Annotated in this window: 220 protein-coding genes, 5 tRNA genes and 1 riboswitch (2 of these 226 only partly in view); of the genes, 124 read left to right on the top strand and 101 right to left on the bottom strand. The window is 68.6% G+C overall.

From position 1 onward, the window contains the following. Positions 1-517: the 3' portion of an AI-2E family transporter gene (locus QFZ27_RS26420; RefSeq protein ID WP_429229443.1), read on the top strand. Its footprint begins 578 nt before the window's first position; only the last 517 of its 1095 coding nucleotides appear in the window; the start codon falls outside the window, past its left edge; it ends in the stop codon at positions 515-517. 270 nt (positions 518-787) lie between these two features. Next, positions 788-1471: an HdaA/DnaA family protein gene (locus tag QFZ27_RS26415; RefSeq protein WP_429229442.1), complete on the top strand. Its 684-nt coding sequence runs from the start codon at positions 788-790 to the stop codon at positions 1469-1471. Here QFZ27_RS26415 and pdeM read toward each other — a convergent pair. Beyond that, positions 1468-2175, bottom strand: coding sequence for a ligase-associated DNA damage response endonuclease PdeM (gene pdeM / locus QFZ27_RS26410; protein WP_429229441.1), 708 nt, complete (start codon positions 2173-2175; stop codon positions 1468-1470). The two genes, QFZ27_RS26415 and pdeM, sit on opposite strands and share 4 nt — an antisense overlap. A gap of 162 nt (positions 2176-2337) precedes the next feature. Here pdeM and QFZ27_RS26405 point away from each other — a divergent pair, with 162 nt between their 5' ends. The 5 genes from QFZ27_RS26405 to QFZ27_RS26385 are packed head-to-tail and all read left to right on the top strand — an operon-like array spanning position 2338 to position 4553. Then, positions 2338-2778: an EF-hand domain-containing protein gene (locus QFZ27_RS26405; RefSeq protein ID WP_429229440.1), complete on the top strand. Its 441-nt coding sequence runs from the start codon at positions 2338-2340 to the stop codon at positions 2776-2778. 19 nt (positions 2779-2797) lie between these two features. Continuing rightward, positions 2798-3103, top strand: coding sequence for a hypothetical protein (locus QFZ27_RS26400; RefSeq protein ID WP_429229439.1), 306 nt, complete (start codon positions 2798-2800; stop codon positions 3101-3103). An 18-nt stretch (positions 3104-3121) separates the two neighbouring features. Next, positions 3122-3697, top strand: a complete 576-nt coding sequence (locus tag QFZ27_RS26395; RefSeq protein ID WP_429229438.1) for a sigma-70 family RNA polymerase sigma factor — start codon at positions 3122-3124, stop codon at positions 3695-3697. Further along, entirely contained in the window at positions 3694-4101 is a 408-nt protein-coding gene (locus QFZ27_RS26390; RefSeq protein WP_429229437.1) for a hypothetical protein, read from the top strand. Before QFZ27_RS26395 ends, QFZ27_RS26390 begins: the two co-directional genes overlap by 4 nt. Continuing rightward, complete coding sequence (locus tag QFZ27_RS26385) at positions 4098-4553, top strand: periplasmic heavy metal sensor (protein ID WP_429229436.1); 456 nt, start codon at positions 4098-4100, stop codon at positions 4551-4553. Before QFZ27_RS26390 ends, QFZ27_RS26385 begins: the two co-directional genes overlap by 4 nt. A 15-nt stretch (positions 4554-4568) precedes the next feature. On the opposite strand, the gene QFZ27_RS26380 is transcribed toward QFZ27_RS26385, so the two are convergent. Both QFZ27_RS26380 and QFZ27_RS26375 read right to left on the bottom strand, forming a co-directional pair. After that, positions 4569-5000 carry a hypothetical protein gene (locus QFZ27_RS26380; RefSeq protein ID WP_429229435.1) on the bottom strand — a complete coding sequence of 144 codons (432 nt, stop codon included), beginning with the start codon at positions 4998-5000 and terminating at the stop codon, positions 4569-4571. Beyond that, entirely contained in the window at positions 4997-5611 is a 615-nt protein-coding gene (locus QFZ27_RS26375; protein ID WP_429229434.1) for a hypothetical protein, read from the bottom strand. Before QFZ27_RS26375 ends, QFZ27_RS26380 begins: the two co-directional genes overlap by 4 nt. 441 nt (positions 5612-6052) lie before the next feature. On the opposite strand from QFZ27_RS26375, the gene QFZ27_RS26370 reads away from it, so the two are divergent. Next, positions 6053-6643, top strand: coding sequence for a hypothetical protein (locus QFZ27_RS26370; protein WP_429229433.1), 591 nt, complete (start codon positions 6053-6055; stop codon positions 6641-6643). Here QFZ27_RS26370 and QFZ27_RS26365 read toward each other — a convergent pair. The 3 genes from QFZ27_RS26365 to QFZ27_RS26355 form a co-directional block, all read right to left on the bottom strand. Further along, positions 6640-8391, bottom strand: coding sequence for an adenylate/guanylate cyclase domain-containing protein (locus QFZ27_RS26365; protein WP_429229432.1), 1752 nt, complete (start codon positions 8389-8391; stop codon positions 6640-6642). The genes QFZ27_RS26370 and QFZ27_RS26365 overlap by 4 nt on opposite strands. 220 nt (positions 8392-8611) lie before the next feature. Beyond that, a complete protein-coding gene (locus QFZ27_RS26360; RefSeq protein ID WP_429229431.1) occupies positions 8612-8794 on the bottom strand; it encodes a hypothetical protein in 183 nt (60 codons plus the stop codon). A 34-nt stretch (positions 8795-8828) separates the two neighbouring features. Beyond that, positions 8829-11300 carry a ligase-associated DNA damage response DEXH box helicase gene (locus QFZ27_RS26355; protein WP_429229430.1) on the bottom strand — a complete coding sequence of 824 codons (2472 nt, stop codon included), beginning with the start codon at positions 11298-11300 and terminating at the stop codon, positions 8829-8831. A gap of 189 nt (positions 11301-11489) precedes the next feature. On the opposite strand from QFZ27_RS26355, the gene QFZ27_RS26350 reads away from it, so the two are divergent. The 7 genes from QFZ27_RS26350 to QFZ27_RS26320 all read left to right on the top strand — a co-directional run bounded on the left by QFZ27_RS26350 (position 11490) and on the right by QFZ27_RS26320 (position 16878). Then, positions 11490-12149, top strand: coding sequence for a DUF2306 domain-containing protein (locus QFZ27_RS26350; protein ID WP_429229429.1), 660 nt, complete (start codon positions 11490-11492; stop codon positions 12147-12149). Between the two features lie 102 nt (positions 12150-12251). After that, a complete protein-coding gene (locus QFZ27_RS26345; RefSeq protein ID WP_429229428.1) occupies positions 12252-13238 on the top strand; it encodes a glycerophosphodiester phosphodiesterase family protein in 987 nt (328 codons plus the stop codon). 84 nt (positions 13239-13322) lie between these two features. Continuing rightward, positions 13323-14087 carry a 5'-methylthioadenosine/adenosylhomocysteine nucleosidase gene (locus QFZ27_RS26340; RefSeq protein ID WP_429229427.1) on the top strand — a complete coding sequence of 255 codons (765 nt, stop codon included), beginning with the start codon at positions 13323-13325 and terminating at the stop codon, positions 14085-14087. A 95-nt stretch (positions 14088-14182) separates the two neighbouring features. Next, entirely contained in the window at positions 14183-14692 is a 510-nt protein-coding gene (locus tag QFZ27_RS26335) for an anthrone oxygenase family protein (protein ID WP_429229426.1), read from the top strand. Positions 14693-14801: 109 nt separating this feature from the next. Next, complete coding sequence (locus QFZ27_RS26330) at positions 14802-15035, top strand: hypothetical protein (RefSeq protein ID WP_429229425.1); 234 nt, start codon at positions 14802-14804, stop codon at positions 15033-15035. A gap of 73 nt (positions 15036-15108) precedes the next feature. Next, complete coding sequence (locus QFZ27_RS26325; RefSeq protein WP_429229424.1) at positions 15109-15708, top strand: flavin reductase family protein; 600 nt, start codon at positions 15109-15111, stop codon at positions 15706-15708. Positions 15709-15804: 96 nt separating this feature from the next. Continuing rightward, positions 15805-16878: a lipid A deacylase LpxR family protein gene (locus tag QFZ27_RS26320; RefSeq protein ID WP_429229423.1), complete on the top strand. Its 1074-nt coding sequence runs from the start codon at positions 15805-15807 to the stop codon at positions 16876-16878. 130 nt (positions 16879-17008) lie between these two features. On the opposite strand, the gene QFZ27_RS26315 is transcribed toward QFZ27_RS26320, so the two are convergent. Both QFZ27_RS26315 and QFZ27_RS26310 read right to left on the bottom strand, forming a co-directional pair. Beyond that, positions 17009-17923 carry a pseudouridine-5'-phosphate glycosidase gene (locus tag QFZ27_RS26315; RefSeq protein ID WP_429229422.1) on the bottom strand — a complete coding sequence of 305 codons (915 nt, stop codon included), beginning with the start codon at positions 17921-17923 and terminating at the stop codon, positions 17009-17011. An 8-nt stretch (positions 17924-17931) separates the two neighbouring features. Then, positions 17932-18858 (bottom strand): PfkB family carbohydrate kinase, encoded by a 927-nt coding sequence (locus tag QFZ27_RS26310; RefSeq protein WP_429229421.1) that lies wholly within the window; start codon positions 18856-18858, stop codon positions 17932-17934. Positions 18859-18958: 100 nt separating this feature from the next. Between QFZ27_RS26310 and QFZ27_RS26305 the strand changes: the two genes are divergently transcribed. Then, the gene (locus QFZ27_RS26305) at positions 18959-19381 is read left to right on the top strand and encodes a hypothetical protein (protein ID WP_429229420.1); all 423 of its coding nucleotides are present in this window, start codon (positions 18959-18961) and stop codon (positions 19379-19381) included. A 12-nt stretch (positions 19382-19393) separates the two neighbouring features. On the opposite strand, the gene QFZ27_RS26300 is transcribed toward QFZ27_RS26305, so the two are convergent. Both QFZ27_RS26300 and QFZ27_RS26295 read right to left on the bottom strand, forming a co-directional pair. Beyond that, on the bottom strand, positions 19394-19795 hold the full coding sequence (locus QFZ27_RS26300) for a type II toxin-antitoxin system VapC family toxin (protein WP_429229419.1): 402 nt from the start codon (positions 19793-19795) through the stop codon (positions 19394-19396). Further along, on the bottom strand, positions 19792-20031 hold the full coding sequence (locus QFZ27_RS26295) for a type II toxin-antitoxin system VapB family antitoxin (protein WP_429229418.1): 240 nt from the start codon (positions 20029-20031) through the stop codon (positions 19792-19794). The genes QFZ27_RS26300 and QFZ27_RS26295 overlap by 4 nt, the downstream gene beginning before the upstream one ends. Before the next feature lie 129 nt (positions 20032-20160). Here QFZ27_RS26295 and QFZ27_RS26290 point away from each other — a divergent pair, with 129 nt between their 5' ends. The 3 genes from QFZ27_RS26290 (at position 20161) to QFZ27_RS26280 (ending at position 23353) form a co-directional block, all read left to right on the top strand. Then, positions 20161-21177 (top strand): ligase-associated DNA damage response exonuclease, encoded by a 1017-nt coding sequence (locus QFZ27_RS26290; RefSeq protein WP_429229417.1) that lies wholly within the window; start codon positions 20161-20163, stop codon positions 21175-21177. Beyond that, positions 21174-22772, top strand: coding sequence for a cisplatin damage response ATP-dependent DNA ligase (locus tag QFZ27_RS26285; protein WP_429229416.1), 1599 nt, complete (start codon positions 21174-21176; stop codon positions 22770-22772). The genes QFZ27_RS26290 and QFZ27_RS26285 overlap by 4 nt, the downstream gene beginning before the upstream one ends. Positions 22773-23137: 365 nt before the next feature. Beyond that, a complete protein-coding gene (locus QFZ27_RS26280) occupies positions 23138-23353 on the top strand; it encodes a hypothetical protein (RefSeq protein WP_429229415.1) in 216 nt (71 codons plus the stop codon). A gap of 212 nt (positions 23354-23565) precedes the next feature. Here the strand turns inward: QFZ27_RS26280 and QFZ27_RS26275 are convergent, their stop codons facing one another. Both QFZ27_RS26275 and QFZ27_RS26270 read right to left on the bottom strand, forming a co-directional pair. Continuing rightward, positions 23566-24360, bottom strand: coding sequence for a class I SAM-dependent methyltransferase (locus tag QFZ27_RS26275; protein WP_429229414.1), 795 nt, complete (start codon positions 24358-24360; stop codon positions 23566-23568). Positions 24361-24642: 282 nt separating this feature from the next. Further along, positions 24643-24717: transfer RNA gene (locus tag QFZ27_RS26270), tRNA-Thr, on the bottom strand. Between the two features lie 146 nt (positions 24718-24863). Here QFZ27_RS26270 and QFZ27_RS26265 point away from each other — a divergent pair. Genes QFZ27_RS26265 through QFZ27_RS26250 form a run of 4 tightly spaced genes read left to right on the top strand, consistent with a single transcriptional unit; the run spans position 24864 to position 27366 of the window. Beyond that, positions 24864-25046 carry a hypothetical protein gene (locus QFZ27_RS26265; protein WP_429229413.1) on the top strand — a complete coding sequence of 61 codons (183 nt, stop codon included), beginning with the start codon at positions 24864-24866 and terminating at the stop codon, positions 25044-25046. A 12-nt stretch (positions 25047-25058) separates the two neighbouring features. After that, on the top strand, positions 25059-25604 hold the full coding sequence (gene dcd / locus QFZ27_RS26260) for a dCTP deaminase (RefSeq protein ID WP_429232495.1): 546 nt from the start codon (positions 25059-25061) through the stop codon (positions 25602-25604). Positions 25605-25637: 33 nt separating this feature from the next. After that, the gene (gene murA / locus QFZ27_RS26255; protein ID WP_429229412.1) at positions 25638-26921 is read left to right on the top strand and encodes a UDP-N-acetylglucosamine 1-carboxyvinyltransferase; all 1284 of its coding nucleotides are present in this window, start codon (positions 25638-25640) and stop codon (positions 26919-26921) included. 1 nt (position 26922) lies between these two features. Then, a complete protein-coding gene (locus QFZ27_RS26250) occupies positions 26923-27366 on the top strand; it encodes a DUF2948 family protein (protein ID WP_429229411.1) in 444 nt (147 codons plus the stop codon). A gap of 12 nt (positions 27367-27378) precedes the next feature. Here the strand turns inward: QFZ27_RS26250 and QFZ27_RS26245 are convergent, their stop codons facing one another. From QFZ27_RS26245 to QFZ27_RS26230, 4 genes are all read right to left on the bottom strand, one after another. Further along, the gene (locus QFZ27_RS26245) at positions 27379-28194 is read right to left on the bottom strand and encodes an ABC transporter ATP-binding protein (protein WP_429229410.1); all 816 of its coding nucleotides are present in this window, start codon (positions 28192-28194) and stop codon (positions 27379-27381) included. Between the two features lie 8 nt (positions 28195-28202). Then, positions 28203-29180 (bottom strand): ABC transporter substrate-binding protein, encoded by a 978-nt coding sequence (locus tag QFZ27_RS26240; protein WP_429229409.1) that lies wholly within the window; start codon positions 29178-29180, stop codon positions 28203-28205. A 59-nt stretch (positions 29181-29239) separates the two neighbouring features. Continuing rightward, positions 29240-30049, bottom strand: coding sequence for an ABC transporter permease (locus QFZ27_RS26235; RefSeq protein WP_429229408.1), 810 nt, complete (start codon positions 30047-30049; stop codon positions 29240-29242). A gap of 358 nt (positions 30050-30407) precedes the next feature. Continuing rightward, positions 30408-31187 (bottom strand): hypothetical protein, encoded by a 780-nt coding sequence (locus QFZ27_RS26230; RefSeq protein WP_429229407.1) that lies wholly within the window; start codon positions 31185-31187, stop codon positions 30408-30410. A 471-nt stretch (positions 31188-31658) separates the two neighbouring features. Here QFZ27_RS26230 and QFZ27_RS26225 point away from each other — a divergent pair, with 471 nt between their 5' ends. Both QFZ27_RS26225 and QFZ27_RS26220 read left to right on the top strand, forming a co-directional pair. Then, the gene (locus QFZ27_RS26225) at positions 31659-32156 is read left to right on the top strand and encodes an RNA polymerase sigma factor (RefSeq protein ID WP_429229406.1); all 498 of its coding nucleotides are present in this window, start codon (positions 31659-31661) and stop codon (positions 32154-32156) included. 26 nt (positions 32157-32182) lie between these two features. Continuing rightward, complete coding sequence (locus QFZ27_RS26220; RefSeq protein ID WP_429229405.1) at positions 32183-32419, top strand: hypothetical protein; 237 nt, start codon at positions 32183-32185, stop codon at positions 32417-32419. 41 nt (positions 32420-32460) lie between these two features. On the opposite strand, the gene QFZ27_RS26215 is transcribed toward QFZ27_RS26220, so the two are convergent. Then, positions 32461-32688, bottom strand: a complete 228-nt coding sequence (locus tag QFZ27_RS26215) for a hypothetical protein (protein WP_429229404.1) — start codon at positions 32686-32688, stop codon at positions 32461-32463. 282 nt (positions 32689-32970) lie between these two features. On the opposite strand from QFZ27_RS26215, the gene QFZ27_RS26210 reads away from it, so the two are divergent. After that, positions 32971-33714, top strand: a complete 744-nt coding sequence (locus QFZ27_RS26210) for a Crp/Fnr family transcriptional regulator (protein WP_429229403.1) — start codon at positions 32971-32973, stop codon at positions 33712-33714. Between the two features lie 16 nt (positions 33715-33730). Here the strand turns inward: QFZ27_RS26210 and QFZ27_RS26205 are convergent, their stop codons facing one another. Further along, entirely contained in the window at positions 33731-34387 is a 657-nt protein-coding gene (locus QFZ27_RS26205) for a TetR/AcrR family transcriptional regulator (RefSeq protein ID WP_429229402.1), read from the bottom strand. 142 nt (positions 34388-34529) lie between these two features. Between QFZ27_RS26205 and pgm the strand changes: the two genes are divergently transcribed. The 13 genes from pgm (at position 34530) to QFZ27_RS26140 (ending at position 45674) form a co-directional block, all read left to right on the top strand. Beyond that, complete coding sequence (gene pgm, locus QFZ27_RS26200; RefSeq protein ID WP_429229401.1) at positions 34530-36179, top strand: phosphoglucomutase (alpha-D-glucose-1,6-bisphosphate-dependent); 1650 nt, start codon at positions 34530-34532, stop codon at positions 36177-36179. 268 nt (positions 36180-36447) lie between these two features. Next, the gene (gene hisG / locus QFZ27_RS26195; RefSeq protein WP_429229400.1) at positions 36448-37116 is read left to right on the top strand and encodes an ATP phosphoribosyltransferase; all 669 of its coding nucleotides are present in this window, start codon (positions 36448-36450) and stop codon (positions 37114-37116) included. After that, positions 37100-38395 carry a histidinol dehydrogenase gene (gene hisD / locus QFZ27_RS26190; RefSeq protein WP_429229399.1) on the top strand — a complete coding sequence of 432 codons (1296 nt, stop codon included), beginning with the start codon at positions 37100-37102 and terminating at the stop codon, positions 38393-38395. Before hisG ends, hisD begins: the two co-directional genes overlap by 17 nt. Next, the gene (locus QFZ27_RS26185) at positions 38392-38889 is read left to right on the top strand and encodes a UPF0262 family protein (RefSeq protein WP_429229398.1); all 498 of its coding nucleotides are present in this window, start codon (positions 38392-38394) and stop codon (positions 38887-38889) included. The genes hisD and QFZ27_RS26185 overlap by 4 nt, the downstream gene beginning before the upstream one ends. 3 nt (positions 38890-38892) lie before the next feature. Then, entirely contained in the window at positions 38893-39339 is a 447-nt protein-coding gene (locus tag QFZ27_RS26180; protein WP_429229397.1) for an arsenate-mycothiol transferase ArsC, read from the top strand. Between the two features lie 117 nt (positions 39340-39456). Beyond that, entirely contained in the window at positions 39457-39675 is a 219-nt protein-coding gene (gene infA / locus QFZ27_RS26175) for a translation initiation factor IF-1 (protein WP_026870679.1), read from the top strand. Positions 39676-39680: 5 nt separating this feature from the next. Further along, positions 39681-40271 (top strand): Maf family protein, encoded by a 591-nt coding sequence (locus QFZ27_RS26170; RefSeq protein WP_429229396.1) that lies wholly within the window; start codon positions 39681-39683, stop codon positions 40269-40271. Further along, positions 40268-41350 (top strand): ribonuclease E/G, encoded by a 1083-nt coding sequence (locus QFZ27_RS26165; protein WP_429229395.1) that lies wholly within the window; start codon positions 40268-40270, stop codon positions 41348-41350. The genes QFZ27_RS26170 and QFZ27_RS26165 overlap by 4 nt, the downstream gene beginning before the upstream one ends. A 48-nt stretch (positions 41351-41398) precedes the next feature. Next, positions 41399-41593, top strand: coding sequence for a DNA gyrase inhibitor YacG (locus tag QFZ27_RS26160; protein WP_429229394.1), 195 nt, complete (start codon positions 41399-41401; stop codon positions 41591-41593). Between the two features lie 55 nt (positions 41594-41648). Continuing rightward, a tRNA-Phe gene (locus QFZ27_RS26155) sits at positions 41649-41724 on the top strand. Between the two features lie 231 nt (positions 41725-41955). Continuing rightward, positions 41956-43575, top strand: a complete 1620-nt coding sequence (locus tag QFZ27_RS26150; RefSeq protein ID WP_429229393.1) for a hypothetical protein — start codon at positions 41956-41958, stop codon at positions 43573-43575. 20 nt (positions 43576-43595) lie between these two features. Then, a complete protein-coding gene (locus QFZ27_RS26145; RefSeq protein WP_429229392.1) occupies positions 43596-44996 on the top strand; it encodes a tetratricopeptide repeat protein in 1401 nt (466 codons plus the stop codon). A gap of 12 nt (positions 44997-45008) precedes the next feature. Next, positions 45009-45674 carry an FkbM family methyltransferase gene (locus QFZ27_RS26140; RefSeq protein ID WP_429229391.1) on the top strand — a complete coding sequence of 222 codons (666 nt, stop codon included), beginning with the start codon at positions 45009-45011 and terminating at the stop codon, positions 45672-45674. Positions 45675-45730: 56 nt separating this feature from the next. Here the strand turns inward: QFZ27_RS26140 and QFZ27_RS26135 are convergent, their stop codons facing one another. Both QFZ27_RS26135 and QFZ27_RS26130 read right to left on the bottom strand, forming a co-directional pair. Beyond that, positions 45731-46060, bottom strand: a complete 330-nt coding sequence (locus tag QFZ27_RS26135; RefSeq protein ID WP_429229390.1) for a hypothetical protein — start codon at positions 46058-46060, stop codon at positions 45731-45733. Between the two features lie 99 nt (positions 46061-46159). After that, a complete protein-coding gene (locus tag QFZ27_RS26130) occupies positions 46160-47386 on the bottom strand; it encodes an MFS transporter (protein ID WP_429229389.1) in 1227 nt (408 codons plus the stop codon). A gap of 136 nt (positions 47387-47522) precedes the next feature. Here QFZ27_RS26130 and QFZ27_RS26125 point away from each other — a divergent pair, with 136 nt between their 5' ends. After that, positions 47523-48320 (top strand): AraC family transcriptional regulator, encoded by a 798-nt coding sequence (locus QFZ27_RS26125; RefSeq protein ID WP_429229388.1) that lies wholly within the window; start codon positions 47523-47525, stop codon positions 48318-48320. Here the strand turns inward: QFZ27_RS26125 and QFZ27_RS26120 are convergent. Beyond that, complete coding sequence (locus QFZ27_RS26120) at positions 48278-49249, bottom strand: patatin-like phospholipase family protein (RefSeq protein ID WP_429229387.1); 972 nt, start codon at positions 49247-49249, stop codon at positions 48278-48280. The two genes, QFZ27_RS26125 and QFZ27_RS26120, sit on opposite strands and share 43 nt — an antisense overlap. Continuing rightward, positions 49246-50769, bottom strand: a complete 1524-nt coding sequence (locus QFZ27_RS26115; protein ID WP_429229386.1) for a bifunctional metallophosphatase/5'-nucleotidase — start codon at positions 50767-50769, stop codon at positions 49246-49248. Before QFZ27_RS26115 ends, QFZ27_RS26120 begins: the two co-directional genes overlap by 4 nt. Positions 50770-50870: 101 nt before the next feature. Here QFZ27_RS26115 and QFZ27_RS26110 point away from each other — a divergent pair, with 101 nt between their 5' ends. From QFZ27_RS26110 to QFZ27_RS26100, 3 genes are all read left to right on the top strand, one after another. Continuing rightward, positions 50871-52223 carry an NAD(P)/FAD-dependent oxidoreductase gene (locus tag QFZ27_RS26110; RefSeq protein WP_429229385.1) on the top strand — a complete coding sequence of 451 codons (1353 nt, stop codon included), beginning with the start codon at positions 50871-50873 and terminating at the stop codon, positions 52221-52223. 102 nt (positions 52224-52325) lie between these two features. Then, entirely contained in the window at positions 52326-53054 is a 729-nt protein-coding gene (locus QFZ27_RS26105) for a type 1 glutamine amidotransferase (RefSeq protein ID WP_429229384.1), read from the top strand. Between the two features lie 17 nt (positions 53055-53071). Next, positions 53072-53422, top strand: coding sequence for an MmcQ/YjbR family DNA-binding protein (locus QFZ27_RS26100; RefSeq protein WP_429229383.1), 351 nt, complete (start codon positions 53072-53074; stop codon positions 53420-53422). Between the two features lie 204 nt (positions 53423-53626). Here QFZ27_RS26100 and QFZ27_RS26095 read toward each other — a convergent pair whose 3' ends face one another. From QFZ27_RS26095 to QFZ27_RS26050, 10 genes are all read right to left on the bottom strand, one after another. Further along, the gene (locus tag QFZ27_RS26095) at positions 53627-54205 is read right to left on the bottom strand and encodes a cytochrome b (protein ID WP_429229382.1); all 579 of its coding nucleotides are present in this window, start codon (positions 54203-54205) and stop codon (positions 53627-53629) included. 111 nt (positions 54206-54316) lie between these two features. Further along, a complete protein-coding gene (locus tag QFZ27_RS26090) occupies positions 54317-54841 on the bottom strand; it encodes an RBBP9/YdeN family alpha/beta hydrolase (protein WP_429229381.1) in 525 nt (174 codons plus the stop codon). Between the two features lie 56 nt (positions 54842-54897). Further along, positions 54898-55314, bottom strand: a complete 417-nt coding sequence (locus tag QFZ27_RS26085; protein WP_429229380.1) for an iron-sulfur cluster assembly scaffold protein — start codon at positions 55312-55314, stop codon at positions 54898-54900. Further along, positions 55311-56957, bottom strand: coding sequence for an NTP transferase domain-containing protein (locus QFZ27_RS26080; protein ID WP_429229379.1), 1647 nt, complete (start codon positions 56955-56957; stop codon positions 55311-55313). The genes QFZ27_RS26085 and QFZ27_RS26080 overlap by 4 nt, the downstream gene beginning before the upstream one ends. After that, on the bottom strand, positions 56954-57664 hold the full coding sequence (locus QFZ27_RS26075) for an XdhC family protein (RefSeq protein WP_429229378.1): 711 nt from the start codon (positions 57662-57664) through the stop codon (positions 56954-56956). Before QFZ27_RS26075 ends, QFZ27_RS26080 begins: the two co-directional genes overlap by 4 nt. After that, complete coding sequence (locus QFZ27_RS26070; RefSeq protein WP_429229377.1) at positions 57661-57981, bottom strand: XdhC family protein; 321 nt, start codon at positions 57979-57981, stop codon at positions 57661-57663. Before QFZ27_RS26070 ends, QFZ27_RS26075 begins: the two co-directional genes overlap by 4 nt. Further along, the gene (locus QFZ27_RS26065) at positions 57978-59234 is read right to left on the bottom strand and encodes a vWA domain-containing protein (protein ID WP_429229376.1); all 1257 of its coding nucleotides are present in this window, start codon (positions 59232-59234) and stop codon (positions 57978-57980) included. The genes QFZ27_RS26070 and QFZ27_RS26065 overlap by 4 nt, the downstream gene beginning before the upstream one ends. Next, positions 59224-59784: a GNAT family N-acetyltransferase gene (locus QFZ27_RS26060; protein WP_429229375.1), complete on the bottom strand. Its 561-nt coding sequence runs from the start codon at positions 59782-59784 to the stop codon at positions 59224-59226. The genes QFZ27_RS26065 and QFZ27_RS26060 overlap by 11 nt, the downstream gene beginning before the upstream one ends. A gap of 47 nt (positions 59785-59831) precedes the next feature. Continuing rightward, positions 59832-60380 (bottom strand): YcxB family protein, encoded by a 549-nt coding sequence (locus QFZ27_RS26055; protein ID WP_429229374.1) that lies wholly within the window; start codon positions 60378-60380, stop codon positions 59832-59834. A 31-nt stretch (positions 60381-60411) separates the two neighbouring features. Continuing rightward, the gene (locus QFZ27_RS26050; protein WP_429229373.1) at positions 60412-61350 is read right to left on the bottom strand and encodes an AAA family ATPase; all 939 of its coding nucleotides are present in this window, start codon (positions 61348-61350) and stop codon (positions 60412-60414) included. A 62-nt stretch (positions 61351-61412) separates the two neighbouring features. Here QFZ27_RS26050 and QFZ27_RS26045 point away from each other — a divergent pair, with 62 nt between their 5' ends. Both QFZ27_RS26045 and QFZ27_RS26040 read left to right on the top strand, forming a co-directional pair. Further along, complete coding sequence (locus tag QFZ27_RS26045) at positions 61413-61658, top strand: hypothetical protein (RefSeq protein WP_429229372.1); 246 nt, start codon at positions 61413-61415, stop codon at positions 61656-61658. A 27-nt stretch (positions 61659-61685) separates the two neighbouring features. After that, positions 61686-62423, top strand: a complete 738-nt coding sequence (locus QFZ27_RS26040; protein ID WP_429229371.1) for an SDR family NAD(P)-dependent oxidoreductase — start codon at positions 61686-61688, stop codon at positions 62421-62423. Between the two features lie 6 nt (positions 62424-62429). Here the strand turns inward: QFZ27_RS26040 and QFZ27_RS26035 are convergent, their stop codons facing one another. The 7 genes from QFZ27_RS26035 to QFZ27_RS26005 all read right to left on the bottom strand — a co-directional run bounded on the left by QFZ27_RS26035 (position 62430) and on the right by QFZ27_RS26005 (position 69000). Beyond that, complete coding sequence (locus QFZ27_RS26035; protein WP_429229370.1) at positions 62430-63638, bottom strand: adenylate/guanylate cyclase domain-containing protein; 1209 nt, start codon at positions 63636-63638, stop codon at positions 62430-62432. A 49-nt stretch (positions 63639-63687) separates the two neighbouring features. Next, on the bottom strand, positions 63688-64005 hold the full coding sequence (locus QFZ27_RS26030; RefSeq protein ID WP_429229369.1) for a type II toxin-antitoxin system RelE/ParE family toxin: 318 nt from the start codon (positions 64003-64005) through the stop codon (positions 63688-63690). Further along, the gene (locus QFZ27_RS26025) at positions 63992-64237 is read right to left on the bottom strand and encodes a type II toxin-antitoxin system ParD family antitoxin (RefSeq protein ID WP_429229368.1); all 246 of its coding nucleotides are present in this window, start codon (positions 64235-64237) and stop codon (positions 63992-63994) included. The genes QFZ27_RS26030 and QFZ27_RS26025 overlap by 14 nt, the downstream gene beginning before the upstream one ends. A 132-nt stretch (positions 64238-64369) precedes the next feature. Beyond that, a complete protein-coding gene (locus QFZ27_RS26020; RefSeq protein ID WP_429229367.1) occupies positions 64370-65167 on the bottom strand; it encodes an FAD binding domain-containing protein in 798 nt (265 codons plus the stop codon). A 13-nt stretch (positions 65168-65180) separates the two neighbouring features. After that, positions 65181-67541, bottom strand: coding sequence for a xanthine dehydrogenase family protein molybdopterin-binding subunit (locus QFZ27_RS26015; RefSeq protein ID WP_429229366.1), 2361 nt, complete (start codon positions 67539-67541; stop codon positions 65181-65183). 13 nt (positions 67542-67554) lie between these two features. Then, positions 67555-68046, bottom strand: coding sequence for a (2Fe-2S)-binding protein (locus tag QFZ27_RS26010; RefSeq protein WP_429229365.1), 492 nt, complete (start codon positions 68044-68046; stop codon positions 67555-67557). Positions 68047-68205: 159 nt separating this feature from the next. Beyond that, the gene (locus QFZ27_RS26005; RefSeq protein ID WP_429229364.1) at positions 68206-69000 is read right to left on the bottom strand and encodes an SRPBCC family protein; all 795 of its coding nucleotides are present in this window, start codon (positions 68998-69000) and stop codon (positions 68206-68208) included. Between the two features lie 246 nt (positions 69001-69246). Between QFZ27_RS26005 and QFZ27_RS26000 the strand changes: the two genes are divergently transcribed. Next, entirely contained in the window at positions 69247-70632 is a 1386-nt protein-coding gene (locus QFZ27_RS26000; protein ID WP_429229363.1) for a sodium:proton antiporter, read from the top strand. Between the two features lie 142 nt (positions 70633-70774). Here the strand turns inward: QFZ27_RS26000 and thiQ are convergent, their stop codons facing one another. From thiQ to thiB, 3 genes are all read right to left on the bottom strand, one after another. Beyond that, positions 70775-71500, bottom strand: a complete 726-nt coding sequence (gene thiQ, locus QFZ27_RS25995; protein WP_429229362.1) for a thiamine ABC transporter ATP-binding protein — start codon at positions 71498-71500, stop codon at positions 70775-70777. Then, positions 71481-73064, bottom strand: a complete 1584-nt coding sequence (gene thiP / locus QFZ27_RS25990) for a thiamine/thiamine pyrophosphate ABC transporter permease (protein ID WP_429229361.1) — start codon at positions 73062-73064, stop codon at positions 71481-71483. Before thiP ends, thiQ begins: the two co-directional genes overlap by 20 nt. Before the next feature lie 183 nt (positions 73065-73247). Then, complete coding sequence (gene thiB / locus QFZ27_RS25985; protein ID WP_429229360.1) at positions 73248-74267, bottom strand: thiamine ABC transporter substrate binding subunit; 1020 nt, start codon at positions 74265-74267, stop codon at positions 73248-73250. A gap of 56 nt (positions 74268-74323) precedes the next feature. Then, a riboswitch (TPP riboswitch) is annotated at positions 74324-74428 on the bottom strand. 123 nt (positions 74429-74551) lie between these two features. Here thiB and QFZ27_RS25980 point away from each other — a divergent pair. Then, on the top strand, positions 74552-75220 hold the full coding sequence (locus QFZ27_RS25980; protein ID WP_429229359.1) for a peroxiredoxin: 669 nt from the start codon (positions 74552-74554) through the stop codon (positions 75218-75220). Positions 75221-75399: 179 nt separating this feature from the next. Here the strand turns inward: QFZ27_RS25980 and QFZ27_RS25975 are convergent, their stop codons facing one another. Beyond that, positions 75400-76338 (bottom strand): acetamidase/formamidase family protein, encoded by a 939-nt coding sequence (locus QFZ27_RS25975; protein ID WP_429229358.1) that lies wholly within the window; start codon positions 76336-76338, stop codon positions 75400-75402. 195 nt (positions 76339-76533) lie between these two features. Here QFZ27_RS25975 and QFZ27_RS25970 point away from each other — a divergent pair, with 195 nt between their 5' ends. Further along, positions 76534-77010, top strand: coding sequence for a GNAT family N-acetyltransferase (locus QFZ27_RS25970; protein WP_429229357.1), 477 nt, complete (start codon positions 76534-76536; stop codon positions 77008-77010). On the opposite strand, the gene QFZ27_RS25965 is transcribed toward QFZ27_RS25970, so the two are convergent. The 5 genes from QFZ27_RS25965 to QFZ27_RS25945 all read right to left on the bottom strand — a co-directional run bounded on the left by QFZ27_RS25965 (position 77000) and on the right by QFZ27_RS25945 (position 82093). Further along, positions 77000-77851, bottom strand: coding sequence for a carbohydrate ABC transporter permease (locus QFZ27_RS25965; protein WP_429229356.1), 852 nt, complete (start codon positions 77849-77851; stop codon positions 77000-77002). The two genes, QFZ27_RS25970 and QFZ27_RS25965, sit on opposite strands and share 11 nt — an antisense overlap. A 4-nt stretch (positions 77852-77855) precedes the next feature. Then, complete coding sequence (locus QFZ27_RS25960; protein ID WP_429229355.1) at positions 77856-78779, bottom strand: carbohydrate ABC transporter permease; 924 nt, start codon at positions 78777-78779, stop codon at positions 77856-77858. 67 nt (positions 78780-78846) lie between these two features. Continuing rightward, complete coding sequence (locus QFZ27_RS25955; protein WP_429229354.1) at positions 78847-80115, bottom strand: ABC transporter substrate-binding protein; 1269 nt, start codon at positions 80113-80115, stop codon at positions 78847-78849. A gap of 74 nt (positions 80116-80189) precedes the next feature. Then, positions 80190-81368 (bottom strand): PLP-dependent transferase, encoded by a 1179-nt coding sequence (locus QFZ27_RS25950; protein WP_429229353.1) that lies wholly within the window; start codon positions 81366-81368, stop codon positions 80190-80192. Next, the gene (locus tag QFZ27_RS25945) at positions 81365-82093 is read right to left on the bottom strand and encodes a FadR/GntR family transcriptional regulator (protein WP_429229352.1); all 729 of its coding nucleotides are present in this window, start codon (positions 82091-82093) and stop codon (positions 81365-81367) included. Before QFZ27_RS25945 ends, QFZ27_RS25950 begins: the two co-directional genes overlap by 4 nt. 135 nt (positions 82094-82228) lie before the next feature. Here QFZ27_RS25945 and QFZ27_RS25940 point away from each other — a divergent pair, with 135 nt between their 5' ends. The 6 genes from QFZ27_RS25940 (at position 82229) to QFZ27_RS25915 (ending at position 89113) form a co-directional block, all read left to right on the top strand. Next, entirely contained in the window at positions 82229-83065 is an 837-nt protein-coding gene (locus QFZ27_RS25940; RefSeq protein WP_429229351.1) for a lytic transglycosylase domain-containing protein, read from the top strand. Between the two features lie 63 nt (positions 83066-83128). Next, on the top strand, positions 83129-83767 hold the full coding sequence (locus QFZ27_RS25935; protein WP_429229350.1) for a YiaD family glycine zipper/OmpA-like lipoprotein: 639 nt from the start codon (positions 83129-83131) through the stop codon (positions 83765-83767). A 115-nt stretch (positions 83768-83882) separates the two neighbouring features. After that, positions 83883-84851, top strand: a complete 969-nt coding sequence (locus tag QFZ27_RS25930; protein WP_429229349.1) for a thiamine pyrophosphate-dependent dehydrogenase E1 component subunit alpha — start codon at positions 83883-83885, stop codon at positions 84849-84851. A 12-nt stretch (positions 84852-84863) separates the two neighbouring features. Then, complete coding sequence (locus QFZ27_RS25925) at positions 84864-85895, top strand: alpha-ketoacid dehydrogenase subunit beta (RefSeq protein ID WP_429229348.1); 1032 nt, start codon at positions 84864-84866, stop codon at positions 85893-85895. Continuing rightward, a complete protein-coding gene (locus QFZ27_RS25920; RefSeq protein ID WP_429229347.1) occupies positions 85892-87010 on the top strand; it encodes an acetoin dehydrogenase dihydrolipoyllysine-residue acetyltransferase subunit in 1119 nt (372 codons plus the stop codon). The genes QFZ27_RS25925 and QFZ27_RS25920 overlap by 4 nt, the downstream gene beginning before the upstream one ends. 579 nt (positions 87011-87589) lie before the next feature. Continuing rightward, complete coding sequence (locus tag QFZ27_RS25915; RefSeq protein ID WP_429229346.1) at positions 87590-89113, top strand: ankyrin repeat domain-containing protein; 1524 nt, start codon at positions 87590-87592, stop codon at positions 89111-89113. A gap of 10 nt (positions 89114-89123) precedes the next feature. Here QFZ27_RS25915 and QFZ27_RS25910 read toward each other — a convergent pair. After that, a tRNA-Gln gene (locus tag QFZ27_RS25910) sits at positions 89124-89197 on the bottom strand. A gap of 369 nt (positions 89198-89566) precedes the next feature. On the opposite strand from QFZ27_RS25910, the gene QFZ27_RS25905 reads away from it, so the two are divergent. The 8 genes from QFZ27_RS25905 to QFZ27_RS25870 all read left to right on the top strand — a co-directional run bounded on the left by QFZ27_RS25905 (position 89567) and on the right by QFZ27_RS25870 (position 98530). Beyond that, the gene (locus QFZ27_RS25905) at positions 89567-90394 is read left to right on the top strand and encodes a hypothetical protein (protein ID WP_429229345.1); all 828 of its coding nucleotides are present in this window, start codon (positions 89567-89569) and stop codon (positions 90392-90394) included. Positions 90395-90660: 266 nt separating this feature from the next. After that, positions 90661-91707, top strand: coding sequence for a Ppx/GppA phosphatase family protein (locus QFZ27_RS25900; RefSeq protein ID WP_429229344.1), 1047 nt, complete (start codon positions 90661-90663; stop codon positions 91705-91707). Between the two features lie 29 nt (positions 91708-91736). Then, the gene (locus QFZ27_RS25895) at positions 91737-92474 is read left to right on the top strand and encodes an RlmE family RNA methyltransferase (RefSeq protein ID WP_429229343.1); all 738 of its coding nucleotides are present in this window, start codon (positions 91737-91739) and stop codon (positions 92472-92474) included. Between the two features lie 65 nt (positions 92475-92539). Next, complete coding sequence (gene guaB, locus QFZ27_RS25890; protein WP_429229342.1) at positions 92540-94000, top strand: IMP dehydrogenase; 1461 nt, start codon at positions 92540-92542, stop codon at positions 93998-94000. 197 nt (positions 94001-94197) lie between these two features. Next, positions 94198-96228, top strand: coding sequence for a prolyl oligopeptidase family serine peptidase (locus tag QFZ27_RS25885; RefSeq protein WP_429229341.1), 2031 nt, complete (start codon positions 94198-94200; stop codon positions 96226-96228). A 279-nt stretch (positions 96229-96507) separates the two neighbouring features. Continuing rightward, positions 96508-96879, top strand: coding sequence for a hypothetical protein (locus QFZ27_RS25880; RefSeq protein WP_429229340.1), 372 nt, complete (start codon positions 96508-96510; stop codon positions 96877-96879). Beyond that, positions 96879-97457, top strand: coding sequence for an NUDIX domain-containing protein (locus QFZ27_RS25875; RefSeq protein WP_429229339.1), 579 nt, complete (start codon positions 96879-96881; stop codon positions 97455-97457). The genes QFZ27_RS25880 and QFZ27_RS25875 overlap by 1 nt, the downstream gene beginning before the upstream one ends. A 152-nt stretch (positions 97458-97609) precedes the next feature. Further along, complete coding sequence (locus tag QFZ27_RS25870) at positions 97610-98530, top strand: LysR family transcriptional regulator (RefSeq protein WP_429229338.1); 921 nt, start codon at positions 97610-97612, stop codon at positions 98528-98530. Between the two features lie 141 nt (positions 98531-98671). Here the strand turns inward: QFZ27_RS25870 and QFZ27_RS25865 are convergent, their stop codons facing one another. After that, on the bottom strand, positions 98672-101002 hold the full coding sequence (locus tag QFZ27_RS25865; protein WP_429229337.1) for a xanthine dehydrogenase family protein molybdopterin-binding subunit: 2331 nt from the start codon (positions 101000-101002) through the stop codon (positions 98672-98674). Positions 101003-101214: 212 nt separating this feature from the next. Between QFZ27_RS25865 and secG the strand changes: the two genes are divergently transcribed. The 3 genes from secG (at position 101215) to kdsA (ending at position 104115) form a co-directional block, all read left to right on the top strand. Further along, a complete protein-coding gene (secG, locus tag QFZ27_RS25860) occupies positions 101215-101541 on the top strand; it encodes a preprotein translocase subunit SecG (protein WP_429229336.1) in 327 nt (108 codons plus the stop codon). A gap of 91 nt (positions 101542-101632) precedes the next feature. Next, positions 101633-103261 (top strand): CTP synthase, encoded by a 1629-nt coding sequence (gene pyrG, locus QFZ27_RS25855; RefSeq protein WP_429229335.1) that lies wholly within the window; start codon positions 101633-101635, stop codon positions 103259-103261. 11 nt (positions 103262-103272) lie between these two features. Continuing rightward, a complete protein-coding gene (kdsA, locus tag QFZ27_RS25850; protein WP_429229334.1) occupies positions 103273-104115 on the top strand; it encodes a 3-deoxy-8-phosphooctulonate synthase in 843 nt (280 codons plus the stop codon). Between the two features lie 156 nt (positions 104116-104271). On the opposite strand, the gene QFZ27_RS25845 is transcribed toward kdsA, so the two are convergent. Together QFZ27_RS25845 and QFZ27_RS25840 are read right to left on the bottom strand one after the other, a co-directional pair. After that, positions 104272-105168 carry a transglutaminase-like domain-containing protein gene (locus tag QFZ27_RS25845; RefSeq protein WP_429232494.1) on the bottom strand — a complete coding sequence of 299 codons (897 nt, stop codon included), beginning with the start codon at positions 105166-105168 and terminating at the stop codon, positions 104272-104274. A 442-nt stretch (positions 105169-105610) separates the two neighbouring features. After that, entirely contained in the window at positions 105611-106846 is a 1236-nt protein-coding gene (locus tag QFZ27_RS25840; RefSeq protein ID WP_429229333.1) for a class I SAM-dependent methyltransferase, read from the bottom strand. Between the two features lie 201 nt (positions 106847-107047). Here QFZ27_RS25840 and eno point away from each other — a divergent pair, with 201 nt between their 5' ends. From eno to QFZ27_RS25800, 8 genes are all read left to right on the top strand, one after another. Continuing rightward, on the top strand, positions 107048-108328 hold the full coding sequence (gene eno, locus QFZ27_RS25835) for a phosphopyruvate hydratase (protein ID WP_429229332.1): 1281 nt from the start codon (positions 107048-107050) through the stop codon (positions 108326-108328). Between the two features lie 50 nt (positions 108329-108378). Further along, complete coding sequence (locus QFZ27_RS25830; protein ID WP_429229331.1) at positions 108379-108714, top strand: FtsB family cell division protein; 336 nt, start codon at positions 108379-108381, stop codon at positions 108712-108714. 190 nt (positions 108715-108904) lie between these two features. Beyond that, complete coding sequence (pdhA, locus tag QFZ27_RS25825) at positions 108905-109882, top strand: pyruvate dehydrogenase (acetyl-transferring) E1 component subunit alpha (RefSeq protein ID WP_429229330.1); 978 nt, start codon at positions 108905-108907, stop codon at positions 109880-109882. A gap of 58 nt (positions 109883-109940) precedes the next feature. Continuing rightward, complete coding sequence (locus QFZ27_RS25820; RefSeq protein ID WP_429229329.1) at positions 109941-111341, top strand: pyruvate dehydrogenase complex E1 component subunit beta; 1401 nt, start codon at positions 109941-109943, stop codon at positions 111339-111341. Positions 111342-111364: 23 nt separating this feature from the next. After that, positions 111365-112696 carry a pyruvate dehydrogenase complex dihydrolipoamide acetyltransferase gene (locus QFZ27_RS25815; protein WP_429229328.1) on the top strand — a complete coding sequence of 444 codons (1332 nt, stop codon included), beginning with the start codon at positions 111365-111367 and terminating at the stop codon, positions 112694-112696. 91 nt (positions 112697-112787) lie between these two features. Next, complete coding sequence (lpdA, locus tag QFZ27_RS25810; protein ID WP_429229327.1) at positions 112788-114185, top strand: dihydrolipoyl dehydrogenase; 1398 nt, start codon at positions 112788-112790, stop codon at positions 114183-114185. Between the two features lie 85 nt (positions 114186-114270). Then, entirely contained in the window at positions 114271-115254 is a 984-nt protein-coding gene (lipA, locus tag QFZ27_RS25805) for a lipoyl synthase (protein ID WP_429229326.1), read from the top strand. A gap of 66 nt (positions 115255-115320) precedes the next feature. Beyond that, complete coding sequence (locus QFZ27_RS25800) at positions 115321-115788, top strand: type II toxin-antitoxin system RatA family toxin (protein ID WP_429229325.1); 468 nt, start codon at positions 115321-115323, stop codon at positions 115786-115788. Here the strand turns inward: QFZ27_RS25800 and QFZ27_RS25795 are convergent. The 4 genes from QFZ27_RS25795 to QFZ27_RS25780 form a co-directional block, all read right to left on the bottom strand. Further along, on the bottom strand, positions 115740-117272 hold the full coding sequence (locus QFZ27_RS25795; protein WP_429229324.1) for an alpha/beta fold hydrolase: 1533 nt from the start codon (positions 117270-117272) through the stop codon (positions 115740-115742). The genes QFZ27_RS25800 and QFZ27_RS25795 overlap by 49 nt on opposite strands. Before the next feature lie 62 nt (positions 117273-117334). Then, a complete protein-coding gene (locus tag QFZ27_RS25790) occupies positions 117335-117853 on the bottom strand; it encodes a CinA family protein (protein WP_429229323.1) in 519 nt (172 codons plus the stop codon). Beyond that, entirely contained in the window at positions 117850-118341 is a 492-nt protein-coding gene (locus QFZ27_RS25785) for a phosphatidylglycerophosphatase A family protein (RefSeq protein WP_429229322.1), read from the bottom strand. The genes QFZ27_RS25790 and QFZ27_RS25785 overlap by 4 nt, the downstream gene beginning before the upstream one ends. Further along, positions 118341-119489 carry a bifunctional 2-C-methyl-D-erythritol 4-phosphate cytidylyltransferase/2-C-methyl-D-erythritol 2,4-cyclodiphosphate synthase gene (locus QFZ27_RS25780; protein ID WP_429229321.1) on the bottom strand — a complete coding sequence of 383 codons (1149 nt, stop codon included), beginning with the start codon at positions 119487-119489 and terminating at the stop codon, positions 118341-118343. Before QFZ27_RS25780 ends, QFZ27_RS25785 begins: the two co-directional genes overlap by 1 nt. Positions 119490-119855: 366 nt before the next feature. On the opposite strand from QFZ27_RS25780, the gene QFZ27_RS25775 reads away from it, so the two are divergent. The 11 genes from QFZ27_RS25775 (at position 119856) to QFZ27_RS25725 (ending at position 134250) form a co-directional block, all read left to right on the top strand. Continuing rightward, the gene (locus QFZ27_RS25775; RefSeq protein WP_429229320.1) at positions 119856-120992 is read left to right on the top strand and encodes a two-component system sensor histidine kinase NtrB; all 1137 of its coding nucleotides are present in this window, start codon (positions 119856-119858) and stop codon (positions 120990-120992) included. After that, complete coding sequence (gene ntrC / locus QFZ27_RS25770) at positions 120989-122443, top strand: nitrogen regulation protein NR(I) (protein WP_429229319.1); 1455 nt, start codon at positions 120989-120991, stop codon at positions 122441-122443. Before QFZ27_RS25775 ends, ntrC begins: the two co-directional genes overlap by 4 nt. Positions 122444-122475: 32 nt before the next feature. After that, positions 122476-124803 carry a sensor histidine kinase NtrY-like gene (locus QFZ27_RS25765; RefSeq protein ID WP_429229318.1) on the top strand — a complete coding sequence of 776 codons (2328 nt, stop codon included), beginning with the start codon at positions 122476-122478 and terminating at the stop codon, positions 124801-124803. Further along, the gene (ntrX, locus tag QFZ27_RS25760; protein WP_429229317.1) at positions 124793-126196 is read left to right on the top strand and encodes a nitrogen assimilation response regulator NtrX; all 1404 of its coding nucleotides are present in this window, start codon (positions 124793-124795) and stop codon (positions 126194-126196) included. The genes QFZ27_RS25765 and ntrX overlap by 11 nt, the downstream gene beginning before the upstream one ends. Before the next feature lie 30 nt (positions 126197-126226). Then, positions 126227-127081 carry a D-amino-acid transaminase gene (locus QFZ27_RS25755; RefSeq protein ID WP_429229316.1) on the top strand — a complete coding sequence of 285 codons (855 nt, stop codon included), beginning with the start codon at positions 126227-126229 and terminating at the stop codon, positions 127079-127081. Between the two features lie 118 nt (positions 127082-127199). Further along, positions 127200-127442: an RNA chaperone Hfq gene (gene hfq / locus QFZ27_RS25750; protein WP_026870608.1), complete on the top strand. Its 243-nt coding sequence runs from the start codon at positions 127200-127202 to the stop codon at positions 127440-127442. A 5-nt stretch (positions 127443-127447) separates the two neighbouring features. Further along, positions 127448-128779: a GTPase HflX gene (gene hflX / locus QFZ27_RS25745; RefSeq protein ID WP_429229315.1), complete on the top strand. Its 1332-nt coding sequence runs from the start codon at positions 127448-127450 to the stop codon at positions 128777-128779. Between the two features lie 10 nt (positions 128780-128789). Continuing rightward, the gene (locus tag QFZ27_RS25740) at positions 128790-129608 is read left to right on the top strand and encodes an inositol monophosphatase family protein (protein WP_429229314.1); all 819 of its coding nucleotides are present in this window, start codon (positions 128790-128792) and stop codon (positions 129606-129608) included. A gap of 39 nt (positions 129609-129647) precedes the next feature. Then, positions 129648-130004, top strand: a complete 357-nt coding sequence (locus QFZ27_RS25735) for an FKBP-type peptidyl-prolyl cis-trans isomerase (RefSeq protein WP_429229313.1) — start codon at positions 129648-129650, stop codon at positions 130002-130004. A gap of 128 nt (positions 130005-130132) precedes the next feature. Continuing rightward, positions 130133-132103 (top strand): beta strand repeat-containing protein, encoded by a 1971-nt coding sequence (locus QFZ27_RS25730; RefSeq protein ID WP_429229312.1) that lies wholly within the window; start codon positions 130133-130135, stop codon positions 132101-132103. 122 nt (positions 132104-132225) lie between these two features. Further along, positions 132226-134250: a beta strand repeat-containing protein gene (locus tag QFZ27_RS25725; RefSeq protein ID WP_429229311.1), complete on the top strand. Its 2025-nt coding sequence runs from the start codon at positions 132226-132228 to the stop codon at positions 134248-134250. 140 nt (positions 134251-134390) lie between these two features. Here the strand turns inward: QFZ27_RS25725 and QFZ27_RS25720 are convergent, their stop codons facing one another. Both QFZ27_RS25720 and mazG read right to left on the bottom strand, forming a co-directional pair. Beyond that, positions 134391-134882, bottom strand: coding sequence for an META domain-containing protein (locus tag QFZ27_RS25720; protein WP_429229310.1), 492 nt, complete (start codon positions 134880-134882; stop codon positions 134391-134393). Positions 134883-134884: 2 nt separating this feature from the next. Beyond that, the gene (gene mazG / locus QFZ27_RS25715; protein ID WP_429229309.1) at positions 134885-135730 is read right to left on the bottom strand and encodes a nucleoside triphosphate pyrophosphohydrolase; all 846 of its coding nucleotides are present in this window, start codon (positions 135728-135730) and stop codon (positions 134885-134887) included. 135 nt (positions 135731-135865) lie between these two features. On the opposite strand from mazG, the gene QFZ27_RS25710 reads away from it, so the two are divergent. Next, on the top strand, positions 135866-136726 hold the full coding sequence (locus QFZ27_RS25710) for a hypothetical protein (RefSeq protein WP_429229308.1): 861 nt from the start codon (positions 135866-135868) through the stop codon (positions 136724-136726). A 37-nt stretch (positions 136727-136763) separates the two neighbouring features. Here QFZ27_RS25710 and QFZ27_RS25705 read toward each other — a convergent pair whose 3' ends face one another. Then, entirely contained in the window at positions 136764-137678 is a 915-nt protein-coding gene (locus QFZ27_RS25705; protein ID WP_429229307.1) for a DMT family transporter, read from the bottom strand. 71 nt (positions 137679-137749) lie between these two features. Between QFZ27_RS25705 and QFZ27_RS25700 the strand changes: the two genes are divergently transcribed. Then, positions 137750-138541, top strand: a complete 792-nt coding sequence (locus QFZ27_RS25700; protein ID WP_429229306.1) for an AraC family transcriptional regulator — start codon at positions 137750-137752, stop codon at positions 138539-138541. A 209-nt stretch (positions 138542-138750) separates the two neighbouring features. On the opposite strand, the gene QFZ27_RS25695 is transcribed toward QFZ27_RS25700, so the two are convergent. From QFZ27_RS25695 to QFZ27_RS25680, 4 genes are read right to left on the bottom strand one after another with little or no spacing between them, the layout of a single operon-like run. Beyond that, entirely contained in the window at positions 138751-140424 is a 1674-nt protein-coding gene (locus QFZ27_RS25695) for an ABC transporter substrate-binding protein (RefSeq protein ID WP_429229305.1), read from the bottom strand. Positions 140425-140446: 22 nt separating this feature from the next. After that, entirely contained in the window at positions 140447-140983 is a 537-nt protein-coding gene (locus QFZ27_RS25690) for an ornithine cyclodeaminase family protein (RefSeq protein WP_429232493.1), read from the bottom strand. Further along, a complete protein-coding gene (locus QFZ27_RS25685) occupies positions 140874-141401 on the bottom strand; it encodes a hypothetical protein (RefSeq protein ID WP_429229304.1) in 528 nt (175 codons plus the stop codon). Before QFZ27_RS25685 ends, QFZ27_RS25690 begins: the two co-directional genes overlap by 110 nt. Next, positions 141401-143440 (bottom strand): oxidoreductase, encoded by a 2040-nt coding sequence (locus QFZ27_RS25680; RefSeq protein WP_429229303.1) that lies wholly within the window; start codon positions 143438-143440, stop codon positions 141401-141403. The genes QFZ27_RS25685 and QFZ27_RS25680 overlap by 1 nt, the downstream gene beginning before the upstream one ends. A gap of 95 nt (positions 143441-143535) precedes the next feature. Between QFZ27_RS25680 and QFZ27_RS25675 the strand changes: the two genes are divergently transcribed. The 4 genes from QFZ27_RS25675 (at position 143536) to QFZ27_RS25660 (ending at position 147408) form a co-directional block, all read left to right on the top strand. After that, positions 143536-144462, top strand: coding sequence for a LysR substrate-binding domain-containing protein (locus QFZ27_RS25675; protein ID WP_429229302.1), 927 nt, complete (start codon positions 143536-143538; stop codon positions 144460-144462). A gap of 67 nt (positions 144463-144529) precedes the next feature. Then, the gene (locus QFZ27_RS25670) at positions 144530-146038 is read left to right on the top strand and encodes a DNA-3-methyladenine glycosylase 2 family protein (protein ID WP_429229301.1); all 1509 of its coding nucleotides are present in this window, start codon (positions 144530-144532) and stop codon (positions 146036-146038) included. Next, positions 146031-146564 carry a methylated-DNA--[protein]-cysteine S-methyltransferase gene (locus QFZ27_RS25665; protein ID WP_429229300.1) on the top strand — a complete coding sequence of 178 codons (534 nt, stop codon included), beginning with the start codon at positions 146031-146033 and terminating at the stop codon, positions 146562-146564. Before QFZ27_RS25670 ends, QFZ27_RS25665 begins: the two co-directional genes overlap by 8 nt. Before the next feature lie 25 nt (positions 146565-146589). Next, a complete protein-coding gene (locus QFZ27_RS25660; RefSeq protein ID WP_429229299.1) occupies positions 146590-147408 on the top strand; it encodes an isocitrate lyase/PEP mutase family protein in 819 nt (272 codons plus the stop codon). Positions 147409-147526: 118 nt separating this feature from the next. Here QFZ27_RS25660 and QFZ27_RS25655 read toward each other — a convergent pair whose 3' ends face one another. From QFZ27_RS25655 to QFZ27_RS25645, 3 genes are all read right to left on the bottom strand, one after another. Beyond that, entirely contained in the window at positions 147527-147775 is a 249-nt protein-coding gene (locus tag QFZ27_RS25655) for a DUF4180 domain-containing protein (protein WP_429229298.1), read from the bottom strand. A gap of 103 nt (positions 147776-147878) precedes the next feature. Beyond that, entirely contained in the window at positions 147879-148772 is an 894-nt protein-coding gene (locus QFZ27_RS25650; RefSeq protein WP_429229297.1) for a S1 family peptidase, read from the bottom strand. Between the two features lie 331 nt (positions 148773-149103). Continuing rightward, positions 149104-150648, bottom strand: a complete 1545-nt coding sequence (locus QFZ27_RS25645) for a sensor domain-containing diguanylate cyclase (RefSeq protein WP_429229296.1) — start codon at positions 150646-150648, stop codon at positions 149104-149106. 198 nt (positions 150649-150846) lie between these two features. Here QFZ27_RS25645 and QFZ27_RS25640 point away from each other — a divergent pair, with 198 nt between their 5' ends. Continuing rightward, the gene (locus tag QFZ27_RS25640) at positions 150847-151248 is read left to right on the top strand and encodes a hypothetical protein (protein WP_429229295.1); all 402 of its coding nucleotides are present in this window, start codon (positions 150847-150849) and stop codon (positions 151246-151248) included. Between the two features lie 78 nt (positions 151249-151326). After that, on the top strand, positions 151327-151857 hold the full coding sequence (locus tag QFZ27_RS25635) for a dihydrofolate reductase family protein (protein ID WP_429229294.1): 531 nt from the start codon (positions 151327-151329) through the stop codon (positions 151855-151857). Positions 151858-151921: 64 nt separating this feature from the next. Here QFZ27_RS25635 and QFZ27_RS25630 read toward each other — a convergent pair. Beyond that, a tRNA-Ser gene (locus QFZ27_RS25630) sits at positions 151922-152011 on the bottom strand. Positions 152012-152562: 551 nt separating this feature from the next. Here QFZ27_RS25630 and QFZ27_RS25625 point away from each other — a divergent pair. The 6 genes from QFZ27_RS25625 to QFZ27_RS25600 are packed head-to-tail and all read left to right on the top strand — an operon-like array spanning position 152563 to position 158187. Beyond that, a complete protein-coding gene (locus QFZ27_RS25625) occupies positions 152563-153273 on the top strand; it encodes a septal ring lytic transglycosylase RlpA family protein (protein ID WP_429229293.1) in 711 nt (236 codons plus the stop codon). 47 nt (positions 153274-153320) lie between these two features. Further along, positions 153321-153959, top strand: coding sequence for a dTMP kinase (gene tmk / locus QFZ27_RS25620; RefSeq protein ID WP_429229292.1), 639 nt, complete (start codon positions 153321-153323; stop codon positions 153957-153959). After that, positions 153956-155032, top strand: a complete 1077-nt coding sequence (locus QFZ27_RS25615) for a DNA polymerase III subunit delta' (protein ID WP_429229291.1) — start codon at positions 153956-153958, stop codon at positions 155030-155032. The genes tmk and QFZ27_RS25615 overlap by 4 nt, the downstream gene beginning before the upstream one ends. A gap of 30 nt (positions 155033-155062) precedes the next feature. Beyond that, positions 155063-156616 (top strand): methionine--tRNA ligase, encoded by a 1554-nt coding sequence (metG, locus tag QFZ27_RS25610; RefSeq protein ID WP_429229290.1) that lies wholly within the window; start codon positions 155063-155065, stop codon positions 156614-156616. Continuing rightward, a complete protein-coding gene (locus tag QFZ27_RS25605) occupies positions 156616-157425 on the top strand; it encodes a TatD family hydrolase (RefSeq protein WP_429229289.1) in 810 nt (269 codons plus the stop codon). The genes metG and QFZ27_RS25605 overlap by 1 nt, the downstream gene beginning before the upstream one ends. A gap of 3 nt (positions 157426-157428) precedes the next feature. Next, positions 157429-158187 (top strand): MBL fold metallo-hydrolase, encoded by a 759-nt coding sequence (locus QFZ27_RS25600; protein WP_429229288.1) that lies wholly within the window; start codon positions 157429-157431, stop codon positions 158185-158187. Positions 158188-158223: 36 nt separating this feature from the next. Here the strand turns inward: QFZ27_RS25600 and QFZ27_RS25595 are convergent, their stop codons facing one another. Further along, entirely contained in the window at positions 158224-158400 is a 177-nt protein-coding gene (locus QFZ27_RS25595) for a hypothetical protein (RefSeq protein ID WP_429229287.1), read from the bottom strand. A gap of 257 nt (positions 158401-158657) precedes the next feature. Between QFZ27_RS25595 and QFZ27_RS25590 the strand changes: the two genes are divergently transcribed. The 5 genes from QFZ27_RS25590 to QFZ27_RS25570 all read left to right on the top strand — a co-directional run bounded on the left by QFZ27_RS25590 (position 158658) and on the right by QFZ27_RS25570 (position 164704). Further along, positions 158658-159116 carry a hypothetical protein gene (locus QFZ27_RS25590; protein ID WP_429229286.1) on the top strand — a complete coding sequence of 153 codons (459 nt, stop codon included), beginning with the start codon at positions 158658-158660 and terminating at the stop codon, positions 159114-159116. A gap of 28 nt (positions 159117-159144) precedes the next feature. Further along, the gene (mgrA, locus tag QFZ27_RS25585) at positions 159145-160188 is read left to right on the top strand and encodes an L-glyceraldehyde 3-phosphate reductase (RefSeq protein WP_429229285.1); all 1044 of its coding nucleotides are present in this window, start codon (positions 159145-159147) and stop codon (positions 160186-160188) included. A gap of 139 nt (positions 160189-160327) precedes the next feature. Beyond that, positions 160328-160696: a Tn3 family transposase gene (locus QFZ27_RS25580; RefSeq protein WP_429229284.1), complete on the top strand. Its 369-nt coding sequence runs from the start codon at positions 160328-160330 to the stop codon at positions 160694-160696. Then, complete coding sequence (locus tag QFZ27_RS25575; RefSeq protein WP_429229283.1) at positions 160693-163428, top strand: DEAD/DEAH box helicase; 2736 nt, start codon at positions 160693-160695, stop codon at positions 163426-163428. Before QFZ27_RS25580 ends, QFZ27_RS25575 begins: the two co-directional genes overlap by 4 nt. 4 nt (positions 163429-163432) lie before the next feature. Then, positions 163433-164704 (top strand): SWIM zinc finger family protein, encoded by a 1272-nt coding sequence (locus tag QFZ27_RS25570; protein WP_429229282.1) that lies wholly within the window; start codon positions 163433-163435, stop codon positions 164702-164704. A 402-nt stretch (positions 164705-165106) separates the two neighbouring features. On the opposite strand, the gene QFZ27_RS25565 is transcribed toward QFZ27_RS25570, so the two are convergent. The 6 genes from QFZ27_RS25565 to QFZ27_RS25540 all read right to left on the bottom strand — a co-directional run bounded on the left by QFZ27_RS25565 (position 165107) and on the right by QFZ27_RS25540 (position 172632). After that, positions 165107-166522, bottom strand: a complete 1416-nt coding sequence (locus tag QFZ27_RS25565) for a glycoside hydrolase family 15 protein (protein WP_429229281.1) — start codon at positions 166520-166522, stop codon at positions 165107-165109. A 155-nt stretch (positions 166523-166677) separates the two neighbouring features. Beyond that, positions 166678-166914 carry a hypothetical protein gene (locus tag QFZ27_RS25560; RefSeq protein WP_429229280.1) on the bottom strand — a complete coding sequence of 79 codons (237 nt, stop codon included), beginning with the start codon at positions 166912-166914 and terminating at the stop codon, positions 166678-166680. 55 nt (positions 166915-166969) lie between these two features. Next, positions 166970-168262: a glucoamylase family protein gene (locus QFZ27_RS25555; RefSeq protein WP_429229279.1), complete on the bottom strand. Its 1293-nt coding sequence runs from the start codon at positions 168260-168262 to the stop codon at positions 166970-166972. Then, a complete protein-coding gene (locus QFZ27_RS25550) occupies positions 168259-170112 on the bottom strand; it encodes an ABC transporter ATP-binding protein/permease (RefSeq protein WP_429229278.1) in 1854 nt (617 codons plus the stop codon). The genes QFZ27_RS25555 and QFZ27_RS25550 overlap by 4 nt, the downstream gene beginning before the upstream one ends. Positions 170113-170737: 625 nt before the next feature. Beyond that, positions 170738-171670, bottom strand: a complete 933-nt coding sequence (gene kce / locus QFZ27_RS25545) for a 3,5-dioxohexanoate:acetyl-CoA acetone transferase (RefSeq protein WP_429229277.1) — start codon at positions 171668-171670, stop codon at positions 170738-170740. 17 nt (positions 171671-171687) lie between these two features. Then, positions 171688-172632 (bottom strand): 3-hydroxyacyl-CoA dehydrogenase, encoded by a 945-nt coding sequence (locus QFZ27_RS25540; protein ID WP_429229276.1) that lies wholly within the window; start codon positions 172630-172632, stop codon positions 171688-171690. 146 nt (positions 172633-172778) lie between these two features. Between QFZ27_RS25540 and QFZ27_RS25535 the strand changes: the two genes are divergently transcribed. The 3 genes from QFZ27_RS25535 (at position 172779) to QFZ27_RS25525 (ending at position 176467) form a co-directional block, all read left to right on the top strand. Next, on the top strand, positions 172779-173555 hold the full coding sequence (locus tag QFZ27_RS25535; protein WP_429229275.1) for an SDR family oxidoreductase: 777 nt from the start codon (positions 172779-172781) through the stop codon (positions 173553-173555). Between the two features lie 144 nt (positions 173556-173699). Next, complete coding sequence (locus tag QFZ27_RS25530; RefSeq protein WP_429229274.1) at positions 173700-175460, top strand: DUF4344 domain-containing metallopeptidase; 1761 nt, start codon at positions 173700-173702, stop codon at positions 175458-175460. 83 nt (positions 175461-175543) lie between these two features. Next, positions 175544-176467 (top strand): response regulator, encoded by a 924-nt coding sequence (locus QFZ27_RS25525; protein ID WP_429229273.1) that lies wholly within the window; start codon positions 175544-175546, stop codon positions 176465-176467. Positions 176468-176477: 10 nt separating this feature from the next. Here QFZ27_RS25525 and QFZ27_RS25520 read toward each other — a convergent pair whose 3' ends face one another. Further along, positions 176478-176984, bottom strand: coding sequence for an RNA polymerase sigma factor (locus tag QFZ27_RS25520; RefSeq protein WP_429229272.1), 507 nt, complete (start codon positions 176982-176984; stop codon positions 176478-176480). Between the two features lie 382 nt (positions 176985-177366). Between QFZ27_RS25520 and QFZ27_RS25515 the strand changes: the two genes are divergently transcribed. Both QFZ27_RS25515 and ltrA read left to right on the top strand, forming a co-directional pair. Next, entirely contained in the window at positions 177367-177675 is a 309-nt protein-coding gene (locus tag QFZ27_RS25515; RefSeq protein WP_429229271.1) for a hypothetical protein, read from the top strand. 463 nt (positions 177676-178138) lie between these two features. Continuing rightward, a complete protein-coding gene (gene ltrA / locus QFZ27_RS25510; protein WP_429229270.1) occupies positions 178139-179515 on the top strand; it encodes a group II intron reverse transcriptase/maturase in 1377 nt (458 codons plus the stop codon). A 79-nt stretch (positions 179516-179594) separates the two neighbouring features. On the opposite strand, the gene QFZ27_RS25505 is transcribed toward ltrA, so the two are convergent. Beyond that, on the bottom strand, positions 179595-182015 hold the full coding sequence (locus tag QFZ27_RS25505) for a glucose/quinate/shikimate family membrane-bound PQQ-dependent dehydrogenase (RefSeq protein ID WP_429229269.1): 2421 nt from the start codon (positions 182013-182015) through the stop codon (positions 179595-179597). Positions 182016-182199: 184 nt separating this feature from the next. Between QFZ27_RS25505 and QFZ27_RS25500 the strand changes: the two genes are divergently transcribed. Both QFZ27_RS25500 and QFZ27_RS25495 read left to right on the top strand, forming a co-directional pair. Continuing rightward, on the top strand, positions 182200-183072 hold the full coding sequence (locus QFZ27_RS25500) for a diacylglycerol/lipid kinase family protein (protein WP_429229268.1): 873 nt from the start codon (positions 182200-182202) through the stop codon (positions 183070-183072). Further along, the gene (locus QFZ27_RS25495; RefSeq protein ID WP_429229267.1) at positions 183069-183902 is read left to right on the top strand and encodes an inositol monophosphatase family protein; all 834 of its coding nucleotides are present in this window, start codon (positions 183069-183071) and stop codon (positions 183900-183902) included. The genes QFZ27_RS25500 and QFZ27_RS25495 overlap by 4 nt, the downstream gene beginning before the upstream one ends. Positions 183903-184102: 200 nt before the next feature. Here the strand turns inward: QFZ27_RS25495 and QFZ27_RS25490 are convergent, their stop codons facing one another. Together QFZ27_RS25490 and QFZ27_RS25485 are read right to left on the bottom strand one after the other, a co-directional pair. Further along, positions 184103-184471: a response regulator gene (locus QFZ27_RS25490; RefSeq protein WP_429229266.1), complete on the bottom strand. Its 369-nt coding sequence runs from the start codon at positions 184469-184471 to the stop codon at positions 184103-184105. Between the two features lie 109 nt (positions 184472-184580). Then, entirely contained in the window at positions 184581-186041 is a 1461-nt protein-coding gene (locus tag QFZ27_RS25485; RefSeq protein ID WP_429229265.1) for a PAS domain S-box protein, read from the bottom strand. A gap of 467 nt (positions 186042-186508) precedes the next feature. On the opposite strand from QFZ27_RS25485, the gene QFZ27_RS25480 reads away from it, so the two are divergent. Next, positions 186509-187486 carry a helix-turn-helix domain-containing protein gene (locus QFZ27_RS25480; protein ID WP_429229264.1) on the top strand — a complete coding sequence of 326 codons (978 nt, stop codon included), beginning with the start codon at positions 186509-186511 and terminating at the stop codon, positions 187484-187486. 166 nt (positions 187487-187652) lie between these two features. On the opposite strand, the gene QFZ27_RS25475 is transcribed toward QFZ27_RS25480, so the two are convergent. After that, positions 187653-188204, bottom strand: coding sequence for a DUF4142 domain-containing protein (locus tag QFZ27_RS25475; protein WP_429229263.1), 552 nt, complete (start codon positions 188202-188204; stop codon positions 187653-187655). Positions 188205-188354: 150 nt separating this feature from the next. Between QFZ27_RS25475 and QFZ27_RS25470 the strand changes: the two genes are divergently transcribed. Next, positions 188355-188543, top strand: a complete 189-nt coding sequence (locus QFZ27_RS25470) for a DUF3008 family protein (protein ID WP_429229262.1) — start codon at positions 188355-188357, stop codon at positions 188541-188543. A 47-nt stretch (positions 188544-188590) separates the two neighbouring features. Here QFZ27_RS25470 and QFZ27_RS25465 read toward each other — a convergent pair whose 3' ends face one another. The 3 genes from QFZ27_RS25465 to QFZ27_RS25455 form a co-directional block, all read right to left on the bottom strand. Beyond that, positions 188591-188815 carry a hypothetical protein gene (locus QFZ27_RS25465; RefSeq protein WP_429229261.1) on the bottom strand — a complete coding sequence of 75 codons (225 nt, stop codon included), beginning with the start codon at positions 188813-188815 and terminating at the stop codon, positions 188591-188593. A 63-nt stretch (positions 188816-188878) separates the two neighbouring features. After that, the gene (locus QFZ27_RS25460; RefSeq protein WP_429229260.1) at positions 188879-189175 is read right to left on the bottom strand and encodes a hypothetical protein; all 297 of its coding nucleotides are present in this window, start codon (positions 189173-189175) and stop codon (positions 188879-188881) included. 263 nt (positions 189176-189438) lie between these two features. Then, entirely contained in the window at positions 189439-191178 is a 1740-nt protein-coding gene (locus QFZ27_RS25455) for an MFS transporter (protein ID WP_429229259.1), read from the bottom strand. A 259-nt stretch (positions 191179-191437) separates the two neighbouring features. Between QFZ27_RS25455 and QFZ27_RS25450 the strand changes: the two genes are divergently transcribed. Together QFZ27_RS25450 and QFZ27_RS25445 are read left to right on the top strand one after the other, a co-directional pair. Continuing rightward, positions 191438-192280 carry a hypothetical protein gene (locus tag QFZ27_RS25450; RefSeq protein ID WP_429229258.1) on the top strand — a complete coding sequence of 281 codons (843 nt, stop codon included), beginning with the start codon at positions 191438-191440 and terminating at the stop codon, positions 192278-192280. Continuing rightward, positions 192277-193812 (top strand): ABC transporter substrate-binding protein, encoded by a 1536-nt coding sequence (locus QFZ27_RS25445; protein ID WP_429229257.1) that lies wholly within the window; start codon positions 192277-192279, stop codon positions 193810-193812. Before QFZ27_RS25450 ends, QFZ27_RS25445 begins: the two co-directional genes overlap by 4 nt. A gap of 4 nt (positions 193813-193816) precedes the next feature. Here QFZ27_RS25445 and QFZ27_RS25440 read toward each other — a convergent pair whose 3' ends face one another. Together QFZ27_RS25440 and QFZ27_RS25435 are read right to left on the bottom strand one after the other, a co-directional pair. Continuing rightward, positions 193817-194164 (bottom strand): DUF3088 domain-containing protein, encoded by a 348-nt coding sequence (locus tag QFZ27_RS25440; protein WP_429229256.1) that lies wholly within the window; start codon positions 194162-194164, stop codon positions 193817-193819. Between the two features lie 10 nt (positions 194165-194174). Next, the gene (locus tag QFZ27_RS25435; protein ID WP_138886154.1) at positions 194175-194633 is read right to left on the bottom strand and encodes an Lrp/AsnC family transcriptional regulator; all 459 of its coding nucleotides are present in this window, start codon (positions 194631-194633) and stop codon (positions 194175-194177) included. 138 nt (positions 194634-194771) lie between these two features. Here QFZ27_RS25435 and alr point away from each other — a divergent pair, with 138 nt between their 5' ends. Both alr and QFZ27_RS25425 read left to right on the top strand, forming a co-directional pair. Then, positions 194772-195926, top strand: coding sequence for an alanine racemase (gene alr / locus QFZ27_RS25430; protein ID WP_429229255.1), 1155 nt, complete (start codon positions 194772-194774; stop codon positions 195924-195926). Next, positions 195923-197251: a D-amino acid dehydrogenase gene (locus QFZ27_RS25425; RefSeq protein WP_429229254.1), complete on the top strand. Its 1329-nt coding sequence runs from the start codon at positions 195923-195925 to the stop codon at positions 197249-197251. The genes alr and QFZ27_RS25425 overlap by 4 nt, the downstream gene beginning before the upstream one ends. Positions 197252-197266: 15 nt before the next feature. Here the strand turns inward: QFZ27_RS25425 and QFZ27_RS25420 are convergent, their stop codons facing one another. The 10 genes from QFZ27_RS25420 to QFZ27_RS25375 form a co-directional block, all read right to left on the bottom strand. Next, the gene (locus QFZ27_RS25420) at positions 197267-198775 is read right to left on the bottom strand and encodes a calcium-binding protein (protein ID WP_429229253.1); all 1509 of its coding nucleotides are present in this window, start codon (positions 198773-198775) and stop codon (positions 197267-197269) included. A 143-nt stretch (positions 198776-198918) separates the two neighbouring features. After that, complete coding sequence (locus QFZ27_RS25415) at positions 198919-199245, bottom strand: protealysin inhibitor emfourin (RefSeq protein WP_429229252.1); 327 nt, start codon at positions 199243-199245, stop codon at positions 198919-198921. Between the two features lie 26 nt (positions 199246-199271). Further along, a complete protein-coding gene (locus tag QFZ27_RS25410; protein ID WP_429229251.1) occupies positions 199272-200345 on the bottom strand; it encodes a M4 family metallopeptidase in 1074 nt (357 codons plus the stop codon). Positions 200346-200413: 68 nt separating this feature from the next. Continuing rightward, positions 200414-202873 carry a hypothetical protein gene (locus QFZ27_RS25405; RefSeq protein ID WP_429229250.1) on the bottom strand — a complete coding sequence of 820 codons (2460 nt, stop codon included), beginning with the start codon at positions 202871-202873 and terminating at the stop codon, positions 200414-200416. A 361-nt stretch (positions 202874-203234) separates the two neighbouring features. Then, a complete protein-coding gene (gene glmS, locus QFZ27_RS25400) occupies positions 203235-205058 on the bottom strand; it encodes a glutamine--fructose-6-phosphate transaminase (isomerizing) (protein ID WP_429229249.1) in 1824 nt (607 codons plus the stop codon). Further along, on the bottom strand, positions 205058-206434 hold the full coding sequence (gene glmU, locus QFZ27_RS25395) for a bifunctional UDP-N-acetylglucosamine diphosphorylase/glucosamine-1-phosphate N-acetyltransferase GlmU (RefSeq protein WP_429229248.1): 1377 nt from the start codon (positions 206432-206434) through the stop codon (positions 205058-205060). The genes glmS and glmU overlap by 1 nt, the downstream gene beginning before the upstream one ends. Before the next feature lie 102 nt (positions 206435-206536). Continuing rightward, positions 206537-207376 (bottom strand): DUF3108 domain-containing protein, encoded by an 840-nt coding sequence (locus QFZ27_RS25390; RefSeq protein ID WP_429229247.1) that lies wholly within the window; start codon positions 207374-207376, stop codon positions 206537-206539. Between the two features lie 183 nt (positions 207377-207559). Then, positions 207560-207634, bottom strand: a tRNA-Val gene (locus QFZ27_RS25385). Positions 207635-207714: 80 nt separating this feature from the next. Further along, complete coding sequence (gene dusA / locus QFZ27_RS25380; RefSeq protein WP_429229246.1) at positions 207715-208716, bottom strand: tRNA dihydrouridine(20/20a) synthase DusA; 1002 nt, start codon at positions 208714-208716, stop codon at positions 207715-207717. Positions 208717-208771: 55 nt separating this feature from the next. Beyond that, a complete protein-coding gene (locus QFZ27_RS25375; protein ID WP_429229245.1) occupies positions 208772-210184 on the bottom strand; it encodes a DEAD/DEAH box helicase in 1413 nt (470 codons plus the stop codon). Between the two features lie 349 nt (positions 210185-210533). On the opposite strand from QFZ27_RS25375, the gene QFZ27_RS25370 reads away from it, so the two are divergent. Then, positions 210534-211448, top strand: coding sequence for a LysR family transcriptional regulator (locus tag QFZ27_RS25370; protein ID WP_429229244.1), 915 nt, complete (start codon positions 210534-210536; stop codon positions 211446-211448). Here QFZ27_RS25370 and QFZ27_RS25365 read toward each other — a convergent pair. Together QFZ27_RS25365 and QFZ27_RS25360 are read right to left on the bottom strand one after the other, a co-directional pair. Further along, complete coding sequence (locus tag QFZ27_RS25365) at positions 211445-211801, bottom strand: hypothetical protein (RefSeq protein WP_429229243.1); 357 nt, start codon at positions 211799-211801, stop codon at positions 211445-211447. The two genes, QFZ27_RS25370 and QFZ27_RS25365, sit on opposite strands and share 4 nt — an antisense overlap. A gap of 6 nt (positions 211802-211807) precedes the next feature. Further along, positions 211808-211930 (bottom strand): hypothetical protein, encoded by a 123-nt coding sequence (locus tag QFZ27_RS25360; protein WP_429229242.1) that lies wholly within the window; start codon positions 211928-211930, stop codon positions 211808-211810. A 163-nt stretch (positions 211931-212093) separates the two neighbouring features. Here QFZ27_RS25360 and QFZ27_RS25355 point away from each other — a divergent pair, with 163 nt between their 5' ends. From QFZ27_RS25355 to QFZ27_RS25335, 5 genes are all read left to right on the top strand, one after another. Beyond that, a complete protein-coding gene (locus QFZ27_RS25355; protein ID WP_429229241.1) occupies positions 212094-213257 on the top strand; it encodes an ABC transporter substrate-binding protein in 1164 nt (387 codons plus the stop codon). Between the two features lie 158 nt (positions 213258-213415). After that, on the top strand, positions 213416-214447 hold the full coding sequence (locus QFZ27_RS25350; protein ID WP_429229240.1) for an ABC transporter ATP-binding protein: 1032 nt from the start codon (positions 213416-213418) through the stop codon (positions 214445-214447). Further along, positions 214444-215391, top strand: coding sequence for an ABC transporter permease (locus QFZ27_RS25345; protein WP_429229239.1), 948 nt, complete (start codon positions 214444-214446; stop codon positions 215389-215391). Before QFZ27_RS25350 ends, QFZ27_RS25345 begins: the two co-directional genes overlap by 4 nt. Beyond that, positions 215381-216211 carry an ABC transporter permease gene (locus tag QFZ27_RS25340; protein WP_429229238.1) on the top strand — a complete coding sequence of 277 codons (831 nt, stop codon included), beginning with the start codon at positions 215381-215383 and terminating at the stop codon, positions 216209-216211. Before QFZ27_RS25345 ends, QFZ27_RS25340 begins: the two co-directional genes overlap by 11 nt. Before the next feature lie 14 nt (positions 216212-216225). Continuing rightward, a complete protein-coding gene (locus QFZ27_RS25335; protein ID WP_429229237.1) occupies positions 216226-217653 on the top strand; it encodes a gamma-aminobutyraldehyde dehydrogenase in 1428 nt (475 codons plus the stop codon). Between the two features lie 41 nt (positions 217654-217694). Here the strand turns inward: QFZ27_RS25335 and QFZ27_RS25330 are convergent, their stop codons facing one another. Genes QFZ27_RS25330 through QFZ27_RS25310 form a run of 5 tightly spaced genes read right to left on the bottom strand, consistent with a single transcriptional unit; the run spans position 217695 to position 221774 of the window. Further along, positions 217695-218402, bottom strand: a complete 708-nt coding sequence (locus QFZ27_RS25330) for a fumarylacetoacetate hydrolase family protein (protein WP_429229236.1) — start codon at positions 218400-218402, stop codon at positions 217695-217697. Further along, positions 218399-219157, bottom strand: coding sequence for an ABC transporter permease (locus QFZ27_RS25325; RefSeq protein ID WP_429229235.1), 759 nt, complete (start codon positions 219155-219157; stop codon positions 218399-218401). The genes QFZ27_RS25330 and QFZ27_RS25325 overlap by 4 nt, the downstream gene beginning before the upstream one ends. A 6-nt stretch (positions 219158-219163) precedes the next feature. Next, positions 219164-219979, bottom strand: coding sequence for an ABC transporter ATP-binding protein (locus tag QFZ27_RS25320; protein WP_429229234.1), 816 nt, complete (start codon positions 219977-219979; stop codon positions 219164-219166). After that, positions 219976-220779, bottom strand: a complete 804-nt coding sequence (locus tag QFZ27_RS25315) for an ABC transporter permease (protein WP_429229233.1) — start codon at positions 220777-220779, stop codon at positions 219976-219978. The genes QFZ27_RS25320 and QFZ27_RS25315 overlap by 4 nt, the downstream gene beginning before the upstream one ends. Further along, positions 220776-221774, bottom strand: a complete 999-nt coding sequence (locus tag QFZ27_RS25310) for an ABC transporter substrate-binding protein (protein ID WP_429229232.1) — start codon at positions 221772-221774, stop codon at positions 220776-220778. Before QFZ27_RS25310 ends, QFZ27_RS25315 begins: the two co-directional genes overlap by 4 nt. 176 nt (positions 221775-221950) lie before the next feature. Here QFZ27_RS25310 and QFZ27_RS25305 point away from each other — a divergent pair, with 176 nt between their 5' ends. Together QFZ27_RS25305 and QFZ27_RS25300 are read left to right on the top strand one after the other, a co-directional pair. Beyond that, entirely contained in the window at positions 221951-222640 is a 690-nt protein-coding gene (locus QFZ27_RS25305; RefSeq protein WP_429232492.1) for a FadR/GntR family transcriptional regulator, read from the top strand. A 56-nt stretch (positions 222641-222696) separates the two neighbouring features. Next, positions 222697-222929: the start of a TIGR03862 family flavoprotein gene (locus tag QFZ27_RS25300; RefSeq protein WP_429229231.1), read on the top strand. It continues 994 nt past the right edge of the window; only the first 233 of its 1227 coding nucleotides appear in the window; it begins with the start codon at positions 222697-222699; its stop codon lies off the right edge, out of view.

The following is a 222929-nucleotide window of genomic DNA, read 5'->3' as shown; positions in this document are numbered from 1 at the left end:
CCTGGGGCGCGAGGTGAACCGGACCATGTCCCGCTTCATCCGCGGCCAGCTCATCGTCTGCCTGCTGCTCGGCCTGTTTTACGCCGTCGCCTTGACCATCCTCGGGCTGAATTTCGGCCTGCTGGTCGGGCTGATGACCGGCATCCTGTCGATCATCCCCTATGTCGGCTCGCTGGTCGGGCTGGTCAGCTCGATGGGCATCGCGTTCGTGCAGTATGACGACTGGACGATGTGGGCCGTGGTGCTGGGCATCTTCCTGCTCGGCCAGTTCCTGGAGGGCAATTTCGTTACGCCGAAGCTGGTCGGCGAATCGGTCGGCCTGCATCCGGTCTGGGTGATCTTCGCGCTGCTCGCCGCCGGCAGCCTGTTCGGCTTCACCGGCGTCATGCTGGCGGTGCCGATGGCCGCCGTGATCGGCGTGCTGACCCGGTTCGCCCTGCACCGCTATCGCCAGAGCGCGCTGTACCGGCAGCCGCCCGCCGACCCGCCGGACATGGATATCCCTACCGTCTCATGAGCAAGACTGCTAGCCGGCATGCCTCACCCCCCTTGTGTCCTGCGCCGGTTCAACATGCCGACAGGGTAGGAGATCGGCGCAGCGCGATGTGGAACATCGCGCAAGCCGTTCGACGCACCATGTCGGCATGTTCAACCGGCCCGAAGGGTCGCCTTGCGGTGGCCGCCTGCGGGCGCGGGCCGCTCGACCGTATGGCCCGATACGCTCTTCGCGGCCCGCGCCCTCATTCGACTCACCGCAAGGCGACGCAGGACGCAAGGGGGGTGAGGCATGCCGGCTGAGGTGGCTCAGTTCGTCTTCGACCTGTCGCTGCCACCCGCCCTGGGGCCGGAGGACTTCATCGTCGCCGACAGCAACCGCGAGGCCGCGGGCTGGATCGCGCGCTGGCCCGACTGGCCGGGGCCGGTGCTGGCCCTGCACGGCGCGCCGGGGGCGGGGAAGAGCCATCTGCTCGGCATCTGGGCGCAGCGCGCCGACGCCAGGATCCTGGCCGGCGGTGCGCTGGCCGCGGCCGATCCAGCCGAGCTCGCCGCCGCCGGGATGGTGGCGCTGGACGATGCCGACCGGGTGGCAGGCGATGCGGCGGCGGAGCGGGCGCTGTTCCACCTGCACAACCTGCTGAAGGAGGCCGGCGGCTTTCTGCTGCTGGCGGCGCGCGAGCCGCCAGCGCGCTGGCCGGTGGCGTTGCCGGACCTCGCCTCGCGGCTGAAGGCGGCGCCGGCCGTCGGCCTGGGCGAGCCCGACGACGTGCTGCTGGCGCAGGTGCTGGCCAAGCTGTTCTCCGACCGCCAGCTCGCGGTCGGGCCGGAGATCGTGCAGGCGATGCTGGCTCGTATGGAGCGCAGCTTCGCCGAGGCGCGGCGGCTGGTGGCCGAGATCGACGCCGCCAGCCTGGCCCAGGGCCGCTCGATCACCCTGCCGCTGGTGCGCTCGATCCTGGCGGAGCAGGGCTAGGCGACGCTGTCGATATACCGGAAGGCGATCGGCGACAGGCGGGCGCCGGGGAAGCGGTGCAGCCCGGTGCGGCCGATCAGCCAGACATGGAAGGCCGGCCCCAGCAGCCCGCGGATGGCGGGGGCGAGCACGTCGAGGCCGCCGGTATAGGCACCGAAGGCCGGCAGCACCAGCCGGTGCTCGTCGGCGACGAAGCAGCGCCCGGTCACCCGCCCGGCGCGGCCGCTGATCGCCGCCTTGGGATGGTAGTGGCCGGAGATCTCGCCGGCGGCTCCAGGCGCGGCGGCGTGGCGGCAGACCAGGCCGTCGACCCGCAGCTCCTCGGCCCGGTCGCCGGGCAGGGACCGCGGCAGGTCCGGGTCGTGATTGCCCAGCACCCAGATCCAGTCCCGGCCCCGCGCCAGCCGCGTCAGCGTCGCCAGGTCATCGGCGGCGAGGCGGTCCGCCCCTGCCGAATCGTGGAAGCTGTCGCCCAGTGCCACCACGACCGCCGGGTCCAGCCGGTCGATCGCGGCGCCGAGCCGGGCCAGAGTCACGGTGCTGTCATAGGGCGGCAGCAGGCGGCGCGAGTGCTGGGCCAGCGCCGTCGCCTTCTCCAGATGCAGGTCGGCGACCAGCAGCCAGCGCCGCTCCGCCCACCACAGCACGCCCGACGGGTCGGGCCGGAAGGCGTGGTCGCGGAGCGGGATCGTACGCGTCGGCATCTCCCGGATGTAGCGCCGAACGGGGCCGTGGGGCAACGATCTTGTTCGATTTCTGTTCTCAATTCCGAGGTCGGAAGAAATCTGCGTAGGGACCTCCGACCGGCAGCGTTCAAGGGCCGTGATCCGGGAAATGCCGGATGCCAAGCGCAGGAGACTGACTTCATGTCGATCATCAGAGGGGTCGCGATCGTCCTGGCCGCGACCGTCCTGGGCGGCGACGCGGGCCAGGCACAGGAGCCGGGCCGGTTCGCGAATCGCATGTTCGATCGTCTCGACGCCGATCACGACGGCGTCCTGACCCGGTCCGAGGTCCAGGCGGCACGCAGCCGCATGTTCGATCGTCTCGACGCCGACCGCGACGGCGCCCTGACCGCCGCCGAGGCCGAAGCGGCCCGGAACCAGGCCCGGGCGCGCGCCGTGCGACGATCCGAACGCTTCGCCGGAACCCAGGGGGAGCGGCTGGCCGCCCTCGACCGGAATCGCGACGGCCGGGTCTCGCGCGACGAATTCGTCGCCGGGACCGGCTGGTTCGATCGCATGGACACCACCGGCCGCGGCGTCACCAAGGCGCAGTTCGCGGCCCTGATCAACCAGGCCCGCTGATTGCGGGCGGAAGGAGGGGATGATGATCAAGCTCGGCATGACGGCGGTCGCGATGGCGGCGGGGCTTCTCCTGGCTTCGGGGCCAGTGAGCGCCGATGACTGGTCGCGGAGCCGGACCGGTCCGAATGGCGGGACCCGGACGATCACCGGACAATGCGGCGCCCATTCCTGCAGCCGCACCATTGACGTCACCGGTCCCGGCGGCAGGTCCTGGTCCCGCTCCAGCGGAGTGGTGCAGGGGCCTTTCCGAAGCTACGGTTACCGCACCGTCACCGGACCCGCGGGGCGCGGCACTGCCGTGGGCCGCGTCTGGCGCCGGTTCTGACGATATCGGAATGGCGGCATGGCGGAGGGGGTGGGCGAGGAAGCCTTGGCCGATGCCGATCTGCTGGCCCGCATCGCGGACCGGGACCGGCGCGCCTTCACCGCCCTGATGCGCCGCCACGGCGACAGGGTGCGGGGCTTGGCCCTGGGTTTCGGCGGCCGGGCGGCGGAGGCCGACGACATCGTGCAGGACGTCTTCCTGATGCTGTGGCAGCGGCCCGATTCGTGGCGGTCCGGGGAGGCGGCGTTCACGACCTGGCTCTATCGCGTCGTCGCCAATCGCTGCCTCGACCAGGCGCGGCGCCGGCGCCTGCGGCGCTGGCTGCCCTTCGGAGAGACGCCGGAGCCGGTCGACGATGCGCCGACCGCCTTGGCCGCGCTGTCCGGCCGCGATCGTCTGGCGGCGGTCGCCCGGATGATCCGGACCCTGCCGGAACGGCAGCGCCTGGCGCTGCTGCTGGCCGTCCAGGGCGGGCGGAGCAATGCCGAGATTGCATCCATCCTGGGCATCAGCGAGGGCGCGGCGGAGCAGCTTCTGGTCCGTGCCCGGCGGACGCTGCGCGCCATGATCGAGAAGAAGGAGATGGGATCATGACCAGGGCCGAACTCGACGAGGCGCTGCTCCGTTTCGGGGCCGATCTCGACCGCTGGCCGCAGAAACTGGCCGAATCGGCCCGGCAGCTGATGGCCCGGGACCCGGCGGCGGCGGAAATCCTGACGCGGTTCGCCGCGTTCGAGGACACGATCGGTGCCGCGATCCGTCCCCCGCCCTTCGGTGCCGCGGAGATCGGCCGGATCCTGGCGGCGGTCGAAGCGGAGGAGGCGGGCTGGCGGCCCGGCTGGCGCTTCTGGGCCGCGAGCACGGGGGCATCGCTGCTGTCTCTCGCCGCCGGCGCGATGGTGATGCTGGCGACGCTGCCGGGCCGCGCCGATCTCGACACCGCCCTGTCGGTGCTCGGGCTGGTGGCCGGCCAGGGCGACATCGGAGGCCTGCTGTGACCGCGGCACCGCGGCGGCGAACCGCGCTGATCCTCGCCGTCGCCTTGACAGCGTCGCTGTGTCTCAACCTGTTCCTGGGCGGCGCCTGGCTGGCCGGCCGCTGGTTCGAGCGCCGCGTCGAGACGACGGCCGCTTCGGTGATGCGGGCCTATCCGCCGGAGGTGCGGCGGGACGTGCTGCGCCGGCTGTTGCAGGACCGGGCGGGGCTGCGGGCAGCGGTTGGCGGCCTGCGCGAGGCGCGACAGCGCATGTTCGCCGTGATGCAGGCCGATCCGCTGGACCGCGGCGCGCTGGAGGGCGCGATGACCGAGGTCCGGACCAGGACCGGGGCGCTGCAGGCGCTGCTGCAATCCGCCCTCGCCGCCAGCCTGGCGGAGACGCCGGCAGAGGACCGCGCGAAGATCCAGCCGCCGGCGATCGGTTTCGGGCTGCTCGGCGGCCGGGAGCCCTGACGGCCGCGCGCGGAATCAGACCTTCGGCTTTGGCTCCAGGATCGCCCCGATCTCCTTCGCCTTGCGGTGGCCGAGCCAGAACAGCCCGGAGGCCAGCCCGACGAACAGGACCAGGAAGACCCAGAGCGCGGTCGCCAGATAGTCGTACATCGGGTCGGCGGCGGCCGGGCGCATCATCAGCAGCCCCAGCACCAGGATGAACAGCACGAAGCCGATGACGCTGAGATTGACGGCATAGGTGTGCCAGGTCGCCAGCCGCCGGTACTCGATCCGGCATTCGACGATGGCGCGCTTCTGCGCCTCGTCGCCGGCGAAGCGGTTCAGCTCGATCTTCTGGCGCAGCGCCAGCAGGTCGCGCAGCCACTGGCTGAGCTGGATGTAGAAGAAGCTGCCGACCAGGCCGGCCAGGGTCAGCAGCGGGCTGAGCAGCGACAGTGGGTTGGTCATGGCCGGCCCTCCCGGCGCAGCGCGTCGAGCAGGGCCAGGATCGTCTCCGCCGTGATCGAGAACCAGGTCAGGGTGGGCGAGGAGGGCTTCTTCGCTGGCGGCGCGGGCCGGTCGCCCTTGGTGATCGCCGCCGCGACCGTGTCGTAAAGGGTGACGAGCTCGTCATAGCCGCCGCGCGACAGGCTCAGCTCGAAGCGCTGCACCTGGGCCCGACCGGCCTCTGCGGCGGCGCGGGCGTCGGGCTCGGCGCGCTCCAGCACCTGGCGCAGCTCGGCCCGGGCGGCGGCCCGCCACTGCGCGGTGCGGCGTGCGCGCAGCAGCCGCGCCAGGTATTGCGCCCGCGGCAGGCCGAGCTGGTAGCGGGCATAGATCCGGTTGGCGTCCGGCTGCTCGTCGCTGTGCACCGTGTCGTAGAAGCGGGCGATCCAGGCCTCGGCCTGCTGTCCCTGGGTCTCATGGCGACGCTCGCCGAGCACCCATTCGCTGACCAGGTCGACGCACAGCGCCTCATAGCCGGACTCGATCCGCGCCCGGCTGGCAGGCGAAGCGTCGATCGCCAGCGCCGCCTTGGCACGGGCCGGACGATCCCGTCCGTCCGCATCCTCCGCCATCACATCTCCCCGATTCCGCTCTGCGGATCGATCCTAGCGAATCCTGCCGGCGCCGGCAGGACACATCTCGTGACCGCGGTGCATGGTGCGTCCCGGCAGGACGATCATCCGCCGAGTGAGACTGCGAGCCATGCCCTTCTCTGCTAGGGTTCCTGTTCGGCGCCGCCGTGAAGACGCGTCGCGTGGCCGAAAGCCGACCGCCGTTTCGCGGCCGGGGCACCGCCTGGATTTTCATGATCATAATAGGGGATATTTCATGACGGGATTGGCAAGTGCGGCCCGGGCCGCAATCGGGGCGATCGTCCTCGCAAGCTTGGCCGCTTGCGCGCAGCCCATGACCGGCGAGAGCGAGGATCTCGCTCAGCTCTACGGGAGGCCATCTATGATTCTGCCGTCAAACGGCCTTCCTTCCAGCGCAGGCTGACGCCGATCGATGCAGGGTTGCGGCGGGTCACGGTCGTCACGCTGACCACCAAGACGGACGATCCCGTCGAACCGTCAGATGCTCTCGTGCCGTCTAAAGGCGTTCTCCGGCTCAGCCGGAATGCCGACCGCACGGGCAAGGTGCTGTCGGCGACGTGGGTGTCGCTGCCGTCGGAATCGCGGCCGGCATGCAAGGGCGCGCAGGATCCGGTGCTGGCGCTCGAACAACTGCTCGGCATGCCGCCGGCGGGGGGCGAGTGGGAGCTCGTGCAGTTCAGCGTCGCCCCGGAACACGTCTTCCGGCCATGCGCCAGCGGACCGGATATCAGCACGACCCAGTGCCCCTTCGCCCTGCCGACGCAATTTTCGTCGCCGCAGGAACGGCGGGCGGTCGAGGAGACGCAGCTCTTCGTCTTCGGCCAGATGTGGAACTCGTATGTCGCGGATTTTCCGACACCCGGCTATCCCTTCACCGGCATGGGGTGGACCTACAACTGGAACCCCGCCTCGAAGGACCACAGCGGGATCTCCGAATATGTGGTGAAGCGCGGAGCGCCGGTGAGCGACATACGGGTTTTCACCCCGAGCGAATTCTGCAGCGGGAGCTAGGCGGGCAGCCCGGCCTTGAGCAGGCCGTCGCGGCAATGGGCGCGGTCCTCGTCGCGCTTGTAGTGCAGGGTCGCCAGGAACGCCTCCGCCGTGAAGGCCGGATCGATCCGCAGCACCGCCTGGGCATGGGCGCCGGCGGCGGTGGCGTCGCCCATCCAGGCCAGCGCGGCGGCGAGGAAGGCGTGGTGGGTGTGGTCGGGCTTGGTGATGTGGCTGTAGGCCTCCACCGCCTCGGCATAGCGCTGAGCGGTGTAATGGGCGCGGCCGAGATGGCTCCAGAACCGCTCCGGGTGATGCGGGTTGAGCCGCATCGCCTTGCGGATCCAGTCGATGCCTTCCTCCGGCCGGCCGAGCCAGGTCAGGAGCTCGCCCTGCTGCACCACGATCAGGTCGTAATTCGGGTTCGAGGCGATCGCCCGTTCCTGGTGGTACATGGATTTGTCGAACTCGTCCCGCGCCAGGGCGACCGCGGACAGGATGCGGTGGACATCGGCGTCATTGTCGTCGAGGGCGATGGCGATTTCGAGCTCGCCGACCACGGCGTCCCAAGTGGCGTCACGGTCGGCGCACCAGCCATTGACCCAGCCCTGGCCCAGCACGCAGGCCCGCCAGGCATGGGCGTGGGCGTATTTCGGGTCGAGCGTGATGGCGCGGTCGAGCATCGCCAGCGCCTGGGCATTGTCGTCGCGCGTCGACCGGTGGTGCAGGATCTTGCCGGCCAGCAGGCACTCATAGGCTTCCAGATTGTCCGTGGTCTTCCGCTTCGCCCGGTCGCGCGCCGCGGCTTCGACCCGGCCGGGCAGGGTGGCGGCGATCGCCGACGTGACCTCGTCCTGGATGGCGAAGATGTCGGCCAGGTCGCGGTCGTAGCGCTCGGCCCAGATGTGCCGGTCGGTCTCGGCGTCGATCAGCTGCACCGTGACCCGCACCCGGCCGCCGGCCTTGCGGACACTGCCTTCGACCACGTAATGGACGCCGAATTCGCGGGCGACGTCCTGCACCTTCACCGCCTTGCCCTTGTGCACGAAGGCGGAGTTGCGCGAGATCACCAAGAGCTCGTGGAAGCGCGACAGCTCGGTGATGATGTCCTCGGTCAATCCGTCGGCGAAGAACTCCTGCTCCGGCTCGCCGCTCATATTGGCGAAGGGCAGCACGACGATGGAAGGCTTGGTCGGGACGGGAGCGCTGGCGATGACATCAGGCGGGGCTTGCGCCACCGTGTCGAGCCGGACCCGGTAGACGCGGATCGGCCGGGAGATGTTCTTGACCGCCTGCTCGCCGAGATCGTCGAAGCCGATGTCGAGCCGGTCGCCGACCTGGTCGCGCACCGCGCCCGACACGCAGATCCCGCCCGGCTCCGCCAGCGCCTCCAGCCGCGCCGCCACGTTGACGCCGTCGCCGAACAGGTCGCCGTCCTCGACGATCACGTCGCCGAGATTGATGCCGATGCGGAACTGGATCCAGCGCGCCGGCGAGACGTCGGCGTTGCGCCGGGCCATGCGGCGCTGGATCTCCGCGGCACAGGTCAGGGCATCGACGATGCTGGCGAACTCGACCAGCATTCCGTCGCCCGTGGTCTTGACGATGCTGCCGCGGGCCTTGGCGATCGCCGGGTCGATCAGCTCGAGCCGATGGGTCTTCAGCCGCGCCAGGGTGCCGGACTCGTCGGCTTCCATCAGCCGGCTGTAGCCGACCATGTCCGCCGCCAGGATCGCGGCCAGCCTGCGCTGGACCTCCGGCCGTTCCATGGGCCTGTCCTCGCCCCGAAAGATGCAATTTTAGCAAAGCCGGGGCGGGGCGACAAACGATGTCGGTCGCGGGTGCGGGCGATCCTGTAGCTCCGCATCCTCCGCCATCGCCGGTCCGCGAATCCGCCGTGCGGACCGGTCCCGGCGAATCCGGATCGAGCGGGTAGCTTCTCGATCATGGTTGGTGAAGAGTCCGGCGAGCATCTTCCAGCCGTTCGCCCTAATCTTGCGAGAACAGGCAGTCGATCTTCTTTTCAAGTTGGCCTTCAAGCCTCCACAGAGCGATCTGCTCCGCCGCGTGATTGATAGGCAATAGCCCGGCGTCGTCGGCGCTAGCCAGCCATTCGAACAGAACCAGTGCTTCGGCGTTGGACAAGGTGATGGTGACTTCGTTCGTGTTCATCCGGCTACTCCTCACGGTTGGGCCTTGCCACTGATCACGCCCGCTTACGGCCGCGTTCGCTCCGCTTCGGCTGGGCTTCGGCGATCATCTCGGCGGCGGCCTCCTCCAGCATCGCATCGATCGCACCGGCGGCAACGCTGACGCGTCCGATCTCGAGCAGCACCGGGACGGCGAGGGGGGAAACGCGGTCGAGAGCGCGGTGGGTCAGCTTGCGCCGGGCCCGCTTCAGCGACAGGGCGACGCGGGCGACGTCCACCAGGCCGCGCGCCGCATCCGCCCGGGTGGCTCGCAGCAGCACATGGTCCGGCTGGTGCCGGCGCAGCACGTCGTAGATCAGGTCGGCGCTGACCGTGACCTGGCGCCCGGTCTTCTTCACGCCGGGGGACCGGCGCTCGATCAGCCCGGCGATGATGGCGACGTTGCGGAAGGTGCGGCGCAGCAGGCTGGAATCGCCCATCCAGGCCTCCAGGTCGTCGCCCAGCATGTCCTCGCTTAACAGTGGCGCCGGGTCGATCACCGGGTGCAGGCTCCAGGTCGCCAGCACATAGTCGGTGGCGACGAAGCCGATCGGCCCCAGCCCGGCCCGCTCCATCCGCTTGGTCAGCAGCATGCCCAGCGTCTGGTGCGCCTGCCGTCCTTCGAAGCAGTATGCCACCATGTAGTGCCGGCCGCCGCGCGGGAAGGTCTCGATCATCAGCTCGCCCGGCCCGGGCAGGCCGGAGCGGTCGCGCTGCAGCTCCAGCCATTCGCGCACGTCGTCCGGCAGCCGGGGCCAATGGGTGGGGGTCGACAGCAGGCGGCGCACCCGGTCGGCCAGGTGGGTGGTCAGCGGCATGCGGCCCCCCGCGAAGGCCGGCACCTTCGGCTCGCCCGTGGCGGCGCGGCTGGCGATCACCGCCATCTCGCGGATGCCTTCGAAGCGCAGCAGCTGGCCGGCGAACATGAAGGTGTCGCCTGCCACCAGGCCTTGGGCAAAATACTCCTCGACCTCGCCCAGCACCTTGCCGAAGCCGCCGCCGAGCCGGACCTTCAGCGTCTCCTGCTCGACGATGGTGCCGACATTCATCCGGTACTGTCGGGCGACCACGGCGCTGGCCACCTTCCAGCGACCCTCGGCATCCTGCTTCAGCCGATGGAAACGGTCGTAGCCGCGCAGGGCGTAGCCGCCATGGGCGACGAAATCCAGGACATCGTCGAAATCGCGCTTCGGCAGTGCGGCATAAGGCGCCGCCCGCCGCACCTCAGCGAATAGCGCCTTCGCGTCGAAGGGGGCGGAGCAGGCACAACCCAGCAGGTGCTGCGCCAGCGTGTCGAACGTGCCGGGGGCCGGCGGGTCGCCGTCCAGCGTCATCGCCTCGACGGCGTCGGAGGCGGCCTGGCATTCCAGAACCTCGAACCGGTTGGCCGGAACCAGCAGCGCCACCGAAGGCACGTCGAAGCGGTGGTTCGACCGGCCGATGCGCTGCAGCAGCCGGCTGGCGCCTTTCGGCGCGCCGATCTGGATCACCAGGTCGACCGCCGCCCAGTCGATGCCGAGATCGAGCGAGGAGGTGGCGACCACGGCGCGCAACTCGCCCCGCGCCATCGCCGCCTCGACCTTGCGTCGCTGCTCCGCCGCCAGGCTGCCGTGATGCAGCGCGATCGGCAGCACGTCGTCATTCACCCGCCACAGCGCCTGGAACACCAGCTCGGCCTGCGCCCGGGTGTTGACGAACAGCAGCGTGGTGCCGGCCTTGCGGATGCGCTCATACAGCTCGGCGGCAGCATAGGTGCCCATATGGCCGGACCAGGGCAGGCGGCCCTCCGTTTCCAGGATCTCGACTACGGGTTTGATGCCCGGAGGCCCCTTGACCGTGCGCACCAGCGCCGGGTCGGCGTGGCCGGTCGGCGACAGCCAGGCGACCAGCGCATCGGGATGCGCCACCGTGGCCGATAGCCCGATCCGGCGGGCCCCCGGTGCGAGGGTGGCCAGGCGGGCGAGGCCGAGCGCCAGCAGATCGCCGCGCTTGGTGCCGGCCAAAGCGTGCAACTCGTCGACGATGATGCAGCGCAGGGCCCCGAAGATGCGGTCCGCGTCGCCATAGGACAGCAGCAGCGCCAGGCTCTCCGGCGTCGTCATCAGGATCTGCGGCGCGTGGCGGCGCTGGCGCTCGCGTTTGACCTGCGGCGTGTCGCCGGTGCGGGTCTCGGCCCGGATCGGCAGCCGCATCTCGGCTATCGGCTGCTCCAGGTTGCGGTGGATGTCGACCGCCAGCGCCTTGAGCGGCGAGATGTAGAGGGTGTGCAGCCCCTCGCGCGGCCGTTCCGCCAGCTCGGTCAGGGTCGGCAGGAAGCCGGCCAGGGTCTTGCCGCCGCCGGTCGGGGCGATCAGCAGGGCATGGGTGCCGTCGCGCGCCGCCTGCAGCATCTCCAGCTGATGCGAGTGCGGCGTCCAGCCCTTGTGCCGGAACCAGCCCTCGAAGGCCGGCGGTAGCAGCGGTTCGGCGGTTTCCGCCAATACGGTCATGGGCCCTTCGTTTCGGCCGGAATGCGTCCGACCAGATCAGCCCAGGACCGGCCCGGATGCAACTGTTGTGTTTTTGTTCTCGTCAACCGGCTGTCGTATTGCGGGTGCAACGCGTCTGCCCGCGATCGAAATCCCGCTGACATCTGGATCCGGCTTCCTGGTCGCAGCAACAAGCTGGAGCAGATCAGCATGGTCGCGATAGAGCCGGCACGGCGTTCCTTCCGTTTGCCACGCGCGAAGACGGTGGTCTTCGCGCTGATCCTGGCGATGACGGCCTATGTCATTAGCCACAACGAGCGCTTCCTGGTCGAACCCGACAACCCGGTGTGGCAGCGCTATCAGTCCTTCCAATGGTGGCTGCTGCCGCATGGCGTGGCCGGGGCCAGCGCGCTGCTGCTGGCGCCGCTGCAGTTCTCCGACCGGCTGCGCCGCCGCTACGCCGTGGTGCACCGCGTGGTCGGTCGGATCTATGTCGCCGGCGTCTTCGTCTTCGCGCCGCTGGGCGCCTATATCCAGTGGATCAACGAGGCCGTGGGGGCCTCGCGCTCCTTCACCGTCGCTGCCATCGTCGACGCCTTGCTGGTGATGGTGACGACCGGGATCGGCCTGGCCTTCGCGCTCAAGGGCAGGATCCCGCAGCACCGGCAGTGGATGACGCGCAGCTATGCGGTGGCGCTGACCTTCTTCGAGGGCCGACTGATCCTCGGCCTGACCGGGCTCGACCGGCCGCCGGACCCCGCGGTTGCCGAAATCGTGGTGTGGACCTGCGTGGCGCTGGCGATCCTGGTCGGCGACCTGGCCAACCAGTGGTACGAGATGCAGAGCGGTCGACGGTCACCCGCGCGGTAACAGAGGTTGGCGCCGCGACATCCAACGGTCACGGCGTCGCACTGTTTCGGCCATGATCCGCGATCAGCCTGCGCCGCCACGGTCACCCTATCGGAGCAGCTGATGAACTGCCGGACACGTAAGCGCCTGCTGGTTGCCTTCGTGGCTCTGGGTGCATTCGCCGCGTTCGTGTTCTTCAACAACAGCTCCCGGCTGTACGGCGCGCCGGGCGGAAAGCCGGCGCTGCTGGCGCATCGCGGCCTGGCCCAGGGCTTTGACCGGACGGGACTGGCCGGCGACACCTGCACCGCCGCGCGCATGCTGCCGCCGGAACATCCCTATCTGGAGAACACCATCGCCTCGATGCGCGCCGCCTTCGATCTCGGCGCCGGTGCGGTCGAGCTCGACATCCAGCCGACCACGGATGGGCGCTTCGCCGTGTTCCACGACTGGACCGTCAACTGCCGCACCGAAGGCCACGGCGCAACCCGCGAGCACAGCCTGGCCGAGCTGCAGGCGCTGGACATCGGCCACGGCTATACCGCGGACGGCGGCGAGACCTACCCGTTCCGCGGCAAGGGCGTCGGGCTGATGCCGTCGCTGGACCAGGTGCTGGAGGCCTTTCCCGGCCACCGCTTCCTGCTGAACGTCAAAAGTAACGATCCGGCGGAAGGCGAAATGCTGGCCGCCTATCTCGCAGCCTTGCCGGCGGATCGCCGCGACCTCCTGGCGGCCTATGGCGGCGACCGGCCGATCGCGGTGCTGCGCGAGCGGCTGCCCGGTTTCCGCTCGATGTCCCGCGCGTCGATCAAGGATTGCTTCGTCAATTACGCCGCGCTGGGCTGGACCGGCCATATACCGGAGTCCTGCCGGCGGTCGGTGCTGCTGGTGCCGTCGAACGTGGCGCCATGGCTGTGGGGCTGGCCGCACCTTTTCGTCGCCCGGATGGAGGCGGTGGGTACCCTGGTCTTCCTGATCGGCCCGTGGAGCGGCGGCTTCTCCGAAGGCATCGACGACCCGGCGCTGGTGGCCTATCTGGTCGCCGGCGGCTATGCCGGCGGCATCGAGACCGACCGGATCGACCGGATGGGGCCTGCACTGAAGAATTGAATCCGGACTGCCCGCCCTGTCCTGGCCCTTTGCGCCGGCCGCCCGACCGGGGCATAAGGGCGGCGACGGACAGCGGAGGATGCGATGCGTGCGGACGGACCGATCGGGCTGATGGCGGCGATCCCGCAGGAGCTGGCGGCGCATGACGATCTCGTCGTGCGCACCGAGCGCGAGATCGCCGGCTGCCGCTTCCGCCTCGGCCGTCTCGGCACCCGCGACCTGGTGGCGGTCGAGGCCGGCATCGGCAAGAGCCACTCCGCCATGGTCGCGACCCTGCTGCTGCAGGAGTTCAAGTGCAGCTCGCTGCTGTTCTCCGGCGTCGCCGGCGGTCTCGACCCCGACCTCGCCATCGGTGACGTGATCGTGGCCGATCGGCTGGTGATGCACGATTATGGCGCCCGGGTCGGCGGCCGGCTGAAGCCCTACCAGCCCGGCGTGCCGCCGCTGCCCGGCTTCCCGGAGGAAACCGGCTACGACCTGGATAGAGATCTCAGAGAGAAGATCAAGGACGCCATCGAAGGCCTTGATATCGGAGGATTCGGTGCCGCGGCGACCGGCGGCGAGCCGCACCGGTCCCGGCTGATCTTCGGCACCATCCTGACCGGCGACATCTTCCTCAACGACGCGCAGGAGCGCGAGCGGCTGCACCGCGAATTCGGCGGCGTCGCCATCGAGATGGAGGGTGCCGCGGTGGCCGCGGTGGCCGAGCGTTTCGGCGTGCCGGTGGTGGTGGTCCGGGCGCTCAGCGACCTCGCCGGCACCGAGAGCCACATGGATTTCCGCGCCTTCCTCGACGCCGCCGCCCGCATCGCCGCCCGCGTCGTCGGCCGGATCTCGACGGTGCTGTAACCGGACCGGGTCGCTTCCGGACGTGCTGGAAATACGCAACCTGAACTTCTGACGGAGTCGGCCCGTTTTCTTCCCGGAACTGAAGGAGACGGAGCATGCTTCCGACCCTGCAGGTGCTCAGCCTTTGCCTCGTCGCGCTGGCACTGACGCCGGCCCTGGCCCATGCGCTGGAACGTCCCGGCAAGATGCGCCTCGACAAGGAGGCGTACCTGGCCGTGCAGCCGATCTACTATCCCGGCTTCACTTGGGCCGGCGGGCTCGGCGAAGCCGCCGGCATCGTGGCCGTGCTGGTCCTGCTGCTGTTGACGCCGGCCGGCAGCGCGGATTTCTGGTGGGTAGCGGCGGCCTTCGTCGCCCTGGTCTCGATGCACGCCGTCTATTGGCTGCTGACCCATCCGGTGAACGGCTTCTGGCTGCGGAATCGGGACCTGAAAGGCATGGGCAAGGGGTTCTTCGCCTTCGACCCGCTGCACCGCGCCACATCCGGCACGTCGGTCGAGGAGAACTGGACGGACTATCGCGACCGGTGGGAGCGCTCGCATGTCGTAAGGGCCATCCTCGCGTCGATCGGTTTTCTGGCGCTGGCGATCAGCGTGGCACTCTGAAGGTTGGACATCGCGCCGCGTCGTGCAGCACGGGCTCGACACGAGCTGTGTGAGTGACAACATCATGGCTGGAGCCGCCGGTCCCGCATGGGCAGGCGCGGAGGAGGCCATGGACGCAGCGATCATCGAGGAATACGCCCAGAAGCTCCGCGCCGCCGGTGCAGGGGCGACGCTGGTGCTGTTCAGCCGTGACGGGCATGAGCATCCTGCCCGGAGTGTCCGGACCGTGCGCGATCTCGTCTATCTGACCCATGACGGCACGGAAACCGTCATCCTGAGGTCGGAGATCGTCGCCATCCGGTTCAGCGATGCCAAGCCGGGCGTGTCCAGGGTGGGATTCTAACCGGCAAGGCCGCGCTCTTGAATCGCCGGGCCCGATCCTCTTCTATCGAATTCCCGGAATCGCGAGAGCATCCATGGACTACGAACCCCGGCTGCGCAACCACGGCCTGCCGCACGACCCGTTCAAGGCCCTGGTGGTGCCGCGGCCGATCGGCTGGATCAGCACGGTCAGCCGGGATGGCGTGGTCAACCTGGCGCCCTACAGCTTCTTCAACGCCGTCGCCGACCGGCCGCCGATGGTGATGTTCGCGCCGAGCGGGCCGAAGGATTCCCAAGCCAACGCCGAGGCGACCGGCGAATTCGTGGCCAGCCTCGTCACCTGGGACCTGCGCGAGCAGATGAACAGCACCTCCGCCTCGGTTGGGCCGGAGGTCAGCGAACCCGAGCTGGCCGGGCTGGCGATGGCACCGTCGCGGCTGGTGAAGCCGCCGCGGGTCGCCGCCGCCGCCGCGGCGCTGGAATGCCGCTGGGTCAAGTCGGTGCCGCTGACCACCGCGGCCGGTGAGACCGTGCCGGGTGCGATCGTGATCGGCGAGGTGGTGTCGATCCATATCGACGAGTCGGTGATCGTCGACGGCCGCATCGACCTATCGTCGCGGCGGGCGATCTCGCGGCTCGGCTACATGGATTACGGCGTGCTCGACACCGTGTTCAGCATGCAACGCCCGCGCTGAGAGCCGCTCTTGCCGGGAACCATCGCACCGCCGTACCGTTCCGTCTGCCGAGAGGCTCGCCGCGCCAATGGCGGGCCGTGAGGGAAGGGGAACGGGATGGGCGCTCGCACTGGGTTCTGGGGGGCTCCGGTTTCAGCCGCGATCGGTGCCCTGCTGCTGCCGGCCGCCGTTACCGCCCAGGAGGTGCCAGCCGAGCCGAAGCGGCCGGCAATCATAACCTCCACGCCGCAGGCGCCGCGGCCGCTGGAGGAGGACCCGGGCGCCTTCATCAGCTTCGGCCTCGAGAACGACGTCTTCGCCAACACCGACCGCGGCTACACCAACGGCTTCCGCTTCGCCTACACCAGCTCGGAGACCGGAACGCCGGACTGGCTCGCCGATGCGGCCCGGGCCTTCCCGCTGTTCCCCGACGCCGCGCCGATCCGGTCGACGCTGTCTTTCGGCCAGAGCCTGTACACGCCGAAGGACATCTCGCTGCGCGACCCGGATCCGAACGACCGGCCCTATGCCGCATGGCTCTACGGCGGCGCCGCGGTGCTGGCGGATTCGGGCGACCGGCTCGACCGGCTCGAGCTGCAGATCGGCGTCGTCGGCCCCTATGCGATCGGCGAGCAGGTGCAGAACACGGTTCATAGCATCATCAGTTCGAAGAAGGCGCGCGGCTGGGACCACCAGCTGCACAACGAGCCCGGCGTGCTCCTGAGCTACGAGCGCACCTGGCGCGGCCTCTACGCCGCAGCACCTCTGGGCATCGGCTTCGACCTGTCGCCCTATGTCGGCGCCACCGTCGGCAACGTGTTGACCCAGGCCTCGGTCGGCGCCACGGCGCGGCTCGGCTTCGACCTGCCGGCCGATTACGGGCCGCCGCGGATCCGACCCAGCGTGCCGGGGTCGGACTTCTTCATCCCGACCAGCGGCTTCAGTTGGTATCTATTCGCCAGCGTCGAGGGCCGGGCCGTGGCCCGCAACATCTTCCTCGACGGCAACACCTTCGAGGACAGCCCGCACGTCACCAAGAACCCGCTGGTCGGCGACCTGCAGCTCGGCATCGCGGTCCAGATCAACGACCTCCGCATCGCCTACACCCATGTGTACCGGACGCAGGAGTTCGAGGAGCAGAAGGACCATTTCAGCCAGTACGGAGCGTTCACCTTGTCCTGGCGGTTCTGAGGCAAGTTGATTTTGGGCTTACTCTTTCCTTTCATTGCCGGGCTTGACCCGGCAATCCAGTCTTTGTCGACATCCTCTGGAAGCCCGGGTCAAGCCCGGGCATGACAGTGGGAGGGATGGCTGACGGTACTCAACTTATGGCGGCCAGCGCCTTCGCGATCCGTGCGCCGACCCGGGCGTTGTGCTCGACCAGTGCGATGTTGGCGATCAGGCTACGGCCTTCGGTCAGGGCGACGATCCGGGCCAGCAGATAGGGCGTCACCGCCTTGCCGGCGATCCCTTCGCGGCCGGCATCGGCCAGGGCGCTGGCGATGACGGCGTCGATCTCGGCCTCCGGCATGGCGTGGGCTTCCGGGATCGGGTTGGCGATCACCGCCCCGGCCTGGAAGCCCAGCGCCGCCTGGGCGGCCAGCACGGCCGCCACCTCCACCGGCGTGTCGCGGCGCAGCGCCAGGGCCAGGCCGCTCGACCGGGAGAAGAAGGCGGGCAGGGTGTCGGTGCCGTAGCCGATCACCGGCACGCCGCGGGTCTCCAGATATTCCAGCGTCTTCGGCAAATCGAGGATCGACTTGGCGCCGGCGCACACCACCGCCACCGGGGTGCGGGCCAGCTCCTCCAGGTCGGCGGAGATGTCGAGGCTGGTCTCGGCGCCGCGATGCACGCCGCCGATGCCGCCGGTGGCGAACACCCGGATGCCGGCCAGATGGGCCGCGATCATGGTCGCCGCCACGGTGGTGGCGCCGAGCCCGCCCGAGGCCAGGATCGCGCCCATGTCGCGGCGCGACAGCTTGGCCACGTCCCTGGCCGTCGCCAGCCGTTCGAGCAGCGCGTCGCCGAGGCCAACATGGATGCGCCCGTCGGCCACCGCGATGGTGGCCGGCACCGCGCCCTCCTCGCGGATGATCGCCTCGACCCGGCGCGCCATCTCCAGGTTCTGCGGATAGGGCATGCCGTGCGAGATGATGGTGCTCTCCAGCGCCACCACCGGGCGTCCGGCGGCCAGGGCGTCGGAGACCTCGGGGGCGATCGACAGCAGGCTGTTCATCAGGATCCTCACGCGGAGATCAGGGCACGCCGGCGCAGCGCGTCGGCGGTCAGGGTGTCGGGCACGGCGGTCGGCGCCTCCAGCGCCAGCGCCGCGGCGGCGCGGCCGAGCCGGGCAGCCTCGGCCAGGGGCAGGCCGATGACCAGGCCGTAGAGGGTTCCCGCCGCGGCGGCGTCGCCGGCGCCGGTGACGTCGACGATGTCGGCCGGGCAGGCGGCGATCGTGGCCTCACCTGCCGCATCGGCGACCAGCGCACCGGCATCGCCGCGGTTCAGCACCACGCGGCCGACGCCGTCGGCGCGCAGCCGGTGCAGCGCCGCCCAGGCCGTTGCCTCGTCGGTGACCGGCTGGCCGGTGATCGCCTCGGCCTCGTCGCGGTTCAGGCACAGCAGGTCGATGCGGCCCAGCAGGCCGCGCAGCTTCTCGGATTTCGGCGAGGACACGGCGTCGACCGCCACCAAGCCCGGCCGACCCGGATGGGACAGCACGGCGGCCAGCCCCTCGGCCGGCAGGTTGGCGTCGACGAACCACGCGGAAGCCGGCTGCGCCGCCGCCAGGGCCGGGGCGAGGGTCTCGGGCCCGATCTCGTCATAGATGCCCATGTCGGCGATCGCGACCGCCATCTCGCCGGCCGGCTCCAGTACCGCGGTGTAGCTGGCGGTGCCGCTGGTCTCGGACCGGCCGACCAGAGACAGGTCGAGGCCCAGCCGCGCCATCTCCGCCAGGATCCGCTCGGCCGAAGGATCATGCCCCATGCGGCTGACCAGGCCGACCGGCAGGCCCAGCCGGGCCAGGGTTTCGGCCACGTTGCGGGCGACGCCGCCCAGGCTGGTGCGGATCGTCACCGGGTTCGAGGTGCCCAGGCGGACGGCGCGGTGGGCGCAGGCTTGGCGGTCGATATGGGCGGCGCCGAAGCACCAGACGGTTGGGGTCATTCGGTCTCTGTCTCAGGATCGCGCGCACCCTGCGTCCGCCGCCGGCGAAAGGCAAGATCCGGGCTTGCGCCGCGCCGCCGCAGCCGGCAGCATCCCGGCCATGCGACGCCTCGTCCTCCTGATCGTCCTGCTGTTCGGTTTTGCCGCCCCCGCCCTGGCCCAGGGTCAGGCGGCGCCGGCCGGCACCTATCGCGGCCAGGTCACCTCGGGCGGCATCCTGGCTCCGTCGATGCTGACCTTCCTGCCGGAGCGGCGCGGCGGTTGCTACCACGTGATCGATTCCACCGCCGGCCCCTATGACGGGCAGCTCAGCGACGGCGAAGCCCTGGGCGGCGGCCTGTACCGCTTCACCTGGAGCGACAAGTTCGGCACAGGTACCGTGACCTTCGCCTTCAAGGACGGCGGGTCCGGGTTCAGCGGCAAATGGTACTTCGCCGAGCGCTTCGCTGGCGTCTGGATGGGCAAGCGGGCCGAGGGCGATGACCTCCCCTGCAAGCCGATCCCGGTGGCGTCGCTGGATTGATGTGGCCGAAAGTCAGATCGTCACAGCGCTGCGCAGGTCAGTCTGGGCGAAATCGTCGCCTTTGTAGAGCAGCGGCAATCCCCTGACCTTCGCGAGCGCGTAGCTGAAGACATCGCCGAAATTGAGCTGTGCCGGGTGGCCGCTGCCCCGCCCGAAGGCGATTAAGGCGGAATGGGCGGCGTCCATTTCCGGCACCCCGGGGGCGACGAATTCGAACGGCGGCAAGCGCAGGAGATCATCCAGGAAGGTGACGGCCCTCGGCCCGCGACGACCGAAAGCCACCATTCGGGATTCGACCACCGACACAGTGCTGATCAATGCCCTGTCGGCTCGCCGGATCACGTCGAGGAAAGCCTGCCGCTCCGGCTCGGCAAAGGCGATGGCAACGACTGCAGACGTATCGACTGCGATCACTTCGGGAGACCCTGGTCATCCCAGCCCAGCGGATCGACAGCATCGGGGCGATCTGGGATGCGATCCAACTGGGCCAGCAAGGCCTCGAAGCGATCGGTGGTGTCGGCGGAAACCCCGATCTCTTCGGCGAGGCGGTCAACAGCGCGTTCGACCAGGGCCGTCTTGGTCAACCCGGTTGCCCGGGCCAGCCGTTCCACCTTCTCCACCACGGCAGGATTGGCGATCTGAAGGGCCATGGAAAGTCCCGGGATGTTGATCTAAACAATATCAATATACATCGCGAGTCACAGGCCTCCAAGAAGTTGCGGGCCAGATTTGAACCGCAGGTCTGGCCCCGACCCGGTTGCCGCCCTATCGTCGATACCATGCCGACTCCACGCCCCGACCAGTGGATCCGAGTCCAGCCCGAGGGCCTGCTGGTGGTGCCCGGCGGCTTCCATGTCGACCCGATGCGGCCGGTCGAGCGGGCGCTGGTCACCCACGGCCATTCCGATCATGCCCGGCCGAACAACCGCGCGGTGCTGGCGACGGCGGAGACGCTGGCGATCATGCGCGCCCGTTACGGCGAGGAGGCCGGCCGCAGCCTGCAGCCCGTGGCGCTCGGCGAGACCCAGCGGATCGGCGAGGTCGACGTCACCTTCGTGCCGGCCGGCCATGTGCTGGGCTCGGCCCAGATCGTGCTGGAGCATGCCGGCAACCGGGTGGTGCTGTCCGGCGACTACAAGCGCCGGCCGGACCAGACCTGCCTGCCGTTCCAGCCGGTCGTCTGCGATGTCTTCGTCACCGAGGCGACCTTCGGCCTGCCGGTGTTCCGCCATCCGCCGGACGGGGAGGAGATCGGCAAGCTGCTGCACTCCGTCGCCCTGTTTCCGGAACGGTCGCATCTCGTCGGCGTCTATGCCCTCGGCAAGGCCCAGCGGGTGATCCGCCTGCTGCGCCAGGCCGGCTGGGACCGGCCGATCTACATCCATGGCGCGCTGCAGGCCATGTGCGAGCTTTACGAATCGCTCGGCGTGCCGCTCGGGCCGCTGCTGCCGGCCACCGAGGCGTCGAAGGCCGAGCTGGCCGGGCAGATCGTGCTGGCGCCGCCCTCGGCGAGTGCCGACCGCTGGTCGCGGCGCCTGCCGGACCCGGTGGTGGCGGCGGCCTCCGGCTGGATGCGGGTGCGCCAACGCGCCCGGCAGGGCGGGGTCGAACTGCCGCTGATCATCTCGGACCATGCCGACTGGGACGAGCTCTGCGCCACGATCGAGGAAGTGGAGGCCGGCGAGGTCTGGGTCACCCATGGCAGGGAGGAGGCGCTGATCCACCAGGTCCGCAAATCGGGCCGCGCCGCCCGGGCCCTGGCGCTGATCGGCTTCGAGGAGGACGACAGCGCATGAAAGCGTTCGCCGCGCTGATCGAGGGGCTGGTCTACATGCCGTCGCGCAACGGCAAGATCCGGCTGCTGGCCGACTATTTCGAGCACACGCCGGACCCGGATCGCGGCTGGGCGCTGGCGGCGCTGACCGGCGCCCTGACCTTCGCCGCCGCCAAGGCCTCGACCATCCGCAACCTGGCGATCGAGCGGGTCGACGAGGCGTTGTTCGGCTGGTCCTACGACTTCGTAGGCGACCTGGCCGAGACCGTCGCCCTGATCTGGCCGGCGAAGCCCGGCGCCAACCGCGAGCCGAGCATCACGGAGGTGGTGGAGGAGCTGCGCGCCACCTCGCGCGCGGCGGCGCCGCTGCTGATCGAGCGCTGGCTCGATGCGCTGGCGGCGTCGGAGCGCTTCGCCCTGCTGAAGCTCATCACCGGGGCGCTGCGGATCGGCGTCTCGGCGCGGCTGGCCAAGGTGGCGCTGGCGGAATGGGGCGGCCAGCCGGTCGACGACATCGAGGAGCTGTGGCACGCGCTGGAGCCGCCCTATGAGGAGCTGTTCGTCTGGCTGTCGGGGCAGGGACCGAAGCCGGAGATCGGCGACCGCGCCACCTTCCGGCCGCTGATGCTGGCTCATGCATTGGAGGCCGAGGACATTGCCGGGCTGGACCCGGCCGCCTATCGGGCCGAGTGGAAATGGGACGGCATCCGGGTGCAGGTGGTCGGCCGCGGCGACCGACCGCCGCGGATCTATTCGCGCAGCGGCGACGACGTCACCGGCGCCTTCCCGGATCTGGCCGACACCATCCGCTTCCATGCCGTGCTGGACGGCGAGCTGCTGGTGGCGCGGGACGGAGTCGTTGCCCCGTTCAACGACCTGCAGCAGCGGCTGAACCGCAAGGCGATCTCGGCCCGGATGATGGCGGAGTACCCGGCCTGGGTGCGGCTCTACGACATCCTGTTCGAGGGCGAGGAGGACCTGCGGCCGCTGCCTCTCGACGCCCGCCGGGTGCGGCTCGACTCCTGGATCGCGCGGGAGCAGCCGCCGCGCATGGACCTGTCGCCGATGATCCCGTTCCAGAGCTGGGACGAGCTGGCCGCGCTGCGCGACGGAGCCCGGGCCCAGGCGATCGAAGGCCTGATGCTGAAGCGTGGCGACAGCGACTATGTCGCCGGCCGGCCGAAGGGTCCCTGGTTCAAGTGGAAACGCGGGGCACTGACCCTCGACACGGTGATGATGTACGCCCAGCGCGGCCACGGCAAACGCTCGTCCTTCTACTCCGACTATACCTTCGGCGTCTGGCGGCCCGAACCTGATGACAACCAGCCGGAAGGCGAGCGGCTGGTGCCGGTGGGCAAGGCATATTTCGGGTTCACCGACGAGGAGCTGGCGCAGCTCGATCGCTGGGTGCGCAATCACACGGTCAAACGCTTCGGCCCGGTGCGCGAGGTCGAGCCGCTTCTGGTGCTGGAGGTCGCCTTCGACAGCGTCCACCGCTCCACCCGCCACAAATCCGGAGTCGCGATGCGATTCCCCCGAATCCATCGCATCCGCTGGGACAAGCCGGCGGCCGAGGCCGACCGGCTGGAGACGCTGGAACGAATGATCGTCGAGTAATACTTCGATTTAACATCACTTTCACTTGACAATGAATTTTATGCACATTGCTCGCGTATTAAGCGTTGACAGTCATGGCTCGCTGCGCGAGGGTCGGCAGCAAGAGCGGCCGCTCACGAAGGCCGCCGAGCACTTGATGCCAGCAGACGAGTCGCGCCCCGAAACAGGGCGAGGAGCCGTGCGCTTTCTTCGAAGGACGCGGCAAGGACACGGAAGGATGACATGTTGGCAAGCTGCACCGGACTGCCTGTCCCGACCTCGGATCACCCGGCCGGGCGATGGCGGAACTGACGGCTTTGCCGTCCTGTTCTCCCGTCGCTTCCGTCATTGCCAGGCGCTGTGCGCCGTCTCCGCAGAGGTCCATCATGGTTCGTTCCGAAGCGTTCACGATCGAGGTCGCGGGCGAGGCGGTCGGCATTGTCGTCGCCCAGAAGCGCGGCTTCCGTTTCTACGCTTCCGATTCCCGATACCAGCACCTCGAGGGACAGGATTTCCGGACCGTCCCGGATGCCGAGCGCGCCGCCCGCGATCTCGGCCGTACGGTGGCATCTCCGCCGAAGGCGGTTGGGATAGCGAGCTGAGATCGCGACTGCCGGGAGAAAGCTTCTTCCGCCAAGCCGGATCCAGGACTCAGGACTGGCCCTTGATCCCGACGGCAGGTCTTCCCAGACGACGGTCAATGTGCCCGGCACTGCCCGCCGGCATGGACTTCGCCATGCCGGAGGTCACAGCGGCACGCTGACGGTCCGAATCATGTGTTTGTGAGGGGGGCGGGGCGGGCCCCAGGCCCGCCTCACCCGGCCGGCTTGGTCAGGATCGCGATGTAGTTCTTGGGGTAGCCGCGGACCACCTTCTGCCGCATCTCCAGCCAATGGAAGAAGAGCGTGAGCACGGCCATCTGCGCGCGCAGCAGCAGCATCAGCGGCGACAGGACGAATCCGAGCACGCCCGGCGCCACGGCGGACGGGCGGATCGGCAGAAACCGGGCCGTTCGGTTCATCTGATAGGCGACCGTCGAGTAGAAACCCTCCAGCCAGTCCAGCCGATCGATCCGGAAGCCCGCGCCTTCGAACAGATACCGCACGGCGAATTGGGTATAGCGATAGAAGTCGTAGGGCTGCTCGTGCTCCTCGTAGAAGAGCGGCGCGGTGTAGATCATCCGGCCGCCCGGCTTGAGGACGCGGAACAGCTCGTTCAGCACTGCCTTGGGATCGGGGACGTGCTCCATCACCTGGTTGAAGAGAATAGCGTCGAACCGCTGGTCCTCGACCGGAATGGCGCCCAGATCGCAGACATAGGTGGACTTCGCATAGGGCTTGTCGACCAGCTCGAAATCCGCGCTCTCGTAGCGGCAGTGCGCCAGCATCGGCTTGTAGGGGGCTTCGCCGGACCCCGCATCGAGCACCAGCGCACCGGCAGGCACGCTGTCGGCAAAGGCCTTGTTCTCCAGTCTCAGCCGCTCTCTGGAAGAGTTCGCCGAAAAAATGCGGCGCAGCCACATCGGCAGCCCAGCCTTCCGCGGCGGCTGAGCGCTCTCGGTCAATGAACCTGAACTCATAGCTTCCCCCAAATCCATCGCATATGCCATCCGCCCCGGGGCTCCTCTCCCCAGACCAGAAAGGCCAATCCGGCACCGACGGCACTGGCGACGACGCCCGCAAGAATGATGAGCAGCATCAGTGCCGAGACCGATGCTGCTCATCGGCCGCCATCATAGGGGGCGCGGTCCCGATCTGTCACGCCCGCCCCTGGGGCATTTTCGTGGCCGCGCCGAGGCGAAGCCGTCGGATCGCCGCATTGGGGTCCAATGCGGCGGCAAGCAGCTCAGTTTGGGAGAATTCCCGGAACGTCGCCAGTATCGCAAGAGTACTGGTGCTGCCGCTGAGGATTGAACTCAGGACCTCTCCCTTACCAAGGGAGTGCTCTACCACTGAGCTACGGCAGCCCGTTCAAGGCGGCGCGGAACCTGCCATAGCGTCGGGGGTGGCGCAAGGGCTTTTCCGAGGGGCATGTCGATTACCTCCATTCGGCGTCGCCAGCCGCTCTGCTCCGGTTGCGTAACGGCCCCGCATCGGCCATACCAAAGCCGAAATGACCGATCAGCGTCGACCCTCGACAGTGAAGCCCGGCACCGGGTCGCGCCAGGAGCGCGAGGCGGCGGCGCTGCGTGCCAACCTGGCGCGGCGCAAGGCGCAGAGCCGGGGGCGGGCGGTCGAGGACGAGGCGGGCGCGCCGGACATCGAGTCCGGCCGCGACGATGAGGCGAGGGGCTAGGCCGTGACGATCATGTCCGATATCTGGATCCGCGAGCGGGCGCTCCAGGACAAGATGATCGACCCCTTCGTTGAGCGGCAGAAGCGCGAGGGCACGATCTCCTACGGCCTGTCGAGCTACGGCTACGACGCCCGCGTCTCGGACGAGTTCCTGGTCTTCACCAATGTCGACAGCGCCCTGGTCGATCCGAAGAACTTCGACCCGAAGAGCTTCGTCGAGCGCAAGGGACCGGTCTGCATCATCCCGCCGAACAGCTTCGCCCTGGCTCGGACGGTCGAGTATTTCCGCATCCCGCGCGACGTGCTGACGATCTGCCTCGGCAAGTCGACCTATGCCCGCTGCGGCATCATCGTCAACGTCACGCCGCTGGAGCCGGAATGGGAGGGGCATGTGACGCTGGAGTTTTCCAACACCACGCCGCTGCCGGCCAAGATCTACGCCCATGAGGGCGCCTGCCAGTTCCTGTTCCTCAAGGGCGACCAGCCCTGCGAGGTGTCCTATGCCGACCGGGCCGGCAAGTACATGGGCCAGCGCGGCGTCACCCTGCCGAAGCTTTAGCCACACCGCAGACCAGGGCCCGGGGGAGCCAAGATGGACAAGATTCGTATCCGGGGCGGGCGGCCCCTGCAGGGCCGGCTTCCGATCAGCGGGGCGAAGAACGCGGCGCTGCCGCTGATGGCGGCGGCGCTGCTGTCGGACGAGACCCTGACCCTGACCAACCTGCCGCATCTGGTCGACATCTCCACCCTGGCGACGCTGCTGGCCCAGCACGGCGTCGAGATCGCGCTGAACGGCGCCGCCTCCGACGGGGCGCAAGGAAGGGTGATCGAGCTGACCGCCCGGCGCATCCGCAGCACCACCGCGCCCTACGACCTGGTGCGGAAGATGCGCGCCAGCGTGCTGGTGCTGGGGCCACTGGTGGCGCGCGAGGGCCATGCCAAGGTGTCGCTGCCCGGCGGCTGCGCCATCGGCAGCCGGCCGGTTGACCTGCACATCATGGGGCTGGAGCAGCTCGGCGCCGAGATCGAGGTGACCGAGGGCTACATCAACGCCCGCGCCCCGAACGGGCTGCAGGGCAGCCGCATCGTATTCCCGAAGGTCTCGGTCGGCGCCACCGAGAACCTGATGATGGCGGCATCGCTGGCCCGCGGCGAGACCGTGCTGGTCAACGCGGCGCGCGAGCCGGAGATCGTCGACCTCGCCGCCTGCCTCACCGCCATGGGCGCCCAGATCGAAGGGGCGGGGACCGACACCATCCGGATCCAGGGCCGCGAGCGGCTGCACCGGGCCACCCATCGCATCGTCGCCGACCGGATCGAGACCGGCACCTATGTCATGGCCGCGGCCGCGGCCGGCGGCGAGGTCGAGCTGGTCGGCACCAGCCTGCACCTGATCGAGGCCGCGGCCGACGTGCTGCGCGGCGCCGGGGTCGAGTTCGAGCCGACGGACGACGGCTTCAAGGTCCGCCGCAGCGGCGACCTCGTCGGCGTCGACGTGATGACCGAGCCCTATCCCGGCTTCCCGACCGACCTGCAGGCCCAGATGATGGGGCTGATGACGGTGGCCAAGGGCGCCTCGATGATCACCGAGACGATCTTCGAGAACCGCTTCATGCATGTACCGGAGCTGGCGCGGATGGGCGCCAACGTCACCGTGCACGGCGCCTCGGCCCTGGTGCGCGGCGTGCCGAAGCTGACCGGCGCGCCGGTGATGGCGACCGACCTGCGCGCCAGCGTCTCGCTGGTCATTGCCGGGCTGGTGGCGCAGGGCGAGACGGTGCTGAACCGGGTCTACCACCTCGACCGCGGTTATGAGCGGCTGGAGGAGAAGCTGGCCGGCTGCGGCGCCGACATCACCCGGCTGAAGAGCGACTGAGATGGCGCCCGACACGACCGTTCCCCTGCGCCTGCGGGCCCGAGACGCGGACGACCTCGCGATCCTGTCCGCGGCGCTGCAGGACGCGATCGTGCCGGTGCACGACATCACCTTCCTGCGGCCCGAGCGCAGCTTCGTCATGGCGCTGAACCGCTTCTGCTGGGAGCAGCCGGCGCAGCTGGTCGACGGCCAGGAGTTCTGGCAGCGCACCCTGTGCGGCGTACGCTTCCAGGGCATCGACGCGGTGCAGAGCCGGAAGCTGGACCTGGGCGACCGGGCGCGGATGCTGGACCTGCTGGCGGTGACGGCGGAGGAGGGCGGCATCCTCCTCACCTTCGCCGACGACGTGACGCTGCGCCTGGCCGGCACGGGCATCGACGTGCTGCTCGAGGACCGCGGCGAGCCCTGGCCGACGCCGCAGAAGCCGCAGCACCCGGAGGTTTGACCGAACGATCGGTCAGTCCAGCCCGCCCTGGGCGCGGAAATGGCCGCGGATGCGCTGGGTCAGCTCGACGAAGCGCGGGTCGCCCATGACGTCGAGCGAGCGCGGCTTCGGCAGCGGCACCTCGTAGATCGCGGCGATCGACCCCGGCCGCTCGCTCATCACCAGCACCCGGTCGGCCAGGAACACCGCCTCAGGGATCGAATGGGTGATCAGCAGGATGGTCTTGCGGGTCTCGCGCTGGATCCGCTGCAGCTCGACATTCATCCGTTCGCGCGTCATGGCGTCGAGCGCGCCGAAGGGCTCGTCCATCAGGATGATCGACGGGTCGGTCACCAGCGCCCGGCACAGCGAGACGCGCTGCTGCATGCCGCCGGAGAGCTGCCAGGGCAGCTTGGCCTCGAACCCCTCCAGCCCGACCATGCGCAGCAGATGGCGGGCGCGCTCCAGATGCGCGGCGCGGGGCAGTTTCTTGACCTCGGCCGGCATCATGACGTTGGCCAGGACGTTGCGCCACGGCAGCAGCAGCGCGTTCTGGAACACGATGCCGGCGTCGCCATGCGGCCGGTCGACCGTGCGGCCGCCCAACCGGATCCGGCCGGTGCTGGGCGGCAGCAGGCCGGCGATCATGCGCAGCAGGGTGGACTTGCCGCAGCCGGACGGGCCGACCAGCACCAGGAACTCGCCCTCGTCGATGGTGAAGTCCAGCGGCGCCAGCGACGGCACCTCGCCGTCGCGGCTGCGATAGGTCTTCGACACACCCTCGACGGCGATGACGGCGGACGGCGCTGCCTCCGCCGTCTCGACCAGTTGCAGCCGCGCCTTACCCATGCTCCCGCTCACTTCGGCAGGAAGTCGTTGGTGTAGAAGGCCTTCGGGTCGGTCGCCGCGTCGGCCGCGACGCCGCCGTATTCGACCAGCAGCTTCACGGTCTCGGCCATGTTGGCGTCGGTGACGCGGAACGGCCGCTGGCCCTGGGTCTCCTCGGTCCGATACAGCGGGATGGTGCGCTCGAAGCCCTCCTGCAGCGTGTCCGGCTTGCCCGCCTTGGGCAGCGCCGCCAGCGTCGCCGCGGTGGCCTCGGCCGGCGCCTTCTCGGCCGCCTCGACCGCCTGGGTCGTCGCCGCCATGAACCGGCGGACCAGGTCGGGGTTCTCGGTCAGCAGCTCCTTCTGCACGACGATGCCGGAGGACACCATGTTGACCCCGTAATCGGCGAACAGGATCGGGGTGACGTCCTTGCCCGTCGCGTCCTTGATCTTCATGCTCTGGTCCATGGCATAGCCCAGCAACAGGTCGGCCTGGCCGTTGATCACGGCGTTCAGCTTGGTCTGGGCGTCGCCGGAGACGGTCTTGAAGTCGCTCTCCTTCAGCCCGGTCTTCTGCAGGAAGAAGGGCCAGATCTGCGACAGCGAATCGCCGGGCGTGGTGGCCACGGTCTTGCCCTTGATGTCCTCCGGCTTGCGGATGTTTTTGTCGGTGAAGCCCATCACCGACATCGGGCTCTTCTGCAGCAGCACGCCGACCGAGACCAGGGGCGCGCCCTTGGCGGCGGCCTTGATCATGGTCGGTACGTCGAAATAGCCGAAGCCGACGGTGCCGGCGGCGACCGCCTGGGCGGTCATGGCCGAGCCGCGGCCCTCCTGGATCTCCAGGTCGATGCCCTGGTCGGCATAGAAGCCCTTGGCCTTGCCGTAGAAGAACGGCGTGTGCTCGCCATAGACGTACCAGTTCAGCATCAGCACGACCTTGTCGGCCGCCTGGGCCGAGCCGGCCGCGAGCAGGACGCCGATGGCGACCAGCAGGCTGCGGATCATGGTGTTCCTCCCCCTGTTATGTGTGTGCCGCGTCAGGCGGCGATCTTAAGTTTGCCGCCTTAGGCGGCGAGGATCAGCTCCCGGCGCCGGCTGGCGTGCCAGGGAATGACCAGGCGCTCGACGACGTCGACCAGCCAGAACAGCACGACCCCGAGCAGCGCCAGGATCACCAGCGCCGCGAACATGGTCGGCAGCTCGAAATTGCCGATCGAGCGCTGCAGCACGAAGCCGATGCCGGAATTGGCGCCGACGAACTCGCCGACCACGGCGCCGACCACCGCCAGCGTCACCGAAACCTTGAGGCCGGAGAAGATCGCCGGCATCGCCGCCGGCAGCCCGACCATGCGGAACACCTGCCAGCGGCTGGCGGCCATGGCCCGGGCCAGGTCGAGCGTGTCGGGGTCGAGCGACTTGAAGCCCTGCACCGCCGAGACCACCACCGGGAAGACGCCGAGCAGGAAGGCCGAGATCACCTTGGGCTCGAGCCCGAAGCCGAACCAGACGACGAAGAGCGGCGCGATCGCCACCTTCGGGATCGACTGCGAGAACACCAGCAGCGGGTAGACATAGGCCTCGACCGTACGCGACCCGGCGATCAGCATCGCCGTCGGGATGCCGATGGCGGCGGAGAGCAGGAAGCCCAGCACCGTCGCGACCGTGGTCGGCACCGATTGCGCCAGCAGCTCGGGGCCGTCGCGCCACAGCGTGACGATCACGTCCCAGGGCGCCGGCACCTGGTAGGGCGGCAGCCGGAACACCCGGATCGCCAAGTCCCACAGCACGATGATGATCACGAGCAGGATAAACGGTCGAACCCAGCCGGCCTGCAACAGACCAACAGCGCGGTCGCGGGCGCTTCGCGATCCCATCGGCGTCTCCCGGTCGCGGGCTTCTGATCGACCCGCCAGAAATTAACCCGTTGGTTAAATCCTGCTGTGGAGCGGGGCAGGGGTCAAGAGGGGGATATGCGTTCGGCAGTCACCATTGCCTCCCTGTTCGGGACGGACCCGACCCTTTACCTGGCCGTCATCCCGCGAAAGCGGGAATCTCTATCCAGATGGCGTGACGAGATCCCCGCTTTCGCGGGATGACGAAGGTTTTGAAGAGGCCGTTCGCGCGCGGACGCGCGCAGCCCCCTCCCCCCGGCCCCCTCCCGCAAGGGGAGGGGGAGAGTGGAAGGCTGGGCCGGCTGGTCATCGGCAAAGGTCGGAGGGCGACGGGCAGCGCTCAGCGGCCGCCCGGTTTCAGCTCCCAGGGTGGGCGGTCGAGCCGCTCCTCGGTCATGAGGTCGATCCAGCCGGGCGGGGTTTTCCGGTTGCCCTTGAAGTAGAAATACCGGGCCGCATCCGGGCCGGTCTCGGGCCACCACTTCGACTCGGGTTCAGGCTCGTCGCCCTCCGCTTCCGGTTCGGGCTCGAGCTCTTCCCCCTCCGCGTCGCGGCCATAAGACCAGTCGGCGCCGGAATAGTCGGGGTTCAGCCAGGCCGGGTCCGGGTGGATGCCCATGTCGCGGCAGAGATGGATGACGATCTCCTCGAGCGGATGGTCGGCCAAAGCGAGGGCGGCGTCGATGTCCTCATCCTCGACCAGCCGCTCCCACAGATCGGCCAGCAGCGCCTCGCCCTTCTCGGCGCCGACCGAGTCGTCGCCGCCGATCGAGCAGGAGACGGCGCGGGCCACCTGGCGGCGGCGCTGCGTCTTCTCCTCGGCCCGGTCGCGGGCATGGGCGGCGGCCTTCTGCGCCATCTCCTGGCGCTTCCGGGCGAGGTGCAGCTTGAGCGCCAGGGTGCGGCGGATGCCGCGGGCGATGCGGTCGAGGGAGATCTCCAGGTCCTTGGCCGCGGCGGCGTCGCCGGCCTTGATCGCGGCGAGGGAGGCGGCATGCATGGCCTCGGCCCGCTCCATCGCCATCTCGGCCAGCCGGTCGAGCATGCGCGCCGCCTGCTCGGCATCGGCGGAGGCCGGTGCGGCGGGCTGCGGGTTGGAGTCGGAGTGCGGCTTGTTCATGGAACATAGCATGAACGAGAATGATCCACCCGCGCAATGAACATTGTGTTCACTCGCGACCAGCGGCTCGTTCGCTGTTCGCAGGGCGCCTATTGGTCGGCGGGGCGGCGCCAAGCGTTCAGAGTTTCGCGATCGTCTCCCGCTGGAGGAGCCTGCATCCGTGCCGGAACCGAGCCCGGCTGATCGGTTTGCTCCACACGGGCCTGCTGCAATGCGTCTGGATCGCGCGGCAGGAGATCCATTGTCGTTGCGGATCCAAGTACATCAAATGATGCAAAAGCTCTTTATGGCCGCGGCCCGCGCACCAAATAAAAACGTTCTAACCTTTGTTAGGATCGGGGCGCGATGAGCGGCGGGATCTGCATTTCTGGAAGGTGATGGGCACCAGATATTGATCAATGTGACGACTTTGTGTTGGAACAAGGGCAAGGCCAAGTTGTTTGGTAGAAAGTTCAGCGAACGGAGCAATCGATGCTGCAAGACAGCTCGCTGCCGAAGCAGGCCTTCGAAGACCAAGTCGCCCCATTGCTCGGCGAGCTGCGCCGATACGCGCGGAGCCTGACACGAAACGCAACGGACGCTGACGATCTGCTGCAGGAAACCCTGCTGCGGGCCTATCGGAAATTCCACCTGTGGCAGCCCGGCACGAACTTGTCGGCCTGGCTCGTCGTCATGATGCGCCGGATCTTTCTGTCGAGCGTCGCCAACCTTCGGGCACGCGCGGAGACGACGCCCATCGAGGGTTGGGACGGGGCGGCGGAGCCGGACCAGGTTCTTGCGGTCGAGGTCCGGGACGTCGCACGCGGCATCCGCAAGCTGTCGCCGCACCACCAGCAGATGATCCGTCTCGTGGCGGCCAATGAAACCCCGTACGAAGAGGCCGCGGAGCGTTTCAACGTTCCGGTCGGAACCATCCGGTCCCGCCTGGGTCGCGCGCGCAGCCAGCTGAAGAGCCTTCTCGCGCAATGAACAGCGCATCCTTGCAAGGAGAGCCGATGATGCTGCGTCGGCGAGCATCTACCGAGATCCTGGTGATCGAGGCGTATCGACAGAGCCGCGGGGCGGGGCTGGACGAATGGACTGCCTGCGAGGCGGCGCTGGCCGAGTTCAGAAGCCGGCACCCGGAAGCGTCGATCGAATATGCGAACACCTTCATTTCGCAGGCCCTGTCGACGCTTCGGCCCAGGACTCCCGAATGGCCGGCGCGGTCCCGGCACGCCGCGGCGCACTGAGCGGACGACCGGCCTCGGCCGTCACTGCCGTAAGGAAGGATTCAGATCAGCCTGGCAATCGCCTCGGCTTCCGGCGAGCGGTCGACGGCGTCTTCGATCGCCTGCCAGTCCAGCTCGATGTCCTCGCCCAGCAGCATGAGCACAAGCGCGCAGGCGATCGCGCTCTTCTCGTTGTCGGACATCGGGTGCTGGTCGTTCGTCATGGCGCGGCGCAGCCAGGCCGCCAGCTCCGCCGGCGTCATCTGTCCGCCGAGCACATGCCGCAGCATCGTTCGGACCATTTCCACGGCGCTTCGGAATTCCGCTGACCTGGAGTTCGGCATGCCGCATTGCCCAAGCCTTGTCATCGTCCGTTCGGGGTTTCCTATGAGCGCACCAATAGCGTTTTGACCGCCATCGGTTCCGTCGCCGGCGTTCCTCGGTGGTGCGCGACCGGTTCGCGGCTGGTGCCCGTCGATCAGATGAACCAGTTCGCGCCCATGCCCGTTGACTGTGCGGGAGGGCGCAGTTCTTGAGCATGCGTCCTGCCCCCACACGGTCGGACCGAGAACATGGATTCATCCGGATTTGCGCTACATCGCGACGAGGTGTCAGAGGCGCTGGCCCGCGGCGAAGAGAAGATCGCGGCACTGCCGGGCCTGCAATCCCGAGCGGTGAAGGCCGGAACGACCTTGGTCCGCGGCGGCACGGGCCATGACTATGTCTATCGCCTCCAAAGCGGCTGGGCCGGCCGAGTTCGCGATCTGCCGGACGGCCGGAGCCAGTACATCCTGATCTTTCTCCCCGGCGACCTGTTCGCCGTGAAGAGCATGTTCGTGTCCTCCCATCCGGACTCGGTCCAGGTGATGGCCGATGCCGTGCTCGAACAGATCCATCATCAGGAGTTGCGACAGGCCTTCGACCACGACAGCGATGTTGCGACCCGGTGCATCTGGCAGGTGATCGAGGAAGAGCGCCGGCTCCACAACTGGATCGTCAGCCTGGGGCGCGGCACCTCGGAGGAGCGCCTGGCATTCTTCCTCACCGAGACCCGCACCCGCTTGGTGCTGTCCGGGTCGATCGCGCCGGATGCCTGGAGCTTCGAGCTGCCCATGACGCAGCTGCAGATGGGCGACTATCTCGGGATCTCGACGGTGCACGTCAACCGGACCCTGAAATGGCTCCATGAAGCGGGAGTGGCCACCAAGCGCGGCCGCAGGGTCTTCATCCGGGATGAGAAAGCGCTGGCCGGCCTGGCATATCCGCTGGTCGACGATCATGAGCGCGCGGCGGCGCATCTTTCCGTCCGGGCCTGATCCGTCCGCCGCCGTCTCACAGCCGCAGCGCCGACAGCACCAGGTCGGTCATGTGGGCCAGGCGGTCGGCGCGGGCCTGGGGGGCGGACAGGTCGCGGTCGAAGATGACGGACAGCGTCCAGCGGTTCGAGACGTAGAAATAAGCCAGGCCGGCGATCGAGATGTAGAGCTGCACCGGGTCGATCCCGGCCCGGAACGCGCCGGCGGCGACGCCGCGGTCCAGCACCTCGCCGATCATCCCGACGAAGGGCGAGTGCAGCGGGCGGACCTTGGGCGACTGCTTCAGATGCCGGGCCTGGTACAGATTCTCCTGGTTCAGCATGGTCAGGAACTCCGGGTTCTCCAGGAAATAGCTCCAGGTGAACTCGACCAGCCGGGCGATCGCGGCGTCCGGCGCCAGGCTCTCCAGGTTCAGCGCGCGTTCGGCGGTGCGGATGCGGGCATAGGTCTCCTCCAGCACCGCCAGGTACAGCGTCTCCTTGTTGCCGACATGGTAGTACAGCATACGCTTGTTGGCGCCGGCGGCCGCGGCGATGCGGTCGATCCGGGCGCCGCCGAAGCCGTGCCGGGTGAACTCGGCCAACGCCGCGTCCAGGATGCGCCGGCGCATGCCCTCCGGGTCGCGCTGCCAGCGCGCCCGAATCCTGCCATCGGTGCTCTCGATCCGGTCCACGGCGTCGCCCCTGCTGCCCTGACCATTTGCCCGCACCCGGCGGGCGGACGAAAGCGAAAACCGGGGCGTCGCCTTCTCGACAGACGCCGCCAGCTGGCGCAATTTGCCTGTGATACGAAACCAGCCCAGGGAATGGATGCAGATGGTCAGCCCGCGTGCAGGAAAGCCCGTCGATCCGTCCGACCTCGTCAACCTGCCGCGGCTGATCACGGCCTATTTCACGACCAGGCCGGATCCGGCCAATCCGGCGCAGCGCGTCGCCTTCGGCACCTCGGGCCATCGCGGCACGGCCTTCGCCGGCAGCTTCAACGAGGACCATATCCTCGCCATCACCCAGGCGATCTGCCTGTACCGCAGGCGCGCCGGGATCGACGGGCCGCTGTTCATCGGCATCGACAGCCACGCGCTGTCCGAGCCGGCGCTGGCCAGTGCGCTGGAGGTGCTGGCGGCGAACGGCGTCGAGACCATGATCGACCGCGACGGCGGCTACACCCCGACGCCGGTGATCTCGCACGCCATCCTGACCTACAACTGCGGCCGGACCGCCGGGCTGGCGGACGGCATCGTCGTCACCCCGTCGCACAACCCGCCGGAGGATGGCGGCTTCAAGTACAACCCGCCGAACGGGGGGCCGGCCGACACCGAGGTGACCGGCTGGATCGAGCGCACCGCCAACGAGCTGATCGGCAAGGGCTTGGACGGGGTGCAGCGAGTGCCCCTGGCGCGCGCGCTGAAGGCTGCGACCACGCATCGCCACAATTACGTCGATGGCTATGTCGGCGACCTGGGCAGCGTCGTCGATCTCGAGGCGATCCGCTCCTCCGGCGTGAAGATCGGCATCGATCCGCTGGGCGGCGCGGCGGTCGGCTATTGGGCGCCGCTGATCGACCGGTACGGCATCGCCGCCACCGTGGTCAGCGACATCGTCGACCCGACCTTCCGCTTCATGACGGCGGATTGGGACGGCAAGATCCGCATGGACTGCTCGTCGCCCTACGCCATGACCCGGCTGCTGGGCTTGCGCGAGACCTTCGACGTCGCCTTCGCCAACGACACCGACGCCGACCGCCACGGCATCGTCACCCGCACCGCCGGGCTGATGAACCCGAACCACTTCCTGGCGGCGTCGATCGCCTATCTGTTCCAGCACCGCACCGGCTGGCGCGCCGACAGCGCCATCGGCAAGACGCTCGTCAGCAGCAGCATGATCGACCGGGTCGCGGCCAAGCTCGGCCGCGGCCTGCTGGAGGTGCCGGTCGGCTTCAAATGGTTCGTCGAGGGCTTGAGCGACGGGTCGGTCGGCTTCGGCGGCGAGGAGAGCGCCGGCGCCTCCTTCCTGCGCCGGGACGGCACGGTGTGGACCACCGACAAGGACGGCATCATCCTCGGCCTGCTGGCCGCGGAGATCACCGCCGTCACCGGCCGCGACCCGAGCGAGCTGTACGCCGGGCTGACGCAGGAGCTGGGCAATTCCTGGTACGCCCGCGCCGATGCCCCCGCCAGCAGCCAGCAGAAGCAGGTGTTCAAGACCCTGACGCCGGAAGGGCTCGGCGCCGCCCAGCTCGGCGGCGACCCGGTGACCGAGACCCTGACCAAGGCGCCCGGCAACGGCCAGCCCTTCGGCGGCATCAAGGTGGCGACCGAGAACGGCTGGTTCGCGGCCCGGCCCTCGGGCACCGAGGAGGTCTACAAGATCTACGCCGAGAGCTTCCGCAGTGAGGACCATCTGCGGCAGGTGCAGGACGACGCCAAGGCGCTGATCGGCCGGGCTTTCGAGAGTGCGGCAAGGTAGGGACGGGGCTGGCAGTTCGATACCGGTCGCCCGAAATCCTGAACCGTCATGGCGAGCCCCGCCCCCTACGCCTATGGGGGGGCGTGGCCATCCCAGCGGCTCGATCTCTGGATGGCCACGTCGGCTTCGCCTCCTCGCCATGACGAGGAAGGAGACGGAGAGCCGACCTCGAAGGCTGACCTTCACGCATGGGCGAGTCGCGGCCTCTTCTGGTCTCGCGGCTGCGCTTTCGGCTATGGTGCCGGCCGTTCCCGCGGAAGCCGGCGCCATGACCGTTCCCGATCCTTTGACCATCGCCCTGCCCAAGGGCCGCATCCTGGACGAGCTGCGCCCGCTGATGGCGCATGCCGGGCTGGAGCCGGAGCCGGCGTTCGACGACCCGCGACATCGCGGCCTGTCCTTCGCCACCAACCATCCGCATATCCGGCTGATCCGGGTGCGCTCCTTCGACGTCGCCACCTTCGTCGCCTTCGGCGCGGCGCAGCTGGGCGTCGCCGGGAACGACGTGCTGATGGAGTTCGACTACCCCGAGCTCTACGCCCCGCTCGACCTCGGCATCGGCGCCTGCCGCCTGGCGGTGGCCGAGCCGGTCGACCTGGCCGAGACCGACGACCCGCGGCGCTGGAGCCATATCCGCGTCGCCACCAAATATCCGGCCGTGACCCGCCGCCACTTCGCCGCCCGCGGGGTGCAGGCCGAGTGCATCAAGCTGAACGGGGCGATGGAGCTGGCGCCGACGCTGGGCCTGTGCCGCCGCATCGTCGACCTGGTTTCGTCGGGCTCGACGCTGAAGGCGAACGGGCTGCGCGAGATCGAGCACATCGCCGACGTCACCTCGCGGCTGATCGTCAACCGCGCCGCCTTCAAGACCCGGCCGGAGGAGATCGCCGGCTGGGTCGACCGTTTCCGGAACGCCGTCCATGCCGCTGCGTCTTGATGCCCGCTCGCCCGGCTTCGCCGGGGATTTCGAAGCCTTCGTCTCCGCCCGCCGTGGCACCCATGCCGATGTCGCCGGCGTGGTCGCGACCATCATCGCCGAGATCCGGACGCGCGGCGACGCGGCGCTGGTCGCCTTCACCGAGCGCTTCGACCGGGTGCGGCTGACACCCGAGACGCTGCGCATCGGCGCCGACGAGATCGCTGCGGCGCGGGCGCAGGTGGACGCCGAGACCTATGCGGCGCTGGACCTCGCGGCCCGGCGGATCGAGTCCTTCCACGCCAGGACCGAGCTGCCGAGCCTGTCCTATGTCGACGGGGACGGCATCGGCCTCGGCGCCCGCTGGACCCCGATCGACGCCGTCGGGATCTACGTCCCCGGCGGCCTCGCCAGCTATCCCAGTTCCGTCCTGATGAACGCGATCCCGGCCAAAGTGGCGGGGGTCGGGCGCATCGCCATGGCGGTGCCGGCGCCGGACGGGGTGCTGAACCCGCTGGTGCTGGCCGCGGCGGAGCGAGCCGGGGTGACCGAGATCTGGCGCGTCGGCGGCGCCCAGGCCATCGCGGCGCTGGCCTATGGCACCGCCAGCATCCGCCCGGTCGACAAGATCACCGGCCCGGGCAACGCCTATGTCGCCGAGGCCAAGCGCCAGGTCTTCGGCACCGTCGGCATCGACATGATCGCCGGCCCGTCCGAGATCCTGGTGGTGGCCGATGCCGGCAACGATCCCGAATGGATCGCGGTCGACCTGCTGTCCCAGGCAGAGCACGACACCCATGCCCAGTCGGTGCTGATCACCGACGATGCCGCCTTCGCCGATGCCGTCGTTGCGGCGGTCGACCGGGTGCTGGCCCGGCTGCCGAAGGCGGAGATCGCCGGCGCCAGTTGGCGCGACCAGGGCGGGGTGATCGTGGTCGGCTCGCTGGACGACGCCCCGGCGCTGGTCGACCGGCTGGCGCCGGAGCATCTCGAGCTCGCGGTCGCCGACCCCGACCGCATCGCCGACCGGGTCCGCCATGCCGGCGCGATTTTCCTCGGCCGCCATGCGCCGGAGGCGGTCGGTGACTATGTTGCTGGCCCGAACCATGTGCTGCCGACGGCGCGCAGCGCCCGCTTCGCCAGCGGCCTCAGCGTCTTCGACTTCGTCAAGCGCACCACGCTGGTGCGCTGCGACGCCGCCGGCCTTGCGAAGATCGGCCCCGCGGCGGTGCGCCTGGCCCGGGCCGAGGGGCTGGAGGCGCATGCGCTGTCGATCGCCCAGCGGCTGACGGCCGGATGAGCGGCGCGGCCGGCGATGCGGAGGAGGGGCGCCTCGTCGAGGTCGTGATCGACGAGAGCGCCGCCGTCCGCCGGTCGCCGGAGGTGGCGCATGAGCGCCGGGTGGCGATCCACGACTTGATCGAGCAGAACAGCTTCCGCCTGGTCCAGGGCCCGGCCGGACCCTACCGCCTGCGCCTGCGCATGGAGGAGAACCGGCTGATCTTCGAGATCACGGCCGGAGATGGAACCGCAGCCGAGCCCGAGCGGGTGGCCCTGCCGGTCCAGCCCTTCCGCCGGATCATCAAGGACTATTTCCTGGTCTGCGAAACCTACTACGCCGCGATCAAGACCGCGCCGCCGTCGAAGATCGAGGCGATCGACATGGGCCGGCGCGGGCTGCATGACGAAGGCTCGGTCATGCTCGGCGAGCGGCTGGCCGAGCGGATCGCGATCGACCATCAGACGGCGCGGCGGCTGTTCACGCTGCTCTGCGTCCTGCAGATCCGCGGGTGAGCGATGGCGGGGCCGACCAGCGTCCTCTTCGCCTGCACCCAGAATGCGATCCGGTCGCCGATGGCGGAGGCGATCCTGAAGCATGTGGCGGGGTCGCGCATCTTCGTCGACAGCGTCGGGGTGCGGCTGGAGGAGCCCGAGCCCGACCCCTTCGCTGTGGCGGTGATGAAGGAGATCGGCATCGATCTCAGCCGGCATCGCCCGAAAGCCTTCGACGATCTCGAAGACGACAATTTCGACCTGGTGATCTCGCTGTCGCCCGAGGCCCAGCACCGGGCGGTGGAGATGACCCGCACCACCGCCTGCGATCTCGAGTTCTGGAACACCTTCGACCCGACCGCGATCGAGGGCAACCGCGAGGTCCGGCTGGCCGCCTTCCGCCAGGTCCGCGACATGCTGCTGGCCCGCATCCGCGAGCGTTTCGGCGATCTGGCGCAGGAACGGGCGTGATAATCGTCTTGCGGACCCGGTGAATAGCCGAAGCGCGGCGCGAAACCGCACAAATTTCTTGACCCGGCAAGTCCGGTCGCCCACTTCTTGGGCGGATTCTCAACATGGCGAGTTTGGATGGCCAAGGAAGATTTGATCGAGTTCTCGGGCACCGTGACCGAGCTGCTCCCGAATGCGATGTTCCGGGTGAAGCTGGACAACGACCACGAAGTTCTCGCGCACACCTCGGGCAAGATGCGCAAGAACCGCATCCGGGTGTTGGCGGGTGACCGGGTCAATGTCGAGATGACTCCGTACGACCTGACCAAGGGTCGCATCACCTTCCGCTTCAAGTAACTGCCGTGCCCGGTCAGGGCACGGTCGACGTGCTTGTTCTCGCCTCGGCTTCGCCGAGGCGTCTCGATTTATTGCGCCAGATCGGCATCGTGCCGGACCAGGTCCTGCCCGCCGATCTCGACGAAACCCCGCTGAAGCGCGAGCTGCCCGGCCCGCACGCCAGGCGCCTGGCCCAGGCCAAGGCAGAGGCGATTCGGGCCCAGGTGCCCGGCGCCTTCATCCTGGCGGCCGACACCGTGGTCGGCTGCGGCCGGAGGATCCTGCCCAAGGCCGAGACCGATTCCGAGCTGCGGCAGTGCCTGGAGCTGCTGTCCGGCCGGCGCCACCGCGTCCATGGCGGCGTCTGCCTGATCGCGCCGGACGGCACCATGCGCCAGCGCCTGGTCCAGAGCAGCGTGATCTTCAAGCGCTTGACCCCGGCCGAGATCGACGCCTATGTCGCCTCGGGCGAGGGTCGCGGCAAGGCCGGCGGCTATGCCATCCAGGGGCGGGCGGCGGCGCTGATCCGGGCCATCGACGGCTCCTACTCCAACATCGTGGGCCTGCCGCTGTTCGAGACCTCGCAGCTGCTCGGCGGCGCCGGCTATCGCTGGTGAAGACGGTCGAGATCACCTCTACGGACGGCGTGCTGCTGGCCGGCGTGGTGATCGACGGCCGCCTGACCGACCTGGCCGCGGAGCGCCTGTCCCGGCCCAGCCTGGCCGGCGCGGTGGTGCTGGCCAGGGTCGAGAAGATCGACCGCGTCTCGGCGGCCGCCTTCCTCGACATCGGCACCGGCCGCAGCGCCTTCCTGCCGCTGCGCGGGCCGGACGCCGACTCGCTGCGCGCCGGTGCGCCGGTAATCGTCCAGATCGTCGCCGACCCCCGGGGCGAGAAGGGGGCCGAGGCGACGCGCGACGTGGCGCTGCCCGGCGCCGGGCTGATCCATCTGCCGTTCTCCTCCAGCGTCGCGGTATCGAGCCGCCTCGGCCCCGCGGCGAAGCGCGAGTGGCAGCAGCGGCTGGAGGGCGGCTGGATCGTGCGCGCCGCCAGTGCCGGCATGGCGGTCGACGCGGTGCTGGACGAGGCGACACGGCTGGCGCGGCGCTGGGAGGCGATCGCCGACCGGGCCGAGGCCACCCGCGCCCCGGCGCTGCTGGAGCCGGCGCCGGGCGCCGCCCGCCGGCTGATCCTGGACCATCCGGACGCTGCCCGAATCGTCATCGACGGCGCCGCCCTGCTGCCGCCGCTGCAGCGCTGGGCCACGGCCGCGGTGCCCGATCTCGCCGCCCGTATCGCCGCCGGCGCGGCGCCGCTGGGCGACGCCCTGGACACGCTGCTGAGCCCGACCGTCCCGCTGCCCTCTGGCGGCAGCATCACCATCGAGGCGACCCGGGCGCTGACCGCGATCGATGTCGATGGCGGCCGGGCGCCCGACCATGTCCGCGCCAACCGCGAGGCGGCGGTGGAGATCGCCCGCCAGCTGCGGCTGCGCAACATCGGCGGCACGGTGGTGGTCGATTTCATCTCGATGCGCCGCGGCGGCGACCGCGCGGCCCTGCTGAATGCCTTCCGCGGCGCCCTGGTCGACGATCCGCTGCGGGTGCAACTGAGCGAATCCCTGTCGCCGCTGGGCCTGGCCGAGCTGGCGCGCGAGCGGCGCGGCCAGGCCCTGGCCGATGTCGTCCACACCTGACCCCTTGCGGGCTTGAAGCCGCGCGCCAAAGACCCGATTCTGAGAGCCATGACCACGATCACAGAGACCAAGGGGCGCTGCCCGATCTGCCGCAAGCCGACGGTGCAGCAATACCGTCCGTTCTGCTCGCGCCGCTGCGCCGACATCGATCTCGGCCATTGGTTTTCCGAGGCTTACACGGTTCCGGTGAAGCCCGAGGACGAGGCCGAAGAAACATTGCAGCCGGATGAAGATCAGCGCTAGACAGCCGGCGTCCGGTTTCCTATAAGCACGGCCTCCGCACTGCGGAGCCAACGGCGCCCAGGTAGCTCAGTTGGTAGAGCAGGGGATTGAAAATCCCCGTGTCGGCGGTTCGACTCCGTCCCTGGGCACCATTTTCCCTGATATGGCGTCGGCGGCAGCCCGAGAGCTGCCGGAGCGGGCTACCCGATGCGGTTGGCCGCTCGGGACGACGCGTCCTTGGAGCGCATCTACGCCAGTGAGCGGTCTCGTAACGGTATGGGTCCAGGAACGTGCCGAGAGTGTCCGTTGCCATGGCGCCTTTTAGCTGAGATAATTTTCTCAAGCCGGTGGATATTCTTCGCTCCCGATAGTCGAGGTTCGATATGCAGGGGCAGGACCGTGATCTGCGTTCAGCGCGCGAATCGACCCTGTTGCGACGGGCTTCCATGACGCGGCGCATTGATGCTCTGTTCAAAGCCATGACGAGTGATTTCCTGCTGCGGGAACAGTTTATTACCGATCCCGCGCAGGTTTTGGCAGAGTATCTTGAAGGAGAGCGTCTGCCTGAACAGGTCGCATCTGTTCGAAATTATTTGATCTATTCCATTGCCAGTAGCTCTAAATTGCTGGATTGGCTGCGAAGCTGTGCTCATGTGTACCGTCAAAAGGCGCCGAGCCAAGAAGAGTTCTTGCGAGAGTTCAGCCGGGCCATGGCTGCTTCCGGAGATCACTACATTGTCACGGCCCTTATCCGGGCGGCGGGCGAGCCTGCTGCGACGCTCAGCATCCGAGACGAACTGCTCCATGTGATTTTCGGTCCGAGTGGGATCTTTACTCCTGACAATCCCGTGACGGGCGCCGCTGCTGGGACTTTGGCCGGCACGACCGTCAAGGGCGGCGTTCTTACAGAGACGCTCACCGGCATAGCCACTGAGAGGAAGACCTTCACCGGGACGGCCACGGAGGGGGGCACCTTCACCGGGACGGCCACCGAGGGAGGGACATTCACCGGCACCGAGACACTGGGCGGGACGTTCACCGCGACGGCCACGGAGGGGGGCACCTTCACCGGGACGGCCACCGAGGGAGGGACATTCACCGGCACCGGGACACTGGGCGGGACGTTCACCGGCACGGCCACGGAGGGGGGCACCTTCACCGGGACGGCCACCGAGGGAGGGACATTCACCGGCACCGGGACACTGGGCGGGACGGTCACCGGGACGGCCACGGAGGGGGGCACCTTCACCGGGACGGCCACCGAGGGAGGGACATTCACCGGCACCGGAACATTGGGCGGGACGGTCACCGGGACGGCCACGGAGGGGGGCACCTTCACCGGGACGGCCACCGAGGGAGGGACATTCACCGGCACCGGAACATTGGGTGGCACGTTCACCGGCACGGCCACCGAGGATGGGTTCCAGACAGGCACCGACACCGGGACAGGGACGGGCACCGGGACGGGAACGGGCACCGGGACAGGAACGGGCACCGGGACAGGAACAGGCACCGGGACAGGAACGGGCACCGGGACAGGAACGGGCACCGGTACGGGAACGGGCACCGGGACGGGAACGGGCACCGGGACGGGAACGGGCACCGGGACGGGAACGGGCACCGGGACGGGAACGGGCACCGGAACGGGAACGGGCACCGGGACGGGGACGGGAACGGGTACCGGGACAGGAACGGGTACCGGTACGGGAACGGGCACCGGCGGCACCTTCACCGGAATTACGCTGACGACCTTCATTACGCAGACGGGTACCGGTACCGGTACCGGCACGGTGTTCACCGGCTCAACGTTTGGAAGCACGGCTACCGGTACGACACCATTCACTTTGACGGGCATTACTCGCAGCCCGTTCACCGTCGGCAACCCGTCTTCCGGCTGGGAGGGATTGGCGCGAGGATATGTGCTGGTCACCCTTGAGGCGCTGATCGGGTATGCCACACAGCTGCGGAACATCGGGGCCTTGGATCTGTCCCAGACGGAGTAGCTGCTATCGCGGAGAGCCGGATGATGTCGTTGAGCGGTCTCCAACCCACGGTCGAGCAAGTGTTCGGTGCCGAGCGATGGGAGGCGCTGGCCAACGGTTTGGTGGCCGACAGGCGCTATTCAGAGGCTGCGGACTGCTATCGGCAGGCTCTCGCGGTGCAGCCGGACCGGCGTTCGGCACGCCGCAGCTTGGCTGTGCTTCTGGTCGAGCTAGGATTGCTGCAGGAAAGCCTGACCCTTTGGCGTGATGAGCTGGAAGCGGGAGATGACGGTCTGGCCTGGCTCCAGCAACTAGTGTCGGGCGAGGTGCAACGGCGCAATATTGGACGCGCCGGGGACTATGCTGCGATATCCGCCGCCTTGCGGCGCGCCAGCCGTTGGTATCCCATGCCGGGAGACGGATTGATCTCCGACCCTGTCCAGCGGCCGCGGACATTTCTCTCGGCGGCCAAGCTGCGCCACGACATCGCGCAGTTCTACTATCTTCTGAAATGCGGGGTGCTGGATAAAGAGTTCAATTCGATCATTGCAGATCTGGAGCAGGCTTTGTCCAAAGTCGTGGCGATGGACGAGAATGCGCGCGTCCCACTTGAAGGTGAGGTGGACGAACTGATCGGGCAGGTGTACGGCCGGATCGTCTATCTGCGCCCGACGCCGCGACTATCGCGGGCCCTGTCGGATCAGTGGGATGCTCGTGCTGTTGAGAACGCTTACATAGATCGACCACCGGGGATCGTCATTATTGACAATTTCCTCACGGATACAGCTCTTGAGGCAGTTCGAGCCTTCGCACTGCAGTCAACCGTGTGGTTCGCTAATCGGTACGCCTATGGTCGGTTGGGGGCATTTTTCCACGAGGGCTTTGCATGCCCCCTTTTGGTTCAGATTGCCGAGGAGTTACGAGACGCCTTCCCGCGAGTCATCGGTGACTTATATCCACTCCGACAGTTGTGGGGCTTCAAGAATTGCGAAGATCTACCTGCGGACGCCACCGTCCACGCCGACTTCGCCGCTGTGAACGTCAATTTCTGGATAACTCCCAACGACGCCAATCTCGATCCACTGTCGGGCGGTATGGTTGTGTACGGTGTGGACGCGCCCTCGCACTGGGATTTTGAAACCTATAACGGCCGCCTTGACATTATTAAGCCGTTCTTGAAGCGTCAGGGGGCGCAGTCAATCACGATACCCTACCGGCAAAACCGCGCGATCATCTTCAACTCCGACCTGTTTCATGCGACATCTAAGGTGCATTTCCGGTCCGGCTACGAGAACCACCGCATCAACATCACGATGCTATATGGTGACCGAACGGATGATATTCACCATCGAACCCGATCTTCGGAGCATCCCTCGGCCGCGTACGGCTCCTGGCGATCCGCAGCGTTTCGGCGGAGCCGTATTCGACGATTCAGCGGTTGATGGGGACCGGCCGTGGCCTCGCAATTTGGACAGGATCAGCTTGTTCTCAGCCTTCTGGGCGGCAAACGAGGCGGCTTCTTTCTTGATAGTGGTGCGGCCGATGGATTGCGCGCAAGCAACACCTATATGCTGGAGACGAATTTCGGATGGAATGGGATTTGCATTGAGCCCAACGACGCATTCTACGCAGCCCTGATAAATAATCGGCGATGCCAATGCGTCAACTGCTGCCTCTATAACCGTGACGGGCCTGTTGATTTCCTGGAGGCAAGCACGCTCGGCGGCATCGTGGATGAATACAGCCCAATTCATCTAGAATATACCGTTCGCGAACTCAGTCTTCCTCTCGCGACCGATGGGCGTCCAGCAACCGTACAAAAGCCAGCGCACACCATACAATCAGTGCTCCAGGCATGTGGAGCGCCTGCTATGATAGATTATTGGAGCTTGGATACAGAAGGGTCGGAGCTGAAGATTCTTCAAAGCTTCCCATATGACAAGTATAGATTTCGCGTTCTGACGGTCGAGCATAATTATCTTCCGGTTCGTTCCGAAATTCGCGCTTTCATTGAGCGCCGAGGGTACGAATTTGTGTGTGCGATTGGCGTCGATGATTGTTATATGGCCGCTGGAGGGGGCATATCATCGGCGTGGCGTAGTCTGGTCTGGCGACGGTGATGGGTTGAAGACGCCGTGGTCCCATCCGGGAATTCGCGTAGCTCACGGTCCGGCCGCTACGTCCCCGGCGAGGGGGCGAAGAAGCAACGGATCGCATTCGTGGATTTGCGGCAGATCCAGTACTCGCCGTCCTCGCTGCTCTGGGCCTTGAAGCGCGGCACGAATTCGCCGGTCGAGCGGATCCGGTAGCCGTCGGCGCTCTCCTCGATATCCGCACGCGGCCAGGCCGAGCAGTCCTCGTTGCCGCAGCAATGGTTGACGGTGCCGTATTCGAGGTAGCGGCCTCGGTTGATCCAGCTGTCATGCGCCGGCGCCGTCGCGGGCCAGAGGCACATCGCCGCGATCACCCATGCCGGCGCGCGCCGGTACCGCTGCCGCTGGCCCATCCGGACCCCTCCATCCGCCGATCGGCGGACCATCTGGATCAAGATAGGCCGAAGCGGACGCCGGCACAGCCGCCTGCGTCCGCTTCGCTGAACCTGCCCTTACTCCGCGGGGGCGGCGGCCACCCGCCGTGGCCGCTCGAGGTCGGGCAGGAAGACGGTCAGCAGCCCGATCAGCGGCAGGAAGGCGCACAGGCGGTAGACGAAGCCGATGCTGGTCAGGTCCGCGACCTCGCCCAGCACCGCGGCGCCGATGCCGCCCATGCCGAAGGCGAAGCCGAAGAACAGCCCGGCGATCGTGCCCGGCTTCCCCGGCACCAGCTCCTGCGCATAGACGACGATGGCGGAGAAGGCCGAGGCCAGGATCAGGCCGATGATGATGCTGAGGATCACGGTTCCGGTCAGCCCGACATAGGGCATCGCCATGGTGAAGGGCAGCACGCCCAGGATCGACCCCCAGATCACATATTTCCGGCCGAAGCGGTCACCGATCGGGCCGCCCGCCACCGTCCCCACGGCGACGGCGCCGAGGAAGATGAACAGGTGGATCTGTGCCTCCTGCACCGACACGCCGAAGGTCTGGATCAGGTAGAAGGTGAAGTAGCTCGTCAGGCTGGCCAGGTAGATGTATTTCGAGAACACCAGCATGCCGAGGACGCCCAGCGACATCCCGACCTTGCCGCGCGACAGGGCGATCGGCGCGACCGGGCGGCGCGGCTTGGCCGCCATGCTGCGCCGGTGCCGCTGGTACCAGGCGCCGACCCCGGTCAGCACCAGGATGGCGAGCAGGGCCGCGGCGGAGAACCAGCCGATGCTGGCCTGGCCGCGCGGCAGCACGATGAAGGCCGCGAGCAGCGGCCCGATCGCCGAGCCGATATTGCCGCCGACCTGGAACACCGATTGCGCCAGCCCGTGCCGCCCGCCCGAGGCCAGCCGGGCGATGCGCGAGGATTCCGGATGGAACACGGCGGAGCCCATGCCGACCAGAGCCGCGCCCAGCAGCAGCAGCGGGAAGGTCGTGGCGACCGAAAGGACGACGAGGCCGACCAGGGTGAAGCCCATGCCGAGCGGCAGCGAATAGGGCTGCGGCTTGCGGTCGGTGTAGAGGCCGATCGCCGGCTGCAGGATCGAGGCGGTGAGATTGAACACCAGGGTGATGAGCCCGACCTGGCCGAAATCGAGGCCGAAATCCGAGGCCAGCATCGGATAGAGCGCCGGCAGCAGCGACTGCATCATGTCGTTCAGCAGATGGCTGAAGCTGATCGCGGCCAGGATGGTGAAGACGGTCCCGTCGGTGTCGGGCCTATGGTTCAGTGTTCCGCTCGTCATTCCCGATCGTCCCGATGGCCGCTGAGCGGCCATCACAAAGGCGTCCGGAGGCGGGAATGCCTCCGGTTTGGGCAAAGATACGCCTTTCGCAATGTCCTGCTTTCGTGGTTTGGTCTTTTGTCTTCGAGAGTGGGCCATGGTTCGCAACGCTACCCCGCCCGACTACGAGGCCACGCCTCGTCCGGTCGTCGCCATCGGCAACGACTACCCGGCGAATTTCGTGATCCTGCCGCATCGGCACAGGCGGTCGCAGCTGCTGTACGGCACCAACGGCGTGCTGCTGGTCCGGACCGAGCAGGGGCGCTGGGTGGTGCCGCCGGAGCGCGGGGTGTGGATTCCGGGCGGCATCACCCATGACGTGCAGCTGATCGGCCCGGTCAGCGTGCGCAGCGTCTACATCGAGGCCGATGCGGTTCCCGGCCTGCCGGCCGAATGCCGGGTGGTCGGCGTCTCGCCGCTGATGCGCAGCCTGCTGATCGAGGCGGTCGAGCTGCCGGTGGAATACGACCCGGCTTCCCGCGACGGGCTGGTCATGGCGCTGATCCTGCAGGAGATCGCGCGGATGCCGGTGCTGCCGCTGAACCTGCCGCTGCCGGGCCATGCGGCGCTGGCGGCGCGCTGCCGGCGGTTCCTGGAGGGGCCGACGCCGCACGACACGATCGACGACTGGTGCGGCGCGCTGGGCATGAGCCGCCGCGCCTTCACCCGGCTGTTCCGGCAGGAGACCGGCCTCAGCCTGTCCGGCTGGCGGCAGCAGGCCTGCCTGTTCGCGGCCCTGCCGCGGCTGGCGGCGGGCGAGGCGGTGACGACGGTCGCCCTCGACCTCGGCTATGACAGCGCCGCCGCCTTCACCACCATGTTCAAGCGCCTGCTGGGCGCGCCGCCCAGCCGCTACTTCGCGGCGGGCGCCGGCGCCTCTGGTCCCAACCCATAGGAGGTGACGCGCAGCGCCTCGCGGATGTCGGGGATCGCCGCCTCCGCCGCCGCATAGCCGAGGTCGATCAGCTCGGCCGCCCGGTCGAACTCGGCGCTGCCGATGTGGCCGAGCTTCGGATCGATCGCCACGTCCGGCGGCTCCGCGGCCAGGCGGATGCGGCCCATGCGGTCGAGGATGATGTTGAGCGAAGCCATCATCACCCCGAACAGGCTCGGCATGTCCGGGTCGCGGCGGAACAGCTTGCGGGCGACGCCGTTGAGGCCGCCCAGCAGGCTGCCGCCCGGCATCAGCTCGAGGATGTCGAAGCCGGCGATGCGGGCGTAGCCGCCCTCGGGCACCCGGGTCCGGCCCATGATGTCGCCGTTGAGGTTGACCGCGATCACGACCTCGGCGCCGAGGGCACGGCAGACCGAGACCGGGACCGGGTTGACCAGGGCGCCGTCGACCAGCATGTGGCGGCCGATGTGCCGTGGCGGGAACACGCCGGGCAGGGCGTAGGAGGCCTGGAGCACCTCGGACACCCGGCCCTCGCGCAGGCAGACCTCGTGGCCGGTGAACAGGTCGACGCAGACGGCGCCGAACGGCACGCCGAGATCCTCGATTCTGAGGTCGCCGAAGCTCTGGTCCAGCAGCCGCCCCAGCTTGCGGCCGCTGATCAGGGCGGGCAGGCCGAGACCGAAATCGAGATAGGAGACCATCCGCTTCCGGTCGAGCCCGCGGGCCCAGGCTTCGAGCATGTCGAGCCGGCCGGAGAGATGGGCGGCGCCGGCCAGTGCGCCGACCGAGGTGCCGCACACCACCTGCGGCTTGATACCGGCGGCGTCGAGCGCCCGCAGCACGCCGATATGGGCCCAGCCGCGGGCGATGCCGCCGCCGAGAGCCAGCCCCAGGACCGGCGGGGCCGTTCCGCCGGCATCCATGATCATGCCGAGATCCGCCGGATGCGGCCGTCGACCTTCGGCGACACCGTCTTCATCGCGGTGACGTAGTCCATCACCACCGTCGCCATCAGCCGCGCGGCCGAGGCGTCGACCAGCACCTTGCCCTTGGTGAAGGCGGCGTAGCCGTCGCCGCCGCCGGCCATGTAGTCGTTGGTGGCGACGCGGTAGACCGCGGCATCGTCCAGCGGCTTGCCGTCGACCGTCACCGAGATCACCCGGCTGCCGGGCGGCTTGGCCGGATCCCAGACGAAGGCGAGGCCGGAGACTTGCGGGAAGCGGCCGGCGACGGCCTCGACCTGGGACACGCCGTTCTCCAGCGCCGCCCGGATCTCGGCGCCGGTCAGCTCCAGCAGCACCGCGACATTGCCGAAGGGCAGCTCGGCCAGGATGTCCTTGCGGGTCAGCTGGGTGCCGGCGGCGATCAGCCGGTCGCCGCGGACGCCGCCGCCGTTGATGATGGCGATCTGCGCGCCGGTGGTGCCCCAGCGCAGCCCGTCGGCGATCAGGTTGCCCATCGTCGTCTCCTCGGTGCGCACCGCGCCGCGCTGGCTGTCGAGCTCGACCGAGGTGGTGCCGATGACGATGCCCAGCGCATCGTCCAGCGCCTTGTTGAAGGCGTCGACCTTGCCCTGGATCTCCGGATCCGGCTCGACCCCCGCGGTCGGCCGCACCTCCCAGCTCGGCAGCACGGCGATCACCGGCCCGTCCTTGGTCTCGCGGGTCGAGACCTCCAGCTCGACCACGCCGAGATAGTGCGAATCGTAGCCGGCTTTGAAGATCAGGACGTTGTTCTCATAGAACATGATCGGGTCGTGGTCGTGCCCGCCCAGCACCAGGTGCAGTCCCTTGACCGACTGCGCCAGCTGCCGGTCCTGGGCGATGCCGAGATGGGTCAGCGCCACCAGGATGTTGGCACCCTCGGCCTTCAGCGCCTCGACCGCCTGCTTGGCCGTGGTGATGATGTCGGGGAAGCTGATATCGGGACCGGGACTCGACAGCACCGCCGTGTCCGGCGTCAGGATGCCGAGGAAGCCGATGGTGTAGTCGCCGACCTTGCGGGTGGCAGTGGCGACGCCGCCGCCGAAGGGCTTGCCGTCCTTGCCCAGGACGTTGGCGCCCAGCCAGGGGAACTTCGATTCGCCGATCCGCTGCGCCGCCAGCTCCGGCCCGTAGTCGAATTCGTGGTTGCCCCAGACCGCGTAGTCGACGCCGACGGCGTTGAACAGGTCGATCATCTGCGAGCCCTTGGTCAGGCCCGACATGACCGAGGGCGACAGCGTGTCGCCGCCGAAGGTGGTGATGCTGTGCGGGTTCTCGGCGCGGGCCTGCTTCAGCAGGGTCGCCAGCTGGCCGAAGCCGCCCTGGCCGCGGACCGGGCCGATCTCGTAGACGTCGTTGACGTGCAGGAAGGTCAGGCGCAGCGGAGCCGCCGCAGCCCACCCGGGCAGGGGGGCTGCGGCGAACACGGTGGCGAGCATGACCTGGCGGCGCGACGGGCCCTGCATGGCTGGAATCTCCCTCCGGACGGTGGTGCCAGAATGGACCGGCCCGCGGCCCGATGTCATCCTCCGCCGCGTTGCGAAGCGGTGACAAGTGAGCGGATCGGATGACCCAGGACAGCCTCTACCATCCGGCCACCGCCGACACTTCGCGCACCGTGCCGAGCTATTGGGAGGAGACCGCCGGGCCGGCGCCCGCGGGCTGCGTGGCGCTGGCCGGGGACGAGGCCTGCGACGTCGCCGTGATCGGCGGCGGCTACACGGGGCTGTCCGCGGCGCTGCATCTAGCCCGCGACCTCGGAATCGACGTCCGGGTGCTGGAAGCGGGACCGATCGGCTGGGGCGCCTCCGGCCGCAACGGCGGCTTCAACTGCGTCGGGGCCGCCAAGCTGTCCGGCCCGGCGATGCTGCAGCGGGTCGGCCGCGACGAGGTGCGCCGCTACTACGCCGCCCAGGTCGAGGCGACCGAGCTGGTGGCGGCGCTGGCCCGGGACGAGAGCATCGATCTCGACCGCCAGGGCAACGGCGTCATCAGCGTCGCCCACAAGGCGAGCCGGGTGCGCGAGCTGGAGGAGGATGCGCGCTGGGACCGCGAGGTCGCCGGCCTGACCTCGACGCTGTGGAGCCGGGACGAGCTGCGCGAGCGCGGCCATGCCGGGCCCGAGGCGCATGGCGCGCTGCACCACGCCGCCGGCTTCGGCCTGCACCCGCTGAAATACCATCGCGGCCTGACCCGCGCCGCCCTGGCCCGCGGGGCGAAGATCCACGACCGCAGCCGCGTCACCGGCTGGCAGCGGGAGGGGGGCGGGCACCGGCTGGTCACCGCAGGCGGCTCGCTGCGGGCGAAGCGGGTGCTGATCGCGACCAACGGCTACACGACGGACGGGCTGCATCCCCATCTTGCCGGCACCTTCCTGCCGGCCCTGTCCAACATCGTGGTCACCCGGCCGCTGACCGAGGCGGAGCGCGCGGCCCAGGGCTGGACCACCGAAACGCCGCTGTCGGACACCCGCAGCCTGCTGTTCTACTTCCGGCTGCTCAAGGATGGGCGGCTGCTGCTCGGCGCCCGTGGCGGCACCTGGGGCAGTCCGGAGGCTGCGGCCCGTTACCGGCGCTGGCTGGAAGGGCGGATCGGCATCGCCTATCCCGCCTGGCGCGGCGTCGAGACCACGCATTTCTGGTCCGGCCTGGTCTGCCTGTCGGCCAATCTGACGCCGATGCTGGGCCAGGTGCCCGACGATCCGGGCGTCTGGTACGCGCTGGCCTATCACGGCAACGGGGTGGCCAGCGCCGGCTGGGCCGGCCGCGCCGTCGCCCATGCCATGACCGGCAGCCCGGTGCCGGGCGTCGGCATCCCGGCGCTGATGGCGACGCCGCCCACGCGCTTCCCACTGGGCGCGCACCGGCGCTGGCTGCTGAAGGCCGCGTACCTCAAATTCCTGATCCAGGACGCCCTCTGAGAGCCTGGGCTCTGACGCCGGGGCAGCCCCGCAGTCTCGGCATTTGGCGATGCCGCCAGCCCGCCCTTAGCCTTCCTGCGTGCCGACCTGCGGAGCGACGCCGTGAAGATTCTGACCCTGCAGAACAACGACCGCACCCCTTCGGGCCTGATCGGCGCGGCGATCGCGGAGGCGGGCGGGGCCGAGGATGTGCGCTTCCCGGAACATGGCGACGTCGTGCCGGCGGACGCCACCGGCCATGACGGGCTGCTGGTGCTGGGCGGCGTTCAGTTTGCGGGCGACGATGTCGCTCATCCCTATCTGCCGGCCGAGATCGCCGCGATCCGCGCTTTCGCCGATGCCGGCAAGCCGGTGCTGGGCATCTGCCTCGGCGCCCAGCTGCTGGCCCGGGCCCTGGGTGGGACGGTGCGCCGCCACCACACGCCGGAGGTCGGCTTCACCGCGATCGAGGCGACGGACGCCGCCGCGGCCGACCCGCTGCTGCGCGGCCTGACGCCGCTGCCGAAGCTGATGCACTGGCACTACGACACTTTCGACCTGCCGCAGGGCGCGACGCTGCTGGCGACCAACGCCGTCTGCACCAACCAGGCCTTCATCGCCGGGCCGGGCCTGTACGGGCTGCAATTCCACCTCGAGGTCTCGGCGGACATCGTCGAGGGTTGGGTCGACGCCTTCGCGGAATGGACCCGCGACCGGTTCCCGGAATTCTTCGCCAGCTATCGCGACCAGCTGGAAGGCGACCTGCCCGGCGCCGCCCGCTTCGCCCGCGAGGTCGGGCTGCGCTGGATGGAGATGGTGCGGACGCAGGCGGAGGGCCGGCGGGCGGCCTGACGGCAGGGAGGGTGGCGATGACCTTCGACGATGTCTGCGCCCTCGCCTTGGCCTGGCCCGGCGTCGAACGGTCGACCTCCTACGGCACGCCGGCGCTGAAGGTGAAGGGCAAGCTGCTGACCCGGCTGCGCGAGGATGGCGAGACGCTGGTGGTGCTGGGCGTCGGCCTCGATGAACGCGAGATGCTGATCGAGGCCGAGCCCGAGGTGTTCCACCTCACCCCGCATTACCAGAACTCGCCGATCGTGCTGGTGCATCTGGCGGAGGCCGATTCCCGTGCCCGTGCGGTCGAGGCCCTGCTGCTGCGGCGCTGGCGCACGGTGGCGCCGAAGCGGGTGGTCAAGGAGTTCGATCTGGCGAAGGGGTGATCCGGCCGTATCCGGTCTGGCCTTTTGCGCTTTGCCCCCTGAGCCCAGCCTCCTCATTGTCATGCCGGGCTTGACCCGGCAATCCAGGGCCCACCGAGAGCCGCTCTTGAAAGCCCTGGATCCTCGGGTCAAGCCCGAGGATGACAATAAAAGGGACGAAAACTGAAACCAGCCCTTTCCCTCGGCCGGACAGCCAGACCGTAATCAGCCGCGTCCCGGCAGCATCCGCCGCAGCACGCCGTCGCGCAGAGCATAGTGATGGACCAGCGCCGCGGCGGCGTGCAGCCCGGCCAGGACGATGATGGTCCAGGCGACGGTGTCGTGCAGCCCGCCGATCGTCTGCGCCAGGTCGTGGTCGGGCGCCAAGGCGGCCGGCACGTCGAACAGGCCGAAGAACTGGAACGGCTCGCCCTGCGCCCAGCGGAACAGGAATCCCAGCGTCACCTGTGCCGCCAGCAACGCGTAGAGGGCCAGATGCGCCGCCTTGGCCGCCAGATGCAGCAGTCCGGTGTTCGCCGGCGGCAGACGGCGGCCCTGGGTGCCGCGCCAAGCCAGCCGCGCGATCAGCACCACCGTCAGCAGCAGGCCGCAAGAGATGTGCAGCGACTGCGCGCCCTTCCGCAGCGCTGTGCCGCGCGGCAGGAAACCCCAGATCTCCGCCAGCGCGAACATCAGGATGACGAGCGCCGCCGTCAGCCAGTGCAGGAGGATGGTGACGCGGTCGTAGCGGCCGGCGGACTGGTCGGTCGGGGCCGCGGTTACGGCGGCCTGCTGGATCGTCATTCGGATGCTCGTGGCTGTGTCTGTCGTGGGCCAATGAGGGCCCCAGCCTTTTCGCTCATAGAGCCGGCGAAGGTACGATTAATAAAAAGACAAGGAGACGCGGCGCCGTCGCTACAGCCGCGCCATCAGCATGGCGAAGCGGGTCAGGCCTTCCGGCCAGGGGCCGTGGCCGCTGGTGCCGTCGAGGCCGCCGGCGTCGCCGGCATCGACGAACTGGCTGCCCCAGGCGGCCGCGAGGTCGTCGGCCACGGCCAGGGCACAACGCGGATCGCTGGCGCTGGCGACCAGCAGGGACGGGAAGGGCAGCGGGTCGCGCGGCACGTCCTCGTAGCCGGGTGCACCGGCCGGGTCCGCCGGCGCCACCAGCAGCGCCCCGGCGACGCGGCCGTTCAGCCGTGCGGCGGCGAAGGCGACGGCCAGCACCCCCAGGCCATGGGCGATCAGCACCACCGGCTTGTCGCCGGCCTCGGCGGCCGCGACCAGCGACCCGACCCGGCTGTCCCGATCCGCCGGATCATCGGCGCTGCCGACCCAGCGCGCGGTCTTCAGCCGCGACTGCCAGCGCGACTGCCAATGGCTCTCGTCCGGCGAGGCCAGGCCGGGGACCATGAGGATGTGGGCGTCGGAGGATTTCATCGATCTGCTGCAGTGCCGGACGGAGAAAACCTAAGTGTGCCCGACGCCGTCCGGGGTCAAGCGCCCGCCTTGTCCAGCGCCGCGGCAAGGGCCCGGAACGGCAGCTCGACGCAGTCGTGCCGGCTGCGCACGGCGCGGACCGGGGTGAAGATCTCCAGCTCCGGCCAGGGCGGGGCGGCGCCCTCGCGCAGCATCGGCTTGATCCCGGCCGCCGCCTCACGCAGTGCCGCCGGCGCCTGGCCGATCGCCTTTTCCGCGATCAGCGCCGCCGACGCCTCGCACAGAACGCAGCCGCGCACCAAGTGGCCCAGCGTCGCCACCTTGCCGTCGGCCAGGGTCAGGTCGATGGTCACCCGGTCGCCGCACAGCGGGTTGTCGATCATCGCCGACCCATCCGGCTCTTGCAGCCGGCCGGCACCGGTCGCATCCCGCGCCTTCTGCAGGATCGCCTGGTCGTAGAGCGCATCGATCATCGTGTCGGTACCTTAGCGGCGGTCAGGGTCGACAGCGTCTCCGGCGTGTCGACGTCGAACAGCACGGCGGTGTCGCCGGCCTCGATCTCGACCACCTCGTCCGCATGCTCGCCGATCAGGTGGCGGGCGCCGACATCGCCGGCGACCGACGCCATGGCGGGGAAGAAGCGGCGGTCCCACAGCACCGGGTTACCGCGCTTGCCCTGATGGGTCGGCACCACGATCGAGCGGCCCTCCGTCGGCGCATAGGCGGCGACCAGGCGCTCGATCAGCTTCGGGCTGATTCGCGGCATGTCGCCGAGGCAGACCAGCGCGGCGTCGGTCTCGTGCGGCAGCGCCGCCAAGCCCGCGGCGAGCGAGGTGCTGAGGCCCTCGGCATAGCGGGGGTTGGCGGTGAAGGTGACCGGCCGGTCGGCCAGCGCCGCCTCGACCTGCTCGCGCTCATGGCCGGTGACGACGACCACCGGGCCGATGCCCTTGGTCCCCAGCACGGCGTCGACGGCGTGCGCCACCATCGGCTTGCCTTCGACCGGGGCCAGCAGCTTGTTCAGCTCGCCCATGCGGCGCGACTGGCCGGCGGCCAGCACCACCACGCCGACATTCGGCGCATGCGGCATGCCGTTGCCGTCGGCTGCGCGGTCGCGGGGCAGGGGTCGGCTCGGGATTTCGGCAAGGAGGCCGCCGACGCCCATCGCCATGACGTCGAGGCGGGTGACGGTCAGCCCCGCCGCGATGCGCTGCAGCACCCAGTCGAAGCCGTTCAGCTTGGGCGAGCGGGCGCAGCCGGGCAGGCCCAGCACCGGCATGGCGCCGATGCGGCCCATCAGGATCAGGTTGCCGGGATCGACCGGCATGCCGAAATGCTCGACGATGCCGCCAGAGGCCTCGATCGCCGCCGGCAGCACGTCGCGCCGGTCGGTGATCGCCGAGGCGCCGGCGATCAGCAGCAGGTCCAGGCCGAGATTCTGCACCATGCGGATCTCGCTGGTCAGTGCCGGGGCCTTGTGGTCCGACCGGCGCTCGCGCGCCAGCGTGCCGCCCAGCCTGGCCAGCCGCTCCGACGTCACCTGGGCGGTCTTGTCCAGCACGCTCGGCTTGGTGGTCGGCAGCTTCGTCTGGATCAGCCCGACCTTCAGCGGCCGGTAACGGGCCAGGCGCAGCGCCGGCCCGCGTTCGGGCAGAACCGACATCACCTCGACCAGCGACACCGCGTCGGTCGGCGCGGCGAAGGGGATGATCTTGATCGTCGCCACCATCTGCTTCGGCGCGACCTCGGCCCATTCCGGCAGGGTGGCGATGGTGATCGATTCGTCGAGCCGGTTCAGCCGGTCGATCCGCTCGCGGTCGATCACGACCACGCCCGCCGCCTCGGCGTAGAGATTGACCCGGCCGGTGAAGGCGGCGCTGGCGCTCAGCCCCGGCCCCTGCACGGCGGCGGCCACCCGCTCGGCCGCCTGGTCCTCATGGATGTCGCCGCGCTCCAGCCGCGCCGCCTGCACCTCCGCGACGCCGGCGGCCTGCAGCGCCGCGATGTCGGCCGCGCTCAGCCGCCGTCCCTTGCGGAACAGCGTTCCGGCGGCGGCGACGGTGTGGGCCAGGATGGCGCCGGCGGCCTCGGCGACAGGCAGGGAGCCGAAGATCACGCGGGGGCCTTTCCGAGCGGTTCGGCGCCGTGCAGCACCGCGGTCATCTGCGCCATCACCGAGATCGCGATCTCGGCCGGGGACACGGCGCCGAGAGCGAGGCCGGCCGGCCCGTAAATTCGGGCCAGCGCGTCGGCGCCGTGGCCGCGCGCGGTCAGCCGCTCGATCCGCCCGGCATGGGTCTTACGGCTGCCGAGGGCGGCGATGTAGAAGGCGGGAGAGCGCAGCGCCACGTCGAGCGCCGGGTCGTCCAGCTTGGGGTCGTGGGTCAGGGTGACGACCGCGGTGCGGCCGTCCGGCTTGAGAGCCGCGAGGCCGTCATCCGGCCACTCGGTGCTGACCTTCACGCCGGGGAAGCGCTCATCCGAAGCGAAGGCCCGGCGTGGATCGATCACGGTGACGTCATAGCCGGTCAGAGCCGCGATCGGTGCCAGGGCCTGGGCAATGTGGACGGCGCCGATGATCGCCAGCCGCAGCGGCGGCACGAAGGTCTGGATGAACAGCTTGCCGTCCGCGGCCGTGCGGCTGCGGTTGTGGCGAAGCGCCTCCTCGATGGCGCCCTGCAGCGCCGTGTCCACCGGCAGGTCGCCGGTCACCGCGCCGTCGACCACCAGGGACTGGGTACCGCCGGCCAGGTCGGTGACCAGCGCCGCGGTCCGGTGCTCGGCCCGGGCGGCCTGCAGCGCGTCGAGGATCTCGCGCTTCACGACAGCCGCTCGACGAAGACCTGGACCTTGCCGCCGCAGGCCAGCCCGACATCCCAGGCCTGCTCGTCGGTGACGCCAAAATCGAGCAGCCGCGGCTTGCCGTCCGCCATCACCTCCAGCGCCTCGCGCACCACGGCGCCCTCGATGCAGCCGCCCGACACCGAGCCCTGCATCCGGCCGTCGCCGTCGATCACCAGCTGGCTGCCGGCCGGGCGGGGCGAGGAGCCCCAGGTCGAGACCACGGTGGCCAGCGCCACCGGGCGCCCTTCGGCGGCCCATGCCGAGGCCTGGGCCAGCACATCGTCATGATCGGTCATTGCACCATCTCCTGCTGGACGGCGAGGCGCCGCCATCGGGCCATGCGTCTGTCACCCCGCGCAGAGTCCTCGGCCAGCACATCCACCAGCGCGGCCAGGCTGGCCAGGCTGTGGACCGGTCGGAACTCGTCGACATGCGGCATCAGGGCACGCGCCCCCATAGATCTTGGCGCATACCCGTCCCAGCGCAACAGGGGGTTCAGCCAGATCAGCCGCCGGCTGCTGCGATGCAGCCGGTCGATCTCGTCCTCCAGCCGGTCGCCGGCGTCGCGGTCGAGCCCGTCGGTGATCAGGATCACCACCGCGCCCTGGCCCAGCACGCGGCGGCCCCAGACCCGGTTGAACTCGGCCAGGCAGGCGCCGATGCGGGTGCCGCCGCCCCAGTCCTGCGCCGCCCGGCCGACGCGGTCGAGCGCGTCGTCGACGTCGCGGCGGCGCAGCTGCCGGGTGATGTTGGTCAGCCGGGTGCCGAAGACGAAGCTGTGCACCCGGTCGCGCTCGGTCGTCACGGCATGCAGGAAATGCAGCAGCATGCGCGAATATTGGCTCATCGAGCCGGAGATGTCGCACAGCACCACCAGCGGCGGCGGCCGTTTGCGGCGGATGCGCCGGGCCAGGTCGATGGAATGGCCACCGGCGCGCAGCGACTGGCGCAGGGTCTGGCGCATGTCGACCAGCGGCGCCGAGTGGTGCGGGGCATAGCGCCGGGTCGGCACGTCGCGCACCGGCAGGCGGAAGCGCGCGATGGCGGCCCGGGCGCGGGCCAGCTCCTCGGCGCTCATCTGCTCGAAATCCTTGTGCTGCAGCTTCTCGCGCTCGGAGAAGGTCAGGCTGGCATCGACCTCCAGCTCCGGCGGCTCCTCGGCATCGTCGGGCGCCTCGCCGCGGCCGGGCTGCTTGCGGTCGGCGAAGGCCTCGGCGACCCGGCGGTTGACCGCGCGCTCCTCTTCCCTGCCGGTGCGGATCTGCGGCAGCATCAGCGTCATGGCGCGCTTCAGCATGTCCGGGTTGCGCCAGAACAGGTGGAAGGCCTGGTCGAAGATCTCGCGCTGGTCGCGCCGGTTCACCAGCGTGGCGTGCAGCGCCCAGTAGACGTCCTGCCGGGTGGCGACGCCGACCGTCTCCAGCGCCTCCAGCGCCGCCAGCGTGCGGCCGGGCCCGACCGGCAGGCCGGCGGCCCGCAAGGCACGGCAGAACTGCATGACGTTGAGGGCGAGGCGGCCCGGCTCGGCCGGGGCGGGATCAGGGGGCACCGGTCCGCTCCTCGGCAAGCAGGGCGTAGACGACGTCGTCGCACCACTCGCCCCTGGCCCAGACCGAGCGCCGGAAATGGGCCTCGCGCTGGAAGCCCAGCCGCTCGAACAGGGCGACCGAGCGGGTGTTGCGCGGATCGATCGACGCCTGCAGCCGGTGCCGGGCCTCCGCCGCGAACAGACGTCGGATCAGGGCGTCCAGCGCTTCGGTGGCATGGCCGCGCCCCTGGGCGCCACTGGCGAAGGTGACGCCCAGCTCCACCAGCCGCGGCTCCCCGGCCAGGATATGGATTCCGATGTCACCGAGCAGCCGGTCGTCCGCCCGATCGGCCACGGCGACCTGGAACCACCGGCCGGGCAGGCCGTAGGCGGCCGCTTCCATGCTAGCGACGAAGGCCTCGGCCTCCTCCCGGCTGCAGCCGTCCCAGCCCTGCCAGCGCGCGACCTCGGGGTCATCGCGGTAGGCGCGGAACGCCCCGGCATCCCGCGCCGCGAAGCGCCGCAGGACCAGGCGGTCGGTCCGGATCGGGATGAAGGCAGATTCGGTCACTGAAAACGCCCGACTGAGCTGAAACGGTGCAGGATGAGCATCAATGACTACGCGAAACGGCGAGACCGAGAGACCTTGGCTTCGGTCAGATGATCACGGATCGTATTGGCATCGGCCTCGGACAAAACGCGCTTCGGCAGGAGCTGGTACAGTTGATCGGACTGGTAGAGCAGGAACAATCGGCTATCCTCGTTCCACTTCGCATAGTGGCCCCACGGTGTCTGCGATTGGCTGTCTGCCGCCTGCCACTCGACGCCACTTCGCGACCACTTGGCGTGCATGGTCTCGTGCAATGACTTCTGCTGGCGGTATGCGCGCCGGGCGGATTGCGGCAGCACGGTATAAATCACGGCCACGTAGATGGCCGGAGCGATCACAACGCCGAATGCGACCAGGAACCAGATATCGCCGGGCCGGGCCGGGCCGGAACCGGTCATGGTGCTGTACATCACCGCCATGACCACGATGAGGACGAGCACGAGCAGTGCAATGATCTTCTTCGAGCTCATGGCGGTCCAGCCGTGCAGCCTCGCTGCCGCGACCAGGTCGTCTTCGCTCAGTTGAAACGCCGCTTGCCCTGATGTTTCCGTGTCCATTGCTGCTTGCTCTCGCACGTGGCGCCAAGATCTACACCGGCATGGTCACCGCGGCAGCAGCCGCGGCGTTGATCTCCGCCCGCATCTCGGACAAAAGCCGCGCCGCCTCGGCGCCCTGGATGCGCTCGATGTCGTCCTGGTACTTCAGGATGGTGCCGAGCGTGTCGCGCACCACGTCGGGGTCGAGCTCCAGCACGTCCAGCTCGGTCAGCGCCTGGGCCCAGTCCAGCGTCTCGGCCACGCCGGGGTGCTTGAACAGGTCCAGGCGGCGCAGCTTCTGCACGAAGGCGACGATCTGGGCGCTCAGCGCCTCCGGCGTGCCCGGCGCCTTGGCGTGCAGGATGGCGCGCTCGCGCTCGGCATTCGGGTAGTCGACCCAGTGGTAGAAGCAGCGGCGCTTCAGCGCGTCATGGATCTCACGGGTGCGGTTCGAGGTGACGATCACGATCGGCGGCTCGGCCGCCTTGATGGTGCCGAGCTCCGGGATCGTGATCTGGAAGTCGGACAGCACCTCCAGCAGGAAGGCCTCGAACGGCTCGTCGGTGCGGTCCAGCTCGTCGATCAACAGCACGGCCGGGCCGGACACGTCCGGCTCCAGCGCCTGCAGCAGCGGCCGGCGGATCAGGAAGCGCTCGGCGAAGATGTCATTCGCCAACTGGTCGCGGTCCTGCACGCCGCCAGCCTCGGCCAGGCGGATCTCCAGCATCTGGCGCTGGTAGTTCCACTCATAGACCGCTGAGGCAATGTCGAGGCCCTCGTAGCATTGCAACCGCACCAGGCGGCGGCCCAGCGTCGCGGCCAGCACCTTGGCGATCTCGGTCTTGCCGACCCCGGCCTCGCCCTCCAGGAACAGCGGCCGTTTCAGCCGCAGGGCCAGGAACAGCGCGGTCGCCAGCGGGCGGTCGGCGACATAGTCGCCGCGCGACAACAGGGCGAGGGTCTCCTCGACGGAGGCAGGCGGAGCGTTCATCGGACGAATCCCAATTTTCCGGCAGGATAGCCGTTCCGGCCGAAGATGCTACGATCGCAGCGATGACCGAGAACATGGAGAGCCTGATCCTGGACCACCTGCGCCACATCCGCGCGGGGCAGGACGCCATGCGTGAGGATATCCGTGAGATCAAGGTCCGGCTGAGCAATCTGGAAACCGAGATGGGTCAGTTGCATGTCGAGATGGCCCAGGTCCACGTTCGGATCGCCGAACTCTCCGGCCGCGTCGACCGGCTGTCCAACCGGATCGAGCGGGTCGAAACGCGCCTGGGCCCCATCGAAGTCTGAACAGAACGCGGTCCGATAGGAAGCGGCATGACCGACTTGAAGAACCGGGTGGCCCTGGTCACCGGCGGCTCGCGCGGCATCGGCAAGGCGGTCGTCCTGGCGCTGGCCGAGGCGGGGGCGGCTGTTGCCGTGAACTATCGCGAGCGCGCCGAAGAGGCGGAGGCGGTCGCCGAAACCATCCGCAAAGGCGGCGGCCGCGCTGCCGCTTTCGGTACCGATATCTCGCTTCACGCCGCCGTGCAGAGCATGGTCCGCGACGTGGAGGACCACCTCGGCCCGATCGACATCCTGGTCAACAATGCCGGCATGGCGGCGGTGCGCGGCCTCGATGACATCACCGAGGAGGACTTCGACCGTTCCATCGCGGTCAATCTGAAATCCGCCTTTCTCTGCACCCAGGCCGTCCTGCCGGGTATGCGGGCGCGGCGCTGGGGCCGGATCGTCAACATCTCGTCCATTGGGGCCCGCATCGGCTCCGGCTCGGTCAGCATCGCCTATGCCGCCGCCAAGGCCGGCCTCGAAGGCCTGACGCGCGGCTATGCCCTGCGGCTGGCGCCGGAAGGCGTGACGGTCAACGCCGTGGCGCCGGGCTTGGTCGACACGGAGATGGGCCAGCCGCTGATCGAGGCGGGCGTCGCCGCCCGCATCCCGGTCGGGCGCAGCGGCACGGCGGACGAGATCGCCCGGGCGGTCATGCTGCTGGTCGACAACGGCTACATCACCGGCCAGACGGTCGCGGTCAATGGCGGCTCGCTGTTCTCCTGAGGCGGGCTAAGCCGCGTTCGGGATCGTCTCGCCGCGCAGCTCGGCGGCCGGGGTGAACAGCTCCTGCGGCTGGGGCACGCCGCGCAGGCGGCGGGTGCCGCAGGAGACCAGGCGCACCGGGCTCAACTCGGCGAAGCGGGCCGAGGTCAGGATGCGCCGGCCGATCAGCTTGGTCATCTGCTCGATCCGGGCCGCGCGGTTCACCTCCGGCCCGACAACGGTGAAGTCGAGCCGGTCGGGCGCGCCGATATTGCCGAAGATCACTTCGCCGACATGCAGCGCGATCCCGGCCTGGATCTCGTCCAGCCCTTCGGCGCGGCGGCGGTCGTTCATGGCATCGAGGCCGGCGAAGGCGTCCAGCGCGCCGATCAGGCCGCGGGCGCAGGCCTCCTCCGCCGCCTCGTCGTCGCCGAGGCGGAAGATCGCCAGGATGCCGTCACCCATGAACTTCAGCACCTCGCCGCCGGCGCCGTGCACCGCGCCGACGACGATGGTGAAGTACTCGTTCATCAGCTGCAGCAGGGCGTCGCGCGGTGTCGCCTCGGCCCGGGCGGTGAAGCCGCGCATGTCGCAGAACAGGATCACGGCCTCCAGCGACCTGGCGCCGCCACGGACGACCTCGCCCTCCAGGATCCGCCGGCTGGCTTCGCGCCCGACATAGGTCTCGAGCAGGTGGGCCATCTTCTGCCGGTCGACCATGATCTCGCAGACGGCGCCGAGCGCGGGCAGGATGCGCTGCACCGAGGCGATCTGGTCGGCCGAGAAACCGTCCGGATGGTCCGAGACCATGCTGAAGCCGGTGGTCCGCGGCTCGTCGGTGCCGAAGCGCATCGGCATCAGCACATAGTCCGCCGCGCCCTGGTCGTGCAGCTCCTGCAGCAGCGGGAATTCCAGATCCGCCTCGGGGCCGACCAGCCGCCGGCGCACCATCCGGCCGGTGCGGTGCAGTAGCCCCATCGGGCTGTTGTGATAGATCGGACCGTCCGCCCGCTCGCGCTCGAACCGGGTCTCGCGCACCTGGCCCAACGCCGGCCGCCATTCATAGGCCGCCGAGCTGATCAGGGGGTGGAATTGCGGCAGGAGGAAGCTCAGCCGCCACAGCGGGAACCCGGCCCGGACCAGGCGCTGGGCCAGCTCCTGCAGCACCGGGGCCGGCGAGGGCAGGGCGCGCGCCGGCCCGAGCAGCCAGCAGATGATCTCGTCGGGATCGAGCATGGTCCCAGGATGGAATATGGGCCAGGTTTCGGGAAGGGGGCAGAGGGGCTCAGATGTCCGCTGCTTTCAGGACGGCGATCCAATCCTGCCGGCCGCCGAGCAGGCGCAGGATGGCGACGTGGTCGCCGGTGTGCGTGTAGATGACCAGGTGGCTCCGATAGACATGAATCCGCACCGGCGGGTCGAACTCGCGATGCTCGCGTGCCAGGGTCGGCATGGCGGCGATCATCTCGAAGACGCGAACGAGTTCGTCCAGGTAGCGATCGGCCTGCGCGACGGACCAAGTCTCGGCCGAGTATCGCCAGATATCATCAAGGTCGGCCAGAGCGATCGGACTCAGCCGATACCGGGCCTCACCCGCCGGCATGCTGTCGGCGCATCCGATGCTTGAATGCAGCGGCGTCGAAGGGCTCCGGTTCCCCGCTTTCAACGCCTTCCGTGATGGCGGCCTGCAAGGTGGCGATCGCTTCGGTCCGCTCCTGATCCTTGCGGATCAGGTCCCGGATGTAGTCGCTGACATTCCCGTAGCGCCCGCCGTCGGCTTGCCTCTCCGCCCAGATCTTCAAGGCGTCAGGCAGGGAGACATTCATTGTGGCCATGGCTGTCCTCTTCCGTTGGCTCGGTCAGGATATGGCATTCTCTGCCAACAGTCATGGCAAACATTGTCATGCCTTCATGGCAACGGCCTGCCCCGTCTCCCGGAGACAGGCCGTCCATCGGGAACAGGAGGATCAGCCGGCGGCCTGGACCGCCCGCTTGGCCATCACCTTGACCAGATGGGCCCGGTATTCGGCCGAGCCGTGGATGTCGCCGTTCATGCCGCCGGGATCGACCGACAGCCCGTCCAGCGCCGCGGCGGAGAAATTGCCGGCCAGCGCCTGCTCGGCCTCGGCCCAGCGGAACGCGCCGTCCGAGCCCGCGCCGGTAACCGCGACGCGGATGCCGCCGGCGGTCCTGGCCACGAACACCCCGACCATGGCATAGCGGCTGGCCGGGTTGTCGAACTTGATGTAGGCCGCCTTCTCCGGCTTCGGGAAGTGGACCGCGGTGATCAGCTCGTCTTCCTCCAGGGCGGTGGTGAACATCCCCTGGAAGTAGTCGTCGGCCGCGATCTCGCGCTTGGTGGTACGCACGGTGGCGCCGAGCGCCAGCACCGCCGCGGGATAATCGGCGCTCGGGTCGTTGTTGGCGACCGAGCCGCCGAGGGTGCCGCGGTTGCGGACCTGGGCGTCGCCGATGTCGCCGGCCAGGGCGGCGAGGGCGGGGATCACCCGCTGCACCACGTCGGAGGCCGCGACCGCCGCATGGGTGGTCATGGCGCCGATGGTCAGGCCGCCATTCTCCTCCTTGATCCCCTTCAGCTCGGCCGCCCCGCCGAGGTCGACGACGTCGGAGGGCGAGGCCAGGCGCTGCTTCAGCGTCGGGATCAGGGTCATGCCGCCGGCCAGGAACTTGCCGTCGGAGGCGGCGGTCAGCTTGGCCACCGCGTCGGCCGCGGAGGAGGCCTTTTGATAATTGAAGGCATACATCGTCGTTATCTCCTCACTCGGCCGCCAGAGCGGGTGTGTGGATCGCCCGCCACACCCGCTCCGGCGTCGCCGGCATGTTCATGTCGCGGCCGATCGCGTCGGTGATCGCGTTCATCAGCGCCGCCGGCGCCGCGATCGCCCCGGCCTCGCCGCAGCCCTTCACCCCGAGCGGGTTGGAGGGGTTGATGGTCTCGATCATGCCGACGTTGAAGCTGGGCAGATCGTCCGCCCGCGGCATGCAGTAATCCATGAAGGAGCCGGTCAGCAGCTGCCCGGTCTCCGGATCATAGGCGCAGTTCTCGAGCATCGCCTGGCCCAGGCCCTGGGCGACGCCGCCATGCACCTGGCCCTCGACGATCATCGGGTTGATCACCCGCCCGAAATCGTCGACTGCCGAATAGTTGGCGATGGTGACGATGCCGGTGTCGGGGTCGATCTCGACCTCGCAGATCTGGGTGCCGGCCGGGAAGGTGAAGTTGATCGGGTCGTAGAAGGCGCTCTCCTCCAGCCCCGGCTCCACCCCTGCGGGATAGTTGTGCGGGACATAGGCGGCGAAGGCGACCTCCTGGATCGTCTTGGCCCGGTCGGTGCCGGCGACGGTGAATTTGCCGTCCTTGAACTCGATGTCGGCCTCGGCCGCCTCGAGCTGGTGGGCGGCGATCTTCTTGCCCTTGGCGATGATCTTCTCCGCCGCCTTGAAGATGGCGGAGCCGCCGACGGCCAGCGAGCGCGAGCCGTAGGTGCCCATGCCGAAGGGCGTCTTGTCGGTGTCGCCATGCACGACCTCGACCTGGTCGGCCGGCACGCCGAGATAGCTCGACATCAGCTGGGCGAAGGTCGTTTCGTGACCCTGGCCGTGGCTGTGGCTGCCGGTGTGGACGGTGACGTTGCCGGTCGGGTTGAACCGGATCTTCGCCGATTCCCAGAGGCCGACGCCGGCGCCGAGGGATCCCACCGCGGCCGACGGCGCGATGCCGCAGGCCTCGATGTAGCTGGAGAAGCCGATGCCGCGCAGCTTGCCGCGGCTTTGGCTGTCGGCCTTGCGGGCCGGGAAGCCGGCGTAGTCGGCCAGCTTCAGCGCCTCGTCCAGCGCCTTCGGATAGTCGCCGCAATCATAGGTCATGATCACCGGCGTCTGGTACGGGTACTGGGTCGGCTGGACGAAGTTGCGGCGGCGCAGCTCCGCCGGGTCCAGCTTCAGCTCGCGCGCCGCCAGCTCGACGATGTGCTCGATGACGTAGGTCGCCTCCGGCCGCCCGGCGCCGCGGTAGGCATCGACCGGAGCGGTGTTGGTGTAGACCCCGTCGACCTCGCAATAGATCGCCGGGATGGCGTATTGCCCCGACAGCAGCGGCGCGTAGAGGAAGGTCGGCACGCAGCTGGCGAAGGTCGAGAGATAGGCGCCGAGATTGGCCGTGGTGTGGACGCGCAGGGCCAGGAACTTGCCGTCCTGGTCCATCGCCAGCTCGGCATGGGTGACGTGGTCGCGGCCATGCGCGTCGGCCAGGAAGCTCTCGCCGCGCTCGGCCGTCCATTTCACCGGCCGGCGGACCTTCTTCGCCGCCCAGACGCAGACGGTCTCCTCGGCATAGATGAAGATCTTCGAGCCGAAGCCGCCGCCGACATCCGGCGCGATCACCCGCAGCTTGTGCTCCGGCGCGATGCCGATGAAGGCGGACAGCACCAGCCGGGCCACATGCGGGTTCTGGCTGGTGGTGTAGAGGGTGAAGCTGTCCGAGCCCCGGTCGTATTCGCCGATCGCCGCCCGCGGCTCCATCGCGTTCGGGATCAGCCGGTTGTTCTGAAGGTCCAGCTTGGTGACATGGGCGGCGCGGGCGAAGGCGGCCTCGACATCGGCCTTGTTGCCCAGCTCCCACTCATAGACCGTGTTGCCCGGGATGTCGTCATGCACCAGGGAGGCGGCGCTGCGGGCGCTGTCGGTGGCGACGACGGCCGGCAGCTCCTCATAGTCGACATTGATCTTCTCGGCCGCGTCCTTGGCCTGGTCGCGGGTCTCGGCGATCACCACCGCGACATGGTCGCCGACATAGCGGACCTTGCCCTGGGCCAGGGCCGGGTGCGGCCCGGCCTTCATCGGCTCGCCATTCTTCGACTTGACCAGCCAGCCGCAGATCAGCCCGCCGATCTTGTCCTTCGCCAGGTCGTCGCCGGTGAACACGGCGATGACGCCGGGCGCCGCCGCGGCCGCGCTGGTGTCGATGCCGCGGATCCTGGCATGCGCCACCGGCGAGCGCAGGAAATAGGCATGGGCCTGGCCGGGGCGATCGATATCGTCAGTGTAGTGACCGTTGCCGGTCAGGAAACGATAATCCTCCTTGCGGCGCAGCGGGGCGCCGATGCCGTCATGTGCCATGACTGCGCCCCCCTCATTCTGCTGCGACGCGCTGGCCGCCGGATCTGGCGGCGCAGTCGAGGACGGCCTTGACGATGTTGTGGTAGCCGGTGCAACGGCAGATGTTGCCTTCCAGCCAGTCACGGACCTCGTGCTCGGTCGGATTCGGGTTGTTCTGCAGCAGGTCGACCGCGCTCATCACCATGCCGGGCGTGCAGAAGCCGCATTGCAGGGCGTGATTCTCGCGGAAGGCCTCCTGCATCGGGTGCAGCGTGCCGTCGGCCGCGGCGAGACCCTCGATCGTGGTCACCGCGCTGCCCTCGGCCTGGACGGCCAGCATGGTGCAGGACTTGACCGACCGGCCGTCGACATGGACGACGCAGGCGCCGCACTGGCTGGTGTCGCAGCCGACATGCGTCCCGGTCAGCTGCAGGTGTTCGCGCAGAAGCTGTACGAGCAGTGTGCGCGGTTCGACCTGCCGCGTCACCGACCTCCCGTTCACCGTCAGGGTCACGGTGGTGGTCATGGAATCCTCCCAAGCTGGCGTATCGGCCGCCAGGCCCGGCCACGGCCGTTGCTCGCCGTTTACGGTGCCCGATCGAGCCATCCGAAGCGAAGGCTAGGTTTCGTCCGACGTTCGGTCAAGCCGGCCGAAGGACCCGTTCCGCCTGCGCTACAAACGCAGTCACAAATACAGGTACAGCAGCACCAGCACGATCACGACCAGGGCGGTGATCCAGACCGCCGGGCTCAGGCCTCCGCGGCTCGGTTCGGCCGCCGGCGGCGGGACGGGACGGGGCGGGGCGGCGACCGCGGGCTTTGGTGCCGGCGCAGCGGCGGGCGCCGGCCCGGCCGCGGGCACCGGCTGGGGCGCGGGAATCGGCTCGGCGGTGGCGAAGCTCGGGGCATCGGCCGGGCTCGGCGGCGTTACCACCGTCTCGGCCGGGACGGGAATCGGAATCGGGATCTCGGCCGCAGCCGGCGCGGGCGCCACGGGCTCGGCGGCCGGAGTCGGAGCCGGTGCGGGGGCCGCGGCGGCGCGCTGCTCCATCTCGGCGGCGAAGCGGGTGAAGAAGTCGTCGGCCATCTTCCTGGCGGTGCCGTCGATCAGCCGGGCGCCGAGCTGCGCCAGCTTGCCGCCGATATTGGCCTTCACCGCGTAGTGCAGCAGGGTACCGTCACCATCCTCGACCAGCTTGACGTCGGCGCCGCCTTTGGCGAATCCGGCCGCGCCACCCTTGCCCTCGCCGGAGATGGTGTAGCTCTCGGGCGGGTTCAGGTTGGACAGGGTGACCTGGCCGCCGAAGCTGGCCTTGACCGGCCCGACCTTGGCGGTGACGGTCGCCGTCATCTCGGTCGGCGAGGTTTTCTCGAGGGTATCGCAGCCGGGAATCGACCGGCGAAGCACCTCCGGGTCGTTCAACCCCTCCCAGACCACCGATCGCGGCGCCGCGATCCGATGCTCGCCCGTCATCTCCATGGCACGATCCCTTCGTCCCGAGCCGGTCGGCTCCGTCCTGTCGAAGCTAGTGCGGCCCACCGGCCGCGACAACCCTACCTTGGTGTGTCAGGCAAAGCATGCTCGCGCGGCCCGGAAAAGGTTGGCTGCTCCAGCCTTCGTCGCCATACTCCGGCCGCTCGAAAATCGAAGCCAGAAGGGATGTTCATGCCGGCGTCTCGACATGCCCGCCGCTGCCTGGGAGCCGCGGCGGGAGCGATAGCCCTTATGTCGATCGCACCGGCCCGGGCCGCCACCGAGGGGGCACCGCATCTCGACGGATCGCAGCTCGGCCTGGCCTGGATCATCCCCTTCATCGGCATCCTGCTGTCGATCGCGCTGTTCCCGCTGGTCCGGCCGCAGTTCTGGCATCACCATTTCGGCAAGGTCGCCGCCTTCTGGGGCCTGGCCTTCCTGGTGCCCTTCGCCGCGATCCACGGCGCCGACCTCGCCCTGTACGAGGTACTGACGGTGGCGCTGACCGAATACCTGCCCTTCATCATCCTGCTGGCGGCGCTGTTCGTCGTCGCCGGCGGGGTGCGGCTGAAGGGCACGCTGGTCGGCACGCCGGCGGTCAATCTCGGCATCCTGTTCGTCGGCACTGCCATCGCCAGCTGGATGGGCACCACCGGCGCCTGCATGCTGCTGATCCGGCCGCTGCTGCGCGCCAATGAGAACCGGCGCTATCGCGTCCACACGGTGGTGTTCTTCATCTTCCTGGTCGGCAATATCGGCGGCGCCCTGACGCCGCTGGGCGACCCGCCGCTGTTCCTCGGCTTCCTGCAGGGCGTGTCGTTCTTCTGGCCGACCCAGCACCTGCTGCTGCCGATGCTGCTCTGCTCGGTGATCCTGCTGGTGCTGTACGCCATCCTCGACACGGTGCTGTTCCGACGCGAGCACAGGCTGCGCGAAGTGCCGGCGGAGCCGCGTGTGCCCCTCGGTCTCGAAGGCGGCATCAACCTGCTGCTGCTGGTCGGGGTCGTCGTCGCGGTGCTGTTGAGCGGAGTCTGGCGGCCGGGCGTGACGCTGACCGTCCATCACGTGCCGGTGGCGCTGGAGAACCTGGCCCGCGATCTGCTGCTGCTCGCCATCATCGGCCTCTCCTGGGTGCTGACGTCGCAGGAAAGCCGGCGGCTGAACGACTTCAACTGGTTCCCGATCGTCGAGGTCGGCAAGCTGTTCGCCGCGATCTTCGTCACCATCGTGCCGGCGATCGCGATCCTGCGCGCCGGCCGCGACGGTGCGCTGTCCGATCTGGTCGATCTCGTCGGCGGCAACGGCGAGCCGAACAACCTGGCCTATTTCTGGCTGACCGGCTTGCTGTCCAGCTTCCTCGACAACGCGCCGACCTATCTCGTCTTCTTCAACATGGCCGGGGCCGACCCGCAGCACCTGATGGGCACATGGGCGACGACGCTCGGCGCCATCTCCGCCGGCGCGGTGTTCATGGGCGCCAACACCTATATCGGCAACGCCCCGAACTTCATGGTGCGCTCGATCGCGCAGGATCGCGGGGTGCCGATGCCCAGCTTCTTCGGCTACATGCTCTGGTCCTGCGGCATCCTGCTGCCGCTGTTCGTGCTGGTGTCGCTGCTGTTCTACACCGAGCCGTAAAGGGGATAGGGCAGGACGCCACTCCGTTCCCCAACTGTCATCCTCGGGCTTGACCCGAGGATCCAGGGGCAACCAGAGCGGCTCTTGGTGGCCCCTGGGATTGCCGGGTCAAGCCCGGCAATGACAGGAGGGATTGAGGCTCTCAATCACCCGCCGGCCCGACATAGCCGAGATAGTCGGCGATTTCCGGCAGCGGCGGGCGAGTCAGCAGCTCGGTCGCCGGGCCGGTGGCGGCGATGCGGCCGTCCTCGATGAAGGCGGCCTGCACGTCGATGCCCGGCAAGGCATCGAGCTGGTGGCTGACCATCAGCACGGTCAGGCCGCGCTCGTGCCGCAGCCGGTCGACCAGCTGCACCATCTCGCGCCGCTGTGCCGGGCCCAGCGCGGCGAAGGGCTCGTCCAGCAGCAGGATGGGGCGGTCGCGCACCAGGCTGCGGGCCAAAGCGACGCGCTGGCGCTCGCCGCCGGACAGCTCGGCCGGCCGGCGCGCCTCCAGCCCCTCCAGGTCGACATGGGCCAGCGCCTCCGCCACCTGTGCCGCCTCGGCTGGGCTCAGCCTGCCGGGATGCAGCCCCAGCGCCACGTTCTTCGCCGCCGTCAGGTGCGGGAACAGGTTGTGGTCCTGGAACAGGGTGGTGACCGGCCGCGCCGCCGGCGGCAGGCCCAGCACGTCGCGCCCGAGCAGGCGCAGGCTGCCGGACAGCGGCGCCTCGAAGCCGGCGATCAGGTTCAGGAGCGTGCTCTTGCCGGCGCCGCTGGGCCCGAACAGCACGACGAAGGCGCCGGCCTCGATCGTCAGGTCGAAGCGCATCGCCATCGCCTCGTAGCGATAGGCCAGGGCCTCGATCTCAATCGCGCGTGTGGCCACCGAAGATCCTCTCGATCAGGCCGAACAGGGCCAGCCCCATCAGCACCAGCAGCAGCACGACGGTCGACGCCTCCTGCAGCCGATAGGCGCCGAGCAGCTGCGCCACCAGCACCGGCAGGGTCTGGTTGCCGTCGCCGCCGAACAAAGCGGCGGCGCCGAGGTCGCCGAAGGCCAGGCCCGCCGCGATCGCCAGGGCGAAGCCGGCCGGCCGGCGCAGCAGCGGCCATTCCACCAGCCTGAGCCGGGCCCAGCCGGACAGGCCCAGGCTGTCGGCCAGCCTGCCGTGCCGATGTTGCGCCAGCTCGGCGGCGCCGACCAGCAGGCGCAGCACGAAGGGCAGGGCCATCAGCGCGTTGACCATGGCGACGATCGGCAGCGCCCAGCGCCGCAGGTCGGCGGTGCCGAGCAGCATGACGAACAGGCCGGCGCCGAGCGCCAGCGGCGGCACCACCAGCACCACCGTGCCGCTGAGCTCGAACAGCCGGGCCAGACGTCGCCGCCGGCGGCCGATGCGCAGCACGGCGATGCTGTGCGCCAGCGCCCAGCCCAGCACCAAAGCGAGGGTGGCGGCGCCGAGCGCGACGGCCAGGCTGCGCCCGGCGGCATGCCACAAGGCCGGGCTGAACAGGATCGGCTTGCCGATGCCGCCCAGCCCTTCGACCAGGATCGCGACCAGCGGCATCAGCACGAAGCCGGCGGCCAGGACCAGCGCGACGGTGTCGATCACTCGGGCCGCTGCCGTGTGTCCATCGTCGCGCAGCACCGGGCGGCCGATTCCGCCCCCGTCGGCGACCCGGCCGGTCAGCCGCATCGCCGCCAGCACCAGCAGGGCGCACAGCGCGACCTGCAGCAGCGACAGGGCGACGGCGCGGCCGGGATCGAAGTCGAAGCGAAGCGCCTGGTAGATCGCGATCTCGATGGTGGCCGAGGCCGGGCCGCCGCCGAGCGTCAGGACCACGGCGAAGCTGGTGAAGCACAGCAGGAAGACCAGGGCGGCGAGGCCGGGCAGCTGGCGCCGCAGCATCGGCCATTCCACCAGTCGGAACAGGTCGGCGCCGCGCAGCCCCAGCATCGACGCCAGGCGCCAGCTCTCGGCCGGGATCGTGCCCCAGGCCGCCAGCAGCACGCGCACGGCGAAGGGCATGTTGAAGAACACATGGGCCAGCAGGATGCCGGTCAGGCCGTAGATGTTGGGCCGGATCGGCAACCCCAGCGCTGCGAACAGGTCGGCCAGCAGGCCGGAGCGGCCGAACACGGTCAGGATGCCGAAGGCACCGGCCACCGCCGGCACGATCATCGGCAGGCCGAACAGGCGCAGCAGCAGGGTGCGGCCGGGAAAGCGGCGGCGCGACAGGGCGCGGGCGACCGGGATGGCGATGGCGACGCTGATCAGCGCCGACAGCCCGGCCTGCAGCGCGGTGAAGCGCAGCACCGACCAGAGGTAGGGATCGGCCCAGGCGGAGAGCAGGTCGAGATCGGTGGCGGCGCGGAGGAGACCCGTTGTCGCGGTGCCGATCAGCGCCAGGATGGCGAGCAGAGCGAGCAGGCCGGGGAGGGAGGGCATCGGGATGGAACGGCGGACACGTCCGGCTTCCCCCTCACCCGAAATCGCTCCGCGATTTCGACCTCTCCCTGGGGAGAGGTGAGACGGCGCTGCATTTCCCCTCTCCTCGGGGAGAGGGAGGAGCCCGCCGCGTTGGCGGCGGGAGGGTGAGGGAGTGGCTCGGCCCAAAGGCCCGGTCCTATTCTACCTGCTGGTCGCCTGCAGCCATTCGGCGATCCAGGCGGCGCGGTTGGCGGCGACCTCCTCCGGCGGGTACAGCAGGGCCTTGGCCGGGGCCGGCAGCGCCTTGTAGGCGTCGGGCAGCCCGCCCTTCGGCGTCACCGCCGGATACATCCACTGCGTCGTCGGCAGCAGGTCCTGGAAGGCTGGGGTCAGCATGAAGGCGAGGAACTTGTCGGCCAGTTCGGGATGCTGCGACGACGCCAGCTTGGCCGCGACCTCGACCTGCAGATAGTTGCCCTCGCTGAACACCGCGGCGCCGACGTTATTGTCGTTCTCCGCGATCACGTGATAGGGCGGCGAGGTGATGTAGCTGAAGGTCATCGGCACCTCGCCCTTGCGGAACAGGCCGTAGCTCTCGCTCCAGCCCGGGGTGACGGTGAGGATGCGCGGCTTCAGCTTGGCCCAGGCCTCCGGCGCCTTGTCGCCATAGACCTGCTTGACCCAGAGCAGCAGGCCGAGGCCAGGCGTGCTGGTGCGCGGGTCCTGGATGGTCAGCTCCAGGTCGCTGTTCTCGACCAGGTCGTGCAGGCTCTTGGGCGGGTTCGGCACTTTGGTCTTGTCGTAGACGAAGGCGAAGTAGCTCCAGTCGAAGGGCACGAAGACCGGGTCGGTCCAGGTGACCGGCAGCGACAGCCCGTCGAGCTTCTGCCCATGTGGCGCGAACAGCCCGGTCGCCGTCGCCTCGGCGGTCAGGTTGGTGTCGAGGCCAAGCACGATGTCCGCCTGGCTCGACTTGCCCTCCAGCTTCAGCCGCGACAGCAGGGCGACGCCGTCCTCGACCGAGGTGAACTCGACCGTGCAGCCGCATTCGGCCTCGAAGGCCTTCTTTACCTGCGGCCCCGGCCCCCAGTCGGCGGTGAAGGATTCATAGGTGTAGACCTTCAGCACCGGGGTTTCGGCCGAAGCCGGCCCGGCGGCCGCGGCCGTCCCGGCGAGGGCGGAGGTCAGGGCCGTCAGCACGACGGCGGCAAGCAGGCGCATCACATTTCCTCCGCGAGGGTCGAAGCGGAGGCGGAAAGGGGGCGGTGCCGATGCCTGAGGCGTCGTCTCGCGCTCCCTCCGCCGGCATGACCCGGATCAGGTTCGTCGGGTTGACGCTGGCGCGCCTCTCAGCCCCCGTTCGGGCACCCCGGCAAGACGCGTGCATCATCGGGGCGCGCCTTTCCCGTGTCAACGAGGTGACAGGTGCCTTGCGACAAGGCTCCTGGTGACACGGGCCTCACGGCACGGTAAAATTACAAAATTAACGATAACTGGAGGTAAAAATGGCCGGACCGCTCGCGATTGGTGAGGACGCGCCCGATTTCGAAGTCGAGACCACCGAGGGGCGGATCCGCTTCCACGACTGGCTCGGCTCGTCCTGGGGCGTGCTGTTCTCGCACCCGAAGGACTTCACCCCGGTGTGCACCACCGAGCTCGGCGCCGTGGCCAAGCTGAAGCCGGAATTCGACAAGCGCGACGTCAAGGTGATCGGCCTGTCCGCCGACCCGGTCGACCGGCATGCGAGCTGGGCCCAGGACATCAAGGAAACGCAAGGCGCTGCCCCGAACTTCCCGGTGATCGCCGATTCCGAGCTGGTCGTCTCCAAGCTCTACGGCATGCTGCCGGCCGATGCCGGCACCACCTCGGAGGGCCGCACCGCGGTCAACAACCAGACGGTTCGCAACGTCTACGTCGTCGGGCCGGACAAGAAGATCAAGCTGGTGATCTCCTACCCGATGACCACCGGCCGCAACTTCGACGAGGTGCTGCGGGTGATCGATTCGCTGCAGCTGACCTCCAAGCACAAGGTGGCGACCCCGGCCGACTGGAAGAACGGCGAGGACGTCATCATCGTCACCTCGGTCTCGGACGACGAGGCCAGGCAGAAATTCCCGGCCGGCTTCAAGACCCTGAAGCCCTATCTCCGCACCGTCGCCCAGCCCAGGGACTGACGGCCGGAAGCGGTCCAAACCAGAGCAATCCCACCATTGTCATTGCCGGGCTTGACCCGGCAATCCAGACGGCCTCGACAGTCTCTGGATGCCCGGGTCAAGCCCGGGCATGACAATTTTGGGATTCGCGCTCCCAAGGTCAGCGAGCCGAAACGCCAGCCAGAGCAGCTGATTAAGAGTCAGCGGCCCAGCAGCTCTTTCGCCATCATCATGTGCACGCCCTTGCAGCCGTTCACGGTCTGGGTGATGCGCAGGTCGCCGGCCAGGCTGCACAGGGTGTAGGCGTCGTAGCGCGACAGGCCGGCGGTCTCGCCCAGCAGCACGATCATGTCGCGCAGCGCCATCTCGGCGCAGCGGTCGAGGTCGGGGTCCATCCCCATGGTGATGTGGTGGGTCGGGGTCTCGGCGCGGGGATAGGCGAAGCTGAGGTCGTCGCGGACGATCAGCTGGAAGCTGCCCTGCAGCGCCGTCTCGATCGCGGTGATGCAGACCTCGCCGTCGCCCTGGGCGCCATGGCCGTCGCCGCAGGAGAACAGGGCACCGTCGTTGAACACCGGCAGGTAGAGCGTGGTGCCGGCCACCAGCTCCTTGTTGTCGATGTTGCCGGCATGGGCGCGCGGCTGGATCGAGCTGATCCGGCCCCAGCCCTTCGGCGGCGCCACGCCCATGACGCCGAAGAAGGGCCTGAGCGGCAGGTCCAGCCCCCAGGGCAGCCGGGCGGTGCCGGCGGCGGCGTCGAGCGGGATGTTGAGCAGCCGCGACTCCTCGAAGTCGTAGGGCAGGGTGCCGGCCAGCGGCCGGATGACGTTGTAGCCCCAGTCCTGGCGCAGCGAGACGCCGAGGATCCGCACCTCCAGCACCTGGCCGGGCTTGGCGCCGCGGACCGCGACCGGGCCGGTCAGGATGTGGCCGGGCGTCGACCGGTCGCAGCGCTGATGGATCTCGTGGATCTCGGGCAGGATGTGGAAATCGCCCTTCGGCAGAACCTCCGGCCCGCCAGTCACGGTGTCGATCACGACGGTGTCGCCGCTGTCGACCGTCAGCACCGGCTCGCGCGCGGCGTCGAAATAGCCCCAGGCGCAAGTCGCGGGCGAGGCGGGCAGGTGGTGCTTCGGCATGACGGGCGGTACTCCTTCGATTTCCCCTGGGCATCGACCGGACGCCGGCGGATTCCAGAAACGATGCGAGATCAGGCTCGGTCGTTTCGTCGCCGCATTCAAGTTCCGCAGGGCACAGGTCCGGCAGCGAGGGCTCGGCTATAGCGGGCTTCGGCAGCCGGGCTTTCTGCCGATCCTCCAGCAACGCAGACTCCCATGACATATCTGATCCGCAGGGCCAATGCAGACGACCAGCCATCGATCCTGGCGCTGGTGCGGAGCGAAAGGCTCAACCCGTGCGATCTCCGCTTTTCAAACTTCATGCTGGCCACCACCGAAGCCGGTGCCATAGGCGCGGCGCAGATCAGGCGGCACCGGGACGGATCGCGAGAGCTTGGCTCGGTCGTCGTCCTTCCGGCCTGGCGCGGACGACGTGTTGCCATCCGGCTCATCGATGCGCTGCTGGCCGACGAGATCGGAAGCGTCTTCGCGATCACCGGAATACCCCGTGTCGGGCCGAGTGCGCGATGGGGATTTCAGCCGATCGACCCGGCGACCGCGCCGGCCCCGGTCCGATTCAACTATCGGATGGGCCGGATGGCAGGCGTGATTTCGGTCATCAAGGGCCGGCCGGTCAACCGGCTCGTGGTCCTCGAAAGGCCGCCTGCCGGCGGCGTCCACCCTATCCTTTGACGGCGCCGGCGGTCAGCCCCTGCACCAGGTAGCGCTGGATCACGGCGAAGAAGATGCAGACCGGGATCAGCGCCAGCACCGAGGCCGCGGTCATCTGCCCCCAGTCGACGCCGAATTTGGCGACGAAGGTCAGCAGGCCGACGGCGAAGGTCTTCTGGCTGTCGGAGTTGATCAGCATCAGCGCGAACAGGAGCTCGCTCCAGGCCGCGGTGAAGACGAAGCCCAGCGTCGCGCCCATGCCCGGCAGGGTCAGCGGCAGAATCACCCGGCGCAGCGCCTGGAAGCGGCTGCAGCCGTCGATCATCGCCGCCTCCTCCAGGTCCTTCGGGATGGCGTCGAAAAAGGACTGCATCAGGAAGGTGGCGAAGGCGACGTTGAAGGCGCTGTAGATGACGATCAGGCCCATCAGGTTGTTGGTCAGGCCCAGCGGCGCCATCAGCCGGTAGACCGGCGGGATGATCATGACCAGCGGGAAGGTCTGGGTCAGCAGCAGCACGAACATCACCGCCGGCTTGGCCTTGAAGCGGAAGCGCGAGAAGGCGTAGCCGGAGGCCGAGGCGCAGAGCGTGACCACCGCCGCCGTGGCGATCGAGACGATGACGCTGTTCAGGAAATAGCGCGGGAAGTTGCTGGCGGTCAGCACCGAGCTGAAATTCGCCAGCGTCCATTCCGACGGCCAGAAGGTGATGCCTTCGGAGAACAGGAGCGGGGTCGGGGTGACCGAGATCTTGATCAGCCAGTACAGCGGGAACAGCGCGAACAGCAGGTAGGCGCCGATGCCGAGATAGAAGCCGGTGCCGCCGGCGAGGCGGCCGAGGGGCGAGCGTCCGACGACGGTCATGATCTCATTGCCCCGCGAGCAGGCTCTTGCGCATCCGGATCAGGATGGCGGCATAGAGCAGGAGGAGAAGCAGCAGCACCGTCGCCACGGCCGAGGCATAGCCGAAGTTCAGCCGCGAGAAGGCCTGGGCGAAGATGTAGGTCGACAGGATGCTGGTGGCGTTGGCCGGGCCGCCATTGGTCATCACCCAGATCAGGTCGGCGAAGGTGGCGATCCAGATCGTGCGCAGCAGCACGGTGATGGCGATGGTCGGTGCCAGGAACGGGATGGTGATCTTCGTGAAGCGCTGCCAGGGCGAGGCGCCGTCGATCGCCGCCGCCTCGTAGTAGTCGCCCGGGATCGCCTGCAGGGCCGCCAGCAGGGTGATGGCGAAGAACGGGATGCCGAACCAGACATTGGCCAGGATCGGCCCCCACATTGCCAGGTCCGGGTCGGACAGGATGTTCAGCGGCTCCGGCAGCAGGCCGAGATCGGCCATCCAGTAGGGCAGGGGCCCGACCACGGGGTTGAACAGCCAGGCGAAGACCAGGCCGGACAGGAAGGTCGGCACCGCCCAGGGCAGGAACACCAGCGCCTGGACCAGTCGCTTGCCGCGGAACGGCCGGTTCAGCAGCAGGGCCAGGCCGAGCCCGCCGAAGAACTGGAACACCAGGCTGCCGACCGTCCACCACACGGTGTTCTTCAGCGCCCGCCAGAAGTTCGGGTCTCCGAGCAGCGTCTCGAAGTTCTTCAGCCCGACCCAGGTGGATTTTCCGAACGGCCCGAAATTCTGAAAGGCATAGGACAGCCCGACGATCAGCGGCACCAGCATGCTGAGCGTCAGGAGAATGATCGCCGGGCTGAGGTAGAGCCAGGGCTCCAGCGCATTGCCCAGCGCGCGGCGGAAAGATCCCGGGCGGGTGCCCGGGATCGCATGGGTCACGGTCATGGGACTCGTCTTGTGCATCGGCCCGTCATCCCGCACGGCGCGGCACGGGATGACGGCCCGCTTGTCGTCACTTCTTGCCGGCCAGGAACTTCTGCTGCGCGGCGGTGAGGTAGTCCGACCACTCCTTGGCGACGTCGGCGGCCGGCTTCTGGCCCAGCAGGGCCTCCTGGAAGCTCTGCACCGACATCACGTCGAAGAAGTAGCCGAACTCCTCGAGATGGGCCGGCCAGGGCAGCGGCTGCCACCGTGGGTCGTTCAACTCCTGGAACCAGCCGGCATAGCGCTCGCCGGCGAAATGCTCGTTCTTCTCGGCGCCCTTGTGGATCGGCAGCACGCCGACGAACTTGGCCCATTCGATGTTCTGGTCGGCGTCGAGCAGGAAGGACATCAGCTTCCAGCTCTCCTCCTTGTGCTCGCTGTTGGCGAACATCGACCAGCCGGCATAGCCGATCGAGGGATAGGCGTGGCCGCCGGGCCCGAGCGGCATCGGCGCCACCGCGAAATCCTCCGGCTTCATGTGGTCCAGGATGCCGATCATGGCGTCCGGGTCGTTGTCCAGCATCGCGCAGGTGCCGGAATAGAAGCCGGTGACGGTCTCGTTGAAGCCCCAGTTCAGGCTGTCCTTCGGCGCGCCGCCGGCCTTGTACAGGTCGACCAGGAACTGCATGCCCTTGGCCGCGCCCTCATTGCCGAGGGTCGAGGTGCCGTCCTCGTTGAAGAACGTGCCCTTGCCGTCCATGGTCAGCATGAAGAAGGCGGTGCCGCCGGTGCCGCCCTTGCCGCCGCGCAGGCAGTAGCCGGTCTTGCCGCCGCCCAAGGCCGCGATCTTTTTCGACACCTCCATGAACTCGTCGAGCGTCTTCGGCGGCTCCTTGACTCCCGCCTCCTGGAACAGCTTCTTGTTCCAGTACAGGCCGCGCAGATAGAAGCCGTAGGGCACCATGTAGGGGGTGTCGTTCACGGTCTTCGAGAACTGCACCGTGCGGTCGCTCAGGGTCGCGGCCTCGTCCCATTTGCCGATATAGGCGGACAGGTCCTCGAGCTGGCCGTTGTTCGCATAGAGCGACATCCAGCGCTCCGGCATCTCGGCGATGTCCGGGGTCTCGCCGGCCTGGACCATGGTCAGGAACTTCTCGAACGCCTCGCCCCAGGGCAGCGAGACGATCTCGACCTTCACGCCCGGGTTGGCGGCCTCGAATTTGGCGATCTGGCCCTTCAGGAATTCGGTGCGCTGCGGGCTGGTGATGACCTCGACCAGCTTGAGGTTGGTGTCGGCCAGCGCCGGGCCGGTGAAGGCGATGGTGGCCAGACCGGCCAGGAGCAACAGTCGTTTCATTTTTGCCTCCCTGTTAACGATGTCGAAAGTCAGGTCAACGGATGGTGCGGAAGGGCATGGCGATAACCCTCCCGTCAGTTCACGGAGCCGGCGAGCGCACGCTCGAGATCGGCCCACAGATCCTCGGTGTCCTCGAGCCCCACGGCGAGCCGGACGATGCGCTGGGTGACCCCGAAATCGGCCATCGAGTTCGGGCCCTGGGCCTGGCGCAGCGAGGCGCGGGCCGGGATCACCAGGCTCTCATGCCCGCCCCAGCTGACGCCGAGCTTGAACAGCTTCAGCGCGTCGACCAGCCGCGGCACGTCGACCTGCTCCTCGACCTCGAAGGAGAACAGGCCGCTGTGGCCGGTCAGCGTGGCACCGCCGGGGTGGTTGGAGAAGGCCGGGTGCAGCACCCGGGTGACCAGCGGATGGTCGGCCAGGCGGCGGGCGATGGTCAGGCCGCTCTCCTGGTGCTGGCGCATCCGCAGCGGCAGGGTGCGCATGCCGCGGATCAGCAGCCAGGCCTCGAAGGGCGACAGCTTGCCGCCGAGATAGGGGTGGGTCAGGTCGTTGACCCGGGCGATGCGCTCGGCCGACCCGGCGATCACCCCGGCCACCGTGTCGCTGTGGCCCGACAGGTATTTCGAGGCCGAATGCACCACCAGGTCGACGCCGTGCTTGATCGGCTGCTGGAACAGCGGCGTGGCCCAGGAATTGTCGATGATCGTGGCCACACCCTGCGCCTTGGCCAGGGCCGCCAGCCGACCGATCTCCTGCAGCTCGAACATCATCGAGGTCGGGTTCTCGAGATACAGCAGCTTGGCCCCGGGCAGCGCCGCCTCGACCGCCGCCGGGTCGCCCGCATCGACATAGTCCACGGTGATGCCGAGCCGCGGCAGCAGCTTCTCGAACAGGCGGTAGGCGTCGCCATAGACATGGCGGGTGCACAGGATGCGGTCGCCCGCCCCGGCGATGCTGAGCACGGCGGCGCTGATCGCCGCCATGCCGCTGGCGGTGCCGCGGGCCGCCTCGGCCCCTTCCAGCGCCGCCACCTTGCGCTCGAACTCCTGCACCGTCGGGTTGTCGACGCGGGAATAGACCGGGCGTTTCGCCTGGCCGGAGAACGCCGCCTCCATCTCCGCATAGCTGGCGAAGGTGAACAGCGAGGTCTGGTAGATCGGCGGCACCACCGCGCCGGACGGGAAGGCGTCGTCATGCGCCAGGGTGGTGGCGGCCGCATAGGCGTCGGGGGCGGGGAAATCGTCGGTCATCGGGTCCGTCTGCGGTCGGCGTCTCGGATGTCCTCATCGACCATGTCGATGATGGTCAGCGCGGCGTTGCGGGCGCCGTCCGGGTCGCGCCGGACGATCGCGTCGTACATCACGCGGTGATAGGGGAAGGTGCGCCCGGCGAAATCCGGCATGTCCAGCGGGTTCTCCCAGAAGCGGTGGAAGGCGTCCCGCATGGTCGCCAGGATCTGTCCGAAGATCGGGTTCTCGGTGGCGCGGAAGATCGACTGGTGGAACTCCCAGTCCTGCTCCGGCGCGTCGCCGTACTTCGTGTGGTGCGCTTCCATGATGTCGAGGCGGCGGCCGATCTCGGCGACCTGCTCTTCCGTCGCCCGGCGGGCGCAGATCGCCGCGGCCTCGCCCTCCAGCGCCCGGCGCACCTCCAGCGTGTGCAAGAGCGTGGCGACGTCCGAGGTGCGGTCGATGGTCAGCGGCCGATGGATGCTGGCGGTCGACACCGGCACCTTTAGATAGGTGCCGCTGCCCTTGCGCATCTCGACGATGCCCAACCCCTCCCAGCGCTTCAGCGCCTCGCGCACGGTGGAGCGGCTGACCTGCAGCTGCTCCGCCAGATCGCGCTCCGGCGGCAGCCTTTCGCCGGGCTTGATGCCGGTGCGCTCGACATGCTCCGCGATCGCCGCCAACACCGCCTCGTCACGCGTCGGCGTGCGGATCGGCGACAGGGAGGAGCGGAGGCGGGTGGACATCGAGGGGTGGCTAGCCGTCAAAATTGGTCTGACATCCCGACCACTTTGAGCGAATGCATTGAATGCCGTCAATATCGGTTTGTCGCCGCGCCGCCTGCGGTTACAAATCGCAACATCGTTGCGAGGTGGTCCGAGATGCGCGTGCGGTCATGGGGCTGGATCGGGGTGGTCTGGACCCTGCTGTCCTGTGGCGGCGCCGCTGCGGCGCAGGACGAAACGGTCGAGCAGGCGGTGTGCCGGCTGATCGAGCAATCGGCCGCCGCCGAGAACCTGCCGCTGGAGTTCTTCACCCGGCTGATCTGGAAGGAGAGCCGGTTCCGGCCGCGCGCAGTCAGCCCGAAGGGGGCGCAGGGCGTCGCCCAGTTCATGCCCGGCACCGCCAGGATGCGCGACCTGGCGGATCCGTTCGACCCGGAGACGGCACTGCCGGCCTCCGCCGCCTTCCTGGCCGAGTTGCGCGACCAGTTCGGCAATCTCGGCCTCGCCGCCGCCGGCTACAATGCCGGGCCGAACCGGGTCGAGAGCTGGGTCGGCGGCCGCGGCTTCCTGCCGTTGGAGACCGAGGACTACGTGCTGTTCGTCACCAAGCGCCCGGCCGACGACTGGGTGCCGAAGGCGGATGGCAGCGTCCCCGTCTTCGACGGCAGCACGAAGCCCTGCCTGGAGATCCTGGCGTCGCTGCGGACCGAGGCGGACCGGGACGAGCTGGTCTCGCCGACCGCGCCCTGGCATGTGCAGATCGCCGGCAACTTCTCCAAGGGCCGGGCGCTGGCCTCGTACAACCGCGTCCGCCGCCGCTTTCCGCAGCTGATGGCGGAGATCCAGCCGATGATCGTCGGCACCCGCATGCTGAGCATGGGCACGCGGCGCTTCTACCGGGTCAGCGTGCCGGCGCAGAGCCGGGCCGAGGGCAACCAGTTCTGCACCCGCCTGCGCCGGGCCGGCGGCGCCTGCATCGTGCTGCGGAACTGATCGGCGCTTGACGAACGCCGCTTCGCACCGATTCTCAATCAGATGCCTTCCAGGGAGGAACCCATGCGCATCCATCGCTGCCTGATCGTGGCCGGCTTGGCCGTGTCGCTCGCGTCGTGCCAGTTCGACAGCGCGCCGAACACCATCGGCGGGGCCGCCGCCGGCGGCCTGGCCGGGGCCGGTATCGGTGCCCTGGTCAGCGGCGGCAACCGCGGCACGGGCGCCCTGATCGGGGCCGGCGTCGGCGCGCTCGCCGGCGGCGCCATCGGCAACTACATGGACCGGCAGCAGGCCGATCTGCGGCGCAACCTGGCCGGCACCGGCATCGATGTCACCCGCCGCGGCGACAACCTGATCGTGGACATCCCGGGCGACGTCACCTTCGCCACCGATTCCGCGACCATCAAGCCGGCGTTCTACGGCCCGCTCGACAGCGTCGCGGCGACGCTGAACCAGTACACCAACACCTATATCGACGTGGTCGGCCACACCGACAACACCGGCCCGGCCGACTACAACCAGCGGCTGTCGGAGGCGCGGGCGCGCTCGGTCGCCGACTATATCAACTCGCGCGGGGTCTATGCGCCGCGGATCAACATCGGCGGCGTCGGCGAAGCCCAGCCGGTGGCCAGCAACGCCACCGCGTCGGGGCGGCAGGAGAACCGGCGGGTGGCGCTGACGATCCGGCCGAACGGCCAGTAGTCCGGAGAGGATTTCTTCGACCAAAGGCGGAGACGATACGCGACGGGTTCCCAACCCGAAGCACGGCGCGTTACGCTCATTGCCGGACATAAGATCCGCAACGGGAGGAACGGCCATGCAGCTGAGTCGCGACGACCTTTTGCGCGCCTATCGACAGATGCGCCTGATCCGCGAATTCGAGGATCGGGTGCATCTCGAATTCGCCACCGGCGACATTCCGGGTTTCGTCCATCTCTATGCCGGTGAGGAGGCCAGCGCCGTCGGCGTCTGCCTGCACCTGACCGACCGCGATTCGATCGCCAGCACCCATCGCGGCCACGGCCACTGCATCGCCAAGGATTGCGATCCGGCGGCGATGATGAAGGAAATCTACGGCCGCAAGGACGGGCTGTGCGGCGGCAAGGGCGGGTCGATGCACATCGCCGACCTGTCCAAGGGCATGATGGGCGCCAACGGCATCGTCGGCGGCGGCCCGCCGCTGATCTGCGGCGCCGCGCTGGCGGCCAAGACGCTGGGCACCGGCGGCGTCGCCATATCCTTCACCGGCGACGGCGGCTCGAACCAGGGCACCACCTGCGAGGCGCTGAACCTGGCGACGGTGTGGAAGCTGCCGGCGATCTTCGTGTTCGAGAACAACGGCTATGCCGAGGCGACCTCGAGCAAGTACTCGGTCAGCTGCACGGACATCGTCGAGCGCGCCAAGGGCTTCGGCATGCCGGGGGTCATGGTCGACGGTCACGACTTCTTCGCGGTGTGGGAAGCGGCACGGGAGGCGATCGAGCGCGCCCGGTCAGGCGGCGGCCCGACCCTGATCGAGGTCAAGCTGAACCGCTACTACGGCCATTTCGAGGGCGACGCCCAGACCTATCGCGCCCCCGGCGAGGTCGACGCCATCCGGGCCCAGCGTGACAGCCTGGACATGTTCCGCAACCGGGTCACCGAGGCCGGGCTGCTGGATAACGCGCAGATGGACGCCATCGATGCCGAGATCAAGCAGCAGATCGAGCGTGCCGTGGTCGACGCCAAGGCCGCGTCGGTGCCGGGGCCGGCCGATCTGCTGACCGACGTCTACGTCTCGTATTGAGGGGGGCAGGGCATGAGCAGGAAGAGCTTCCGCCAGGCGGTCAACGAGGCGCTGGCGCAGGAGATGCGGCGCGATCCGCGCGTGATCCTGATGGGCGAGGACATCTCCGGCGGCTCCGGCGCGCCGGGCGAGCAGGACGCCTGGGGTGGGCCGCTGGGCGTCACCAAGGGGCTGTACAAGGAGTTCGGCCCGAGCCGCGTGCTGGACACCCCGATCACCGAGAGCGCCTTCATCGGCGCCGCGGCCGGTGCCGCGGCCAGTGGGCTGCGCCCCGTCGCCGAGCTGATGTTCGTCGACTTCATGGGCGTCTGCTTCGACCAGATCTTCAACCAGGCCGCCAAGTTCCGCTACATGTTCGGCGGGAAGGCGGTGACGCCGCTGACCATCCGCACCATGTACGGCGCCGGCTTCCGCGCCGCGGCCCAGCATAGCCAGTGCCTGTACCCGCTGTTCACCCACATTCCCGGGCTGAAATGCGTCATCCCGTCCTCGCCCTATGAGGCCAAGGGCCTGCTGATCCAGGCGATCCGCGACGACGACCCGGTGATCTTCTTCGAGCACAAGGTGCTGTACGACATGGAGGAGGAGGTGCCGGACGAGCCCTACACCATCCCCTTCGGCGAGGCGAACCTGGTGCGCGAGGGCGAGGACGTCACCATCGTCGCCATCGGCCGCATGGTGCAGATGGCCAAGGCGGCGGCCGAGGTGCTGGCCAAGGAAGGCATCGACTGCACCATCATCGACCCGCGCACGACCTCACCGCTCGACCTGGACACGATCCTGGAGAGCGTGGAGGAGACCGGCCGGCTGGTGGTGGTGGACGAGGCCAGCCCGCGCTGCAACATGGCGACCGACATCTCCGCCCAGGTGGCGGACCAGGCCTTCGGCGCGCTGAAGGCGCCGATCAAGATGGTGTCGCCGCCGCATGTGCCGGTGCCGTTCGCGGCCGCACTGGAGGATCTCTACGTGCCGAACGCCGACAAGGTGGCTGCGGCGGTGCGCACCGTGATGGGCACGCCGGGCCGGCGGGAGGCCGCGGAATGACGGGCACGATCCACCCGATCACCATGCCCAAATGGGGCCTGGCGATGACCGAGGGCCTGCTCGCCGCCTGGACGGCGGCGGAGGGGGCGCGGATCGAGCCGGGCACCGAGATCGTCGACATCGAGACCAGCAAGATCACCAACGCGCTGGAATCGACGGTCGCCGGCACGCTGCGCCGGCGGGTGGCCGAGGAGGGCCAGACCCTGCCGGTCGGCGCCCTGCTCGGCGTCGTGGTCGAGGGCGAGGTCGACGACGGCGAGCTCGACCGCTTCATCACCGCCTTCCAGGCCGAGGCGGCGGCCGCGGCCGAAAGCGCCGCCCCGCCGCCCGAGCCCAAGGTGGTGCAGGCCGGCGGCCGGCCGATCCGGGCGCTGGTGACGGGCGAGGGCGACGGCACGCCCGTGGTCCTGATCCACGGCTTCGGCGGCGACCTCAACAACTGGCTGTTCACCCAGCCGGCGCTGACCGGCCGCCTGGTCCATGCCATCGACCTGCCGGGCCATGGCGGCTCGGGCAAGGAGGTCGGGGCGGGCGACCTTGCCGCGCTGTCCGGCGCCGTGCTGGCCTATCTCGATGCCGCCGGCATCTCCAAGGCGCATCTGGTCGGCCATTCCATGGGCGGCGCGGTGGCGCTGTCCCTGGCGCTCGACGCGCCGGACAGGGTGGCCTCGGCGACGCTGATCGCCCCGGCCGGCCTCGGGACGCAGATCAACAGCGGCTATATCGACGGCTTCATCGGCGCGCAGAAGCGCAAGGACCTGAAGCCGCATCTGGAGGCGCTGTTCGCCGATCCCGAGCTGGTGACCCGAGACCTGGTCGAGGACGTGCTGAAGTTCAAGCGCCTGGACGGGGTCGAGGCGGCGCTGAAGACGATCTCCGGGGCCTTCTTCCCCGGCGGCCGCCAGGCGGTGTCGCTGCGTGACCGGATCGGCGCGGCCCGCGTGCCGGTGCAGGTGATCTGGGGTACGGCCGACGCCATCCTGCCGGCCGCCCATGCCGACGGGCTGCCGGCCTCCGTGCCGGTGCACCGCTTCGACGGCAAGGGCCACATGGTCCATATGGAGGCGGCGGCCGAGGTCAACCGGCTGCTCTCGACCTTCATCGGAAACGGCTAAGTCGAGCGAGGTTCGGCGAGGCGGTATCGAGCGCGGAATCTTGGACGAAGGCGCTGGATTCGCAACGGCGAATCCAGCGCCTTCTTATGCTTTCTTCACCCGTGCGACAGATTTCGCGAGAATTGTAATTTGCATGACATAGAGATGGACTAATGGATCGCCTTCGAAAGGAGGGCGATGCAAATGAGGCCCATCCGAAATATCACGGCAATCGGAACAATTTTCAGGGTTTGGGAGGGATATTTCGGAACTGGAGGCTTTTGCCGCAAAGACTGGATTTATTTTGGACTTGAGTTTCTCGGCGGGGATGACAGGCGGATCGCCCGATCGACTTCAGCACCCGATCCGATCAGAAGCAACATCATCCCTCTGCGTGATCGTCCAAAGGCGCCGCCGACGGACGAGGCGCTGCCGAGGGCCCTTGCGGCCCACCGGAGGGCCCGCTAGCCTCCGGGTCGCGTGCAAGACGCATCCGGTCCGCGGGAAGGGCAGCGCCCACTTGCCGAGGAGCTGCTGCCAGCGTCGATCCTTCTTTCTGCCCGTTGATGCGGATGCCGGGCGTGTGAAAGGAGGAGCGTCATGCCCCATCCCTATGCCCAGGACCTGCCCGCATCGCCCGATCCGGAGCAGCAGAAGAAGCGCGCCAAGGACCTGCTGAAGGCGCTGCGCGCCGGCGCGGCCGAGGCGATCGCCCGGTTCCGCTACAGCCATCCCCGGCTGGCCCACCGCCCCGATGCCGAGCTGGTCACCGCGGCGAAGCTGAGCGACGCGCAATGGGTGGTCGCCCGCGAATACGGCTTCGCCAGCTGGCCGAAGCTGCAGGCGCGTCTGGCCGGGGAGGCGCCGGAGATCGCGCGGCCGTTCGAGGTCGATCTGCAATACTACCGCGACCGCGCCGCCGGGATCCGCAGCAATCACCGCACCGGCGAGGCCGGGTCGCTGCGCCTGGTGCAGCGCTTCCATCCGCGCTTCGCCGCGGCCTCGGAGGCCGGGATCCGCGCCGCCGCGCTGAGCCAGGAGGATGCCGAGCTGGTCGTCGCCCGCAGCCACGGCTTCGACGACTGGGATGGCTTCGCGGCACGGATCGAGGCGATGCAGGCCGGCCGGGCGGAGGAGCCGTTCCGCACCGCCTTCGAGGCGATCCGCGGCGACGACCGCGCCGCCCTGGCCGCGGTGCTGGCGGCCCATCCCGGCCTGGTCAATGCCCGCGGCACCAACGGCAACCGCCTGCTGATGCTGGCGATCTCGATGAACCGGCTGGTGCTGGCCGGCGACCTGCTCGATGCCGGCGCCGACCCGAACCTCGCCAACGACAAGGGTTGGGGACCGCTGCACGACATCGCCTATGGCGGCGGCCGCGGCGACCGTGAGGCGCTGCTGGCCCTGCTCGACCGGCTGATCGCGGCCGGCGGCCTGGTCGAGGCCGAGGCCTATGGCGACGGCGGCACGCCCCTGGCGGTGGCGCTGTTCTGGGGCCACGGCACGGTGGCCGAGCGGCTGGCGGCGGAGGTGGTGGCGCCGCTCAACCTGCGCATCGCCGCCGGCCTCGGCCGGATGGACCTGATCGCGCTGTTCTTCGATGCCGGCGGGGCATTGCGGTCGGAGGCCGGGCATCACCGCGGTTTCTACCGTCCACACAGCGGCTTCCCGGAATGGCACATGACCGACGCGCCGCAGGAGGTGCTGGACGAGGCGCTGACCTGGGCCGCGCGCAGCGGCCGGATCGAGGCGATGGCGACGCTGCTGGCCCGCGGCGCCGACATCGACGGCGCCCCGCACAACGGCGCCGCGCTGCACTGGGCGCTGGCGTCGCATCGGGCCGCAGCGGTGGAGTGGCTGATCGGGCAGGGCGCCGATGTCAGCCGGGGCGTGGCCTGGGGCGACACGGCGAACGTCACCCCGCTGCACATGGCGGCCGGCTGGGCCAACGACCCCCGCGGCGCCCGGCTGCTGCTGCAACACGGGGCGGATCCGACCATCCGCGACCGGACCTACGCCAGCACCCCGCTCGGCTGGGCCGAGCATTTCGGCCATCCGGAGGTCGCGGCGGTGCTGGAGGACAAAAACGAAAGCCCCGCCGAAGCGGGGCCTGGAAACGGCTGAAGCCGGAAGCTGGCTGGGGGACTAGGATTCGAACCTAGGCTGGCGGAGTCAGAGTCCGCTGTCCTACCACTAGACGATCCCCCAGAGGCCGGCGGGAGGGTGTCTACCCCAGCGATCCGCCCGTGTAAAGGCCCGCGTGCAGGAACGGCAGCCATGCCGAAAGCGGATGCGACCCTGCCTCCGCCGGTCCGATCCGTTGCCGATCGTCGCCGGTGCTCACGGCGGACGGATCGCCCGGCCGGTTCTCGGACTCCCTCTCCCGATCTCCATGAAAAATCCGTCATGGCGAGCCCCGCAGGGGCGTGGACATCCAGACTGTCGCCATCATGTGCGGCGGCTGAAGGACTGGATGGCCGCGCTTCGCTCGCCATGACGGCATGGGGGAAGCGACTGCTCTGCAAATCGGATGCGGCTTTGCTTGACTCCATGTTCCTATTTTGTTCTAATGTAGGAATGGTCGATGACGCCATCGATGCCGGAAGTCCCTCCGCCGCTTCGCCGGCCACGGAGGTGGCCGCCCAGGACGCCGTGGTGCTATCCGAGCTGACGGAGCTCGCCCTGGGGCTGGCCCGCGGCTTCCAGGCCCAGGGCGTGGCCGCCCTCGATGCCGGCGATCTCGACCGCGCCGGGGAGGCGGAGACCCGCTTCAGCAGCCTCTTCCTCGGCATCCGCCGCGCCATCGCCCTCAAGATGAAGCTGCGGGAGCAGCACGAGAAGGCGCAGCGCGAGGCCGAAAGCCACAAGGACCGGCGGCGGGACGAGAAGGACCGGCGGCGCCAGACCGTCGCCGAGCGCGTCTCCCGCGCCATCGCCGCCGAGAAGCCCGAGGCCAAGGAAAGGCTCACCGCCGAGCTCTGGGAACGGCTCGCCGAGGATGAGCGCATCGACGCCGACCTCGCCGATACCGCCCTGCCGATCGAGATCCTGATCCAGCGCCTCCGCCGCGACATCGGCCTGTCCCGCCGCGCTCTCGACCCCGACGGAACCGCCGGCGCCGATGCCGCCGGCCCGAAGTCACCGCGCGGGACCGCCGGCAGGGCCGCAGCCGCCCCGCCGCCGCAGGACCCGTCCTTCCCCGACGAGCACTTCATCTGGGCCAGCGACCTCGGCGGACCCGAAGGCGAATACTGGCGGCACGACCTCAGCACCGGCGAGGTCTTCGACTGGTCCGGCAACGTCGTCCGCACCCTGCCCATATCCACCCAGCCCCGGCGCTGCGATCCGACCGGCACCGCGCCGCCCGCGCCCGATCCCCGGCCGCCGCCCGACCGGCGGACATAGGCCGATCGGGCAGAACACCGCCGCCGCCCGCGCGAGGCCGAGCTCCGGTCCCATGGGCCGAGACCGCACCCGTCCTGTGGATCGCCGTCCCGTGTCTGCCTGCGATGCGAATCGCAGCACGGACACGGGATCTCGGCGCTGGCCGCGGGCGCCGCTCTTCACCCGATCGCCCTGGATGCGACTCCGGGGGCATTTCCACTTTGGCCGTGCCTGCGCTACAGTTCAGTGAAGGGACGGAGGCGCCGTTCGAAAAGGGACGGACGGCCATGGAAGGAATGTCAGTGGTGGAGTCGATTGCGATCGCCGAGGCCACCGCGGCCGGCGATCAGCGTCGGGCGCCGAGGCTCGAACCTCTCTACGCCGCGGTGGATCTCGGCACCAACAATTGCCGGCTGCTGGTCGCGCGCGCCGCGACCGGCGGGTTCCAGGTGGTCGACGCCTTCAGCCGCATCGTCCGGCTGGGCGAAGGCGTCGGCGCGACCGGGCGGCTGCAGCCCGAGGCGATCCAGCGCACTCTGGCGGCACTGCGCATCTGCGCCGCCAAGATCCGGCGGCAGAACGTGATCCTGTCGCGCGCCGTGGCGACCGAGGCCTGCCGCCAGGCCGTCAACTTCCCGGCCTTCCGCGACCGGGTGCGGCGCGAGACCGGCCTGCGGCTGGAGATGATCCCGGCGGCGGAGGAGGCGCGGCTGGCCGCGGCCGGCTGCGCCCCGCTGCTCGACCGGACGATCCCGCATGCGATCATCTTCGACATCGGCGGCGGGTCGACCGAGCTGACCTGGCTGGAGATCGATGCCGACGGGCAGGCGGTGACGCTCGACGCGCTCAGCATGCCGCTCGGCGTCGTCTCCCTGGCCGAGCTGCATGGCGGCCACGAGGTCTCGGCCGAGACCTATGCGGCGATGACCGCCACGACCGCCGCCGCCCTGGCCGATTTCGAGGCGCGCAACAACCTGCGCGGGCTGATCGCCCAGGGCCGGGTGCAGATGATCGGCTCCTCCGGCACCGTGACCACGCTGGCCGGGGTGCATCTCGGCCTGCCGCGCTACATCCGCTCCGAGGTCGACGGCAGCACCCTGACCTTCGAGGAGGCGCGGCGCGCCAGCCGCATGCTGCTCGGCCTCGACTACGCGGGGCGGTCGTCCTATCCCTGCATCGGCCGCGACCGGGCCGACCTGGTGCTGGCCGGCTGCGCCATCCTCGAGGCGATCTGCGACACCTGGCCTGTCGGCAAGCTGCGGGTCGGCGACCGCGGCGTGCGCGAGGGCATCCTGTTCGACCTGCTGGCCGAGGCGCAGTCGCTTCCCGCCTGATACCATCCGCCAGACACTATCCGAGTGACATGAAGACACCGAAGAAGCCGGGCGCCGCAAGGGCAGGGGGGCCGAGCGGCCGCGGCAGCCGCGGCCTGGCCGTGCGCGTGAAGACCGCCAAGCAGCGGACCCTGTCCTCGACCCGCTGGCTCGAACGCCAGCTCAACGACCCCTATGTCGCCGAAGCGAAACGGCTGGGTTATCGATCCCGCGCGGCCTTCAAGCTGGTGCAGCTCGACGACAAGCTGAAGCTGCTGCGCCGCGGCATGCGCGTGGTCGATCTCGGCTGCGCCCCCGGCGGCTGGATCCAGGTGGCGCTGGAGCGGGTCGGGCCGCAGGGCAAGGTGGTCGGCATCGACTATCTCGGCATGGACCCGGTGCCGGGCGCGACCATCCTGGAGATGGACTTCCTCGACCCCGCCGCGCCGGACCGGCTGAAGCAGGCGCTGGCCGGCCCGGCCGACCTCGTGCTCAGCGACATGGCCGCGCCGACCGTCGGCCATCAGATGACCGACCATCTGCGAATCATGGCGCTGGCCGAGACCGCGATCGAGTTCGCGGTCGATGTGCTGGTGCCGGGCGGCGCCTTCGTCGCCAAGCTGTTCCAGGGCGGCGCGGAGAAGGAGCTGCTCGACGTGCTGAAGCGCAACTTCGCCAAGGTCCGCCACGTCAAGCCTGCCGCCAGCCGGCAGGACAGCGCCGAGGTCTACATCGTCGCGACCGATTTCCGCGGCCGCGGTTCGCAGGACGCAACGCAGGCCCCCTAGATCTGCGCTTCACAACGGCTTGAGGGGGGTTATATTGCGGCGCTTCCAAGCTCTGGGAGCCCCACATGCAGTTCCGCGACGCCCTGACCTTCGATGACGTCCTGCTGGTCCCGCAGGCCTCGTCGATCCTGCCCGCCGACGCGGACACGCGGACTCGCCTGACCAAGCGCATCGAGCTCGGCATCCCGCTGCTCTCCGCCGCCATGGACACCGTGACCGAGGCGCCGTTGGCGATCGCCATGGCCCAGGCCGGCGGCATCGGCGTGATCCACCGCAATCTCGACATCGAGCGCCAGGCCGAGGAAGTGCGGAAGGTGAAGCGCTTCGAGAGCGGCATGGTGGTGAATCCGATCACCATCGGCTCCGACGCCAGCATGGCCGAGGCGCTGGCGCTGATGGACCGGCACGGCATCTCCGGCTTCCCGGTGGTGGAGCAGGACGGCAAGCTGGTCGGCATCCTGACCAACCGCGACGTCCGCTTCGCCACCAATCCGACCCAGCCGGTGCGCGAGCTGATGACCAAGGACCGGCTGGTCACGGTGCGCGAGGGCGTCGGCAAGGACGAGGCCAAGCGGCTGCTGCACCAGAACCGGCTCGAGAAGCTGCTGGTCGTCGACCAGGACTACCGCTGCATCGGCCTGGTCACGGTCAAGGACATCCTCAAGGCCCAGCTGCATCCGAACGCCTGCAAGGACGAGCAGGGGCGGCTGCGCGTCGCCGCGGCCACCGGCACCGGCGACAAGGGCATTTCGCGCGCCGAGGCGCTGTTCGACGCCGGCGTCGACGTGCTGGTGCTGGACACCGCGCACGGCCATTCCGAAGGCGTGCTGAAGAGCGTCGAGCGGGCGCGCCGCCTGTCGAACTCGACCCAGATCGTCGCCGGCAACGTCGCCACCGGCGATGCCGCCAAGGCGCTGATCGACGCCGGGGCGGATGCGGTCAAGGTCGGCATCGGCCCGGGGTCGATCTGCACCACCCGCATGGTCGCCGGCGTCGGCGTGCCGCAGCTGACCGCGGTCATGGACGTGGTCGAGGTCTGCCGCAAGGCCGGCATCCCGGTGATCTCCGACGGCGGCATCAAATATTCCGGCGACCTGGCAAAGGCGATCGCCGCCGGCGCCGACGTGGTGATGCTCGGCTCGCTGTTCGCCGGCACCGACGAGGCGCCGGGCGAGGTGATCCTGTACCAGGGCCGCTCCTACAAGAGCTATCGCGGCATGGGCTCGCTCGGCGCCATGGCGCGCGGCTCGGCCGACCGCTACTTCCAGCAGGAGGTATCGGACACGCTGAAGCTGGTGCCCGAGGGCGTCGAGGGCCGGGTGCCGTACAAGGGGCCGGTCGCGAACGTCGTCCACCAGCTGGTCGGCGGGCTGAAGGCGGCGATGGGCTACACCGGCAGCCGCACCATCGCCGACCTGCACCAGCGGGCGGAGTTCGTGCGCATCACCAATGCCGGCCTGCGCGAGAGCCATGTCCACGACATCACGGTGACCCACGAGGCCCCGAACTACCGTCCGGGGCTGTAAGGGGCCACACGCCCCCTCAGCTGTCATTGCGAGCGCAGCGAAGCAATCCATGCAGCAGCATGGGCGGATCGATGGATTGCTTCGTCGGCTTCGCCTCCTCGCAATGACGCGGAAGGGCCTGCGTCGCCCTGTGACTGGCCCCTTTCGTCTGGTCTCCCTATTCTGGCCGGCCAACGGATTGAACCGGCACGGGCATCATGGACGCTGATCCCTACCTCTGGCTCGAGGACATCGACGGCACGAAGGCCCTCGACTGGGTCCGGGCGCGCAATGCCGAGAGCACCGGCCGCTTCGCCGAGACGGCGGGGTTCGAGCGGATGCGCCGGCAGATGCTCGAGATCCTCGATTCCGAGGCCAAGCTGCCCCACGTCGTCCGCCGCGGCGACCGCTACTACAATTTCTGGCGCGACGCGGCCCATCCGCGCGGGCTGTGGCGGCGCACCACGCTGGCCTCGTTCCGCACCGCCGAGCCGGTGTGGGAGGTGCTGCTCGACCTCGACGCCCTGGCCGAGACGGAGGGCGAGAACTGGGTCTGGCACGGCTCCGACGTGCTGGAGCCGGACTACCGCCGCTGCCTGATCGCCTTGTCGCGCGGCGGCGCCGACGCCCATGTCGTCCGCGAGTTCGACCTGGAGAGCCGCAGCTTCGTCGCCGACGGCTTCTTCCTGCCCGAGGCGAAGAGCCGCTTCGGCTGGAAGGATGCCGATTCGATCTATGTCGGCACCGATTTCGGGCCGGGGTCGCTGACCCGCTCCGGCTATCCGCGGATCTCGAAGCTGTGGCGGCGCGGCCAGCCGCTGGAGGCGGCGACGACCGTCTATGAGGGGCAGGAGGACGATCTCGCGGTCGACGCCTTCCACGACCGCTTCCCCGGCTTCGAGCGCGATTTCGTCGCCCGGCGCATCGACTTCTACACCAGCGAGCTGTTCCTGCTGGGCGATGACGGCGCCCTGACCCTGGTCGACCTGCCGCGCGACGCCGAGGCCGGCACCCACGGCCCCTGGCTGCTGGTGTCCCCGCGGACGGAGTGGACGGTCGGCGGCAACACCTATCCCGGCGGCGCGCTGCTGGCCGCCCGGTTCGACGACTGGATCGCCGGCAAGCGCGAACTTGCGGTGCTGTTCGAGCCGAGCGAGACCACGGCGCTGTCGAGCTATTCCGGCACCCGCAACCACCTGGTCCTGCAGATCCTCGACGATGTGAAGAGCCGGGTCGAGGTGCTGACGCCGGGCGAGGGCGGCTGGCAGCGCGGGACCCTGGAGGGCCTGCCCGAGGCCGCCACCATCGCCTATGTCGCCACCACCCCGCACCAGGACGACGAGATCCTGGTCCTGGCCTCCGGCTTCCTCGAGCCGGACACGCTGTATCGCGGCGCCGCCGGCGAAACCGGCTTCGAATCGCTCAAGCAGGCGCCGGCCTTCTTCGATGCCTCGCCCTATGCGGTGGAGCAGCATTTCGTCGCCTCGGCCGACGGCACGCGGGTGCCGTATTTCGTGGTGGCGCGGAAAGACCTGCCGCGGGACGGCACGGCCCCGGTGCTGCTGACCGGCTATGGCGGCTTCGAGGTGCCGCTGCTGCCGCACTACATCCCGGGCGAGGGGCGGCTGTGGCTCGACCGCGGCGGCGTCTATGCCGTGGCCAACATCCGCGGCGGCGGCGAATACGGTCCGCGCTGGCACCAGGCGGCGCTGCGCGAGAACCGGCCCCGCGCCTATGAGGATTTCGCCGCCGTGGCGCGCGACCTGGTCGCCCGCGGCATCACCTCCGTGCCGCATCTCGGCATCGAGGGCGGCAGCAATGGCGGGCTCCTGGTCGGCAACATGCTGACGACGTATCCGGAGCTGTTCGGCGCCATCGTCTGCGCCGTGCCGCTACTGGACATGAAGCGCTACACCAAGCTCCTGGCCGGCGCCTCCTGGGCCGCGGAATACGGCGACCCGGACAAGGCGGAGGACTGGGCGTTCCTGCAGACCTTCTCGCCCTATCAGAATCTGCGCCAGGACGCGGCGTACCCGCCGGTGCTGTTCCTGACCTCGACCCGCGACGACCGGGTGCATCCCGGCCATGCCCGCAAGATGGCGGCCCTGATGTCCGCGATGGGCAAGGACGTCCTCTATTACGAGAACATCGAGGGCGGCCACGGCGCCGCGGCCAACAACGCCCAGACCGCCTTCAACCAAGCGCTGATCCACGCCTTCCTGTGGGAGAGGCTGCGGCAAGACCCATAGGTCGGTCCTTATACCAAGCCCCATTGACGCCGACTCTCCGGCCCTTTCCTCGTCATGGCGAGCGAAGCGTGGCCATCCAGTCCTGCCGTCGGTGCAGGCCCCGCCAACCCGGATGGCCACGCCCCTGCGGGGCTCGCCATGACGGATCATGGTCATCGTCAATGAGGGATGGTATCAGCCCCCCAACTCTGAATACCCATCCTTCACGGCTGGGGTGCTCCCAACCCTTCGAGCGGCCGTCAGGATGCCTCCCTCATCGACGAGATTGACGGAGGCATCTTGGTTTCGACACCCCTCATGATCCTGGTCGCCGGCCCGTACCGCTCGGGCACCGGCGACGATCCCGGTCGGATCGCGGCCAATATGCGCGCCATGAACGAGGCCGCGCTGCGCCTGTTCCGGGCCGGGCACCTGCCCATCACCGGCGAGGCCCTGGCCCTGCCGTTGCTCGAAACCGCCGGATCGACCGGCCTTGGCGACCCCGTCTTCGATGAGATCTTCCACCCGATCGGCGAGCGCGTGGCGCGGCGCTGCGACGCCTGCCTGCGGATCGGCGGCCCGTCCGTCGGCGCCGATGCGATGGTGGCGATCTTCGAGCAGGCCGGGCGGCCGGTCTACCGCAGCCTGGCCGAGGTGCCGGGATGCGCGTGATGCAGGATCGGATCCGGATCAAAGCCGTCGAGACCCTGTCCGACGACTGGTACGTGCTGAAGAAGACCACCTTCGACTACCGGCGCCAGGACGGCAGCTGGCAGACCTTGAGCCGCGAGACCTATGACCGCGGCAACGGCGCGGCGATCCTGCTCTACGACCCCGCCCGCGGCCGCGTGCTGCTGACCCGGCAGTTCCGCTTCCCGGCCTATGTCAACGGCCATCCGGAGCCGCTGATCGAGGCCTGCGCCGGCCTGCTGGACGACCGCGACCCCGAGACCGCGATCCGCCAGGAGGCCGAGGAGGAGACCGGCTACCGCGTGGCGGCGCCGCGCCGGGTGTTCGAAGCCTTCATGAGCCCGGGGTCGGTGACCGAGCGGCTGGTCTTCTTCGTCGCCGAATACAGCCCTGCGGACCGGGCCACGAATGGCGGCGGCGTGGCGGCGGAGGGCGAGGACATCGAGATCCTGGAGCCGACCCTGCCCGAGGCGCTGGCGATGGTCGGGCGCGGCGAGATCATGGACGGAAAGACCATTCTCCTGCTGCAATACGCCCAGCTGCACCGATTGCTGGGCTGAGGGGCAGGGGCACCGCCGTTTCCTCTTCGTCATGGCGAGCCCGCAGGGCGTGGCCATCCAGAGATCGAGCCGCTGGATCGCCACGTCGGCTTCGCCTCCTCGCGATGACGATCGTATGATCCCGTTCAGCGAGGCTGCAGCGAAGAACCAGCGTGACCACGGGCGAGCCGAACTGGGACGACATCCGCATCTTCCTCGCCGTCGCCCGGGCCGGCAGCCTGACTGCGGCCGGGCGGCGGCTGCGGCTGAGCCAGCCGACCATCGGCCGGCACCTGCGGTCGCTGGAGGACCTCGCCGGCGCCCGGCTGTTCGACCGGCTGCCGAACCGGCTCGAGCTGACCGCCCAGGGCCGGGCGCTGCTGCAGGCCGCCGGCGGCATGGAGGAGGGGGCGGGCGCCGTGCTCCGCCAGCTGCATCAGGCCGCCGCGGCCGAGACCGAGCCGGTGCAGGTGACCGCCACCAGCTCGATCTCACTGTTCCTGACCGTCCATCTGCAGGCTCTGCTGGCCGAAAGCGGCCAGGCGATTGCGATCGGCACTTCGCGCGACCGGGCCAATCTCGCCCGGCGCGAGGCCGACATCGCCCTGCGCATGCGCCGGGTGCCGGAGGAGGGGGACCTGGCGGCCCGCCGGATCGGCCGCATCGGCTTCGCCCTCTATGCCGCGCGGACCTATATGGAGCAGCGCGGGCACGGCAGCCTCGCCGGCCTCGACTTCATCGGCCTGCCGGAGCCGGAGCGGACGCCGTCGCAATCCGCCTGGTTCGACGCCGTGGCCGCCCACGGCGTCCTGCGCTGCCGGCTGGGCGAGGTGTATCTGCGGCACCGGGCAGCGGCCGTCGGGCTCGGCGTGGCGCTGCTGCCCTGCTTCCTGGGTGATGCCGACGACCGGCTGCTGCGCCTCGGCGATCCGGTGCCGGAGCTGGCCGAGGATGTCTACCTGATGCTGCATGGCGGCCTGCGCCGCGACGCCGCCGTCCGCGCCGTGGCCGAAGCTCTGGCCGCCCTGTTCCGGCACCAGCGCCGGGCGCTGGAGGGCGCGCGGCGCGGCTCAAAAGAGCCTGTGCCACTGTAGACTCACGCCCAATGCCGTCATGGCGATCCTCGCAGGGGCGTGGCCACCAGCGGCACCCGCCTCTGGATGGCCACGTCGGCTTCGCCTCCTCGCCATGACGGTTTCTGGATTGGCAGTATCGTCTCTCGACGAGAGTTGAAGCTACTCCGCCGCCTGCCGCTGCTGCCGACTGTTGATGATCTGCCACAGATTCTGCGGCGTCGCCGGCATGTCGACATGCTCGACCCCGAGCGGCGACAGCGCGTCGACGATGGCGTTGATGATCGACGGCGGCGCGCCGATCGCCCCGGCCTCGCCGGCGCCCTTCACCCCGAGCGGGTTCGTGGTGCAGGGGATCTCGTTGTATTTGAACGTGACGAAGGGCAGGTCGACCGCCCGCGGCATGGCGTAATCCATGAACGAGCCGGACAGCAGCTGCCCGCTGTCATGGTCGAACACCGCGTGCTCCAGCAGCGCCTGACCGAGCCCCTGGGCGATGCCGCCATGGACCTGGCCGGTCACCATCAGCGGGTTCAGCACCCGGCCGAAATCGTCGACCACGGTGTAGCGCAGGATCTCCAGGGCACCGGTGTCGCCGTCGATCTCCAGCTCGACGACATGGGCGCCGTTCGGAAAGGTCGCCGAGGGCGGGGCGAAGCTGCCGCGCTCCTCGAACACGATCTCGGTGTCGGCGGCCGACTCGGTCTGGGCGGTGATCTCGGCCAGGGTCAGCGCCTTGTCGGTGCCGACCACGGTGAAGCGGCCGTCGACGAGGGCGATGTCGACCGCCGCCGTCTCCAGCAGGTCCGCCGCCCGCAGCTTGGCCTTGTCCTGGACCTTCAGCGACCCGTCGCGGATCGCGGCGCCGCCGACCGGGATCGAGCGCGAGCCGCCGGTGCCGTTGCCGGTGCGGACCAGGTCGGTGTCGCCCTGGACGATGGTGATGTTGTCGGGCTCGACGCCGAGATGCTCGGCGATGATCTGCTTGTAGGCGGTCTCGTGACCCTGGCCGTTGGTCTGGGTGCCGACATAGACCGTGACCTTGCCGTCGCGGGCGACCCGGACATCGGCGGCCTCGTCCTCGCCGCCGGCGCAGGCCTCGACATAGGTGGCGATGCCGAGCCCGCGATACTTGCCGCGGGATGCCGAGTCGCGGCGGCGCGCCTCGAAGCCGGCGACGTCGGCGATCTGCGCCGCCTCCTCGAGGTTGCGGGTGAACTCGCCGCTGTCATAGGTCACTCCGGTGACCGTGGCATAGGGCATCGCCGAGGGCGGGATGAAGTTGCGCCGCCGCAGCTCGACCGGGTCGATGCCCAGCACGCGCGCGGCATGGTCGACGATGCGCTCGACATTGTAGGCCGCCTCCGGCCGCCCGGCGCCGCGATAGGCGTCGACCGGCTGGGTGTTGGTGAACACGCCGCGCACCCGCTCATAGACGCCCTGCAGCGTGTACAGGCCGTTCAGCATCTGGGCGCCGCCGGCCATGGTCGGGATGAACGGCGCGAAGTTCGACAGGTACGCGCCCATATTGGCGATCAGGTCGACCCGCAGCGCCAGGAAGCGGGCGTCCTTGTCGACCGCCAGCTCGACCGTGGTGACGTTGTCGCGGCCGTGGTCGTCGCTGATGAAGGCCTCGGTCCGCTCCGACGTCCATTTCACCGGCCGGCCGAACTTGCGCGCGGCGTACAGCGTCGCCGGGTATTCCGGATACATGAACAGCTTCATGCCGAAGCCGCCGCCGACATCGGTGCTGCGGACCAGGAACCTGTCCGGCGGCAGCTTGAAGATGTCGTTTGCCAGCATGTCGCGCAGCATGTGCACGCCCTGGCACGAGACGTAGAGCACGAAGCGGCCGTCGGTGGCGTCCCAGTCGGCGTGGCAGCAGCGCGGCTCCATCGGCGAAGCGACGACCCGGTTGTTGACCAGGTCGACCTTCACCACCCGGTCGGCCTGGGCGAACAGCGATTCGACCTTGTCCTTCTCGCCGAACTCCCAGTCGAAGCACAGGTTGGTCGGCGCGGCATCCCAGATCGCCGGGCCGTCCAGCGTGCCGACGGGGTCAGTCGCCGACGGCAGCGAATCATAGTCGACCTCGATCGCCTCGGCCGCGTCCTTGGCCTGCTCGATGGTCTCGGCCACCACCAGTGCCACCGCCTCGCCGACATGGCGGACCCGGCCTCGCGCCAGGATCGGCCGCGGCGGCAGCACCTGGTCGGAGCCGTCGCGGTTCTTCACCGGGGCGTAGCATTTCAGGTCGGCGATCCCGTCCGCATCGAGATCGGCGATGGTGACGATGCCGATCACGCCCGGCATCGCCGCAGCCGCCGTCGTGTCGATGCCGCGGATCTCGGCATGGGCGAAGGGCGACCGCAGGAACCAGGCCTGCGCCTGGCCCGGGGCGGAGACATCGTCGGTGTAGCGACCGGCGCCTTTCAGCAGGCGGGGGTCTTCGCTGCGGCGCATGGGCTGGCCGATGCCGAACTTCGTCGCCACGATGGTGCTCCTCCCGGGGTCTGAATCAGGTTAGGATCGGCCGTGGCGCCGCGGGCGTCAATGCCATGTCGGACATTAGCAGCGCCGGAATGCAGCGCAGGTCATGCGCGGGCGCAGCGAGGGGCTGGTATTGGGGGCTGGTCTTCGCTACATAAGCGCCATCGCCGGCTGCTGGGCGCAGCCGGCCGTTTTCGTTTGTCGACAGGTGTCCAGTGCAGCAGGTCTTGCTCGTCATCCACGTCCTGATCGCCGTCTCCCTGATCGGGGTGATCCTGATCCAGCGCAGCGAGGGCGGCGGCCTGGGCATCGGCGGCGGTGGCGGCGGCGGGCTGGTCTCGATCCGCGGCCAGGCCAACCTGCTGACCCGAATCACCGCCGGCCTGGCGGGCGCCTTCATGATCACGAGCATCGTCCTGGCGATCATGGCCGGCGCCCACCGTGCCGGCTCCGCGATCGTCAACGAGGTGCCGGCAGCGCCGACGCAGGGCGCGCCGGCCAGCACCGCGCCGGCGGGACCGTCGGTTCCGACGACCGAATAAGCCGTCGGCATATCTGTCATGTCGGGGCGGCCCCGTTTTGGGGCCGCCCCGTTGTTTTTGGCTGGACGAATCTGGGGTAGGGTCGAATTCCATGACGCGGTACATCTTCATTACCGGCGGCGTGGTCTCCTCGCTTGGCAAGGGACTGGGCGCAGCAGCACTCGGAGCACTTCTTCAGGCGCGGGGCTTCAAGGTCCGGCTCCGGAAGCTGGACCCCTATCTCAACGTCGATCCGGGCACGATGAGCCCGACCCAGCACGGCGAGGTCTTCGTCACCGATGACGGGGCCGAGACCGACCTGGATCTGGGCCATTACGAGCGCTTCACCGGCGTCTCGGCCCGCAAGAGCGACAATGTCACCACCGGCAAGATCTATTCGGGCGTGATCGCGCGCGAGCGCCGCGGCGACTATCTCGGCGCCACGGTGCAGGTGATCCCGCACATCACCGACGCGATCAAGGAGTTCATCCGCTCCGACATCACCGACGAAGACTTCATCATCTGCGAGGTCGGCGGCACGGTCGGCGACATCGAGAGCCTGCCGTTCCTCGAGGCGATCCGCCAGTTCGGCAACGAGGTCGAGCCGGAGAACGCGCTGTTCCTGCATGTCACGCTGCTGCCCTACATTCCGGCGGCGGGCGAGCTGAAGACCAAGCCGACCCAGCATTCGGTGAAGGAGCTGCTGTCGGTCGGGATCCAGCCGGCGATGCTGCTGTGCCGCGCCGACCGGCCGATCCCGGCCAATGAGCGGCGCAAGATCGCGCTGTTCTGCAACATCCGGCCGGAGCGGGTGATCGCCGCCCTCGACGTCGACACCATCTACAACGTGCCGATCTCGTATCACGAGGAGGGCTTCGACGATCAGGTCCTGGCCTATTTCGGCATCGAGCAGCAGAAGACGCCGGACCTGTCGCGCTGGACCGGCATCGTCCAGCGCGTGCGTGCGCCGGAGGGCGAGGTCACCATCGGCGTGGTCGGCAAATACACCTCGCTGATCGACAGCTACAAGAGCCTGGCCGAGGCCCTGACCCATGGCGGCATCGCCAACAACGTCAAGGTCAAGCTCGACTGGATGGATTCGCAGATCTTCGAATCGGAGGACGCGGTCAGCCATCTCGAGCATGTCCACGGCATCCTGGTGCCGGGCGGCTTCGGCGAGCGCGGGGCCGAGGGAAAGATCCGCGCCGCCCAGTTCGCGCGTGAGCGCAAGGTGCCGTATTTCGGCATCTGCTTCGGCATGCAGATGGCGGTGATCGAGGCTGCGCGCCACATGGCCGGGCTGCCGGCGGCGAACTCGACCGAGTTCGGCCCGACCAACGAGCCGGTGGTCGGCCTGATGACCGAATGGACCCGCGGCAACGCGCTGGAGACCCGCCGCAACGACGGTGATCTGGGCGGCACCATGCGCCTCGGCGCCTATCCCGCCGCGCTGGTGCCCGGCAGCCGGGTGCAGGAGATCTACGGCGCGACCGAGATCAGCGAGCGGCATCGCCACCGCTACGAGGTCAACATCAACTACCGCGAGCGGCTGGAACAGGCCGGGCTGTTCTTCTCCGGCCTGTCGCCCGACGGCGTGCTGCCGGAGATCGTGGAACTGCCGGACCACCCCTGGTTCATCGGCGTCCAGTATCATCCCGAGCTGAAGTCGAAGCCGTTCGACCCGCACCCGCTGTTCACCGACTTCATCCGCGCCGCGATCGAGCAGAGCCGGCTCGTCTGAGGACCAGGATCATGACCGCTGCCCGTGCCGTCACCGTCGGCCCCGTCACCTTCGGCAACGACCGCCCGCTGACCATCATCGCCGGCCCATGCCAGCTGGAAAGCCGCGAGCACGCGCTGGAGATGAGCCAGGCGCTGGTCGAGATCACCGGCAGGCTGGGCCTCGGCCTGGTCTATAAGAGCTCCTTCGACAAGGCGAATCGCACCTCCGGCTCGGCCGCCCGCGGCCTGGGCATGGAGAAGAGCCTGCCGATCATGGCCGAGATCCGGGAGAAATTCGGCTGCCCGGTGCTGACCGACATCCACGACGCGGCGCAATGCCCGCCGGTCGCCGAGGCGGTCGACATCCTGCAGATCCCGGCCTTCCTGTGCCGCCAGACCGACCTGCTGCTGGCCGCCGGCGCCACCGGCCGGGCGATCAACGTCAAGAAGGGCCAGTTCCTCGCGCCCTGGGACATGAAGAACGTCGCCGCCAAGATCGCCTCGACCGGCAACGACAAGGTGCTGCTGACCGAGCGCGGCGTCAGCTTCGGCTACAACACCCTGGTCAGCGACATGCGCTCGCTGCCGATTCTGGCCCAGACCGGCTATCCGGTGGTGTTCGACGCCACCCATTCGGTGCAGCAGCCGGGCGGGCAGGGCGCCAGCTCGGGCGGCCAACGCGAATTCGTGCCGGTGCTGGCGCGGGCGGCTGTCTCGATCGGCGTCGCCGCCGTGTTCATTGAGACCCACCAGGACCCGGACCACGCCCCGAGCGACGGCCCCAACATGGTGCCGCTGAGCAAGCTCGAGGCGCTGCTGACCACCCTGGTCGCGCTCGACCGCATCGCCAAGGCGGATCCGGTCCGGATCTGATCCGCGTCTAGGATGCGGAAACGCGCCGCACCGCCTTGCCCGTGATCTCGGGGTGCTGGAAGCATTCGTGGGTGTTGCCAGCTGGTTTTCAGATGTCGGAGATCTCCGGACAGTCCCTGTATTTATTCCCCTAGCTGAAGACCCCCTGTGCCCCGCCTAAACTGGCAGGCTGCCATCAAGGGCCAGGTCGACTTCGTGCGTGAGCCCGGTGGTGTATGGCTGGCTGCGGATCACCGTGGGCACGCGCACACGCTCATCGGCCTCGTAGATCGCACGAAGCGCCGAAAAATTCCGGCGATCATCCTCGAGAAGCGATGTGATGCGGTCCAGGAGCGCGGCGTCTCGCGGCAGCAAGGTGTCGTTGAACTCGTAGCTGGCGTTGAGGCCCCACACGTCGAAGGTCAGCATCTCGTGCTTGTTGAGCGCCGCGAAGTCACGGATGACTTCCCATCGCACGCACCACGCGCCTCGAAGATCGGACCCATAGCCGAACTGCGCTGCATCCAGCGCGCCAGCCCGGATACCGCGCCACGCGGCGTCCGCGGTGACAAACCGGTCGGCGGGCATATCCTGCTGCAATGTGTCGGGATCGACCGGCACCCAACGGCCCGCAGTGGCATCCCAGTATTCGCAGATCACATGCGATTGGCTGTGCCCGGGTTCGAGGTACCAAGCGAACCCATGGCGCGTCCTGGCCGGGACGGTCCGGTGACGCAGAACTGAGCACAACAGAGTGGCGAAGTGACGGCAGTCGACGACCACCCGGCTGTCCGGCGGACGCTCCATGTCCCATGGCTGCGCGCTCGCTCGCTCAATGCATCCAAGCAGGCGCGCCATCGGCCGAATCTCGATATCAGCGCGCCGTTCGGCGCTCAGTCGAATCCCTTCGGCATAGACCTTCCAATTGTGAATAAGGACATTGTGCAATTCCCTGCTGATATCCTCGATGCTGGCAGGGAGCCGATCATAAAGATGTGCGTACTCTCTCGGCTCGGTCACAACACTGTGGGACCGGTAATATTCCAATATTTCGCCTGTTCCAGAATTCTGCATCAACCATCCTCTCTTGGTGATCGTAAGGCGTGGCGATGGCCACACGTTAAGGTTCTGCGGGATGTGCCGGCCGAGGCGATGGGTGTCTGGGAATTATATCGGAGCGAGGCGACGTCGATGTGGAGTACGGTCCAGGATATCGATTGGCCAATCGCCGGTCACTGAACGGGCGGCCAGGCGCGGAACGCGCCGGCCGCCGTCGATAGCACCGACTTCGTGCTGTGACGGCGGCGGAGGCCGCCGTCCGACGCTCCCGTTCCTTGAAAATGAGTCAAGCACCCAGAAGCTCTCGACTCTGGTCCCCAAGGCGCCCGACGCCGAGCACGACCAGATCCTGCAGCAGCTCACCAACTCCATCGAGCAGGACTTCGATCGGCTGTTCATGCGGATCCAGGAAGCGGCAGGGTTCACATGAACCCTGCGTGCTCCCGACGATGGATCTTCACTCCGCCGCCGTGGCCATGGTGGCGTAGCGGCGTTCGGTGTCGGTGATGTAGTCGCGGGTGAGGGGGGCGGCGTCGCGCTTCCGGGCGAGCTGCATCTGGAACACCATGCAGGTGCCCATCCGGAACTCGTTCTCGCAGCCCAGCAGGTAAAACTCCCACATCCGGCAGAAGCGCTCGTCATACAGCTTGGCGATGCGCTCCCGCTGCTGCTGGAACCGCTCGTTCCAGGCCGCCAGCGTGTCGGCGTAATGCACCCGCAGGATCTCGATGTCGGTGACCCACAGGCCCTGGCGCTCGACCGCGGCCAGCACCTCCGACAGCGCCGGCACGTAGCCACCCGGGAAGATGTATTTCCGCAGCCAGGGCCCGGTGTTGCCCGGCGGAGTCATCCGCCCGATCGAGTGCAGCAGCATGACGCCGTCATCGGCCAGCAGGTCGCGGACCTTGCCGAAATACTCATCGTAGTAGGCGACGCCGACATGCTCGAACATGCCGACCGAGACGATCCGGTCGAAGCGCTGGTCGAGCTGCCGGTAGTCGCGCAGCTCGAACTTCACCCGGTTGCCCAGGCCGCGCTGGCGGGCGCGCTCCTCGGCCAGCTTCTGCTGCTCGACCGACAGGGTGACGCCGGTCACCTCGACCGGCGCCAGCTCGGCCAGCGTCATCGCCATGCCGCCCCAGCCGCTGCCGATGTCGAGCACGCTCTTGGCGTCGTCGAGCAGCAGCTTGGCGGCGATGTGCCGCTTCTTGGCGGTCTGGGCGGCCTCGATCGTGCCCACCCCGTCGCCGAAATAGGCGCAGGAATACTGCATGTCCTCGTCGAGGAAGAGCTCGAACAGCTCGCGCGACAGGTCGTAGTGGTGGTGGACGTGCTCCTGCGCCTTGCCGACCGGGTTGTGCTGCTGCAGCCGGCGCAGCCGGCGACCGACCGAATTCAAGAGCGCCTGCAGCGGATAGCCGTCCAGCGCCTGGAAGTTATGGCCGTACAGGGAGAACAGATCGCGCAGCGTGGTCCCGTCCTCGATCGTCAGCGTGCCATCCATATAGGCTTCGCCGACCGACAGCGCCGGGGCCGTGAACAGCTTGCGCGCCAGGCCGGGGTCGTGCAGGCGGACCGAGACGTAGGGGCCGGGCTGCTTGCCCGCGAAGTCGTAGACGACGCCGCCGGCATCGGTCACCCGCAGGCGTCCCGCCTGCACGAAGCGTGACAGCATATGAGAGAGAAGCCGCATTTCGGTACCCTGAGTTGCGTACTTTTGTCGCGAGGCTACTCCCCAAATTGACGCAGTTTCAACATGGCCGCGCCACAATCGGCAGATGTGAGGCTTGCCCTACGCGCAGAGGTAAAAAACCTTGCATTTTCTGGTCCGCGGCACAGTCTGGCCGCGCCGATTCCCGCCCCTACCACTCCTGCGCAAGCGAGAGGCTGCCCTATGACCGCGATTGTCGACATCCATGCCCGCCAGATTCTGGACAGCCGGGGCAACCCGACCGTCGAGGTCGATGTCACCCTCGAGTCCGGCGCCTTCGGCCGCGCCGCGGTGCCGTCCGGCGCCTCGACCGGCGCCCATGAGGCGGTCGAGCTGCGCGACGGCGACAAGTCGGTCTATGGCGGCAAGGGCGTGACCAAGGCGGTCGATGCCGTAAACGGCGAGCTGTTCGACGCACTGGCCGGCCTCGACGCCGAGGACCAGATCGAGCTCGACCGCACCATGATCGAGCTCGACGGCACCCCGAACAAGGGCCGGATCGGCGCCAACGCCATCCTCGGCGTCAGCCTGGCCGTGGCCCGCGCCGCGGCGGAGGATGCGGGCCTGCCGCTGTACCGCTATGTCGGCGGCGCCTATGCCAGCACGCTGCCGGTGCCGATGATGAACATCATCAATGGCGGCGCCCATGCCGACAACCCGATCGACATCCAGGAATTCATGATCCTGCCGGTCGGCGCGCCGACCTTGGCCGAGGCGGTGCGCACCGGATCGGAGGTGTTCCACGCCCTGCGCAAGAAGCTGAAGGACGCAGGCCACAACACCAATGTCGGCGACGAGGGCGGCTTCGCGCCGAATCTCAGCTCGGCCGACGAGGCGCTGAGCTTCATCGTCCAGGCGATCGAGGCCGCCGGCTACAAGCCGGGCGACGACGTGGTGCTGGGGCTCGATGCCGCCTCGACCGAGTTCTACAAGGACGGCCGCTACGTCATGGAAGGCGAGGGCAAGACCCTCGATAGCGCCGGCTTGGTCGCCTATTACGAGGAGCTGGTGAAGCGATACCCGATCGTGTCGATCGAGGACGGCATGGCCGAGGACGACTGGGAGGGTTGGGCCGCGATCACCAGCGCCCTCGGGAAGCGCGTCCAGCTGGTCGGGGACGACCTGTTCGTCACCAACCCCGAGCGCCTGTCGCAGGGCATCGCCCGCGGCATCGGCAACTCGATCCTGGTCAAGGTCAACCAGATCGGCACCCTGACCGAGACGCTGCAGGCGGTGGAGATGGCGCACAAGGCCGGCTACACCGCGGTGATGTCGCACCGCTCGGGCGAGACCGAGGACGCGACCATCGCCGACCTCGCCGTCGCCACCAATTGCGGGCAGATCAAGACCGGCTCGCTCAGCCGCTCCGACCGGCTCGCCAAGTACAACCAGCTGATCCGGATCGAGGAGCAACTGGGCCGCGCCGCCAGCTATGCCGGCCGGTCGGTGCTGCGCCAGCGCTAGGGGCTTTGATTGACGCCGACCCCGACCTATGGTGATCTGAAGCCATGAGCATGTTTCGCTATCTCCGGCGGAAACTGCGGCCGATCATCGGGCCGGTGGTCGGCGTCTGCCTGATCGCCTATTTCAGCTACCATGCGATCCAGGGCGATCACGGCATCTTCGCCCGTGACGCGCTGCAAGGTGAGGTCGCCCAGGCCAAGTCGACGCTGGACGAGTTGACTGCCCAGCGCACGGAGATGGAAAAGCGCGCCGCGCTGATCGACCCGAAGCAGGTCGACCTCGACATGCTGGACGAACGGGCCCGGGCGATGCTGAATGTCGCCAGGCCGGACGATGTCGTCATTTTCTTTCCCAAGGCCGCGCCGGCCCCTACGCCGGCCCAGTAAACCCGCGCGTCTGCCTTGCGCCGAGGGCGGCGCGGCCACGGACCTGCGCCTTGCAAATTCGGTCCGTGCGGGGTAGCACTGGGCCAGGCGACAAAACTATGCGCGCCTACTAACCCGATGCTATCCGACCAGGGAGGATCCATTGGCCGCCACGAAACGTCGTCCTGCCCAGGAGAAGACGTCGGGAGCCGTGGCTCCCGCCGCCGCCGGCAAGGACGAGTTGCTGCGCTATTACCGCGACATGCTGCTGATCCGCCGCTTCGAGGAGAAGGCCGGCCAGCTGTACGGCATGGGTCTGATCGGCGGCTTCTGCCACCTCTATATCGGCCAGGAGGCCGTGGTTGTCGGCATGCAAGCGGCGCAGACGCCCGCCGACGACGTCATCACCGGCTATCGCGACCACGGCCACATGCTGGCCTGCGGCATGGACCCGCGCGGCGTGATGGCGGAGCTGACCGGACGCCGCGGCGGCTACTCCAAGGGCAAGGGCGGCTCGATGCACATGTTCAGCCGCGAGAAGAAGTTCTTCGGTGGTCACGGCATCGTCGGCGCCCAGGTCTCGCTCGGCACCGGTCTCGGCTTCGCCCATCGCTACAAGGAAGACGGCGGCGCCTCGATCACCTATTTCGGCGACGGCGCGTCGAACCAGGGGCAGGTCTATGAGAGCTTCAACATGGCGGCGCTCTGGAAGCTTCCGGTCATCTATGTGATCGAGAACAACAAATACGGCATGGGCACCTCGGTGCAGCGCGCTTCGGCCAATGCCGACCTGCATCTGCGCGGCCAGGCCTACGGCATCCCGGGCGTCCAGGTCGACGGCATGGACGTGCTGTCGGTCAAGGCCGCCGCGGCCGAGGCGCTGGAGCGCGCCCGGGCCGGCGAGGGGCCGACCATCCTCGAGATGATGACCTACCGCTATCGCGGCCACTCGATGTCCGATCCGGCCAAGTACCGGAGCAAGGAGGAGGTGGCGAAGATGCGCGAGACGCACGACCCGATCGATCTGGTGCGCAAGAAGATCGACGCGATCGGCGGCGTCAGCGAAGACGACTTCAAGGCGATCGACAAGGAGATCCGGGGCATCGTCAACGATGCGGCGGAATTCGCGCAGCAGAGCCCGGAGCCCGATCCGTCGGAGCTCTACACCGACGTTCTGATCGAAGCCTGAGTCATCACGACCCGGCGGGCGCCCCCTCGAGGCGCCGCCGGCTGCCGGAGAATTCCCAATGCCCACCGAAATCCTGATGCCGGCGCTGTCGCCGACCATGACCGAGGGCACGCTCGCGAAGTGGCTGAAGCGCGAGGGTGACGCGGTGAAGTCGGGCGACGTCATCGCCGAGATCGAGACCGACAAGGCGACCATGGAGGTCGAGGCGGTCGACGAAGGCACCATCGGCAAGATCCTGGTGCCCGAGGGCACCGAGGCCGTGGCCGTGAACACCCCGATCGCCATCCTGCTCGGCGATGGCGAGAGCGCGGGCGACATCGCCCAGGCCAACGGCAAGGCCGCCCCGGCGGCCGAGCCTTCGGCGGAAGCGCCGAAGGCCGAGGCGCCGAAATCCGAGGCCCGGGCGCCCGCCGCCCCGGCCGCGCCGCCGGCAAGCAAGGCGCCGCCCGCCACCGACGAGGACAGGTTCTTCGCCAAGACCAAGCGCATCACCGTGCGCGAGGCGTTGCGCGACGCCATGGCCGAGGAGATGCGGCGCGACCCGACCGTGTTCCTGATGGGCGAGGAGGTTGCGGAGTACCAGGGCGCCTACAAGGTCAGCCAGGGCCTGCTCGAGGAGTTCGGCGCCAAGCGCGTGATCGACACCCCGATCACCGAGCACGGCTTTACCGGCCTCGGCGTCGGCGCCGCCTATGCCGGGCTGCGGCCGATCGTCGAGTTCATGACCTTCAACTTCGCCATGCAGGCGATCGACCAGATCATCAACTCGGCGGCCAAGACGCTGTACATGTCCGGCGGCCAGATGGGCAGCCCGATCGTGTTCCGCGGCCCGAACGGCGCCGCGTCGCGCGTCGGCGCCCAGCACAGCCAGGACTATGCCAGCTGGTACGCGCATTGCCCGGGCATGAAGGTGGTGTCGCCCTGGTCGGCGGCGGATGCCAAGGGCCTGCTGAAATCGGCGATCCGGGACCCGAACCCGGTGATCTTCCTCGAGAACGAGATGCTCTACGGCCAGAGCTTCGACGTGCCGGAGGATCCCGACTTCATCGTCCCGATCGGCCGCGCCAAGATCGTGCGTTCGGGCAAGGACGTGACCATCGCCGCCTATTCGATCATGGTCGGCAAGGCGCTGGAGGCGGCCGAGACCCTGGCCGCCGAAGGCATCGACGCCGAGGTCATCGACCTGCGCTCGATCCGGCCGCTCGACGTCGAGACCATCGTCAACTCGGTCAAGAAGACCAACCGCCTGGTCTCGGCCGAGGAGAGCTGGCCCTTCGCCGGCATCGGCTCGGAGCTGGCGGCGCTGATGATGGAGCACGCCTTCGACTATCTCGACGCCCCGGTCGGGCGCGTCTGCTCGGTCGACGTGCCGCTGCCCTATGCGGCCAATCTCGAGCATCTCGCGCTGCCGCAGGCATCGCACATCGTGGCGGCGGCCAAGACCGCCTGCTACCGCTAAGGCGCCGGACAGGGGAGGGATCGATGACGATCAACATTCTGATGCCGGCGCTGTCGCCCACGATGACCGAGGGCACGCTCGCCACCTGGCACAAGAAGGAAGGCGACAAGGTCAAGTCCGGCGACGTGATCGCCGAGATCGAGACCGACAAGGCGACCATGGAGGTCGAGGCGGTCGACGAAGGCACCATCGGCAAGATCGTGGTGCCGGAAGGCACCGAGAACGTGCCGGTCAACGAGGTCATCGCCATCCTGCTGGAGGAGGGCGAGGATGCCGGTGCGCTGAAGGGCGGCGCGCCCGCGCCGAAGGCCGAGGCGAAAGCCGAGGTTCCGGCCGAGCCGAAGTCTGAAGCCAAGGCCGAAGCCCCGGCGGCGCAGCCCGCTCCGGCCGTCAAGCCGGCGACCAACGGCCATGACGACAGCCGCGTCTTCGCCAGCCCGCTGGCCCGCCGCATGGCGCAGCAGGCCGGGGTCGACCTGGCGGCGCTGCAGGGCAGCGGCCCGCATGGCCGCATCGTGAAGGCGGATATCGACGCGGCTGTGGCCGGCGGCGCTCCCGCCGCCAAGCCGGCCGCCGCGGCGCCCGAGGCGGCGAAGCCCGCGCTTGCCGCTCCGGCCGCGAAGCCGGCGGCCGCCGGCGGTCCGAACGCCAAGCAGCTGGCCGATGCCTTCGGCATCCCGTACAGCGAGCAGAAGCACAGCAACATGCGCAAGACGGTGGCGCGCCGGCTCCTGGAGTCGAAGCAGACCGTCCCGCATTTCTACCTGACGGTCGACATCGAGCTCGACGCGCTGCTGAAGCTGCGCAAGGAGCTGAACGACCGCGGCGACGTCAAGCTGTCGGTCAACGACCTGATCATCAAGGCGGCGGCGCTGGCGCTGCGCAAGGTGCCGGCGGCCAACACCTCCTGGACCGACGAGTCGATGATCCAGTACGAGCGGGTCGACGTCTCGGTCGCGGTGGCGACCCCGGGCGGCCTGATCACCCCGATCATCAAGGACGCCGATCGCAAGGGCCTGGGCACGATCTCCGGCGAGATGAAGGACCTGGCGGCCCGCGCCCGCGACGGCAAGCTGAAGCCCGAGGAGTACCAGGGCGGCACCTTCTCGATCTCCAATCTCGGCATGTTCGGGGTCAAGGACTTCGCGGCGATCATCAACCCGCCGCAATCCTGCATCCTGGCGGTCGGTGCCGGCACCCAGCGGCCGGTGGTCAAGGACGGCGCGCTGGCCATCGCCACGGTGATGAGCTGCACGCTGTCGGTCGACCACCGCGCGGTCGACGGCGCGGTCGGGGCCGAATACCTGGCCGCCTTCCGGGCGCTGGTGGAAGCCCCGCTGAGCATGATGCTCTGATCGCTTGCGGGGGCCGGCACCATCCGGCCCCCGACCGGCGACCCCGTGATCGCCTCCGCCGGGATGCGGGTGGCAGCAAGGAGACACGACAGTGGCTGATACCAGCTTCGACGTCCTGGTGATCGGCGGCGGCCCGGGCGGCTATGTCGCCGCGATCCGCGCTGCCCAGCTGGGGCTGAAGACCGCGCTGGTCGAGCGCGAGCATCTCGGCGGTATCTGCCTGAACTGGGGCTGCATCCCGACCAAGGCGCTGCTGCGCTCCTCCGAGATCTCGCATCTGCTGAAGCATCTCGACCAATATGGCTTTTCTGCCAAAGACATCAGTTTCGATCTTAAGAAGGTGGTTGATCGGTCGCGCAAGGTCGCTTCGCAGCTGTCCGGCGGCGTCAAGCACCTGCTGAAGAAGAACAAGGTGCCGGTGTTCGACGGCAGCGCGAAGCTGCTCGGCGACGGCAAGGTCGAGGTGGCGCTGAAGGCCGGCGGCAAGGAGACGCTGGCGGCCAAGCACATCATCATCGCCACCGGCGCGCGGGCCCGGAACCTGCCGGGGCTGGAGGCCGACGGCAAGCTGATCTGGAGCTACAAGGAGGCGATGGTCCCGCCGACCATGCCGAAGTCGCTGCTGGTCATCGGCTCGGGCGCCATCGGCATCGAATTCGCCAGCTTCTACCGGAACATGGGCGCCGAGGTGACCGTGGTCGAGATGCTCGACCGCGTGCTGCCGGTGGAGGACGAGGAGATCTCGGCCTTCGCCAGGAAGCAGTTCGAGAAGCAGGGCATGCGCATCCTGGTCGGCGCCAAGACCCAGAAGCTGGAGAAGGGCGCCGACAGCGTCACCGCCACCATCGAGGTCGGCGGCAAGACCGAGAAGATCACCACCGACCGGGTGATCCTGGCGATCGGCATCGACGGCAATGTCGAGAACATCGGCCTGGAGAACACCAAGGTGAAGGTCGACCGCGGCCACATCGTGGTCGGCCCGTATCTCGAGACGGCCGAGCCGGGCGTCTACGCCATCGGCGACGTCGCCGGCGCGCCCTGGCTGGCGCACAAGGCCAGCCATGAGGGCGTGATCTGCGTCGAGAAGATCGCCGGCCAGCATCCGCACCCGATCGAGGTCACCAACATCCCGGGCTGCACCTACTGCACGCCGCAGGTGGCGTCGGTCGGGCTGACCGAGGCCAAGGCCAAGGCGGCGGGATACGAGGTCAAGGTCGGCCGCTTCCCCTATATCGGCAACGGCAAGGCGATCGCGATGGGCGAGCCGGAGGGCATGGTCAAGACCGTGTTCGACGCCAAGACCGGCGAGCTGCTGGGCGCCCACATGGTCGGCGCCGAGGTCACCGAGCTGATCCAGGGCTACGTCGTCGCCAAGACCGGCGAGCTGACGGAAGCGGAGCTGATGCACACCATCTTCGCGCATCCGACACTCAGCGAGATGATGCATGAGAGCGTCCTGGACGCTTACGGCCGCGCAATCCACTATTGAGCAAAGCGAGCTTGGCTTCGTGCGGCGTTTCCCCATCTTTGGGTGAGGCGCCGCCGGAACCGGCCGCAACCCCGCAAGGACGATCATGTCCGCTGTAGAGCCCCATCTCCGCCACCCCGAAAAGGCCAACCGCCCGGACAACCCGATCCAGCGCAAGCCCGCCTGGATCCGGGTCAAGGCGCCGGTCTCGGCCGAGTACAACCAGACCCGCCGGCTGATGCGGGACCTCAAGCTGAACACGGTGTGCGAGGAGGCGGCCTGCCCCAACATCGGCGAGTGCTGGGCCAAGGGCCACGCCACGGTGATGATCCTGGGCTCGGTCTGTACCCGGGCCTGCGCCTTCTGCAACATCGCCACCGGCCGGCCCGACCAGCTCGACCCGCATGAGCCGCAGCATGTCGCCGAGGCCGCCGGCCGGCTTGGGTTGAGCCATATCGTCATCACCTCGGTCGACCGCGACGATTTGGACGACGGCGGCGCCCGGCATTTCGCCGAAACCATCCGCGCGGTTCGCGCCGCGGCGCCGGACACGACCATCGAGATCCTCACTCCCGACTTCAAGAACAAGCCAGGAGCCGTTGAAATCGTTGTCGAAGCGCGACCGGACGTCTTCAACCACAACCTTGAGACCGCGCCCCGCCTGTATCCCTCGATCCGGCCCGGCGCCCGCTATTTCACCTCGCTGCAGCTGCTGTCGCGGGTGAAGGAGCTGGACCCGACGATTTTCACCAAATCCGGCATCATGGTCGGCCTGGGCGAGACGGCGGAGGAGGTCGGGCAGGTGATGGACGACCTGCGCGCCGCCGATGTCGACTTCATGACCATCGGCCAGTACCTGCAGCCGACGACCAAGCACGCCAAGCTGGACCGCTTCGTCACGCCGGAGGAGTTCCAGAGCCACGAGAAGATCGGCCGGGCCAAGGGTTTCCTGATGATCTCGGCCTCGCCGCTGACCCGGTCCTCCTATCACGCCGGCGCCGATTTCGAGAAGCTGAAGGCCGCCCGCCTGGCCAAGCTGGCCGCCGCCTCCGGATCGATCGACCTGGTCGCGCTGGCACAGGGCGCCTGAAGGTCGCACTGGCGGGAGGCCGCCGACGGTCTAATCTAGGTCGTCGAGCCGTCCCGCGGATCCATCATGCCGTCATACACCGAACGCCGTGTCCTGCCCTTCACGCCCCAGCAGCTCTATGAGCTGGTGGCGGATATCGAGGCGTATCCCAGCTTCCTGCCCTGGTGCCTGGCCGCGCGCATCCGCAAGCGTGAGGGCAATGTGCTGACGGCCGATCTGGTCATCGGCTTCAAGATGATCCGCGAGCGCTACACCAGCCGGGTCACGCTGACCCCCGGCAGCCGGATCGACGTCGCCTATGTCGACGGGCCGATGAAACGGCTGACCAATTGCTGGCACTTCCTGCCGCATCCGAATGGCTGCGAGATCGACTTCCATGTCGATTTCGAGTTCCGCTCGCGGGTGCTGCAGACCCTGATCGGCGCGGTGTTCCACGAGGCCTTCCGCCGCATGGTCGCCGCCTTCGAGACCCGGGCGCGGGCGCTCTACGGCGATCGCGCCTCGGTGCCTGCGGCCGCCGCCGAGGGCGGCTGATCCAGTCCGGCCGTGGTGAAGCGCGGCGCCAGGGTGCGATCGGCGCAGAGCGTATCGAGCGGCGCCGCCGGCATGTCGATGAAGCGGGCCACAAGCTCCGGCGCGCAGCTCTCCGTGCTCAGGATCGAATGGCTGCCGGCCCGGAACTCCACCACTCGGCCATTGGTCAGGGTCCGCGCTGCGATATAGGCGTATTCCGGCGGCGTGATCGGGTCGAAGCTGCCCGCCAGCAGCAGGGTGGGCGTGGCGCTCGACACCGCCACCGCATCGACCGCCGAGATCGGCGGCACATGCCAGGAATCGCAGACCTGCCACTCCAGCGCATAGGCGGCGTCGCCGCCATAGGGCTCGGAGGCGGCCACCGACGCGGCCAGCGTGTCGCGGGTGGCGAAGGGCCAGCTCTCGCTGCAGGCGACGCTCAGCGCCAGCCCGTCCGACCGGTTCGGCCCGCCGCTGAACACCGGCCCTATCCAGGGGGAGAGGGCGCTCAGGTCGCCGCGCGCCACCTTGTCGATCAGCTCCGGCAGGTCGGGCAGGACGGCCGGGTCGTAGAAGGTGGCGTAAAGCGCGTCGAGCACGATGCCGTCATCGACCCGGATGCTGCGCCGGGCCTGGCGGATCGTCTCCGGCTGGGATCGCAGCTGCGCCAGCATGCCGTCGAAGCGCGCCTCCAGCAGCGGGTACTCGGCGTCGCAGTCGGGGCTGGATTTGCACTCGCCGAACAGCCGCCGGAACACGCGGGCGATCAGCGCCGGCTGGGTGTCGAGGTCGAAGATCCCCGGCGGGTAGACGCTGTCCAGCACGGCGCTGCGCACCCGGTCGGGGAAGTCGCGCATCACCGCCAGCGCCACCCGGGTGCCGTAGGACACGCCAACCAGATTGTAGCTCTCATAGTTCAGCGCGGCGGCGATGTCGTCGACATCGGCCGCGGCCTCGGCGGTGGTGTAGGCCGACAGGTCGATGCCAGAGCGGGTCAGGCGGTCATGGCAGCGCACCGCCGCCGGCCGTTCCAGCGCCAGCACCTCGGCCCGGCCCATCCCCGGCTTCCAGTTCCGCTCGGAGATGCGGTCGAGCTCCGGGCAGTCCAGGCTGGGCCGCGACTGGCCGACGCCGCGCTGGTCGAAGACGATGAAGTCGCGCGCCTCGCGGATCGGCCGGCTGATCTGCCACCATGTGTCGGCATCGTCGCCGAAGGCGGCATCGCCGGGGCCGCCGTTGAGGAAGATCACCGGGTCCGGCAGCGGCGATTGGGCCCGGCTGTGCAGCACCGCGACATAGAGGCGGAGGCTGCGGCCGCGCGCGCCTTCGCGATGGGCCGGCACGGCGACGAAGCCGCAGGTCGCCCGCTCGCCGCGCGGCACGGCGAAGACGCAGCGCGTGCTCTCGAAGCCGGAGGCCGCGGAAGCCGGAAAAGCGAACAGGATCAGGGCGCCGAAGGCGAGAAGGGGCCAAAGATTCGAGGCCGGAGGCAGGCGCACTGGCACGATACTTTCGTGTGAGTCTCGCCGGCCATGATGCGGTGCGCCCCGCCGGCCGGCAACCCGCGTCAGCCGGCGTGGGGGGATGCGGTTTTCGCAGCTTGCGCGCCGGCCAGCAGCAGCTCCAGCGCCAGCCGCAGCGCCTGGGCCCGGACCGCGGCCCGGTCGCCGGCGAAAACACGCTGTTCCGTGCGCGTCGCCGCACCCTGGCGGGCGAGGCCGAAATGCACCAGCCCGACCGGCTTGCCCGGGGTGGCGCCGCCCGGCCCGGCGATGCCGGTGACGGCCACGGCCAAGCCGACCCGGGCGCGGAGCAGTGCCCCCGCGGCCATCGCCGCCGCGACCTCGGCACTGACCGCGCCCTTGTCGGCGATCAGCTGCGTCGGCACGCCCAGCAGCTCGACCTTCGCCGCGTTGGAATAGGTGACGAAGCCGCGCTCAACCACGTCGGAGGAGCCGGCGATCGCCGTCAGCGCCGCCGCCACCAGCCCGCCGGTGCAGCTTTCCGCCGTCGCCAGCGTCAGCCCGCGGGCCCGGCAGGACTCCAGCACCTGCGTGGCCAGGGCGAGATCCGCATCGTCGATCATGCCAGCCCTCCCGCCAGCACCGCCGCGCAGACCGCGGCGGCAACCGCGCCCGCGGCGATGTCGTCCAGCATCACGCCCCAGCCGCCGCCGAGCTCGCGGTCGAGCCAGGAGATCGGCCAGGGCTTGGCGATGTCGAGCAGCCGGAACAGGGCGAAGGCGAGGGGGTAGAGCCACGGCAGCCCGGCCACCGGGGCCAGGGCCAGCAACTGGCCGGCCACCTCGTCGATCACGATGGCGCTCGAATCCGCCTCGCCGCCGCGGCAGACGGCGCCAGCCGCCCAGATCCCGATCAGGCCGACGACGACACCGGCGATCGCCACCGCCGCCGGTCCGCCCAGCCGCCACAGCAGCCAGGCGAGGGGCAGGGCGGCCAGCGAGCCCCAGGTGCCGGAGGCCACCCGGATCAGCCCGATCCCGCCGACTGTCGCCAGCAGCGTCGAGGGCTGCCAGAAAGTGCAGCCGGGAGGGAGCGGCCGGAATGACGGCATCAGCGCTCGATCCGGACGCTCGCCGAGGCCTGGGCGGCAATGCCCTCCTCGCGGCCGGTGAAGCCGAGCCGCTCGGTCGTGGTGGCCTTGACGCTGACCCGTTCGGCGTCGATGCCGAGGATCTCGGCGATCCGGGCCACCATGGCGGTGCGATGCGGGCCGATCTTCGGCCGCTCGCACAGCAGCGTCACATCGACGTTGAGGATCGTGCCGCGGGCCCGCACCAGCTCGGCGGCATGGGCCAGGAAGGCGGCGGAATCGGCGCCGCGCCAGCGTTCGTCCGAGGGCGGGAAATGCTGGCCGATATCGCCGGCGCCAATGGCGCCCAGCAGCGCGTCGGTCAGGGCGTGCAGCCCGACATCGGCGTCGGAATGGCCTTCCAGCTTGGCGACGTGGGGGATGCGGATGCCGCACAGGATGACGGCGTCGCCGGTGATCAGGCGGTGCACGTCGAAGCCGGTGCCGGTCCGGATGTCGGCGACGCCGCCGAGCAGTCGTTCCGCGCGGGTCAGGTCCGCCTCCGTGGTGATCTTGAAGTTGTCGACATGGCCTTCGACCAGGCGCACGGCGATGCCCTGGCGCTCGGCCACGGCGGCATCGTCGGTCAAGGCCTCGCCGGCGGCGGCACGGTGGGCGCCCAGCAGGGCGGGGAAATCGAAGCCCTGCGGCGTCTGCGCCTGCCACAGGCCGCTGCGGTCGACCGTGCCGACGGCGATGCCGGACTCGGCCCGCTTGATCGTGTCGACCACCGGCACCGCGGCGATCGCGGCCTCCGCATCGGCCAGGGCGTCGAGCACGCGGTCGATCGTCGCGCGGTCGACCAGCGGCCGGGCCGCGTCATGCACCAGGACAAGATCCGGCGCCCGCGGCGCCAGCCATTCCAAGGCCGCGCGGACGCTGTCCTGCCGGGTAGCGCCGCCGATCACCGGCTCGGGCAGGCCGAGGCCGGCGGTGGCGGTCTCGTAGATCGGCCGGTGCTCGTCACGGATCACCACGACGATGTCGTCGAACCGGCCGGTGGCGCGGAACGCTTCGACCGACCGGCGCAATACCGAGCTGCCGGCCAGCGGGCGGTACTGCTTGGGCAGTGAGCCGCCGAACCGCTCGCCGGTTCCGGCGGCGACGATGACGGCGGCGTGGCGTGGCATGATCCGCTCGGTCTCCTGGACGAAAGGCGCCGCACGATAGGGCGGCGCCCCCGGGGAGACAAGCGGAAGGCACTTGCGGGCCTTATTGCGGGATCAGCCGACCCCGGCGGTTCTCGAGCCGGCCCCCGTCGCTGTCGGCCGGCGTCATTGGGCCAGCAGGCGACGCCTGCCCGCCGGCCGGCAGCCACACCTTGCTGCTTGACCAGCGCCGCCGGCGGCGCCGCGGCAGCGTCATGTTGTCTCTATGCCGCGAGGAACACCAGAATCAGGGTCGGATGCCATGTCTGCTTATTGGTTAGGCAAAACTTTCATTGGACAAAATTTAGGCGATAGGCTGATCTGGCGCCTGCAATCCTTTCGTCGCTCATGCCCAACCTGAAACCGATCTCCATCGCCGCGGCCCAGCCGCAACCGGATCCCTTCGCGCTGCTGGCCTCGCTGCCGGTGGCGGTGCTGGCGGTCGGCCGCGACCGGGTGATCCGCTTCGTCAACCTGGCCGCGCAGCAGCTGCTCGATGCCAGCGAATCCGCCCTGCTGGGCCAGGACCTGACCGGCTTCGTGCCGGGCGACAGCCCGCTCTTCGCCCTGATCGACCAGGCGATCCAGCAGGACCGCAGCGTCGGCGACTACGGCATGCTGCTGGAAAGCCCGCGGATCGGGCGCCGCACCGTCTCGGTGACGGTCGCACCGCTGGTCGATCCGCCCGATCTCGCCGTGCTCAGCCTGTTCGAGGAATCGGTGGCACGGCGGATCGACACCCAGCTGAACCGCCGCCATGCCGCCCGGTCGATGACCGCGATGGCGGCGATGCTGGCGCATGAGATCAAGAACCCGCTCTCCGGCATCCGCGGCGCCGCCCAGCTGCTGGAGCAGACGGTCGGCGACGAGGACCGGGCGCTGACCCGGCTGATCTGTGAGGAGACCGACCGCATCGTCCGGCTGGTCGACCGCATGGACGCCTTCTCCGACCCCAGCCCGCTGAACCGTGACCCGGTCAACATCCATGAGGTGCTGGAGCGGGCGCGCCAGGTGGCGCAGACCGGCTTCGGCCGCCATGTCCGCTTCATCGAACGCTACGACCCGTCGCTGCCGCCGGTGTCGGGACACTTTGACCAGCTTGTCCAGGTCTTCCTGAACCTGATCAAGAACGCGGTCGAGGCGGTGGCGGAGGATGGCGAGATCGTCCTGACCACCGCCTATCAGCGCGGCGTGGCGATCGCGGTGCAGGGCACCAGCCAGCGCCTGAACCTGCCGCTGATGGTGGCGATCCAGGACAATGGCCCGGGCATCCCGGACGACCTGAAGGACCATCTGTTCGACCCCTTCGTCACCACCAAGGCGGAGGGCTCCGGCCTCGGCCTGTCGCTGGTGGCCAAGATCGTCGGCGACCATGGCGGGCTGATCGGCTTCGAGAGCGAGCCGCGCCGCACGGTGTTCAAGATTTCCCTGCCGATCCACGCCGAACCGGTGGCGCACGGCGAAGACAACGGAAGCGAAGCATGACCAGCGGGACCATTCTGGTCGCGGATGACGATCGCGCCATCCGCATGGTGCTGACCCAGGCCCTGTCGCGCCTCGGCCACGAGGTGCGCAGCACCGGCACCGCCTCGACCCTGTACAAATGGATCCAGGACGGTGTCGGCGACCTGATCATCACCGATGTGATGATGCCGGACGAGAACGGGCTGGACCTGCTGCCGCGGATCAAGAAGCTGCGGCCGGAGCTGCGCGTCATCGTCATGAGCGCGCAGAACACCCTGCTGACCGCGGTCAAGGCGACCGAGCGCGGCGCCTTCGAATACCTGCCCAAGCCGTTCGACCTGAAGGAGCTGGTCGGGGTGGTCGAGCGCGGCCTGACCCTGCCGCGCCAGGACGGGGGCGAGCGGCGGGAGCCCGAGGACGGCGAGGAGGCGATGCCGCTGATCGGCCGGTCGCCGGCGATGCAGGAGATCTACCGGGTGATGGCCCGGCTGATGGCGACCGACCTGACCGTGATGATCGCCGGCGAGAGCGGCACCGGCAAGGAGCTGGTGGCCCGGGCCCTGCACGATTACGGCCGCCGCCGCTCCGGCCCCTTCGTCGCCATCAACATGGCGGCGATCCCGCGCGACCTGATCGAATCCGAGCTGTTCGGCCATGAGAAGGGCGCCTTCACCGGCGCCCTGTCGCGCTCCACCGGCCGGTTCGAGCAGGCCCAGGGCGGCACGCTGTTCCTGGACGAGATCGGCGACATGCCGATGGAGGCGCAGACCCGGCTGCTGCGGGTGCTGCAGGAGGGCGAGTACACCACGGTCGGCGGCCGCACCCCGATCCGGGCCGATGTCCGCATCGTCGCCGCCACCCATCGCGACCTGCGCACCATGGTGCGGCAGGGGCTGTTCCGCGAGGATCTGTTCTACCGGCTCAACGTCGTGCCGATCCGGCTGCCGCCGCTGCGCGAGCGGTCGGAGGACATCCCGGCCCTGGTCAGCCACTTCATGCGCCGCGCCGCAGCCGAGGGGATGAGCGAGAAGGCGCTGGACAAGCGGGCGATGGAGCGGCTGACGCGGCACCGCTGGCCCGGCAATGTCCGCGAGCTGGAGAACCTGGCCCGGCGGCTCTGCGCCCTCTATTCGCAGGAAACGATCGGCATCGATGTGGTCGAGGCCGAGCTGAGCGACGCCCTGCCGCAGGCCGGGATGGTCGAGCCCGGCGTGGAGCCGGCCGGAGAGGGATTGTCGGCCGCGGTCGAGCGCCATCTGCGCGACTATTTCGCCGCCCATGCCGGCAGCCTGCCGGCCAGCGGCCTGTACGACCGGGTGCTGCGCGAGGTCGAGCGGCCGCTGATCACGCTCAGCCTGGCCGCCACCCGCGGCAACCAGATCCGGGCGGCCGAGCTGCTGGGCCTCAACCGCAACACCCTGCGCAAGAAGATCCGCGAGTTAGACATTCCGGTGGTCCGTGGCCTAAGCTAGGCCGCTTGACCGTAGCGCCTGCAGAACCGCCGATGACAACCAACGCCGCGAGCCCGACCTCTCTCTGGCGGCAGCTTTACCAATGGGCGGCCCGGGTCGGGCTGGAGAACAAGCTGGCGGTGGTGCTGATCTTCGCCGCCGTCGCCTCCGGCATCGCGACCTACACCGCACTCAGCACCAACTCGCTGTTCGGCAAGGACGCGGACCGGGTGTCGCTGCTGCTGGTGCTCGACCTGACCATCCTCCTGATGCTCGGCGCCATCGTGGCGCGGCGGCTGGTCGGAATCTGGGCGGAGCGGCGCCGCGGCTCGGCCGGGTCACGCCTGCATGTTCGGCTGGTGGCGCTGTTCGCCGTGGTGGCGGTGGCGCCCGCCATCCTGGTCGCGATCTTCTCCGCCGTGATCTTCAACATCGGCGTGCAGACCTGGTTCTCCGAACGGGTCTCGACCGCGATCAACGAATCGCTCTCGGTCGCGCAGGTCTATCTCGAGGAGAACCAGAAGAGCATCCGCTACGCCGCACAGAGCATCGCCTACACGGTCGAGCGGGCCTACGCCCAGTATCCGGAGTTCATATCCGGCAACCGGTCCGCCCTGGTCGGCATCCTCAGCAGCATGACCTCGACCTACGGCATCCCGGACATCCGGATCATCGACCGCAAGGGCCAGATCGTCGCCGAATCCGCCTTCGCCAAGGGCCTGAAGCTGGAGATGGTCGGCCAGGAACATTTCGAGCGGGCGACCTCCGGCGATGCCGGCTACGGCCCGGTCGAGCTGATCGTCGACAGCGAGAGCGACCGGGTGCGGGCGCTGGTGCGGCTGAACGGCTTTCCCTTCGAGGCCTTCCTCCTGATCGGCAAGCAGGTCGACCCGGAGGCGCTGGCCTATGTCGAGCAGACCAAGGGTGCGGTCGCCGACTACCGGGCGCTGGAGGGACGGCGGTCGCAGTTGCAGCTGATCTTCACCGCGATCTACGTCACCGTGGCGGTGCTGTTGCTGATGGCCGCGGTCTGGATCGGCCTGGTCTTCGCCGACACGCTGGTGCGACCGCTGCGCGAGCTGATCATGGCGTCGGAGCGGGTGCGGGCGGGTGACCTGTCGTACCGGGTCCAGGGCAGCGACAGCACCGACGAGCTCGGCAGCCTGGCCCGGTCGTTCAACCGCATGACCAACCAGTTGGAAAGCCAGCGCCGCGAGCTGATCGAGGCCAACCGCCAGCTCGATCAGCGCCGCCAGTTCACCGAGACCGTGCTGTCCGGCGTCTCGGCCGGGGTACTCGGCCTCGACCAAGACGGCCGGGTCCATCTGCCGAACCGCTCTGCCACCGATCTGCTCGGCCGCTCGGTCGACGAGCTGGTCGGCCATTCCCTGGAGGCTGCGGTGCCGGAGATGGCCGATCTGATCGAGAGCGCCCGCAGCCGCCAGGGCCGGGTGGTGGAAGGTCAGGTGAAGATCCGCCGCCACGGCGAGATGCGTACCCTGCTGGCTCGCATCGCCGCGGAACGGCTGGATGGCGAGATCCAGGGCTTCGTCGTCACCTTCGACGACGTCACCGAGCTGCTGTCGGCGCAGCGAAAGGCGGCCTGGGCCGACGTGGCCCGCCGGATCGCGCATGAGATCAAGAACCCGCTGACCCCGATCCAGCTCTCGGCCGAGCGGCTGAAACGAAAATATCTCAAGCAGATCACGGATGATCCGCAGACCTTCATCACCTGTACCGAGACCATCGTCCGTCAGGTCGGCGACATCGGCCGGATGGTCGACGAATTCTCGGCCTTCGCCCGCATGCCGACGCCGGTGATGAAGACGATCGACCTGTCGGAGACCTGTCAGCAGGCGCTGTTCCTGCAGCGCAACGCCCATGCGAAGATCGGCTTCGCCTTCAGCCAGCCCGACTCCCGTCCATTGGTGCCGTGCGACTCCCGGCAGCTGTCCCAGGCGGTCACCAACCTGCTGCAGAATGCCGCGGACGCGATCGAGGGCCGCCTCGCCGCGGGCCACGACCTGCCGAAGGGGCAGGTGCGGATGGTGCTGGACTATGCCGATGACGAGGCCTGGATCACGGTCGAGGACAACGGCAAGGGCCTGCCAGCGGTCGACCGCGATCGGCTGACCGAACCCTATGTCACCACCCGCACGAAGGGCACCGGATTGGGGCTCGCCATCGTCAAGAAAATCATGGAGGATCACGGCGGCCGGCTGGTCCTCGAGGACCGCCCGGGCGGTGGGGCCCGGGTGAGCCTCGTCTTTCCGTTGGAACAGGCAGGCGTGCCGGCCGTTCCAACCGGCGACGAGCCGGATGCATCGACCGATCGGGTGACAGCTGCGGGCTCCAAGGACGCGGTGGGCCATGGCGCATGACATTCTCGTCGTCGACGACGAGGCGGATATTCGGATGCTCATCTCGGGCATCCTGGAGGACGAAGGCTATACGACGCGGGAAGCCGGCGACACGACGCAGGCGCAGCACGAGCTTGCCTCGCGCCAGCCCAGCCTGGTGATCCTCGACGTCTGGCTGCAGGGCAGCCCGATCGATGGACTCGAGCTGCTCGACATCATCCGGCGCGACCATCCCGGCGTGCCGGTGCTGATGATCAGCGGCCATGGCAACATCGAGACCGCGGTCACCGCGATCAAGCACGGCGCCTACGATTTCATCGAGAAGCCGTTCAAGTCGGACCGGTTGCTGCTGATGGTCGACCGCGCCATCGAGGCGGCGCGGCTGCGGCGCGAGAATGCCGAGCTGCGGCTACGCGCCGGCACCGAGGTCGAGCTTGTCGGTGCGTCGCCGATGATCGGCCAGCTGACCCAGCAGATCGAACGCGTGGCGCCGACCGGCAGCCGGGTGATGATCACCGGCCCCGCCGGCGTCGGCAAGGAGGTGGTGGCCCGCCAGCTGCACGCCTTGTCCAAGCGCGCCGAAGGCCCGTTCATCGCGCTGAACTGCGCCGCGATGCATCCGGACCGGCTGGAGGAGGAGCTGTTCGGCGTCGAGGTCATGGTCGACGGCGCCATCACCACCCGCAAGGTCGGCACCTTCGAGCAGGCGCATGGCGGCACGCTGCTGCTGGACGAGGTGGCGGACATGCCGCTCGCCACCCAGGGCAAGATCGTCCGGGTGCTGCAGGAGCAGACCTTCGTCCGCGTCGGCGGCGCCACCAAGGTCGAGGTCGACGTCCGGGTGATCGCCTCCTCGAACAAGGATCTGCCGAGCGAGATCGCCGAAGGCCGGTTCCGCGAGGACCTGTACTACCGGCTCAACGTCGTGCCGATCGCGGTGCCGCCGCTGGCCAGCCGGCGCGAAGACATCCCGCTGCTGGCCCGCCATTTCATGCAGCGCGCCGCCGACGGCCAGGGCCTCATGCCGCGCCAGGTCGGCGAGGACGCCATGGCGGCGCTGCAGGCCTACAGCTGGCCGGGCAATGTCCGGCAGCTGCGCAACGTCGTCGAATGGCTGCTGATCATGGCGGCGGGCGACAACAGCATGCCGATCCATGCCGACATGCTGCCGCCGGAGATCGGCGCCATCGCCCCGGCGGTGCTGCGTGGCGACCGCGGCAGCGAGATCATGGGGCTGCCGCTGCGCGACGCCCGCGAGCTGTTCGAGCGCGAGTACCTGATCGCCCAGGTCACCCGCTTCGGCGGCAACATCAGCCGCACCGCCGAGTTCATCGGCATGGAGCGCTCGGCCCTGCATCGCAAGATGAAGAGCCTGGGCGTGCACGGTGCCGGCGACCGCAAGCTGGTCGACTGACGGTCGCAGAGGAACGGGAGACATCGGGGAATGGCGCGCGACGCCTATGTCAACGGGCGCTATGTGCCGCATGCCCGGGCGGCGGTGCATATCGAGGACCGCGGCTTTCAGTTCGCCGACGGCGTCTATGAGGTGGTGTGCATCCGCCAGGGCCGCCTGATCGACGAGGACGGCCATCTCGACCGGCTCGACCGCTCGCTGCAGGAACTGCGCATCGCCTGGCCGTGCGAGCGGCGGGTGCTGCGGCTGATCATGCGGCGGCTGCTGGAGCGCAACGGCGTGCGCGACGGGCTGATCTACCTCCAGGTCACCCGTGGCGTCGCGCCCCGCGACTTCCGCTTTCCCGCCGCGGCCCGGCCGACCCTGGTGATGACCACGCGGCGGACGACGCTGGCGCCGCATGGCCGCACCGGCGTGCGCGTCATCACCATCCCCGACATCCGCTGGAAGCGCCGCGACATCAAGTCCGTCGGCCTCCTGCCCCAGGTGCTGGGCAAGCAGGAGGCGGCGGAGCGCGGCGCCTTCGAGGCCTGGCAGGTGGACGAGGACGGCTTTGTCACCGAGGGCACCTCGTCCAACGCCTGGATCCTGACCGCGGACGGCGTGCTGGTCACCCGCCCGGCCAGCCACGAGATCCTCAACGGCATCACCCGCCAGTCGATCCTGAAGATCGCGGCGGCGGAAGGGGTGCGCTTCGAAGAGCGGCCGTTCAGCCTGGAGGAGGCTTTTGCCGCGCGCGAGGCCTTCCTCAGCAGCGCCACCAGCTTCGTCACCCCGGTGCTGCAGATCGACGACCGCTCGGTCGGCGACGGCACGCCCGGGCCGCTCGGCCGACGGCTGCTGGAGGCCTATGTCGCCCATGCCTCCAGTGCCGGCGCAACATGACAATGCACCATTGTTCCCTTTTCTCCGGGCCGGCGCTTCCCATATTGTCGGACGGTGCCACATCGTGTGGCTCGGGCCCCTCGGGGCTCCAATAAAATCAAGCAGCAGGATCCAACTAATGTCGGAAAAGGCACAGAACGTTCAGGACGTGTTCCTCAACAACGTCCGGAAGAACAAGATCCCGGTGACCATCTTCCTCGTCAACGGGGTAAAGCTGCAGGGTATCATCACTTGGTTTGACAACTTCTCGGTCCTGCTCCGCCGCGACGCCCATTCGCAGCTTGTATACAAGCATGCGATCTCGACGGTGATGCCGGCGCATCCGATCCAGCTGTTCGAGCCGCAGAAGGAAGAGGCCTGATCCCTTTGGGCCAGACTTCAGGGCCAAATCCCGGTGCGGATGGCGCGTCCTCGGGACGCGCCATCGTCATCCACCCGGTTCTGCCGGGCACCCGCAACGAGTCAGGGCGGACCGCCGAGGCCTCGCTGGAGGAGGCGGTCGGGCTGTCGCGCGCCATCTCGCTCGATATCGCCGAGGCCCGCTGCGTCCGGGTGTCGCGGCCGCAGCCTTCGACCCTGATCGGCGAGGGCGCGCTGGAGGAGCTGTCCTCGGTGGTCGCCGCCACCGAGGCCGGGCTGGTGGTGGTCGACGCCACCCTCAGCCCGGTGCAGCAGCGCAACCTCGAGCGCCGCTGGAAGGTCAAGGTGATCGACCGCACCGGCCTGATCCTCGAGATCTTCGGCGAGCGCGCCCGTACCCGCGAGGGCCAGTTGCAGGTCGAGCTGGCGCATCTCAGCTACCAGCGCTCGCGCCTGGTGCGGTCCTGGACCCATCTCGAGCGGCAGCGCGGCGGCGCCGGCTTCCTCGGCGGCCCCGGCGAAACCCAGATCGAGCTGGACCGCCGCCAGATCGACGACCGCATCATCCAGATCAAGCGCCAGCTCGACGACGTCCGCCGCACCCGGTCGCTGCACCGCGACGCCCGGGCCCGCGTGCCGTACCCGGTGGTGGCGCTGGTCGGCTACACCAATGCCGGCAAGTCGACGCTATTCAACCGCCTGACCCGGGCCACGGTGCTGGCCAAGGATATGCTGTTCGCCACGCTGGACCCGACCATGCGGGCGATCGAGGCGGGGCAGGGGCGGCGGATCATCCTGTCCGACACCGTGGGCTTCATCTCCGACCTGCCGACCCATCTGGTCGCGGCCTTCCGGGCGACGCTGGAGGAGGTGCAGGCCGCCGACCTCATCCTGCATGTCCGCGACATCGCCCATCCCGACACCGAGGCCCAGCGCGAGGATGTCGAGGGGGTGCTGCGCGACCTCGACATCGACATCGATTCCGACGGGCGGGTGATCGAGGTCCTGAACAAGGCCGACCTGCTGCCGGAGCCTGAGCGCGAGACCTTGTCGACCGCGGTGCGTCGGCGCGGCCATGACGCGGCGGTGATCTCGGCCCTCACCGGCGAGGGCTGCGACGGGCTGATGGAACTGATCGCCCGCCGCATCAACGCCGACCGCGAGACCATGACCGTCAAGCTCGACATCGCCGACGGCCGCACTCTGGCCTGGCTGCACGAGCATGGCGAGGTGCTGGAGGCGCGCGACGACGGCGCCCATCTCTTCATCCGCGTCCGCCTTCATCCCAACGATGCCGCGCGGCTGCACCGCCAGCTCGGCACCGCCCCCCGCCACTGAGAGTCAGTCGATGCTGCGCCTGCCTGATATCGACACGGTCGCCGCCCTGATCGCGGAGACCGCGCAGGAGCTGATCCTGCCGCGCTTCGGCCGGCTGGAGGAGGGCTCGGTGATGGAGAAGGCGCCCGGCGACCTCGTCACCATCGCCGACCAGGAGAGCGAGATCCGCCTGGCCGCGCGGCTGCCCGAGTTGCTGCCCGGCTCGCTCGTGGTCGGGGAGGAGGCCTATGCCAATGACCCGGCCGTGCTCGACCTGCTCGACGGCGACGACCCGGTCTGGATCGTCGACCCGGTCGACGGCACCGCCAATTTCGTTGCCGGCCGGCCGCGCTTCGGCACCATCGTCGCCCTGGTGCAGCGGGGCGAGACGCTGATGGGCTGGATCCACCTGCCGGTCGACAACCGCACCGCCTGGGCGATCCGCGGCGAAGGCGCCTTCATCGACGGCCGTCGCCAGACTCTGGCCGCGCCCGGCCCGCTGGCGACGCTGCGCGGCGGCTTCAACCTGGCCAAGCGGCCGCCCGGCTACGCCGTGGCGGTGATGCGGCTGCGCGACGCCGTCGCCTCGCACATCCATGTCAACTGCGCCGGCGCCGATTACATCGACGCCGTCGAGGGCCGGATCGACATCCTGGCCTATCGCAAGCTGTTTCCCTGGGACCACGCCGCCGGCACGCTGCTGCATGCCGAGGCCGGCGGCTGGGCCGCGGTGCTGGACGGCACCCGCTACCGCCCGACGCTGCGCCATGGCCCGATCCTGGTGGCGCCGGACGAAGCCAGCTGGCGCGCCGCCCGCGCCGCCATGGGCGAGATCGCGGCCGCGGCCTGAGCCCGGCCGAACCCGACACCAACCCGCGAAGGAAGCATCATGTCCCGCACCACCACCGCCTCCGGGCTGGAAATCGAGGATATCGAGGTCGGCACCGGCGACGAGGCGAAGGCCGGCGTCACCGTGACGGTGCACTACACCGGCTGGCTGCAGAACGCCGACGGCAGCGCCGGCAAGAAGTTCGATTCCAGCAAGGACCGCAACGAGCCGTTCCGCTTCCCGCTCGGCGGCGGCCGGGTGATCCGCGGCTGGGACGAGGGCGTGCAGGGCATGAAGATCGGCGGCAAGCGCCGCCTGGTGATCCCGGCCGCGCTGGGCTACGGCGCCCGCGGCGCCGGCGGCGTGATCCCGCCGAACGCGACCCTGATCTTCGACGTCGAGCTGCTCGGCGTCTGATCCTCGCCCGCGCCCCGGGCTTGACCCGGCCCGGCCCCTGCTAGGACAATAGGCCGAGCAGGGGCGGCAGGGCTGCCCTGAATACAGATATTTATCTCAAAATTTTTACATATTTCTGGGAGGCGCACGTGGCGATCTTCAACGGCGACGACAACCCGAACGTCATCAACGGCACGCCCGGCAATGACATCATCAACGGCTTCGGCGGCGACGATGTGCTCGACGGCGGCGACAGCGACGACCAACTGTTTGGCGGCCAAGGCAATGATGTGCTCCACGGGGGGGACGGCCACCAGACCTTTGATGGCGGTGACGGGGTGGATACCGTCACCTATTTCGACAACTCCCGGGGAGGGGTGGTCAATCTCGACACTGGGACAGGCCAGATAGGCCTTGCCTACCCCAGCTTCTATACCCTGATCGGCATCGAGAATGTCATCGGCTCCAACACAGGCGGCGACGAACTGACCGGGAACAGCGGCGCCAATGTCCTGCGGGGCGAGGGCGGCAACGATCTGCTCCGCGGTGGGGCCGGTGCCGACACGCTCGACGGCGGTGACGACGTGGACACCGCAAGCTATTTCGCCGGCATGGCGGCGGTGACGGTCGATCTCACCACCGGTACCGGCATGGGCGGCGATGCCCAGGGCGACACGCTGGTCGGGATCGAGAACGTCAGCGGCACCAATGCTGGCGGCGACACCCTGACCGGCGACAGCGATGGCAACACTCTGATCGGCTGGGCCGGAGCCGATGTGCTGCACGGTGGGGCCGGGAACGACACGCTCGAAGGCGGAAACGGCAACGACACCCTCGATGGCGGGGCCGGGGTGGATACGGCGAACTATATCAACGATACCTCAGGGGTAACCGTCGATCTCACCCTCGGAATCGGTGCCGGCGGCGACACCCTGACCGACACCCTGATCGGCATCGAAAATGTCATAGGCTCCAATGTCGGCGGCGACAAGCTGACCGGAGACAGTGGCGCCAATATCCTGAGCGGCTACAACGGCGACGACGTGCTCCGTGGTGGCGCCGGCGCCGACGTCCTCGATGGCGGATCCCTGGACCAGGACACTGCGACGTATTCCGACAGTGCGTCGGGGGTTACGATCAATCTCGCCGCCCGCGCCGGCCCGTACGGCGACTCCGGCACCGGCACGGGCGGCGACGCCCAGGGCGACCTGCTGACGGACATCGAGATTGTCATCGGCTCCGCCTTCAACGACACCCTGACCGGCACCTGGCGCTACTACGAGACCCTGCAGGGCGGGGGCGGCAACGATCTGCTCCGCGGCGGGGCTGGCGAAGACAAGCTCATCGGCGGTGACGGGGTGGACACCGCGACCTATTACGACAGTGCTTCGGCGGTGACGGTCAATCTCGGCACCGGCACGGGCGGTGACGCCCAGGGTGACGCCCTGAGCGGCATCGAGAACCTCACCGGCTCGAATGTCGGCGGCGACAGCCTGACCGGCGGCAGCGGCGCCAATGTCCTGAGCGGGTGGGGCGGCGACGACAAGCTCTATGGCGGGTCCGGGGCCGACAGGCTCGACGGCGGCGCCGGTGTCGACTTCACGTCCTATTACACCAGCACTGCGGCGGTGCGGGCGAATCTGGCCGCCGGCACCGCCTCCGGCGGCTTCGCCCAGGGCGATGTCCTGGCCTCGATCGAGAACGTCAACGGCTCCAGCTTCAACGACACCCTGACCGGCAGCAGCGCCGCCAATGCGCTGGGCGGCCTGGCCGGCAGCGACACGCTCACCGGCGGCGCCGGCGCGGACCGCTTCGTCTATGCCGCCATCAGCGATAGTGCGGTCGGGGCCAATGCCGACCGGATCACCGATTTCAGCCACGCCCAGGGCGACCGGATCGACCTGTCAGGGATCGATGCGAATGGCGGCGGGCTCGGCAACGCCGCCTTCAGCTTCATCGGCACCGGCCTGTTCACCGGCGTGGCCGGGCAGCTTCGCTTCGCCGTGACAAGCCCCGGGGTCACCACCATCGCCGGCGACGTCAACGGAGATGGCACCTCGGACTTCCACATCCAACTCACCGGCAACCTGGCCCTAGTCGCCGGTGACTTCGTGCTCTGATCAGGCCGGCTTGACCCGGCCCGGCCCCTGCCAGGACAATGGGCCGAGTAGGGGGCGGGCCGGGGCATGCCCCAAACCCAGCATTTGCCGTAAAATATTCAATCTTTATTGGGGAGGGGCACGTGGCGATCATCAATGGCGACGACAACCCGAACACGCTTCCCGGCACGGCGGACAACGACATCATCAACGGTTGGGGCGGTGCCGATATCCTGAGCGGCGGCGGCGGGGATGACCGCATCATCGGCGGGACCGGGGCAGACACGCTGAGCGGCAGTGACGGCATCGATTCGCTTGACTACCGCACCACCAACAGCAGCGGCGTGACGGTGAACCTGACGACGCTGGCGGCTTCGGGCGGTGACGCCCAGGGCGACGTCATCGCCGCGGATTTCGAGAACATCTTCGGCACCGATTTCGCCGACACGCTGACCGGATCGGCCGTCGAAAACCAGTTCTACGCCGGTGTGGGCGACGACACCCTCTCCGGCATGGCCGGCAATGACGCGCTCAGCGGCGACAACGGCGACGATGTGCTGAACGGCGGCGACGGCAGCGACACGCTCTATGGCGGGAGCGGAACCGACCAGTTGAGCGGTGGCGCCGGCTTCGACCTCGTCGGCTACATCGGCGGCATCGGCGTGACGGTAAACCTGACGACGCTGACCGCATCAGGCGGCGAGGCCGACGGCGACGTCATCGGCGCCGATTTCGAAGGAATCATCGGCGGCGCGGGTGATGACATCCTGACCGGAAACGCTGGGGGCAACACCCTCTACGGGTTCAACGGCAATGACAGCCTCGGCGGCTTGGCCGGCAGCGACAGCCTGGCCGGACATGCCGGCGATGACCTGCTGCGCGGCGGGGCCGGCGTCGACTACCTCGACGGCGGTGAGGGGACGGACACCGCGACCTATTACGACAGCGCTGCGGCGGTGACGGTCGATCTTGCCGGCGGCACCGGCGCGGGCGGCGACGCCCAGGACGACTCCCTGCACGAAATCGAGAATGTCACCGGCTCCAATATCGACGGCGACACCCTGACCGGTGACGGCGGCGCCAACCTCCTGCGCGGCTACGGCGGCAACGATGTGCTCCAAGGCGGGGTCGGCGCCGACAGCCTCTTCGGCGATGCCGGGACAGACACTGCGAGCTATACCGACAGCGCCGCGGGGGTGACGGTCGATCTCGCCGCCGGGACCAGCACGGGCGGCGATGCCTTCGGCGATGTCCTGACCAGCATCGAGAACCTCACCGGCTCCGATGGTGCCGGCGGCGACACCTTGACCGGCAGCAGCGGCGCCAACACGCTGCGGGGCGGGGGCGGCGACGATCTGCTGCGCGGCAGCGGCGGCGCCGACAGCCTGTTCGGCGATGCCGGAATGGACACCGCGACCTATTACGGCAGCGCGTCCGGGGCGACGGTCGACCTCAACAGCGGTCACGGCGCGGGCGGCGACGCCCAGGGCGACAGCGTGAGCGGGATCGAGAACCTCACCGGCTCCAATATCGGCGGCGACATCCTGACCGGCAGCAGCGGGGCCAACATCCTGCGCGGCTTCGGCGGCGACGACCTGCTGCGCGGTGGGGCCGGCGCCGACACGCTCGAGGGCGGTGTCGGAACCGATCTGACCTCCTACTATAACAGCGCTGCCGCGGTGACGGTGAACCTGGCCGCTGGCACCGGCACGGGCGGCGACGCCCAGGGCGACATCCTGGTCTCGATCGAGAACCTCAACGGCTCCAACTTCGCCGACACCCTGACCGGCAATGGCGGGGCCAACGTGCTGCGCGGCCTGGCCGGCCGCGACACGCTCAGCGGCGGCGCCGGCGCCGATCGCTTCGTCTATGGCGCCACCAGCGAGAGCGCAGTCGGGGTGAACCGGGACATGGTCACGGATTTCAGCCAGGCCCAGGGTGACCGGATCGACCTGTCGCTGATCGACGCCGACACCGGCACGGCCGGCAACCAGGCCTTCACCTTCATCGGCGCCGGCCTCTACACCGGCGTCGCTGGGCAACTCCGCTACTCCGCAGTCGGCGGCGTCACCACCATCGCCGGCGATGTCAACGGCGACGGCACGTCGGACTTCCACATCGCCCTCACCGGCACTTTCGCCCTGGTCGCCGGCGACTTCGTGCTCTGAGAAGGCGGCTTGACCCGATCCCCATGCCGGCCGGCTGGGCTATAGCGCGAGAGGCGCCGGCGGCGTGATCCCGCCGAGCGCGACCCTGATCTTCGACGTCGAGCAGTCTGGGTCAGGCTCGTCGACCTGGTGTTCGGCGGTCAGCCCGGCAGCCGTCGAAACGTGGAGACGACCACCAGCTCCTGCGGATAGGACACATTGGGCTTGGCCTGCCCGCCGGACTTCTTCAGCTCCTCCGCCGAGAGCGTCACCGTCAGCGTGAGTTGCCGGTCCTCGATCTCGACGGACAAGGTCCGCCTGGCGCCGTTGCCTGCCGGGATCGGAGCCTTGATAGTTGTCGACTCGATGCGACCGGGTCCCAGCCATCGATAGGTGCCGCGCGATCCGTTGTGCGAACTGGCGAGAATCCGCCACGTCCCATCGGTGCTGAAGTCGATGGTCGAGCGGTTCTGGTCCGAAACGGGCCGATCCGGATTGCCCTTTCCATCGACGACCCGTCGCTGGGAGACCAGCTCCCATCGGCCGATCAGCAGCTCCGCAGGTGTCTGAGCAAAGGCCGCGGCACAAGCTAGACATGTCGCCAGCATCACGACGATGGCGGGGAAGCGGATCCTGCCTGACAGCAGCGCCATCCTCACGCCGCCGTCTCCGCCCGCTTGGCGGCGATCCACAGGGCCTCCATCTCGTCCAGGCTGGCCCCGGCGGGATCGCGACCCTCGGCCCGCAGCGCGGCTTCCAGGTGGCGGAAGCGGCGCTCGAACTTGGCGTTGGTCCGGCGCAGCGCGGAATCGGGGTCGACCTCGTAGCGCCGGGCCAGGTTGACGGCGCAGAACAGCAGGTCGCCGATCTCGTCCTCGATCCGCTCCTTCGGCGCCCTGCCGTCGATCTCCGCCCGGATCTCGCCGACCTCCTCCTCGATCTTGTCGAGGATGTCGGCCGGGTCGGTCCAGTCGAAGCCGACCCGCGCCGCCCGCTTCTGCAGCTTCAGCGCCCGGGTCAGGCTGGGCAGGCCGCCGGCGATGCCGTCCAGCACCCCGGCCGGCCGGCCCTCGGCCTCGGCCTTGGCGGCGCGCTCCTCGGCCTTCTGCCGCTCCCATTGCGCCGGCATGCCGTCGGCGTCGACCGCGGCGTCGCCGAACACATGCGGGTGGCGGCGGATCATCTTGTCGACGATGCCGGCGGCGACGTCGGCGAAATCGAAGGCGCCGCGCTCCTCCGCCATGCGCGAGTGGAACGCAACCTGGAACAAGAGGTCGCCCAGCTCGTCCCTCAGCTCGTCCATGGCGTCGCGCTCGATCGCGTCGGCCACCTCATAGGCCTCCTCGATCGTGTAGGGCGCGATGGTGCGGAAGCTCTGCTCCACATCCCAGGGGCAGCCGGTCTCGGGGTGGCGCAACCGCGCCATCACCTCGATCAGGCGGCGCGTGGCCTCGGCGGCATCGGGGCCAGAGTCTGGGGCGATGTCGGGACGGTCGGTCATCTTCGGTCTCCGGGCGGATCCCTCTGGTAGCGCATCACGGCGGCGCCGGCAAATCGCGCTCTCGCCTTGCAACCGGGGCGGCCCTGCATTCCTATATCCGGCCGGGGCGCTTGGCTCCGGTCCGGAGGGGACATCATGACATTCCTGCGATCTCTCAGAACCGTCGCGCTCGCGACCAGCCTGGCGACGACTGTCGCTCTCGCCGCCTGCGCGCCGAAACCCGCGCCGGCGCCGGAAGCACCGGTCGGCCCGACCCAGCTCTTCTCGTACGAGGCGCTGACCTTCAAGCCGCTCGGCCTCGACGGCACGAAGGCCACCTACGCCGACCGCGCCGCCTTCACCGAGCAGGTGAAGGACACCGAGCTGCCGAAGATCCTGGCGCTGCTCAACATACCGGCCGATCAGGTGCAGACCGAGGTGACGCCGGGGGGCTATCAGCTCGAGACCAACGCCTCGCTGCAATCGGCCTTCGAGACCGATGCGAAGACCTCAGACCTGTTCGCCGCCGCGATCGGCTACACCTTCCGCCAGTGGAGCGTGCTGGTCACCGACTTCACGCCGGAAGGGCAGGGCAACACCGCCTATGCCGTGGTCACCTTCAAGGACCACGCGCCGAGCGGCGACGAGGCCCAGGCTTTCTTCCAGCATGCGGCCTCGGTGAACAAGGGGCTGGGCGGCGGCTACACCGCCTTCGGCCACGACCTGTTCTTCCTGAACATCGGCGATTCCGAGGGCAAGGCCTATAGCGGCCTGGACGACGCTACCTTCGTCGCCGAGCTGACCAAGGCGGCGCAGAGCTTCGCCGGCACGCCGGTCTCGGTCAGCCGCTCCGGCCGGGTCGATGCCCGCTTCGTCGAGAACGATTGGGACAAGTCCAAGACCGGCCAGGATTACGGCAAGATCCTTGGCCGCGACCTGACCCGCAAGCTGACCCAGCTGCGCCGTGAGCACGAACGCGCCCTGCGCAAGTTCGGCACCGAGCACGGCTGGAAATAAGCGAAGACGGCGCCGCCCCGGTACGGGCGGCGCCGCTTCACTTGACGGCGACCGGCATCGCAGTTCGCCGCCGGCCGAAGCGCTGGGCCAGGACGACGCCCAGCAGCACCAGCGCGCCGCCGGCCAGATGGTACGGGTGCAGGCTCTCGCCCAGCACCGCCACCGCGATCGCCGCGGTCAGCACCGGCGACAGGTTGATGAACAGGCTGGTGCGGCTGGGGCCGAGCAGGCGGATCGCCTGCATCCACAGGAACGGCGCCAGGATCGAGGTCGGAATCCCAGCATAGAGGATCATCCCGATCGCCGTCATGCTGTGCGGCGCCGACGGTGCCAGCAGCCAGCCGGGCAGCAGGAACAGCGCGGCGAAGGCGATCTGCAGGTACAGCGACGGCCAGGCCGGCAGCGGCATCGGCCAGCGCCGCAGCAGCACGCTGTAGCCGGAATAGGCGACGCAGGCGATCAGCATCATCCCGTCGCCCGGCACCAGGCCGCCGCTGAACGGCGCCAGCGGATCGCCCTGGCCCAGCAGCAGGGCCATGCCGAACAGCGACAGGCCCCCGCCGCCCACCATGCCCGGCGTCGGCGCCTCGGCCAGCAGCAAACTCGACAGCGCCATGGTCAGCAGCGGCACCAGCGACACCACGAAGCCCATCTTGGTGGCCGAAGTGGTCTCCGCCGCGAAATAGGCCAGCCCCTGATAGGCCGCCATGCCGAGCAGCCCCAGCACCGCCAGCTTCGGCAGATGCGGCAGGATCTGCCGCCGCAGCCGCCACACCGGGCGGATCAGGAACGGCGTCAGCAGCAGCAGCGCCAGGGCCCAGCGCTCGAAGGCGATGACGCTGGGGTAGACCTCGGTGGCCGCCAGCTTGGTGACGACCACGTTGCCGGACCAGATCGTGACGGTGACGATCGGCAGGGCGAACCAGCGCAATGGGGTGTTCGATGCGGACATGACGCGACCCTAGCGCCTGGCCGGTTCGAGATATATAACGATGATCGGACAGACGATCGAGAGGACAGGACATGGACCGCATGCCCGCGCTGCGCGGCGAACCGCCCGATCCGCTGTCCTTCCGCACCGAGGATTATCCGGCCGGCATGGTGTGGCCGGAGGCATGCCTGCCCTGGGGCAAGCTGAACTACGCTGTCCGTGGCCTGATGGTGGCGACGGTCGGTGGCGTGCGCTACCTGTCGCCGCCGCATTACGCGATCTGGACCCCGCCCGACGTGGTGCACGCCTGCCACAACCGCGACGCGGTGCGCTACGTCTCGGTCTATGTCGTGCGCGAGCTTTGCGCCGACCTGCCGGCAGAACCCTGCACCCTGGCGCTCAGCCCGCTGATCAAGGCGATCCTGGCCGATGTCGACGCCCGGGGGGTGAAGGTGCCGAAAAGCGACGCCGACCTCCGGCTGGCGCAGGTGCTGGTCGACCAGATCCGGCTCGCCCCGCGCCACTCCTCCTACCTGCCGCTGTCTGACGACCCGGCCCTGCGCACGGTGCTGGAGGCGCTGCAGCAGGCGCCGGGCGACCGCCGGTCGCTGGCCGAATGGGCGCGGATCACCGGCACCACCGAGCGCACCCTGTCGCGCCACTGCCAGCGCGACCTCGGCATGTCCTTCGCCGAGTGGCGCCAGCGGATGAAGCTGGTCGCGGCGCTGTCGCGGCTGGAGGAGGGGGCGTCCGTCGGCGCGGTGGCGCGCTGGCTCGGCTACGGCAACGCCTCGGCCTTCATCGCCATGTTCCACCGCCTGACCGGTACGACGCCGGAGCAGATGCGCAAGGACGGCCTGCGCCGCGACCGGGAGGCGGCGTGAGGGCCACGAGCCATCGGCAAGGCTGATGCCGATAACCGGAGGCGCGCGTTGCCTCTCCCGCCTGGCAAGACCTGTTCACAATGCCCTTCCCTCGCCGTCATTGCGAGGAGCGGAGCGACGAAGCAATCCAGAGGCCGGTGCGAGCGGCCCTGGATTGCTTCCCCCGGCTCAAGGCCGGGGTCGCAATGACGGTATGGGGTAACTGCAGGTCAAGCCGACAGCCACACCGTGTTCAGGTGCATCTCACGGGCGAAGTGGTATTCGAAGCCCTGCACCTTGTCGGTGCTGGCGGTGAAGATCTTCAGCCAGAACGGGATGATGGCGACCGCGTCCTCCTGCATGATCTGCTCCAGCTGGCGCACCAGCGCCTTGCGCTTCTCGATATCGAGCATCGCCTGGGCTTGGTCGAGGATCTTGTCGAACTCCGGATTGGCATAGCCGGTCTCGTTCCAGGCGACGCCGCTGCGATAACCCAGCGCCAGCACCTGCACCGCCAGCGGCCGGGTCAGCCACTGGGTCACCGAGAACGGCCATTTGGTCCAGCGGTCCCAGAAGGTGGCGCCGGGCAGGACGTTGACCTTGAGGTCGATGCCGGCCGGCTTGACCATCTCCGACAGCACCTGGGCGGTGTCGATCTCGTGCTTCAGCGCGTCCTGGCAGTTGATCTCGATCGACAGCCCGTTCGGATAGCCCGCCTCGGCCAGCAGCTTCTTGGCCTTGTCGATGTCCGGCGCCGGCAGCGCCAGGGACGTGTATTCCGGATGGATCGGCGAGACATGGAAATCCTCGCCCGGCGTGCCGAAGCCCTGATAGGCCAGCTCGGTCAGGCGCTTGTGGTCGACGCAGGCCTGGATCGCCTGGCGCACCGCCTTCTTGTCGAAGGGCGGCTCGCTGAGGCGGAAGCGGGCGACGCCGGTCTCCGCCGTCAGCTTCTCATACTGCTTCAGCCCCGGGATGCCTTGCACCGCCGGCAGCAGGTTGACCGGCACCTGGCTCACCAGATCGACCTGGCCGGAGCCCAGCGCCGCCAGCCAGGCGGCCGGGTCGCTGCCGAGGTCGATGTACTCGACGCCATCGAGATGGACCTCGTCGCCCCAATACTCCGCCGCCGGCCGCTTCTCGAACACCGCGCGCGACCCGACCGCCACCTCCTTCAGCCGGAACGGGCCGGTGCCGACCGGGGTCTTCATCAGGTTGGCGCCGGATTTGGCAAAATCGCGATGGGTAATCAGCGCCGGATAGTCGCCCAGGCTCTCCGGGAACTGCAGCATCGGGCTCTGCAGATGGAAGCGCACGGTGTGGTCGTCGACCCGCTCCAGCGCGTTCGGGGCGATCTTGACGGTGTCGCCCTCCTTGATCGTAAGGCCGCTGAACCGGCCCTGGTTGGACGAGCCGGTCTTGCTGTCGAGCCAGCGCTCGAAGGTCTTGATCACGTCGTCGGCGGTGAAATCGTCGCCGTTGTTCCACTTGACGCCCTTGCGCAGATGGAAGGTCCACTGGCTGACATCGTCATTGGCCTCCCATTTCTCGGCCAGCCAGGGCCGGGAGACGTCATCGGTGCCGATCGACACCAGCGGCTCGACGATCAGCCGCCCGATATTGCCCTTCTCCGACCAGTCGTAGATCGCGGGGTCGGCGCAATCCATCACCGGCATGCCGATGCGCAGAATCCCGCCCTTGCGTGGCGCGTCCTGCGCCAGCGCCTGCGGGATCATGGCCTCGCCGGTGATCCGCCCGGCCAGGGCATAGGCAGCCGGCGCCGCCATGCCCAACAGGGCGGCGGTGCGGATGAAGTCGCGCCTCCCGATCCGGCCGGCCTTCAGCTGCTCGGCCATCGGCGGAATGGCCGGATGCAGGCGGCCCGGCGTCTCGTCGTTGCTCATGCTCAGCTCCCTGTTTGTTGGTTCAGCTTTGTTGGGCCCGGCCGACGGCCAGGTCGTGGAAGGCGCGCGCGACCATCAGGTCGAGATGGCCGCCGCCGGCATTCTTGAACAGCGTGATCTCCTCGGCCGAGCCGCGGCCGACGGCGCCGCTGCACAGCTCTGCCAGCTCGGCAACGACATGCTCCGGCGTGATGGCGCCGGCCGCGATCGCCTGGATGAACTCGCCGCAATGGCCGACGGCGAAGCGCCTGGTGTCGACGAACAGCCGGCCCAGGCGCATCGCCTCGTCATCGGCCTCGCGCATTTCCGGGGTGAAGGACCCGACCAGGTCGACATGCGCGCCCGGCTTCAGCCAGGCGCCGCGCAGCACCGGATCGCGGGACGCGGTGACGCAGGAGACGATGTCGGCGTCGCGCACCGCCGCCTCGGCATTCTCGACCGCGCCGATCTCAATACCGGGAATGGAGAGGGCGGCGGCCAGCGCCCGGGCCTTCTTCGCCGTGCGGTTCCAGATCGCCACGCGCCGGATCGATGGACGCACCGCCAGCATGTATCGGATCTGCGTCTCCGCCTGCGCCCCGGCGCCCAGCACCGCCAGCACCGCCGCATCCGGCCGGGCCCAGCAGGTCGGTGCCGAGGGCGGAATCGGCCGCGGTCTTGGCGCGGGTGAAGCTCTCGCCGGTGATCACCGCCAGCGGCCGGCCGTCCTGGCCGTCGAACAGCACGACGACCGACCGGATGTTCGGCCCGGCGTCGCGCGCCTCGTTGCCCGGGAACACCGCTGCCAGCTTGGCGCCCAGCGCCGCGCCCGGCTGCCAGGCCACCCAGGTCAGCAGGCTGTTGGGGGCGCCCGGTTCTTCCAGCAGCAGCCGCTCGACCGCGCCGATCCCCTGCCGGTGCCCGTCGCGCAGCCGCTCGACCAGCCACAGCGGATCGAACTCCAGCGCATCGGCATCGATGGCAAGGATCGCGGCCATCACACGTCCTTCAGCAGCCGCAGCGCGTCATAGACCGCGGCGTGGATGTTGCGGGAGGAGACGGCGTCGCCGATCCGCCACAGCACGAAGCGGCCCTCCGGGTTGCGCCGCACCGCCTGCGGTCGGTTGGCGATCATCGCCTCGTAGTCGACGGCGCCGAGATTGGACGACAGCGGCTTCAGCGCGAAATACAGCTCGTCCAGCGGCAGGGTGCCGTGCTCGACCACCACCTGGTCGGCCCGCTTCTCGACCCGGCGGTGGCCGTATTCGTCGAGGAAGCTGGCGACCAGCCGGTTGCCGTCCCGCCGCACGCTCTCCAGCCGCAGGTTGATCGTGACCTGGACGCCATGCTCGGAGAAGGCGCGGAAATAGGCCGGGTAGCTGGTGCCGCCGACATCCGGGGCCAGCATCCGCTCCGGCGTCACCAGCTCCAGCCGGCTGCCGGCGCCGGCGATGAACTCGGCCGCGGTCAGGCCGGGATGGGCACCGTTGTCGTCGTAGAGCAGCACGGTCTCGGCCGGCTTGGCGGCGCCGGACAGGATGTCCCAGCTGGTGGTCACCAGCTCCTCGCCGGCATCGAGGAAGCTGGTGTTGGGCAGGCCGCCGGTCGCCACCACCACCACATCGGGTTCTTCGGCCAGCACGTCCCCGGCCTCGGCATAGGTGTTGAACCGCATGGCCACGCCGTGGCGCTCGCACTCCGCCGTGCGCCAGTCGACGATGCCCAGGATCTCGCGCCGGCGCTGCAGGCCGGCAGTGATGCGGATCTGGCCGCCCGGCTGGTCCGCCGCCTCGAACAGGGTGACGGCGTGGCCGCGCTCGCCGGCCACGCGGGCCGCCTCCAGCCCGGCCGGGCCGGCGCCGACCACCACCACCTTGCGCCGCGGTCCGGTCGTGTGGGCGACGACATGCGGCATCGTCGCCTCGCGCCCGGTGGCGGCGTTGTGGATGCAGGCCGCCTGGCCGCCATAGATGCTGTCAATGCAGTAACCCATGCCGACGCAGGGCCGGATCTCGGCCTCGCGTCCTTCCATCACCTTGCGGGCGATGTGCGGGTCGGCCATGTGCGGCCGGGTCATCCCGACCATGTCGAGCTTGCCGCTCTCGATCGCATGGCGAGCGGTGGCGACGTCCTGTATGCGGGCGGCGTGGAAGGTCGGCACCTTGGTCGCCGCCCGGACCTCGCCGGCGAAGTCGAGATGCGGGGCGGAGCGGGCGCCCATGCCGGGGATGACATGCGACAGCGCCTCGTCGGTGTCGATATGGCCCTTGATGACATTGACGAAGTCGATCAGGCCGGAGGCGACGAGCCGGCGCGCGATCTCGAGCCCCTCAGCCCTGGACAGCCCGCGCTCCCAATTCTCGTCGCAGACCATGCGGGTGCCGACGATGAAACCCGGCCCGACCCGGTCGCGGATCGCGCGCAGCACCTGGAAGGCGAAGCGCAGCCGGTTGTCCAGGCCGCCGCCATATTCGTCGTCGCGCTGGTTGGTGGCCGGCGACCAGAACTGGTCGATCAGGTGGCCGTAGCATTCGAGCTCCATCCCGTCGAGCCCGCCGGCCTGCACCCGCTCGGCGCCGTCGGCATAGGCGGCGACGATGCGCTCGATGTCCCAATCCTCCATCGCCTTGGGGAAGGCACGATGCGCCGGCTCGCGCACGGGGGAGGGGGCGACCACCGGCAGCCAGTCCTCCTTCGACCAGCTGGTGCGGCGGCCGAGATGGGTGACCTGGATCATCACGGCGGCGCCGTGCGAATGCACGTCGTCCGCCAGCTCCTGCAGCCAGCGCACCACCTCGTCCTTGTAGAGCAGGATGTTGCCGAAGGCCTGCGGGCTGTCCGGCGCGACTACGGACGATCCGCCGATCATGGTCAGGGCGATGCCGCCCTTCGCCTTCTCGGCATGGTACAGGCGGTACCGCTCCTTCGGCAGGCCGTCCTCGGTATAGGCCGGCTCATGCGCGGTCGACATGAAGCGGTTGCGCAGGGTCAGGTGGCGCAGCGTGTAGGGCTGCAGCAGGGGATCGGCGTTCGACATGTCGTCCGGTGGCGAATCGTTGTGACGGTTTCACTCTTCCGGCCTGCCGGCCGATGGTAAACCGAATTTCCTTCACGCCGGCATGAGCCCAGTCGATGCAAACCCTCCGCGGCAGCCTGCCCTCGCTCAACGCCCTGGCGGTGTTCGAGGCGTCGGCGCGGCGGCTCAGCTTCTCCAGGGCGGCGGAGGACCTGGCGATCACCCAGTCGGCGGTCAGCCACGGCATCCGCCAGCTCGAGGCCTCGCTCGGGCTCGACCTGTTCATCCGCCATCACCGCCGGTTGGAGCTGTCGCCGGAGGGCGAACGGCTCTACGCCGCGGTCGCCACCAGCCTGTCCGCGATCGCTCAGGCGGTCGACGACATCACCGGCCGGTCCATCGCGGCGGCGCAGCGCGAGATCGTGATCGGGGTCTCGACCTCGATGGCCGCCCATTGGCTGCTGCCGCGCTTCGCCGTCTTCCGCGCCGCCTTTCCGGTGGTGCCCTTGCGCATCCAGACCATCGACCGCGACGCCGACCCGGGCGAGGACGGCATCGACGTGGTGATCCGGCTCGGCGACGGCAAATGGCCCGACCACGACACCATCCCGCTGTGGGAGGAGCATGTGCACGCGGTTGCCAGCCCGGCCTATCTGGCTGAACACGGCCCGCTGCGCGACGCCGCCGACCTGCATCGCTGCCAGCTGATCCATTACGAGGATCCGCTGCGCCGCCGCGCGACCTGGGGCGAGTGGTTCGCCGCGCTCGGCCTGCCGGCGGCGGGGCCGGCCCGGTCGCTGCGGGTCACCGATCATACGGTGGCGCTGCAGGCGGCGATGGACGGGCAGGGAGTGACGCTGGGCTGGCGCCCGATCATCGACGACCTGATCCGGACCGGCCGCCTGGCCGATGCGTTCCCCCGGCACTTCGCGACCGGCCGCCACTTCTACATCGTCACCGTCCGCGGCGCGACGCTGCGCAAGCCGCTGTCGCTGTTCTGCGACTGGCTGGCCGCCCAGGCGGCGGCGATGAAGGGCTGGTAGGTCCGGCCCTGCCGACCATGTCCGAAAACCGCGAGCGTGATCCTCGCGGACGTGACATGGTCGGGCCATGGAACCGCTCGATCCCGAAGCCTGCTATCGCGCCCTGGTGACCCGCGACCCGCGGTTCGACGGGCGCATCTTCGTCGGCGTGACCTCCACCGGCATCTATTGCCGCCCGGTCTGCCCGGCCCGCACGGCGAAGTTCGAGAACTGCCAGTTTTACGCCTCCGCCGCCGCGGCGCAGGAGGCCGGATTCCGGCCCTGCCTGCGCTGCCGGCCGGAGACGGCGCCGGATCTCGCCTCCTGGCGCGGCACCTCCAACACCGTGTCGCGCGGCCTGGCGCTGATTGCCGATGGCGCGCTGGATGGTGGCGAGGCGGGGGTCGAGGCGCTGGCCGAACGCCTCGGCGTCGGCGGCCGCCAGCTGCGCCGGCTGTTCAAGCAGCATCTCGGCGCCACGCCGGTGGCCGTGGCCCAGACCCGGCGCGTGCTGTTCGCCAAGCAGATGATTCAGGAGACGCGGATGCCGATGGCCGAGGTGGCGCTGGCCGCCGGCTTCGGCAGCGTCCGCCGCTTCAACGAGACCTTCCACGACCTGTTCCACCGCCCGCCCAGCGCGCTGCGGCGCCGGGCCAGGGCCGGGCTGCCGGCCGATTCGGTCGCCGCCGGCGGGGTGACGCTGCGACTGCGCTACCGCCCGCCCTATGACTGGCCGGCGATGCTGGCCTATCTGCGGGCCCGCGCCATCGACGGGGTGGAGCAGGTCGAGGGCGAGGTCTACCGGCGCAGCGTCGCCGAGGGCGAGGAGATCGGCACCGTCGAGATCCGGCACGAGCCGGCGCGCGACAACCTGGCGGTGCTGGTGCGCTTCCCCTCGGTGCAGTCGCTGCCGGGCATCCTGGCCCGGGTGCGGCGCGTCTTCGATGTCGGCGCCGATATCGAGGCGATCGGCGCCCATCTGTCGCAGGACCCGTTTCTGGCGCCGCTGGTGGCGCAGCGCCCAGGCTTGCGAGCGCCCGGCGGCTGGGACGGGTTCGAGCTGGCGGTGCGCGCCGTGCTCGGCCAGCAGGTCACCGTGGTCGCGGCCCGGCAGCTGGCCGGCCGGCTGGTGTCGATCTGCGGCGCCGAGGTGCCGGCGGTGGCGCGGCTGAACCCCGCCTTGTCCCGCGCCTTCCCGTCACCGCAGCGCGTGGCCGCCGCCGATCTCGGCGCGCTCGGCATGCCGGGATCGCGCCGGGCGACCCTGACCGCTTTGGCCGAGGCCGCCATCGCCGACCCGCACCTGTTCCGGCCCTTCGGCACGGTGGAGGAGGCGATCGCCCGGCTGCGCCGGATCCGCGGCATCGGCGACTGGACGGCGCAGTACATCGCCCTGCGCGCTCTGCGCGAGCCCGACGCCTTCCCGGCCAGCGACATCGGCCTGCTTCGCGGCGCCGCCGACGGCGCCGGGGTGCGGCCGACCCCGGCCGATTTGCTGCAGCGGGCCGAGCCCTGGCGGCCCTGGCGCGCCTATGCCGCCCAGCATCTCTGGGCTGCGGATTCGGTGCCGGTGGCGAGGCTGGCGAAGCATGGCTGAGGCGCTGGTCTTCGACCGCCTGCCGAGCCCGCTCGGCGAGTTGGTGATCGTCGCCAACGCCGCCGGACGGCTGCGCGCCATCGACTGGGCCGAGGAGGAAGGGCTTCGCGACCGGCTGGCCCGCAGCCTCGGCGACGAAGACTTCACCCTGCTGCCGCAGCGCAACCCCGCCGGCCTGACCGCGGCCCTGGAGGCGTATTTCGCCGGGGACCTCGCCGCGATCGACACGTTGCCGGTCGAGGCCGGCGGCACGCCGTTCCAGCGGTCGGTGTGGGCGGCGCTGCGCGGCATCGCCTGCGGCACCACCGTCTCCTATGGCGAGATCGCGCGGCGGATCGGCCAGCCCGGCGCCATGCGCGCCGTCGGCCTGGCCAACAATGCCAACCCGATCCCGATCGTGGTGCCTTGCCACCGAGTGATCGGCGCCGACGGCTCGCTGGTCGGCTTCGGCGGTGGCCTCGACCGCAAGCGCTGGCTGCTGAACCATGAAGGCGCAGGCAGCCCCCAGCTGTCCCTGGCCATCTGAACCAAACACTGGGAGAGAACCGCACATGACCGCCACCCGTCAGGCCGATGCCCTGCAGCAGTTCCGCCGCCTGCACCAGGACGGCATCCTGCTGCTCGCCAATGCCTGGGACGCCGGCAGCGCCCGGCTGATCGAGAGCCTGGGCGCCAAGGCCATCGCCACCACCAGCGCCGGCGTCGCCTGGGCGCATGGCTATCCGGACGGCGACGTGCTGCCGTTCGACCTGCTGGTCGCCACCACCGCCGACATCACCCGCATCATCCGGGTGCCGCTGACCGTCGACGCCGAGGGCGGCTACAGCGACGACCCGGCCGCGGTGGGCGAGGCGGTGGCCCGGCTGATCGGCGCCGGCGCCTCCGGCATCAACCTCGAGGACGGGGCGGGGACGCCCGACCTGCTCTGCGCCAAGATCGAGGCGATCAAGCGCGCCGCCGCCCGCAGCGGCCAGGACGTCTTCGTCAACGCCCGCACCGACGTCTATCTCCGGGGCCTGGCGCCGGAGGGCGGCAAGGTGGCCGAGGTGCTGGCCCGGGCCGGGCGCTACCGCGACGCCGGCGCCGACGGCATCTTCGTGCCCGGCGTCACCAAGCCCGACGAGATCAAGGCGATCGCCGCCGCCGCGCCGCTGCCACTGAACGTGATGTCCCGGCCCGGGCTGGCGGGCGCGGCGGAGTTGGCGTCCCTCGGCGTCCGCCGCCTCAGCGCCGGCTCCGGCATCAGCCAGACGGTGTTCGCCCGGACTGCGGAGCTGGCTCGGTCCTTCCTGCAGGACGGCGTCTCCGACCCGCTGGTCTCGGGCGCGATGCCCTATCCGGAGATCAACGCGCTGATGACGGAGCGGTGAGGGACCGGCCCGGACAACTCTTTCACTGTCATGCCCGGGCTCGACCCGGGCATCCAGAGACTGTCGAGATCTTCCGGATTGCCGGGTCAAACCCGGCAATGACAGTAAAACCGAACAGTCAGCCCCTGGAGCGGCCGAGCCGCGCCGCCAGGCTGTCCAGGCTCGGCTCGAACCAGATCTCGCGGCCTCGATTGGCCTCGCGCACCCAGTCGCGCAGCGCGTTGCTGGCGGCGAGATGCTCGGAGATGTCGCCGATCACCGCCAGCTTCAGCCGGTAGTCGACGGCCTTCTGGGCGATCTCCCCGGCCAGGCCAGTCCGGAGCTGAAAGAACGCGGATCCCAGGCGCGAAGCGGGCAGGGCGACCACCGAGGCGTCGGGAACATTGCCTCGCTGATCAGGTCGACGGCGCGCTGCGAGGTGTCGATCGCCGGTCCTTCTGGATCGAAGCTGAGGATCGCCTCGCCGCCGCCTATGCGACGGGTTTGGAAGTGGCAGGCGGTTGCTGCGTGGGCACCGAGATATCGATGCTATGCACCTTCATGAACGCCTCAACAGTTTCAACAACGGTGCGTGCCTTGAACACGATGCCGAGGTCAATCATCTCCTGCTGCTGGGCCATCGGCTGAACCTGGGTAGGGATTGGCACAGGAACAATTTGATTCAGGTGAGTGCGGAAGAAAACAGCAGCTATCACTCCGACGAAGTAGAAGCGAGACCCGACGACAACGTCGCCATTCTTTGTGGTCCAGGTCCCGTGATTAAGAATGAATACTGGGCTTCCACTTGAACCACCAAAAACGGACGCATCGATAAGGAAGCGAGGTGTGCCTTCAAAATCCACTTCGATAGGGCTCGCAGTGGTGCCCCGACGCGCGACAGGCAAAAGGTTCTTGCTATCCCACACACCGTTCGGATAACCGACGAACGTCACCGACTCGATCGCATCTAAATCCGCGATTTGCGATTGCGTTGGAATCATGCCGGGCTCTACACATCGAAAGAATAGATCGATTCCATGTTGCTGCTTGATGAAGTTGACGAGAGGAACAAGTGGGCAAATGGCGATATCGATGTTCGGGTCAGGATGCCCAAACCACATACTCGACCAATCTTGAGGAGGGACATCTAATCTGAATCCATCGCCCAACGTTGGCAATCCTCCTCTGTGTTTGAGAAATGAAAAGCGGCCTTCGAGCATACCCTCTACAACATGCTTGTTGGTTACGATGAACAGAGCGTCTCCATTTCCAATCTTATAGGCAAAGAAGAAGCCGGTGCCCGAACCTAAAGCCCCTTGGGCCGTGGCAGTGTCAATTCGAACTGTGGTGAAGAATAGTTGCTCAGAAATAGTTTTAATTTGCATGCGATCCTCCTATTCATAAGAATAAATTGTTAAAGGACTTACGATACTAAATTTCTGTGTCAATGCATAGCATATCTTGACGTTGGATTTTTTTAGAAACGTTGTCGCTACTGGCGGATGGTGTTAGATTCGAACCCCCTGTGACGTCGCCGCCACGACAGTTCTCAAGACCCGCATTAAACCCGCTCGGTCATCCGTCCGGACCGGTCGCACTGGATTTACCCACCGGGGGCACGAGCGCCCGCCGGCTCTTTGTTGCCTGCCCTTGGCGTTTGTGATGGGCTCTTTTGATAGCGATTCCCGGTTACCTTTATGCGAGTGAAAGCGATGGTCAACCGGCTGGCGGCCTCGACCGCGCGGCATAGAAGGCGCGCTTGGCTTCGTACATCTGCATGTCGGCGCGGCGGACCACGGATTCCAGTCGCTCTCCGGGTTGGCTTCTGGCCATTCCGATCGAGAAGCTGAGGGGCGGACCCGGATAGAACTGGTTGTTGATGTCCACGAGCTGGTGGAGCTTCTCGACGAGGGCCTCGCCCTCCTTCTCCTCGGTCCCGGGCAGGAGAATCGCGAACTCATCGCCTCCGATCCTGGCGACATGGGCCGGCTTGTCGATCAGCTTGCCCAGCACCTCGCCCGACCGGCGCAGAAGCCCATCGCCGGCGAGGTGGCCCAGCTCATCGTTGGTTGCCTTGAGACCGTTCACGTCGGCGACGATGATCGTCACCGGGTACGGGCCTTTGCGTTCGAGGCGATTGAGCTCGTCCGCGTAGAAGGACCGATTGAACAGCTTGGTCAGCTCGTCATGCTGCCCGAGATATTCGAGATATTCCTCGGCCTTCTTGCGGGCCGTGATGTCGGTGAGGGCGAGCTGGACGAGGGACCAGTCGTCCTCATGCCCCGGCAGCACCGAGAACTGCAGATGGACATGGAGCTGGGTGCCGTCGAGCGCATAGTTGACGACCTCGCGCTGCTGGAACAGCTTGCCCTCCCAGAGATCCACGAGCTGGCCCTGGAAGTGCGGCAGCATGTCGGCCCGAAAGATGTCGCCGACCCGCCGGAGCAGCGTCTGCTTGTCCGGGGAAGCGAACAGCTTGAGCGTGTGCTCGTTGACATCGATCACCCTGATCTCGCTGAGACAGCGTTCGACGAAATCGGGATGGACGTCGATGAACACCCGCAGATCGCTGATGCCGCGCTCCCGCAGCCCGTCGAGCAGCAGCTTGATCCGGCTGAAATCCTCCACCCACAGCGAGATCGGGGAATGCTGGAACAGGCCGTGGGCGAAATTCTCGCTCGCGGCAAGTTGGCGGCGTGCGGCCTCCCGCTCGGTGAGGTCCTCGATTGCAACCAGCACCCGATCCCACCGCTCCTCATGTCCCGGCAGCAGAGTGCCTCTGAGCTGAACGTCCAGGCGCTGGCCGGAGAGGGTGTAGTTGACGGTGTGGCTGGAAAATTCGGTTTCACCGTTCCATAGCTGCTCGAGTTCATCGACATGTGTCGGCAGCATGTCGGCCTGGAAGATGAGATCAAGATTGTTCCGCAGATGTTCGAAGTCCTTGGCTCCGAGCAGAGTCAGCGTCCTTTTGTTGACCTTGATCAAACGAATGCAGTTGGAACAGGTCTTGATCAGGTCGGGATTCTGCTGGAGATGGGCGCGCAGATCCGAGACCCCGTCACGGCGCCAACGTTCGAACAGGAGGCGGAGCTCGCTGTAGTCCTCCAGCCAGAGCGATACCGGGGCGAGCCCGAACATATCCAGATCATCGACGGGCGAAGCGGTGTCTTGGGACATGGACCAGGCCAGATTGGGAGGATCCCGAACGCAATGATCATGGTCTTGCCGACCAATATGCAAGACCAGTTCGTCCTGAAACAAACCACGCTCCCGACAAGACGGAGATCGGGGTTTTCGAGATGACGATCAGAGTATGCCGGCTGCACTGTTTCCGGACGAGGACCTGTCGCGGGCTGGAGGCGATTTTTCGTGGTGCATTCGGACGTCATGTGTCCAGATTTCCCGAGGGGTGCGCATGTCCGGCAACCCGCCGCGGCGCCGCGCCACCAGGAGAAGGGGATGTCCAGGAGTCCGGTCTTCGCCGTGCTCGCCGGTACGGCGTTGCTGCTCGGCGCTTGCGCCAATTCGGCCGATGTCATCGGCCAGCGGGAGGATATGCTGGCTGCCGCCGGCTTCAGCCTGCGGCCCGCGGACACGCCGGACCGGGTGGCGTCGCTGAAGGGGCTGCCGCCCCACAAATTCGTCTCCAGCGTTCGCGGCGGTGTCGTGACCTATGTCTATGCCGATCCGACGATCTGCGGCTGCCTCTATGTCGGCAACCAGGCCGCCTATGGCCGCTATCAGAAGATGGTGTTCGACAAGAAGATCGCCGATGAGCAGCAGACGGCAGCGCAACTGAACGACAATGCCGCGCTGAACTGGAGCGTCGGGCCCTGGGGAGCATGGCCGCCCTATTGGTGACGCCCCGCTTGTCCGGCTTCGCCTCTGTGCCACAGCGAATTAAAGTATTCTAGAAGAATGGATCGGAGATTTGGCGGCATGGCAAAGATCCTCTTCGGAATGAATCAGTCCTTGGACGGCTATGTCGACCACCAGGAATTTGCGCCAGATCCCGCGCTCTTTCGTCACTGGATAGAGCAAGTGCGCGGCCTGACGGGCAGTGTGTACGGCCGCCGCATGTATGAGGTCATGCGCTATTGGGACGAAGACCATCCTGAGTGGGACGCGGAGCGACGCGACTTCGCGGCGGCGTGGCGGAGTCAACCGAAGTGGGTCGTGTCGCGCTCGTTGAAGTCAGTCGGCCCCAACGCCACACTTGTCGAGGATGACATCGAGGCGGTGATACGCGGGCTGAAGGCTCGGCTCGTTGGGGAGATTGCAGTTTCCGGACCAGACTTGGCTCGAAGCCTAACCGACCTTGGCCTTATCGATGAGTATCGGCTCTACTTCCACCCCGTCGTACTTGGTCGTGGCAAGCCATTCTTCGCCGGCCCCCGGCCGCCGCTCCGCCTTTTGGCCAGCGATTTAATCGGCGGGAACGTGATCAGGTTGACGTACGTTCCTGCTTGATCACGCAACTCGCCCGACGGTGATCGGCGGCGATGTCGCGCCATGGAGGGCCATCGGCGGTAGATGGCGGATGGGGTGGGATTCGAACCCACGGTGACGTCGCCGCCACGCCGGTTTTCAAGACCGGTGCCTTAAACCGCTCGGCCACCCATCCGGACCGGCCGCACCATACGGATTTGCCGAGCCGGTTTCAAACCGCTTCGTATCGGCAGCGCTGTCGAGACCACCGCGGCAACATCCGACAATTGAAATCGTGAGTTGTCGCTTTTCACTGCGAACCGAAGCGGTTACGGGCCGTACTGTCAAACCGGTCTGCACGCCAGTACAACCTATGAGCGCAGGCAGAAATTCACAGAAATACCGGGCGCCGACCGATGCCGCGGATCGGCTGGCCAGCACATGCTCAGATACGCCGGAGCGAGACGGGACGAATATGCTGGACCATTGACCGGATGTTGTGACATACGGTTTGACATGACTGCCGAACCGATCCTGCCCCGGTCCGGACGCCGCTCTTTTTGCGTGAGATCTAGCCGCACGAAGTCGGATCGTTCTCTGGGACTCGCCGTCGTTGCAGCCATCGGCGTGGCGCTGCTTGCCACCGGATGCGCTCCCTCCCAGCCGGGGAAGGGGAGCATCGCCGAACGGCCCATTCTCGCTCGCCCCGCTGATCCGGGTGTCGTCGCCATCAACGGTGTGCGCTACGTGGCGCGCACCGACCGCGATTCGGTGCAGGTCGGCACCGCCACCTGGTATGGCCCTGGCTTCCACGGCCGCAAGACCGCCAATGGCGAGCGCTTCGACAGCGGCCTCGTCACCGCCGCGCATCGCAGCCTGCCGATGCCCAGCCTGGTCAAGGTCACCAACCTCGACAACGGCCGGACGCTGATCGTCAGGATCAACGACCGCGGCCCGTTCGTGCGGTCGAAGATCATCGACATGTCGGCCCGCGGCGCGGAGCTGCTGGGCTTCCGCGGCAACGGTTCGGCCAAGGTCAAGATCCAGGTGCTGGAGGAGGCGGATCGCTTCCGGGCGCTGCAGCAGCAGCGCGACCAGGCGCGGAAGAGCCAGGTCGCCTCCGTCGGCAAGGATGACGACCTCGTCGACACGCGCTACATCCCCGTACCGCCAGCGCCGGCGGTGCCCGACCGGCTGCCGGAGATCGTCGGCAATGCCGAGGACGAGGCCAAGCCGAACCCGGCCGGCCTGTTCGTCGCCGCCGCCAAGGCCACCCGGCCGCAGCAGGTGGCCTCGCTGTCCGAAGCCCTGCGCCGCTTCGGTCCGGTCTCGACCGCCGCCGCGTCCGGCGCGGTCGAGCTGCGCATCGGCCCCTTCATCGACCCCAAGGCTGCATCGACCACCTTGAAGCAGATCGCCAGCGCGGGCTATTCCGGAGCACGCATCGTCGCCGAGTGACCCCGTCGGTTCGCGGCGCGACGAAGCCGCAACCGAGGACGGATCGCTTGGGCACGCGCGGACAGTTCATCACGCTTGAAGGCGGCGAGGGCTCGGGCAAGAGCACCCAGGCCAAGCGCCTTGCCGCCGATCTCGCCAGGCGCGGCATCGAGGTCGTGAGCACGCGCGAGCCCGGCGGCTCGCCGGGGGCGGAGGCGATCCGCAACCTGCTGGTCAAGGGCGACACCGACCGCTGGGACCCGGTGACAGAGGCGCTGCTGCATTTCGCCGCCCGGCGCGACCATCTGCGCGTCACCGTACGCCCGGCGCTCGACCGCGGCGCCTGGGTCGTCTCCGACCGCTACGCCGATAGCTCGATGGTCTATCAGGGCTGGGGGATGGGTGTGGACCGCGCCGCCCTCGACGCCCTGTTCCGGATCGCCACCGATGGGCTGAAGCCCGACCTGACCCTGATCCTCGACGTGCCGGTCGAGACCGGCCTGGCCCGCGCCGGCGCCCGCCGCGGCGGCGAGGACCGCTACGAGCGGATGGGCGAGGCGCTGCACCAGCGCCTGCGCGACGGCTTCCTGGCCATCGCCGCGGCCGAGCCGGAGCGCTGCGTCGTGATCGACGCCGGCGGCACGGTCGACGCGGTTTCGGCCGCCATCCGCGCGGCGGTCGAGGCGAAGTTCGGGCCGGCGCCATGAGTGCGGAGTTTCCCGCGCCGCGCGCCAATCCGCGGCTGCTCGGCCATGAGGCGGCGGAGGCGGCGTTCCTCGAGGCGCTGCATGCCGGCCGGCTGCCGCATGCCTGGCTGATCACCGGCCCGCCCGGCATCGGCAAGGCCACCTTCGCCTACCGGGTCGCCCGCTTCCTGCTGGCCGGCGGCCCGCGCGGCGCCCAGAGTCTCGATATCCCGGCCGACCATCCGACCTTCCGCCGCGCCGCCGCGTCCGGTCATGCCGACCTGCTGACCATCGAGCGCAACGGCGGCGGCGAGGAGGAGAAGAAGCGCCGCAGCCGCGAGATCCCGGTCGAGCAGATCCGCCGGATCGAGCCGTTCCTGCGCCTGACCGCCGCCGAGGGCAATTGGCGCGTCGTCATCGTCGACGAGGCCGAGGCGATGAACCGCAACGGCGCCAACGCCCTGCTGAAGATCCTGGAGGAGCCGCCGGCGCACGCCATCCTGCTGCTGAGCTGCGGCAATCCCGGCGCGCTGCTGCCGACCATCCGGTCGCGCTGCCGCCACCTGGTGCTGGAGCCGCTGCCCGACGCGACCGTGGACCGGCTGCTGGCCGAGCACGCGCCCGATCTCGACCTCGAGGAGCGGGCGTCGCTGGTCCGGCTGGCCGAGGGCAGCATCGGCCGGGCGGCGGCGCTGATCGAGGAGGGCGGGCTCGGCCTCTATCGCGACATGCTGGGCCTGCTCGATGACTTCCCGCGGGTCGATTTCCGCGCCGTGCACAAGATGGGCGACCGGATCGGGCTGGTCGCGGCGGATTCCAGCTGGCGCCTGTTCACCGGGCTCCTGATCTGGTGGATGGAGCGGCTGGCCCGCGCCGCCGCCCGCGGCACTGCCCCGGCCGAGATCGTGGCGGGGGAGGGTGCGGTGATGCAGCGCGTGGTCGGGGCCCTGGGGCGGGCCGGCGGCCTTGATCGCTGGGTGGAGCTGTGGGACAACACCCGCCGCCTGTTCGCTCAGGCGGACGGGTCCAACCTCGATCGGAAGCAGGTTCTCCTGCAGGCGTTCATCGGCATCGAGCGCGCCTGCAACGGCTGACCGCCGCCGTAGCACGGAAAAGAGGCCGCGATGCCGGCGCCGAAGACATTCTACATCACCACCCCGATCTACTACGTCAACGACAAGCCGCATATCGGCCACGCCTACACGACTCTGGCCTGCGACGTGCTGGCCCGGTTCAAGCGGCTGGACGGCTTCGACGTCCACTTCCTGACCGGCACCGACGAGCACGGCCAGAAGGTGCAGAAGGCCGCCGAGACGGCCGGGGTGGACCCGCAGGCCTTCACCGACCGGGTCAGCCAGAACTTCCGCGACCTGGCCGCGGCGATGAACTTCAGCAACGACGACTTCATCCGCACCACCGAGCCGCGCCACATCAAGGCGTCGCAGGCGATCTGGGAGGCGATGAAGGCCAATGGCGACATCTATCTTGGCGGCTATGCCGGCTGGTACTCGGTGCGCGACGAGGCATTCTACGGCGAGGACGAGCTGACCGTCGTCGACGGCAAGCGCATCGCCCCGACCGGCGCCGAATGCGAATGGGTGGAGGAGCCGAGCTACTTCTTCCGCCTGTCCGCCTGGGGCGACCGGCTGCTGGCCTTCTATGAGGCTAATCCGGACTTCATCGCGCCGGAGTCCCGCCGCAACGAGGTGATCGCCTTCGTCAAATCGGGCCTGCGCGACCTCTCGATCAGCCGCACCACCTTCAACTGGGGCATCGAGGTGCCGGGCGACGAGGCGCACATCATGTATGTGTGGGTCGACGCGTTGACCAACTACCTCACCGCCGTCGGCTATCCCGATGTGGACTCGGACAGCTTCAAGCATTGGTGGCCGGCCGACCTGCATATGGTCGGCAAGGACATCCTGCGCTTCCACGCCCTGTACTGGCCGGCCTTCCTGATGTCGGCCGGGCTGCCGGTGACCAAGCGCGTCTTCGCCCATGGCTGGTGGACCAACGAAGGCCAGAAGATCTCGAAGTCGCTCGGCAACGTGATCGACCCGCTGGAGCTGATCGAGACCTACGGCCTGGACCCGGTGCGCTATTTCCTGCTGCGCGAGGTCTCCTTCGGCCAGGATGGCGACTTCTCCCGGCGCGGCATGATCCAGCGCACCAATGGCGAGCTGGCCAACGGCTTCGGAAACCTGGCGCAGCGCGTGCTGTCGATGATCGGCAAGAACTGCAGCGGCCAGGTGCCGCAGCCCGGCAGCCTGACCGATGAGGACCGCGCCCTGCTGGCCCAGGTCCCGGCGCTGCTGGAGACGCTGCGGCGCGAGTTCGACGTCCAGGCCTTCCATCGCGGCCTGGACGCCGTCTGGGCCGTGGTCGGCGAGGCCAACCGCTATGTCGACGAGCAGGCGCCCTGGACCCTGCGCAAGACCGACCCGGCGCGGATGGCGACGGTGCTGTGGGTGCTGGCCGAGACGGTGCGGCGCCTGTCGATCCTGATGCAGCCGGTGATGCCGCAGTCGATGGCGAAGATGCTCGACCAGCTGGCCGTCGCCGCCGATGCCCGCGGCTTCGCCCGCGTTGGCGACGACGACGCGCTGGTGCCCGGCACGGTGCTGCCGGCGCCGCAAGGCGTGTTCCCGCGCTATGTCGAGCCGGAGGCCACGCCGTAATGCTGCCCCCGTCTATGCTGGTCGACAGCCACTGCCATCTCGATTTCCCGGATTTCGCGGCGGAGATCGACGATGTGGTCGGCCGTGCCCGGGATGCCGGGGTTGGCTGCATGCTGACCATCTGCACCCGGCCGGACCGGCTGCCGGCCACGATCGCGCTGGTCGAGCGTTTCCCGATGCTGTACGGCGCAGCCGGGGTGCATCCGCATGAGGCGAAGGATTTCACCGACCTTACGGTCGAGGGGGTCCTCGCCCTCGTCGCGCATCCGAAGATGGTCGGTATCGGCGAGACGGGCCTGGACTATCACTATGGCCTCAGCCCGGCCGAGGCGCAGCAGGAGAGCTTCCGCCGGCATATCCGGGCGGCGCGGATCGTCGACCTGCCGGTGATCGTGCACACCCGCGAGGCCGAGGCCGATACGCTGCGGATCCTGGAGGAGGAAGGGCAGGGCGGCGACCGGCCGCCGCTGCGCGGCATCATCCATTGCTTCAGCGGAACTAGGCAACTTGCTGAGGAATCGGTAAAACTCGGGCTTCACATATCGCTGTCCGGGATCGTCACCTTCAACCGGTCCGAGGACATCCGCGCCACGGCGAAGGACCTGCCGCTCGACCGTATCCTGGTCGAGACCGACGCACCCTACCTGGCGCCGGTGCCGAAGCGCGGCAAGCGCAACGAGCCGGCCTTCGTCGCCCACACCGCCCAGCGCGTGGCCGAGCTGCACGGGCTGTCGGGCTCAGATTTCGCTCGAAGGACGAGCGACAACTTCTTCGGTCTGTTCACGAAGATCCCGAAGCAAGAGGCCTGACCGATGCGTGTGACGGTGCTCGGCTGCGGCGGTTCGATGGGGGTGCCCATGGTCGGCGGCATCTGGGGCACCTGCGATCCGGCCAATCCGCGCAACCGCCGGCGCCGCCCGTCGATCCTGGTGCAGAGCGACAGCACCACCATCCTGATCGACACCTCGCCGGACCTGCGCGACCAGTTGCTGGACCATGACGTCAAGCGGGTCGACGCGCTGCTCTACACCCACGCCCATGCCGATCATATCCACGGCATCGACGACCTGCGGCCGCTGGCCTTCAAGCAGCCGATCGACGCCTATATGGATTCGGCGGTGCGGCAGGAGCTGGAGGAGCGCTTCGGCTACATCATGACCTCAGTCGAGATGGACCGCGGCTTCTATCACCCGTTCCTGGTGCCGCATCTGCTGGACGGGCCGTTCCGGGTCGGCGACATCGACATCGTGCCGTTCGAGCAGGATCACGGCCGCGTCGTGTCGATGGGCTATCGCTTCGGCCGCTTCGCCTATTCGACCGATGTCGTTCGCCTCGACGACCGCGCCTGGGCGGCTCTGGAGGGGGTGGAGCTCTGGATGGTGGATGCGACGCGGCCGGAGCCGCATGTCTCGCACGCCCATCTCGCCCTGACGGTGGAGTGGATCGAGCGGCTCAAGCCGAAGCAGGCTTGGCTGACCCACATGAACCACCAGATGGACTACGACTGGCTGTGCCGGCAGCTGCCGGGCCATGTCCGGCCGGCCCATGATGGGCTGGTGATCGAAATCTGAATTCGGGGCGGCGGTCCGGCGCCGCCCCGGTACCGGTCAGCGGCGTGGCGGTCGGCGCGACTGCGGGGCCGGATTGGCGGCCTGGTTCGCGGCGGCGCGCTCGGCCAGCGCCAGCTCGGTCTTCAGCTCGGCGATCTTGCGGTCCATGGCGTCCCGCAGCGTCTTCGAGGTGTGATTGCCGAGATGGACGCGCTTCTGCTCCAGCTCCTGCAACTGCTTCTGCTTTTCCTCGCGGTTCCGGCGAATCGGAGCGCCGTCGGACCGCTGTCCGTCAAAAGAACGCATAACTGGCCCTACACTGGGTTTTCGAGAGGATGCCATGGGCACGGCCCGGGGCCGCGCCGCATCCATGGAAGCGCTGGCCTAACCGATCCGGGGGCCATCGTGCAAGCTGGTATGTCGTCCATCCTCGCGCTAGGGTCGCTGCCTTACGACGGAGGGGCGGGGACGTGAAGCCATCGATACGCAGCTTGCGACTCTGGCGCGCGGCGGCGCTGGCGCTGCTGATCGGCCTGTTCGCCACGGCCCCGGCCGGGGCCGGCCCGAAGGACCACCGCTTCCGCATCACCGACGAGCTCGGCCCCGACCAGATCGAGGAGCTGATCGCCGTCGGCATCGACGGCCGCACCGTCGGCGTGCTCCATGTCACCAAGGACGACCCGATCGCCGAGCTGCAGGTCAAGGTGCCGGCCGGGCGGACGGTGCGCTACGAGCTGTGCGGCTTCCTGGTCGTCCGGACGCCGGAAGGCGGCCGTCGCCAGCACCCGATCAACCACACCGGAACCATCGCGGATGCGGACGGGCGCGAGTTGCGCGCCTTCAACCAGAACAACGAGGTCTTTTACCTGCAGGACGGCGCGCCGCAGGACGCCGATGCGGCGAAGACCGCGATCGTCGGCACCGGGCAATGCGCCCAGCCGGTCGCCTGACGCCAACACGATTAAGACGGAAACAGCCATGCAGACACCTTGGATCGCCGATATGGCGCGCTACGAGACCGCCCGATTCCGCCGCTCCGGCCGTAGCGGGCTGCAGTTGCCGGAGATCTCCCTCGGCCTGTGGCAGAACTTCGGCGGGGTCGATCATGTCGAGACCGGCCGCGCCGTGCTGCGCCGCGCCTTCGACCGCGGCGTCACCCATTTCGACCTGGCCAACAACTATGGCCCGCCCTACGGCTCGGCCGAGGAGAATTTCGGCCGCATCTTCGCCGCCGATTTCCGGCCCTATCGCGACGAGTTGCTGATCTCGACCAAGGCCGGCTACGACATGTGGCCGGGGCCCTACGGCAATTTCGGCTCGCGCAAATACCTGGTCGCCAGCCTGGACCAGAGCCTCAAGCGCATGGGGCTCGACTATGTCGACATCTTCTACTCGCACCGGCTCGACCCCGAGACGCCGCTGGAGGAGACGATGGGCGCGCTCGACCACGTCGTGCGCCAGGGCAAAGCGCTCTATGTCGGCATCTCCTCCTACTCGCCGGAGGCAACGCGCCAGGCCGCAGCGATCCTCAAGGATCTCGGCACGCCCTGCCTGATCCACCAGCCCTCCTATTCGATGCTCAACCGCTGGGTCGAGGACGGGCTGCTCGACACGCTGGAGGATCTCGGCATCGGCTGCATCGCCTTCTCGCCGCTGGCCCAGGGCATGCTGACCTCAAAGTATCTGGACGGCGTGCCCGAGGATTCGCGGGCCAAGCGCGGCCGTTCGCTGCAGTCGAGGCTGCTGTCGGAGGGCAACATCGCCCGCATCCGCGAGCTCAACGGCATCGCCCAGCGCCGCGGCCAGACCCTGGCCCAGATGGCGCTGACCTGGGTGCTGCGCGACCCGCGCGTCACCTCGGCCCTGATCGGCGCCCGCTCGGTGGCCCAGCTCGACGACAGCCTCGACGCGCTGAAGAGCGCGCCGCTGACCACGGAAGAGCTGGCCGAGATCGACCGCCACGCCTTGGACGGCGGCATCGACTTGTGGCGGGCGTCCTCGACCGCAAAGGCGGCGGGGTAGTGCGAGCGTCGCTGGGATTCCGGCCACGAGAAGGAGTAAGACGCGAACGCGGCCTGGGCGAGACTGACGCTGTCGACCGATCTGGGATGAGGTTGCCCGAGGCGATGAAATCGGGAACACGCGGTGAATCGGGATTTGGGTGCCGAAGCTCTGTCGCGCGGCCGCCGAGGCGTTCCGCCGTGAGATCCACGACAGGCTGAACGTGGTGGAAAGCTGGAATAGCGCCAACGGCTTCATCTTCTTCGGCAAGGGCGGCGAGATCGCCTCCAACCGCATGGAAATCTGGGAGATGGCCGTGCTGGCGCTGCACCCGCTGCGGAGCTGCCTGGTCTATGTGAGACCGCTGATGCTGCAGCGGATCCTGTCCAAGCCCGGCTGGGAAGCGCGGATGACGCCGGAGGGCTGGCGTGGGCTGACGCCGCTGATCTACGCTCACATCAACCCTTACGGCCGATTCAACCCGGACCTCAGCTGCCGCATAGACTTCGAGCCGCGGATGGCAGCGTGACCGGCCATCCGTCCGACGGTCGGGCAGTGCCGATCAGCCTTCGCCTGACCCCACACGGCCATCTCATCGCGGAAGGCGCTGACGCACCCGAGATCGCCGGCGCGTCCTCCATGGCGGCGCGCCTGGGCGAAGCATTCGCTCAGGGCACCGGATATGGCTTGCTGCGCCTCGGCGCGGGCGAGGTCGGCCAGCCCCTGCCACCAATCCTCGCGTGGTGGCGCGCCTTCGCAGCCCGCTATGTGACGGCACTCTGCCTGCACGCCGGAGGCGCGACGGAAGAGGCCTCGGTCTCAGCAGTCCTCGACGTTCCGGCACCGGACGAGGCGGACCTCGGCACTCTGGTGCTGACAGCCCCGATGATGATCGGCGCCGAATACCTCACGCCGGAGGTGCTGCGGTCGCTCTGGGCCGAGATCGCCCAGGCGGCGGCTGCCTGCCTCGCTGCCGCCGGCACCGACCTGCAGAGCTTCCTGAAGGCGCTCAACCCGGCCTGGAACCTGGTCGGCCGCGTGCATTTCAACCTGGCGGAGAACCGCAGCGATGCGGACAACCCCTTCGCCTTCATGGCCACCTACACCACCCACCTGTCGGCGCAGGCCAGGGCGCAGCACCTGCCGCTCGGCCAGGCCCTGCGCGAATACGCCGGCGCCGCCAACCGGGCCAAGCTGCTGTCACTGCTGCTGCCGGTGCAACGGGCCGTCGAGACCTGCTCCTGGCTTAAGCCGATGATCGACAGGGGGGAGATCTTTCATCCCCTGCGGTGGACACCGGGTGACGCCGCGCGCCTCCTCACCAGCGCCACCGACCTGGAACGAGCCGGGGTGGTGGTGCGCATGCCGGCCACCTGGCGCGCCGGACGTCCATCGCGGCCACAGGTTGCCGCCGTCGTCGGCAGCAACGCCCCTTCCGTGCTCGGCTTGGACGGCCTCCTGGACTTCACGGTCGAGATGACCCTCGGCGGCGAGACGCTGAGCGACCAGGAGATCGCCGCCCTGCTCGCCGGCACCGAGAGCCTCGTGCTGCTGCGCGGCCAGTGGGTCGAGGTCGACCGCGAGCGGCTCACCCGCACGCTGGACCGCTTCCAGGCGGCGGAGGCGCTTGCCCGGCGCGACGGCCTGACCTTCGCCATGGCGATGCGGATGCTGGCCGGCCTCCCCGCGGAGGAGACCCCCGACGACACCACCGCCGACTGGTCGCGCGTCACCGCCGGGCCATGGCTGGCCGCCGCCCTGCAGTCGCTGCGCGCTCCGAACGGCGGTGGAATCGATCCAGGCCCTGCGCTGCACGGCACCCTCAGGCCCTACCAGAAGGCCGGCGCCCAGTGGCTGCACCTGCTGTCGGGGCTCGGCCTCGGCGCCTGCCTGGCCGATGACATGGGGCTGGGCAAGACCATCCAGGTGCTGGCCCTCCTCCTGGCGCAACGTCAGATGGCCGGTCCCACACCACTGCCGCCGTGCCTCCTGGTGGCGCCGGCCTCGCTGCTGGCGAACTGGATGACCGAGATCGAGCACTTCGCTCCCAGCCTGACGGCAAGGATCCTGCATCCCTCGGCCATGACCGCCGAAGAGATGCGGCAGTTTTCTCCGGAGCGGGCCCAGGAGCTGGACCTGGCAATCACCAGCTACGGCACGCTCTTGCGCATGCCGATCCTGGCCGATATCGCCTGGCGGCTCGTCATCCTCGACGAGGCCCAGGCGATCAAGAACCCGAACGCTAAGCAGACACGGGCCACCAAGGCCCTGAAGGCTCAGGCCCGGATCGCCCTGACCGGGACGCCGGTCGAGAACGATCTCGGCGACCTCTGGTCGATCTTCGATTTCATCAACCCGGGCCTCCTCGGCACCGCCAAACAGTTCGGCAAGGTCGCCGCCAAGCTCGCCGAACGCGACCACAACCCCTACGGCCCGCTGCGCGAGCTCGTCCGGCCCTACATCCTGCGGCGCATGAAGACGGACAAGTCGATCATCGCCGACCTGCCCGACAAGACCGAGGTCAAGGCCCATTGCCATCTCAGCCGCCGCCAGGCCGCGCTTTATGGCCAGGCGGTCGAGGATCTCGCCGAGAAGCTGGAGATCGCCGACGGCATCCAGCGCCGGGGTCTCGTCCTGGCGACGCTGATGCGCCTGAAGCAGATCTGCAACCACCCCTCGCAGTGGCTCCATGACGACGCCTGGGACGAGGCGGACAGCGGCAAGCTGGCCCGGCTGCGCGAGATCGCCGAAGCGGTGGCCGTCCGGCAGGAGAAGATCCTGGTTTTCACCCAGTTCCAGGAGGTCATCGCGCCGCTCGCGGCCTTCCTCGGCTCGGTGTTCGGCCGCGCCGGGCTCGTGCTGCACGGCGACACCGCCGTCGGCAAACGCAAGGATCTGGTCGCGACCTTCCAAGAGGATGAGACGGTGCCGTTCTTCGTCCTGTCGCTGAAGGCCGGAGGCTCCGGGCTGACCCTGACGGCGGCGTCGCATGTCGTGCATTTCGACCGCTGGTGGAACCCGGCGGTGGAGAACCAAGCCACCGACCGGGCCTTCCGCATCGGTCAGAACAGGAACGTCCTGGTGCACAAGTTCCTGTGCCGCGGCACCGTGGAGGAGAAGATCGACGCCATGATCGACGCCAAGCAGGGGCTCGCCGACGCTTTGCTGGCGAACACCAGGGAGATTACCCTGACCGAACTCTCCGACGACGCCCTCCTGCGGCTGGTCCGCCTCGACCTCGACGCCGCGATGAAGGACTGAGCCAATGTCGCGATACGACGACCACGGCGGCTGGGCCCCCTACGTCCCCGTCGCCGAGCGGCGCCGCAGGGCCGCCCGCGAGGTCGAGACGCTGCGCCGCAAGGGCCATCCCGTCGCGCCGGTGACGATCGAGGGTCGCCAGATCGCCACCACCTTCTGGGGCAAGGCCTGGTGCGACAACATGGAGAGCTATCACGACTTCGAGAGCCGCCTCCCCCGCGGTCGCACCTATGTGCGCAACGGCTCGGTGCTCGACCTGCAGATCGCCCGCGGCAAGGTCACGTCGCTGGTCAGCGGCTCGGAACTCTACCACGTGGCCATCGCCATCACCGAGATCCCGAAGGTGAAGTGGGAGGCCATCCGCGCCGATTGCTCCACCGGCATCGACAGCCTGGTCGAGCTGCTACAGGGCCGCTTCTCCAAGGGCATCATGGAGCGCCTCTGCCGGCAGAATGCCGGGCTGTTCCCGAAGCCGACGGAGATCCGCCTCTCCTGCACCTGCCCGGACTATGCGTCGATGTGCAAGCACGTCGCCGCGGTGCTGTACGGCATCGGCGCCCGGCTCGATCACGCGCCGGAGTTGCTGTTCCAGCTGCGTGGCGTCGACGGCGGCGATCTGGTCGCCCAGGTCGACGCTTCGTTGCCGATCTCGACCACGGACGTGGCCGCCGACAAGGTGCTGGCCGCCGATGACCTCTCAGCGCTGTTCGGCCTCGACATGGCCGAGCAGCCGGCCGCGCCGCCAGAGCCGTCGTTCAGACGGCGCGAGCCCAACTCCCCGGCCCCGAAAGATCCCGAGCCTGTCGCCAAGGCAAACCGGGCCAAGACGCCTGGCAATCCCGACACACCGCCCCTTACCCTCACTGTGGACGTATTCATCCCTCTTGCCGCGTCCAACGTCCTGGGCGTGGTGGTCGCCGGTGGCGGCAGCCCCAAGCGCGACGTCACGACCACCCTGGAATTCGACTCGCGAACGCTCGGCGAGGCCCTGGCCCAGGCCCGGGAGTTCGTCGAACGCGCCATCGACGACCTGTTCGGCCCGCAATGGACGCGCTGGTTCCAGGCCTCTTATGGCTGGCAGCTCTCCGAGATCGGCTTCGATCCCGAGACGGGGCTGCACCTCCGTGAGCCGATCCCGCCAGATCCGTCAGCACAGCGGACGGTGGCCTCAGCACACCCAGCCATAAAGCCCTCGCGTAGGGTGCGCGCAAAGGGTCGATTGAGCGACCAAAAATCCACCCCGGGAAAAACAAAGACAGCAAAAACAAAGACTTGATCCGCGCGCAGACCTATCGCCAAATTATGCAAGGCAACAGGCGTCTGCGACATCACCATGCTGCTCGGGTAGGACGAAGAGCCGGCCCGTATGCGTTGCCTCCCCGCCAGCGAGACCTTTTCAGAATTTGATCACCTGAACCGACGTGTGCTTTCCACACTTCTCCGCGGGAGGGGGAGGGGGAGGGGGAGGGGTAGGCGGAGGCGTGTCGATGACGGGAGCCGGCGTGGAATCGGCCAGGATTTCTGCGGGGGCGGTGGTGACGCTCCACATCAATTCCATCGACACCAAACCCCTCCCTCAACCTCTGCAAGGGGAGGGGAAGGATAGAAGGGATAGACCGGGAAACGGCGGTGTTCCGAAAAGGTCTCGCAAGCGGAAGAGACAACGCAGTGCTGCTCGTCAGAGGCCGCTCGACGCTTGCCGCCGCGCCCGGACCGCGGTGATGCAGCCGGCATAGCTCCAGCCCAGATGCTTCGCCGAGGTCTGGGCGCCGCCGGTGCGGTCGAACTGCTCGGACAGGGCGCCGTCGGCCGGGGTGAAGGCCTGCACTGTGGCCAGGAAGGCGTCGCCGCGGGCGAGGAAGGCGGCGGCCAAACGCCGGCTGTCGAGATCGTCGGGCTCGGTGCCCAGCGCGCGGGCGACGAAGCGGCGGTTGTCGGTGGTCAGGGCGAAGGCCGCGCCGCCCGCCAGAGCCGCGGCCAAGCGATAGTGGAATTCCGCCGCCGCCAGGGTCGCGATGTACCAGGCGCCGCCGCCGTAGTAACGGTCCTCGCGGTAGCGGCCGAGCGCCGGGGCCGGCCGCCCGGCATTGATCGGGAACAGGCCGGCGAACAGATTCTCCAGCGCGGCGAGCGTCGCCTGGGCCTTCGGGTCAAGCACGCTGTGCGGCCCGGAAGGCAGGCCGGCATGGAGCACGCCGAGGATCACGGCGATGTCGAGGTCACGGCCCGGCGCGCCTGATGCGGCTGGCATCAGACTGGCATAGGCGCCGGCCTGCCAGTGGCTGTCCGCGGCCGCCGCGAGCACCGTGGCGGCTTCCCGGCATCGCCCGGCGGCCTCGCTATCGCCCTGCGCCTCCAACCACTCCGCACCCCGGCGCAGCGCGGCGCATTGCACCACGCCGGTGTAGTAGTCATGGCCGAGGCTGTCCTCCCAGATCTCGAAGCTGGGCTCGGCGTGATGCGCCAGGACGAAGTCCAGGCCGATCCGCAACAGCCCGGCCGCCTCGTCCCGGACGCCCGGCTCCAGCACCCCGTCCTCCAGGCAGCGCAGCAGCATCAGAGCCTGCAGCGCCGACCCGTCATGCTGCGGCCGCGACCAGTTCAGCGTGTCCAGCGTGCCGTCCGGGTTGACCCGGACCTCGCCCCAGATCCGGTCGCCGGCGACGCCGCGCAGATCGGCCTCGGACCGGACATGCTGCACGAAATCCGGGTCGACGCCCTGGCGCGGATCGCCCTTGGCCAGCACCGCGGCACCGGTCAGCCCGCGCAGGCCGAGGCTGAAGCGGATAAAGTCGCGAATATGGCCGGCATCCGCGGCCGGCCGGGTTCCATCCGCCACCAGGATGCGCAACGCATCCATCACCAGCGCCGAATCCCGGAACCAATGGAAGAAATAGTCCGGGTCGGGGTCGTAGGCCCCCATCACCGCCGAGGCCACGACCGATCCGGGCCGCGGCACGATGCGCTGGCGGAAGGGCGACCGCTCCTTCACCAGATGGGTGGCGGAGACGCCGAGCGTCAGGTTCCGGGCGGCGACGGCGTATTGCCGGTCGATCCATTCCGTGAAGGCGGGGTCTGTCGTGGGAGGTGTCATCGACCAGATTAAGATCTGAAATGAAGATCGTTTGCTAACTCTTTAATGTCATTGCCGGGCTTGACCCGGCAATCCAGAGAGCGTCGAGACCTTCTGGATGCCCGGGTCAAGCTCGGACATGACAAATGAGTTCGGTCTGAACGCGCCCGAGGCGATCAAGCGTCGATCAGGCCGAGACGGGTCTCGATCCGGTCGAGCCGCTTCTCGACCTTGTCGAAACGCACGGAATGTTCGGCAAGGGCGATCTCAGTGCGCGCGAATCCCTGAGCCATGTTGACCTCGAGCCGCCCGACACGGGCGGTCAGGTCGTCCAGGCGCTCAACGACGCGATCCATGCCGGCGCGGAGATGCCGGAGATGCTCGAGGACGAGGTTTTCGGTCTTCTCGTTCATGGCGATCAGTGTAGCAGAAATTCCGAAAGAAGGACGACGACGTGCCCGCCGCCCATCACCGCTTGCCTAGATGCGGGCTGTCGAAGCCGAGGGTGCGCAGGCCGCGCTGCACGTCCGGGTCGCCCATGAACAGCTTCCACAGCAGGCCGGTGCGGTGGTTCTCGATCATCACCACGATCGGCCCCTGGTCGATTGCCAGATAGGTGTCGGCCACCCAGTTCGCCTGTTCGGAGAAGGCGTCGACGAAGCCGTACTTGTCCCAGATCCGGTCGCCCAGCGCCTCGTAGAAATGCCGCAGCGCCCGCATCGACTGCTCGGGCGTGTAGGGCATCGCCGACAGCGCCGCGGTCGGGCTGATGACGCCGAGGTCGTTGTCCGGCGCATGGGCCGAATAGCCGCCCGGCGTGTCGCTCGCCGTCAGGCCCCAGCAATCCGGCCCATAGCCCTTGAAGCCGTTCGGGTTGCGGACGCAGTGCTCGTGGTTGATCAGCGTGTGCCGGCGGTTCTGCTCCCAGTAGTCGGCGTACTGGTCCTTCAGGCCGCGTGGGTCGAGGCCGAGGAAGGAGTAGTGGCTGAAGAACAGCGGCCCGCCATAGGGCATGCCCAGCGGCAGCTCGATGTCGTAGTAGGTGCGCTGGCTCAGGAAGTACCGGCCGACGGCCCAGCCGCGGTGATAGACCTCGGCATCGATGGCGTAACGCGGCGAGGCCGCGGCCATGACATAGGTGATCAGGCACTCATTCCAGCCGCGGATCTCGTGGCCCAGGCCCCAGCCGTTGTTGGCGCCCCAGTGCCAGAACAGCACATTCAGCCCGCCGCGGGTGTACCAGCTCCACTCGGTCTCGTTCCACAGCCAGGCGATATGGTTGCGCAGCTCGGTCTCGTCGGCGGCGTCGCGGTCGAAATAGCGGCGGGCGGTGAGCAGTCCCTGGAACAGGAAGGCGGTCTCGACCAGGTCGCCGCCGTCATCCTTGCGGCTGAACGACACCGTGGCGCCGGTGCGGCCGTCCAGGAAATGCGGGAACACGCCGTGATGCGAGGTGGTGTGCTCCAGGTGGCGGACGATGGTCATCAGCCTCTCGACCGCGGCCGCGCGCTCGATCCAGCCGCGTTCTGCCGCGACGATGATCGCCATGATGCCGAAGCCGGAACCGCCGGTCGTGACCCAGTCGTTCGGCGCCTTGCCGGTGCGGTCGGTGCGGTCGGGGATCATGCCGCTGACCGGATGCGCCGCCTCCCAGAAGAACTGGAAGGTCTGGCGCTGCACGAGGTCGAGCAGGGCGTCGTCCGACAGCGCCGCGGCGCCCTTCCTGGAAGCGCGGCGGGTTGCGGCAGGCCGTGTGGTCATTCCATCGGGTCTCGGTGGTGGAGCAGGGGGGCGAAGCCGGCGGAGGAGGGGATCGCCCGCCGCGGCGGCCGGCCGATCGGGATCCGGCGCTCGCCGGTGACCTCGTCGGTCAGGTGCAGCCGCAGGACGCGGGTGTAGAAGCCGTTCTTGACCTCGCGCCGGGCGATGGTGATCACCGCCGTCTCCGGCAGCTCGTGCTCGAAGATCGACATCGCCGTCTTCCGCCGGTCCTCGTCCAGCGCGTCGACCATTTCGTCGATGAACACCCATTGCGGCTTGTGCAGCAGCAGCCGGGCGAAGGTCAGGGTCTGCAGCTCATCGCTGGTCAGCTCCTTGTCCCAGTTCTTGACCTGGTCGAGCGAGATCTCGTGATGCCCCATATCGGTGCGCCGGAGCGCGCCGCAGATCTGCTCATCGGTGAAGCCGGTCGCATCCGTCGGGTAGGTCAGGGCGTCGCGCAGCGAGCCGGGCGGCAGGTAGGGCCGTTGCGGCAGGAACATGGTGCGGGCCTGGGACGGCATCAGGATGCGGCCGGTGCCCCAGGGCCACAGCCCGGCGAAGGCGCGGAACAGCGTGCTCTTGCCGCCGCCAGTGCGGCCGACGATCAGGACGTGCTCGCCCGGCTTGATCTCGACCTGCTCGTCGTCCAGCACCGCCAGGCCGCCGGCCGACAGCACGCCCAGCTTCTCGAAGCCCAGCGCGTCGCCGGTGCCTTCGACGATCTCGATCTTGCGCGGCTCGCCGTTCAGGGTCTCGAGCGTCACCAGCGTCTCACGGAAGCTCATCACGCGCAGCAGCGTCGCCCGCCAATCGGCCAGATTGCTGAAGTTGTCGACGAACCAGCGCAGCGCCTGCTGCACCTGGACGAAGGCGCCGACCGCCACCATCAGTTCGCCGAAGGTCAGGTCGCCGCCGAAATAGCCGGGCGAGGCGACCAGGATCGGGGCGACGATGGTGAACCAGCCATAGCCGGCGGTGACCCAGGTCAGGTTGGTGACGGCACGGACATAGCGCAGCATCACCACGATGATCCGGTCGAGGTCGCCGTCCAGGCGTCGCCGCTCGTCCGCCTCGCCGCTGTCGAGGGTGATGCCGTCGACATGCTCGTTGACCCGGACCAGGGCCGCGCGCAGATCGGCCTCGCGGGCATAGCGCTCGGCATTGATGTTGATCAGCGGCCGGCCGACGCGAAAGCTCACCCAGGAGGCGGCTGCGGCGTAGAGCAGGGCGCACCAGACCATGTAGCCGGGAATCGAGATCGGCATGCCGTCGATCTTGAGGGCGATGCCCTGGGACAGGATCCACAGCACGCCGACGAAGCTGATCAGCAGCAGGGTCGACTGCAGCAGGCCAATGCCGAGATCTGTCGACAGCTCGGTCAGGTGCCGCGCATCCTCATGGATGCGCTGGTCCGGATTCTCGCCGATCTCGCCGGCGCCGGCCAGGCGGAAGGCGCGCTTCGGCTTCAGCCACTCGCCGAACAGGTCGCGGGTAAGCCCGGCCCGCAGCCGCACCTTGAGCGTCTGGTTGAGCCAGACCTGGGCGACATTGAGCGTCAGCAGCACGCCGGCGATGAAGACGAAGACCACCAGCTGGTGCAGGAATCCGCTCAGGCTCTTCTGCGCCAGCGCATCATAGAAGGGCTGGTTCCAGGCGTTCAGCCGGATCTGCGCGCCCGCGGTCAGGGCGATGACGACGACAACGCCGGCGACGAGAACGAGGATGCGCTTCCAGTCGGGCGAGGCCCGCAGCGTCCGGAACAGGGTCAGAAGTTGAGAGAGGAGAGTCTGGCTGACGATCGATTGCTCGTGACCGGCAGCCATCTGCGACGCCTCGGGCGCCTGTGCCATTGAACCTGTCCGTTCCCTAACGCTTCTTACGCTCCCTTTCGGGATGCTTGCCTCGATCATACGCATAGACGCGATATCGGTCGTGCACCGAATTGAAGCACCAGGTTTTGTGCGGGTTTGCGCGCCCATCACGACACACGTTTCGCACGGATGCCGAAGGAAAGGCGGCAGACTCGGCGGGACAGCTCCCGGAGATCGGCCGAAGATCGTCCAGCCTCACGACGCACCGAAGCGGTAGAAGAAATCGCCCCCCGCCCCTTCACATCGACAATCATGCCGCTTCTAATGATCTGCATCTCAGAAACAAAATAACCACTACATTGAGAGATTGGTGATGGTTTCAGATTGAGGACTAGCTCTGCACTAAAAGGGTAACACGGAGCTCGGGCCGATCCTCTATCAATATCGGATGAAGCCGGCGAAACGAGGGCGAGGCTGCCACATTGTGGCGTGACGTGGGATTCCGGCCACAGCGATGACCGTCCCGCCTGGACTCGCGGCGGTGCGGCCCGGCCGGGCTTCGGAATCGGGATGTGCAGGGCCGTGTCCATGTCGCCATGGAAGCACGAGCCGCCGGCCCGGGCTGTGACTGCCGTAACAGCCCGGGTCTTGTCGTCCGACCGTGTCAGAAGGCGACGCGGTCGCCGCCCTTCAGCGCCAGGATCTCGCGCGCCTCATCCGGCGAGGCGATCTCGAGGCCGAGGCCCTCGATGATCTGGCGGGCGAGGCGGACCTGCTGGGCATTCGACTCCGCCAGCTTGCCGGGGCCGGCCCAGAGCGAATCCTCGAGCCCGACGCGGACATTGCCGCCCATCGCCGCCGCCATCGCCGCGATCGGCAGCTGGTTGCGCCCAGCGCCGAGCACCGACCATTCGTACTGGTCGCCGAACAGCCGGTCGGCGGTGCGCTTCATATGCGCCACATCCTCCGGATGCGGGCCGATGCCGCCGAGGATGCCGAACACGGTCTGGACGAACAGCGGCGGCTTGACCAGGCCCCGCTCCAGGAAGTGGTGCAGATTATAGAGGTGCGAGGTGTCGTAGCATTCGAACTCGAAGCGGATACCGTCGTCACTGAGGGTCCGAAGGACGAACTCGATATCCTTGAAGCTGTTGCGGAACACCAGGTCGCGCGAGGCCTCCAGAGCCTCCGGCTCCCAGGAATGCTTGAACTCCTTGAACCGGTTGAGCATCGGGAACAGGCCGAAATTCATCGACCCCATGTTCAGCGACGCGACCTCCGGCTTGAAGGTCTGGGCCGGCAGGATGCGCTCCTCGACCCGCATCCAGGGGGCGCCGCCAGTGGTCAGGTTCACGACGCAGTTCGAGCGCTGCTTGATCACCTTCAGGAACGGCTCGAAGGCCTGCGGCGTCTGGTCGGGCTTGCCGGTCTCCGGGTCGCGGGCGTGCAGATGGACGATGGCGGCCCCGGCCTCGGCCGCGCCGATCGCCGCCTCGGCGATCTCGGCGGCGGTCACCGGTAGGTGGGGCGACATCGACGGGGTGTGGATCGCCCCGGTGACGGCGCAGGTGATGACGATCTTGCGGCTCTTGGCCATCTGGTCTGTCCTCTGGCTCAGGAAACGGTCGGGTCTTCGGGCTGCGCCGCCTTGTGGGCCTTCAGCGCCGCCAGGCGGCGGTCGCGCCAAGCGCTGCGGGCGGCCAGCCGGTCGGCATCCGGGGTCTCGCCCCAGCCGGCGAGCAGACGGTCGACGGTGGGGCCGTCCCACACCTCCGGCTTGGCAGGATCGGCGGCGAGGCGGCGGTAGAAGCCGGTGTAGCGGTCGCAATAGTCGGGGATGCCGCCCGGCGCGTTCAGCTCGATCGTGCCGAAGGGGCCGAGGAAGGACCAGCGCAGGCCGAGCCCGTCCTTGATGGTCTTGTCCAGGTCCTGCGGGCTGATCACGCCGTCGCCGACCAGCCGGAAGGCCTCGGCCAACAGGGCGCCCTGCAGCCGGTTCAGCACGAAGCCGTCGACCTCGCGGTGAATCGTGACCGGCTCCTGCCCGATGGCGCTGTAGATCCCGCGCGCCCGCTCGATAGTCTCGGGTGCGGTCCAAGGCCCGCCGCACAGCTCAACCATCGGCACCAGATGCGGCGGGTTGACCGGATGGGCCACCAGGCAGCGGTCACGGCCGGCGAGGCCCTCGGTAAAGCGCGAGGCGACGATCGCAGAGGTGGAGGAGGCGAGGATCGCGTCACGCGGTGCCAGCCGGTCCAGCTCGGCGAACACCGCGCGCTTGATCTCGACATCCTCTGGCAGGTTCTCCTGCACCAGTTCGACCCCGTTCACCGCCTCGGCCAGCGATCCGGCGGCCCGGACCCGCGCCGCGGCGCCGGCCGGGTCGTCGACCAAACCGTGGCCCGCAAGCTCCGCCAGCCCTTCGGCGATTAGCCCCGGCGCCGCCTCCAGCGCGGCGGGGCTGGAATCGCTCAGCCGCACCTGCCAGCCGGCGGCGGCGAAGACGATCGCCCAGGACCGGCCGATCAGCCCGGTGCCGATGATCGCGACGGTCGGCATGACTCTGTCTCCTCCCGCATTGTCGTTATGCCAACGGTCCGACAAAGCGGCCCCCGGGTCCAGATCGCGATCGGCAACCCAGGCCGGCTTGGTTGTGATGGCCCGCCGGGATAGGGTTGCCGGCAACGAGCAAGGAGGAGAACGCCATGGATCTCGGCATCAACGGTCTGCGCGTCCTGGTTACCGCCGGCGCGTCCGGCATCGGGCGGGAGATCGTCCGCGCCTTCGTAGAGGAGGGGGCTCGGGTGCATGTCTGCGACGTCGACCGGGCGGGGCTCGAATCGCTGGCGGCGGAAAGCCCGGCGATCAGCACCACCACGGCCGACATGTCCGACCGCGCGGCCGTGACCCGGCTGTTCGACGAGGCGCTGACGGCGCTCGGCGGACTCGACTGCCTGGTCAACAATGTCGGCATCGCCGGCCCGACCGGCCGGGTCGACGAGATCGATCCGGAGGAGTGGGACCGGACGCTGGCGGTCAACATCACCGGCCAGTTCAACTGCACCCGCCTGGCCGTGCCGCATCTGGCCAGGAGCGACAATGCCAGCATCGTCAACCTGTCCTCCTCTGCCGGCCGGCTGGGCTTCCCGCTGCGGACGCCCTATGCCGCCTCGAAATGGGCGGTGGTCGGCTTCACCAAGTCGCTGTCGATCGAGCTAGGGGCCCTCGGCATCCGGGTCAACGCGATCCAGCCCGGCATCGTCGAGGGCGACCGTATCCGCCGGGTCTTCGCCGCCAAGGCGGCGCAGCGCGGCATGACGGCCGAGGCGATGCAGGAACAGTCCCTGGCGCAGGCCTCGATCCGGGAGATGATCCAGCCACGCCAGCTGGCCGACCAGATCCTGCTGCTGGCCTCGCCCCGCGGCCGTACCATCTCCGGCCAGGCGATCAGCATCTGCGGCGACCTGCAGTCGCTGGCCTGAGATCGGCGTCCCGCTCCGTACTGATCTTCCTAGGCAGGGACTTTTCAGACCTTCTCCGCTCGGTTCTCAATTACGTGTGGTCTCGGCCTGATTCTCAACAAATTCGTCCAATATCAGGCCGTGAGTGGGTTTGGAGGGGGAAAGATGGTGGGAAGAGATTCGGAACGCGGCTCTCGTCGCGTGAGGGCGGCGATCGTCGCGGTCTTGGTCGCCTGCGGCCTGCTGGGGGCTGCGTCCTCCGGCCAGGCCCAGTCGCCACGGCCGCAGGCCGGTTCCATCGATGCGTCCGATCTCGACGGCATGCTGAACGTGCCAGAGAAGAAGCTGCTGCAGGAGGGGCTGATCTGGCTCGGCTACTACAATGGCTGGGCCGACGGCGTTCTCGCGCGGGGCACGCGGGACGCGATCTGGTCCTGGCAGGAGCAGAACGGCGTCCAGCCCACCGGCCGGCTCGATGGCGAGCAGGCGCTCAGGCTCGCCGGCTCCGCCTTCTCGGCCAGGGACCGGTTCGGCTGGCAGCCGCTGTCCGATTCCCGCAGCCGGATCATCCTGTCCTATCCGTCGAAGCTGCTGACGGAGCAGAAGAACTCCGACATGGGCGGGCTGCTGCTGGACAGCCAGGACGGCAACGTGTCGCTGATGACGGTCCGGATGACCGACATCAAGCCCGGCCAGATCGACGCCCTGTACGACGCGCTGGCCGGCGACCAGAAGTCGAAGGTCACCTATGAGTTCAGGCGCGACGACCTGTTCATCCTCAGCGGCAGCCGGGGAACGGGCAAGTTCTACGCCCGCTACGAGCAGCGCGGCGGCGAGATCCGCGGCTACGACCTGATCTGGGATGCTGCCCATGACAAGGAGATGGGCCCGGTCTCGGTGATGGTGTCGAACAGCTTCTACCCGTTCGGCTACGACACGCCGCAGGAGGATCCGAGCTACCCGACCCTGCAGGCGCTGCTGGACGCCAAGGAGCAGGCCGGCGGGGCCGGGCAGGGCGGAGGCGGCACCTCGCGCGGCGGCACGGAACCTAGCCCGCAGCGGACCAGCGCATCGGGCAATCCGAAGGGCGGCACGGCCTTCAGCTACGAGTACCAGGAGCCGAAGAGCAAGGAGATGCAGCCGGCGTACCAGTTCGTGCAGGACACGGACCTGATCCGCCAGATCTCCGAGATCCGGACCATGGACGGCATGTTCATCATGCCGCGGCCGCTGGCCTTCGTCGCCGGCGAATGCGGCACGGTGAACGCCTTCTATTCGCCCAAGGAGTCGATGATCGCGCTCTGCTACGAGATGGTCGACTCGCTGGTGCGGGAAGGCCACGCGCTGGCCAAGCAGACCGGGGGCGGCTCGGATTTCCAGACCGACTATGTGAAGCAGAACATCCGCTTCATCCTGCTGCACGAGACCGGGCACGCACTGATCGACATCCTCGGCCTGCCCTCGACCGGGCGCGAGGAGGACGCCGTCGACCAGCTGGCGGCCGTGACGATGATGCTGAACAACTGGGACAATGAGGCGACCGACGAGGTCATCGCCTCGCTCAAGCTGGTCGCGCTGTGGTTCTCGGTAAACGGCAGCGGCGGCGGCAGCAACCAGGACGCCGACATGGCCCGCTACGCCGACGAGCATTCGCTGAGCGAGCAGCGCTATTTCAACCTGCTGTGCATGATGTATGGGCGCGACCCGGACCGTTACGCGCAGATCGTGCAGGACGGGCTGCTGCCCGAGGCGCGGGCGGGGCGCTGCCGGACCGAGACGGTGAAGATCTTCGAGGCGTGGAGCACGCTGCTGATCCCGCATTTCGCCTCGAGCGTCAAATCCGACGGTGCCGGGACGGGCACGGCCGGCACTGCCGCACAGCCGCAGGAAGAGCCGGAGGACCCCTACGGGACGCTGAAGCGATAGGCGAGCCTCACGCGGCCGCGGCGAAGCCGGGCAGGACGTCGCGACAAGCCCGGCCTCCGGAATGACGATGCCAGATTTCAGGCGTGACCCAGGTCACCTCCGGCTCTGCCGCTCGGGTGCGATGGTCCGGGCACAGCGCAGGCGGCGGGACCCACCGCTGCCGGAAACTGGAGTCAGGAGCCTTGCTTCAACATCGGATGTCCCCGGCCGATTACTCCGCCTTTTCCTGGACGCAGGCGGAGTCCAGCACGCCGTCGGCACGGCCGGACCTGAGCACCGCGAACAGCAACCGGCCGATCCGCGTCCTGGTTGCCGACGATGACCCGGCGATGCGGGCGACGATCGCCGATTATCTGGAGAACCACGGCGCACATGCGGTTGCGGCCGGGGGGCGCCAGGAGATCGCCCGCCACATCGCCCGGGGCGAGCTGGACGTGGTGATTCTGGACCTGCAGCTCGGCGAGGGCGACGGCCTCACGCTGCTGCGTGAGATGCGGACGCGCTCCGCCATCCCGGTGATCATCGGCACCGGTCGCGGCCAGGAGGAGGTCGATTGCGTTATCGGGCTGGAGCTCGGCGCCGATGATTATCTGAGCAAGCCGTTTGGGCTGCGGGAGCTGCTGGCGCGAATCCGGGCGATCTTGCGCGGGCGGGACCTCGCGCGGGCGGCGTCGCAGCGGAGTCCCGAGCGCGGCCGCTGCCGCTTCGGCGGCTGGCAGCTCGACCGGCGCCTGCGGCGGCTGACCGACGCCCAAGGGGTCGTGGTGCCACTATCGAAGGCCGAATATGCGTTGCTGGTCGCCTTCATCGCGGCGCCGCAGCGGCCGCTTTCGCGCGAGCAACTGCTGCAGGCGACGCGAATCCGGGAGGATGTGTTCGACCGCACCGTCGACGTGCAGGTGCTGAGGCTGCGCCGCAAGCTTGAGGCCGATCCGTGCGCCCCGAGGATCATCCGGACCGAGCGCGGCGTCGGCTATGTCTTCACCCTGCCGGTCGAGGCGCTGTGACCGATCGGCCTCAGTGGACCGCCCGGTCCTCGCCGCGCAGGGCGTTCCGTGCCCGCGCCAGGCGGGACCGGATGGTGCCGATCGGAACATGCAGACGTTCGGCCGCCTCTTCGTAGGAGGCGCCGTTGATTGCCACCAGGTGCAGCACCTCGCGATGGCTGCGCGACAGCGAGGGCCAACGTGCCTCCACTTCGCGCACCTCGACCGTCTCGGTCTGGTTGGCCGGGGCCGGCAGGTCCCAACCCTCGATCGGCACCATCTCGGTCTGGTTGCGCTTGCCCGAAACGAATTTCGAGAGGTGGAGGCGGCGCATCATGACGATGAGCCAGGCGACGATGTTGCTGCCGGGCCGCCAGAGATGGAGCTTCAGGGCGGCCCGCAACAGCGTCTCCTGGATCAGGTCGTCGGCATCCGCCCGGTTGCGGGTCAGGCTCACGGCATAGCGCCGGAGATCCGGAATGCAGGGAGCGACGGTCGCGAGGAACTGTCGCTCGGTTGCGGCTGAGATGGCCGGCATCGGGGAGCGTCCGTGTTGCGACTGGATACCCAACGAAACCGATAGGCGGCCGGACTGTTCCCTTAAAAGCTCTCATCCTACGAGCCTGCGGTGCAATAAACTTCCGCTTCGGTTGCCGTACTTCGCTGCAGTGCCTCAGATCAGCGGCGCCAGACTATCAATTGATAAGCGATTTGAGGTGCGCCACTCCGCCAGCATGATCCGCAAGATACACCGATCGCATTTGTCTAATTTGATGAATCCTTGTGCGGATAATCGTTCGATGGCGGATCTGCCTTTGTCGCGGCGCAGATGGAACAATCGCCGCGGCTCGACCATTGCCCCATTGTCCTCCGCCGCGGCGCGGCGGAAGGCGACCCTGCCAGCCTATAGGGGAAGTCCAGTGAAACTCGTCCTACTCGCCGCCACGGCGGTCCTCGCCGCCGCACCGGCCTTCGCCGACTGCCAGTCGGACGCCCAGGTGCAGGCGGAGAAAGTCCGCACCGCGCAACAGCTTCTGAGCAAGCAGGCCAGCGCGCCGATGACGGAGCAGTGCCGGACCGGCTCCACCCTGATCGCCGAAGCCAAACGCCTCAACACGATCAATCGTAATTGCCAGGGGCAGCTTCAGCTTACGGCCCAGGACCTGCAGCGGGCCGACCAGCGAATCCAGGCGGCGGACCAGGAATACGCCACCCAATGCGGTAGCTGATCCTCTCCCGCGCCGACAGGGCCGGTCCCAAAAGGACCGGCCCTTGCCATGGTGTGCGAGCATGACTGACAGCTTGGAGGTGGAAGTCCTCTGTCCAGCCTGATGGCGGTGAAGGACTATCGAAGCGCAAGGGCGTCGCCGCGAGGCGGGGTCTGAAGGAAGCGTGGAGCAAAGCCGCGGCCCGATGGACAAGAACCGGATATGAGGCCTACCCGGCCGGACGAGCGAGCCGTTGATCGCGAAGTCCAGGGCCATCAATGGCCGGGGTGGTAAATCCGGCGGGCGTGCGGTGAAGGCGGTCGGTCTTACCTCGGGAGGTCTGCGCCGTGTCCCTCGGGACTGAGGTGGCCGCAAGGCCGCCTGACCGCGGCGCAGAAGTCAGCTGAGGGCATAGTAGGCGGCGGTTGCCGCCGAAGGCCCGAACGGTGGAAGAGGCCAGTAGAGCGGCGATCTCGAGCGAGCCATGCGGCAGAAAGATCAGAGCAAGCTGACCCTGGGCCCCTCGGCGGAGGGTGAAGCCCCGAGCCTTGCGGCCCAGGCGACCGAAGCTCGCGCGGCGAGAGCCAGCCTCGAACGCCCGGCGGTCGCGGGACCGTCGATGGAGATCATCCTTGACCGAGAGAACCTGAAGACGGCGCTGGCACGAGTGCGGCGCAACAAGGGTGCGGCGGGGGTCGACGGCATGGGTGTCGACGATCTGCCGGCCCACCTGAAGCGGCATTGGCCCGCGATCCGGGCTCAGCTGATCAACGGCACCTACAAGCCGCAGCCGGTGCGGCGGGTGGAGATCCCGAAGGCGTCGGGTGGCGTGAGGCCGCTCGGCATCCCGACGGTGCTCGACCGCTTCATCCAGCAGGCGGTGATGCAGGCGCTGCAGGCGGACTGGGACCCGACGTTCTCCGAGGCCAGCTTCGGCTTCCGGCCGGGGCGCTCGGCGCATCAGGCGGTGGCCCGGGCGCAGACCGATATTGCGTCCGGCTACGGCGTGGTGGTGGATCTCGACGTGGAGAAGTTCTTCGATCGGGTCAACCACGATATCCTGATGGGGCTGGTGGCCAAGCGGGTGGCCGACAAGTGCCTCCTGAAGCTGATCCGCGGCTTTCTGACCGCGGGCGTGCTGGAGGGCGGCCTCGTCGGCCCGACGGAGGAGGGGACGCCGCAAGGCGGACCGCTCTCGCCGCTGTTGTCGAACCTGATGCTGGACGTTCTGGACCAGGAGCTGGAGAAGCGCGGCCATCGCTTCGTCCGCTACGCCGACGACTGCAACATCTATGTGCGCAGCCAGCAGGCGGGCGAACGGGTGATGGCCGGCATCGAGCGGTTCCTGGCCAAGCGGCTCAAGCTGAAGGTCAACAGGGCCAAGAGCGCGGTCGCCAAACCGAGCGCCCGCAAGTTCCTGGGCTTCAGCTTCACCGGCGGAAGAGAGCCGCGGCGCCGGATCGCGCCGAAGGCCATCGACCGCTTCAAGGCGAAGGTCCGGGTCCTGACGCGGCGCACCCGCGGCGACAACCTCAAGCAGATCATCGAGGAGCTGTCCGTCTACCTGATCGGGTGGCGCGGCTACTTCGGCTTCTGCCAGACCCCGTCGGTGCTGCGCGCACTCGACCAGTGGACCAGGCGGCGGCTCCGCGCCATCGCCTGGAAGCAATGGAAGCGCGGACCCAAGCGCTTTGCCGAGCTGCGACGCCACGGCGTCGGCCGGGATCTGGCGGCCCAGACCGCCGGCAGCCCACACGGCCCCTGGCGGCTCAGCAACAGCCCCGCGCTCACCATTGCACTCCCCACCGCCGCACTTCAGTCCCTCGGTCTCGCCTCCATCGCCAACCCGCTCCCCGCTTAATCCGCCGAACCGCCGGATACGGACCCGTACGTCCGGTGGTGTGGGAGGGGGGAACCGCGAGGCTTCCCCCTATCCCGATTCAGTGCGGCAGCGCGTAGGCGATGACCGAGTCTCCCGCACGTGTGCCGAGCGAGCCATGGCCGCCGGCGACCACCACCACGAACTGCCGCCCGCTCTGCTCCGAACGATAGGTCATCGGCGTGGCCTGGCCGCCCGCCGGCAGCCGGTCCTCCCAGAGCTGGCGGCCGCTGGTCACGTCATAGGCGCGGACATACTGGTCGAGGGTCGAGGTCAGGAAGGCGACGCCGCCCGCGGTCATGATCGGCCCGCCCAGGCTGGGCACGCCCATGGGGATCGGCAGAGGCACCGGCGAGTTGTCTCGGATGGTGCCGTTCTTGTGCTGGTAGACGACCTTGCCGCCGCGTAGGTCGACCCCGGCGACATAGCCCCAGGGCGGCGCCTGGCAGGGCAGGCCGAGCGGCGACAGGAAGGCGTTCAACGCCACCATGAAGGGCGCGCCGTGGTTCGGGTTGACGCCGCCGGTCTCCTGCGTGCCCTCGATATCCGACCCGCCCGATGGCTCCTGCGCGTTCCCTTTCTTGCCCTCGGATGACGCGTTTTCGCGCCGGATCAGCCGGTCGACGAACGCCATGTAGTCCGGATTGGCGAAGGCCACCTGGCGCACCGGGTCGACGGCAATGCCGCCCCAGTCGAAGATGCCGAAATTGCCGGGATAGACCAGCGAACCCTGCTCCGACGGCGGCGTGAAGATGCCCTCGTAGCGCAACGACCGGAACTGGATCCGGCATGCCAGCTGGTCGAACATCGTGGCGCCCCACATGTCGCGCTCCTCGAGCGGACGGTCGGGCAGGAAGGTGAGGGCGGAGAAGGGTTGGGTCGGCGCCGTGTGGTCGCCTTCCGCCGCGCCCTGCGGCACGGGCCGTTCCTCCACCGGGATGATCGGCTCGCCGGTGCGGCGGTCGAGGACATAGATGTCGCCGCGCTTGGTCGGCGCCACCAGCGCCGGCACCTTGCCGCGCGGCAGGTCGAGGTCGATCAGGCTGGGCTGCGAGCCGATATCCATGTCCCAGAGGTCGTGATGCACGGTCTGGAACACCCAGTGCGGCTTGCCGGTGGCGATCTCCAGCGCCACGATCGCGCTTGAGTATCGTTCGGCCTCGGGCGTCCGCCGGCCGCCCCACTGGTCGGGCGGCTGGTTGCCCATCGGGATGTAGATCAGCCCCAGTGCCTCGTCGGCGCTGGAGATGCTCCAGCTGTTCGGCGAGCTGGCGACATAGGTCTCGCCGGGACCGAGCGGCTCGGTCCGGTCCGGATGCCCGGGATCCCAGGCCCAGACCAGCCGGCCGGTGGTGGCGTCATAGGCGCGGATCACGCCGGACGGCATCTTCACCGAGACGTTGTCGCTGACATTGCCGGCGATGATGACGAGGTCGCGGGTCACGACCGGCGGCGAAGTCGAGTAGTACATGCCCTCCTGCCGCTCGGGCATGCCCTGCCACAGATCGACCTGCCCGTTCTCGCCGAAGCCGGGGCAGGGCCGGCCGGTGTCGGCGTCGAGCGCGATCAGCCTGGCATCGGCGGTCGGCATGAAGATGCGGCGGCTGCAGTCGCCGGCCGTTGCTGCCTGAGTGCCCGCCGCCTCGTGGTAGGAAACGCCGCGGCAGGTCAGGTGCTGCAGCGCCTTCGATTGCGAGAGCTTGGGGTCGTAGCGCCACTTCTCGCTGCCGGTCTCGGCGTCCAGCGCGATCACGAAATTGTGCGGCGTGCACAGATAGAGGGTGTCGCGGACCTTGATCGGCGTCAGCTCATAGGTGGTCTCCCCGGGATCGTCGGGGCCGCGGACATCGCCGGTGCGAAAGTGCCAGGCGACCTGCAGCTTGCCGGCATTGTCCGGCGTGATCTCGGCCAGCGGCGACCAGCGGTTGCCGTAGGAGGACCGGCCATAGGCCCGCCAGTCGCCATCCGGCACGCCGCCATAATCCTGCGGCACCGGACCCTGGGCCGCCGGCAGCTCGCCCGGCCGGTCGTGCCCGTCGGTGACCATCGCGGTGATTCCGGCCACGGCCCCGATCAGCAGCGCGACGGCGAGCGGCGGGCCGGCACCGCGCCAGGCCGCCGGCGGCGGATCCGTCGGATCGTGGCGGAGGCCGCGGGTGATCCAGGGCATCAGCAGCCACAGGCCGACCAGGAACACGATGTCACCGCGTGCCGCCAGCGGCCACCAGTCGAGGCCGATCTCGGCCACAGCCCAGGCGATGGTGCCGAGCACGACCACGGCATAGACCCACAGCGCGGCGCGGCTGCGGAACAGCAGCAGCAGGCCGGTGAGGATGAAGCCGAATCCGGCCGCGAGGTAGTACCAGGACCCGCCGAGGCCGACCAGCCAGGCGCCGCCGGCGCCGAGGGCGAAGCCGAGCAGGATGATGACGAGCGCGGAGAGCCAGAGCACCGCGCGCGAGCCGCCGCTTCGTTCCGGCATCGACGTCTCCATTCTTGGTCGGGCCGAGGATGCCGCAGCCGGCATCCGGGGACTGTAGTCCTGAGCGAACTTCCGAGTGAGCTTGACCGTTCCAAGCCGGCGTCAAGGCGGCACGGGTGCGGCCGGCAGACGCGCCGGGCCGAAGCGGACGGAACCGAAACGGCCGTGGCCGGATTGTTCGACCATGGAAGTATCTCTGTTTCACAATCCAAAGGCCGGCGACGGCGACTGGCCGGCAGATAAGCTGGTCCGCCTGCTCGAGATGTCCGGCTTCGCCCCGGTGCACTGCTCGACTCGCAGCAAGGAGCTGGAGCAGGCGCTGGAGAATCCGCACGATCTGGTGGTGATCGCCGGCGGTGACGGCGCCGTGGCCGAGATCGTGCGGGCGCTGCACGGCCGCAGCCACACCATCGTGATCCTGCCGACCGGCAGCTCCAACAACATCGCGCGGGCGCTCGGCATCGTCGAGGAGCCGCGCCATATCGTCGCCGGCCTGGCCAAGGCGAAGCGCACGCCGCTCCGGATCGGCGTGGTCGAAGGGCCGGAATGGTCCCGCAACTTCGTCGAGGCGGTCGGCATGGGCCCTATTACCGCCGCGATCGAGCAAGGTGCCGCGGGGGGCAAAGAGCACGGCTCCGACCTGGTCGGAGAACGGCGGGACGAGTTGCGCCGCATCGTTGCCGATTGCGAGCCGCTCGACGTCAGCCTGATCGCGGATGGCAAGCGGCTGGACGAGAAGATGCTGATGCTCGAGGTCCTGAACCTGCCGATGATCGGGCCGAACCTGCTGCTGGCGCCGGAAGCCGACCCCGGGGACGCGCATCTCGACGTGGCCTGGCTGCCGGCGGCAAAACGCCGCTCCATGCTCGCTTGGCTGAAGGACCCCGAAGCCAGGGGGTCGCCGCTGCAGCGGATCAGGGCCAAGCAAGTGGAGTTGCACCCGCGGGGCGGCAGCCTCCATGTCGACGACAAGGCCGTCGAGGGCGGCGAGGCCACGCTGACCATCCGTATCGAGCCCAAGCCGGTGACCGTCCTGATCACTGGAGGTGAGGAATGACCAGCGACGACCTGCCCGCGGCCCAGCTGCAGCGATGGGAGGAGACGGCGATCGAGTTCGCCAGGCTTGCCGGGGCCGAGATCGTCGCCTCGCTCGGCCGGACCTTCAGCGTCCGGTACAAGACCGGGGCCGGGCAGGGGGATGATCTGCTGTTCCGCGACCCGGTCTCGGAGGTCGATCAGCGGGTGGAATCCCTGATCCGGCTGCGCCTGGCCGAGCTGTATCCCGACCACGGCATCATCGGCGAGGAGATGGAGGACCATCCGGCCGGGCCTGACAGCCCAGTCTGGGCGATCGATCCGGTCGATGGAACCACCAACTTTGTCAATGGCTTGCCGCTGTTTGCTGCATCGATCGGCCTGCTGCATCGCGGCCGGCCGGTGATTGGCGCGGTGTGGTGCTCGACCAGCCACGCCCTGCGCTCCGGCGTCTATCACGCCTGCGGCCACGGCCCGCTGAGCTTCGACGGAGCGAAGCTGGAGGTCGGGCCCAATCCGGCGGTGCGCCGGCGGCTGGCGGGAGAGCCGCGGCTCGACCCGGGCACGGTGCTGCCCTGGGAAACCCGCAAGACCGGATCGGCCGCGATTGAATGCGCCTTCGTCGCCGCGGGCCTGCTGGAGGTGGCGCGGTTCGAGCGGCCGAACGTCTGGGACGTCGCCGGCGGGCTGTGCCTGGTCACGGCCGCCGGCGGCACGGCTTTCACGCTGTCTGACCAGGAGCGCGGCTGGGAGCGCTTCACCAGCTTCGGCGACGATCCCCGCAGCTGGCACGGGCAACTCGTGATCGGCCCGGAGGCCGCCGCCATCCGCCGCAAGGACGCCGCTGCGTGATCCGGACGATGCCGACGGTGACCGTGGACTTACGTCGGACCACGATCCGGGAAGGCGCAGCTTGGTGTCGTGTATGATTTTCCATAATATATATTATCCGACTTTCATATAACCCCTATCCTTGCCCTCACGCCGCTTCTCTGTCCCCTGGAGAGTGATGGCCGACAGATCTTGGTCGCCCGATTTGGCTCCGGCCCCACTTAGCTATCAGTGCCGGCGATATCCGCGATCACGGCGGCGAGTTCGCTCTCGGTGTAGGGCTTGGGCAGCAGCCGGGAGTCCGGGACGCCGAGCCGGGCGCAATCCTCCGGCCCGGCCTGGCCGCTGGTGTAGATCACCCGGACGCCGGGATGGATCTCACGCACCGCCCGGGCGACGGTCCACCCGTCCGGGCCGGGCGGCATGTGGATGTCGGTGAACAGGATCTGCAGCTCCCGCGCGGTCCTGGCCGCGGCGATTGCCGCCTCGCCACCGGTCGCGGACATCGGCTCCAGCCCGAGCTGCTGGGCCGCATCTTCCGCCATCATCCGCACGAAGGGCTCGTCTTCCACGATCAGGATTGCGGCCATGCTGTCGCTTTCGATCGAACCCGGCAGGTCAAATTCCGGTTCCCGTCGTCGCAACGGTTCGGGCCGTGGTCTGGTTCCAAGCATGCGACCAAGGTCTTGGTCGCAGCTTTCATCCGGCCAGGCGATCCAGTGGCATGGTCATCAGGATGGTCAGGCCCGCGGCGTCCCAGCGGCGGGCGATCTGACCCTGCAGCTGGCCTTTGACGGTGCCGTCGACCAGCCAGGTGCCGAAGCCGTCTCCATTGGCGGTTCCGTCGGCCGGAGGCCCGTCCCGTTCCGTCCAGCTCAGCGACAGCACCCCTTCCTCGATCGTCCAGACGACGGCGATCCGGCCCGTCGCCGCGGACAGGGCGCCGTATTTGGCCGCATTGGTCGCCAGCTCGTGCAGCAGCAGCGCCAGGCTGGTCACCGCGTGGCCGCCGATGGTCACCTCCGGCCCGGCGATGGTGACCCGCCCGTCGTTGCTGTCCTCGAAGGGCGAGACGATGGTGCGCAGCAGGGTCGCGAGCGTGGTCGGAGTCACCGCCTGCTCGCGCCGCAGATCCGGCAGGGTCAGGTCATGCGCGCGGGCCAGGGTGCCGAGCCGGTTGCGCACCTGCTCCGCCAGCTCCTCCGGCGTCCGCGCGGTGCGGGCGCTCAGGGTGATGACGGCGCCGGCCAGGGCGAACAGGTTCTTGACCCGGTGACTCATCTCCCGCAGCAGCAGGGTCTGGCGGTCCTCGGCCCGCTTCCGCTCGGTGATGTCGCGGGCGATCTTCGAGGCGCCGACGATCTCGCCCGCCCGGCTCCGGATCGGCGAGATCGTCAGCGAGATCTCGACCAGGCTGCCGTCCTTGCGGCGGCGGACGGTCTCGAAATGCTCGACCCGCTCGCCCCGGCGGATGCGGGCCAGGATCTCGGGCTCCTCATCCAGCCGGTCCGGCGGGATCACGATCGTGATCGGCTGCCCGACCACCTCCCTGGCGCTATGGCCGAACAGCCGCTCGGCTCCACGGTTCCAGTCCGTGATGATGCCGTTGAGGTCTTTGGCCACGATCGCGTCCTCGGAGGATTCCACGATCGCGGCCAGACGCTGCGCCGCCTGTTCGCCGCGGGCGCGTGCCCCGGCCTCGGCCAACGCCAGCTGCTCGGCGCGGTGCCGGTCGGAGATGTCGACCAGCATGTTGACGGCGCCGGTCAGCCGCCCTTCCGCATCGAACAGCGGCGTCGGATAAGGGATGAAGGGAACCCGCGTGCCGTCAGGCCGCTCGGCCACCGCCTCCATGCCCCGGATCGGCTTTCCCTGCTTCAGCGCCTGGGCCATCGGACACTGGTCGTGCGGCAGCGGCGTGCCGTCCGGCCAGTACAGCTTCCAGGAGCCGCAGAACTCGCTCTTGCCCAGCTCGGGCCGGCAGCCCCACAACTCGGCCGCGGCCTCGTTGTAGAAGGTGATACGCCCGTCGGCGTCGGTGGTGTAGATCGCCCCCGGCAGCGCCTGCAGAATCTCCCGGGCCGCGTGTTCTCCGGCCGGGACGGCCGGCGATGTCGATCCAGGGGTCGCGGGCGACGCAGCCTGGGAATTGCCGTTCATTCGGTGCCCTCTGAAACCGGTCTGCCCCACGCCGAAGCCGATGGGGGTCGAGGGGCCGCCGAACCAGCCGGCCACGCTTCATCGAATTTAGCGCAGCATGACATCGGCCTCAACCTGGGAACGAAGTAAAAAGGCGCCGGTCTGTGGCGATCAACCACCGGCCGAATTAACATATGATATTTGCAGGCTGTATTCCCGAGGCACGAGTTCCAACCGGATTGCGAAACGGGAACACCGAGGTCGGAACCCTTGACCGGTCCGCGCGTTGATGAATCCGTCGACATTCCAGCTCACGGGGCTGACCCATGCCTGTCCGGGTGGCCGCTTCCCCCACATCTTCCGGATCTCCAGCGCCGGCAGACATCGGCCGGCCTAACCGTCGTGACGCGCATGCCGCGGCGCGTCCGCAACTCGATCTTCTCGCCCCGGCGGTCCGTTCGCGGCTGGTCGGTGCGGATCAGGTCCGCTTGGCGAAGGGACAGCGGACCGATTGGGGCGACCGTGACTGTCTCCATCTCCTCCGCTCCGGCTGGATGGCCCAGTTCCGCACCCTGACCGATGGCCGGCGGCACGTCCTGCGCTTTCTCATGCCCGGCGACATGGTCGGGGTGACCTCACAATTCTCCGGATCGGCGCCCGCGCCCGCCATTGCATTGACCGATGCCCGGGTGGCGACCGTCCCGGTCGCGGAGCTGATCGACCCCGCCTCGGCCGCGGCCCTGCGCCAGTGCTGCGTCCTGCTGGCGATGGAGAACGTGCAGGCGCATGAGACCCTGCTGTCGCTGGGGTGCCTCAACGCCGAAGAGCGCGTGGCCGCCCTGCTCCTGGGACTGTTCGAGCGGGCCTGGGCCCGGGATCTCGTCAGCGACCGCGGCCTGCGGCTGCCGCTGACCCAGCAAGACATTGCCGACGCGCTCGGCATCTCGCCGGTCCACACCAACCGGATGGTGATGAAGCTGCAGCGCACCGGGTTGATCCGGCTCAAGGCCGAATGGCTGCAGATCCTCGACGGGCCGGGTCTCGAAGCGCTGGCGCAATGGACGCGGCCGATGGCCTGGACCAAAGGCTCCGATCGCGGCCCCAAGCCGATGGAACGCACCGCCCGGCGCATCCTGGTGGTGGAGGACGATCAGCTCCTGGCGCTGCAAATGCAGGCCATCCTCCGCTCGCTCGGCTTCGAGGTGCTGGGTCCGGCTGGTTCGCTCGAATCCGGCCTGCGCCTGGCCGAAGCCGGCGACGTCGACGCCGCGGTCCTCGATGTCCGGCTCGACCAGGGCCGGCGGGTCTTCCCGGTGGCGCAGACGCTGCAGCGCCGCAGCATCCCCTTCTCCTTCATGACCGGTTACAGCGGCGATCCGGAGCTCGATCGCTTCCACGCGCCGGTCCTGCGCAAGCCGGTCGAGACCGGCAGCGTCGCCGCCATGATCGAGCAGCTCATCCACTGAGACTGTTTGCAGGGCGGAAGCCGCCCTTTCCCGTCATTGCGACCCCGGCCTTGAGCCGGGGGAAGCAATCCAGGGCCGCTCGTACCGGCCCTGGATTGCTTCGTCGCTCCGCTCCTTGCAATGACGGTGTGGAGGAGGCGCGCCCCACTCCACCCTCCTCCGCGTGTCAGCGCAGGCTGGACAGGATGGTCTGGGCCTCGTCGAGATGATGGTTGACGATCGGCGTCAGCTCCGCCGCCACTGCCTTCAGATTCGGGTCGCCGCCGCTTTCGCCGTAGCTCTGCTGCAGCTTCAGCGCCTCCTGATGGCCTTCGACCTGGCCTTCCATGTATTGACGATCGAACTCGGCGCGCGGAGCCGACCGCAGCGCGGCCAGCTTCTCCTGATGCTGCGGATCGAGGGCGGTCGGCAACTGGACTCCCAAGTTCGAGGCAGCGACCGCATTGCGGATCTTGGTGGTGGACTCGGTGTGATCCCGCACCATCGTCCGGGCGAAGCTGCGGACCTCGCTGCTCCTGGCTCGCCGGGTCGCGACCTTGCCGGCCTCGACCTCGAACAGGTCGCTCATCCCGGCGGTCTGCACGTAGTTGGCTGGATCGATCTGGGGCGCCGGCGCCAGCGATGCCAGCATCTGCGCCGGCTCGCTGTCCCGGCTGCAGCCTCCGAGTACGAGCGCGCCCATGATCGCTGCCGCGGGCAGCACGAGGACGGCCTTCATCGCAAATCTCCCTGTTGGGGCGGAATGTACGATTGCAACGGGACGGGCGCGCGGGGCGTTCCGAATCGAACCGGGACGCAGGGCGGCTTCGGAACCGGCCCGCGCTCCCCGCCGTTCCAGATTCAGGCATTCCATCACGGAGGCACATCAATGCCGGCGAAATCGAAGTCGCAGCAGAAGGCCGCCGGCGCGGCCCTGGCCGCGAAGCGCGGTGACCAGAAGGTCGGCGAGCTCAAGGGCGCGTCGAAGTCGATGTACAAGTCGATGAGCGAGAAGCAGCTCGACGAGCTCGCCTCGACCAAGCGCAAGGGCAAGCCGGAGCACGCGTCGAAGTCATGATCCGCCTCGGCGGCGCGGGGCGACCGGGTATGGCCGTCCCGTGCGGCCTATTGATAGCGCATGGCCACGGCGACCGAGCCGACCGCCACGCCCAGCGCGGCGGCGGCGCTTCGGTGCGGCTGAGCCGGGCTGCTGTTCGATGCTGTCGGACCTGTTGAGGCTGCGATGGCACCCGGCGCGGCCGGTCCGTCGACCGACGGGGAGTGGACAGAACCGGGCGTGGCAACCAGGGCGGTCCCGGCGGCGAAGGCAAACACGGTCGATCGGATCATTCCCGGGCTCCGTGGCTGGTGAACCATCTGCGTCAGAAAACGGGCTCCAGGCGCCGAAGTTCCTTACACCAGCCGCCCGATCGCGCCGGCCTGCTCGGAATTGTCCAGCAGTTCCATCAGCTCTGATGGGGTGATGTCCAACCCCTCCTCGTCCAATAGCGCCATCGCCAGCGTACAGACCATGGCGCTCTTCTCGTTGTCGGACAGCGGCTCGTGCTTGTGCATCATCAGCTGCCGCAGCCAGATCGCGAATTCGATCGGCGTCATCCGCCCGTCCCGCACCTGGCTGAGCAGGGTCAGCGTCAGATGGGCTGCGCTTTCGAACTCGATCGCGGCGAAAGGATCGATCGGGGGTTTCATGGCGACACGCCGCGTCGTTGGCGGTCCTGCCATCTGCCGATGGTCACGTCCGGTTTCCAATGCATCATTCGACTCCGCCAGACTAGCCCTGCCGGCCACGGATGGCCACCCGGTATCAATCAAATTCCGAGTCCGAAAACCATGCTCGAAATTCCTCGTCTGGCTGCGTTTCCTTTGCCTTCTACATCCAGAATTGCGGATTTCGAGACCGGGTTAAAAGGAGTACGGAACGAAGCGGGGTTGATATTGCGCGCCGGGCGGCTCTAGTCGGAGCCGGCGGGCTGCAGCCCCGGCGCGGTCGCCTGCACCGGCTTGACCGTGCCGCCGGGCGGAGGCTTCGCGGCCAGCATCCGCCGGCCGCGCCGGCGCCAGCTGATGGCGTGGCGCACTGCAGGTGGCGGCGGCCCCTGATGCAGCCGCCCGACCCGGTCGATCAACTCGCGCTCGGCGACGGTCAGCCGGGCCAGCAGCCGCAGATGCTCGTACCAGCTGTCGACGAAATAGACCTCGCTCCATTTCAGCCGGTCGGCAGCGTCGCGGAACAGCGACCAGCGGCTGGCGCCGTTGCGCAGCCGCACCTCGCGCAGCCGGATGGTGGCGCGGACGAAGTCGCGCTCCTGCTCCGGCCCGATGCGGTATTCGACCACCACCATCACCGCGTCGCGGCGCGGGTCAATCTGCAGGGCCGGCAATTCCAGCTTGCGCGCCGGCGCGGCGCGCAGGTCGACCAGCGCGATGTCCGGGATCTTCAGCCGCAGCGCCCACAGCGCGCCGACCACCAGCGCCACGCCGCTGGCCGCCAGAGTGCTGGCAACGCCCATGCTTTCCGCCATGGCGCCCCAGGCGACCGAGCCGAGCGCCAGCCCGCCATACAGCGCCATCTGGTAGATCGCCATGGCCCGGGCCTTGACCCAGTCCGGCACCAGCAGTTGCACCGCGGTGTTGTAGGTCGACACCACGGCGATCCAGGCCATGCCGCCGACGAACAGCACCGGCACCAGCACGGCGGTGATGTGCACGGTGCCCAGCACCAGCAGCACCGCGGCGAAGACGAAGGCCGAGCACGAAATCAGCCAGCTGGTGCCCAGCCATTCCCGCGCCGGGTGAACCAGGAAGCCGCCGCAAACGGCGCCGATGCCGAGCGCACCGAGCAGCACGCCGTAGCCGATCGCATCCTGGCCGAGCTGGTCGAGCGCCAGCAGCGGCAGCAGGGCCCAGACCGAGCTGGCGCAGAAACCGAAGATGAAGGACCGCGTCGCCACCCGCCGCGTCACCAGCGAATGCCGGGCGAAGCGCAGCCCGGCGGTGACGGCCCCGCGCAGCGTCTCCGGCGGCAGGGTCGAGCGCGCCGGCCGCCAGCCCCAGGACCAGATCGCCGCCAGCAGCCCGGCGAAGCTGGCGGTGGCGATCAGGAACACCCATGGGGCGCCGAGCCAGGCCAGCAGGAAGCCGCCGACCGCCGGCCCCAGCGCGCGGGCAACGTTGTAGTTGATCGAGTTCAGCAGCACGGCGCTGGCCACCGCCGGCTTCGGCACCATGTCGCCGACCGCCGCCTGCCAGGCCGGCCCTTCCAGCGCATAGCCGATGGCGATCAGGAAGGTCAGCCCGATCAGCCCGACCGGCTCCAGCAGGCCAAGGAAGCCGAGCAGGGTCAGGCCGAGCCCGCCCAGGACGCAGCACGCCTCCCCCGCCAGGATCATCTTACGGCGGTCGTAGATGTCGGCCAACGCCCCGGTCGGCAGCGACAGCAGCACCAGCGGCACCGCGGTCGCCACCTGAATCAGGGCGATCAGGAATGGGCTGGCCTCGGTGACGGTCAGCTCCCATGCCGCGGCGACCGACTGGGCCCAGTCGCCGAGATTGGCGAACAGGCCGGTGAACCAGACCAGCCGGAACACCGGATGGGACAGCGCCTCGACGAAGGGCAACAGCAGGCCGGACGGCGCCGGCTCGGCGGCGCGCTCTACCCGCAGATCGTCCTTGGCGCCGACGGCCTGTTGCATCTGTCTCCGCCCCGCTGTCCGAGGTCTCCACAACTCTAGGCATGGCTGGTTCGTCCGCGCAAAGGGCGCGGTGACTACATCCGGCCCTGCATAGCGACTCTCCGCCTTCAGATAGCTACCTCCGGGCTTTCAGAGAGCTACATTCCGCACTGGCCGTTCGAATTTTGAAAGCTCAAAATACATTCGAGCTTGCGACGTCTGCCGACCGTTCTAAGATACCCGGACCAGCCGGTCAGGCCGGCACAGGGGAGGCCGAAGAATGCGCGATCGTCCGGGCCACGGCGTGAAGCTGTCCTACTATGATTTCGGCCAGACGCCGTTCTTCGCGCTGCAGGCCGACCAGCGCGTCTCCTACTGCCTCTACGTGCCGCGGGACTATCAGGAGGACGGCGACAAGACCTACGGCCTGGCAGTGCTGATGCATGGCACCGGCCGCACCGTCACCGCCTATCGCGACAGCTTCATGGACTTCGCCGACGCCCATGACTGCATCCTGCTGGCGCCGCTGTTCCCGGCCGGGCTGATCAAGCCGGGCGAGCTCTCGAACTACAAGCGCCTGGCCTTCCACGACATGCGCTTCGACCTGCTGCTGCTGGCCATGGTCGACGAGGTGGCGGCGAAGTACCGGGTCCGCGCCGACCGCTTCCTGATGTTCGGCTTCTCCGGCGGCGGCCATTTCGTGCACCGCTTCCTCTATGTCCATCCGGATCGGCTGCTGGGCGTCTCGATCGGCGCCCCGGGCTCGGTCACGCTGCTCGACTGGAACTACGACTGGTGGGTCGGCCTGCGCGACTTCGAGGCCCGCTTCGGCCGGCCGATCGACCTCGCCGCGATGCGCCGGGTCGCCGTGCAGATGGTGGTCGGCGGCGACGACACCGAGACCTGGGAGATCGTCACCAAGCCGACCGACCCAGGCTGGATGGACGGCGCCGATCTGGCCGGCGGCAACCGGCAGGAGCGGATGCGGTCGCTGCGCGACAGCTTCGAACGCCACGGCATCGCGGTGCGCCACGACATCGTCCCCGGCGTTGGCCATGAGGGCACGCGCGTGCTGCAGCCGGTGAAGAATTTCTTCGCCCAGACGCTGGCGGCAGCGCCATGAGAGCCCTTGCCCTGGCAGCCCTGCTCTTCGCCGTCCCCGCGGCCGCGGCGGAGCCGACGCCGCTGCTGTCGATCGCGCTCAACGCCGACATCCGCAGCAGCAACCCGGGCGTGCAGCGCGACTTCAACTCCGACGTCGTGCTGCAGCATGTCACCGAGGGGCTGGTCGCTCTGCGCGAGGACCAGACCCCGGTGCCGATGCTGGCCGAGAGCGTCGAGGCCTCGCCCGACGGCACCGCCTACACCTTCCGGCTGCGCGACGGCATCACCTTCCACGACGGCCGCCCCCTCACCTCGGCCGAGGTGGCGTGGAGCTGGAAGCGCTATCTCGATCCGGCGACGCAATGGCAGTGCCTCGACCGCTTCGACGGCCGCAGCGGCCCGAAGGTGCTGGCGGTGGAGACGCCGGACCCGCGCACCGTGGTGTTCCGGATCGACCGCCGCAGCGCGCTGTTCCTGGTCAACATGGCGACGATCCAGTGCGGCGCCGCGGTGCTCAGCCCGTCCTCCCTCGGGCCTGACGGCGCCTGGGTCAAGCCGGTCGGCACCGGGCCCTATGTCTTCGCCGACTGGCAGAAGAACCGTTATCTCGAACTGACCCGCTTCGCCGGCTACAAGCCCCTCCCCGGCGCCCGCGACGGCGCCGCCGGCGGCAAGCAGGCGCTGGCCGAGCGGCTGCGTTTTGTCGTCATTCCCGACCGTTCGGTGATGAACGCCGCCCTCCTCTCCGGCCAGGTCGACATCGTCCCCGACGTCGGCGCCACCGAGATCGAAGCGATGAAGGCGGCCGGGGCGCAGGTCACCGTCACCCCGACACTGTCCTGGGCGGTGCTGCTGCTGCAGACCCGCGACCCGCTGCTGTCCGACGTCCGGGTGCGGCAGGCGCTGGCCCGGACGATCGACGGCAAGCAGGTGGCCGAGGCGGCGAGTTTCGGCCTGGCCGCCCCGAACCCGTCGGCCATCGCCGTCGCCAGCGCCTATCACCACGGCGATGCAGCTTGGCCGGCCTTCGACCCGGCCGAGGCCACGAAGCTGCTGCAGGAGGCCGGCCAGGCCGGCGCCACGATCAGGATCCAGACCAACAACCGCCCGACCGGCCAGTATGAGGCGGCGCTGATGATCCAGGGGCTGCTCACCGGCGCCGGCATCGACGCCGAGCTCGAGACGCTGGACTGGGCGACGCAGCTGCAGAACTACCGCGAGGGCAAGTTCCAGGCCTCGGTCTTCACCTTCTCCGGCCGGCCCGACCCGGCGCTGGCCTTCGATTCGATCGTCGGCAGCAAGGACGAGGACCCGACCAACCAGTGGGAGGACCCGCAGGCGATCGCCTGGCTGGCCGAGGTCAAGACGGTGGAAGACAAGGCCGGCCGGCAGGCGATCTTCGACAAGCGGCACGCCCGCATGGCCGAGCAGGTGCCGGTGATCGGCTTGTTCAACCTGGTGCAGGTGACGGCGGTCGGACCCAAGGTCCGCGGCTATGCCGATTGGGGTCCGGGCAATGCCCGCTTATGGGGCGTTTGGAAGGAGCCGTAGCCGGTCAGGGATGCGGATCGGGGAAGCCGTGGCGCCGCGACAGCGCGGCGAGGATGCGGTCCTTGCCGGCGATGAAGCGGACTCCGCCATGGCTCTCCGCCTCTGCATCGGCCGGGCTCCCCTCGCCCAGCACCAGCAGCGGCACGGACTGGTTCTGGTCGCCGACGAGCGCCACCACAGACTGGCGCGGCCGCGGCCAGGCGATCCGCTCGATGTCCAGCCGTACCGCCAGATCCGGGAAGGAGGCCAGCACGCCTTCCATCAGGGCGCAGTGCCAGCAGTAGAAGACCTGGCCGGGATAAGCCGGGTCGGTGAAGCCGGGGCGCAGCAGGAACAGGCGGTCGCGGGTCACGGTGTTCTCCTCAGGTCCCGGAATTGCCCCGGATCACGCTGCGCAGGGTGAAGGCCGACTGGATGCGCGACACGCCGGGCATGCGCGACAGCTGCTCCTTGTGGATGCGCTCGTAATCGGCGGTGTCGCGGGCGACCACGCGCAGCAGATAGTCCGACATCCCGGTCATCAGGTAGCACTGGTCGACCTCGGGGCATTTCCGCACCGCGGCCTCGAAGCGGGCGAGGTACTCCTCGGTCTGCCGCTCCAGCGTGATCTGGACGATGGCGATGGTCGGGTTGGCGACATCCGGCTCGTCGATCAGCGCGGTGTAGCCGCGGATGATGCCGGCATGCTCCAGCAGCTGCCGCCGGCGCAGGCAGGCCGAGGGCGACAGCCCGACCGCCTCGGCCAGGTCGGCATTGCTGATGCGGCCGTCGGCGCGCAGCAGCGCGATGATCTTGCGGTCGATGGTGTCGAGCGAGTTCATGTGTGGTTTCTGCGAAAACCGGTGAATTTGCTGCGAACACCAGACCATCCGGCCGCAGAAGGATCAACGGAAATCAAGGATCGCCGAGGGCCTGCGGCCGTATTCTGAGGCCGTTGGATCTCCTGCGGTTCGGCCCCGATGACCACCTCCCTCCCCGACGCCTCCGGCGCCACCCTGATCGTCGATCTGGCCGCGATCCGCGAGAATTATCGTGCGCTGCGCCGCCGCCTCGGCGGCACCGCCTGCGCCGCCGTGCTCAAGGCCGATGCCTACGGGCTGGGCGCCGACCGCGTCGCCCCGGCCCTGGCCGCCGAAGGCTGCCGCCACTTCTTCGTCGCCCATCTCGAGGAGGGCATCGCCCTTCGGCCGCATGTGCCGGAGGCGGCGGAGGTGTTCGTGCTGCACGGGCCGATGCCCGGCTGCGAGGACATCGCCCTGGCCCAACGTCTGGTCCCGGTGCTGAACAGCCTGGAGCAGATCGAGGGCTGGACCGCCCTGGCGCACCACCGTGGGCGGGCGCTGCCGGCGGTGCTGCAGCTCGACACCGGCATGTCGCGCATGGGGCTGTCCCCGGCCGAGCTGGACCGGATCGCGGCCGAGCCGTGGCGCCTCGACGGCCTCGCCCTCCGCCTGGTGATGAGCCACTTGGCGTGCGCCGAGCGGCAGGACCATCCGGCCAACGGCACCCAACGCCTGCGCTTCGACGTGGCCCGTCGCCGCCTGCCGCAGGCCCCGGCGTCGCTGGCGAACTCCTCCGGTATCTTCCTCGGCCCCGATTTCCACTACAACCTGGCCCGGCCCGGCGCCGCGCTGTATGGGCTGGCCCCGGTCGTCGGCGCGGCGAACCCGCTGCGCCCGGTGGTGCGGCTGCAGGCCCGAATCGTGCAACTGCGCGACATCGCCGCCGGCGACGAGGTCGGCTACGGCCTGACCTGGCGCGCCGAGGCCCCGACCCGCATCGCCACCGTGGCGGTCGGCTATGCCGACGGCTTCCCGCGCAGCCTGACCAATGCCGGCACCGCGCATCTCGGCGACATCGCCCTGCCGGTCGTCGGCGCCGTGTCGATGGACACGGTCACGCTCGATGTCTCGGCCCTGCCGGAAAGCGCGCTGCGCCCCGGCGCCCTGGTCGACCTAATCGGCCCGCATCGCAGCGTCGACGCCGTCGCCGCCGATGCCGGGACGATCGGATACGAGATCCTGATCCGGCTCGGCCGCCGCTTCCGCCGCGAGTATCGCGACGCCCAGCCCTCCCCCTCACCCGCTTTGGTTCTCGAAGGAGTTCCGTCGTGAAGGTCATCGTCCTCGGCGCCGGCGTCATCGGCGTGACCACCGCCTTCTACCTCGCCCGCGCCGGCCATGAGGTGACGGTGGTCGACCGGCAGGAGGGGCCGGCCAACGAGACCAGCTTCGCCAATGCCGGCCAGGTCTCGCCGGGCTATTCCGCGCCCTGGGCGGCGCCGGGCGTGCCGCTGAAGGCGATCAAGTGGATGCTGATGGAGCACAGCCCCTTCGTGCTGCGCCCGCAGCTCGACACCCGGCAGTGGCTGTGGCTGGCGCAGATGCTGCGCAACTGCACCGCCGGCCGCTACGCCGTGAACAAGGAGCGGATGGTCCGCCTGGCCGAGTACAGCCGTGACTGCCTGCGCCAGCTGCGCGCCGACACCAGCATCGCCTATGACGACAAGGCGCAGGGCACGCTGCAGCTGTTCCGCACCGGGAAGCAAGTCGACGCCGCGGCCAAGGACATCGCCGTGCTGCGCGAGGCCGGGGTGCCCTATGAGGTGCTGGACCCGGCCGGCTGCGCCGCGATCGAGCCGGCCCTGGCCGGGGTGAGAGACAAGCTGGCCGGCGGCCTGCGCCTGCCGGGCGACGAGACCGGCGACTGCTTCAAGTTCACCAACAACCTCGCGAAGCTGGCCGGCGACCTGGGCGTGACCTTCCGCTGGGGCGCCCGCATCGCCGGGCTGATGGCCGACGGCAACCGCATCGGCGGCGTGGCGTTGGAGGACGGCGAGACCCTGCGCGCCGACGGCTATGTCCTGGCGCTGGGCAGCTACTCCCCGCTCCTGCTGAAGCCGCTGGGCATCGAGATCCCGGTCTATCCGGTCAAGGGCTACTCGATCACCGTGCCGGTCACAGAGGCTAATGGCGCGCCGGTCTCGACCGTGATGGACGAGACCTACAAGGTGGCAATCACCCGGCTGGGCGACCGCATCCGGGTCGGCGGCACCGCCGAACTGGCGGGCTACAGCAGCCGGCTGTGGGACGCTCGGCGGCGGACGCTGGAGCATTCGGTCACCGACCTGTTCCCGACGGGCGGCGACGTCTCCCGCGCCAGCTTCTGGACCGGCATGCGGCCGATGACGCCGGATGGCACCCCGGTGGTCGGCCGCACGCCCTACGGCAACCTGTTCCTCAACACTGGCCACGGCACGCTGGGCTGGACCATGGCCTGCGGCTCCGGCCGGGTGATGTCGGACATCGTCTCCGGCCGCCGCGCCGAGATCGACCTGGAAGGCCTGGCGATGGACCGCTACCGCTGGGCCGACCTGACCGGCATCCGCGCCCCGAAGGGCGGCCGGCCGGTCGCCGCGCCGGTGCCGCAGGCGGGGTAAGCGCCCGTCGACGAGTCAGAGCACGAAATCGGCGGCGACGAGGCCGATCGCACCGGCGAGCTGGATGTGGAAATCGGAGGCGCCGTCGCCATTAACGTCGCCGGCGATGGTGGTAACGCCGCCAACGGCGGCATAGCGCAGCTGACCGGCGACGCCGCCATAGGCGGCGGTGCCGATGAAGGTAAAGGCTTGGTCGCCGGCAACGGTGGTCCTGGCGTCGATCGCCGCCAGGTCGATCCTGTCGCCCTGCGCGTGGCTGAAATCGATGATCACATCGGCGTTGGCCCCGACCGGGCTCTGTGTTGTGCTGCTATAGATGAAACGATCGGCCCCGCCGCCGCCGGTGAGCGTGTCCTTGCCCGCCCATCCTTGCAGCCTGTTGGCGCCGACATCCCCGACCAGGGTGTCGCCGCCCTGGCTGCCGGAGAGGTTCTCGATGCCGTTCAAGCTATCGTTCTGGGCGTCGCCGCCGCTGCCGGATCCCGTGGTCAGGCTGACCGAAACCCCGATCGAACTGGTATAGTAGCTGGCGGTGTCGTTGCCGTTGCCGCCGTAAAGGGTGTCGCCGTCGGCGCCGCCGCGAAGCACGTCATCGCCGTCATCCCCGGACAGATAGTCGCCTCCGGCGTCCCCGGACAGGGTGTCGTCGCCACTGTCACCGTAAAGCGAATCATAACCTCCGGCGCCATAGATGATGTCGTCGCCGTTATAGCCGCCGAGCGTGTTGCTGCCGGCGTTTCCGGTCAGCCAATCGTTGTACTGGCTGCCGTAGGCGCCCTCGAAATTCGAGATGGAATCGCCTTGGGCATCGCCGCCGCTCGCAGTCCCTGACGCCAGATTCACGGTCACCCCGGCGGTGGAGGAATAGTGGGTCAGGACGTCGAAGCCGGCGCTGCCGCCGAGCGTATCGGCACCGGCACCGCCTTCGATGTAGTCATCGCCTTCGCCGCCGTAGATGGTATCGATGCCGGCGTTGCCGTAGAGGCTGTCACGGCCACTATTGCCGTAGAGAATGTCATCCCCCTCATCGCCGGACAGGTAGTCGCCGCCAGCGTCCCCGGTGAGGATATCGTTGCCTACGCCGCCATATCCGTTGTCGCGGCCGCTGCCGCCGTGGAAGGTGTCGTTCCCGGCGTTGCCGGAGAAATTGTCGTCGCCGACTCCTCCATTCACGGCGTCGTTGCCGGAGCCGAGATAGAAGGCCAGCTTCTCGAAATTGCTGAACTGCACGCCATTCGAGGTGGTCGTGGTTCCACCCGGTGTCGGGTTCGGCGTGACGCTGAACGCCACCGAAGCGTTCCAGTAGTAGAACTGGAGGGTGTCCTGTCTGGCACCGCCGTTGAGGATGTCGGCGCCGCCATAGGTATGGACGAAGTCGTCGCCGTCGCCGGCATTGATGGTGTCTGCCGCTCCCGGCAGCGAATCGCCGTCGTAGATCGTGTCGTCCCCTGCCGCGCCGGTGATCTGGTCGCTGGACGAAGTGCCGTTGAGATTATCGTCGCCCGCCGTTCCATTGATGATCATTGGCTTAACCCTCTGGAAAACGCCTCATGGAAATTCGGTTGAGGACGGCAATTTCGCATCAAATTGCGGCATATTTCGAGCCATACTGCGATATGCAGGATCGTCGGTGTCCGGCGCCAGGCCGCACCCGCAGGGGATGCGGATTATGGCCGCTTCTTCCCCCGCAGCGCCCGGACCTGGTCCTGCAGGCAGCGGACCAGGTCCTTCAGGGTCGGATCGGCGATCGGCTCAGGCAAATCGAGCGTGCGGCTGCGGCCGTCCTGCTCGACCGTCAGCGTGAAGCAGCGGGCGTCAGGCATTGACAGCCGTTCCGGCGCCGCCGGGCGGTCAAGGACATGGGCAGCGCGCACCAGCGCCTCGATCCGGGCGGCTTCCGCCGGCGGCAGCGCCGCGAGGTCCAGCACCATCGGCTCGGCCAGCCCCGGCGCGTAGAACAGGCCTGGGCTCGACATCGCGAAGGTGATCCGCATCGTCCGCTCCTGCGCCGGCCGGGGCGTCAGCCGGTCGGGATGCCGACCTGCTTCCAGGCCTCGGCCACGGCCTTGACCTCGGCCTTCTTCGCGCCCGGCAGCCGGCCTGCCACATCCACCGTCACCGCGGCGAAATCGGCGAATTTCGTGGTCTCGGTCACCCGGGCGTCGCGAAGCGCATCGTACCAGATCCGGCCCGCCCGCTCCCAGGCATTGCCGCCGATGGCGGTGGCGGCCAGGTAGAAGGCCCGGTTCGGGATGCCGGAATTGATGTGGACGCCGCCATTGTCCTGCATCGTGTCGACATAGTCGTCCATATGGCCGGGCTGCCTGTCCTTGCCCAGCACCGGGTCGTCATAGGCGGTGCCGGGCGCCTTCATCGAGCGCAGGCCGACGCCCTGCACCTTGGCGGTGAACAGTCCCCCGCCGATGATCCAGTCGGCCTCGTCAGCGGTCTGCTTCAGCACCCATTGCTTGGCCAGCGACCCCCAGACGTCGGACAGGGATTCGTTCAGCGCCCCGGGCTGCTGCATGTAGACGAGGGCGGCCTCGTCCTCGGTGACGCCGTGGCCGAGTTCATGGCCGATGACGTCGAGCGAGGCGGTGAAGCGGTTGAACAGGTCACCGTCGCCATCGCCGAAGACCATGCGTTGGCCGTTCCAGAAGGCGTTGTTGTAGTCCTCGCCGTAATGGACCGTGGCGTCGAGCGCCATGCCGTCATCGTCGATCGAGTTGCGGCGGTAGGCCTCGAGGAAGAAGTCGAAGGTGTAACCGAGGGCGTCATAGGCCTCGTCGACCGCGATATCGCCGGACGGCCCCTGCCCCTCGGCACGCACCAACCGGCCCGGCAGGGTCTCGCTGTTGCCGGCGGTATGGATGCTGCGCTGGCGCGACGGCGGCATGGCCAGCCTGCGGCTGCGGCGCGCCGCCACCGGCTGTGCCACCGCCAACCGGACGCGCATGGTGCGGAACGTCGTGTCGATGCCGAGCGCCCGGTTGGCGGCCGCCTTCTGCGCCGTGCTGCCATTGGCCAGGATGGCGCGCAGCATGTAGGGCGGCAGGATGCAGAAGATCGAATGGCGGTGATGTCGGGTGCACATGGGACTCTCCCTCTTCCGACAGGCGATCATTCCCAGACGGGGCGCACCCGATAGAAGCCGCGGTGCCGCTATTCGTTCCCGGCCTCCTCGTCCCGATCCCGCGCCGGCGGAGCCGCGTATTCCGAAAGCCCGACGAAGGGGAAATAGGCGACAAAGGTCGCGACGAACATGGCACCCGCCAAGATGAGAGTCTGTGACCTCACGCTGCGGTCCTTGATCAGCTCGGAAACGACGTTTCCCAGCAAGAGAACGATATAGGTGAAGGCCTGACGGGCATGCGCGACATCGGTCCCCTGGCGACGAACTTCGGCGAAGGTGTGTTTGAGCTTGAACCCCACCTTGGCCCGGAACCGGGCAATACCCTGCACTCCCTGACTTGCGTTCGGGTCGCCCGGCATCGCCGGCTCGAGGCCCTGCGCAATCCTGTCGAAGTACTGGTTGAAGGCACGGTACGAAATCGTCTCCAGCAGTTCGACCGCCGTATAGGCCGCAACATATTTTCCGACCTCCTTGGCGGCTTCCACTCCGGCCAGGCCGGCCGCCTGGGAACCGGCACCGCTATGCACCAATCCTTGAGCGATCAGAATGGTCGTCAACTGGGAGTACAGCGAGTACGCCACATTGTCGCCGAGCACCGCCCGCATGTTCAGCAGCAGGTCGCCGCGACGGTTCTGCGTCACCGGCATGAACAGATTGGCCATGTCGCGCAGGCCTATGATCAGCGCCCTGGCAGCCGCCGGCGCCTGGGCCGCGACCCCGCCCCCGGCTCTGTCGGCGGCGACGGTCGCTCCGATCATCATGAGGGTGTTGGTGACGAGCGAAGCGTATTGCTTTGCTGTCGGTACCAATCGGTCTGCTTCCGGCCGGTTGGCGCTGGTGTCGTAGATCAGACCGCCAGCCTTTACCGCGATCGGCAGGAAATTCAGCCCGATCAGCAATGCGGCGAGATCCTGTTGCGTCTTGTCGCTGCTTGCGCTGATGCCATAGGCGCTCGATTCGCGGACGGTGGCAAACGTGGCCAGAAACGCGGCGTCACGCAAAAGAATTTTTCCGATGTCCCGGCCGGCGCGCAGCATGCTTGCGCTCGCCGCCGCGTCCATCCTCTCCCCCCCAGCCTCCTCAGCCTCGATGACGAGTTCCTCAATTCTCTGCCTCGTCTCCCCGAGATCCGGCGGGGCAATCTCTCCCTCGACATCCGGTTCCTGCGGTTGCGTTGTCGGCGCCGGAGTTATCTCGTCATCCTGAAGCGATTCTGGCAGTTTCTGGATAGCGCGACGGAGCGCTTCGCCGTCCAGTCGCTCCAAAATCTGCATAAGCTGACTTACAGCTCTATCAATTTCCGCCTTCTGCTGATGCATTTCAGCTTTATTTTTCTCAATATCACTATATTTATCTTTATTTTTTTGTATATCATTTTCGATGTCAGATATTTTCAACTGATTTTGACCGATTTTTTCTTTAATATTTTCTATATCAATATCATATTCTTTGATTACATCATCAGTATTTCTAATATCTCGTTCCAATTTCTCTATCGTGTCATTCGCCCTTATTGACTCCTGCGTTTTTTTGTGAAATTCATCATCAATGGACTGAAGTTCGTTGATTGCGGACTCCTTCCCATCCACAAGATTGCCCAGAGCCTCGATGACGCGGGTAACCTCCTCTGTTTGTGCTGCCAGCCCCGCCAGCCTGATCCCGATCTGATCGAGTTCCTCCTGGCTGGTTTTCACAGTTTCGGAACGTCCTGCCTCAAGGGCTCTGAGTCTTGCAATTTCCGCGGCATACTCCGGGCCCGGCAGATCTTCCGACGGAGGTCCGAGGGCCACGATCTCGCGCTGCACGCCCTCGAGGCTTGCGATCGCGTCGTCGTTCCGCCCCCTGGCTGCCTGCTCTTCCTCCTGCGCCTCTGCCGTCCGCCCCGTCAGATCATCGAGTTCCCTGCCGAGAGCGCCGCGCCGTTCGGCGATCAGAGCCTTCAAGCGGCCCACATCCTTCGATTCGCCGGCTTCGCCCACCGCAATCCCCTGGGCATTCAACGCGGCGCCGACCGCCGTCCACCGTTCTTCGAATGTGTCGAACAACCCGTCGAGCTCGACCTCATAACCCTCCAGCGCCTCACGTTGTGCTTCGATCTGCTTCAGAAGCTCAAGCGAGGCATCCTGCTGCCTGCTGATATCCGTAAATGCTTGCTCCTCCGCCATTGCAAGCCGGTCGAATTCACTGAGATGGTCGCTCTGCGTCTGCTGGAGTCTGGCAAGACCCTCAAAAAGGGCGATCTGCTCTTCCGTGTCTGCCAGCTGATTGTCGAACAGGGTTTCCGATTCTTCGCGGCGGGTGGTGAGCTCTTCGTCCGTGTTGCGCCGGGCCAGCGTCCGAAGGCGCCGCGCGTCGTCGGCGATCCGTATCCGGGCAGGGTCGGTGTCCGTCAGCCGAGCCAACCAATCGATCAGTTCCGGGCCCACCGGCGGTTGCCCTTGGCTCGAGCTACTTCCGCCATTTGTCGGCTGCTGCGAACTGTCTGCCATCCTTCTCTCCCAACCCTGTCCGGAAAACCAAGTTTGTTACGCCTGACACGATCCCGGCAGGATTGGCCCGAAGGGCAGCGATGGGAATTCCGCTTTTGATATGGGCCGATACGCGACCCGGATGCCCGCCCGCCAGGCGAGACTTTTCAGAACAGCAATCCATCCCTTTGCCGTCTTCTCGCGAAAGTGGGAATTTCTTTCCAGTCGAGGCGTGACGAGATCTCCGCTTCCGCAGAGGCGATATAGAACATATCATGAACTTGAACCGTAGACGAGCGCAATGAGCATTGCGTTTACTGCAGGATCGCCGAGCAATCTGCCGCTTCCGGAAGCCCGTCAGCCTTGATCCAGGCGGAGCCCCCTACTCCACCGTGACGCTCTTGGCGAGGTTGCGGGGCTGGTCGACGTCGGTGCCCTTGGCCACGGCGGTGTGGTAGGCCAGGAGTTGCACCGGCACGGCGTAGAGGATCGGCGCGACGAAGGGGTCGACGGCCGGCAGGTCGATCGCCGCGACGGGGCCGGGTCCGAGCCTCTCGATGCCCTCGCGGTCGGAGAAGAAGATCACCTTGCCGCCGCGGGCCATCACCTCCTGCACGTTCGACACGGTCTTGTCGAACACCGGGTCGCGCGGCGCCAGCACGATCACCGGCACCTTGTCGTCGATCAGCGCGATCGGCCCGTGCTTCATCTCGCCGGCGGCATAGCCCTCGGCGTGGATGTAGCTGATCTCCTTCAGTTTCAGCGCGCCTTCCAGCGCCAGCGGGTAGGACAGGCCGCGGCCGAGATACAGCACGTCGCGCGCCAGCGCCACCTGGTGGGCCAGGTCGCGGATCGTGGCGTCGTGATTCAGCACGTCGGCCAGGCGGCCCGGCACCTCGGTCAGGGCGGTGGACAGCGCCGCCTCCCGCGCCGCGTCGATGGCGCCGCGCGCCCTGGCCGCGGCGACGGCCAGGCAGGCCAGCACGGTCAGCTGGGTGGTGAAGGCCTTGGTCGAGGCGACGCCGATCTCCGGCCCGGCCAGGGTCTGGATTACCGCGTCGCTCTCGCGCGCGATCGAACTGTCCGGCACGTTGACGATCGACAGGATGCGCTGGCCCTGCGACCGGGCGTAGCGCAGCGCCGCCAGCGTGTCCGCGGTTTCGCCCGACTGCGATACGAAGATGGCCAGGCCGCCCTCGGGCAGCGGCGCCTCGCGGTAGCGGAACTCCGAGGCGATGTCGATCTCGACCGGCAGCCTGGCCACGGTCTCGAACCAGTATTTCGCCACCATGCCGGCATAGAAGGCGGTGCCGCAGGCGACGATGGTGGCGCGCGGCACGGCGGCAAAGTCGAAGGGCAGCGGCGGCAGCACGATCGCCCGGGTGGCCGGGTCCAGCATGGTGCGCAGCGTGTCGCCCACCACTGCCGGCTGCTCGTAGATCTCCTTCAGCATGTAGTGGCGGAAATCGCCCTTGCCGATCAGCGCGCCGGTGGTGGCGATCGGCTTGACCGGCCGGGCGACCGACTGGTCCGTGGCGTCGTAGATCTCGACGCCCGAGCGCGCGATCACCGCCCAGTCGCCCTCGTCGAGATAGCAGATCCTGTCGGTCCAGGCGCCGATCGCCAGCGCGTCGGAGCCGACATACATCTCGCCGTCGCCGAAGCCGATGGCCAGGGGCGAGCCGCGGCGGGCGACGACCAGCAGGTCCTCCTCGCCGTTGAACAGGAAGGCCAGGGCGAAGGCGCCCTCCAGCCGCTTCAGCGCCGCCGCGCTGGCCTCGCGCGGCGCCATCTGCCGGTCGAGATAATGGCTGACCAGATGGGCGACGATCTCGGAATCGGTCTCGGTGGCGAAGACGTGGCCGAGCCCTTCCAGCTCCTGCCGCAGCTCACGAAAATTCTCGATGATGCCGTTGTGCACGATCGCCACCCGGTCGGTCGCGTGCGGATGGGCGTTGGTCTCGTTCGGTCGGCCATGGGTGGCCCAGCGGGTGTGGCCGATGCCGATGGTGCCGTCGATCGGCGCCTCGCCGAGCCGGGCCTCGAGATGGACCAGCTTGCCCTCGGCGCGGCGGCGCTCGATCCGGCCGCCGACCAGGGTGGCGATGCCAGCCGAGTCATAGCCGCGATACTCCAGACGCTTCAGCGCCTCGACCAGGCGCGAGGCGACCGGCCGCGTCCCGACGATGCCGACGATGCCGCACATCAGCTCTTCTCCTGCTCGCGCCCAGCTTTTCGCTCACGCTCAGCCTTCTCGGCCTTCTTCTTCGCGCGATAGGCTGGCGCCCAGCCGGGCTTGTCCGCCTGCCGGGCACGGCCGATCGCCAGCGAATCCGGGGCGACATCGCGGGTGATAACGCTGCCGGCGGCGATGTTGGAGCGGTCGCCGACGGTCAGCGGCGCCACCAGCACGGTGTCGGAGCCGACGAAGACCTCGGCGCCGATGCTGGTGCGGAACTTGTTGTAGCCGTCGTAGTTCGAGACGATGGTGCCGGCGCCGATATTGGTCTTCGCGCCGACCGAGACGTCGCCGAGATAGCTCAGGTGGTTGGCCTTGGCGCCGGCGGCGAGATCGGCCGCCTTGAGCTCGACGAAGTTGCCGATATGCGCCCCCTCGCCCACCACCGTGACCGGACGCAGCCGGGCGAAGGGCCCGATGCGGGCGCCGGTACGGATCGTCGCCCCCTCGATATGGCTGAAGCCAAGGATCTCGACCCCGTCCTCGACGGTGACGCCGGGGCCGATGAAGGTCGACGGCCCGATCACCACGTCGCGCCCGAGCTTCGTGTCGACCGAGAGCCAGACGGTCTTCGGGTCGACCAGCGTGGCGCCGCCAAGCATGGCCTGGCGGCGCAGCCGGTCCTGCAGGATCGCCTCGGCATCGGCCAGCTCGACCCGGGAATTGATGCCCAGCACCTCGGCCGGGTCGCCCTCGACCACGCTGCAAGCCCAGCCGCGGGCCCGCGCCGCCTCGACCGTGTCGGTCAGGAAGAACTCGCCCTTGGCGTTGTTCGCCTTCAGCGCCGCGATCAGCTCCGGCAGGCGGCGACCGTCGAAGGTCATGATGCCAGCGTTGCACAGGCCGATCTGGCGCTCGAAATCGCTGGCCTCGGAGAATTCGACGATGCGGTCGAGGCCGCCATCGCCGGTCAGCACCAGCCGGCCGTATTGCAGCGGGTCGGCCGGGCGCATGCCGAGCACCACCACCGCCGGATTCTCCGCGGCGCGGCGGGCCGCGACCAGCCGCTCCAGCGTCTCCGTCGTCAGCAGCGGCGTGTCGCCGAACAGGACGATGACGTCGCCCGCGAAGCCCTCGATCGCCGGCAGCGCCGCGCGCACCGCGTCACCGGTGCCCTTCTGCTCGGGCTGAACCACCGACGGGACCGGGGCGACGCTCTTGGCCACCGCTTCCATCCCCGGCCCCACCACCACGGCGATCCGCTCCGGCGCCAGCGCCTGGGCGGCGGCGACCACATGGCCGAGCATCGACCGGCCGGCGATCTCGTGCATCACCTTGGGACGGTCGGATTTCATCCGGGTGCCCTTGCCGGCGGCGAGGATCAGGCAGGCGACAGCGCTCACGGGGGCTCCACAATCACGGACCATGTCCCGCGTGGTCTGCCACGGACGCCGCGAAAGCGAAATTCAATTATTGTTGCGACGGGTTACGCCATCCGGCTGAGATCAGGAGGCGCCCGCCGTGATCGCCCGCAGATGCACGATCACGAGGCCCCACGGCGATTCGCTCTGGATCCGCACCGGCACCGCCGGCAGGCCGGCGCCCGGCGAGGCCAGCCAGGTGTCGACCACCCGCTGCTCCGACGCCCGCGAGCTGCGCTGGAAATACTCGGTCGGCTTCGGGCTGCGCCGCTCGTCGCCGAAATTGAAGTCGCCGACCACCGGGGTCAGCGACGCGGTGCAGCGCAGGGCCGACCCGCCATATATCCCCAGATCCGATTTCTGCAGCGTCACCGTGCCGCCATCGGTCAGGTCGGCACGGTACAGCCGGCGCCCGTCGAACACCGGCACAGCGCCCTTGCAGGCCTCGCTTCCGAGACGCAGGGCCTGCAGGATCGAGACCACGCCGCTGAGCGGATCCACGGCATGGACCAACTGCTCGGGAGGAATGGTCTGTTCGCGCTTCGGCTTCTTGCGCGGGACGATGTCGACATCCATCCGGCCGCCGCCGAGGAAGCTGATGGTGGTGGTCCTGGCATCATCGCCGTTGATCCGCTCGACCACATTGCGGGCCGGGCGCACCCGGGCGCCGTCCAGCGCGCCGCTCGACTGCACGTTCGAGCGCCAGTCGCTGAAGGTGGCGGCGATGCCGACGACATGGGCCGACAGTTCGACGTCGTAGCGGTCGCCCGCGAGCGAGACGCCGGAGGTCACCTCCAGCATGCGCACGCCGCCGACATAGACGTCATAGGTCATGCGGGCGCTGGCATCGGCGGCCGCGGCGGGGTTTGCCGCAAGCAGGGCGCCGGTCAGGGCGGCGATGGCGATGGGGAGGAGACGGGGCATGCGCGTCTTGTACCTCGCAGCGGCGACGGGTGGCCAGACTGGGAAGAAACTGGGGCGCGATTGCGGCGATAACCAGGGGCGGGCTGATTGCGCGACCTGGAGCTCCCTACGATGTCAGCGTAGTGCTCTCTCGCCGCGTTACGGCATCTTGCTGCCGTGGCAGCAATGAGATCGGAGATGGAATGGTGGGCGCGACAGGGATTGAACCTGTGACCCCTCCCGTGTGAAGGGAGTGCTCTCCCGCTGAGCTACGCGCCCCCGCGTCGTCGGGGCCGCTTAAGTACGAGGCGGCACCCCGGCTGTCAAGGCCGCAATGTGGCGGCCGGACCGTGTTTCCGTCAGGCCGCCCGGCGCTGCTCGATCGCTGTCTCGACCAGGTCGACGGCAGTGCGCAGCACCTCCGGCCCCGCCCCCGGGCGATGGGCATTCTCGGCCAGGTGGCGGCGGAAGGCGCGGGCGCCCGGCACGGCTTGGTACAGGCCGAGGATGTGGCGGGTCATCGACCCCAACGGCACGCCCTTGGAGCGGTTCGCCTCGACATAGGGCAGGAAACCATCGACCACGTCGCGGCGGCTGTGGACCGGCCCGTCCTCGCCGAAGATGCGGCGGTCGGCTTCGGCCAGCATCCAGGGGTTCTGATAGGCCTCGCGGCCGATCATGACGCCGTCGAGATGCGCCAGCTGCTCCGCGGCGGCGTCGAGCGAGGTGATGCCGCCATTGATCGCGATGGTCAGATGCGGGAAGTCGCGCTTCAGCCGGTGCACCACCTCGTAGCGCAGCGGCGGGATCTCGCGGTTTTCCTTCGGGCTCAGCCCGCTCAGCCAGGCCTTGCGGGCGTGGACGATGAAGGTGTCGCAGCCGGCCTCGGCGATAGTGCCGATGAAGGCAACCAGCTCTTCATAGCTGTCGCGGTCGTCGATGCCGATGCGCGACTTGACGGTGACCGGCACGTCGCAGGCGGCGCGCATCGCCGCGACGCAGGCGGCGACGGTCGCAGGTTCCGCCATCAGGCAGGCGCCGAAGCGGCCGGACTGCACCCGGTCGCTGGGGCAGCCGACATTCATGTTGATCTCGGCATAGCCCCAGTCGGCGCCGATGGCGGCGGCGCGGGCCATCGCCTCCGGGTCGCTGCCGCCGAGTTGCAGCGCCACCGGCTGCTCCGCCTCGGAAAAGCCGAGGATGCGGTCGCGGTCGCCATGCAGCACCGCCCCGGTCGTCACCATCTCGGTGTACAGCCGGACGCGGCGCGAGACCTGGCGCAAAAAAAATCGTTGATGGCGATCAGTCCAGTCCATCATGGGTGCGACGGACAGGCGATGCGTGTCGGCGGTCGAGATCATGGCCGCACTCTATCGAGAAGAGCGCCGGGACCGAAGCCCCGGCGCGTCCTTTTGGTTACCGACCGACCGGCCGGCGGCGCATCGGCGCCGAGCCGGCGTCGTTGGCCGGCGCCGCGCGGCGCTCGCCGCCCTGCTGCGCCGGGCGCTGACCCTGCGCCTGAGCATGATGCCCGCCATGGCCATGCGGACGCTGGCCCTGACCCTGGGGCCGCTGCCCCTGGCCGTGCGGACGCTGGCCCTGATGGCCCTGCGGGCGCTGGCCCTGGCCCTGCGGCCGGCCGCGATGCTGGCGCGGCGCCGGGCCGGCGCCGCCCTGCCGGAACGGGATGGTGGAGCGGTAGGCGTGCTCCTCCACCACCGGCACCGGCTGGCGGATCAGCTTCTCGATGTCGCGCAGGAACGCGCGTTCTTCGACGTCGCAGAACGAGATCGCCATGCCGTCGGCGCCGGCGCGCGCGGTGCGGCCGATGCGGTGGACATAGCTCTCCGGCACGTTCGGCAGCTCGAAGTTGATGACGTGGGAAACGCCGTCGACATCGATGCCGCGGGCGGCGATGTCGGTGGCCACCAGCACCCGGACCTTGCCTTGGCGGAAGCCCAGCAGGGCCCGCTCGCGCTGGCTCTGCGACTTGTTGCCGTGGATCGCGTCGGCGTTGATGCCGGCCTGGGTCAGCTGCTTGGCGACGCGGTCGGCGCCGTGCTTGGTGCGGGTGAACACCAGGACGCGGCGGATGCTCTCGTCGTCGCGCAGGATCTCGGTGAGCAGCGACCGCTTGTCGTCCTTCTCGACGAACATGACGCGCTGGTCGATCCGCTCCGCCGTGGTGGCAACCGGCGCGACCTCGACCCGCACCGGGTCGGTCAGCAGGCGGCCGGCCAGGTCCGAGATGTCGGTCGGCATGGTGGCGGAGAAGAACAGGCTCTGCCGCTTCGCCGGGATCGTCGCGACGATCTTCCGGATGGCGTGGATGAAGCCCATGTCGAGCATCTGGTCGGCCTCGTCCAGGACGAAGACCTCGAGATCGCTGAGCTTGATGGCGTTCTGGGACATCAGGTCGAGCAGGCGGCCGGGGGTGGCGACCAGGATGTCGACGCCCTGCGCCATGGTGCGGATCTGCGGGCCCATGCCGACACCGCCGAACACAGTGGTGCGGGTCAGCGGCAGGTGGCGGCCGTAGACGCGGAAGCTCTCGGCAATCTGGCTGGCCAGCTCGCGGGTCGGGCTCAGCACCAGCACGCGGCAGCCGCGGCGCGGCGGGGTGCGCCGGTCGGCCATCAGCCGGTGCAGGATCGGCAGCGCGAAGGCGGCGGTCTTGCCGGTGCCGGTCTGGGCGACGCCCAGCAGGTCGCGGCCCTGCAGCAGATGGGGAATGGACTGCGCCTGGATCGGCGTCGGGGTCTCGTAGCCTTCAGCCGACAGCGCCTTGAGCAGGAGCGGGTTCAGGCCGAGATCGGTAAAGTTGGTCAAGGGATGCTTTCGGTAACAACGACGCCGGACCACTGGACTCCGGTTCGTGCCGGAGCCATGGCGATAAGCGCGGGGTTGACGATGACGCCCCGCGCGATCTGGGCAGTCGGATGGGTTCGATCGGGACCGACAGGACGCATCCCGGAGGGAGCGCTCACGCGATCGGTGGCCGACGGCTGCTGTGGCAGCGACCGGAATGTCGTTGCGCAGTGCACAAAAGTCAAGGCTTACCGCCGATCGCATTCCTGCCCTGCATGACGCGTCAGAATATTGCGTTCGGATTCATCGATCAGGAAAGACTGCCATCGATTTTCCTTGCCGGCAGTCCTGGATAGCGGAACCGTGGGGCATGAACGTCACCCTGCGCCAGATCGCCTATTTCACCGCGGTGGCCGAGGCCGGCTCGGTGTCCGGCGGTGCCGCGGCGGTCGGCATCTCGCAATCGGCAATCACCGATGCGCTGAAGGCGCTGGAAGAGCAGACCGGCGCCCGCCTGTTCGAGCGCCATGCCCGCGGCGTGATCCTGACCTATCCCGGCCACCAGTTTCTGCGCCATGCTCGCACCATCCTGGCCGCCGTCGCCGACGCCCAGAACGCGCTGAAGACGCTGCCAGAGGCGGTGCAGGGCACCCTGCCGCTCGGCGTCACCACCATGGTGTCCGGCTATTTCCTGGCCGATCTGCTGGCCCGGTTCCGGCGGGTGTTCCCGAACGTCACGGTCGAGGTGATCGAGGAGGAGCGGACCTATATCGAGCACCTGATGATCAACGGCGAGATCGCGGTCGCGGTGATGATCGTCTCGACCCTGGACAACCGCGACGCGCTGGAGAGCGAGATCCTGGTCCGCTCCGAGAGCCGGCTGTGGCTGCCGCCTGACCACCGCTTCATGGGGCGCGAGGCGATCCCGCTGGCCGAGATCGTGGATGAGCCGCTGATCGCGCTGGCGGTGGACGAGATCGTCGAGGCCAGCGACCTGTTCTGGCGGGCCGCCGGGCTGATCCCGAGGCGGGTGCTGCGCACCGCGTCGGTCGAGGCCGTGCGCAGCCTGGTGGCGACCGGCGCCGGCGTCGCCATCCTGCCCGACATGGCCTACCGCCCTTGGTCGCTTGAAGGGGACCGGATCGAGGCGCGGCCGCTGGCCGACCCGCTGCCGACGCTCGATGTCGGCGTGGTCTGGCGCCGCGGCTCGCCGCTCTCGACCCAGGCCGAGACCTTCATCCAGGTCGCCCGCACCCACCCGGCGCCGCGCCTGCGGTCGCTCTAAAGAAGGGCTGGATCGCAATGGAGACCAGACTGTCGGCTCTCGAGTTTTCGGGGGCCGTATCGATGACGGATTTCGTTGTCCATACCGGCGACGGAGACGATGAGTTCGAGATCAACCAACACATCCAGGCGGTGATCGAGGCTCTCGGAGCCACAGCTGACCTGAGGAAACTTCATCGATTGTATTTCGATGAAACTCCTGCGGGAAAAGGCGATGTCCACACCTTCCATGGACCAGAAGGCACCAAGAACGTCTTTGTGATCGATATGTATCGCGAGCCGACAGATCAGTTGGATATCGTCGCATTCGCTGTCCGGTCCGATGAACGTCTGGGAAGGATCGTCAAGTCCCACCTGCGGTCATTCTTCGACTCTGCGGCAATCCAGCTCGCCTTTGAGGAAGCCAATATTTCTTCGCGCCTGCGCCTGATGCTCGATGAAGGCCGATATCCTCGGCTGATTGTTGAATATGGCGTCAGCCACCGGCAGATCCTGCACAGCTACCGTCCCGCAGACGGCCAGCGGCTGAAGTGCAGAGATCCGAATGAGCCATCGGTTTCCCCGATAGCAAAACAGGATATTTCATATTTCTCGGCGCTCCGGCAACGGACCTACCATTCTCCCAACAACAAACGGGGAGATCGAGATGGGATCGCAGCTTCGCCGGATGCTCGCCCTGGGCAGCGCCCTGGTGTTCGGCAGCACCACCCTGGCCGGCGCCGCGCCGTTGACGGCGGTCGGCGCGAGCGAGGGCCAGGTCGATATCGTCGCCTGGGCCGGCTATATCGAGCGCGGCGACACCGACAAGGCCTATGACTGGGTCACCGGCTTCGAGAAGGAGACCGGCTGCAAGGTCAACGTCAAGACCGCCGGCACCTCGGACGAGATGGTGGCGCTGATGAACGAGGGCGGCTTCGACCTCGTCACCGCCTCCGGCGACGCCAGCCTGCGCCTGATCTACGGAAAGCGGGTGCAGGAGATCAACACCGAGCTGGTGCCCGGCTGGAAGACGGTCGACCCACGGCTGCAGAACGCGCCCTGGTTCACCGTCGACGGCAAGCATTACGGCGTCCCCTACCAGTGGGGTCCGAACGTGCTGGCCTACAACACCGAGGTGTTCAAGGAGCCGCCGAAGAGCTGGGCCGTGGTGTTCGAGCCGACCACCCTGCCCGACGGCAAGCCGAACAAGGGCCGGATCGAGGCCTATGACGGGCCGATCTACATCGCCGACGCGGCGCTGTACCTGATGAAGGCGAAGCCCGAGCTGGGCATCAAGGACCCGTACCAGCTGAACGAGGCCCAGTACAAGGCAGCGCTCGACCTGCTGCGCGGCCAACGCCAGTTGGTGATGCGCTACTGGCACGACGCCATGGCCCAGGTCGACGACTTCGTCAACGAGGGCGTGGTCGCCTCCTCGACCTGGCCGTTCCAGGTCAACCTGCTTAAGTCGCAGAACAAGCCGATCGCCAGCGTGATCCCGGAGGAAGGGGCGACGGGGTGGGCCGACACCACCATGCTGCATGTCGATGCGGCGCATCCGAACTGCGCCTACAAGTGGATGGAGCACTCGCTGAGCCCCAAGGTGCAGGGTGACCTCGCCGCCTGGTTCGGCTCGGTGCCGGTGGTGCCCGACGCCTGCAAGGGCAATGAGTTGCTCGGCGCCGAGGGCTGCAAGACCAACGGCTTCGACAATTTCGAGAAGATCCACTTCTGGACCACGCCGCGCCAGCAATGCGAGGCGCACCCGGAAGGCTGCGTGCCCTATCTGCGCTGGACCACGGACTACATCGCGGTCCTGGGCGGACGTTAGTCTCCCCCGGACGTTCCTCCATCCTGTCATCGCCGGGCTTGACCCGGCGATCCAGGGGCCACGAAGACCGCTCTTGCCGCCCTGGATGCCCGGGTCAAGCCCGGGCATGACAGGAAAGGCATAGGGCCGCGCCCTTTGTCCATCACCGGGCCATCCTCATGACCGACCGCAGCACTGCCGTCCGCTTCGACCATGTCAGCCGCCATTTCGGGTCGGTGCGGGCGGTCGACGATGTCAGCTTCGAGATCCGCGACGGCGAGTTCTTCTCGATGCTCGGCCCCTCCGGCTCGGGCAAGACCACCTGCCTGCGCCTGATCGCGGGGTTCGAGCTGCCGACCGCGGGACACCTGCTGCTGCACGGCAGCGACGTCTCGACCACCCCGCCCTATGACCGCGACGTCAACACCGTGTTCCAGGACTACGCCCTGTTCCCGCATATGAGCGTGTGGGAGAACGTGGCCTACGGCCTGATGATCCGGCGCGTGCCGAAGCCGGAGCGGCGGCGCCGGGCCGAGGAGATGCTGGCCATGGTCAAGCTCGGCGACCTCGCCGGGCGGCGGCCGGCCCAGCTGTCGGGCGGCCAGCGCCAGCGCGTCGCCCTGGCCCGTGCCCTGGTCAACCGACCCTCGGTGCTGCTGCTGGACGAGCCGCTCGGCGCCCTCGACCTCAAGCTGCGCGAGGCGATGCAGGAGGAGCTGAAGGCACTGCAGCGCCAGGTCGGCATCACCTTCGTCTATGTCACCCACGACCAGGGCGAGGCGCTGGCGATGAGCGACCGGGTGGCAGTGTTCAACCGCGGCCGGGTCGAGCAGATCGACACGCCTGCCGCGATCTACGACCGGCCGGCCACCGCCTTCGTCGCCGGCTTCGTCGGCGCCTCGAACATGGTCGACGCCGCCACCGCCGGGAAGCTGATGGGCCAGGCGCGGCCCTTCGCCCTGCGGCCGGAGCGCATCCGGATCCTGAACGACGGCCAGCCGGCACCGGCCGATGCGGTCGAGGTGGCCGGCACGGTCGACGGCGTCAGCTTCCTCGGCGCCACCACCCGCTACCGCGTGGCGCTGGCCCCCGGCGGCGCCGTCGACGTGGTCGAATCCAATCTCGACACCGCCCCCAAGGCGCCGGGCCAAGCGGTGCGTCTGGCCTGGCGGCGCGACCACGCCCATCCGCTGGAGGGTGTCGCGGCATGACCATGGCCGCTACCCTGCCCGCCCCCGCGGCGGACGGAATTGGCCGGCGCGCGGCGCGGCTGCTGTATCGCAACGGCTGGCTGCTGCTGATCCTGCTGCTGATGCCGCCGCTGCTGTGGCTCGGCGTGGTCTATCTCGGCTCGCTGTTCGCCCTGCTGCTGCAGAGCTTCTATTCGGTCGACGGCTTCACCGGGATGATCGTCCCGGAATTCACCCTGTCGACCTATGCCGACCTGCTGACCGCCGCCAACATGGACGTGGTGCTGCGCACAGCGGGAATGGCCGCGGCGGTGACGATCCTGTGCGCGCTGATCGGCTTCCCGATCGCCTATTACGCGGCGCGCTACGCCCGCGGCCGGACCAAGGCGGCCTTCTATATCGCGATCATGCTGCCGCTGTGGTCGAGCTACCTGGTCAAGGTCTATGCCTGGAAGCTGATGCTGGCGCGCGAGGGCGTGGTCACCTGGCTGGCCGGGCAGTTGCACCTGACCTGGCTGCTGGACGGCATCCTGGCCCTGCCGGTGGTCGGCGGCGCGTCGCTGTCCAGCGCCTATCTCGGCACCGCCACGGTCTTCGTCTACATCTGGCTGCCCTACATGATCCTGCCGGTGCAGGCGGCGCTGGAGCGGGTGCCGCGATCGCTGACCGAGGCCTCGGCCGATCTCGGCGCCAAGCCGTCGCAGACCTTCCGGACGGTGATCCTGCCGCTGGCCTTCCCGGGCGTGGCCGCCGGGTCGATCTTCACCTTCTCGCTGACCCTGGGCGACTACATCATCCCGGGGATCATTGGCTCCTCCCGCCCCTTCATCGGCCAGGTGGTGCTGCAGCTGCAGGGCACCGCCGGCAACGTGCCGCTGGCCGCCGCCTTCACCGTGGTGCCGATCGTGATCATGGCGGTGTATCTGACGGCGGCGAAACGCCTGGGGGCCTTCGATGCGCTCTGACGGCAAAGCCACCGCAGGGACCAGCGCGCCGCTCGGCCTGCGGCTGATGGCGCTCGCCGGCATCCTGTTCCTGCATGTGCCGCTGCTGTTCATCCTGCTCTACGCCTTCTCCAGCGACGAGAAGACCTTCCAGTTCCCGCCGCCCGGCCTGACCTTGCAATGGTTCGCCGTCGCCTGGCTGGACCGGCCGGACATCTGGGCCGCGCTGTGGCTGTCGGTGAAGGTGGCGGCGATGGCGACGCTGCTGGCGATCGTGCTGGGCACCTGCGCCGCCGCCGCGGTCTGGCGCAGCAAGTTCTTCGGGCGCGAGTCGCTGTCGCTGCTGATCATCCTGCCGATCGCGCTGCCCGGCATCATCACCGGCATCGCCCTGCGTTCGGCCTATTCGCTGATGGAGATCCCGTTCAGCTTCTGGACCATCGTCATCGGCCACGCCACCTTCTGCATCGTCGTCGTCTACAACAACGTGCTGGCCCGGTTCCGGCGTACCTCCGGCTCGCTGATCGAGGCGTCGATGGATCTCGGCGCCGACGGATTCCAGACCTTCCGCCACGTGGTGCTGCCGAACATCGCCACGGCGCTGCTGGCCGGCGGCATGCTGGCCTTCGCGCTCAGCTTCGACGAGGTCATCGTCACCACCTTCACCGCCGGCCAGCAGCAGACCCTGCCGATCTGGATGCTGAGCGAGCTGATCAAGCCGCGGCAAAGGCCGGTGACGAATGTGGTCGCCATCATCGTCATCGTCGTGACGTTCCTGCCGATCCTCGGCGCCTATTACCTGACCCGCGACACCCACGACTTCTCCGGCTCCGGCAAGTAAGAGGGAGATCTTCCATGGACATCGAGCTTCTGATCGACGGCGCCTTTGCCAAGGGCGAAGGCCAGGCCGAGCAGGTGCTGAACCCGGCGACGGGCAAGCTGATCGTCGAGGTGCCGGAGGCGTCCCAGGCCCAGCTCAACGCCGCGGTGGCCGCCGCCGCTCGCGCCTTCGAGGGCTGGTCGGTCACCACGCCGGCGCAGCGGGCCAGGCATCTGCTGAGGCTGGCCGACGCGATCGAGCGCGAGGCCGAGGCCTTCGCCCGGCTGGAATCGCTGAACTGCGGCAAGCCCTATGCCCGGGTGCTGGAAGACGAGCTGCCGGCGATCATCGACACCTTCCGGTTCTTTGCCGGCGCCACACGCTGCCTGACCGGCTCGGCCGCGGGCGAATACGTCGCCAACCACACCAGCATGATCCGGCGCGACCCGATCGGCGTGGTCGGGTCGATCGCGCCCTGGAACTACCCGCTGATGATGCTGGCCTGGAAGATCGCCCCGGCCCTGGCCGCCGGCAACACGGTGGTGATGAAGCCGTCGGAGCAGACGCCGCTGACCGCGCTGAAGCTGGGCCGCACCCTGGCCGAGATCTTCCCCAAGGGGGTGATCAACATCGTCACCGGGCGCGGCGAGACCATTGGCTCGGCCCTGACCGCCCATCCGCAGGTGCGGATGGTGTCGCTGACCGGCGACATCGCCACCGGCCAGAAGGTGCTGCAGGCGGCGGTGAAGAACCTGAAGCGCACCCATCTCGAGCTCGGCGGCAAGGCGCCGGTGCTGGTGTTCGACGACGCCGATCTCGACGCCGTGGTGGCGGGGGTGCGCGCCGGCGGCTTCTACAATGCCGGGCAGGACTGCACCGCCGCCTGCCGCATCTATGCCGGGCCGAAGATCTATGACCGGCTGGTGGCCGACCTGGCCGGCGCCGTCGCCAGCCTGAAATACGGCTCGCCCGACGACGCCGCGACCGAGCTGGGGCCGCTGATCAGCGAGCGCCAGCGCGACCGGGTGGCCAGCTTCGTCGAGCGCGCGGCGGCGCAGAAGCACACCGAGATCGTCACCGGCGGCAGCAAGGCCGAGGGCGACGGCTACTTCTTCAAGCCGACCCTGGTGGCCGGCGCGCTGCAGAGCGACGAGATCGTGCGCAAGGAGGTGTTCGGGCCGGTGGTCTCGGTCACCCGCTTCGACGACCCGGACGCCGCCATCGCCTGGGCCAATGACAGCGACTACGGCCTGGCCTCCTCGGTCTGGACGTCAAACGTGAAGACGGCGCTGAAGACAGCGGCCAGGCTGCAATATGGCTGCGTCTGGGTGAACGCGCATTTCACCCTGACCAGCGAGATGCCGCATGGCGGGCTGAAGATGTCCGGCTACGGCAAGGACATGTCGATGTACGGGCTGGAGGATTACACCGTCGTCCGCCATGTGATGCTGAATTTCGGGTAGAGCCAGTCGGGTCCGCCCCCCCGCGGACCCGACCGCCCCGGTCAGACCACCGCCACCCGGATCTCGCCGACGCCGTCGACGTGGCCGACCATCTCATCGCCGCGGACCACCGCCCCGACCCCGGCGGGTGTGCCGGAGAAGATCAGGTCGCCCGGCTGCAGCTCGAACAGGCCGGAGAGGTAGGAGATCATCTCCGGCACCTTCCAGATCATCTGTTTCAGGTCGCCCTCCTGCCGCCGCTGGCCGTTGACGTCGAGCCAGACGGTGCCGGCGGCGGGATGACCGATCTCCGCGACCATCCGGATCGGGCCGCAGGGCGCCGAATGCTCGAACGCCTTGCCGACCTCCCAGGGCCGTCCGAGCTTCTTGGCCTCGCCCTGCAGGTCGCGCCGGGTCATGTCGAGCCCGACGGCATAGCCGTAGACATGGTCGAGCGCGCTCTCGAGCGGGATGTCGCGGCCGCCGGATTTCAGCGCCACCACCAGCTCGACCTCGTGGTGCACGTCGGAGGTTGCCGACGGATAGGGGAAGCGGCCGTCGGTGCGCAGGTTGGACGGGTTCTTCTGGAAGAAGAACGGCGGCTCGCGGTCCGGGTCGTGCCCCATCTCCACCGCATGCGCCGCGTAGTTGCGGCCGACGCAGTAGACGCGGTGCACCGGGAACAGCCGGCCGGTGCCGAGCACGGGCAGCGCCCGGACGGGCGGCGGGGCGATGACGAACTCCGGTGTCCCGGGCGTGGCCATATTCATGACTGTCGTACTCCTGCGTAATAGGCGATGCGGTGCTCGAGCCGGGAAACCAGCCCCGAGAGGAGAAGCGCGAAGGCGAAGAGGACCAGGGTCAGGGCCCAGAACTCGGCCATCAGGAAGTTGCGGGAATAGAGCTCGAACAGCGCCCCGAAGCCGATGATCGAGACCAGCAGCTGCCCGACCACCACGCCTTTGACGCCGCGGATCAGCCCGACCCGGATGCCGGCCAGGATCTCCGGCAGTGCGGCCAGCAGCAGAATCCGGCTGGCGGTCTGCCAGCGCGTCGCGCCGAAGGAATGCGCCATCTCCACCAGCGAGGGCGGCACGTGCCGGATGCCGGCGCGGGTGTCGAGCGCGATGATCCAGACGGCGAACAGGAAGACCGTCACCACGACGGTCGCGGTGCCCATGCCGAACAGCAGCATGATCACCGGCACCAGGGCCGACAGCGGCGCGCTGACGAACAGGTTGACCCACATGCCGGCAAACTGGTCGACCGCCGTGAAGCGTCCCATCAGCGCACCGAGCGGCACGCCGACGAGGATGGCGAGCGCCATGCCGAGGACGAAGCTGACGACCGTGATCAGGGCGGCGTCGAGGAAGGTTTGCGTCGGCACCACGGTGAACAGCGCCGCGACGACCTCGGTGAAGGGCGGGAACAGCAGGACGAGGCCGAGCCGGCCGACGACCTCCCAGGCCAGGGCCCAGAGGAGCAGCGACGCCATCATCGGGATGCGGTGGCCGAAGACGGTCATGACCCCCTACTCCACATAGCGCCGCAGGCCGCGCCAGATGTCCTCGACCGTGTCGATATAGTCCGGGTCGCGGCGGATCTCGTCGGGCGTGCCCTGGCGCGAGATCTCCGGCACCACGATCTCCGACACCCGGCCGGGCCGCGGTGACAAGAGGACGATGCGGTCGGAGAGATAGACCGCCTCCTCGATCGAATGGGTGACGACGATGAAGGTCTTGCGCTCCTCGCGGCATAGCGCCAGCAGGTCCTCCTGGAACTTGCGCCGGGTCTGCTCGTCGACGGCGCTGAACGGCTCGTCCATCAGCAGCACCTCGGCGTCGACCGCGAGCGCCCGGGCCAGGCCGACGCGCTGGCGCATGCCGCCGGACAGCTGGTGCGGATAGCGGTCCTCGAAGCCGGCGAGGCCGACCCGGGCGATGTGGCGGCGGGCCGTCTCCTCGCGCTCGGCCTTAGGTGTGCCCTTCAGCTCCAGGCCGAAGCCGACGTTGCGCAGCACCGTGGCCCAGGGCATCAGGGCGAAGTCCTGGAACACGAAGGCGCGGTCCGGCCCCGGGCCCGAGACAGGGCGGCCGCGGACCAGCACCTCGCCGGCGGTCGGCTGCATCAGCCCGGCGATGATCTTCAAGAGCGTGGTCTTGCCGCAGCCGGACGGGCCCAGCAGGCTGGTCAGCTCGCCGGTGCGGAAGGCCAGGGAGACGCTGTCCAGCGCCACGACCTGGGTGCCGTAGCGCTTGACGATGCCGCGCACCTCGACCGCATGCTCGGCCGGCTCGACCTCTACATCGTTCCGGGGCAACGGCACGGCGGCGCTGCTCTTGCTCATGGCTGTCCTCGCTTTTCCGGCCGGAACAGGGCGATCTCGAGCCGCTGCAGCGTCCCCACGGTCACCGCGGCGAAGAGAATGATGGAGGCGATGGTGGCGTACATCTCCGGATAGTCGGCGACCGAGCGGTGATAGGTGATCAGGTCGCCGATCCCGGTCGGGGTGATCAGCAGCTCGGCCAGGACCACGCCGATGAAGCCGGCCGAGATGCCGAGCCTGAGGCCGGCGAAGATCATCGGGCTGGCGTCCGGAATCACGATCTTGCGCACGATCTGGCGCCGGGTGGCCATGAAGGACCGCGCCATATCGACCAACGACGGCCCGACATGGCGCACCGCCTGGTAGCTGTTCAGCACGATCACCGGCAGGGCCAGCATGACCACGGCGACGACCTTGGCGGTCAGGCCGATGCCGTAGACGAAGGTGGTCAGCGGGATCAGCGCCGCCATCGGCGCCGCCTGCATGACGATGAAGATCGGCGCCCCGGCCCATTCCAGGCTGCGGTTCAGCCCCATGGCGACGCCGCAGCCGATCCCGACGACGGCGGAGATGACGAGGCCGAGCAGCAGCGGCTGCAGCGTGTCGAGATAGGCCGTCGCCAGGCTGCCATCCGCGACCAGCCGCCAGAAGGCCGCGGCGGTGGCGCCGAACGAGGGCAGCGCGTAGTTGACCGGGATCCGGCCCGCGATCTCCCACCCGCCGCACAGCACGACGATCGAGGCGAGGCGCCAGAACAGCGGGTCGGCGGCCAGGGCGGAGAGGACACTCGCTCTCTGCCCGGTTTCGGCGACGACCGTCACTTCCGGCCGACCTTGTCCAGCGCCTTGTTCAGCGGCGTGAAGGTCCAGAAATCCTCGACCTTGAGCGCGGCCGGGTCGCCCTGCAGCTGGCCGGCGACGGCGTAGAAGGCGAAATCGTCCTTCACCGCAGCCTCGTCGCCGCCGTTCAGCGGATACATGCCGGCGGCGACGGAGTCCTGGTAGAACGGCACGATCTCGGGCTCGAGCTCGGCCGGCAGGTCGGCCAGCAGCTTGTAGTTTTTGCGCAGGTCCCCGACGACGGCCGGGTTGGCGGCGATCTCGCGCCAGGTGTTCAGCAGCTCCTCGGCCAGGATGCCGGCGGCCTCGGCATTGTTCTCCAGGAATTCGGTGTTGGCGAACAGCGCCTCGTCGCTGGCGTTGACCTCGCCGACCTCCAGCAGCTTGAACTTGCCGCCGCCCTTCTCCTGCAGCAGGCGCCAGCCGGCGGAATCGACGATCGTGGCCTTGACCGCGCCCTGCAGCAGGGCCCCGGTGCGGACCTCCGAGCCCGGCACATAGCTGACCTTGCCGTATTTGATGCCGCTGCGCTGGGCCATCAGCATCATGATCGCCTCGGTGCCGGAGCCGCGGGAATGTACCGCCACCTCCTGGCCGTCCAGGTCCTTCCAGTCCTTATAGAACTCGGTGTTCACCACCGGGTAGAAGCGCAGCGTGCTCATCTGGAAGAACAGGCGGATCGGCGCCCCGACCTTCTGCAGCAGCGCATAGGGCGTGCCGACGCCGATATCGGCCTGGCCGCTGACCACGGCCTGGGCGGCGATGTCCTCGGATTTGAAGAAGGTCAGCTCGACCGGGACGCCGCGGGCGCGGGTGCGCTCGATCGCGATCAGGAAGTTCAGGCTCTCGACCGACGGGATGTCGCCGAAGGCGATCCGGACCGGATCCGCGGCCTTGGCGGACAAGGGCATCGCCAGCAGCAGGGCGAACACAAGACCGGCGGCGCGGCGGGTGAATCGGGTGGCAAGGCACGGCATGGCTCTCTCCTCCCCTTGCATCGGCGGGCTTTGTGCCCGCGCTTTGACCAATGTCGGAATTATTCTTTAACCAATTAAATATTGGTTAGCAGCCCAGGGATTTTCGGTCAATCCTCGACTTGACCGTGCAGGCCGAAATTCGCTAAGCCTGAACCAATATGGAAATTGGTTTGACCATGTCGCTCGACCACGACCAAGGCCAGGGGGCCCTCACCCAACTCCGCGCCTATCTCGCCCAGCAGGCCCTGCCCTCCGACGGCAGGCTGCCGCCGGAGCGCGAGCTGTGCGAGACCCTGGGCCTGTCCCGCGGCGAGCTGCGCAAGGGTCTGGCGGCGCTGGAGGCCGAGGGGCAGATCTGGCGCCATGTCGGCAAGGGCACCTTCCTGGGGCCCCGCCCACTCGAGGAGGTCGACGACGCCGCCGCGATCGCGTCGCGCACCTCCCCCGCCGCGGTGATGCGGGCGCGGTTGCTGGTCGAGCCGCAGATCGCGCAGGAGGCGGCGCTGCACGCCTCGGCCGACGACCTGCGCAAGCTGCGCCTGGTCATCGCCAAGACCCGCACGGCGGAAAGCTGGCGGCAATACGAGACGCTCGACAACCAGCTGCATCGCCTGATCGCCGAGGCGACCCGCAACACCGTGCTGGTGGCGCTGTTCGACCTGCTGAACACGGTGCGGCGGACTGTGGTCTGGGGCCGCTTGCGCGCCGACATCCCGCGGCCGCCGGCCGACCACCACAGCTTCGCCGAGCATGACGCCATCGTCGACGCCATCGCCGAGCGCGACCTGGAGGCGGCGGGGCGGGCCATGCGCCGGCATTTGCGCTCGGTCGAACGCAAGCTGATCGAGGCACATCACGACGATTGAGCGGCCGGCGCGGAACAGGACTCGCCAATCCGGCGCAGGCTGCTAGGGTCCGCGCCATGTCGCAAACCATCACCATCATCGGCGGCGGCCCTGCCGGGCTGATCGCAGCGCAGCGCCTGGCCGAGGCCGGGCGGCGCGTCACCGTCTACGACCGCATGCCGACAGTCGGGCGCAAGTTCCTGATGGCCGGGCGCGGCGGGCTGAACCTGACCCATTCCGAGCCGCTCGACCGCTTCGTCACCCGCTATGGCGCGGCACAGGGCTGGATCGAGCCGCTGGTCCGCGCCTT

The organism is Inquilinus ginsengisoli, assembly GCF_050434925.1.
GTDB lineage: Bacteria > Pseudomonadota > Alphaproteobacteria > DSM-16000 > Inquilinaceae > Inquilinus > Inquilinus ginsengisoli_B.
This window is presented reverse-complemented; position numbering and strand designations above follow the sequence as displayed.

Bases quoted from the DNA above. Each gene is read 5' to 3' on its own strand.
- QFZ27_RS26415 (WP_429229442.1), top strand. From the start codon at position 788: ATGCCGGCTGAGGTGGCTCAGTTCGTCTTCGACCTGTCGCTGCCACCC.
- pdeM (WP_429229441.1), bottom strand. From the start codon at position 2,175: ATGCCGACGCGTACGATCCCGCTCCGCGACCACGCCTTCCGGCCCGAC.
- QFZ27_RS26405 (WP_429229440.1), top strand. From the start codon at position 2,338: ATGTCGATCATCAGAGGGGTCGCGATCGTCCTGGCCGCGACCGTCCTG.
- QFZ27_RS26400 (WP_429229439.1), top strand. From the start codon at position 2,798: ATGATGATCAAGCTCGGCATGACGGCGGTCGCGATGGCGGCGGGGCTT.
- QFZ27_RS26395 (WP_429229438.1), top strand. From the start codon at position 3,122: ATGGCGGAGGGGGTGGGCGAGGAAGCCTTGGCCGATGCCGATCTGCTG.
- QFZ27_RS26390 (WP_429229437.1), top strand. From the start codon at position 3,694: ATGACCAGGGCCGAACTCGACGAGGCGCTGCTCCGTTTCGGGGCCGAT.
- QFZ27_RS26380 (WP_429229435.1), bottom strand. From the start codon at position 5,000: ATGACCAACCCACTGTCGCTGCTCAGCCCGCTGCTGACCCTGGCCGGC.
- QFZ27_RS26375 (WP_429229434.1), bottom strand. From the start codon at position 5,611: ATGGCGGAGGATGCGGACGGACGGGATCGTCCGGCCCGTGCCAAGGCG.
- QFZ27_RS26365 (WP_429229432.1), bottom strand. From the start codon at position 8,391: ATGGAACGGCCGGAGGTCCAGCGCAGGCTGGCCGCGATCCTGGCGGCG.
- QFZ27_RS26360 (WP_429229431.1), bottom strand. From the start codon at position 8,794: ATGAACACGAACGAAGTCACCATCACCTTGTCCAACGCCGAAGCACTG.
- QFZ27_RS26355 (WP_429229430.1), bottom strand. From the start codon at position 11,300: ATGACCGTATTGGCGGAAACCGCCGAACCGCTGCTACCGCCGGCCTTC.
- QFZ27_RS26350 (WP_429229429.1), top strand. From the start codon at position 11,490: ATGGTCGCGATAGAGCCGGCACGGCGTTCCTTCCGTTTGCCACGCGCG.
- QFZ27_RS26345 (WP_429229428.1), top strand. From the start codon at position 12,252: ATGAACTGCCGGACACGTAAGCGCCTGCTGGTTGCCTTCGTGGCTCTG.
- QFZ27_RS26340 (WP_429229427.1), top strand. From the start codon at position 13,323: ATGCGTGCGGACGGACCGATCGGGCTGATGGCGGCGATCCCGCAGGAG.
- QFZ27_RS26335 (WP_429229426.1), top strand. From the start codon at position 14,183: ATGCTTCCGACCCTGCAGGTGCTCAGCCTTTGCCTCGTCGCGCTGGCA.
- QFZ27_RS26330 (WP_429229425.1), top strand. From the start codon at position 14,802: ATGGACGCAGCGATCATCGAGGAATACGCCCAGAAGCTCCGCGCCGCC.
- QFZ27_RS26325 (WP_429229424.1), top strand. From the start codon at position 15,109: ATGGACTACGAACCCCGGCTGCGCAACCACGGCCTGCCGCACGACCCG.
- QFZ27_RS26320 (WP_429229423.1), top strand. From the start codon at position 15,805: ATGGGCGCTCGCACTGGGTTCTGGGGGGCTCCGGTTTCAGCCGCGATC.
- QFZ27_RS26315 (WP_429229422.1), bottom strand. From the start codon at position 17,923: ATGAACAGCCTGCTGTCGATCGCCCCCGAGGTCTCCGACGCCCTGGCC.
- QFZ27_RS26310 (WP_429229421.1), bottom strand. From the start codon at position 18,858: ATGACCCCAACCGTCTGGTGCTTCGGCGCCGCCCATATCGACCGCCAA.
- QFZ27_RS26305 (WP_429229420.1), top strand. From the start codon at position 18,959: ATGCGACGCCTCGTCCTCCTGATCGTCCTGCTGTTCGGTTTTGCCGCC.
- QFZ27_RS26295 (WP_429229418.1), bottom strand. From the start codon at position 20,031: ATGGCCCTTCAGATCGCCAATCCTGCCGTGGTGGAGAAGGTGGAACGG.
- QFZ27_RS26290 (WP_429229417.1), top strand. From the start codon at position 20,161: ATGCCGACTCCACGCCCCGACCAGTGGATCCGAGTCCAGCCCGAGGGC.
- QFZ27_RS26285 (WP_429229416.1), top strand. From the start codon at position 21,174: ATGAAAGCGTTCGCCGCGCTGATCGAGGGGCTGGTCTACATGCCGTCG.
- QFZ27_RS26280 (WP_429229415.1), top strand. From the start codon at position 23,138: ATGGTTCGTTCCGAAGCGTTCACGATCGAGGTCGCGGGCGAGGCGGTC.
- QFZ27_RS26275 (WP_429229414.1), bottom strand. From the start codon at position 24,360: ATGGCATATGCGATGGATTTGGGGGAAGCTATGAGTTCAGGTTCATTG.
- QFZ27_RS26265 (WP_429229413.1), top strand. From the start codon at position 24,864: ATGACCGATCAGCGTCGACCCTCGACAGTGAAGCCCGGCACCGGGTCG.
- dcd (WP_429232495.1), top strand. From the start codon at position 25,059: ATGTCCGATATCTGGATCCGCGAGCGGGCGCTCCAGGACAAGATGATC.
- murA (WP_429229412.1), top strand. From the start codon at position 25,638: ATGGACAAGATTCGTATCCGGGGCGGGCGGCCCCTGCAGGGCCGGCTT.
- QFZ27_RS26250 (WP_429229411.1), top strand. From the start codon at position 26,923: ATGGCGCCCGACACGACCGTTCCCCTGCGCCTGCGGGCCCGAGACGCG.
- QFZ27_RS26245 (WP_429229410.1), bottom strand. From the start codon at position 28,194: ATGGGTAAGGCGCGGCTGCAACTGGTCGAGACGGCGGAGGCAGCGCCG.
- QFZ27_RS26240 (WP_429229409.1), bottom strand. From the start codon at position 29,180: ATGATCCGCAGCCTGCTGGTCGCCATCGGCGTCCTGCTCGCGGCCGGC.
- QFZ27_RS26235 (WP_429229408.1), bottom strand. From the start codon at position 30,049: ATGGGATCGCGAAGCGCCCGCGACCGCGCTGTTGGTCTGTTGCAGGCC.
- QFZ27_RS26230 (WP_429229407.1), bottom strand. From the start codon at position 31,187: ATGAACAAGCCGCACTCCGACTCCAACCCGCAGCCCGCCGCACCGGCC.
- QFZ27_RS26225 (WP_429229406.1), top strand. From the start codon at position 31,659: ATGCTGCAAGACAGCTCGCTGCCGAAGCAGGCCTTCGAAGACCAAGTC.
- QFZ27_RS26220 (WP_429229405.1), top strand. From the start codon at position 32,183: ATGATGCTGCGTCGGCGAGCATCTACCGAGATCCTGGTGATCGAGGCG.
- QFZ27_RS26215 (WP_429229404.1), bottom strand. From the start codon at position 32,688: ATGCTGCGGCATGTGCTCGGCGGACAGATGACGCCGGCGGAGCTGGCG.
- QFZ27_RS26210 (WP_429229403.1), top strand. From the start codon at position 32,971: ATGGATTCATCCGGATTTGCGCTACATCGCGACGAGGTGTCAGAGGCG.
- pgm (WP_429229401.1), top strand. From the start codon at position 34,530: ATGGTCAGCCCGCGTGCAGGAAAGCCCGTCGATCCGTCCGACCTCGTC.
- hisG (WP_429229400.1), top strand. From the start codon at position 36,448: ATGACCGTTCCCGATCCTTTGACCATCGCCCTGCCCAAGGGCCGCATC.
- hisD (WP_429229399.1), top strand. From the start codon at position 37,100: ATGCCGCTGCGTCTTGATGCCCGCTCGCCCGGCTTCGCCGGGGATTTC.
- QFZ27_RS26185 (WP_429229398.1), top strand. From the start codon at position 38,392: ATGAGCGGCGCGGCCGGCGATGCGGAGGAGGGGCGCCTCGTCGAGGTC.
- QFZ27_RS26180 (WP_429229397.1), top strand. From the start codon at position 38,893: ATGGCGGGGCCGACCAGCGTCCTCTTCGCCTGCACCCAGAATGCGATC.
- infA (WP_026870679.1), top strand. From the start codon at position 39,457: ATGGCCAAGGAAGATTTGATCGAGTTCTCGGGCACCGTGACCGAGCTG.
- QFZ27_RS26160 (WP_429229394.1), top strand. From the start codon at position 41,399: ATGACCACGATCACAGAGACCAAGGGGCGCTGCCCGATCTGCCGCAAG.
- QFZ27_RS26150 (WP_429229393.1), top strand. From the start codon at position 41,956: ATGCAGGGGCAGGACCGTGATCTGCGTTCAGCGCGCGAATCGACCCTG.
- QFZ27_RS26145 (WP_429229392.1), top strand. From the start codon at position 43,596: ATGATGTCGTTGAGCGGTCTCCAACCCACGGTCGAGCAAGTGTTCGGT.
- QFZ27_RS26135 (WP_429229390.1), bottom strand. From the start codon at position 46,060: ATGGGCCAGCGGCAGCGGTACCGGCGCGCGCCGGCATGGGTGATCGCG.
- QFZ27_RS26130 (WP_429229389.1), bottom strand. From the start codon at position 47,386: ATGACGAGCGGAACACTGAACCATAGGCCCGACACCGACGGGACCGTC.
- QFZ27_RS26125 (WP_429229388.1), top strand. From the start codon at position 47,523: ATGGTTCGCAACGCTACCCCGCCCGACTACGAGGCCACGCCTCGTCCG.
- QFZ27_RS26120 (WP_429229387.1), bottom strand. From the start codon at position 49,249: ATGATCATGGATGCCGGCGGAACGGCCCCGCCGGTCCTGGGGCTGGCT.
- QFZ27_RS26115 (WP_429229386.1), bottom strand. From the start codon at position 50,769: ATGCAGGGCCCGTCGCGCCGCCAGGTCATGCTCGCCACCGTGTTCGCC.
- QFZ27_RS26110 (WP_429229385.1), top strand. From the start codon at position 50,871: ATGACCCAGGACAGCCTCTACCATCCGGCCACCGCCGACACTTCGCGC.
- QFZ27_RS26100 (WP_429229383.1), top strand. From the start codon at position 53,072: ATGACCTTCGACGATGTCTGCGCCCTCGCCTTGGCCTGGCCCGGCGTC.
- QFZ27_RS26095 (WP_429229382.1), bottom strand. From the start codon at position 54,205: ATGACGATCCAGCAGGCCGCCGTAACCGCGGCCCCGACCGACCAGTCC.
- QFZ27_RS26090 (WP_429229381.1), bottom strand. From the start codon at position 54,841: ATGAAATCCTCCGACGCCCACATCCTCATGGTCCCCGGCCTGGCCTCG.
- QFZ27_RS26085 (WP_429229380.1), bottom strand. From the start codon at position 55,314: ATGATCGATGCGCTCTACGACCAGGCGATCCTGCAGAAGGCGCGGGAT.
- QFZ27_RS26070 (WP_429229377.1), bottom strand. From the start codon at position 57,981: ATGACCGATCATGACGATGTGCTGGCCCAGGCCTCGGCATGGGCCGCC.
- QFZ27_RS26055 (WP_429229374.1), bottom strand. From the start codon at position 60,380: ATGGACACGGAAACATCAGGGCAAGCGGCGTTTCAACTGAGCGAAGAC.
- QFZ27_RS26050 (WP_429229373.1), bottom strand. From the start codon at position 61,350: ATGAACGCTCCGCCTGCCTCCGTCGAGGAGACCCTCGCCCTGTTGTCG.
- QFZ27_RS26045 (WP_429229372.1), top strand. From the start codon at position 61,413: ATGACCGAGAACATGGAGAGCCTGATCCTGGACCACCTGCGCCACATC.
- QFZ27_RS26040 (WP_429229371.1), top strand. From the start codon at position 61,686: ATGACCGACTTGAAGAACCGGGTGGCCCTGGTCACCGGCGGCTCGCGC.
- QFZ27_RS26035 (WP_429229370.1), bottom strand. From the start codon at position 63,638: ATGCTCGATCCCGACGAGATCATCTGCTGGCTGCTCGGGCCGGCGCGC.
- QFZ27_RS26030 (WP_429229369.1), bottom strand. From the start codon at position 64,005: ATGCCGGCGGGTGAGGCCCGGTATCGGCTGAGTCCGATCGCTCTGGCC.
- QFZ27_RS26025 (WP_429229368.1), bottom strand. From the start codon at position 64,237: ATGGCCACAATGAATGTCTCCCTGCCTGACGCCTTGAAGATCTGGGCG.
- QFZ27_RS26020 (WP_429229367.1), bottom strand. From the start codon at position 65,167: ATGTATGCCTTCAATTATCAAAAGGCCTCCTCCGCGGCCGACGCGGTG.
- QFZ27_RS26015 (WP_429229366.1), bottom strand. From the start codon at position 67,541: ATGGCACATGACGGCATCGGCGCCCCGCTGCGCCGCAAGGAGGATTAT.
- QFZ27_RS26010 (WP_429229365.1), bottom strand. From the start codon at position 68,046: ATGACCACCACCGTGACCCTGACGGTGAACGGGAGGTCGGTGACGCGG.
- QFZ27_RS26005 (WP_429229364.1), bottom strand. From the start codon at position 69,000: ATGGAGATGACGGGCGAGCATCGGATCGCGGCGCCGCGATCGGTGGTC.
- QFZ27_RS26000 (WP_429229363.1), top strand. From the start codon at position 69,247: ATGTCGATCGCACCGGCCCGGGCCGCCACCGAGGGGGCACCGCATCTC.
- thiP (WP_429229361.1), bottom strand. From the start codon at position 73,064: ATGCCCTCCCTCCCCGGCCTGCTCGCTCTGCTCGCCATCCTGGCGCTG.
- thiB (WP_429229360.1), bottom strand. From the start codon at position 74,267: ATGCGCCTGCTTGCCGCCGTCGTGCTGACGGCCCTGACCTCCGCCCTC.
- QFZ27_RS25980 (WP_429229359.1), top strand. From the start codon at position 74,552: ATGGCCGGACCGCTCGCGATTGGTGAGGACGCGCCCGATTTCGAAGTC.
- QFZ27_RS25975 (WP_429229358.1), bottom strand. From the start codon at position 76,338: ATGCCGAAGCACCACCTGCCCGCCTCGCCCGCGACTTGCGCCTGGGGC.
- QFZ27_RS25970 (WP_429229357.1), top strand. From the start codon at position 76,534: ATGACATATCTGATCCGCAGGGCCAATGCAGACGACCAGCCATCGATC.
- QFZ27_RS25965 (WP_429229356.1), bottom strand. From the start codon at position 77,851: ATGACCGTCGTCGGACGCTCGCCCCTCGGCCGCCTCGCCGGCGGCACC.
- QFZ27_RS25960 (WP_429229355.1), bottom strand. From the start codon at position 78,779: ATGACCGTGACCCATGCGATCCCGGGCACCCGCCCGGGATCTTTCCGC.
- QFZ27_RS25955 (WP_429229354.1), bottom strand. From the start codon at position 80,115: ATGAAACGACTGTTGCTCCTGGCCGGTCTGGCCACCATCGCCTTCACC.
- QFZ27_RS25950 (WP_429229353.1), bottom strand. From the start codon at position 81,368: ATGACCGACGATTTCCCCGCCCCCGACGCCTATGCGGCCGCCACCACC.
- QFZ27_RS25945 (WP_429229352.1), bottom strand. From the start codon at position 82,093: ATGTCCACCCGCCTCCGCTCCTCCCTGTCGCCGATCCGCACGCCGACG.
- QFZ27_RS25940 (WP_429229351.1), top strand. From the start codon at position 82,229: ATGCGCGTGCGGTCATGGGGCTGGATCGGGGTGGTCTGGACCCTGCTG.
- QFZ27_RS25935 (WP_429229350.1), top strand. From the start codon at position 83,129: ATGCGCATCCATCGCTGCCTGATCGTGGCCGGCTTGGCCGTGTCGCTC.
- QFZ27_RS25930 (WP_429229349.1), top strand. From the start codon at position 83,883: ATGCAGCTGAGTCGCGACGACCTTTTGCGCGCCTATCGACAGATGCGC.
- QFZ27_RS25925 (WP_429229348.1), top strand. From the start codon at position 84,864: ATGAGCAGGAAGAGCTTCCGCCAGGCGGTCAACGAGGCGCTGGCGCAG.
- QFZ27_RS25920 (WP_429229347.1), top strand. From the start codon at position 85,892: ATGACGGGCACGATCCACCCGATCACCATGCCCAAATGGGGCCTGGCG.
- QFZ27_RS25915 (WP_429229346.1), top strand. From the start codon at position 87,590: ATGCCCCATCCCTATGCCCAGGACCTGCCCGCATCGCCCGATCCGGAG.
- QFZ27_RS25905 (WP_429229345.1), top strand. From the start codon at position 89,567: ATGGTCGATGACGCCATCGATGCCGGAAGTCCCTCCGCCGCTTCGCCG.
- QFZ27_RS25900 (WP_429229344.1), top strand. From the start codon at position 90,661: ATGGAAGGAATGTCAGTGGTGGAGTCGATTGCGATCGCCGAGGCCACC.
- QFZ27_RS25895 (WP_429229343.1), top strand. From the start codon at position 91,737: ATGAAGACACCGAAGAAGCCGGGCGCCGCAAGGGCAGGGGGGCCGAGC.
- guaB (WP_429229342.1), top strand. From the start codon at position 92,540: ATGCAGTTCCGCGACGCCCTGACCTTCGATGACGTCCTGCTGGTCCCG.
- QFZ27_RS25885 (WP_429229341.1), top strand. From the start codon at position 94,198: ATGGACGCTGATCCCTACCTCTGGCTCGAGGACATCGACGGCACGAAG.
- QFZ27_RS25875 (WP_429229339.1), top strand. From the start codon at position 96,879: ATGCAGGATCGGATCCGGATCAAAGCCGTCGAGACCCTGTCCGACGAC.
- pyrG (WP_429229335.1), top strand. From the start codon at position 101,633: ATGACGCGGTACATCTTCATTACCGGCGGCGTGGTCTCCTCGCTTGGC.
- kdsA (WP_429229334.1), top strand. From the start codon at position 103,273: ATGACCGCTGCCCGTGCCGTCACCGTCGGCCCCGTCACCTTCGGCAAC.
- QFZ27_RS25845 (WP_429232494.1), bottom strand. From the start codon at position 105,168: ATGCAGAATTCTGGAACAGGCGAAATATTGGAATATTACCGGTCCCAC.
- QFZ27_RS25840 (WP_429229333.1), bottom strand. From the start codon at position 106,846: ATGCGGCTTCTCTCTCATATGCTGTCACGCTTCGTGCAGGCGGGACGC.
- eno (WP_429229332.1), top strand. From the start codon at position 107,048: ATGACCGCGATTGTCGACATCCATGCCCGCCAGATTCTGGACAGCCGG.
- QFZ27_RS25830 (WP_429229331.1), top strand. From the start codon at position 108,379: ATGTTTCGCTATCTCCGGCGGAAACTGCGGCCGATCATCGGGCCGGTG.
- QFZ27_RS25820 (WP_429229329.1), top strand. From the start codon at position 109,941: ATGCCCACCGAAATCCTGATGCCGGCGCTGTCGCCGACCATGACCGAG.
- QFZ27_RS25815 (WP_429229328.1), top strand. From the start codon at position 111,365: ATGACGATCAACATTCTGATGCCGGCGCTGTCGCCCACGATGACCGAG.
- lipA (WP_429229326.1), top strand. From the start codon at position 114,271: ATGTCCGCTGTAGAGCCCCATCTCCGCCACCCCGAAAAGGCCAACCGC.
- QFZ27_RS25800 (WP_429229325.1), top strand. From the start codon at position 115,321: ATGCCGTCATACACCGAACGCCGTGTCCTGCCCTTCACGCCCCAGCAG.
- QFZ27_RS25790 (WP_429229323.1), bottom strand. From the start codon at position 117,853: ATGATCGACGATGCGGATCTCGCCCTGGCCACGCAGGTGCTGGAGTCC.
- QFZ27_RS25785 (WP_429229322.1), bottom strand. From the start codon at position 118,341: ATGCCGTCATTCCGGCCGCTCCCTCCCGGCTGCACTTTCTGGCAGCCC.
- QFZ27_RS25780 (WP_429229321.1), bottom strand. From the start codon at position 119,489: ATGCCACGCCACGCCGCCGTCATCGTCGCCGCCGGAACCGGCGAGCGG.
- QFZ27_RS25775 (WP_429229320.1), top strand. From the start codon at position 119,856: ATGCCCAACCTGAAACCGATCTCCATCGCCGCGGCCCAGCCGCAACCG.
- ntrC (WP_429229319.1), top strand. From the start codon at position 120,989: ATGACCAGCGGGACCATTCTGGTCGCGGATGACGATCGCGCCATCCGC.
- QFZ27_RS25765 (WP_429229318.1), top strand. From the start codon at position 122,476: ATGACAACCAACGCCGCGAGCCCGACCTCTCTCTGGCGGCAGCTTTAC.
- ntrX (WP_429229317.1), top strand. From the start codon at position 124,793: ATGGCGCATGACATTCTCGTCGTCGACGACGAGGCGGATATTCGGATG.
- QFZ27_RS25755 (WP_429229316.1), top strand. From the start codon at position 126,227: ATGGCGCGCGACGCCTATGTCAACGGGCGCTATGTGCCGCATGCCCGG.
- hfq (WP_026870608.1), top strand. From the start codon at position 127,200: ATGTCGGAAAAGGCACAGAACGTTCAGGACGTGTTCCTCAACAACGTC.
- QFZ27_RS25740 (WP_429229314.1), top strand. From the start codon at position 128,790: ATGCTGCGCCTGCCTGATATCGACACGGTCGCCGCCCTGATCGCGGAG.
- QFZ27_RS25735 (WP_429229313.1), top strand. From the start codon at position 129,648: ATGTCCCGCACCACCACCGCCTCCGGGCTGGAAATCGAGGATATCGAG.
- QFZ27_RS25720 (WP_429229310.1), bottom strand. From the start codon at position 134,882: ATGGCGCTGCTGTCAGGCAGGATCCGCTTCCCCGCCATCGTCGTGATG.
- mazG (WP_429229309.1), bottom strand. From the start codon at position 135,730: ATGACCGACCGTCCCGACATCGCCCCAGACTCTGGCCCCGATGCCGCC.
- QFZ27_RS25710 (WP_429229308.1), top strand. From the start codon at position 135,866: ATGACATTCCTGCGATCTCTCAGAACCGTCGCGCTCGCGACCAGCCTG.
- QFZ27_RS25705 (WP_429229307.1), bottom strand. From the start codon at position 137,678: ATGTCCGCATCGAACACCCCATTGCGCTGGTTCGCCCTGCCGATCGTC.
- QFZ27_RS25700 (WP_429229306.1), top strand. From the start codon at position 137,750: ATGGACCGCATGCCCGCGCTGCGCGGCGAACCGCCCGATCCGCTGTCC.
- QFZ27_RS25695 (WP_429229305.1), bottom strand. From the start codon at position 140,424: ATGAGCAACGACGAGACGCCGGGCCGCCTGCATCCGGCCATTCCGCCG.
- QFZ27_RS25685 (WP_429229304.1), bottom strand. From the start codon at position 141,401: ATGGCCGCGATCCTTGCCATCGATGCCGATGCGCTGGAGTTCGATCCG.
- QFZ27_RS25680 (WP_429229303.1), bottom strand. From the start codon at position 143,440: ATGTCGAACGCCGATCCCCTGCTGCAGCCCTACACGCTGCGCCACCTG.
- QFZ27_RS25675 (WP_429229302.1), top strand. From the start codon at position 143,536: ATGCAAACCCTCCGCGGCAGCCTGCCCTCGCTCAACGCCCTGGCGGTG.
- QFZ27_RS25670 (WP_429229301.1), top strand. From the start codon at position 144,530: ATGGAACCGCTCGATCCCGAAGCCTGCTATCGCGCCCTGGTGACCCGC.
- QFZ27_RS25665 (WP_429229300.1), top strand. From the start codon at position 146,031: ATGGCTGAGGCGCTGGTCTTCGACCGCCTGCCGAGCCCGCTCGGCGAG.
- QFZ27_RS25660 (WP_429229299.1), top strand. From the start codon at position 146,590: ATGACCGCCACCCGTCAGGCCGATGCCCTGCAGCAGTTCCGCCGCCTG.
- QFZ27_RS25650 (WP_429229297.1), bottom strand. From the start codon at position 148,772: ATGCAAATTAAAACTATTTCTGAGCAACTATTCTTCACCACAGTTCGA.
- QFZ27_RS25640 (WP_429229295.1), top strand. From the start codon at position 150,847: ATGTCCAGGAGTCCGGTCTTCGCCGTGCTCGCCGGTACGGCGTTGCTG.
- QFZ27_RS25635 (WP_429229294.1), top strand. From the start codon at position 151,327: ATGGCAAAGATCCTCTTCGGAATGAATCAGTCCTTGGACGGCTATGTC.
- QFZ27_RS25615 (WP_429229291.1), top strand. From the start codon at position 153,956: ATGAGTGCGGAGTTTCCCGCGCCGCGCGCCAATCCGCGGCTGCTCGGC.
- metG (WP_429229290.1), top strand. From the start codon at position 155,063: ATGCCGGCGCCGAAGACATTCTACATCACCACCCCGATCTACTACGTC.
- QFZ27_RS25605 (WP_429229289.1), top strand. From the start codon at position 156,616: ATGCTGCCCCCGTCTATGCTGGTCGACAGCCACTGCCATCTCGATTTC.
- QFZ27_RS25600 (WP_429229288.1), top strand. From the start codon at position 157,429: ATGCGTGTGACGGTGCTCGGCTGCGGCGGTTCGATGGGGGTGCCCATG.
- mgrA (WP_429229285.1), top strand. From the start codon at position 159,145: ATGCAGACACCTTGGATCGCCGATATGGCGCGCTACGAGACCGCCCGA.
- QFZ27_RS25570 (WP_429229282.1), top strand. From the start codon at position 163,433: ATGTCGCGATACGACGACCACGGCGGCTGGGCCCCCTACGTCCCCGTC.
- QFZ27_RS25565 (WP_429229281.1), bottom strand. From the start codon at position 166,522: ATGACACCTCCCACGACAGACCCCGCCTTCACGGAATGGATCGACCGG.
- QFZ27_RS25560 (WP_429229280.1), bottom strand. From the start codon at position 166,914: ATGAACGAGAAGACCGAAAACCTCGTCCTCGAGCATCTCCGGCATCTC.
- QFZ27_RS25555 (WP_429229279.1), bottom strand. From the start codon at position 168,262: ATGACCACACGGCCTGCCGCAACCCGCCGCGCTTCCAGGAAGGGCGCC.
- QFZ27_RS25550 (WP_429229278.1), bottom strand. From the start codon at position 170,112: ATGGCACAGGCGCCCGAGGCGTCGCAGATGGCTGCCGGTCACGAGCAA.
- kce (WP_429229277.1), bottom strand. From the start codon at position 171,670: ATGGCCAAGAGCCGCAAGATCGTCATCACCTGCGCCGTCACCGGGGCG.
- QFZ27_RS25540 (WP_429229276.1), bottom strand. From the start codon at position 172,632: ATGCCGACCGTCGCGATCATCGGCACCGGGCTGATCGGCCGGTCCTGG.
- QFZ27_RS25535 (WP_429229275.1), top strand. From the start codon at position 172,779: ATGGATCTCGGCATCAACGGTCTGCGCGTCCTGGTTACCGCCGGCGCG.
- QFZ27_RS25530 (WP_429229274.1), top strand. From the start codon at position 173,700: ATGGTGGGAAGAGATTCGGAACGCGGCTCTCGTCGCGTGAGGGCGGCG.
- QFZ27_RS25520 (WP_429229272.1), bottom strand. From the start codon at position 176,984: ATGCCGGCCATCTCAGCCGCAACCGAGCGACAGTTCCTCGCGACCGTC.
- ltrA (WP_429229270.1), top strand. From the start codon at position 178,139: ATGCGGCAGAAAGATCAGAGCAAGCTGACCCTGGGCCCCTCGGCGGAG.
- QFZ27_RS25505 (WP_429229269.1), bottom strand. From the start codon at position 182,015: ATGCCGGAACGAAGCGGCGGCTCGCGCGCGGTGCTCTGGCTCTCCGCG.
- QFZ27_RS25500 (WP_429229268.1), top strand. From the start codon at position 182,200: ATGGAAGTATCTCTGTTTCACAATCCAAAGGCCGGCGACGGCGACTGG.
- QFZ27_RS25495 (WP_429229267.1), top strand. From the start codon at position 183,069: ATGACCAGCGACGACCTGCCCGCGGCCCAGCTGCAGCGATGGGAGGAG.
- QFZ27_RS25490 (WP_429229266.1), bottom strand. From the start codon at position 184,471: ATGGCCGCAATCCTGATCGTGGAAGACGAGCCCTTCGTGCGGATGATG.
- QFZ27_RS25485 (WP_429229265.1), bottom strand. From the start codon at position 186,041: ATGAACGGCAATTCCCAGGCTGCGTCGCCCGCGACCCCTGGATCGACA.
- QFZ27_RS25475 (WP_429229263.1), bottom strand. From the start codon at position 188,204: ATGAAGGCCGTCCTCGTGCTGCCCGCGGCAGCGATCATGGGCGCGCTC.
- QFZ27_RS25470 (WP_429229262.1), top strand. From the start codon at position 188,355: ATGCCGGCGAAATCGAAGTCGCAGCAGAAGGCCGCCGGCGCGGCCCTG.
- QFZ27_RS25465 (WP_429229261.1), bottom strand. From the start codon at position 188,815: ATGATCCGATCGACCGTGTTTGCCTTCGCCGCCGGGACCGCCCTGGTT.
- QFZ27_RS25460 (WP_429229260.1), bottom strand. From the start codon at position 189,175: ATGAAACCCCCGATCGATCCTTTCGCCGCGATCGAGTTCGAAAGCGCA.
- QFZ27_RS25455 (WP_429229259.1), bottom strand. From the start codon at position 191,178: ATGCAACAGGCCGTCGGCGCCAAGGACGATCTGCGGGTAGAGCGCGCC.
- QFZ27_RS25450 (WP_429229258.1), top strand. From the start codon at position 191,438: ATGCGCGATCGTCCGGGCCACGGCGTGAAGCTGTCCTACTATGATTTC.
- QFZ27_RS25445 (WP_429229257.1), top strand. From the start codon at position 192,277: ATGAGAGCCCTTGCCCTGGCAGCCCTGCTCTTCGCCGTCCCCGCGGCC.
- QFZ27_RS25435 (WP_138886154.1), bottom strand. From the start codon at position 194,633: ATGAACTCGCTCGACACCATCGACCGCAAGATCATCGCGCTGCTGCGC.
- alr (WP_429229255.1), top strand. From the start codon at position 194,772: ATGACCACCTCCCTCCCCGACGCCTCCGGCGCCACCCTGATCGTCGAT.
- QFZ27_RS25420 (WP_429229253.1), bottom strand. From the start codon at position 198,775: ATGATCATCAATGGAACGGCGGGCGACGATAATCTCAACGGCACTTCG.
- QFZ27_RS25415 (WP_429229252.1), bottom strand. From the start codon at position 199,245: ATGCGGATCACCTTCGCGATGTCGAGCCCAGGCCTGTTCTACGCGCCG.
- QFZ27_RS25410 (WP_429229251.1), bottom strand. From the start codon at position 200,345: ATGTGCACCCGACATCACCGCCATTCGATCTTCTGCATCCTGCCGCCC.
- QFZ27_RS25405 (WP_429229250.1), bottom strand. From the start codon at position 202,873: ATGGCAGACAGTTCGCAGCAGCCGACAAATGGCGGAAGTAGCTCGAGC.
- glmS (WP_429229249.1), bottom strand. From the start codon at position 205,058: ATGTGCGGCATCGTCGGCATCGTCGGGACGCGGCCGGTCGCCTCGCGC.
- QFZ27_RS25390 (WP_429229247.1), bottom strand. From the start codon at position 207,376: ATGCCCCGTCTCCTCCCCATCGCCATCGCCGCCCTGACCGGCGCCCTG.
- dusA (WP_429229246.1), bottom strand. From the start codon at position 208,716: ATGATCTCGACCGCCGACACGCATCGCCTGTCCGTCGCACCCATGATG.
- QFZ27_RS25370 (WP_429229244.1), top strand. From the start codon at position 210,534: ATGAACGTCACCCTGCGCCAGATCGCCTATTTCACCGCGGTGGCCGAG.
- QFZ27_RS25355 (WP_429229241.1), top strand. From the start codon at position 212,094: ATGGGATCGCAGCTTCGCCGGATGCTCGCCCTGGGCAGCGCCCTGGTG.
- QFZ27_RS25350 (WP_429229240.1), top strand. From the start codon at position 213,416: ATGACCGACCGCAGCACTGCCGTCCGCTTCGACCATGTCAGCCGCCAT.
- QFZ27_RS25345 (WP_429229239.1), top strand. From the start codon at position 214,444: ATGACCATGGCCGCTACCCTGCCCGCCCCCGCGGCGGACGGAATTGGC.
- QFZ27_RS25340 (WP_429229238.1), top strand. From the start codon at position 215,381: ATGCGCTCTGACGGCAAAGCCACCGCAGGGACCAGCGCGCCGCTCGGC.
- QFZ27_RS25335 (WP_429229237.1), top strand. From the start codon at position 216,226: ATGGACATCGAGCTTCTGATCGACGGCGCCTTTGCCAAGGGCGAAGGC.
- QFZ27_RS25330 (WP_429229236.1), bottom strand. From the start codon at position 218,402: ATGAATATGGCCACGCCCGGGACACCGGAGTTCGTCATCGCCCCGCCG.
- QFZ27_RS25325 (WP_429229235.1), bottom strand. From the start codon at position 219,157: ATGACCGTCTTCGGCCACCGCATCCCGATGATGGCGTCGCTGCTCCTC.
- QFZ27_RS25320 (WP_429229234.1), bottom strand. From the start codon at position 219,979: ATGAGCAAGAGCAGCGCCGCCGTGCCGTTGCCCCGGAACGATGTAGAG.
- QFZ27_RS25310 (WP_429229232.1), bottom strand. From the start codon at position 221,774: ATGCCGTGCCTTGCCACCCGATTCACCCGCCGCGCCGCCGGTCTTGTG.
- QFZ27_RS25305 (WP_429232492.1), top strand. From the start codon at position 221,951: ATGTCGCTCGACCACGACCAAGGCCAGGGGGCCCTCACCCAACTCCGC.